Origin of the sequence: Altererythrobacter lutimaris (assembly GCF_013371495.1) — a bacterium.
In the GTDB taxonomy this organism is placed as follows: Bacteria; Pseudomonadota; Alphaproteobacteria; order Sphingomonadales; family Sphingomonadaceae; genus Erythrobacter; species Erythrobacter lutimaris_A.
On sequence record NZ_JABWTA010000001.1, the window covers coordinates 1,362,261 to 1,589,536 of the forward strand.

General features: G+C 58.4%; 218 protein-coding genes, 3 tRNA genes and 1 riboswitch (2 of these 222 cut by a window edge). Of the genes, 98 read left to right on the top strand and 123 right to left on the bottom strand.

The genetic code is table 11. The features are described from left to right. Both HUO12_RS06630 and HUO12_RS06635 read left to right on the top strand, forming a co-directional pair. A protein-coding gene (locus tag HUO12_RS06630) for a wax ester/triacylglycerol synthase family O-acyltransferase (RefSeq protein ID WP_176272835.1) crosses the window boundary here: on the top strand, window positions 1-220 show its final stretch. 1,586 nt of this gene lie to the left of the window's left edge; 220 of the gene's 1,806 nt are visible here — the last part of the coding sequence; its start codon lies beyond the left edge, outside the window; its stop codon occupies window positions 218-220. Window positions 221-246: 26 nt separating this feature from the next. After that, complete coding sequence (locus HUO12_RS06635; RefSeq protein ID WP_232367325.1) at window positions 247-1,059, top strand: esterase/lipase family protein; 813 nt, start codon at window positions 247-249, stop codon at window positions 1,057-1,059. Between the two features lie 25 nt (window positions 1,060-1,084). On the opposite strand, the gene HUO12_RS06640 is transcribed toward HUO12_RS06635, so the two are convergent. Next, window positions 1,085-3,901 carry a TonB-dependent receptor gene (locus tag HUO12_RS06640; protein WP_176272836.1) on the bottom strand — a complete coding sequence of 939 codons (2,817 nt, stop codon included), beginning with the start codon at window positions 3,899-3,901 and terminating at the stop codon, window positions 1,085-1,087. Between the two features lie 196 nt (window positions 3,902-4,097). On the opposite strand from HUO12_RS06640, the gene infA reads away from it, so the two are divergent. The 5 genes from infA (at window position 4,098) to HUO12_RS06665 (ending at window position 6,303) form a co-directional block, all read left to right on the top strand. After that, window positions 4,098-4,367, top strand: coding sequence for a translation initiation factor IF-1 (gene infA, locus HUO12_RS06645; RefSeq protein WP_176272837.1), 270 nt, complete (start codon window positions 4,098-4,100; stop codon window positions 4,365-4,367). Between the two features lie 31 nt (window positions 4,368-4,398). Then, entirely contained in the window at window positions 4,399-4,962 is a 564-nt protein-coding gene (locus HUO12_RS06650) for a Maf family protein (protein ID WP_176272838.1), read from the top strand. After that, a complete protein-coding gene (locus HUO12_RS06655) occupies window positions 4,955-5,911 on the top strand; it encodes a ribonuclease E/G (protein ID WP_176272839.1) in 957 nt (318 codons plus the stop codon). The genes HUO12_RS06650 and HUO12_RS06655 overlap by 8 nt, the downstream gene beginning before the upstream one ends. Then, window positions 5,908-6,129, top strand: a complete 222-nt coding sequence (locus HUO12_RS06660) for a DNA gyrase inhibitor YacG (RefSeq protein ID WP_176272840.1) — start codon at window positions 5,908-5,910, stop codon at window positions 6,127-6,129. The genes HUO12_RS06655 and HUO12_RS06660 overlap by 4 nt, the downstream gene beginning before the upstream one ends. 98 nt (window positions 6,130-6,227) lie before the next feature. Further along, window positions 6,228-6,303, top strand: a tRNA-Phe gene (locus tag HUO12_RS06665). A gap of 116 nt (window positions 6,304-6,419) precedes the next feature. Here HUO12_RS06665 and HUO12_RS06670 read toward each other — a convergent pair. Further along, the gene (locus tag HUO12_RS06670) at window positions 6,420-7,061 is read right to left on the bottom strand and encodes a hypothetical protein (protein ID WP_176272841.1); all 642 of its coding nucleotides are present in this window, start codon (window positions 7,059-7,061) and stop codon (window positions 6,420-6,422) included. A 63-nt stretch (window positions 7,062-7,124) separates the two neighbouring features. Next, entirely contained in the window at window positions 7,125-9,467 is a 2,343-nt protein-coding gene (locus HUO12_RS06675) for a glycosyltransferase family 4 protein (RefSeq protein ID WP_176272842.1), read from the bottom strand. A gap of 426 nt (window positions 9,468-9,893) precedes the next feature. On the opposite strand from HUO12_RS06675, the gene purC reads away from it, so the two are divergent. From purC to purQ, 4 genes are all read left to right on the top strand, one after another. After that, window positions 9,894-10,694: a phosphoribosylaminoimidazolesuccinocarboxamide synthase gene (purC, locus tag HUO12_RS06680; RefSeq protein WP_176272843.1), complete on the top strand. Its 801-nt coding sequence runs from the start codon at window positions 9,894-9,896 to the stop codon at window positions 10,692-10,694. A gap of 70 nt (window positions 10,695-10,764) precedes the next feature. Beyond that, the gene (locus HUO12_RS06685) at window positions 10,765-13,656 is read left to right on the top strand and encodes a M16 family metallopeptidase (RefSeq protein WP_176272844.1); all 2,892 of its coding nucleotides are present in this window, start codon (window positions 10,765-10,767) and stop codon (window positions 13,654-13,656) included. 122 nt (window positions 13,657-13,778) lie between these two features. Further along, the gene (purS, locus tag HUO12_RS06690) at window positions 13,779-14,018 is read left to right on the top strand and encodes a phosphoribosylformylglycinamidine synthase subunit PurS (RefSeq protein ID WP_176272845.1); all 240 of its coding nucleotides are present in this window, start codon (window positions 13,779-13,781) and stop codon (window positions 14,016-14,018) included. Then, entirely contained in the window at window positions 14,018-14,695 is a 678-nt protein-coding gene (gene purQ, locus HUO12_RS06695) for a phosphoribosylformylglycinamidine synthase subunit PurQ (protein ID WP_176272846.1), read from the top strand. The genes purS and purQ overlap by 1 nt, the downstream gene beginning before the upstream one ends. 19 nt (window positions 14,696-14,714) lie before the next feature. On the opposite strand, the gene HUO12_RS06700 is transcribed toward purQ, so the two are convergent. The 4 genes from HUO12_RS06700 to HUO12_RS06715 all read right to left on the bottom strand — a co-directional run bounded on the left by HUO12_RS06700 (window position 14,715) and on the right by HUO12_RS06715 (window position 20,357). Beyond that, window positions 14,715-17,066: a putative bifunctional diguanylate cyclase/phosphodiesterase gene (locus HUO12_RS06700; RefSeq protein ID WP_332310380.1), complete on the bottom strand. Its 2,352-nt coding sequence runs from the start codon at window positions 17,064-17,066 to the stop codon at window positions 14,715-14,717. A gap of 59 nt (window positions 17,067-17,125) precedes the next feature. Beyond that, window positions 17,126-17,527 (bottom strand): GFA family protein, encoded by a 402-nt coding sequence (locus HUO12_RS06705; RefSeq protein WP_176272847.1) that lies wholly within the window; start codon window positions 17,525-17,527, stop codon window positions 17,126-17,128. Beyond that, a complete protein-coding gene (gene glmS, locus HUO12_RS06710) occupies window positions 17,524-19,347 on the bottom strand; it encodes a glutamine--fructose-6-phosphate transaminase (isomerizing) (protein ID WP_176272848.1) in 1,824 nt (607 codons plus the stop codon). Before glmS ends, HUO12_RS06705 begins: the two co-directional genes overlap by 4 nt. Before the next feature lie 95 nt (window positions 19,348-19,442). Beyond that, complete coding sequence (locus HUO12_RS06715) at window positions 19,443-20,357, bottom strand: DMT family transporter (protein ID WP_176272849.1); 915 nt, start codon at window positions 20,355-20,357, stop codon at window positions 19,443-19,445. A gap of 159 nt (window positions 20,358-20,516) precedes the next feature. On the opposite strand from HUO12_RS06715, the gene HUO12_RS06720 reads away from it, so the two are divergent. The 4 genes from HUO12_RS06720 to HUO12_RS06735 are packed head-to-tail and all read left to right on the top strand — an operon-like array spanning window position 20,517 to window position 23,715. After that, the gene (locus HUO12_RS06720; RefSeq protein WP_176272850.1) at window positions 20,517-21,755 is read left to right on the top strand and encodes a glycosyltransferase family 2 protein; all 1,239 of its coding nucleotides are present in this window, start codon (window positions 20,517-20,519) and stop codon (window positions 21,753-21,755) included. Further along, a complete protein-coding gene (locus HUO12_RS06725) occupies window positions 21,752-22,693 on the top strand; it encodes a glycosyltransferase (protein ID WP_176272851.1) in 942 nt (313 codons plus the stop codon). The genes HUO12_RS06720 and HUO12_RS06725 overlap by 4 nt, the downstream gene beginning before the upstream one ends. A 2-nt stretch (window positions 22,694-22,695) precedes the next feature. After that, the gene (locus HUO12_RS06730) at window positions 22,696-23,328 is read left to right on the top strand and encodes a class I SAM-dependent methyltransferase (protein WP_176272852.1); all 633 of its coding nucleotides are present in this window, start codon (window positions 22,696-22,698) and stop codon (window positions 23,326-23,328) included. A 6-nt stretch (window positions 23,329-23,334) separates the two neighbouring features. Next, entirely contained in the window at window positions 23,335-23,715 is a 381-nt protein-coding gene (locus tag HUO12_RS06735; RefSeq protein ID WP_176272853.1) for a GtrA family protein, read from the top strand. Window positions 23,716-23,726: 11 nt separating this feature from the next. Here the strand turns inward: HUO12_RS06735 and HUO12_RS06740 are convergent, their stop codons facing one another. Together HUO12_RS06740 and HUO12_RS06745 are read right to left on the bottom strand one after the other, a co-directional pair. Continuing rightward, window positions 23,727-24,506 (bottom strand): class I SAM-dependent methyltransferase, encoded by a 780-nt coding sequence (locus HUO12_RS06740; protein WP_176272854.1) that lies wholly within the window; start codon window positions 24,504-24,506, stop codon window positions 23,727-23,729. A gap of 77 nt (window positions 24,507-24,583) precedes the next feature. Further along, entirely contained in the window at window positions 24,584-26,299 is a 1,716-nt protein-coding gene (locus tag HUO12_RS06745) for a hypothetical protein (protein WP_176272855.1), read from the bottom strand. Between the two features lie 205 nt (window positions 26,300-26,504). Here HUO12_RS06745 and HUO12_RS06750 point away from each other — a divergent pair, with 205 nt between their 5' ends. Next, window positions 26,505-27,989 carry a hypothetical protein gene (locus HUO12_RS06750; RefSeq protein WP_176272856.1) on the top strand — a complete coding sequence of 495 codons (1,485 nt, stop codon included), beginning with the start codon at window positions 26,505-26,507 and terminating at the stop codon, window positions 27,987-27,989. A 135-nt stretch (window positions 27,990-28,124) separates the two neighbouring features. Then, window positions 28,125-29,663 carry a CpaF family protein gene (locus HUO12_RS06755; protein WP_176272857.1) on the top strand — a complete coding sequence of 513 codons (1,539 nt, stop codon included), beginning with the start codon at window positions 28,125-28,127 and terminating at the stop codon, window positions 29,661-29,663. Window positions 29,664-29,786: 123 nt separating this feature from the next. On the opposite strand, the gene HUO12_RS06760 is transcribed toward HUO12_RS06755, so the two are convergent. Then, entirely contained in the window at window positions 29,787-30,020 is a 234-nt protein-coding gene (locus HUO12_RS06760; protein WP_232367326.1) for a hypothetical protein, read from the bottom strand. 63 nt (window positions 30,021-30,083) lie between these two features. Here HUO12_RS06760 and HUO12_RS06765 point away from each other — a divergent pair, with 63 nt between their 5' ends. Next, window positions 30,084-30,992, top strand: coding sequence for a DMT family transporter (locus HUO12_RS06765; RefSeq protein ID WP_176272858.1), 909 nt, complete (start codon window positions 30,084-30,086; stop codon window positions 30,990-30,992). A 66-nt stretch (window positions 30,993-31,058) separates the two neighbouring features. Further along, window positions 31,059-31,187, top strand: coding sequence for a hypothetical protein (locus HUO12_RS14590; protein ID WP_269748036.1), 129 nt, complete (start codon window positions 31,059-31,061; stop codon window positions 31,185-31,187). Between the two features lie 83 nt (window positions 31,188-31,270). Here HUO12_RS14590 and HUO12_RS06770 read toward each other — a convergent pair whose 3' ends face one another. The 12 genes from HUO12_RS06770 to HUO12_RS14595 all read right to left on the bottom strand — a co-directional run bounded on the left by HUO12_RS06770 (window position 31,271) and on the right by HUO12_RS14595 (window position 41,371). Continuing rightward, window positions 31,271-31,876 (bottom strand): DUF938 domain-containing protein, encoded by a 606-nt coding sequence (locus HUO12_RS06770; protein WP_176272859.1) that lies wholly within the window; start codon window positions 31,874-31,876, stop codon window positions 31,271-31,273. Window positions 31,877-31,894: 18 nt separating this feature from the next. Then, the gene (locus HUO12_RS06775; RefSeq protein WP_232367327.1) at window positions 31,895-33,469 is read right to left on the bottom strand and encodes a long-chain-fatty-acid--CoA ligase; all 1,575 of its coding nucleotides are present in this window, start codon (window positions 33,467-33,469) and stop codon (window positions 31,895-31,897) included. Window positions 33,470-33,525: 56 nt separating this feature from the next. Next, window positions 33,526-33,978, bottom strand: coding sequence for an ABA4-like family protein (locus HUO12_RS06780; RefSeq protein WP_176272860.1), 453 nt, complete (start codon window positions 33,976-33,978; stop codon window positions 33,526-33,528). A 72-nt stretch (window positions 33,979-34,050) separates the two neighbouring features. Next, a complete protein-coding gene (locus HUO12_RS06785; protein ID WP_176272861.1) occupies window positions 34,051-34,749 on the bottom strand; it encodes an NAD-dependent epimerase/dehydratase family protein in 699 nt (232 codons plus the stop codon). After that, window positions 34,742-35,902, bottom strand: a complete 1,161-nt coding sequence (locus HUO12_RS06790) for a deoxyguanosinetriphosphate triphosphohydrolase (protein WP_176272862.1) — start codon at window positions 35,900-35,902, stop codon at window positions 34,742-34,744. The genes HUO12_RS06785 and HUO12_RS06790 overlap by 8 nt, the downstream gene beginning before the upstream one ends. 321 nt (window positions 35,903-36,223) lie before the next feature. After that, window positions 36,224-36,916 carry an aspartate/glutamate racemase family protein gene (locus tag HUO12_RS06795; RefSeq protein ID WP_176272863.1) on the bottom strand — a complete coding sequence of 231 codons (693 nt, stop codon included), beginning with the start codon at window positions 36,914-36,916 and terminating at the stop codon, window positions 36,224-36,226. 72 nt (window positions 36,917-36,988) lie between these two features. Then, the gene (locus HUO12_RS06800; protein WP_232367329.1) at window positions 36,989-37,972 is read right to left on the bottom strand and encodes an alpha/beta fold hydrolase; all 984 of its coding nucleotides are present in this window, start codon (window positions 37,970-37,972) and stop codon (window positions 36,989-36,991) included. 22 nt (window positions 37,973-37,994) lie between these two features. Beyond that, on the bottom strand, window positions 37,995-38,345 hold the full coding sequence (locus tag HUO12_RS06805; RefSeq protein ID WP_176272864.1) for a hypothetical protein: 351 nt from the start codon (window positions 38,343-38,345) through the stop codon (window positions 37,995-37,997). 30 nt (window positions 38,346-38,375) lie between these two features. Then, window positions 38,376-39,824 (bottom strand): NAD(P)(+) transhydrogenase (Re/Si-specific) subunit beta, encoded by a 1,449-nt coding sequence (locus tag HUO12_RS06810; RefSeq protein ID WP_176272865.1) that lies wholly within the window; start codon window positions 39,822-39,824, stop codon window positions 38,376-38,378. Beyond that, a complete protein-coding gene (locus HUO12_RS06815; protein ID WP_176272866.1) occupies window positions 39,824-40,108 on the bottom strand; it encodes an NAD(P) transhydrogenase subunit alpha in 285 nt (94 codons plus the stop codon). Before HUO12_RS06815 ends, HUO12_RS06810 begins: the two co-directional genes overlap by 1 nt. Further along, the gene (locus HUO12_RS06820) at window positions 40,108-41,235 is read right to left on the bottom strand and encodes a Re/Si-specific NAD(P)(+) transhydrogenase subunit alpha (RefSeq protein ID WP_176272867.1); all 1,128 of its coding nucleotides are present in this window, start codon (window positions 41,233-41,235) and stop codon (window positions 40,108-40,110) included. Before HUO12_RS06820 ends, HUO12_RS06815 begins: the two co-directional genes overlap by 1 nt. A 13-nt stretch (window positions 41,236-41,248) precedes the next feature. Beyond that, window positions 41,249-41,371, bottom strand: a complete 123-nt coding sequence (locus tag HUO12_RS14595) for a hypothetical protein (protein ID WP_269748037.1) — start codon at window positions 41,369-41,371, stop codon at window positions 41,249-41,251. Window positions 41,372-41,557: 186 nt separating this feature from the next. Between HUO12_RS14595 and HUO12_RS06825 the strand changes: the two genes are divergently transcribed. Both HUO12_RS06825 and HUO12_RS06830 read left to right on the top strand, forming a co-directional pair. After that, the gene (locus HUO12_RS06825; protein WP_176272868.1) at window positions 41,558-42,979 is read left to right on the top strand and encodes a sigma-54-dependent transcriptional regulator; all 1,422 of its coding nucleotides are present in this window, start codon (window positions 41,558-41,560) and stop codon (window positions 42,977-42,979) included. Between the two features lie 31 nt (window positions 42,980-43,010). Continuing rightward, on the top strand, window positions 43,011-43,769 hold the full coding sequence (locus tag HUO12_RS06830) for an SDR family NAD(P)-dependent oxidoreductase (protein WP_176272869.1): 759 nt from the start codon (window positions 43,011-43,013) through the stop codon (window positions 43,767-43,769). A gap of 26 nt (window positions 43,770-43,795) precedes the next feature. Here HUO12_RS06830 and folP read toward each other — a convergent pair whose 3' ends face one another. From folP to HUO12_RS06855, 5 genes are all read right to left on the bottom strand, one after another. Continuing rightward, window positions 43,796-44,911, bottom strand: a complete 1,116-nt coding sequence (folP, locus tag HUO12_RS06835) for a dihydropteroate synthase (RefSeq protein WP_176272870.1) — start codon at window positions 44,909-44,911, stop codon at window positions 43,796-43,798. 224 nt (window positions 44,912-45,135) lie between these two features. Beyond that, window positions 45,136-45,918: an outer membrane protein gene (locus HUO12_RS06840; protein ID WP_176272871.1), complete on the bottom strand. Its 783-nt coding sequence runs from the start codon at window positions 45,916-45,918 to the stop codon at window positions 45,136-45,138. 109 nt (window positions 45,919-46,027) lie between these two features. Further along, a complete protein-coding gene (locus tag HUO12_RS06845) occupies window positions 46,028-47,164 on the bottom strand; it encodes a site-specific DNA-methyltransferase (RefSeq protein ID WP_176272872.1) in 1,137 nt (378 codons plus the stop codon). Window positions 47,165-47,386: 222 nt separating this feature from the next. Then, the gene (locus HUO12_RS06850) at window positions 47,387-48,313 is read right to left on the bottom strand and encodes a calcium/sodium antiporter (RefSeq protein WP_176272873.1); all 927 of its coding nucleotides are present in this window, start codon (window positions 48,311-48,313) and stop codon (window positions 47,387-47,389) included. 25 nt (window positions 48,314-48,338) lie between these two features. Then, window positions 48,339-48,977: a ribonuclease HII gene (locus HUO12_RS06855; protein WP_232367330.1), complete on the bottom strand. Its 639-nt coding sequence runs from the start codon at window positions 48,975-48,977 to the stop codon at window positions 48,339-48,341. On the opposite strand from HUO12_RS06855, the gene HUO12_RS06860 reads away from it, so the two are divergent. The 6 genes from HUO12_RS06860 to HUO12_RS06885 all read left to right on the top strand — a co-directional run bounded on the left by HUO12_RS06860 (window position 48,976) and on the right by HUO12_RS06885 (window position 53,934). Continuing rightward, on the top strand, window positions 48,976-50,133 hold the full coding sequence (locus HUO12_RS06860) for a PQQ-dependent sugar dehydrogenase (RefSeq protein WP_176272874.1): 1,158 nt from the start codon (window positions 48,976-48,978) through the stop codon (window positions 50,131-50,133). The two genes, HUO12_RS06855 and HUO12_RS06860, sit on opposite strands and share 2 nt — an antisense overlap. A 67-nt stretch (window positions 50,134-50,200) precedes the next feature. Beyond that, window positions 50,201-50,725 carry a GNAT family N-acetyltransferase gene (locus HUO12_RS06865; RefSeq protein WP_176272875.1) on the top strand — a complete coding sequence of 175 codons (525 nt, stop codon included), beginning with the start codon at window positions 50,201-50,203 and terminating at the stop codon, window positions 50,723-50,725. A 35-nt stretch (window positions 50,726-50,760) separates the two neighbouring features. Then, the gene (locus HUO12_RS06870) at window positions 50,761-51,315 is read left to right on the top strand and encodes a DUF1285 domain-containing protein (RefSeq protein WP_176272876.1); all 555 of its coding nucleotides are present in this window, start codon (window positions 50,761-50,763) and stop codon (window positions 51,313-51,315) included. Window positions 51,316-51,386: 71 nt separating this feature from the next. Beyond that, window positions 51,387-51,932 carry a CoA pyrophosphatase gene (locus tag HUO12_RS06875; RefSeq protein ID WP_176274329.1) on the top strand — a complete coding sequence of 182 codons (546 nt, stop codon included), beginning with the start codon at window positions 51,387-51,389 and terminating at the stop codon, window positions 51,930-51,932. A 32-nt stretch (window positions 51,933-51,964) separates the two neighbouring features. After that, on the top strand, window positions 51,965-53,158 hold the full coding sequence (locus HUO12_RS06880) for a CCA tRNA nucleotidyltransferase (RefSeq protein WP_176274330.1): 1,194 nt from the start codon (window positions 51,965-51,967) through the stop codon (window positions 53,156-53,158). 197 nt (window positions 53,159-53,355) lie between these two features. Beyond that, window positions 53,356-53,934: a hypothetical protein gene (locus tag HUO12_RS06885; RefSeq protein ID WP_176272877.1), complete on the top strand. Its 579-nt coding sequence runs from the start codon at window positions 53,356-53,358 to the stop codon at window positions 53,932-53,934. 171 nt (window positions 53,935-54,105) lie between these two features. Here HUO12_RS06885 and parC read toward each other — a convergent pair whose 3' ends face one another. Together parC and HUO12_RS06895 are read right to left on the bottom strand one after the other, a co-directional pair. Further along, on the bottom strand, window positions 54,106-56,409 hold the full coding sequence (gene parC, locus HUO12_RS06890) for a DNA topoisomerase IV subunit A (RefSeq protein ID WP_176272878.1): 2,304 nt from the start codon (window positions 56,407-56,409) through the stop codon (window positions 54,106-54,108). A 60-nt stretch (window positions 56,410-56,469) separates the two neighbouring features. After that, window positions 56,470-57,273 (bottom strand): ion transporter, encoded by an 804-nt coding sequence (locus tag HUO12_RS06895; RefSeq protein ID WP_217905178.1) that lies wholly within the window; start codon window positions 57,271-57,273, stop codon window positions 56,470-56,472. Window positions 57,274-57,485: 212 nt separating this feature from the next. Between HUO12_RS06895 and HUO12_RS06900 the strand changes: the two genes are divergently transcribed. After that, complete coding sequence (locus HUO12_RS06900; protein WP_232367331.1) at window positions 57,486-58,397, top strand: DUF4349 domain-containing protein; 912 nt, start codon at window positions 57,486-57,488, stop codon at window positions 58,395-58,397. Between the two features lie 6 nt (window positions 58,398-58,403). Here the strand turns inward: HUO12_RS06900 and HUO12_RS06905 are convergent, their stop codons facing one another. From HUO12_RS06905 to HUO12_RS06915, 3 genes are read right to left on the bottom strand one after another with little or no spacing between them, the layout of a single operon-like run. Beyond that, on the bottom strand, window positions 58,404-58,739 hold the full coding sequence (locus tag HUO12_RS06905; RefSeq protein WP_176272880.1) for a 2Fe-2S iron-sulfur cluster-binding protein: 336 nt from the start codon (window positions 58,737-58,739) through the stop codon (window positions 58,404-58,406). Then, entirely contained in the window at window positions 58,736-59,809 is a 1,074-nt protein-coding gene (locus tag HUO12_RS06910) for a cysteine desulfurase family protein (protein ID WP_176272881.1), read from the bottom strand. The genes HUO12_RS06905 and HUO12_RS06910 overlap by 4 nt, the downstream gene beginning before the upstream one ends. Then, window positions 59,806-60,813 carry a cysteine desulfurase family protein gene (locus tag HUO12_RS06915; protein WP_232367470.1) on the bottom strand — a complete coding sequence of 336 codons (1,008 nt, stop codon included), beginning with the start codon at window positions 60,811-60,813 and terminating at the stop codon, window positions 59,806-59,808. The genes HUO12_RS06910 and HUO12_RS06915 overlap by 4 nt, the downstream gene beginning before the upstream one ends. Window positions 60,814-60,998: 185 nt before the next feature. Here HUO12_RS06915 and HUO12_RS06920 point away from each other — a divergent pair, with 185 nt between their 5' ends. Both HUO12_RS06920 and HUO12_RS06925 read left to right on the top strand, forming a co-directional pair. Continuing rightward, entirely contained in the window at window positions 60,999-61,655 is a 657-nt protein-coding gene (locus tag HUO12_RS06920; protein ID WP_176272883.1) for an alpha/beta hydrolase, read from the top strand. Between the two features lie 219 nt (window positions 61,656-61,874). Beyond that, a complete protein-coding gene (locus tag HUO12_RS06925) occupies window positions 61,875-62,549 on the top strand; it encodes an energy transducer TonB (RefSeq protein ID WP_176272884.1) in 675 nt (224 codons plus the stop codon). A gap of 18 nt (window positions 62,550-62,567) precedes the next feature. Here the strand turns inward: HUO12_RS06925 and HUO12_RS06930 are convergent, their stop codons facing one another. After that, on the bottom strand, window positions 62,568-62,768 hold the full coding sequence (locus HUO12_RS06930) for a hypothetical protein (protein ID WP_176272885.1): 201 nt from the start codon (window positions 62,766-62,768) through the stop codon (window positions 62,568-62,570). A gap of 126 nt (window positions 62,769-62,894) precedes the next feature. Here HUO12_RS06930 and HUO12_RS06935 point away from each other — a divergent pair, with 126 nt between their 5' ends. From HUO12_RS06935 to HUO12_RS06945, 3 genes are all read left to right on the top strand, one after another. After that, on the top strand, window positions 62,895-63,260 hold the full coding sequence (locus tag HUO12_RS06935; RefSeq protein ID WP_176272886.1) for a DUF3597 domain-containing protein: 366 nt from the start codon (window positions 62,895-62,897) through the stop codon (window positions 63,258-63,260). Between the two features lie 67 nt (window positions 63,261-63,327). Then, on the top strand, window positions 63,328-65,193 hold the full coding sequence (locus HUO12_RS06940; RefSeq protein WP_176272887.1) for a DUF885 domain-containing protein: 1,866 nt from the start codon (window positions 63,328-63,330) through the stop codon (window positions 65,191-65,193). Between the two features lie 124 nt (window positions 65,194-65,317). Further along, on the top strand, window positions 65,318-66,895 hold the full coding sequence (locus HUO12_RS06945) for a DUF1570 domain-containing protein (protein ID WP_176272888.1): 1,578 nt from the start codon (window positions 65,318-65,320) through the stop codon (window positions 66,893-66,895). Between the two features lie 302 nt (window positions 66,896-67,197). Here the strand turns inward: HUO12_RS06945 and HUO12_RS06950 are convergent, their stop codons facing one another. The 3 genes from HUO12_RS06950 to HUO12_RS06960 form a co-directional block, all read right to left on the bottom strand. Beyond that, a complete protein-coding gene (locus tag HUO12_RS06950; RefSeq protein ID WP_176272889.1) occupies window positions 67,198-67,764 on the bottom strand; it encodes a DUF937 domain-containing protein in 567 nt (188 codons plus the stop codon). 24 nt (window positions 67,765-67,788) lie between these two features. Further along, window positions 67,789-68,145 (bottom strand): hypothetical protein, encoded by a 357-nt coding sequence (locus HUO12_RS06955; RefSeq protein WP_176272890.1) that lies wholly within the window; start codon window positions 68,143-68,145, stop codon window positions 67,789-67,791. A gap of 172 nt (window positions 68,146-68,317) precedes the next feature. Beyond that, a complete protein-coding gene (locus HUO12_RS06960; RefSeq protein WP_332310382.1) occupies window positions 68,318-69,922 on the bottom strand; it encodes a phosphoenolpyruvate carboxykinase in 1,605 nt (534 codons plus the stop codon). Between the two features lie 226 nt (window positions 69,923-70,148). On the opposite strand from HUO12_RS06960, the gene HUO12_RS06965 reads away from it, so the two are divergent. From HUO12_RS06965 to HUO12_RS07000, 8 genes are all read left to right on the top strand, one after another. Next, entirely contained in the window at window positions 70,149-70,931 is a 783-nt protein-coding gene (locus HUO12_RS06965) for a response regulator transcription factor (protein WP_176272892.1), read from the top strand. Further along, window positions 70,924-72,492 carry a sensor histidine kinase gene (locus HUO12_RS06970; RefSeq protein ID WP_176272893.1) on the top strand — a complete coding sequence of 523 codons (1,569 nt, stop codon included), beginning with the start codon at window positions 70,924-70,926 and terminating at the stop codon, window positions 72,490-72,492. Before HUO12_RS06965 ends, HUO12_RS06970 begins: the two co-directional genes overlap by 8 nt. Further along, window positions 72,492-72,932, top strand: coding sequence for an HPr kinase/phosphorylase (locus HUO12_RS06975; RefSeq protein ID WP_176272894.1), 441 nt, complete (start codon window positions 72,492-72,494; stop codon window positions 72,930-72,932). Before HUO12_RS06970 ends, HUO12_RS06975 begins: the two co-directional genes overlap by 1 nt. Beyond that, window positions 72,929-73,867, top strand: a complete 939-nt coding sequence (rapZ, locus tag HUO12_RS06980; protein WP_176272895.1) for an RNase adapter RapZ — start codon at window positions 72,929-72,931, stop codon at window positions 73,865-73,867. Before HUO12_RS06975 ends, rapZ begins: the two co-directional genes overlap by 4 nt. A 79-nt stretch (window positions 73,868-73,946) precedes the next feature. Then, window positions 73,947-74,378, top strand: coding sequence for a PTS sugar transporter subunit IIA (locus HUO12_RS06985; protein WP_176272896.1), 432 nt, complete (start codon window positions 73,947-73,949; stop codon window positions 74,376-74,378). After that, entirely contained in the window at window positions 74,375-74,653 is a 279-nt protein-coding gene (locus HUO12_RS06990; protein WP_176272897.1) for an HPr family phosphocarrier protein, read from the top strand. The genes HUO12_RS06985 and HUO12_RS06990 overlap by 4 nt, the downstream gene beginning before the upstream one ends. A gap of 4 nt (window positions 74,654-74,657) precedes the next feature. Then, window positions 74,658-75,479, top strand: coding sequence for a TrmH family RNA methyltransferase (locus HUO12_RS06995; RefSeq protein ID WP_232367332.1), 822 nt, complete (start codon window positions 74,658-74,660; stop codon window positions 75,477-75,479). 3 nt (window positions 75,480-75,482) lie between these two features. Then, a complete protein-coding gene (locus tag HUO12_RS07000; RefSeq protein WP_176272898.1) occupies window positions 75,483-75,983 on the top strand; it encodes a DMP19 family protein in 501 nt (166 codons plus the stop codon). A gap of 116 nt (window positions 75,984-76,099) precedes the next feature. On the opposite strand, the gene rmuC is transcribed toward HUO12_RS07000, so the two are convergent. Further along, complete coding sequence (gene rmuC, locus HUO12_RS07005) at window positions 76,100-77,488, bottom strand: DNA recombination protein RmuC (RefSeq protein WP_176272899.1); 1,389 nt, start codon at window positions 77,486-77,488, stop codon at window positions 76,100-76,102. Between the two features lie 130 nt (window positions 77,489-77,618). Here rmuC and HUO12_RS07010 point away from each other — a divergent pair, with 130 nt between their 5' ends. After that, window positions 77,619-78,701: a DUF5694 domain-containing protein gene (locus HUO12_RS07010; protein ID WP_176272900.1), complete on the top strand. Its 1,083-nt coding sequence runs from the start codon at window positions 77,619-77,621 to the stop codon at window positions 78,699-78,701. A 10-nt stretch (window positions 78,702-78,711) separates the two neighbouring features. Here the strand turns inward: HUO12_RS07010 and def are convergent, their stop codons facing one another. The 3 genes from def to recR are packed head-to-tail and all read right to left on the bottom strand — an operon-like array spanning window position 78,712 to window position 80,234. Continuing rightward, a complete protein-coding gene (def, locus tag HUO12_RS07015) occupies window positions 78,712-79,296 on the bottom strand; it encodes a peptide deformylase (protein ID WP_176272901.1) in 585 nt (194 codons plus the stop codon). Window positions 79,297-79,345: 49 nt separating this feature from the next. After that, a complete protein-coding gene (locus HUO12_RS07020) occupies window positions 79,346-79,636 on the bottom strand; it encodes a hypothetical protein (RefSeq protein ID WP_176272902.1) in 291 nt (96 codons plus the stop codon). A gap of 1 nt (window position 79,637) precedes the next feature. Further along, window positions 79,638-80,234, bottom strand: coding sequence for a recombination mediator RecR (recR, locus tag HUO12_RS07025; protein WP_176272903.1), 597 nt, complete (start codon window positions 80,232-80,234; stop codon window positions 79,638-79,640). A gap of 52 nt (window positions 80,235-80,286) precedes the next feature. On the opposite strand from recR, the gene fmt reads away from it, so the two are divergent. The 3 genes from fmt to HUO12_RS07040 are packed head-to-tail and all read left to right on the top strand — an operon-like array spanning window position 80,287 to window position 83,050. Continuing rightward, entirely contained in the window at window positions 80,287-81,192 is a 906-nt protein-coding gene (gene fmt, locus HUO12_RS07030; RefSeq protein WP_176272904.1) for a methionyl-tRNA formyltransferase, read from the top strand. Further along, on the top strand, window positions 81,189-81,944 hold the full coding sequence (gene truA, locus HUO12_RS07035; protein ID WP_176272905.1) for a tRNA pseudouridine(38-40) synthase TruA: 756 nt from the start codon (window positions 81,189-81,191) through the stop codon (window positions 81,942-81,944). The genes fmt and truA overlap by 4 nt, the downstream gene beginning before the upstream one ends. Next, window positions 81,941-83,050, top strand: a complete 1,110-nt coding sequence (locus HUO12_RS07040; protein WP_176272906.1) for a zinc-binding dehydrogenase — start codon at window positions 81,941-81,943, stop codon at window positions 83,048-83,050. The genes truA and HUO12_RS07040 overlap by 4 nt, the downstream gene beginning before the upstream one ends. Before the next feature lie 155 nt (window positions 83,051-83,205). Here HUO12_RS07040 and HUO12_RS07045 read toward each other — a convergent pair whose 3' ends face one another. Beyond that, window positions 83,206-84,189, bottom strand: a complete 984-nt coding sequence (locus tag HUO12_RS07045; RefSeq protein WP_176272907.1) for an asparaginase — start codon at window positions 84,187-84,189, stop codon at window positions 83,206-83,208. A gap of 94 nt (window positions 84,190-84,283) precedes the next feature. On the opposite strand from HUO12_RS07045, the gene HUO12_RS07050 reads away from it, so the two are divergent. Next, window positions 84,284-84,359, top strand: a tRNA-Val gene (locus tag HUO12_RS07050). A 10-nt stretch (window positions 84,360-84,369) separates the two neighbouring features. Here HUO12_RS07050 and HUO12_RS07055 read toward each other — a convergent pair. After that, a complete protein-coding gene (locus HUO12_RS07055; RefSeq protein ID WP_217905179.1) occupies window positions 84,370-84,945 on the bottom strand; it encodes a TlpA family protein disulfide reductase in 576 nt (191 codons plus the stop codon). 31 nt (window positions 84,946-84,976) lie between these two features. Between HUO12_RS07055 and argH the strand changes: the two genes are divergently transcribed. Genes argH through HUO12_RS07075 form a run of 4 tightly spaced genes read left to right on the top strand, consistent with a single transcriptional unit; the run spans window position 84,977 to window position 88,747 of the window. Further along, the gene (gene argH / locus HUO12_RS07060) at window positions 84,977-86,353 is read left to right on the top strand and encodes an argininosuccinate lyase (protein ID WP_176274334.1); all 1,377 of its coding nucleotides are present in this window, start codon (window positions 84,977-84,979) and stop codon (window positions 86,351-86,353) included. A 4-nt stretch (window positions 86,354-86,357) separates the two neighbouring features. Beyond that, window positions 86,358-86,606, top strand: a complete 249-nt coding sequence (locus HUO12_RS07065; RefSeq protein WP_176272908.1) for a hypothetical protein — start codon at window positions 86,358-86,360, stop codon at window positions 86,604-86,606. 17 nt (window positions 86,607-86,623) lie between these two features. Next, window positions 86,624-87,904, top strand: a complete 1,281-nt coding sequence (lysA, locus tag HUO12_RS07070) for a diaminopimelate decarboxylase (protein WP_176272909.1) — start codon at window positions 86,624-86,626, stop codon at window positions 87,902-87,904. 12 nt (window positions 87,905-87,916) lie between these two features. Further along, complete coding sequence (locus HUO12_RS07075) at window positions 87,917-88,747, top strand: siroheme synthase (protein WP_176272910.1); 831 nt, start codon at window positions 87,917-87,919, stop codon at window positions 88,745-88,747. An 81-nt stretch (window positions 88,748-88,828) separates the two neighbouring features. Here the strand turns inward: HUO12_RS07075 and HUO12_RS07080 are convergent, their stop codons facing one another. Next, on the bottom strand, window positions 88,829-89,806 hold the full coding sequence (locus HUO12_RS07080; protein ID WP_176272911.1) for a helix-turn-helix domain-containing protein: 978 nt from the start codon (window positions 89,804-89,806) through the stop codon (window positions 88,829-88,831). Between the two features lie 130 nt (window positions 89,807-89,936). Continuing rightward, entirely contained in the window at window positions 89,937-91,226 is a 1,290-nt protein-coding gene (locus tag HUO12_RS07085; RefSeq protein WP_176272912.1) for an adenylosuccinate synthase, read from the bottom strand. Between the two features lie 387 nt (window positions 91,227-91,613). Here HUO12_RS07085 and HUO12_RS07090 point away from each other — a divergent pair, with 387 nt between their 5' ends. Continuing rightward, complete coding sequence (locus tag HUO12_RS07090; protein WP_176272913.1) at window positions 91,614-92,642, top strand: alpha/beta hydrolase; 1,029 nt, start codon at window positions 91,614-91,616, stop codon at window positions 92,640-92,642. Here the strand turns inward: HUO12_RS07090 and HUO12_RS07095 are convergent. The 4 genes from HUO12_RS07095 to HUO12_RS07110 all read right to left on the bottom strand — a co-directional run bounded on the left by HUO12_RS07095 (window position 92,639) and on the right by HUO12_RS07110 (window position 97,022). Then, a complete protein-coding gene (locus HUO12_RS07095; RefSeq protein ID WP_176272914.1) occupies window positions 92,639-93,028 on the bottom strand; it encodes a RidA family protein in 390 nt (129 codons plus the stop codon). The two genes, HUO12_RS07090 and HUO12_RS07095, sit on opposite strands and share 4 nt — an antisense overlap. Window positions 93,029-93,046: 18 nt before the next feature. Then, window positions 93,047-94,153, bottom strand: coding sequence for an ATP phosphoribosyltransferase regulatory subunit (locus HUO12_RS07100; RefSeq protein ID WP_176272915.1), 1,107 nt, complete (start codon window positions 94,151-94,153; stop codon window positions 93,047-93,049). 63 nt (window positions 94,154-94,216) lie between these two features. Continuing rightward, on the bottom strand, window positions 94,217-95,800 hold the full coding sequence (gene serA, locus HUO12_RS07105; protein WP_176272916.1) for a phosphoglycerate dehydrogenase: 1,584 nt from the start codon (window positions 95,798-95,800) through the stop codon (window positions 94,217-94,219). Window positions 95,801-95,894: 94 nt separating this feature from the next. Beyond that, entirely contained in the window at window positions 95,895-97,022 is a 1,128-nt protein-coding gene (locus tag HUO12_RS07110; RefSeq protein WP_176272917.1) for a phosphoserine transaminase, read from the bottom strand. 188 nt (window positions 97,023-97,210) lie between these two features. On the opposite strand from HUO12_RS07110, the gene HUO12_RS07115 reads away from it, so the two are divergent. Next, window positions 97,211-98,443 (top strand): glycosyltransferase family 4 protein, encoded by a 1,233-nt coding sequence (locus tag HUO12_RS07115; protein ID WP_176272918.1) that lies wholly within the window; start codon window positions 97,211-97,213, stop codon window positions 98,441-98,443. A gap of 3 nt (window positions 98,444-98,446) precedes the next feature. Here HUO12_RS07115 and HUO12_RS07120 read toward each other — a convergent pair whose 3' ends face one another. Further along, window positions 98,447-98,878 carry a hypothetical protein gene (locus HUO12_RS07120; RefSeq protein ID WP_176272919.1) on the bottom strand — a complete coding sequence of 144 codons (432 nt, stop codon included), beginning with the start codon at window positions 98,876-98,878 and terminating at the stop codon, window positions 98,447-98,449. A 118-nt stretch (window positions 98,879-98,996) separates the two neighbouring features. Next, complete coding sequence (locus tag HUO12_RS07125; RefSeq protein WP_232367333.1) at window positions 98,997-99,620, bottom strand: PadR family transcriptional regulator; 624 nt, start codon at window positions 99,618-99,620, stop codon at window positions 98,997-98,999. 115 nt (window positions 99,621-99,735) lie between these two features. Here HUO12_RS07125 and HUO12_RS07130 point away from each other — a divergent pair, with 115 nt between their 5' ends. The 3 genes from HUO12_RS07130 (at window position 99,736) to HUO12_RS07140 (ending at window position 102,040) form a co-directional block, all read left to right on the top strand. Beyond that, a complete protein-coding gene (locus HUO12_RS07130) occupies window positions 99,736-101,049 on the top strand; it encodes a replication-associated recombination protein A (RefSeq protein WP_176272920.1) in 1,314 nt (437 codons plus the stop codon). Continuing rightward, window positions 101,046-101,936 (top strand): hypothetical protein, encoded by an 891-nt coding sequence (locus HUO12_RS07135; RefSeq protein ID WP_176272921.1) that lies wholly within the window; start codon window positions 101,046-101,048, stop codon window positions 101,934-101,936. Before HUO12_RS07130 ends, HUO12_RS07135 begins: the two co-directional genes overlap by 4 nt. A 28-nt stretch (window positions 101,937-101,964) precedes the next feature. Further along, a tRNA-Thr gene (locus HUO12_RS07140) sits at window positions 101,965-102,040 on the top strand. 43 nt (window positions 102,041-102,083) lie between these two features. Here the strand turns inward: HUO12_RS07140 and queF are convergent. After that, window positions 102,084-102,542, bottom strand: a complete 459-nt coding sequence (queF, locus tag HUO12_RS07145; RefSeq protein ID WP_176272922.1) for a preQ(1) synthase — start codon at window positions 102,540-102,542, stop codon at window positions 102,084-102,086. Between the two features lie 173 nt (window positions 102,543-102,715). Here queF and HUO12_RS07150 point away from each other — a divergent pair, with 173 nt between their 5' ends. The 9 genes from HUO12_RS07150 to HUO12_RS07190 all read left to right on the top strand — a co-directional run bounded on the left by HUO12_RS07150 (window position 102,716) and on the right by HUO12_RS07190 (window position 111,058). After that, entirely contained in the window at window positions 102,716-103,813 is a 1,098-nt protein-coding gene (locus HUO12_RS07150) for an LPXTG cell wall anchor domain-containing protein (RefSeq protein WP_176272923.1), read from the top strand. A gap of 36 nt (window positions 103,814-103,849) precedes the next feature. Then, the gene (locus HUO12_RS07155; protein WP_232367334.1) at window positions 103,850-104,719 is read left to right on the top strand and encodes a sulfurtransferase; all 870 of its coding nucleotides are present in this window, start codon (window positions 103,850-103,852) and stop codon (window positions 104,717-104,719) included. A gap of 1 nt (window position 104,720) precedes the next feature. Further along, window positions 104,721-105,929, top strand: coding sequence for a cystathionine beta-lyase (metC, locus tag HUO12_RS07160; protein WP_176272924.1), 1,209 nt, complete (start codon window positions 104,721-104,723; stop codon window positions 105,927-105,929). 4 nt (window positions 105,930-105,933) lie between these two features. After that, window positions 105,934-107,037, top strand: coding sequence for a mechanosensitive ion channel family protein (locus tag HUO12_RS07165; protein ID WP_176272925.1), 1,104 nt, complete (start codon window positions 105,934-105,936; stop codon window positions 107,035-107,037). Between the two features lie 90 nt (window positions 107,038-107,127). Further along, window positions 107,128-107,886 (top strand): uroporphyrinogen-III C-methyltransferase, encoded by a 759-nt coding sequence (cobA, locus tag HUO12_RS07170; protein ID WP_176272926.1) that lies wholly within the window; start codon window positions 107,128-107,130, stop codon window positions 107,884-107,886. Then, the gene (locus HUO12_RS07175; protein ID WP_176272927.1) at window positions 107,883-108,179 is read left to right on the top strand and encodes a DUF2849 domain-containing protein; all 297 of its coding nucleotides are present in this window, start codon (window positions 107,883-107,885) and stop codon (window positions 108,177-108,179) included. Before cobA ends, HUO12_RS07175 begins: the two co-directional genes overlap by 4 nt. Then, a complete protein-coding gene (locus HUO12_RS07180) occupies window positions 108,179-109,816 on the top strand; it encodes a nitrite/sulfite reductase (RefSeq protein ID WP_176274337.1) in 1,638 nt (545 codons plus the stop codon). The genes HUO12_RS07175 and HUO12_RS07180 overlap by 1 nt, the downstream gene beginning before the upstream one ends. After that, window positions 109,806-110,273 carry a DUF934 domain-containing protein gene (locus HUO12_RS07185; protein ID WP_176272928.1) on the top strand — a complete coding sequence of 156 codons (468 nt, stop codon included), beginning with the start codon at window positions 109,806-109,808 and terminating at the stop codon, window positions 110,271-110,273. Before HUO12_RS07180 ends, HUO12_RS07185 begins: the two co-directional genes overlap by 11 nt. Beyond that, entirely contained in the window at window positions 110,273-111,058 is a 786-nt protein-coding gene (locus tag HUO12_RS07190; RefSeq protein ID WP_176272929.1) for a phosphoadenylyl-sulfate reductase, read from the top strand. The genes HUO12_RS07185 and HUO12_RS07190 overlap by 1 nt, the downstream gene beginning before the upstream one ends. A 9-nt stretch (window positions 111,059-111,067) precedes the next feature. On the opposite strand, the gene HUO12_RS07195 is transcribed toward HUO12_RS07190, so the two are convergent. The 29 genes from HUO12_RS07195 to HUO12_RS07335 form a co-directional block, all read right to left on the bottom strand. Further along, the gene (locus tag HUO12_RS07195; RefSeq protein ID WP_176272930.1) at window positions 111,068-111,994 is read right to left on the bottom strand and encodes an NAD-dependent epimerase/dehydratase family protein; all 927 of its coding nucleotides are present in this window, start codon (window positions 111,992-111,994) and stop codon (window positions 111,068-111,070) included. Window positions 111,995-112,004: 10 nt separating this feature from the next. Then, window positions 112,005-113,126 carry a glutamate 5-kinase gene (proB, locus tag HUO12_RS07200; protein ID WP_176272931.1) on the bottom strand — a complete coding sequence of 374 codons (1,122 nt, stop codon included), beginning with the start codon at window positions 113,124-113,126 and terminating at the stop codon, window positions 112,005-112,007. 4 nt (window positions 113,127-113,130) lie between these two features. Then, window positions 113,131-114,189: an Obg family GTPase CgtA gene (gene cgtA, locus HUO12_RS07205; RefSeq protein WP_176272932.1), complete on the bottom strand. Its 1,059-nt coding sequence runs from the start codon at window positions 114,187-114,189 to the stop codon at window positions 113,131-113,133. A gap of 27 nt (window positions 114,190-114,216) precedes the next feature. Continuing rightward, window positions 114,217-116,175, bottom strand: coding sequence for a TonB-dependent receptor plug domain-containing protein (locus HUO12_RS07210; protein ID WP_176272933.1), 1,959 nt, complete (start codon window positions 116,173-116,175; stop codon window positions 114,217-114,219). 129 nt (window positions 116,176-116,304) lie between these two features. Beyond that, window positions 116,305-116,491, bottom strand: a riboswitch (cobalamin riboswitch). A gap of 32 nt (window positions 116,492-116,523) precedes the next feature. Beyond that, window positions 116,524-117,273 carry a hypothetical protein gene (locus tag HUO12_RS07215; RefSeq protein ID WP_176272934.1) on the bottom strand — a complete coding sequence of 250 codons (750 nt, stop codon included), beginning with the start codon at window positions 117,271-117,273 and terminating at the stop codon, window positions 116,524-116,526. 208 nt (window positions 117,274-117,481) lie between these two features. Continuing rightward, window positions 117,482-118,231, bottom strand: coding sequence for a Bax inhibitor-1/YccA family protein (locus tag HUO12_RS07220; protein WP_176272935.1), 750 nt, complete (start codon window positions 118,229-118,231; stop codon window positions 117,482-117,484). A gap of 108 nt (window positions 118,232-118,339) precedes the next feature. Then, window positions 118,340-119,149: a pyrroline-5-carboxylate reductase family protein gene (locus HUO12_RS07225; protein ID WP_176272936.1), complete on the bottom strand. Its 810-nt coding sequence runs from the start codon at window positions 119,147-119,149 to the stop codon at window positions 118,340-118,342. A 30-nt stretch (window positions 119,150-119,179) separates the two neighbouring features. Then, window positions 119,180-119,686 (bottom strand): type III secretion system chaperone family protein, encoded by a 507-nt coding sequence (locus HUO12_RS07230; RefSeq protein ID WP_176272937.1) that lies wholly within the window; start codon window positions 119,684-119,686, stop codon window positions 119,180-119,182. Window positions 119,687-119,827: 141 nt separating this feature from the next. Then, complete coding sequence (locus HUO12_RS07235; protein WP_176272938.1) at window positions 119,828-120,982, bottom strand: SPOR domain-containing protein; 1,155 nt, start codon at window positions 120,980-120,982, stop codon at window positions 119,828-119,830. Window positions 120,983-121,067: 85 nt separating this feature from the next. Further along, window positions 121,068-122,873: a cell division protein FtsZ gene (ftsZ, locus tag HUO12_RS07240; RefSeq protein WP_176272939.1), complete on the bottom strand. Its 1,806-nt coding sequence runs from the start codon at window positions 122,871-122,873 to the stop codon at window positions 121,068-121,070. A 136-nt stretch (window positions 122,874-123,009) separates the two neighbouring features. Then, the gene (ftsA, locus tag HUO12_RS07245; RefSeq protein WP_176272940.1) at window positions 123,010-124,317 is read right to left on the bottom strand and encodes a cell division protein FtsA; all 1,308 of its coding nucleotides are present in this window, start codon (window positions 124,315-124,317) and stop codon (window positions 123,010-123,012) included. Further along, window positions 124,317-125,225, bottom strand: coding sequence for a cell division protein FtsQ/DivIB (locus HUO12_RS07250; protein ID WP_176272941.1), 909 nt, complete (start codon window positions 125,223-125,225; stop codon window positions 124,317-124,319). The genes ftsA and HUO12_RS07250 overlap by 1 nt, the downstream gene beginning before the upstream one ends. Continuing rightward, window positions 125,212-126,189, bottom strand: a complete 978-nt coding sequence (locus HUO12_RS07255) for a D-alanine--D-alanine ligase (RefSeq protein WP_176272942.1) — start codon at window positions 126,187-126,189, stop codon at window positions 125,212-125,214. The genes HUO12_RS07250 and HUO12_RS07255 overlap by 14 nt, the downstream gene beginning before the upstream one ends. After that, window positions 126,186-127,157 carry a UDP-N-acetylmuramate dehydrogenase gene (gene murB / locus HUO12_RS07260; protein ID WP_176272943.1) on the bottom strand — a complete coding sequence of 324 codons (972 nt, stop codon included), beginning with the start codon at window positions 127,155-127,157 and terminating at the stop codon, window positions 126,186-126,188. Before murB ends, HUO12_RS07255 begins: the two co-directional genes overlap by 4 nt. Further along, window positions 127,154-128,575, bottom strand: coding sequence for a UDP-N-acetylmuramate--L-alanine ligase (murC, locus tag HUO12_RS07265; RefSeq protein WP_176272944.1), 1,422 nt, complete (start codon window positions 128,573-128,575; stop codon window positions 127,154-127,156). Before murC ends, murB begins: the two co-directional genes overlap by 4 nt. Continuing rightward, entirely contained in the window at window positions 128,572-129,813 is a 1,242-nt protein-coding gene (murG, locus tag HUO12_RS07270) for an undecaprenyldiphospho-muramoylpentapeptide beta-N-acetylglucosaminyltransferase (protein ID WP_176272945.1), read from the bottom strand. Before murG ends, murC begins: the two co-directional genes overlap by 4 nt. After that, window positions 129,810-131,051, bottom strand: a complete 1,242-nt coding sequence (locus HUO12_RS07275) for an FtsW/RodA/SpoVE family cell cycle protein (protein ID WP_232367335.1) — start codon at window positions 131,049-131,051, stop codon at window positions 129,810-129,812. Before HUO12_RS07275 ends, murG begins: the two co-directional genes overlap by 4 nt. Then, entirely contained in the window at window positions 131,048-132,355 is a 1,308-nt protein-coding gene (locus HUO12_RS07280) for a Mur ligase family protein (protein WP_176272946.1), read from the bottom strand. The genes HUO12_RS07275 and HUO12_RS07280 overlap by 4 nt, the downstream gene beginning before the upstream one ends. Before the next feature lie 10 nt (window positions 132,356-132,365). Then, window positions 132,366-133,436, bottom strand: coding sequence for a phospho-N-acetylmuramoyl-pentapeptide-transferase (mraY, locus tag HUO12_RS07285; RefSeq protein ID WP_176272947.1), 1,071 nt, complete (start codon window positions 133,434-133,436; stop codon window positions 132,366-132,368). A gap of 15 nt (window positions 133,437-133,451) precedes the next feature. Continuing rightward, the gene (locus HUO12_RS07290) at window positions 133,452-134,909 is read right to left on the bottom strand and encodes a UDP-N-acetylmuramoyl-tripeptide--D-alanyl-D-alanine ligase (protein ID WP_176272948.1); all 1,458 of its coding nucleotides are present in this window, start codon (window positions 134,907-134,909) and stop codon (window positions 133,452-133,454) included. Continuing rightward, the gene (locus HUO12_RS07295; protein WP_176272949.1) at window positions 134,906-136,396 is read right to left on the bottom strand and encodes a UDP-N-acetylmuramoyl-L-alanyl-D-glutamate--2,6-diaminopimelate ligase; all 1,491 of its coding nucleotides are present in this window, start codon (window positions 136,394-136,396) and stop codon (window positions 134,906-134,908) included. The genes HUO12_RS07290 and HUO12_RS07295 overlap by 4 nt, the downstream gene beginning before the upstream one ends. Further along, a complete protein-coding gene (locus tag HUO12_RS07300; protein ID WP_176272950.1) occupies window positions 136,396-138,117 on the bottom strand; it encodes a peptidoglycan D,D-transpeptidase FtsI family protein in 1,722 nt (573 codons plus the stop codon). Before HUO12_RS07300 ends, HUO12_RS07295 begins: the two co-directional genes overlap by 1 nt. After that, window positions 138,114-138,716 carry a hypothetical protein gene (locus HUO12_RS07305; protein ID WP_176272951.1) on the bottom strand — a complete coding sequence of 201 codons (603 nt, stop codon included), beginning with the start codon at window positions 138,714-138,716 and terminating at the stop codon, window positions 138,114-138,116. The genes HUO12_RS07300 and HUO12_RS07305 overlap by 4 nt, the downstream gene beginning before the upstream one ends. Continuing rightward, window positions 138,713-139,684 (bottom strand): 16S rRNA (cytosine(1402)-N(4))-methyltransferase RsmH, encoded by a 972-nt coding sequence (rsmH, locus tag HUO12_RS07310; RefSeq protein WP_176272952.1) that lies wholly within the window; start codon window positions 139,682-139,684, stop codon window positions 138,713-138,715. Before rsmH ends, HUO12_RS07305 begins: the two co-directional genes overlap by 4 nt. Next, entirely contained in the window at window positions 139,681-140,166 is a 486-nt protein-coding gene (locus HUO12_RS07315) for a division/cell wall cluster transcriptional repressor MraZ (protein WP_176272953.1), read from the bottom strand. The genes rsmH and HUO12_RS07315 overlap by 4 nt, the downstream gene beginning before the upstream one ends. Window positions 140,167-140,579: 413 nt before the next feature. Next, window positions 140,580-141,389 carry a hypothetical protein gene (locus tag HUO12_RS07320; RefSeq protein WP_176272954.1) on the bottom strand — a complete coding sequence of 270 codons (810 nt, stop codon included), beginning with the start codon at window positions 141,387-141,389 and terminating at the stop codon, window positions 140,580-140,582. Then, window positions 141,370-141,735, bottom strand: coding sequence for a hypothetical protein (locus HUO12_RS07325; RefSeq protein WP_332310383.1), 366 nt, complete (start codon window positions 141,733-141,735; stop codon window positions 141,370-141,372). Before HUO12_RS07325 ends, HUO12_RS07320 begins: the two co-directional genes overlap by 20 nt. Continuing rightward, window positions 141,735-142,748 carry a cysteine synthase A gene (locus HUO12_RS07330; protein ID WP_176272955.1) on the bottom strand — a complete coding sequence of 338 codons (1,014 nt, stop codon included), beginning with the start codon at window positions 142,746-142,748 and terminating at the stop codon, window positions 141,735-141,737. The genes HUO12_RS07325 and HUO12_RS07330 overlap by 1 nt, the downstream gene beginning before the upstream one ends. An 86-nt stretch (window positions 142,749-142,834) precedes the next feature. Further along, window positions 142,835-143,152, bottom strand: coding sequence for a 2Fe-2S iron-sulfur cluster-binding protein (locus HUO12_RS07335; RefSeq protein ID WP_176272956.1), 318 nt, complete (start codon window positions 143,150-143,152; stop codon window positions 142,835-142,837). A 107-nt stretch (window positions 143,153-143,259) separates the two neighbouring features. On the opposite strand from HUO12_RS07335, the gene HUO12_RS07340 reads away from it, so the two are divergent. The 3 genes from HUO12_RS07340 (at window position 143,260) to HUO12_RS07350 (ending at window position 147,007) form a co-directional block, all read left to right on the top strand. Further along, a complete protein-coding gene (locus HUO12_RS07340) occupies window positions 143,260-143,877 on the top strand; it encodes a DNA-3-methyladenine glycosylase family protein (protein WP_176274340.1) in 618 nt (205 codons plus the stop codon). 117 nt (window positions 143,878-143,994) lie between these two features. Then, window positions 143,995-146,079 carry a S9 family peptidase gene (locus HUO12_RS07345; RefSeq protein ID WP_332310384.1) on the top strand — a complete coding sequence of 695 codons (2,085 nt, stop codon included), beginning with the start codon at window positions 143,995-143,997 and terminating at the stop codon, window positions 146,077-146,079. A gap of 124 nt (window positions 146,080-146,203) precedes the next feature. Next, window positions 146,204-147,007, top strand: coding sequence for an SDR family oxidoreductase (locus tag HUO12_RS07350; RefSeq protein WP_176272957.1), 804 nt, complete (start codon window positions 146,204-146,206; stop codon window positions 147,005-147,007). On the opposite strand, the gene HUO12_RS07355 is transcribed toward HUO12_RS07350, so the two are convergent. Then, on the bottom strand, window positions 147,004-147,309 hold the full coding sequence (locus HUO12_RS07355; RefSeq protein ID WP_176272958.1) for a 4a-hydroxytetrahydrobiopterin dehydratase: 306 nt from the start codon (window positions 147,307-147,309) through the stop codon (window positions 147,004-147,006). The genes HUO12_RS07350 and HUO12_RS07355 overlap by 4 nt on opposite strands. A 47-nt stretch (window positions 147,310-147,356) precedes the next feature. Between HUO12_RS07355 and ccmA the strand changes: the two genes are divergently transcribed. The 3 genes from ccmA to HUO12_RS07370 are packed head-to-tail and all read left to right on the top strand — an operon-like array spanning window position 147,357 to window position 149,143. Continuing rightward, window positions 147,357-147,968 (top strand): heme ABC exporter ATP-binding protein CcmA, encoded by a 612-nt coding sequence (gene ccmA / locus HUO12_RS07360; protein WP_176272959.1) that lies wholly within the window; start codon window positions 147,357-147,359, stop codon window positions 147,966-147,968. Beyond that, window positions 147,965-148,615, top strand: a complete 651-nt coding sequence (locus HUO12_RS07365; protein ID WP_176272960.1) for a heme exporter protein CcmB — start codon at window positions 147,965-147,967, stop codon at window positions 148,613-148,615. Before ccmA ends, HUO12_RS07365 begins: the two co-directional genes overlap by 4 nt. Further along, window positions 148,616-149,143 carry a hypothetical protein gene (locus tag HUO12_RS07370; RefSeq protein WP_176272961.1) on the top strand — a complete coding sequence of 176 codons (528 nt, stop codon included), beginning with the start codon at window positions 148,616-148,618 and terminating at the stop codon, window positions 149,141-149,143. It begins immediately after the preceding gene. Window positions 149,144-149,157: 14 nt separating this feature from the next. On the opposite strand, the gene map is transcribed toward HUO12_RS07370, so the two are convergent. Continuing rightward, entirely contained in the window at window positions 149,158-149,988 is an 831-nt protein-coding gene (gene map / locus HUO12_RS07375) for a type I methionyl aminopeptidase (protein WP_176272962.1), read from the bottom strand. 70 nt (window positions 149,989-150,058) lie between these two features. Here map and HUO12_RS07380 point away from each other — a divergent pair, with 70 nt between their 5' ends. The 7 genes from HUO12_RS07380 to HUO12_RS07410 all read left to right on the top strand — a co-directional run bounded on the left by HUO12_RS07380 (window position 150,059) and on the right by HUO12_RS07410 (window position 158,662). Beyond that, window positions 150,059-151,453 (top strand): leucyl aminopeptidase family protein, encoded by a 1,395-nt coding sequence (locus HUO12_RS07380; protein WP_176274342.1) that lies wholly within the window; start codon window positions 150,059-150,061, stop codon window positions 151,451-151,453. A gap of 113 nt (window positions 151,454-151,566) precedes the next feature. Then, entirely contained in the window at window positions 151,567-151,908 is a 342-nt protein-coding gene (locus tag HUO12_RS07385) for an SH3 domain-containing protein (RefSeq protein ID WP_176272963.1), read from the top strand. A gap of 21 nt (window positions 151,909-151,929) precedes the next feature. After that, window positions 151,930-152,865 (top strand): N-acetyl-gamma-glutamyl-phosphate reductase, encoded by a 936-nt coding sequence (gene argC / locus HUO12_RS07390; protein WP_176272964.1) that lies wholly within the window; start codon window positions 151,930-151,932, stop codon window positions 152,863-152,865. Between the two features lie 237 nt (window positions 152,866-153,102). After that, window positions 153,103-153,441 carry a P-II family nitrogen regulator gene (locus tag HUO12_RS07395; protein WP_176272965.1) on the top strand — a complete coding sequence of 113 codons (339 nt, stop codon included), beginning with the start codon at window positions 153,103-153,105 and terminating at the stop codon, window positions 153,439-153,441. Between the two features lie 85 nt (window positions 153,442-153,526). Next, a complete protein-coding gene (gene glnA / locus HUO12_RS07400; protein WP_176272966.1) occupies window positions 153,527-154,936 on the top strand; it encodes a type I glutamate--ammonia ligase in 1,410 nt (469 codons plus the stop codon). A gap of 292 nt (window positions 154,937-155,228) precedes the next feature. Further along, window positions 155,229-157,580 carry a TonB-dependent receptor gene (locus tag HUO12_RS07405; RefSeq protein WP_176272967.1) on the top strand — a complete coding sequence of 784 codons (2,352 nt, stop codon included), beginning with the start codon at window positions 155,229-155,231 and terminating at the stop codon, window positions 157,578-157,580. A gap of 470 nt (window positions 157,581-158,050) precedes the next feature. Beyond that, complete coding sequence (locus HUO12_RS07410; protein WP_176272968.1) at window positions 158,051-158,662, top strand: lysozyme; 612 nt, start codon at window positions 158,051-158,053, stop codon at window positions 158,660-158,662. A 151-nt stretch (window positions 158,663-158,813) separates the two neighbouring features. Here HUO12_RS07410 and HUO12_RS07415 read toward each other — a convergent pair whose 3' ends face one another. The 4 genes from HUO12_RS07415 to HUO12_RS07430 all read right to left on the bottom strand — a co-directional run bounded on the left by HUO12_RS07415 (window position 158,814) and on the right by HUO12_RS07430 (window position 167,458). Next, window positions 158,814-163,001 (bottom strand): translocation/assembly module TamB domain-containing protein, encoded by a 4,188-nt coding sequence (locus tag HUO12_RS07415; RefSeq protein WP_176272969.1) that lies wholly within the window; start codon window positions 162,999-163,001, stop codon window positions 158,814-158,816. Continuing rightward, the gene (locus HUO12_RS07420) at window positions 163,001-165,124 is read right to left on the bottom strand and encodes an autotransporter assembly complex protein TamA (RefSeq protein WP_176272970.1); all 2,124 of its coding nucleotides are present in this window, start codon (window positions 165,122-165,124) and stop codon (window positions 163,001-163,003) included. The genes HUO12_RS07415 and HUO12_RS07420 overlap by 1 nt, the downstream gene beginning before the upstream one ends. Window positions 165,125-165,173: 49 nt before the next feature. Further along, a complete protein-coding gene (locus tag HUO12_RS07425) occupies window positions 165,174-166,007 on the bottom strand; it encodes an arginyltransferase (RefSeq protein ID WP_176272971.1) in 834 nt (277 codons plus the stop codon). 197 nt (window positions 166,008-166,204) lie between these two features. Further along, a complete protein-coding gene (locus HUO12_RS07430; RefSeq protein WP_176272972.1) occupies window positions 166,205-167,458 on the bottom strand; it encodes a threonine ammonia-lyase in 1,254 nt (417 codons plus the stop codon). An 86-nt stretch (window positions 167,459-167,544) separates the two neighbouring features. On the opposite strand from HUO12_RS07430, the gene HUO12_RS07435 reads away from it, so the two are divergent. Together HUO12_RS07435 and HUO12_RS07440 are read left to right on the top strand one after the other, a co-directional pair. After that, window positions 167,545-168,459: an NAD(P)-dependent oxidoreductase gene (locus HUO12_RS07435; RefSeq protein ID WP_176272973.1), complete on the top strand. Its 915-nt coding sequence runs from the start codon at window positions 167,545-167,547 to the stop codon at window positions 168,457-168,459. Then, window positions 168,456-170,141 carry an amidohydrolase gene (locus HUO12_RS07440; RefSeq protein WP_408609448.1) on the top strand — a complete coding sequence of 562 codons (1,686 nt, stop codon included), beginning with the start codon at window positions 168,456-168,458 and terminating at the stop codon, window positions 170,139-170,141. The genes HUO12_RS07435 and HUO12_RS07440 overlap by 4 nt, the downstream gene beginning before the upstream one ends. A gap of 3 nt (window positions 170,142-170,144) precedes the next feature. Here HUO12_RS07440 and tatC read toward each other — a convergent pair whose 3' ends face one another. From tatC to HUO12_RS07485, 9 genes are all read right to left on the bottom strand, one after another. After that, window positions 170,145-170,969 carry a twin-arginine translocase subunit TatC gene (tatC, locus tag HUO12_RS07445; RefSeq protein ID WP_176272974.1) on the bottom strand — a complete coding sequence of 275 codons (825 nt, stop codon included), beginning with the start codon at window positions 170,967-170,969 and terminating at the stop codon, window positions 170,145-170,147. Window positions 170,970-170,975: 6 nt separating this feature from the next. Beyond that, window positions 170,976-171,443 carry a Sec-independent protein translocase protein TatB gene (gene tatB / locus HUO12_RS07450; protein WP_176272975.1) on the bottom strand — a complete coding sequence of 156 codons (468 nt, stop codon included), beginning with the start codon at window positions 171,441-171,443 and terminating at the stop codon, window positions 170,976-170,978. 37 nt (window positions 171,444-171,480) lie between these two features. Continuing rightward, window positions 171,481-171,714 (bottom strand): twin-arginine translocase TatA/TatE family subunit, encoded by a 234-nt coding sequence (gene tatA, locus HUO12_RS07455; RefSeq protein ID WP_176272976.1) that lies wholly within the window; start codon window positions 171,712-171,714, stop codon window positions 171,481-171,483. Between the two features lie 73 nt (window positions 171,715-171,787). Continuing rightward, window positions 171,788-172,456: an SMC-Scp complex subunit ScpB gene (gene scpB / locus HUO12_RS07460; RefSeq protein WP_176272977.1), complete on the bottom strand. Its 669-nt coding sequence runs from the start codon at window positions 172,454-172,456 to the stop codon at window positions 171,788-171,790. Beyond that, a complete protein-coding gene (locus HUO12_RS07465) occupies window positions 172,453-173,259 on the bottom strand; it encodes a segregation and condensation protein A (RefSeq protein WP_408609449.1) in 807 nt (268 codons plus the stop codon). Before HUO12_RS07465 ends, scpB begins: the two co-directional genes overlap by 4 nt. Next, on the bottom strand, window positions 173,256-174,278 hold the full coding sequence (nagZ, locus tag HUO12_RS07470) for a beta-N-acetylhexosaminidase (RefSeq protein ID WP_176272978.1): 1,023 nt from the start codon (window positions 174,276-174,278) through the stop codon (window positions 173,256-173,258). Before nagZ ends, HUO12_RS07465 begins: the two co-directional genes overlap by 4 nt. Window positions 174,279-174,380: 102 nt before the next feature. Next, window positions 174,381-175,082, bottom strand: a complete 702-nt coding sequence (locus tag HUO12_RS07475) for an SPOR domain-containing protein (protein WP_232367336.1) — start codon at window positions 175,080-175,082, stop codon at window positions 174,381-174,383. Window positions 175,083-175,119: 37 nt separating this feature from the next. Beyond that, complete coding sequence (gene argS / locus HUO12_RS07480; protein ID WP_176272980.1) at window positions 175,120-176,862, bottom strand: arginine--tRNA ligase; 1,743 nt, start codon at window positions 176,860-176,862, stop codon at window positions 175,120-175,122. A gap of 77 nt (window positions 176,863-176,939) precedes the next feature. Beyond that, a complete protein-coding gene (locus HUO12_RS07485; RefSeq protein WP_176272981.1) occupies window positions 176,940-177,590 on the bottom strand; it encodes a hypothetical protein in 651 nt (216 codons plus the stop codon). A gap of 108 nt (window positions 177,591-177,698) precedes the next feature. Here HUO12_RS07485 and ispH point away from each other — a divergent pair, with 108 nt between their 5' ends. From ispH to rnhA, 3 genes are read left to right on the top strand one after another with little or no spacing between them, the layout of a single operon-like run. Beyond that, window positions 177,699-178,691, top strand: coding sequence for a 4-hydroxy-3-methylbut-2-enyl diphosphate reductase (gene ispH, locus HUO12_RS07490; RefSeq protein ID WP_176272982.1), 993 nt, complete (start codon window positions 177,699-177,701; stop codon window positions 178,689-178,691). A gap of 21 nt (window positions 178,692-178,712) precedes the next feature. Further along, a complete protein-coding gene (thrB, locus tag HUO12_RS07495) occupies window positions 178,713-179,696 on the top strand; it encodes a homoserine kinase (protein WP_176272983.1) in 984 nt (327 codons plus the stop codon). An 18-nt stretch (window positions 179,697-179,714) separates the two neighbouring features. Next, window positions 179,715-180,176 (top strand): ribonuclease HI, encoded by a 462-nt coding sequence (gene rnhA / locus HUO12_RS07500; RefSeq protein ID WP_176272984.1) that lies wholly within the window; start codon window positions 179,715-179,717, stop codon window positions 180,174-180,176. 72 nt (window positions 180,177-180,248) lie between these two features. Here the strand turns inward: rnhA and HUO12_RS07505 are convergent, their stop codons facing one another. From HUO12_RS07505 to HUO12_RS07515, 3 genes are all read right to left on the bottom strand, one after another. Next, the gene (locus tag HUO12_RS07505; RefSeq protein WP_176272985.1) at window positions 180,249-180,425 is read right to left on the bottom strand and encodes a YegP family protein; all 177 of its coding nucleotides are present in this window, start codon (window positions 180,423-180,425) and stop codon (window positions 180,249-180,251) included. Window positions 180,426-180,506: 81 nt separating this feature from the next. Beyond that, on the bottom strand, window positions 180,507-181,607 hold the full coding sequence (locus HUO12_RS07510) for an NAD(P)/FAD-dependent oxidoreductase (protein WP_176272986.1): 1,101 nt from the start codon (window positions 181,605-181,607) through the stop codon (window positions 180,507-180,509). Window positions 181,608-181,615: 8 nt separating this feature from the next. Continuing rightward, entirely contained in the window at window positions 181,616-182,575 is a 960-nt protein-coding gene (locus HUO12_RS07515) for an alpha/beta fold hydrolase (RefSeq protein ID WP_232367337.1), read from the bottom strand. A gap of 112 nt (window positions 182,576-182,687) precedes the next feature. Here HUO12_RS07515 and HUO12_RS07520 point away from each other — a divergent pair, with 112 nt between their 5' ends. From HUO12_RS07520 to HUO12_RS07550, 7 genes are all read left to right on the top strand, one after another. After that, entirely contained in the window at window positions 182,688-183,179 is a 492-nt protein-coding gene (locus HUO12_RS07520; RefSeq protein ID WP_176272988.1) for an A24 family peptidase, read from the top strand. Between the two features lie 88 nt (window positions 183,180-183,267). Further along, window positions 183,268-184,350 (top strand): Flp pilus assembly protein CpaB, encoded by a 1,083-nt coding sequence (gene cpaB, locus HUO12_RS07525; protein WP_176272989.1) that lies wholly within the window; start codon window positions 183,268-183,270, stop codon window positions 184,348-184,350. 59 nt (window positions 184,351-184,409) lie between these two features. Further along, entirely contained in the window at window positions 184,410-186,032 is a 1,623-nt protein-coding gene (locus HUO12_RS07530; protein WP_176274345.1) for a type II and III secretion system protein family protein, read from the top strand. A gap of 19 nt (window positions 186,033-186,051) precedes the next feature. Then, window positions 186,052-186,696, top strand: coding sequence for a CpaD family pilus assembly protein (locus tag HUO12_RS07535; RefSeq protein WP_176272990.1), 645 nt, complete (start codon window positions 186,052-186,054; stop codon window positions 186,694-186,696). 3 nt (window positions 186,697-186,699) lie between these two features. Further along, complete coding sequence (locus HUO12_RS07540) at window positions 186,700-187,986, top strand: pilus assembly protein CpaE (RefSeq protein ID WP_176272991.1); 1,287 nt, start codon at window positions 186,700-186,702, stop codon at window positions 187,984-187,986. Between the two features lie 85 nt (window positions 187,987-188,071). Next, window positions 188,072-189,043 carry a type II secretion system F family protein gene (locus HUO12_RS07545; RefSeq protein WP_176272992.1) on the top strand — a complete coding sequence of 324 codons (972 nt, stop codon included), beginning with the start codon at window positions 188,072-188,074 and terminating at the stop codon, window positions 189,041-189,043. A gap of 22 nt (window positions 189,044-189,065) precedes the next feature. Further along, on the top strand, window positions 189,066-190,073 hold the full coding sequence (locus HUO12_RS07550) for a type II secretion system F family protein (protein WP_176272993.1): 1,008 nt from the start codon (window positions 189,066-189,068) through the stop codon (window positions 190,071-190,073). 57 nt (window positions 190,074-190,130) lie between these two features. Here the strand turns inward: HUO12_RS07550 and HUO12_RS07555 are convergent, their stop codons facing one another. The 6 genes from HUO12_RS07555 to HUO12_RS07580 form a co-directional block, all read right to left on the bottom strand. Further along, a complete protein-coding gene (locus HUO12_RS07555; protein ID WP_176272994.1) occupies window positions 190,131-190,598 on the bottom strand; it encodes a MarR family winged helix-turn-helix transcriptional regulator in 468 nt (155 codons plus the stop codon). 75 nt (window positions 190,599-190,673) lie between these two features. After that, window positions 190,674-191,546, bottom strand: a complete 873-nt coding sequence (locus tag HUO12_RS07560; protein ID WP_176272995.1) for a crotonase/enoyl-CoA hydratase family protein — start codon at window positions 191,544-191,546, stop codon at window positions 190,674-190,676. A 217-nt stretch (window positions 191,547-191,763) separates the two neighbouring features. Next, window positions 191,764-193,122 carry a serine hydrolase domain-containing protein gene (locus tag HUO12_RS07565; protein WP_176272996.1) on the bottom strand — a complete coding sequence of 453 codons (1,359 nt, stop codon included), beginning with the start codon at window positions 193,120-193,122 and terminating at the stop codon, window positions 191,764-191,766. A 238-nt stretch (window positions 193,123-193,360) separates the two neighbouring features. Next, a complete protein-coding gene (locus HUO12_RS07570; protein ID WP_176272997.1) occupies window positions 193,361-194,146 on the bottom strand; it encodes an SDR family NAD(P)-dependent oxidoreductase in 786 nt (261 codons plus the stop codon). Window positions 194,147-194,174: 28 nt separating this feature from the next. Next, entirely contained in the window at window positions 194,175-195,347 is a 1,173-nt protein-coding gene (locus HUO12_RS07575) for an acetyl-CoA C-acetyltransferase (protein WP_176272998.1), read from the bottom strand. Between the two features lie 118 nt (window positions 195,348-195,465). Then, window positions 195,466-195,915 carry a hypothetical protein gene (locus HUO12_RS07580; protein WP_176272999.1) on the bottom strand — a complete coding sequence of 150 codons (450 nt, stop codon included), beginning with the start codon at window positions 195,913-195,915 and terminating at the stop codon, window positions 195,466-195,468. A gap of 399 nt (window positions 195,916-196,314) precedes the next feature. Here HUO12_RS07580 and HUO12_RS07585 point away from each other — a divergent pair, with 399 nt between their 5' ends. Further along, the gene (locus HUO12_RS07585) at window positions 196,315-199,509 is read left to right on the top strand and encodes a TonB-dependent receptor (RefSeq protein WP_176273000.1); all 3,195 of its coding nucleotides are present in this window, start codon (window positions 196,315-196,317) and stop codon (window positions 199,507-199,509) included. Window positions 199,510-200,060: 551 nt separating this feature from the next. On the opposite strand, the gene HUO12_RS07590 is transcribed toward HUO12_RS07585, so the two are convergent. From HUO12_RS07590 to HUO12_RS07605, 4 genes are all read right to left on the bottom strand, one after another. After that, complete coding sequence (locus tag HUO12_RS07590; protein ID WP_176273001.1) at window positions 200,061-202,073, bottom strand: alpha/beta hydrolase family protein; 2,013 nt, start codon at window positions 202,071-202,073, stop codon at window positions 200,061-200,063. A 108-nt stretch (window positions 202,074-202,181) separates the two neighbouring features. After that, a complete protein-coding gene (locus HUO12_RS07595) occupies window positions 202,182-205,676 on the bottom strand; it encodes a TonB-dependent receptor domain-containing protein (RefSeq protein ID WP_176273002.1) in 3,495 nt (1,164 codons plus the stop codon). 356 nt (window positions 205,677-206,032) lie between these two features. Then, window positions 206,033-208,609, bottom strand: a complete 2,577-nt coding sequence (clpB, locus tag HUO12_RS07600; protein WP_176273003.1) for an ATP-dependent chaperone ClpB — start codon at window positions 208,607-208,609, stop codon at window positions 206,033-206,035. Window positions 208,610-208,774: 165 nt separating this feature from the next. After that, entirely contained in the window at window positions 208,775-210,343 is a 1,569-nt protein-coding gene (locus HUO12_RS07605; RefSeq protein WP_332310385.1) for a leucyl aminopeptidase family protein, read from the bottom strand. A 101-nt stretch (window positions 210,344-210,444) separates the two neighbouring features. Between HUO12_RS07605 and HUO12_RS07610 the strand changes: the two genes are divergently transcribed. Further along, window positions 210,445-212,670 carry an acylase gene (locus tag HUO12_RS07610; protein WP_176273004.1) on the top strand — a complete coding sequence of 742 codons (2,226 nt, stop codon included), beginning with the start codon at window positions 210,445-210,447 and terminating at the stop codon, window positions 212,668-212,670. Between the two features lie 69 nt (window positions 212,671-212,739). Next, window positions 212,740-213,039, top strand: coding sequence for a hypothetical protein (locus HUO12_RS07615; RefSeq protein ID WP_176273005.1), 300 nt, complete (start codon window positions 212,740-212,742; stop codon window positions 213,037-213,039). A gap of 109 nt (window positions 213,040-213,148) precedes the next feature. Here HUO12_RS07615 and HUO12_RS07620 read toward each other — a convergent pair whose 3' ends face one another. The 6 genes from HUO12_RS07620 to HUO12_RS07645 all read right to left on the bottom strand — a co-directional run bounded on the left by HUO12_RS07620 (window position 213,149) and on the right by HUO12_RS07645 (window position 216,506). After that, window positions 213,149-213,337, bottom strand: coding sequence for a hypothetical protein (locus tag HUO12_RS07620; RefSeq protein WP_176273006.1), 189 nt, complete (start codon window positions 213,335-213,337; stop codon window positions 213,149-213,151). A gap of 150 nt (window positions 213,338-213,487) precedes the next feature. Then, complete coding sequence (locus HUO12_RS07625; protein ID WP_176273007.1) at window positions 213,488-213,730, bottom strand: hypothetical protein; 243 nt, start codon at window positions 213,728-213,730, stop codon at window positions 213,488-213,490. Window position 213,731: 1 nt separating this feature from the next. After that, window positions 213,732-213,932, bottom strand: a complete 201-nt coding sequence (locus HUO12_RS07630; protein WP_232367338.1) for a hypothetical protein — start codon at window positions 213,930-213,932, stop codon at window positions 213,732-213,734. Window positions 213,933-214,005: 73 nt separating this feature from the next. Next, window positions 214,006-214,260: a cold-shock protein gene (locus HUO12_RS07635; RefSeq protein ID WP_176273008.1), complete on the bottom strand. Its 255-nt coding sequence runs from the start codon at window positions 214,258-214,260 to the stop codon at window positions 214,006-214,008. Window positions 214,261-214,753: 493 nt separating this feature from the next. Further along, window positions 214,754-216,250 carry an Asp-tRNA(Asn)/Glu-tRNA(Gln) amidotransferase subunit GatB gene (gene gatB / locus HUO12_RS07640; protein ID WP_176273009.1) on the bottom strand — a complete coding sequence of 499 codons (1,497 nt, stop codon included), beginning with the start codon at window positions 216,248-216,250 and terminating at the stop codon, window positions 214,754-214,756. A 7-nt stretch (window positions 216,251-216,257) separates the two neighbouring features. Continuing rightward, window positions 216,258-216,506, bottom strand: a complete 249-nt coding sequence (locus HUO12_RS07645) for a hypothetical protein (RefSeq protein ID WP_176273010.1) — start codon at window positions 216,504-216,506, stop codon at window positions 216,258-216,260. 186 nt (window positions 216,507-216,692) lie between these two features. Here HUO12_RS07645 and HUO12_RS07650 point away from each other — a divergent pair, with 186 nt between their 5' ends. After that, window positions 216,693-217,967 (top strand): acyltransferase family protein, encoded by a 1,275-nt coding sequence (locus HUO12_RS07650; protein ID WP_176273011.1) that lies wholly within the window; start codon window positions 216,693-216,695, stop codon window positions 217,965-217,967. Here the strand turns inward: HUO12_RS07650 and HUO12_RS07655 are convergent. The 5 genes from HUO12_RS07655 to rpsU all read right to left on the bottom strand — a co-directional run bounded on the left by HUO12_RS07655 (window position 217,964) and on the right by rpsU (window position 220,863). Continuing rightward, window positions 217,964-218,122, bottom strand: a complete 159-nt coding sequence (locus HUO12_RS07655) for a glutamyl-tRNA amidotransferase (RefSeq protein WP_332310386.1) — start codon at window positions 218,120-218,122, stop codon at window positions 217,964-217,966. The genes HUO12_RS07650 and HUO12_RS07655 overlap by 4 nt on opposite strands. Then, window positions 218,119-219,600, bottom strand: a complete 1,482-nt coding sequence (gatA, locus tag HUO12_RS07660) for an Asp-tRNA(Asn)/Glu-tRNA(Gln) amidotransferase subunit GatA (RefSeq protein WP_176273013.1) — start codon at window positions 219,598-219,600, stop codon at window positions 218,119-218,121. Before gatA ends, HUO12_RS07655 begins: the two co-directional genes overlap by 4 nt. 1 nt (window position 219,601) lies before the next feature. Further along, window positions 219,602-219,904: an Asp-tRNA(Asn)/Glu-tRNA(Gln) amidotransferase subunit GatC gene (gene gatC / locus HUO12_RS07665; RefSeq protein WP_176273014.1), complete on the bottom strand. Its 303-nt coding sequence runs from the start codon at window positions 219,902-219,904 to the stop codon at window positions 219,602-219,604. A gap of 14 nt (window positions 219,905-219,918) precedes the next feature. Beyond that, window positions 219,919-220,557, bottom strand: coding sequence for an FKBP-type peptidyl-prolyl cis-trans isomerase (locus HUO12_RS07670; RefSeq protein ID WP_232367339.1), 639 nt, complete (start codon window positions 220,555-220,557; stop codon window positions 219,919-219,921). A gap of 99 nt (window positions 220,558-220,656) precedes the next feature. After that, window positions 220,657-220,863, bottom strand: a complete 207-nt coding sequence (gene rpsU, locus HUO12_RS07675; RefSeq protein WP_176273015.1) for a 30S ribosomal protein S21 — start codon at window positions 220,861-220,863, stop codon at window positions 220,657-220,659. Window positions 220,864-221,089: 226 nt separating this feature from the next. On the opposite strand from rpsU, the gene crcB reads away from it, so the two are divergent. Genes crcB through HUO12_RS07700 form a run of 5 tightly spaced genes read left to right on the top strand, consistent with a single transcriptional unit; the run spans window position 221,090 to window position 224,277 of the window. Further along, window positions 221,090-221,509 (top strand): fluoride efflux transporter CrcB, encoded by a 420-nt coding sequence (crcB, locus tag HUO12_RS07680; RefSeq protein ID WP_176273016.1) that lies wholly within the window; start codon window positions 221,090-221,092, stop codon window positions 221,507-221,509. Next, the gene (locus HUO12_RS07685) at window positions 221,506-222,693 is read left to right on the top strand and encodes an RluA family pseudouridine synthase (RefSeq protein WP_176273017.1); all 1,188 of its coding nucleotides are present in this window, start codon (window positions 221,506-221,508) and stop codon (window positions 222,691-222,693) included. Before crcB ends, HUO12_RS07685 begins: the two co-directional genes overlap by 4 nt. Beyond that, on the top strand, window positions 222,693-223,343 hold the full coding sequence (locus HUO12_RS07690) for an HAD-IA family hydrolase (RefSeq protein WP_176273018.1): 651 nt from the start codon (window positions 222,693-222,695) through the stop codon (window positions 223,341-223,343). The genes HUO12_RS07685 and HUO12_RS07690 overlap by 1 nt, the downstream gene beginning before the upstream one ends. Further along, entirely contained in the window at window positions 223,340-223,576 is a 237-nt protein-coding gene (locus tag HUO12_RS07695) for a hypothetical protein (RefSeq protein WP_176273019.1), read from the top strand. The genes HUO12_RS07690 and HUO12_RS07695 overlap by 4 nt, the downstream gene beginning before the upstream one ends. Next, the gene (locus HUO12_RS07700; protein WP_176273020.1) at window positions 223,573-224,277 is read left to right on the top strand and encodes an ATP12 family chaperone protein; all 705 of its coding nucleotides are present in this window, start codon (window positions 223,573-223,575) and stop codon (window positions 224,275-224,277) included. Before HUO12_RS07695 ends, HUO12_RS07700 begins: the two co-directional genes overlap by 4 nt. Before the next feature lie 4 nt (window positions 224,278-224,281). Here the strand turns inward: HUO12_RS07700 and HUO12_RS07705 are convergent, their stop codons facing one another. From HUO12_RS07705 to HUO12_RS07720, 4 genes are all read right to left on the bottom strand, one after another. Then, window positions 224,282-224,905, bottom strand: a complete 624-nt coding sequence (locus HUO12_RS07705; RefSeq protein ID WP_176273021.1) for an ABC-type transport auxiliary lipoprotein family protein — start codon at window positions 224,903-224,905, stop codon at window positions 224,282-224,284. Next, window positions 224,902-225,849 (bottom strand): MlaD family protein, encoded by a 948-nt coding sequence (locus HUO12_RS07710; protein WP_176273022.1) that lies wholly within the window; start codon window positions 225,847-225,849, stop codon window positions 224,902-224,904. The genes HUO12_RS07705 and HUO12_RS07710 overlap by 4 nt, the downstream gene beginning before the upstream one ends. Before the next feature lie 73 nt (window positions 225,850-225,922). Then, window positions 225,923-226,744: an ABC transporter ATP-binding protein gene (locus tag HUO12_RS07715; protein WP_176273023.1), complete on the bottom strand. Its 822-nt coding sequence runs from the start codon at window positions 226,742-226,744 to the stop codon at window positions 225,923-225,925. Continuing rightward, a protein-coding gene (locus HUO12_RS07720; RefSeq protein WP_176273024.1) for an MlaE family ABC transporter permease crosses the window boundary here: on the bottom strand, window positions 226,744-227,276 show its 3' portion. The gene runs 580 nt beyond the window's last position; the window shows 533 of its 1,113 coding nt (coding positions 581-1,113); its start codon lies beyond the right edge, outside the window; its stop codon occupies window positions 226,744-226,746. The genes HUO12_RS07715 and HUO12_RS07720 overlap by 1 nt, the downstream gene beginning before the upstream one ends.

A 227,276-nucleotide genomic window follows, 5' to 3' on the forward strand; every position in this document is an offset into this window, starting at 1 on the left:
TTCTGCTAAGCCAAAGCGATCAGCTCCCGCCAAGACCGGTGCGACAGCGAAGAGCGCGAGCACGCCTGCGGCGAAAAAGCCCGCGGCCAAAGCGAAGCGAGCTGCACCTGCAAAGACAGGAGCCACTCGCAAGTCCGCATCGAAAAAACCAGCGCGGCGCAAACCAGCCGCCAAGTCCGCAGAATTTGCCAAAAAGACGGGGAACAAGCCCGCTAAATAAAACACTATTCCAGGAGGGGAGCACTTTTGACTGCCATTACTATGCCGAAGAGCGATTTCGACCTTGAACAGGACTTTATCCCGCGGCCACCAAGCCGGTTCTGGGCGCTTGCGGAAGGTCGCGCTTTCTTCGAGCTAGGCGCGTTCTACATGATGCGCCCGTTCCTTTCGCAACTGCCCAAGGGCGATGGCCATGCGGTCAAGGTTCTTCCCGGCTTCATGGCGACTAACAATTCGACGTCCCCGATGCGCCGTCTGCTCAATGATCTGGGCTATGACGCGCATGGCTGGGACAGCGGACGCAATGTGCGTGTCGATGATGCCCTGCTTGGCCGGTTGATTGCACAGCTCGAACGGCTGAATGATGATACCGGTCGCAAGGTCTCGCTGATTGGCTGGAGCCTCGGCGGAGTGCTTGCGCGCGAGCTCGCAAAACTCCACCCGGACCGTGTGCGGCTGGTGATTTCGCTCGGCAGCCCGATTTCGGACGATCGTAGCCACACCAATGCGGCGCGCCTGTTCGAGTTCTTCAACGGCAAAGAGCCTGAAGTGATGAAAGGCGGCCGGTTTGAAGGGTTGGACGTTGCCCCACCCGTGCCTACGACTTCGATCCTGACAAAAACTGATGGCGTTGTGCATTGGCGCGGCTCTGTGCAAAAGCCGAGCAAGACACCGACTGAAAACATCGAAGTTTATGCCAGCCATCTGGGCCTTGGCGTGAACCCCTCTGTCATGATCGCCATCGCGGACCGGCTCGCGCAGGAAGAAGGCGAATGGATGCCGTTCGAGCCTTCGCTTGCACAGCAATGGATGTATCCCACCACGGGCTATAGCGAGTAAAGCCGCTTAGCCTCGCTGGAGACAGTCAGAACATCTTGCGCAAGTCTATTCCGAGATAGCGTCCGGTTGGATCGATCAGATCCGGCTGGAACGCGACTGGTACATCGCCATTGCCATCGCGCACATCGCGGCGCGCATTGAAGATGTTGTTCGCGATGAAGCTCAATCGCAGATTGTTGGCAAAAGTGTCCTTCGCATCAAACACTTCGCCAAGATTGAGGAAAATCCGCGCGTCAAAAGTCAGCAAGTCGTCGAAGAACAGATCGGACGCCCCGGTGGGATCGCTGCCATTCAATCGCGCTTTGCCGGTGTAGCGGCCTGACAACCGCATGCCCTTCCCCTGACGGAAGATACCGCCTTCCAGACGGCTTGAATGGCGTGCCAGACCGAACGTGCCGGTCGCATTGCCGTCCAGCTGGTCGAGCAGCGGCACGCCTTCTGCGATAAGGATGGTGTTTTCCAGCTCGATCGTATGCGTCAGATTGAGGAAATAGCGCCCTCGCCCATCGCGGCCGAACCCGCGCGAAACAATGCCAGGAGGTCTGCCGCCGCCACCCGGGCGGGCGCCTGTCGGCGGACCACCTTGGCCTGCACCGGGTCTGCCGCCACCCATCATCGACGGGTCCATGCTGCAAATCCGTTCGCGAAACTGGCCAAGGCGCTCGGTATCGACAGTGTCATCTTCGCGCAGGAAACGCTCGACCATTTGGCTCGCGCGCTCCGCATCGAAGTCCGGGAATTCAGCAGACAGGTCTTCGCCGCGCGCAACAGCCTCAGCAAACCGGGTAAGCACTTCCAAGCCATCGTCGGCACAGATACGCGCGCGCATGGCCATGAACCGCTCGCGCTGCTCGGCTGATGGGCCTTGTCCGCTAGCACCGGGAGGAGGACCACCTGCTCCAGTTGGACGACCGGGAGGGCCGCCTGCGCCTGGGGGCGGACCACCGCGAGGAGCCGCTGCGCCAAAGCTGCCCCGCGTGGTGAGACCGAAGACCAGTCGCTCGGACCGCGTTTCCTCATAAGTTACAAATCGTTGGTCGAGCGCAACCAGCTGGCCATTGCCATCGCGCGTGACGCGGTCGGGAAAAGCATCTTCAATCGCTTGCGTAAGCGCTGGGAAACCGCTGGTCACATCCTCAGAGGTGTTGCGGACATATTCGACGTTAAGGCGGGTGTTATCCCAGAAAGGCAATTCCCAGTTTGCCCCGAATTTCCAGTCGCGCTGCTGCTCATCACGCAGATTGGCATTCCCGCCGGACGTAAGCGTCACAAGCACCGTCTCGCCATTGATCAGATCAAACACCGGAACGTTCAACGTCTCGATAACGGGGCTGCCAAGTTGCGTCAGGCTGGGTGCGACTTGCGTGAGGATATAGGTGCCGGTCAGCGTTAATCCGCTCGCCGGAACCCATGTAAACCCTGCGCTTGCGTCGGTCAGCGTGCCGAAATCGGAGAGCTCTTCGATCCCGCCGCTGAAGTTCAGCGTAAGTCCGCCAATCGCGCCCCAAGCACCGCCTCGGTCAGCAATGGGGATCGCGACATTGGCGCCCGCTTCAAAGCGCGAGCGATCGAGTTTGGTTTCCTGCAGGGTTCGCGTGTCCGAGCTCTTGATCTGCAGCCAGTCGAACCCCGCATCCAATGTGACGGAGACCTCGCCCGCAGGCAGCAAAATCGGATTGCCATTCAATGTGATCTGATTGTCAGAACGCAGCGTGCGATTGGTCGCTCGCTCTACATCCAGTTCGAGACTTTCAGGTAGCACGCCGTCGAGCGCAAGCGTGCCGAGCAGCGCTGCATCTTCAAGCGTTTGAGTGTCGAATGGCTGATCGATCAGCGTGGTCGTGTCAGTCGCAGTGCCATTGGACGTCGCTGTCATCTGCCAACCGCCCAAGCGGCGTGAATGGGTAAGGCCGACAGAGAAATTGTCGCTATCGGTGCGCCGTTCGAGCGGTGTGTCAGCGCCGAATGTGCGAAACTGTGTGTTCCCAATACCGTCGGTCAGCAAAACCGAGTTCAAGCCGGAAAGGCTGCGGCTCTCTGACCGCTCATAAGTCCCGTTAAGCGTAAGCAGACTGCCGTTGTCGGGATCGGATGTCGTCCAGTTTAGCGTTGCTTCCGCTTGCGTCTGATCCCCCACAAGACTGCGAAAGCGCGCCGGATCAGGGTCGCCGACGACTGTGCTTTCAGAACCGTCGGTCTGGTCGACATCGCGCTCAGCCTCGGTCAACAATGTGCGATCATTGATTTCAGCGTTGAAATTCAGCCGGTTGCCTTGATCAAACTTGAGATAGGTGAACTCGACTTCGCGCGCGGCATAACCGCCATCCGAGGGCCCTTCCCACTCCAGCTCAACTTCGCGACTGTTGTAATTCTCTTTGAGAATGATGTTCACGACGCGCCGATCAGGCGGAAAGCCAAAGCGCTGCGCGACTTCCTCGGGCATCACTTCGACTTTGGCGATGGCTTCAGGCGGATAAGAGCGCAATTCGCGGAAACTAGAAATCCGCAAACCATTGACCAGGATAGCAGGCGGTCCGCCGCCGCCCCGCCCGCGCGACGATCCGGTTTGCGGCGCGATAACAGCCAGCAGTTCTGTGATCGAGTTCGCCCCGATGCCTTCAATATCGGCTTCATCCAGCTCCAGCACCGGTGCTTGCTCCACCTGCAATTGCCCTCGCAACCGCTCGCCGCGCACGATGATCGCCCCTTCGTCAGGGGCCTCGATAGCCGGCGGCGGCTCGTCTGCAGCTGTTGCAGGCTTATCAGCGGTTTGCGCCTGGATTGGCGCCGCGATCAGGCACAGCAGGCACGTGCCAGCCAAAAAGGAAGTGGGGGACTTCATGGGGATCGGCTTTCCAGTAGAGGACGCTTGGTGGCAAGCTGCTGAATTGTAACATCTTGCATCACCGCGCTTGAACACCACATTACAACGCAAGCACACAGAATTAGCTCCCCAAACGCATGAGGCTTCCCTTTTTTCCCTCACGCGGCTATTGGGCGCGCCACTAACTCGGTTGAATACGTAGATAAGGAATTACATGGCCAAAGAAGAACTCCTCGAAATGCGCGGCAAGGTGGTCGAACTGCTGCCTAACGCGATGTTCCGGGTCGAGCTCGAAAACGGCCATGAGGTCCTCGGGCACACCGCCGGCAAGATGCGCAAGAACCGCATCCGTGTACTGGTGGGCGATGAAGTGCTGTGCGAACTCACGCCTTATGATTTGACCAAAGCGCGGATCACCTATCGCTTTATGCCGGGCCGTGGCGGCCCTGGGCAAAATGCCTCTCAGGGCCCTGGCCCACAATAATCGGTGGCGCTGAGTGGGCGCTGCTGACCCCATGCAACTTATCCTCGCATCTGCTTCGCCGCGTCGGCGAGAACTGATAGCGCGTCTCGGGCTCGAGCCTTCTGGGATTGCGCCTGCTGACATTGACGAAACGCCGCAAAAGGGCGAACTTCCGCGCGATTATGCACAGCGCATGGCACGCGAGAAAGCGCTCGCAGTGAATGCGGAAGGCCATGTGCTAGCAGGCGACACGGTTGTTGCCGCGGGACGACGTATTCTGCCCAAAGCCGAGGACGAAGCGACCGCACGCCAGTGCTTGGATATACTTTCAGGTCGCCGCCATCGCGTGTTGTCTGCGATTGCATTGAAAGCGCCCGATGGAACCGTGCGAGAGCGCCTTTCCGATACAATCGTGCGCTTCAAACGGCTCTCGACTGAAGAAATCGCGTCATACCTCGCAAGCGGCGAATGGGAAGGCAAAGCAGGCGGCTATGCCATTCAGGGCGCAGCGGAGGGGCTGATCCAGCGTATCGATGGGAGCCATTCCGGCGTGGTTGGCCTACCGCTCTATGAAACGCGAGCGCTTTTAAAAGCGGCAGGGTTCAAAATTGGCTGAGTGGCTGATCGAAGACGGCATTGGCGAACGCCGTGCGCTTCTGGTCGATGGCGAAGACGTTCTGGCAGCGAAGCTCATTTGGCCGGGCGAATTGGCTGCAGGCGAGCTGGTCGATGCGCGCCTCACTTCCAAAACATCCGGTGCGCGCCGCGGGCTTGCTGTAACAGGCAAGGGGCAGGAACTGCTCGTCGATCATCTGCCAGCTGATGTCACGGAAGGCGAGACAATCAAGCTTACCGTCACCCGCGCACCCATTGCAGAGCGTGGCCGCTTCAAGCATGCACAAGGGCGGGTCGTTAGAGAGGCAGTTCAAGAGTCTCCGCTATGGCTGGAACAGGCGACTACGGTTCGCGCATTCTCGCCGGATCATTGGGACGAGATCTGGCATACGGCATCATCAGGCGAAGTGGCCTTCGACGGCGGCTCGCTGTTGTTCAGCGTGACCCCTGCGATGACATTGATCGATGTCGATGGAGAAGGAAGTCCGCGTGACGTGGCTCTGGCCGCAGTGCCGGCCATCGCTCGCTGGCTTTCGCTATTTGACCTCGGCGGCAATATCGGGATCGATTTTCCGACCATCGAAGCGAAAACGGACCGGAAAGCCGTGGACAGCGCGCTGGCTGACGCGCTTGATCACTGGCCGCATGAACGCACGGCAATGAATGGCTTTGGCTTTGTTCAACTCGTCGCCCGACTCGAGGGGCCCTCATTGCTGCATCGTTTCGCGACTTCTCGCACGGGGATGTGCGCAAGGATGGCACTCCGTCAGGCTGAGCGTGCCTCAGGAAACGGGAATACTCTGCTTCTGAGAGTGCACCCTGCCCTTAAGGCCAAGCTCAAACCGGATTGGATTGACGAACTTGTCCGGCGCAGCGGTCGAAAAGTAGAGATTGAGACAGATCCGGGCCTTGCGCTCGAAACACCTCAAGCCCAGATTATCGACCAATGACCTCACGCAAACTTTGCCCCATCTGCAAGAAACCTCGCGACCACGCGCTCAAGCAGCGAAGCGGTAGCGCAAAAGAGAATCCGTTCGCTCCATTCTGCTCCAGCCGCTGCAAGGACCGCGATCTCGCGCGGTGGTTTGGCGATGGCTATGCAGTGCCCGGAAGACCGGCAAGTCCGGAAGAGATCGCTGGCGAAATCGTACGCGAAGAGCACGACTGAGATTCCCGCCAATTGGCACTTGCCAAAGCGCGTCTGCCACGCCATAGGGCGGCGCTCCAACCGCGCGCGGCCATATCTGATACCGCGCTCGCATGGATGCCTCGGTAGCTCAGTTGGTAGAGCATACGACTGAAAATCGTAGTGTCGGTGGTTCGATCCCGCCCCGAGGCACCACCTTTTTCTAACGGTGCTGAGAGTTAGACCCGGCGAATGGGCAGGTCTCTGCTAAACCTTGCTGGTTTTCGGCTCCAACTTCGTCAGGCCTGCGTGCTTATGCTCGCCCTGGAGACTTAGGCTTGGAAGTCAGCCGACGATCCAAAAACGCCGGCTTCGAATTGATCCCCGGCCCATTGATGGATTTCGTAGTCACGAGCATATCTTTCCGCGATCTGATCCCTTGCGGCAAGGAAACTTTCGTCTGTTTCGATAACCGGACTTGCATTTAGTTTCTTTGGGACAACCCCGCCGGCATCATAGCGGACTGCCATGTGCTTGAGCCCTTCTTCTAGACGCTCGAATGGAATGAGTGCATCACAGACAAGATTATCATTCTCATCTTCAAATTTGAGATGCTGCGGAATTACTTGAGAAAAGTTACGCGCACACCAGTCATCCAAGAATTCTTCAAAGTTCATATTGCCTGTATACAACCTCGGATCAGCGGCAAAATTCTCATGCCTATGGGACTTATACAAACTCCACAGCCAATCGCGCGGTTCACGGATAACGCCCCAAACAAAGAACTCATCGAAAGGTATTTTCTCAAATAGCCAGGCGAACTTTTGCTTAATCTGGTGAACAGCGTCGTGCTTCCCCCATTCGGATCGAACGATCCTGATGTCTGCCATATGCTGAAACATGTTCTCGACGCTCGTCGAACCGGTTTTCAACCCAGCAACAAATATGATCTTTCGCTTGATATCGATTAGCATGGTTGATTCTCTGATATTGAAACACTGCAGAGGACGCCGACATATTGGAAGTCGATTCAGACTCTATTTCCTTCCTCCTTCACGAAAGGCCCCTATCCTGTCGAGATTTCCAATCGTCACCGCCTCAATGAAATCGAGGCGCATTACTGGGTCCGCCGGGAAATAGAGCAAGAAGCCCTCGACAAAATAGGTGGGTCTGGTCCCATTACGGTTTCTATGCGCATTGAATTCTACTACGTAGCTTGAACCAGCCTCCGAAGGTGAAATTTCCAGCTGAACCCATTTCTCCTTACCGCTAGGTAGTTCCCCATCGATCACACGGTCATCAACCACAATGGAATAGTGACAAAGTGCATTCTCATCGCCACGCAGCTTGATCATCAGACTCAAGCCCTCGTGAGGCTCATTCAGGCGAAAGCTTAGCTGACCCTGTGCATCCTTAACCCGGCAACCCCTCTCCTCTGGCCAATACCACCCAAGACCGGATCGATATGTCTCGGCAGAACGCATGCCCGTCCAAACGTGCCTTGACGTATTTCGGGTCAGAGAATGCCAGTGCCCTATGTACGCTTCCGGGGCGCTTAGCTCATCCTCCGACTTATGAGCGGTTCTGTCCTGCTGCGCTTGAAAAGAACTCAATTGAGAAACAATCTGGTTCGCTAATTCAGACCATGTCCTAGGGGAATATTCGTCAGCGATACGCTCCTCAAGCTGAGTAAGGTATTCATCGTCAGTGACTAGTCGCTCGGCTTTCGCAAAAAGATCTTCAGCATTGCCAGATTCTGCATAGACTGCGAACTCACCGCCGGCTTCAGGAAGTGAGGCTGCATCCGACGCTAGGGGTACCCTGCCGTAACAAAGCGACTCTGTTACAGGCAGACCCCATCCTTCATAGACGCTTGGATAAAGTGTGAAGCGGCAATTCTTATAAAGAAGGCCCAGCTCTGCATCTGACAATCCAGAAAGCATAAGAACATTATCCTTGAGCGCCATATCCGAATCGAGCTGGTCATAAATCTCGTCGTTCAGCCATCCGCGATTTCCGACACACACGAGCTTGGGCACATTGGAAACACCGAGCTTGTCGATCAGTTTGGACCAAGCTTCAAACGCAAAGAGATGACCTTTTCTAGACTCGATCGTGGACACGAAAAGGACAAACTTGCCAGGTTCGAGTTGCCAATCTTCCAGCCTGTTGAGCTGCGCCAGCGTGCTTGCATCTTTTCTAAAGTCGCTATCCAATGGAATGACGGCGATGCTTTCATCCTTAACTTCATGACCGAGCAATGAAGCGACCCCTCTAAGATCTTTTGCCGTGTACTCAGAATTGACTAAAAAATAGTCAGCGTGATCGAATACACCTAAAGCCCAGCTGATAAAGTCTTGTGTCAGTTCACGTGTACAATGCTCCGATGCCATTATTGGGATCATGTCATGAACAAATGGGATGTATTTAATGCCTCGCGTGGCCTTGGCATGGCGCACGTAAAGGAAGTAGTTTTGCAACCACCAACTCGTTCCCAGATTTACAAGTGTCGCACCGCGCGGAAATGTAAACGGAGGGCTCAGTGTTAATCCCAATTGCAGGTCAGACAGGAGAGCTTCCCATTTCACTTCGTCCTCTTCCCCACCTGCCACGGCAAGTTCACACAACTGAGTGAACATAGATGTTGGAACACTCAGCCATTCATCGCGACCTTGCGTAAAACAGCACAGCATTACAGCTTCACTATTTCCAGTATCTAAGGCAGCTATGATTGTTTCGATCTGAACTCGCTGAATGCCTGTAGGTAACCTGGCGTTACGCCAGTAGGATACGAGATCGGATATATCGAAGACTACTGTGTCATAGCGAGCTTGGTCAGCGTCCAGGTCGTGCCGCTGAAGCGACAGCTGCCTACGACTGATCTCTCGCAAACGGCTTAAAAGGGGGGCTTCTAATTCACGTTCCGGAAACTGATGGATCAGCTCACTCAGAGCTGAGCTGCCTCCATGACGAGCTTGCCGTGACAGCAAGTCGAGCAACTCCTCCTCTTCGCGCGGGGCATCCAGTCCAACGTGGCAAGCCGCCAAGAAGTGTTCGATTGCTATTTCGAATTTTCCAAGATTCTTAGCCGCATGTGCTGCGTGAACCAGTGTCTCAGTATCTTCCGGATCTAACGCAATTGCTTCCTGATATGCCCGCAATGCAAAGGACAAATCATCCTGCTCTTTCAATGCATGGCCAAGCTGCACCCAAATGTGGGCGAGGCTTGCATCTTGCTTCACCGCTTCAGTGTAATGTACCGCCGCACCCTTCCAATCCCCGGCATCGCGTGCTGAATCTCCCATTCGAATAGAAACCTGGAGAGGAGTCTCTGTGATCCGTTCGGCCGACTCTGCGGACTGTGTTTTCTTTTTGAACATAAGGTTTGAAGCTCTCGATCATTTTCGCGTCCGAGCCAGTCCTTTGCGGACAAACGCTAAGGGCTTGCACATCGCTACATTTGCACAGCCATAATGCGAAGGCCATAACCTCAAGAAATGGTAATCCGAAGCCTGCGTCTAGCGAAGGCAAGAGGAATTTTTCGCACCTTGGATCAGACTTATCAGTAGGCATTTGTCAGTAGGCATTTGGGGACATTCACTAAGCTATACAAACGAAACGCAGAGATAAATCCGCTCCAAACTCTAACACCCAACACTTTGCTGCCCCATTGGTCTCAGGCCGTGCAGCGATTGCAAGACGAGCGCATTGCGCCTATGGAGAATGCCTCGCCCCGGTAGCAGCGACGCAGACCTGCATCGCCTCGCCGGGGCGGCGTGTTTCTATCACTCGGAAAGCCATTGCACATGTCCCGTCGTCGCCAGATTTACGAAGGCAAGGCCAAGATCCTTTATGAAGGTCCTGAGCCCGGAACTATCATCCAGTATTTCAAGGATGACGCGACTGCTTTCAACGCGGAGAAAAAGGGCACAATCAACGGCAAGGGCGTGATCAATAACCGGATCTCCGAAGCGGTGTTCACCCGTCTGGCGCATATCGGCATTCCGACGCACTTCCTCCGCCGCTTGAATATGCGCGAGCAGCTGGTCCGCCAGTGCGAAATCATTCCGATCGAAGTGGTTGTGCGCAATGTCGCGGCAGGCTCGATCTGCAAGCGTTTGGGCCTGACAGAAGGAGATCCGCTGCCGCACACGCTGATCGAGTATTACTACAAGGATGATGCGTTGGGCGATCCGCTAATCGCGGAAGAGCATATCGCGGCGTTCAATTGGGCAAGCCCTGACGAGATGCAGGACATCGCCAGTATGGCGATCCGCATCAACGACTTCATGTGCGGTATGTTCGCAGGCGCGAACATCCGCCTGGTCGACTTCAAACTGGAATTTGGCCGTATTTTCGACGGCGATTTCAGCCGCGTCATTCTGGCCGACGAGATCAGCCCTGATGGCTGCCGTTTGTGGGACATGACTTCAGGCGAGAAACTCGACAAGGATCGCTTCCGCCGCGACATGGGCGGCGAAGAAGAAGCCTATCGCGAAGTCGCACGTCGCTTGGGTCTGCTCAACGAGGACACAGGACCTGGCGAAGTGTTCGACATGTCGAGCCATCGCAGCCGTTTGCGCGGATCGCCCACGCCGAAGAAATAAGGCGCGGCGCGACCTGAAAAGCCGCGTTCATCGCCTTGTCATCAAAGCAAATTTAGGCCAGCAAGCACTTATGCGTTTGCTCACATTTTTGGCCGCGAGTGCGGCATTCATCACCCTTCCCGCTTGTACTACAATTGAAACCGCTGCAGCGCCTGCGCCTGAAGTAGCTGCGGCTCCGGCTGAAGCGCTATCTGACGAACCGGTCTGGGCTTTCGAAGCGAGCGACGTCCCGGTCGATCCTGCCTTCCGCTTTGGCGTGCTGGACAATGGCATGCGCTATGCCTTGCGCTCCAACGGAACGCCTGAAGGCACTGCGCTCGTGCGGCTGCATATCGACTCAGGCTCGCTCGATGAAACCGATAGCGAGCAAGGCCTCGCGCACTACTTGGAGCATATGGCTTTTAATGGGTCGACTAATGTCCCTGAAGGCGAAATGATCCGCCTGCTCGAACGCAAGGGCCTCGCTTTTGGGGCCGACACAAACGCATCGACGGGTTTTGAAGCGACGACTTACAAGCTCGATCTGCCGAAAGCGGAAGAGGACTTGCTGGAAACCGCTCTCATGCTGATGCGCGAGACCGCAAGCGAGCTCACCATCGCACCTGACGCGGTTGAACGCGAGCGCGGCGTGATCTTGGCTGAGCAGCGGGACCGCTTCAACTTCTCGTACAAAGAGACCGTCGACAGCTTCCGCTTTATCGGGCCGGACGCACGCTTTGCTGAGCGGCTGCCAATTGGAAAGACAGAAATCCTCAAAACAGCGACAGCTGATGATCTGCGCGGCTTCTACGAGCGAACCTATGTGCCTGAAAACACGACGCTCATCATTGTAGGAGACTATCCGATCGAGCTGCTCGAAGCGCGGGTGCGGCACTGGTTTGCGGACTGGCAAGCAGGCCCTGACCCAGTCGAACCGGAAACCGGGCCGGTGGACATCTCGCGCCGTGGCGAGACCGATATCAACATTGATCCGGCTTTGTCAGAGCAGCTCAGCATTGCCGCACTGGGCAGCTGGCAGGATCGACCCGATACGATCGCGAACCGCCAGCAAGCGCTCCTGAGACAAGTCGGATACGGCATCATAAACCGGCGCTTGGCGGCTTTGGCGCGTGGCGGTGATGCACCGTTCCTCAGCGCAGGTTTTTCAACCTCTAACGTTTTCGAAGACGCACGCATGACGGGGCTCACTATCAATTCTGAAAACGGCGAGTGGGAGAAAGGGCTTGCAGCAGCGGCACAAACCGTCCGCCAAGCGCTCGAATACGGCTTCAGCGATGCGGAAGTCGCCGAGCAAGTCGCGAACATCCGAACCTCACTTGAAAATGGCGTCAGCGGAGCTGCCACGCGGAGCAACGCCGCTTTGGTCAACGCGGCCATCAATCTGATCCAACGCGAGCGCATCCCCTCGACGCCGGAAAGCAGCCTCGCACGGTTTGAAGCCTTTGCCGATCAGATCACAGCCCAATCCGCCTGGGATGCAGTAAAGTCTGATGCGATACCGCTCGACAATCCGCTGATCCGTTTGCGTGGTCGCGAAGCACCCGTAGGCGGCGAAGAAGCTTTGCGCGCTGCGTGGAGCGCAGCAGCGAGCGCGCCCATCGCGCAGCCTGATTTCGGCGATGAGAAGGCCTTTGCTTACACCGATTTCGGCAAACCCGGCGTCGTAGTTTCGGACACAATTGACGAGCGCTTCGGCTTCCGGCTCATCCGCTTCGCCAATGGTGTGCGCTTGAACCTCAAGCAGACCGATATTCGCAAAGACCGTATTCGATACAATCTCGCGCTTGACGGCGGCAACTTGCTGAACACGCGCGAAGCCCCGCTTACGACGGCCTTGATCGCTACGCTTCCGGCAGGCGGATTGGGTCAGCATTCTCAAGACGAACTCGCAACCGTGCTTGCCGGTCGCTCTGTAGAGTTGAACCTCAGGAGTGGCGCGGATGCTTTCACTCTGGCTGGCGGCACGACCCCACGCGATCTCGAGCTGCAAATGCAGCTGCTCGCTGCAGCGATTACCGATCCCGGCTACAGAGAGGAAGGCGAAGAGCGGTTCCGCCGTTCGATCGCTGATTTCTTCGCGCGCCTTGATGCGACGCCCGGTAGTGCGCTGGGCAACGCTCTGGGCGAGATCCTGTCAGACAATGACCCGCGCTTTTCTCTGCAGGATGAAGAGGATTACCGCGCGCTGACTTTCGCAAGGCTGCGCGACGATGTGTCCGACCGTTTCGCCAATGGCGCGATTGAAGTCGCACTCGTCGGCGATTTTGACGAAGACGCCGCGATCGCTGCTGTAGCATCGACGCTTGGCGCGCTGGAGCCGCGCGAAGCCGACTTCCTGCCGCGCGATGAGGCGCGAATACGCAGCTTCACGCAGGATCGCTCCTTGCGCACTTTGACGCATACAGGCGAAGACAATCAGGCGCTTGTCCGGATGACCTGGCCGACGCGAGATGACAGCGATCTTACAGAAGCGATGCGTCTGGCTGTCCTGGCCCGCGTTGTGCGGATCGCCTTGCAAGAGCAGCTGCGCGAAGATTTAGGCAAAAGCTATTCGCCAAGTGCAGGTAGCTCTACATCGCGCACATATCGCGATTACGGCACTTTTGCCTTGGCAGCCTCAGTTGACCTCGACGATGTCGAGGAAACCCGCGGCGCCATTGACGCGATGCTGAAGGACCTACTCGCTAAACCGATCGATGCCGATCTCCTTGATCGTGCGCGCCAACCGCTGCTCGAGCAGTATGACAACGCGCTGAAGTCACTCGGCGGATGGATGTCTCTGGCCGATCGCGCGCAAAGCGAGGCCGACCGGCTGGACCGGTTCAATCAAGCACCGGACATCCTCAAGGCAATGACACCGGAGGAGCTGTTTGCGACCACGCAAACCTATCTCCAGCCGGAAGACGCGGTCGAGGTGTTGATTGTACCGAAAGCCAAGGCGGAAGCAGCGGTAAACAAATAACGCACTTGCGCTTGGTAGTGGGCAAGCCAAGCACACGCATTGCGCGACGCGGCACTCTCGCTATAGGCACGCCAGTTAAGCGCTGATCGCGGCGCAGACGCCTCAACAGGAAAGCCCGGCCCATGAAAGTTCGCATCCTTGTCCGCTTGAAACCCGGAGTGCTCGATCCGCAAGGACGCGCGGTTCACCACTCGCTGGAAGGGCTCGGATTTGACAGTGTCGAGGACGTCCGAATCGGACGGATGATCGAGCTTGATGTGGCTGATGGCACCAGCGACGAAGCGCTCGATACGATGTGTCAAAAGCTCCTCGCGAATATGGTGATCGAAGACTACACGATCGAGAAGCTGGAGAACGCGTAATGGCTTTCACCTGCGCCGTTATCACGTTCCCCGGATCCAATTGCGACCGCGACATGGCGGTGGCTCTGGAACAGATCTCCGGCACTGCGCCGCTGCGTATCTGGCATGGCGATGCAGACTTGCCGGACCGGCTCGACTTCATCGCGCTGCCTGGCGGCTTTTCCTATGGCGATTATCTGCGTTCCGGCGCGATGGCAGCGAACAGTCCGATCATGCGTTCCGTTGTTGCAGCGGCGAAGCGCGGAGTGCCGGTCCTCGGCGTCTGCAACGGCTTTCAGGTGCTGACGGAGAGCGGACTTTTGCCCGGCGCTTTGATGCGCAACGCGGGCCAGACATTCATCTGCCGGACCGTCGCTCTTACGGTTGAAAACAACCAGTCGCTCTTTACGGGCGGATATGACGCAGGCGAAACCATCCATATCCCGGTCGCGCACCATGACGGCAATTATTTCGCTGATGGAGAAACGCTTGACCGCATCGAAGGCGATGGACGTGTCGCGTTTCGCTATGCCGAAAAAGTGAATGGCTCGCGCCGCGATATCGCGGGTATCCTCAATGCAGAAGGCAATGTTCTGGGCATGATGCCGCACCCGGAACGCGCGATTGAGCCAGAGCATGGGACCGCCGATGGCAGACGCCTGTTCGAGGGTGCCATCAACGCGCTGGTTTCCGCTTAAGCCGACGAGCTGACACGTTTCAGGCGCGCTTGCGCCGCATTTCTTGGAATATCTTCAAGGTCTCTTCGCCGGGCATGGGACGCCCGAAGTGGAAGCCCTGGATCTTGTCACAGCCCAGATCGCGTATAATCTTGGCTTCTTGGGCATTCTCAACGCCTTCTGCTGTCGTCGTCATGTCGAGGCTCTGCGCCATCGCGACCACTGCGCGCACAATTGCGAGGCTTTCTGCTGCATCTTGGGCCGCACCTTGCACGAACAGCCGATCAACCTTGATCGTCGAGAACCGCAGTTTGCGCAGATAGCCTAGCGAGGAATAGCCTGTCCCGAAGTCATCGAGTGCTACGCTACAGCCCAATGCCATGACTTGCTCGAGCGCGCTGCGAGCGACCGTGGCATCGCGCAAGAAGATGCTTTCCGTCACTTCGATTTCCAGCCGTTCAGGGCGAAGGCCTGTACTTGCCAGCACTTCCACGACTTCGTCGGCAAAATCGGGCTCAAGCAGCTGTTCTGGCGAAACGTTGACATTGACCTTGATGTGCTCAGGCCATTCGCGCGCTTGCTTGCAAGCTTCGCGCAGGACCCACCGACCAATAGGCACGATCAGCCTTGTGTCTTCTGCCAATGGGATAAACTTGCCGGGGCTCACAAAGCCATGGTCCGAGCTGTTCCAGCGCACAAGCGCTTCGAAGCTAACAATGCTCTCATCCTGAGCGTCAACCACAGGCTGATAGTGAAGCAGCAACTCTTCTTTGCTGAGCGCGCTGCGCAAGGACAGCTCCAAACGGCGGCGTTCTTCTGCGTAGGCGTGCAGGACGGGCTCAAATGCGAAATGCTCGCCTCCGCCTTGATCCTTCGCGCGGTACAAGGCCAAATCGGCGTTGCGCATCAGTTCTTCGACTGTGCATCCATCGCGAGGCCCCACAGCAGAGCCGACGCTAGCGCCCACATAGAGCGTGTGATTATCGACCACGTATGGTTCGGACAGCCGCTCAATCACGCGATTAGCGAGTTTGGCGACCAATTGCTGATCGCTCACTTCACGCATGACGATCGCGAATTCGTCACCGCCCAGACGTCCGCAAAGATGGTTGTCGGTCATGAGAGACTGCAAGCGGTTTGAAACCTGCGCAAGCAGCTTGTCACCCACCTGATGGCCTAGAGAATCGTTCACGGATTTGAAGCGGTCCAGATCGACCATCATGAACGCGCAGCGTCCGCGCCAATGTTCGGCATAATGCAGCGCTTCGCCCAATGCTTCGGTGAGCTGCATCCGGTTGGGCAGGCTGGTGAGCGTGTCATAGCGCGCAAGGTAAGCGATCTTTTCAGAGCTCTTGCGCTGCTCTGTCACATCGGAGCCGACCCCGCGAAACCCGTTGAACTTGCCGTCTTCATCGAGGATCGGTGTGCCCGAAAGCTCCCACCAGCGCTCTTCCCCGCGGATGGTGACATGCACGAAGAGGTTGGAGAAGTGCTCCTTGTTCTTCAGCCGCTCAGCGAGCTCATGCAAGCTTGGCGGGAAGTTTCCGCTCTTCCAGCCTTTGCCTGCAATCAGCTCAAGCAGCGGGCGGCCCTCGACTTCCTCCTGCTTATGCGCGAGCGCGAAAGCAAAGCGCGGGCTGACCGCGCGCAGACGACGCACAGGGTCCACCTCCCACAGCCAGTCCGCTTCGTTCTCTTCAAATTCGCGCAGCAGCAAAGAGACGACTTCGCTCTTCTCTGCAACGCCTGCTTCCGCAAGCCGGCCTTTGAGATAGTTTGAAGCCACTTCAATCGCGCCTAGCAAGGCAAAGGCGACAAAAGTCGTTGCAACGGCGGCCAGTTCCTGCTGGCCGTCCCGCACGAGACTGATGACACCGCCAAACCCGGCAATCAGCGTGAACGATGCGGTCGCAAGCGGAGCCGCTGCATTGAACGTGGCAGAGCCCAGCATGATGACGGCAATCACCGACCAGCTCACAAGCAGGTCGACGAAGCTGCCATAGGGAGCAAACATGACGAGCGGCACGGCCCAGAGTAATCCGGACAAAACCCCTGTCAGCGTCTGCCGGTTGAACTCACGTTGGGTAACCCCGCGCCGATCCACATCGATCAGTGTCTCTTCGAACTGGACCCCGCGAACATGGACCATCGCAAGCGCAGCGTACCAAACGCCGAGCCACCCGATCCACACATCGCCATAATAGGTTTGCAGGACAATGATGGCGAACAGAAGATGCGCCACCATTCGGTAGCGCGAGATTTGCGGTAGGGCTGAATATTGCAAGCCGCGCAGGCGCGCCCAATGCACTTCGTCGCGACGGTCCAGACCAAGGACATCGGCGAAGGTAAGCCTAGTAACGGGCTGAAGCTCAGAAGAGTCGTGTTCGCTCACTCAATCTCGAGTAAGCACGAAAGGTTATCGCACGCGATTCAACGAGGGTTAAATCCGAGTTAAAGCGCTGATTTAAAGCCAGTCTTGCTGGCTGACTTTTCCCAGTTGCGGCCATCGAATTGTGTGACCGTCGCGTCAGGCTTCGGGCCATCATCAAGGCAACGGAAATGCACGCTCCAGCAATCCGGATGAGAGCGGGGCTGATAGAAGCTCTTCACGCCGCAATGCTTGCAGAACAGATGCTGGGCTTCCTTGCTGCCGAAGCGATAGTTTGTGAGAGCATCTTCGCCAGCGAGCAAGGTGAAGTCGCCATGCGGGACGAATAGATGCAAATAGCCCGATGCGCTGCAGATCGAGCAATTGCAGTCGAGCATCTCAACCGATTGCGGCACGTCAGCTTCGAACCGGACCGCTCCGCAGTGACATCCTCCAGTGACCTTCAGTGTCGCTGCGTCGCTCATTCGACTGTGACCGACTTTGCCAGATTGCGCGGCTGATCGACGTCTGTGCCCTTCACAACTGCCACGTGATAGGCCAGCAATTGTACCGGCACCGCATAGACCAGTGGTGCGATCAGCGGATGAACCTCGGGCATCTCGATAGTCGCCATGCAGTCTTCGCCCGCTTCAGCGAGGCCCGCCGCATCAGAAATCAGGACGATCTTGCCGCCGCGCGCGCGGACCTCTTCCATATTGGACACTGTCTTCTCAAACAAAGGGCCGGAAGGCGCGATCACAACGACAGGTACATCGTCATCGATCAACGCGATGGGGCCATGCTTCATCTCGCCCGCCGCATAGCCTTCGGCATGGATGTAGCTGATTTCCTTGAGCTTCAGCGCCCCTTCCAGGGCGAGCGGATAATCCTGCCCGCGCCCGAGATAAAGCACATCGCGCGCAGGCGAGATCAGATGCGCCATGCTCGCAATGTCATCGTCGTGGTCGAGTGCTCGGTTCAATGCCGCAGGCGCTTCCAGCAAGTGCTCGACCACTTCCTGCTCGGCCGCACGATCCATCAGGCCTTTCTTGACTGCCATATGAGCAGCGAGAGCCGCCAGCACTGCCAGCTGGCAAGTGAAAGCCTTTGTTGAGGCAACGCCGATCTCCGGCCCGGCATGGGTGGGCAAAAGCAAGTCCGCTTCGCGTGCCATGGTGCTCGTCGGCACATTGACGATCACACCGATCGTCTGCCCGTTTTCCTTGCAATGGCGCAGCGCGGCGAGTGTATCGGCGGTCTCGCCGCTCTGACTGATGAACAGCGCCAGTCCGCCTTCTTCGAGCACTGGTTCACGATAGCGAAACTCGGAAGCCACATCGATGTCGACGGGCACGCGCGCGAATTGCTCGAACCAGTATTTCGCCACCATTCCGGCGTAGTAAGACGTACCGCAAGCGACGATGGTCACACGCTTCACACTGGAGATATCGAAGTCGAACTGCGGCAAGGCCACCGAGTTGTCGGACTGCCGCAAGTAAGAGCCTAGCGTCTGCGCGACGACCGTCGGTTGCTCGAAGATCTCTTTCTGCATGAAGTGGCGATAATTGCCTTTCTCCATTGCAGCGGCGGACGCACCCGAGGCCCTGACTTCTCGAACAGCGGGATTGTTCTCGACATCGAAGATCTCAGCGCTGTCGCGTGTGATGGCGACCCAATCGCCTTCTTCGAGATATGCGATCTGCTGCGTCAGCGGCGCAAGTGCGAGTGCGTCTGAGCCGAGGAACATCTCGCCCTCGCCATAGCCAACGACCAATGGTGAGCCTTGCCTTGCGCCAATCAGCAGCTCGGGATGATTGCGGAAAGTGATCGCAACAGCGAAAGCTCCGCGCAGACGAGGTAGCACAGTCTTGACTGCATCTTGCGGGCTTGCGCCGTTTTCAACCTCTCGCGAGATCAGATGTACGATGACTTCGCTATCGGTTTCGCTGGCAAATGTGCGGCCTTCGCTCCGCAGCTCTTCGCGCAACTCCTTGAAGTTTTCGACGATCCCATTGTGGACGACTGCCACCTGATCGGTCGCATGGGGATGCGCATTCTCAGCCGTAGGCGCGCCGTGCGTGGCCCAGCGTGTGTGCGCGATGCCGACAGTGCCAGGCACGGGCTCGCTCGCCAGCGTTTCCACCAGATGGCTGAGCTTGCCGGGCGCTCGGCGCCGGATCATCTCGCCATTATGCAGTGTGCAGACGCCCGCACTGTCATAGCCGCGATATTCCATGCGCTTGAGGCCTTCGACCAAGCGGTCTGCAACAGGCTCGCCGCTCACAATGCCGATAATGCCGCACATGGTCTGGTCCCCCAACACTATTCAAGAAAGGCCAATGACGCAGCTTCGCTGAACCCGCGATTGACCCCTACCTCATCTACGAGCCTCTAGCGGTTTCAGCGGTCCTGTGAAACGTCCTTTGTCATGCTGCCTCTGTCTTTTGACGCGCCCCACAAATAAAGCCCCGCGCCTATGATGATGGCCGCACCCAGCAGCGTCAGCGCGTCGGGCACATCACCGAACCATAGCCAGCCGATAAGCGTTGCAACCAGCATCTGGATATAGGTGCAAGGCGCAACTTGTGATGCGCCGGCGCGCGTTGTGCCGAGATAGACCATCCAATGCGCGCCCGTTGCAGTGCATGCGACAATCGCGCAGCGCAAAACCACATCCCAGCTCGGCGGCCCGAAATCGAGCATTTCAACACCCGAGAATTTGGCCATCACTGCAAGCGCAGTCAGTACGGTTGCCGCGACGCCCGCCATGTAGAACTGCATGGCGAGCGGGCTACCCCGCCCTGCCGCTTTTCGGTTGAGCACGATCATGAGACCGAAGAAGAATGCAGAAACCAATGGAAACATTGCCGGCAGACCCAGCTCCAGCAAATTCGGGCGCAGAATGACCACAACGCCGATCATCGCCATGCCGGAAGCAATCCACACTGGCGCGCGAACCCTCTCGCCCAGGATCGGTCCGCTGAGCAAGGCCGTGAAGACAGGGGCAAGGAAAGCGATGGCCATCGTTTCAGCCAAAGGCATGATGTAAACCGCTGAAAAGAAGCATACCGAAGCAACTGAGACGCATACGCCTCTGCCAATTTGCAGCCATGGCTGTGCAGGTTTCAGCGCAGCGATTCCTTCAGTCTGCGAAAGGAATATCGCCAATCCGATCGCCCCAATGACGAAACGCAAAGCCGCAACGGGCAAAGCAGGCCATACTCCTGCCATGCTTTTGATCACACCATCGCCCACTGAAAGCAGCGCAAAGCCGGCCAGCGCCAGCAGCAATCCACTGCGTTCCGTATCTTGCATGTTGGTTAGTGTCCTCAAGCGAATAGGCCGTCGCAGCCGCGCTAGGGCAGTTCGCACACTTTGGAAAGCGCCGATCTTTTCTCCGTAAAACCAGAGAGAATTGACTGTTCGTTAACCAACTTTGGCCATGGGTATTCGCAAGATCACTCGGGGGCCTAAATGGATCTTCAACAACGCGACTTTTCTGCCTTTGTCGGATCGGATGGCGAGCGCCCCGATGTGACGATTGTCATGCCTGTGCTCAATGAAGTCGACAGTCTTCCGCATTGCATCGGCAACGCGCTGGAAGCGCTGGCACGTATGCGTTCAGAACTCGACTTGTCTGGCGAGATCGTGATCGCCGACAACGGTTCAACTGACGGCAGTCAGGCATTGGCAACAGAGCTCGGCGCACGCGTGGTTCCGGTTGAGCGTCGCGGATACGGCGCGGCATTGATCGGCGGCTGCGAAGCGGCTTTCGGACGCTACATCGTGATGGGCGACTGCGATGGCAGCTACAATTTCACTGAAGGCGTTGCGATGGTCGCAAAGCTGGAAGAAGGCTATGACGTGTGTATGGGCAACCGCTTCAAAGGCGGCATTGCTCCGGGCGCTATGCCTTGGAAAAACAAGCATATCGGCAATCCGGGCCTGACCGGCGTTTTGAACCTCTTCTTCCGCAGCGGCATTGGCGATGCGCATTGCGGTCTGCGCGCGATCCGCAAGGAAGCGTTCACCGAATTGAACCTCAGCGGCTCCGGTATGGAATTCGCGAGCGAGATGGTCATCAAGGCCGCACTCACCAAGCAGCGCATGGCTGAAGTGCCGGCAACGCTCAGCCCCGACCTGCGGGACCGCCCGCCGCATCTGCGCCCCTTGCGTGATGGCTGGCGGCACTTGCGTTATCTCTTCATGCTGAGCCCGACCTGGGTGTTTGGTGTGCCTGCTACGATGGCGCTGGCAGCGGCGACGGTCATCTTCGCTATCGGTCTGATGCATGCGCTTGGCATCCTGCCAGGACCAAGCTTCTTCGGCACGAGCTGGAGCATCGTTGCAGGTTTCCTTGCGACTTGCGGCCATCTGGGCTTGATCATGGCTGTGGCAACACACTTCCACGGAGTGCGCAGCGGCTATCGACTGATGCGGCCAGTCTTCAAACGAAACGAGAAGCTGATGACGCTCGAGTTTGCTCTGCTAACCGGCCTCGGTCTGTGTGCTGTTGGCGCGGTTGGCATGGCTGCGGTTGCTTACAGCTGGGGCCAGGCAGGCTTTATCGCGCTTGATAATCCGCTTCCACTCATCCTTTCTGCAACAATCGGTGCAATCGGCTTGCAAACGATCCTCGGCGGCTTTCTTCTCGCCATCATTGGCGGCAATGACAACCGTTTGACCCCGCGCGGTGAAGAGAAGACCCGTTGAACACGAAAACATCTCGCCCATGGCTGTCCATCGTGATGCCCGTGCACCAGCCCAATCAATGGCTGGATGATGCGCTTGCGAGTATAGAAGACGATGGCCGCGATGGCGGGATCGAAGTCATAATCCGCGATTCAACGCCAGAGTTTCCGGCAGGCGCCGTGTTCGTTCGCCAGCACCGCGACCGCTTGAACATTGACTATGCGCATATGCCGCATATCGCTAGCTGGACACGTAAGACGAATATGGGTGTCGAGGAATCGCGCGGTCACCATGTCTGCACGCTGCACCAGGATGATCTTTGGCTTCCGGAGCGGGTTGCGACCACCCGTGATATGATTGCAAGCGCGCAGGACGCAGCGCTCTATCTCACGCCTGCGCGGCTGATCGACAATGCGTCGCGTGATCTGGGCGGATGGCGTCCACCCTTCAAGCAAGGACAAGTTCCGCAGGCTGCGTTCCGCGATATGCTGCTGGTGCAAAACTCGATTGCCATGCCCGCGCCTGTGTTCAAGCGCGATGCATATCTTGCGGCAGGCGGCCTTGATGAGAGCCTTTGGTACACGCCCGATTGGGAATTGTGGCTGAAACTCGGCGATCAAGGCCCGGTGGTGTTCGATCCACGCCCAACCAGCGCCTTTCGTATCCATGGCGGCGCGCAGACCATGACCCGCAGCCGTAGCGAATTTGCCGAACAGCTCGGCATAGTGCTGGACCGACATCTGGTAGAAGACGGCCCAACCGCTCGTATCAGCCGGGCCTCGGTTGCTATCAACACAGCGCTCGCAGAAGCAGCAGCCGGCGACAGTAAGGCCAAGTGGCGCGCGCTTGGCAATTTCGCCAAGCTCGGCCCCGTGGATGCAGTGCGATATCTCAAATATTCGCGGCTGGTCGAGCGACTGTGGCCGCGGCTGCGTTTGCGCTTTGCAGGAGGACTGTGACGATGGCAGTGGGTGCGTTCGTCCGAAAGTGTTTTGGGCCCTATGAGCCGCAGATTTCCGAAGCTTGGCGATCCATGTTCGTCAATCTCGATGACTGGACGGCACAGGTCCAGACGCTATGCCCTTCCCCGCGCCGGATCCTCGAGGTCGGATGCGGCGAAGGCGCAATGACAGAGCGTCTCGCTGCTGCTTTCCCGAATGCTCAGATCGACGCAATTGACATCACACCGCGTCTTGGACGGCTGTTCAACGGCGATGGCGCTCGCGTCAATTTCCACGAGGAATATGTCGAAGATCGCTTGGCGAAAAACCCCGAGCCGTATGATTTGATCCTTCTCGTAGATGTGCTTCACCATGTGCCAGAGAACGCGCAAGGCTCACTCCTTGCTTCAATCCGCGAACTCCTCGCGCCGGGCGGTGTTTTCGCGATGAAGGATTGGGAGCGCAATTACACGCCGATCTATTGGTTTTGCTATTTTGCGGACCGGTTCCTTACTGGCGACCGCATTCGCTACAAAACGCCTGACGAAGCGAAAGAGCAGCTTTCAGAGATCTTCGGAAAAGGTCAGGTGAATCGCGGGATGCATGTGAAACCGTGGCGAACCAACTATTCGCTGATTGCGACGCGGGCCTGACCTGCGATGAAAGCCATCGCAAACCGCCAATCACTTCGCTATCTCGCGATCGCAGCGCTGTCAGCGATCAGCTACAACGCGATCATCATAGCGCTCGACTATGCCGGGATCAGTTATCTGATTGGAGTGGTCGTGGCGACCGCGGTCGTGATTACCGGAGCCTATCTCGCTCATGCGACTGTGACTTTCTCTCAGCCGCTGAGCTTGACAGCCTATATGCGGTTTGTCTCTGCTCAGATCGCGGGTTTCTTTCTGTCAGTGATAATCCTGGCAGCCATGATTGACGGCCTGCAATGGCCAGTCATCGTCGCAACACCCGTCGCCACCGTATTGCTGTTCGCGTACAACTTCATTTCAGCACGGTGGGCAATCCTCACCAAGCGCTGAAGCGAAAGGCCTTACGCTGCTGGCTTTTCCCAAGTCGCGATGAAGGTCGCAAATGGCAGTCTGCCTGGAAGACGATGATATAGGCGCTCAAGTCCAAGCGCCGGGCCTGCGATCCATTTCTTCGCACCGCCTGACATACGCAGCACCCAATTTTGCAGAAGCAGGAAGTAGGCTGGACCGCCGATATAGCGCAAATCAACGGGTTTCAGCCCGTGCGCGTGGTCATTCACCAGCTTCTGGTGCGACAGCGCGTGTTCATTATCCGCATCGAAATGGCTGGTGTCGAGCCTATACCAGAGTTTGCGAAGCGGCTCGAGCATGAAGTCGGCATTGGGCTCAGCCATGATCAGGCGCCCCCCCGGGTTCAGCAGCTTGGCGATGTTCTCGAACGCAACGTCCAAATCAGCGACCAAATGATGAATACCGCCCATAACCAGCAACGCGTCATAGCTCTGCTCGACTTCGAGAGGCACCGTCAGGTCCCAGACATAGCACGGACGATTGTGAAGCTTTGTGAAATCGTCAGCCGCAGATTGCGAAATATCGCAGCCTGAAATCTCAAGACCGGGCTTGTGATCGCGCATCCATCCAGCCGCGCTGCCGATCCCGCTGGCGAGCTCCATCAGGCTCTTGGCATCGCCCAGCATTTCCAGGATGGGGCGGTAAATGAACTCTTCCTTGTACCCTTCCGCGAATTCGTCCGTGGTTGCTTCGGCATACTTTTCGTGGATGGCCTCAAACAGCTGTTTCTGGCTTTCAAGCGCGATGCCTGAAGATGTCCCCTCGGCCATTGCCGCAAACTCCCCGTAATTCGCTCCGAAATGAGCAGCTCGGGTGTAGCGGCGGCATGGTAAACAAATTCATAAAACTACTGGGTAATCGAGGTCTCCAACCCGTCATCGCTTCCAGTCTCAAATATGGAGCACGGCGGGTCAGGCATGGCATCAGCCTCTTCACGTGGCACATCGTGCAACCCTGCCAGCGCAATTTCCGTTGAGTCGATCAGCGAAACCGTTCCGTTCGCGCAAATTTCCATAAACTTTTCCCGCGTGAGGAAACGCCGCGAAATGACTATCGGCTGGTTCGTAAGGTCAGCATGATTGCGCACCTGATCCACCACGCTGCTATGCCGCAAATCGTCGATCATGACGTAATCGGTATCGCGCGCCTCGACGATCTGCGTCAGCTTGACATAAGGCTCAGTGAAGCTGCGAGCGGACCACAGATTGGCAGGCAACGCAATCAGCGCAGTCGTTGCAATAAGCAAGACCGCCGCACCATCGGCCCATTTCTTGTCCGCATTCACAAGCTCGCGATAGCCGAATGCAGCAAGCAGACAAAAGCTCCCCAGCAGACCATGCACATAGCGATAGCCCCAGCCGTGGCCCTGATAAGGCAGCAGGATGGTCATGGCGACTAACGTCAGAACAATCCCGCCAAGCAGCGCCAGAGCAATTGGATCGCGGCGCTTGATCGCGGGGCCCGCCGCTATCACAAACGGCAGAATGAACAACGCATTCCAGCCGATGCCTCTGACCAGATTAAACGTCATGTACTGGATCGTAAGGGGATCGAATTGCGTGATCAGCGGCAGGATGCGTTCAGTCAGGAAAGTTGAAATACCACCCTCTTTGCCTGGCTCAGGAACGACGCCAGCCCAATCCATCACAATTCCGGGCCAGCTCATCCAGAGCGCGACGCCAGCAAGGTAGACCAATCCATAGGCCCCGACATGCAGCCACTTCTTCTGCATGAGCAGCCACAGCACAAAGGGACCGGCAAACAGCGGATGAAACACAAACTGATGCAGACCCATGGCGAGAACACCGACCAGCATTGCCAGAGCGTGGCTCCACCAGCGATCTTTCAGAAAGAGCGCGAGCCACAGCAGATTTAAGGCGAGATGGCCTGTCATCGCATAGGTCGTCATGCCGTTCGCGAGGATTTGCGCGGACAAGAGATAGCCCAGCAGCACCAGCCATTGAGCAGAGGCATTGTCTGCGAAGACCCGTCTTGCAATCCACCAGAGGCTGACAAAGCCAATTGCAGCCAATAGTGGGTTCATCAGAGCCGGGTCAGCAATCTTGCCAAAGAACCCGCGCATGGCAGAATTGACCGGCAAATAGCCAGACACCAACAGTACATTGCCGGGCGTGTCTTGCAGGAAGGCAGGGACGAGCGCTCTTGCAAACCCTGTCCACTCTTCGGGAAGACGCTCGGCCACCTTGCCGTCCGCATATATTGCCGCGTCGAACACCGCCATGTGCTCGTCACGCGTCAACGGATAGTCAAACATCCACCAATGCGTGCCCGCCCAGAGCGCAAGACATAGTGCAATCGCAACCGGAACCACGAATTTTGCACCTGGAATGGACTCTGGAAGTGCGATCTGCGGCGTCCACCGTGTACTCGCAACCCAGGCCACAACACACAGCAGCACCACATACGCGTCATGCGTAACAAAGTAATAGCGCGAGAGCGTCGCGTGCGGCTGTAAGGCCAAGAAAACGAGCGCGATCATCAGATAGATCGCAGGCTTTTGCATAACCGATTTGGGAATCACGGATTTGGAAATCGAACCCATCAGTGAAACCGGCCCCTCATATCATGGGCGCTTCGCCCGCATTGTGTTGGGTTCCAATAGAGCGAACCCGTCAAAACTTGCTTACTTTGGCTAACCGCTTTCCACAGCGCTGGCACGGGAGCGGCGTAAAGATGTGCAAAAAAGGGCGCAGCAAGCTGGCATGGTAACGCTTCTTCGACCTCTGCTGGGCTAGAGGATATCGGCGATGAGCACGCTAAGCCAACAGATCAATGACAGATTTGCCGCGAGTGAACGCGCGCTGGCAAACCGCGCCTTGTGGTTCATGCTGGCTGGCGCATTGCTGGCATTTCAAGCGTTTCTCATCTGGAGCCACAAGCCTTGGGCAGACGAGCTCCAGGCGCTCATGATCGCGCTCGAGGCATCTGACCAGGCGACACTGCTCGCTTGGCTGCGATATGAAGGCCATCCGCCGCTGTGGTACTGGCTGCTGAGTGCGCTTGGCGCAGTATGCGAACCGCATCTTATCCTGCCGTTGGCCGCAACTTTGTGTGCGGGGATCGCGCAAGGGGCAATACTGTTCGGCTCGCCATTTTCGCGGATTGAGCGGCTGCTGATCGCCTCCAGCCAGTATGTGCTGTTTGAATTCCTGACGATCTCGCGTGGCACTTCGCTCGGCGTGGCGCTTGTAACGCTGGTCCTGCTCGGCTGGCGCAGCAAATGGTTCTGGCTGCTGCTCGCGCTGCTGCCGCTGGTCGACTTCCTGTTCGGAGTGATCTCCGGCGTGTTCCTTGTGCTTAAATGGCGAGAGAAAGACCTGTGGTGGCCCGGCGTTGGCCTATGGCTCGCAGGATCGGCTGTCGCCGCTTGGACGGTCCTGCCGCCGGCTGACATGGTCAATGCTATCGATGCGATGCAGCGTCTGCACGGTATAGACTTGTTGCTGCACAATGCGCGCGGCTGGTTCCTCAAAGTCGGCAGCATCCCGCTGCCCTTCCCCGGCGGTATGTTCCCCGAATGGAAAGCGCCTGTCGTTCCTATCGCGGGATATGCCTGGATCTTGTTCCTTGCTTTGTGTTGGTATGCCACGAAAGGCCGTCCGTGGCACGCGCTGATGATGTTCGGCTTCCTCGGGTTTACGCTGCTCTTCAATCTCGCAGTCTATTCGATCGGGCTGCGGCACATGTTGCTGGCTGCTCTATTGCTGATTGCCCTTGTGTGGCTAGCGCGGCGCGAGAGCGACCCGCCAAGCGCTGCTTTCCGCGTATGGATCGCGGTCGCAGCAATATGCGGCTTCGCGAGCTCGCTAATCAGTACGGAACGCGGTTTCAGCAATGGCGAAGAGGTGTTAGCAGCGATTGAAGAACGGGGGCTTGCAGGCAAGCACTGGATCGCTTTGCCCGAATGGCGCGTGCCCGCGATCTCTGGCCGGTCAGACATTGTCTTCACGCGTCCGGAAGCAAATTGTCGTTTCCGCTTTGTCCGTTGGGATCACAAAAGTAACGCCTTGCAAGGCCAGGACGAATTCACAGCCATGCTCCGGCAAACAGTGGACGAGCACGGCCGCAGCTATCTTGCCAGCGATATCAATCTGCTTGGTTTCGATGCCGGTTTGGTTGAGAAGCTGGAAACCATACCTGCTGGTTATGATGGTATCACGTTCCACCTCTACGTGATCGGACCACAAGCACCTGAGAAAGCTGTTGATTTGCCTTTCTGCTACGAAGCTTAACGCGAATGCACGAAACTGCCCGGACCTTAGGAAAAAAATAAACTTTCCGATTTATTCACCACAATTCGAGAGGCGATCTTCGCGTACTGCGGAGCGAGCCATGCAATCGTAGTGAAAGAATTCTGGGGGCGATCAATGAGCGCATTCGGCAAAAAGACTGGACCTTCTGGCTTCAAGCCCGGAGCGCGTCCGTCTTTCGGTGTGGCAAAGCCCATGAAGGGCGGAGATCGCGGTTCTCCCAATGGTGAAGATGAAGAAGGCGGAGAGCAGTTTCCGCCACTGCCTGATGGTGCTGCGGAAGCACCGGCAAAAAGCGCATCACAAGGTCGCGGAAACGCCACCGATGACGCGATGAGCCGTCTGGCCGAGCGTATGAACTCGGTCGACAGCGGCGAATCCGAAGTTGGCGGCTTTGAAGCCAGCGTTCACAAGATCAAGGAACAGGTTCTTCCGCGTCTGCTCGAGCGCGTCGACCCAGAGGCGGCAGCGACGCTCACCAAAGAAGAACTGTCCGAAGAATTCCGCCCGATCATCATGGAAGTGCTGGCCGAGCTGAAGGTCACACTGAACCGCCGCGAGCAGTTTGCACTTGAAAAAGTCCTGATCGACGAGCTGCTGGGCTTCGGCCCCTTGGAAGAGCTCCTCAATGACCCGGATATCTCCGATATCATGGTCAACGGTCCGCAGCAGACCTACATCGAGAAAAAGGGCCGTCTTGTTATCGCGCCGATCCAGTTCCGCGATGAACAACACCTTTTCCAGATCGCGCAGCGCATCGTGAACCAGGTCGGCCGCCGCGTCGACCAGACCACACCGCTTGCCGACGCCCGCTTGAAAGACGGCTCACGTGTGAACGTGATCGTACCGCCGCTCTCGCTAAAAGGCACTGCGATTTCCATTCGTAAGTTCTCCGAGAAACCGATCACCTTGGACATGCTCAAGGAATTCGGCTCGATGAGCGAGAAAATGTGTACCGCATTGAAGATCGCGGGCGCATGCCGGATGAACATCGTTATCTCAGGCGGTACGGGTTCAGGTAAAACCACCATGCTCAACGCTCTGTCGAAAATGATCGACCCGGGCGAGCGCGTGCTAACCATCGAGGACGCCGCGGAACTTCGCTTGCAACAGCCGCACTGGCTGCCGCTTGAAACGCGTCCGCCAAACCTTGAAGGCCAAGGCGCGATTACCATCGGCGACTTGGTCAAGAACGCTCTGCGTATGCGTCCTGACCGGATCATCCTGGGTGAGATTCGTGGCGCGGAATGTTTTGACCTTCTCGCCGCTATGAACACGGGCCATGATGGCTCCATGTGTACGCTTCACGCCAACTCACCGCGTGAGTGTCTCGGCCGTATGGAAAACATGATCCTGATGGGTGACATCAAGATCCCTAAGGAAGCCATTTCACGCCAGATCGCAGAGTCAGTTGACCTGATCGTTCAGGTTAAGCGTTTGCGCGATGGTTCGCGTCGCACCACCAACATCACTGAAGTGATCGGGATGGAAGGCGATGTGATCGTGACGCAGGAGCTGTTCAAGTTCGAGTATCTGGACGAAAGCGAAGACGGCAAGATCCTCGGCGAATTTCGCAGTCAGGGCCTGCGCCCTTACACACTGGAGAAAGCCCGCCAGTTCGGCTTCGACCAGGCGTATCTGGAAGCGTGTCTGTAGTTTGCTTTTCGCTCCGACACCCGTCGGAGCGTCCTCGCTAGATGCGCAGCAGGCTGCACCCGCTGCAGGCGGCCGGTCGGCCTTGCGGTTCGCTGAGCGCGGACCGTGCTCCACGATTTCTCATCAACTCACCAAGACCTTCGGCAGGCTCATCACCAACAATCCGCCACCGATAATCATCGCGCCGACAAAGATGCCGAGCCACGGGACCCAGCCCACGCGCTTAATATCCTCGCGCTTTAAGCGGCGACGCTCCATTGTCCCGGCAATCGCGCCGACAAGCACGAATGCGCAGCCGACAAGCGCCATAAGCTCGGCATCGCTCGCAAAGCGCAAATGTTGAAGCACACTATCCATCACGCGGCATATGGGCGCTGTTGAAGCTTGCGCAAAGTCCCCATGCGCCTACACGCGGCAGCTATGGACGGTTCTGTCGCCAACCCTCAGCCTTTCAAGGCAATTGCTATCCGGATAGCGGCGGCATTTGCGATATCGACGATGGCCATGCTGATCAAAGTCGCCGGCGAGCGCGGTGTGCATTTGGCTGAGCTCCTATTCTGGCGTCAGGCCATCGCGAGCGTGCTGGTCGCTGGCTTCCTTATCGCTGCTGGCCGCATCGCAACTGTCAAAACCAAACGCTTTAGCGCCCATTTTCGCCGGGCTTTTGTAGGCCTTGTCAGCATGTGCTTTCTCTACGGCACAGTCCTCATCCTGCCATTGGCAGAAGCGACAGCGATAAACTTTACCGCACCGTTTTTTGCTGTGATGCTGTCCGTTATCCTGTTCAAAGAGCAGGTCGGCAAATATCGTTGGGGTGCAGTTTTCTTCGGCTTTATGGGTGTGCTTGTGATCACGCAGCCCGGTGGCAATGCGATCAATCCCATGGGCGTTGCAACAGGGTTGATCGGCGCATTCTTCGTCGCGCTGATTTCCTATCAAGTGCAGGACCTGAACAAGACGGAAAGCCCGTGGAGCATCGTGTTCTGGTTCGGTGTTTTGTCCGCGCCGATGGCGGCGTTCGCCTTGCCATTCTTTGCATCACACCATGATCCCACGACGTGGATGATCATCATCGCGATGGCCGTGTCAGGCGGAATTGCGCAATTGCTGCTGACGGCAAGCCTGCGATTTGGTTCTGCTGCAACGATCATCATCATCGACTATACTTCACTCCTATGGGCGGTCGGATATGGCTGGGGTGTTTTCGACAAGGCGCCAACGAGCGGCCTTTGGCTTGGGGCACCGCTGATCCTCGGAGCAGGTCTTCTCATCGCGCGGCGCGAAGCGTTGCTGGCACGCGATAAACGGCGATCCGCGGCGCAAGCCTAGGTTCATTGCCTGCGTGACAAGAGGCACCAGCTTGGTGTATTCTCGCGCTCAAACAAGGAGAAAACAATGCTTCGCAAGACTATGATTGTTGCTGCGCTCGCAGCGATGACACTCACGACAGCCGCCTGCAACACTGTTCGCGGTGTGGGCGACGATCTCAAGTCCGCTGCAGACGCGGTTGACGACGAAACATGAGCTGACGGGGTTTTCTCCCCTCGCTGTTTCGAGAATTATCAGACGCTCGCCAAGCAATTGGCGGGCGTTTGTGATTCTGCTCTCTAGTTCTTGCGATAAACCAGCGTGAGATTGTTGGCCGGCATTTCGTGCCGCGCGGTTCGCTTAAAGTCGTGCTGAGCTGCGAGCGCGTCCACCGCATTGATCTGCCTGATGCCCCACTCCGGATCGCGCGCCTTCAAGCTCTCATCAAAAGCGAGATTGGATGGCGCTGGCTCGACTCCGTCTTCGTAATAAGGGCCATAGAGGATAAGCGGCGCGCCGGTCGCAAGCAGTCTTCCCGCGCCTTGAAACAGGCCCTCGGTCACTGACCAAGGCGCGATGTGGACCATGTTCGCACAGAATATTGCATCGGCTGAGCGGACTTCCCAGTTCTCCGGTTTCGCCGCGTCGATCACAGTGGGCCATTTGAGATTGGCCCCGCCCTGCTCGCTTTGCCAAGCGATGATCGAGGCGAGCGCTTCTTCCTGAAAATCGCTGGGCTGCCAGATCAGGTGCGGCAAGCGCTCTGCGAAATAGACCGCATGCTCACCTGACCCGCTCGCGACTTCGAGCACTGTCCCTGTTGACGGCAATTCCTTCGCAAGAACATCCGCGATTACCTCGCGATTGCGCAAGGTCGCGGGCGCGTGGCGTTTCGCGTCGTTCATCGGTTCCGCTGCCAGGCTCTAGCTGACTTGTCGCTCCTGCCCCGCCCAATAGGGCTCGCGCAGAGTCCGGCGCAGGATCTTGCCAGAGGGATTGCGCGGCATTTCAGGAATGAAATCAATGCTTTTTGGGGCCTTGAAAGCGGCAACACGCTCACGCGCATAATCGATCACATCCTGCTCAGCGCATTCGCAATCGGGCTTCAAGACGACACAAGCTTTCACTTCCTCGCCCCACTTCTCGCTCGGGATACCAATCACAGCGACTTCCGCGATGGCCGGATGACCGTAGATCGCGCTTTCGACCTCTGCCGGATAGACGTTCTCCCCGCCAGAGATGATCATGTCCTTGATGCGGTCCTGAATGTAGATGTAGCCGTCTTCATCCATGTAAGCCGCATCGCCGGTATGGACCCAGCCATCCTCGTCCAGCGTGCTCGCGGTCGCTTCGGGAAGCTTCCAATAACCCGCCATGTTGGACGGCGACTTGATGGCAATTTCGCCGATTGTACCGCGTGGCACTTCATTGCCGTCCGGATCGACGATCTGGATTTCGACCCCGGGGCAGGCCTTGCCGCAAGACCGCATACGCTGATTGCCTTCAAGGTCGTGGTCTTCCGGCGGCAGCATGGTCACAGTGCCGGCTGTCTCGGTCATGCCGTAAACCTGCAGGAAGCCTGTACCCGGCATGGTGCGGACCGCCTCTTTCAAGAGCTCGAGCGGCATCGGCGCTGCGCCGTAGAGCAGATACCGCAAATTCGAGAAATCCGTCGTTGCAGCGCGCGGATGCTGCACCACCATCTGCACCGCTGCTGGCACGATGAACATATGCGTCACCCCGTTCTCGATCCCGTCAATGACCTGATCAGGGATGAACTCGCTTAGGATCAGAGCGCGAATGCCGGAAGAGACTGAGATCACTACGAGACCCGTGCCGCCAATATGCGCGCATGGCATGCAAGCGAGAATGCAGTCGTCAGCCTCGTAATTGTACCATGGCTGCTTTGCGGCAATGCCCGGACGGCGCAGGCCTAGCAGATTGCCATTAGTGAGCACCGCGCCTTTGGGATTGCCGGTCGTGCCTGAGGTATAAAGCTGAAGCGCCGGCGTATGTTTGTCCGCAGGCTCGTACTCAGCTTCATCCATCTGAGCGATCATCGCGCGCGCTTCATGTTCGTCGAGCACTACCGCGCCATTGCCCATGTCAGCCACGATCGCTTTCGCGGCATCGGCAAAACCTTCGCCTGCAATCACCAGCTTCGCTTCGGTATCGCCCAAGATGTATGCAATCTCTGGCGGAGCAAGCCGCCATCCGACTGGCGCAGCCACCGCACCGGAACGCGCCGCCGCCATCAGCATGACGAAGAACAGGTCTGAATTCTTGCCGAGCCAGGCAACGCGGTCGCCCTTCCCGATGCCTTTAGACTGGAACAACGCGATGGTCTTGCGCGTCATCGCGTCCAGCTCGCCAAAGGTCGTTACACGCCCTTCATGCTCCAGCGCAGCCTGATCGGGTCGCTCCTTCGCCCAAAGGTTGAGGATATCATCGAAGGTCTCGAAACTGTGATGCGCGGTCATGGCCTCTCCACTGGTCATGTTTTGATTTGCAACCAGTTTGCCAATTTTGGCCGCGAAGGCGAGTCTTTTCGCGCTTAGGTAAAGCGCCCTTGTTCGCGAGCGCGTTTCTCGCGCACCAGCAGCCAGATCAACAGCCCGAGCGGTCCTGCCATCAGCGTCGCCAGCAGCACCGGCACCTGGATGATCCGGCCAAAACCTTTCGCATCGGCATCGCGCGCAATCCAGATACCAACAAACAGGTCGAATGCGAGATAATGCACCCAGCCGATCGTGATGCCAGCGTCACTAGAGAAAAGCGTGCGCACGCCTTCGATAGAACTGAAATCGCCCCCGGACACGCCGCCACCCGGGTCCAGCGTCCCGCTCATCAAGCCGATCAGGCCCACGGCATAGGTAAGGCACAGCAAGCCCACGCCTGCATAGAGTATCGCGGCGAGCAGCGCAGGCCAGCGCGGCAGGAATGCGAGCGCCACCCAGCAAATGAGCGCGTATATATTGGCGATGGAAAAGACTGTGTCCCAGCTCATGCGAGGCCCCTTATTCCGTGTTTTCAGACCATGCGATAGCGCGTGGTTCCGCCATGCGCCAGAGACGCGGCTCTAAACCGTCTCAGCCCGCTTCATCCAGTCGCGCGCCGCGCGCTGGATCGCATCGTGATCATGCGTGAAGCGACCGGCGGCTTTGCGGGTCGCAAGACCGAGCGCCGCATGCGCGACAGTCTTTGCCGGAATGGAGCGGTATTTGCGTAAGCCCCCGCTCATAAATGGATCGATCAAAGGGCTCGCAATCTTGGCGAGACCTTCACCGAACCGCAGATCATCAACCCGCCTACCCTTAAGCAGTCCAGGCCGCAAAATATCGAGCCGCTTGAATTTCAGCTGCGTCAGATCGCGCTCGACCTCGCCTTTGACGCGCAGGTAGAAATTCTTTGTCCCTACTGTGGCGCCGACAGAGCTGATCGAGACCATGCGTTCAATTCCGGCTTCGCGAGCAGCTTTGGCTGTGTTCACAACCAGGTGCTGATCGACTGCACGGAACGCCTCCTCATCGCGCCCCGCACGCTTCCACGTCGTGCCGAGCGCGTTGATCAAGCAGTCAGGCTGCAGCTGGGCCAGAACTTCGCCCCAGCTTTCAGGATCAGCGATAAAGCATTCCATCCGCGCATCTTGCGGCAGCTCGAATTCGCGCCGCGCAATCGCAATGACGCGCACATCGGGGCGATACCGCACTTCTTCCAGAATGCGCGTCCCGATCAGCCCGGTTGAGCCCAGCACAGCGATGCGAATGGGATCAGACATTAGTCAATCCCTGCGGCGCTTTGCCTTCAATCGACGTATAGGCTTCTGTCGCGAACCGGTCGCTCATCCCGGCGATGAAATCCGCGATGGTGCGGGCACGCTGGGGTTGCTCCGCAGGCAATTGAGCCTGCCAATCCAGCGGCATAAGTCCTGCATCCTGCGAGTAAGCCTCAAACAGGCGCGCCACCACTTCGCGCGCATTTGTCGCAGCTGAAACCTGATCCTTGTGGTAATAGAGCCGTTCGTACATGAAGGCTTTCAACCCGCGTTCCTCCTCTGCAAAGGCAGGAGAGAACCCCGCCAATTGCCGCTCAGCCTGCCTTACGTCTTCAACGCTTTCCAAACCAGCAACCTGTTCGCGCGTGTGCGTGATGACATCATTGACCATCAGGCCGATCTGTTCACGCACAAGCTCGCGCAATTGTCGGTCGCGTGGGGCATGTGGAAAGCGTTTTTCGACCGCCCGCCACTGATCTGCGAGGAATTCCAGCGAAAGCAGGTCATCAAGGTCGAGAAATCCTGCGCGAAGGCCGTCATCAATATCATGATTGTCGTATGCAATGTCATCGGCAACAGCTGCGACTTGCGCTTCAAGCGACGGCCAATGCGCAAGCTCAAGCGGGAAGTCGGCATCAAGCTCTGCCAAAGCCCAATTGGGCGACGAAACCGGGCCGTTATGCTTTGCAAGTCCTTCCAGCAGGTCCCAAGTGAGGTTTAGCCCGTCATGCTCCGGGTACGGGCTTTCCAGCCGCATGACCGTCCGCAGAGCATGCGCATTGTGGCAAAATCCGCCAAAGGGCTCCATCGCTTCGGTAAGCGCGTCTTCGCCTGCATGGCCGAACGGCGGATGACCCAGATCATGCGCTAGGCACAGCGCTTCTGTCAGATCCTCGTTTAGACCCAGCGCGCGCGCAATCACCCGACCGATTTGAGCCACTTCAAGGCTATGCGTCATGCGCGTGCGATAATGATCGCCTTCCGGCGCGATGAATACCTGCGTCTTGGAGCGCAGCCTGCGAAAACTCATTGAATGGATGATGCGGTCACGGTCACGCTGAAACTCGCTACGGGGCCCGCGCGCAGGCCCAGAACCGCTCGCAAACTCGCGGCCACGTGTTGCTTCAGGATCGGCAGCAAAAGGCGCAGAGCTCATCACGCGGGAGCGATTACGAGAGCTATGCCTGCTTGCCAACGGGAACAATGGCCGAACATGGGATTCGCAAGCGAAATTTTTGGAAGCCAGATAAGGAACGGCCGCCCGATCGTGTTCGATTCAGGCGGCCTGCACAGGCCATCGATTGGCAACCCGAAGGCTCGGTGCAGCGGGAGAACAGGTTTGCCGAAGCAACGTTCTCACGCTTAACCCGCCTTATATCAAAGTTTCTGACTGTTGAAACTACCTAATTGTAGAAAAGCGACATTTATTCCGCAGGTCTTTGCGCAAGATGCACAAAACATGTTTTTGTACAATAACTTAGCCGAGAATCCACTCCGCTGCAGCCTGGCAGTGAATACGAGTGGAATCGAATACGGGCAGCACATTGGCGTCGACATCGACGATCAACTCCAGCTCTGTCGATGCAAGCACAATAGCGCCTGCGCCTTCCTGTGCTTTCTTCGTGATAATTGTCTTCAATTCGCGCTCCGCGTCGCGGGACACTTTACCGACCATCAGCTCTTCATATATAATCTTGTCGAGGATTTCGACATTAGCCATGTCAGGGGGCAGCAAATCCACACCGCATGCGACCAGATGCTTGCGATAGAAGCTCTCTGTCATCACGTTGCGCGTACCGATGAGCGCCGCGCTCTTGCAGTTGGCCGTTTTCATCGCTTGCCCGACATGCTCTGCAATATGAAGGACGGGAATGGTGATCTGGCCGGCGACGTGGTCGTAAACCTTGTGCATGGAGTTCGCGCAGATGACGAGGCCTTCAGCGCCGGCATCCTCGAGCCGCTTAGCGCTGTCCGACAGGACTTCTTCCGCGTGTTTCCAGTCGCCTTCCTGACGCAGACCGTAAAGCTGGCTGAAGTCCAGGCTTTCAATCAGCATCGGCGCGCTGGCCATGTCTTTAGACGCGCGTTTTTGCACGGTCCGGTTGATCCGGTCGTAATACATGCCGGTTGAGACCCAGCTCATTCCGCCAATCAGGCCGAGTTTGCGCAAATAAGAATCCAGTTTGTGATTTTACTTTGCGCTCCGTTTAGCCGGATGCACAGCCATGCGTCTATAGCGCGCTCAAAGTGAAGAGGTTTCGCTGCCTTCGATACTTAATGGCGCGCTTACCAGCCATTCTTGCACATCTCCGACTGTTTGGTCCGCTGCCTCTTCCTGCGGCAGATGGCCGATGCCGGGGTAAGAGATGAGCTGCGCATTGGGCAGTGTATCCGCATACCACTCGCCAGCCGACAGCGGGATGAGCGTATCTTCCTCGCCCCAGAGGATCAGCGTGGGGGCGGTAATCTGTCCGACGTCGCTTTCATCAAAACTGCTCCAGCCAATAGAGAAACGCTCGATCGTAGCCGCGCGATTTCCGGGGTAGCGCAGCATCTCCCAATAGCGGTCGATCATGGCCTCGGTCACGATGTTCTGATTGCTGACGGACTGCCTCAGCGAACGTTCGATCAGACTGCGCGGTGTGATTTGCTTCGCGATCTGGCGCACGCCCGGCATCGCGGCGATGGAAAAGCCGGTATTGCCGCTGCTTTCTTCTCGCCGCACGGGCGCGCCGCCTGCGTCGACGAGAATCATGCCCGCGAGACGCTCAGGATGCGCGATCGCAAAGCCGACCGAATGCGAGCCGCCCATGGAATTGCCGCCAATGACAAAGCGCTCCAACTTTAGAGTATCAGCAAAAGCAAGAATGTCTGCGATGAAGCCATCGCGAGTATAGTCTGAGTCGCCCGCTTTACCTGTCAGGCCATGTCCGGCCTGGTCAAACCGGATGACGCGGTAATCATCGCGCAAGGCCTCTGCCCAGGGCTGCCAAGTGGAAAGGTCTGCGTTGGAGCCGTGAAGAAGCAGAATAGGAAGCGCATCGCGCGGCCCCTCGTCGCGGTAATGGACTTCAGTCCCATCAGGCAGGGTGACGAATTGCGAAGGCTCACTGGCATATTTGGCGCGCATTTCAGCAGGATCTGTGTCGGGTGTCCGGAAGATCACGAAGCATATCGCGAGTATCCCTGCGATCACGCCAGTGATCTTGAGTAATCTGCGCATCATCTACCGTCCATCTAGCGTGTATCTACCGTCTATCTAATGCAGTCTCTATCACGCAGATTCCGGCAGTTCCCACTGTAACTTCAATGGCTTCGCGGTCATCGACACGCCGAATGCGGTCCAGAGCCTCTTGCGTTGAAAGCGGGATCGAGGACTCCCCGTCCTGCGGTGCAGCGCGCTCAAGCTTGCGTAACTGATTGATTGACAAGCGCTCTACCATGCGCGGCGCCATGCAATCAGCCATGTTTTCAGACAGGCCATTGTCCATCAGGACCGTTTTGACCCTCTCTTCCGTCACATCCTCCAGCCCGCCAAACCAGATCCACGCGCCAACCCCCAACGCTACGACCAGCAGAAGAATGACAAGCTTTTTCAAGGTATTGACCTCAGGTTCTAGTCGAGCGCCCTAATCAAGAGCTTTGTTGATTTCCTCGACCATTTTCTTCGCATCCGACAAGAGCATCATCGTCTGGTCCATGTAGAAGACGTCGTTATCGACCCCGGCATAACCAACGCCGCCCATCGAGCGCTTGATGAAGAACACCTGCTTGGCCTTGTCGACATCGAACACGGGCATGCCGAAAATCGGCGAAGATTTGTCGGTTTTCGCCGCCGGGTTCACGACGTCATTCGCACCGATGATGAACGCAACATCGGCCTGTGCGAACTCGGAGTTTATGTCCTCAAGTTCAAACACTTCGTCATATGGCACGTTGGCTTCAGCGAGCAGCACATTCATGTGGCCAGGCATACGCCCCGCTACCGGGTGGATCGCATATTTAACGTCCACGCCTTTCTCTTTGAGCAAGTCTGCCATCTCGCGCAGCACGTGCTGAGCCTGCGCCACCGCCATACCGTAACCCGGGATGATAATGACCTTCTCGGCCTGCTCGAGCATAAAGGCCGCATCATCTGCGCTACCTTGCTTGTAGGGGCGAGCCTCGCGCGCTTCGCCGCCGCCTGCGCTATCGTCCGCGCCGAAGCCGCCCGCAATGACGGAAATGAAGCTGCGGTTCATCGCGCGGCACATGATGTAGCTGAGGATTGCGCCTGACGAGCCGACCAGTGCGCCGGTGATGATCATCGCCGTGTTTCCGAGAGTGAAACCCATCGCTGCGGCGGCCCAGCCGGAATAGCTGTTCAACATCGAAACGACGACCGGCATATCTGCGCCGCCGATAGGAATGATGAGCAGGAAGCCAATAATGAACGCGAGCACCGTCACTGCGATGATCAGCGGCATGGTTTCTGCCGGACCGCTTGCGATGGCAAACATGCCTGTAAGGACAATAATCGCCACGAGCGTGCCGAGGTTGATAACGTGGCGCAGCGGTAGCAGAATTGGCGAGCCACTCATCTTGCCCGACAGTTTAAGGAACGCGATGACAGAGCCTGAGAAGGTGATCGCACCAATGGCGATGCCGAGACCCATCTCGATCTTGCTGACTGCCGAAATGGTGCCTTCACCCACAAGCAGCCCGAACGCACCAGGGTTCAGATAGGCTGCCCAGCCCACCAGAACTGCTGCCATGCCAACCAGCGAGTGAAAGCCGGCGACAAGCTCCGGCATTTGTGTCATCGCAATGCGGCGTGCGATTGTGAGCCCGATGACCCCGCCTACAAACATCGCCAAACCAATCTCGACGATGTTTGCTATGTCATGTGTTACCAGCGTCGTTACGACCGCAATCAGCATACCGATCATGCCATTGCGATTGCCCGCGCGCGATGTGGCAGGACTAGACAAGCCCCGCAGCGCGAGGATGAAAAAGACGCCTGAGACGAGATACGCAAGCGCTACCCATGCAGGTGTACCGCTGGCATCCGCGCCAGCTGCCAGGAGATCGAAGCTCATCACTTCTTCTCCTTCTTCTTGTACATCGCGAGCATGCGCTCTGTGACGGCAAAGCCGCCAAATATGTTCACGCTAGCCAAGACAACGCCAATCAGGCCAAGCCACTTGGCCACCACACTCCCCGCCTCAGCCGACGCAATCAAAGCGCCGACGATAATCACGGAGGAAATCGCGTTCGTTACCGCCATCAACGGTGTGTGCAGTGCGGGCGTCACCGACCACACCACGTAGTAGCCTACGAAGCACGCCAGCACGAAGATCGAGAGGATTGAAATAAAGTCCATCAGTTCGCTCCCGTCAGGCGTTCATTCACGACCTTGCCGCCCTGCGTCAGCCGCACCGCGTCTCCGATTTCTTCGTCGAGCACAGGTTTGCCTGCTTCCTTGTCCCAAAAGGCACTGAGGAAATTGAACAGGTTGCGAGAGAACAGCGCTGAAGCATCTGCAGCCAGATGGCTTGCGGTGTTTGAAAAGCCGATGATCTTGACGCCATGGCTGACTGCGGTCTCGTCAGGCTTGGAGCCTTCGACATTGCCGCCTTGTGCAACTGCCAAGTCAAATATCACACTGCCAGGCTTCATCGTCGCGATCTGAGCGTCAGAGATAAGCCGCGGTGCCGCGCGCCCCGGGATCAGCGCGGTAGTGATGACGATATCCTGCTTGGCGATATGTTCGGAAACCAGCTCAGCTTGAGCCTTCTGGTATTCCTCGCTCATCTCAGTCGCGTAGCCGCCTGAACCTTCGCCTTCGATGCCTTCGACGCTTTCGACAAAAATCGGCTTGGCACCAAGCGAAGCAATCTGTTCCTTGGTGGCAGAACGAACGTCCGTGGCTGAGACCTGAGCGCCCAGACGTTTCGCGGTTGCAATCGCTTGAAGTCCTGCAACTCCTACGCCCATCACAAAGACCCGCGCGGCTTGAACTGTGCCTGCTGCGGTCATCATCATCGGGAATGCGCGGCCATACTCGTCAGCTGCGGAAATCACCGCTTTGTACCCAGCGAGGTTCGACTGGCTTGAGAGCACGTCCATGGATTGCGCGCGTGTGATGCGCGGCATGAATTCCATGGAAAGCGCTTCGAGACCGGCTTTTGCGTAAGATTCAATGAGCTCGCGATTACAGAACGGATCGAACAGTGCCGCAACCCAAGCACCGCTGTTTGCGCCTGCAAGGCTTCCCGCATCCGGCGCTTGAACACCCAAAACGATGTCAGCGCCTTTCAGCACGGCATCGCGAGCAGCGACAGCTGCGCCTGCCTCTGTGTAAGCCGATTCGCTGATCGAAGCGGTTGCCCCAGCTTCAGACTCAACGGCAACTTCAGCGCCCAGGCCAATGAATTTCTTGACAGTTTCAGGCGTCGCGGCGACCCGCGTCTCTCCTGAGGCGTGCTCCTTAAGGACCGCGATCCGCAAAACCCGGCGCGCCTTATTCGGCAATCAGCGTGAGCACGAATAGCGTAACGATCGCAATGATCGGCACGCTCCACTTCAGCAGGCTGATGAAGCCGCCATAGGTCTTGTTTGCCGATTTCATGTCATGCGAAGCCATCTGAGCCTATCCCCGTATTGTCTCGTGTTAACGGTAATGTTCGGCTGCGCTCTATCGTTCCTGATTGCCGCTGCCAAGTCCTCAACAAAATGCGACGAAATGAGTGCGACATGCCAACAGCCTTAATCGGGTCTTTACTCCTTCTCACTAATTTGACCGCTCGTATCGCATTGGGACGGTTAGAGCATGTCAGAGAGCGACCAGCGCTTGATTCTGTTGATTGATGATGAGCCGGCGCAGTGCCGGTTAATCTCTGCGCTTGTCGCGCGTGAGGGTTGGCGCACTGTAACCGCGGCTGATCCGGACAGCGCAATCGCAATGCTGGGCACACAGGACGGGATGGAGCTGGAAGCGATCATCCTTGACCAGTGGGTGCCCGGCGATGATGCCTGCGATCTGATTGCAGAGCTCAAATCGCGCCGCCCTGCCCTGCCCATCCTCATGCTCACCACGTCCGCATCCCCCGCTCTTGCTGTTGAAGCGATGCGTGCAGGGGCAACCGACTATCTCATCAAGCCGATCGCGCCTGATCGCTTACTCGAAGCTCTGCGGGCCGCAACCGAAGCCGCCAGCCCGCAGGACGAGCTGATGCCGCTAAGCGAGAAGATGGGCGCAGCGCTCGACTTCGATGCAATGATCGGCACTGCACCGACTTTCCGCACAGCGCTTGCACAAGCAGCAAAGGCTGCGCGTGGCCATGCCAATGTCGTCATCGAAGGCGAAGGCGGGACCGGCAAGGAAATGCTGATGCGCGCCATGCATGGCGCAAGTCCTCGCACGAAGCTTGCGCTACGCACGATCAATATCGGCGGGATTCCAGCGAGCAATCTGCCCTCTGTCCTGTTCGGCCACGAGCCAAACGCTTTCCCGGGCGCGTTCGACCGCCAGATCGGCGCGTTGCAGCAGGCCGATGGTGGGACGCTGATGCTCGATGAAATCGACCGTCTGGACGACAGCTTGCAGGAAAAGCTGGAAGAGGTCCTTTCTGAAGGCATCGTACGCCCGCTTGGCGCAACGCACGGCTTCCGCGTCGATATCCGGATCTTCTCTGCCAGCAACTTCCCGCTGCGCGAGCTCGTCAAAGCGGGCCAATTCCGCGAGAGGCTGTTCGAGCTGCTGGCACCAACACTCATCACTCTGCCGCCTTTGCGCGAGCGGGCCGGCGATATTCCTGCCCTCACCCGCCATTTCCTTGGCCGGATCGGTGAGCAGCCAGGCCTGCGTCACATGTCGATTGCCGACAGCGCGCTGACGCTGCTGCAAGCCTATGATTGGCCGGGCAACGTACGCCAGCTGCAAGCGGTACTGTTCCGCGCTGCTGTGTTCTGCGATGATGAATCGCTGACGTCTGCGAGCTTCCCGCAATTGTCGGAGCTGCTCGGCGAGCCGCGTGCACGCGCATCTTCTCCGCATCAGGAAGGCGTCGGTGTGATGCTCTACACCGATGACGGCAATTTGCGCCCACTGGAAGAGATCGAAGCCGATGTGATCCGCCTGGCGATAGGCCATTATCGCGGCCGGATGACCGAAGTCGCGCGCCGTCTCGGCATTGGTCGCTCGACGCTTTACCGCAAGCTTGCTGACCTGGGCATCGACAACGCTGCTTGATTGACGCAGCCCGTCCGCCTAGCGCAGGCGCATGACGGGATCTCAAGACTTTAAAGGTCGAAGCGCGCTGGTCACCGGCGCGGCTTCCGGTATCGGTAAAGCGTGCGCAGAAGCGCTCGCTGCGCGCGGCGCGGCCACGCTTACCTTGATCGATGTGGACGAAGCTGGCCTTGAAGCGCTGGATTTGCCTTGCGAGGTGAACCGCGTCGTTGGAAGCGTGGGCGATCCCGCGCTTTGGCAAGAGCTGGAGCCGCAGCTTGGCAAGCTCGATCATGCTGTCGTCAATGCGGGCATTGGCTCCGGCGGAGCGATCCCGGACCTCGACTTTGCCGAGTGGCGCCGCGTCATGGACGTCAATCTCGATGGCGCCTTCCTGACGCTCGGCACCGCCATGCGCGCGATGGGGAGCAATGGCGGCAGCGCAGTTGTCGTCTCTTCCACCACCGGCGTGAAAGCGATTGGAGGCATCGGACCTTATGGCGTTTCCAAAGCCGCGGTGGCGCATATGGCGCGGATTGCCGCGCTTGACGGGGTCGCGAACGGTATTCGAGTGAACGCCATTGCGCCGGGCGGCGTCGACACTGCGATCTGGGAAAGCTCGGAGGACTTCAAAGCGCTGGTCGCTGCAGAAGGGCGCGAGGCAGCGATCAAGAAGCTCGCGAGCACGACGCCTAATGGCCGCTTTGCGAGCTCGGCAGAGATGGCCGACACGATCCTCTATCTGCTGTCCGATGCCGCTTCCAACATCACCGGCCACGTGCTGGTAAGCGATGGTGGGTTCACGCTCTAGCAGCGTGCCAATCCCGCAAGCCAGTTTCAAACCGGAGGCAATTCCGCAAAGTCCGTAAGCGCTGCGTCGCGTAATCCTCGCCATACATTGCGCGCTTGAACGGTCTGCGCCACGTCATGCACGCGCAGCATCTGTACGCCTGCATTCATCCCCGCGACCGCCAAAGCGAGCGAACCGCCTAATCGCTGCTCAACCGGGGCCTCATTCGACAATGCACCAATCATCCGCTTGCGGCTCGCGCCAAGCAGGATTGGCTGCCCGAGCGCGTGGAACAGCGGCAGCGCATTGATGAGCGCGAGATTGTCCGCCAACGATTTGCCAAAGCCGATGCCGGGATCAAGCACGATCTTTGACCGGGAAATGCCGGAAGACACGGCCGCATCGCGCCGTTCCTTGAGCCCATCGAACACGTCGAACACGACGCTGGTGTAATTGCCGTCAGCATGGAGATCATCGCCGTCGCCGGGTGCATGCATAAGGATCACAGGACAGCCTGCTCGCGCTGCAAGCTCGGCCGTTCGCGGATCGTGCCGCATGGCAGAGACATCGTTGATCGCATGCGCGCCTGCGTCCAGCGCCGCCTCGAGAACGCCAGCACGCCGGCTGTCGATGCTGATCGCTGCGCCCATGGCAGAGCAATATTCAACCGCAGGCAGGACCCGCTCCTTCTCATCGCCTTCCCAGGTTGCCGCAGCGCCCGGCCGCGTGCTTTCGCCGCCAATGTCGATCAGGGCGGCACCTGATTCGATCATCGCGGAAGCATGCTCGCGCCCCGCTTCAACATCATCGAGGAACTGCCCGCCGTCCGAGAAGCTGTCAGGCGTCACATTGAGGATACCCACGATCTGCGGCTGATCGAGCCGGACAGTACGCTCCCCCAACTGCATGGGTGGGTGAACCAGGCCGAGATTGGTCCACTGGTCCTGCGCTTCCTCGCGAACCGTGTCAGGCAGACTAGCAATCACGCCGTCAATGGTGCCCGAGGTCGCCAGCGTTCGTGAGACAGTCTCGCCACCTTTGCGGACGATCACCGCAAATTCACGCGCATAGACCATTCCGCCGGCTAGCCGCAGTGCGTCACCATCGGCGGATTGCGGTCCGGGCACGGTCGTCAGAGGGCGGATGTAGACGCTCTCGCTCATCGCAAGGCGCTTTCACCAAAGGCATGTTGGATACGCATGTTACACAGTCCTGAGAAAGAAAACTTCACGGGGTATGCGTTCGGCGATTGGCGGATGGATTGGAAGGGCAAAAGGCGCAACATTCCCCGAGTTTAGTCAGCCTGCGCGCTGTAGGACAGGCCACAAAAAGGGGCTGCACCAGCGGCACAGCCCCTCTTCTTGTGTCTTCTCAAGAGGAGTGCTGATTAACCGCCGAAGCGAAAGCGTATTCCTGCTGAAAGAATGGATTGCTGCGATTCAACGCCCAGGGTCGCTGGCAGCAAGTTCAATGGCACCTCGGCGTCCTCGAACGTGTCACGATAAGTGTATTGCGCGAACAGATCGACGCTTTCGGTCACGGCAAAGCCCGCACCTGCCATCAATTGATAGGAGAATGCGCCGTCATCATCGTCCGCCACATCAACGCCCGATGGCGCGAACTCAGCATCGACCCATTGATAGCCAACGCCTGCCCCGACATAGGGCTTGAACGCACTGCCGGTCTGGATGTCGTAGAACACGTTACCAAACAGTCCGAAATTCTTCACTGAGCCCTGCCCATCGGCAATCACTGCACCAACCGTCGGATTGGCTGCATCCGGCGCCGCGCGGGTCAGAACCGCGACATCAAGCGCGTCAATATCGGTTCCGCCAACGGTCAGTTCGCTATGGCTGTCGACATCGTATTTCGTGAAGGAACCTTCGAGTTCGGTGCGAAGGCCGTTCTCGAATGCGTAGCCGATCTGGCCAGAGATCGAGTAACCGTCATCGAACTCGGTTTCCCAGCCGAGCTCAGTGCCCGCAGGGATCTCGGGCCAGTCATCGGTGGCCGGAACAGTCGTGTCGAATTCGCCGGAATTGTCGGATTCGCCGGGAAGAACCAATCCGCCGCTGACCCCGATATAGGGTCCGCTTTCCTTGTCCTGTGCATGAGCTGCGACAGGCAGAGCGAGAGCAATAATACTTCCTGAAATCAATAGCTTTTTCATTGTCTTTCCTATTGTCATCGTCGGCTGGGGGAATGTGCCGACGTGACAACTGAAAGGCTTTGAAAGCTGTTGTTTTCCTGAACATCGCAGCTCTCGCGGCGAGCCGTGTTTAATCCTCGGTGGCGAGCAAATAAGTCTGCCGGGCAGCGTCGATCGGCTTCACGTCTTTGCCGTTTGGTCCATCGACTTCGTAGTGCCAGAAGGTCCAGCCATTGCAGCTCGGCGCGCCTTGCAGCTCCTTGCCGAGTCCGTGGATTGAGCCGGTCTGATTACCGATTGCCAGAGAACCATCAGCGCGCACTGTCGCAACCCAACGGCGCTTCTTGTCGAACACTTCTGTGCCGGGTTTGAGGTAACCGTTCTCGACCAATGCTCCGAAAGCGACACGAGGCGCAGACTTCTTGCTCTGCATCGTTTCAAGCGCGCTTTCATCAAGCGGCAGCTCTTTCTCGATCCGCTTGTAAGCCGCATCGCGATAGACGTTCTCGCGCTCGCATCCGATCCATTCACGGCCCAGGCGCTTAGCCACCGCGCCGGTTGTGCCGGTGCCGAAGAATGGGTCGAGAATCACGTCGCCCTTCTCCGTCGTTGCAAGCAGCACGCGGTAAAGCAGGCTTTCCGGCTTCTGCGTCGGGTGCACCTTTGTGCCGCCCTCTTTCAGCCGCTCGGCGCCCGCACAGATTGGCAGCACCCAGTCGCTGCGCATTTGCAACTCGTCATTCAAAGTCTTCATCGCGCGATAGTTGAAGTGATACTTCGCTTTCTCGCCCTGACTGCACCACAGCAAAGTCTCATGCGCATTGGTGAAGCGCGTGCCTTTGAAATTCGGCATCGGGTTCGACTTGCGCCAGACGATATCGTTCAAGATCCAGAAGCCCAAATCCTGCAGGATCGCGCCAACGCGGTAGATATTATGATAGCTTCCAATGACCCAAAGCGCGCCATCGGGCTTCAGGACGCGTTTGGCCTCGGTCAGCCAGTCACGTGTGAACTCATCATAAACACGGAAGCTGTCGAACTGGTCCCAGTGATCTGTAACAGCATCGACAGCGCTGCCGTCGGGACGATTCAAGTCACCGCCAAGCTGGAGATTGTAAGGAGGGTCCGCGAATACCAGGTCCACGCTCGCGTCGGGCAGCTTGCGCATGGCTTCCACACAGTCGCCATCAAGGATCCGCCCGATCGGCAGCTCCACGGCTGTTTCAAGACGCTTGGCGCGCGTTTTGGTGGTCTCAAGGACGCCCATATCCACATTCCTTTGGCAGAGTTATCCACAGGGTGAGTCCTATGGAGTCCCGCGTCAAGAACAGAATTATCGGCGATTATGGTTAATGCGGCGTTAGTTATGACGGAACAAAAGGAGTCCCGCACAAGATATTGAGTCTGCGTGTGTTTCGCAGACTCGAGATGATGGGGTGTGACCTCGAGGACTCACCTGCTCGCAATGTCGATGATTTGTAGACGCGCCTTAGCTGACAAACACGAAAGCGGTGTTCGCCGCGAATACGCCGGCCAGCAGGAAACCTGCAAACCGGCCGATATATTTCGCGGTTGCAAGTACGAGCAGCAATACCAGTGCGGACAAGGCAAGCAGTGCGAACTCGAAACCGAGTAGATCCGCTGGAACGGCAACAGGTGCAACCACCATGGTGACGCCGCCAATCAGCAGGATGTTGTAGATGTTGGAGCCGAGCACATTGCCGAGCGCCAGGCCAGCTTTGCCGCGCAAGGCGGCCGCGATGGATGCTGCCAGCTCTGGCAAGGATGTTCCGATTGCCACGATGGTGAGCCCGATCACTGTCTCGCTCACGCCGAAAATGCGCGCAAGATCGATCGCGCCGCTCACTAATGCCGTACCGCCAGCCACCAGCAAGCCAAGGCCGCCAAGGAAGGCTATGACTGCCAAATACGGCTTAAGGTCCGCCTCTTCTTCGTGATCATCTTCATCATCCGGCCGAGGGTGATTGTAGCGCCAATAGATATAGGCCGCGAGACCCGCCAAAAGCGCAACGCCGATCCAGATCGAGCCGGTCTGCGCATAGGTGATTGCCCAAAGCAGCAAAGTCACGCCAAGGGCGACCACGGCATCCCTCTTACCCGTTCCTTTCAATGCAATCGGTGTGACCAGCGCCGTCACACCGAGGATCAGCAGCGTGTTCGCCAGGTTCGAACCGACAATATTGCCCCAGGCCAGCTCCGGCGAACCGGCAAGCGCTGCCTGAACACTCGCGACCATTTCCGGCATGCTGGTCGCAAAGCCGACGATGACGAGACCCGTGACGAGATTGGAAATGCCCAAGCGATGCGCAATCGCGACCGAGCCGCGCACGAGAAACTCGCCGCCCACCGCAAGGCCAACAAGGCCAAGGACGCTCAGGATGATGGCTTCGATCATTATTTGTGACAGTTCCTAAAGCGGCTTAGAGCAGGCTAGCCTGCGCAACCGGGGCAAAGCTCTGGCGGTGGTACGAACACGGTCCATGGATGCGCAACGCTTCCATATGCTCTGCCGTTCCATAACCCTTGTTTCTTTCCCACCCGTAATGGGGATGTTCGCTCGCCGCTTCAAGCATCATGCGGTCGCGCCATTCCTTAGCTATGATGGAAGCTGCTGAGATCGCTGGCTCTTTTCCATCACCTCCTACAATAGCGCGCGCTGGCCATTGCCAACCCTTCGCACGGCCGTGTGGTGTCATATTTCCGTCAATCAGGATCTCTTGTGGCGATCCGTCAATCACAGAGAGCAATTGCTCCATCGCACGGGTCATCGCGGTCATGGTCGCGACAAGAATGTTGAGCGTATCAATCTCGCCTGCTTCAACCACGCCCACGCCCCAAGCGCAGCTTGCTCGCACCTCTTCGTCGAGCGCCGCGCGCCGTTTGGCAGAGAGTTTCTTGGAATCGTCCAATCCTTGCGGGTATGAGCTTCCCAGAATCACTGCGGCTGCCACAACCGGTCCAGCCAAGGGGCCACGTCCCGCCTCGTCGATGCCTGCAATCAGCGGCTGAGCGAGACCGGAATGGGCACTAAAGCCGTTCAGAGGAGTTTCGAGAACCATGACCATTCCATTCAATCGAACCGCCATCCTATTCCCCGCTGCACTGGTGGCTGCAAGCTGCAGTGCGCAATCAAATGGGGAAACGCAAACCGCCTCTTCCGGTCATTCCGTTGCGATCGAAGAGTTCGCGGAGTTCAACGAGCCATGGGCGGCGGCCTTTATTCCTGCCACGCGCATGCTCGCTGTCACAGAGAAAGCCGGCACGATCAAAGTGATCGATACAGGTGCCGGCACGATCATGCCGGTCTCAGGCGCGCCGGAAGTGGATTATGGCGGCCAAGGCGGCCTCGGCGATATCGCGTTTCTCGAAAGCGAAGCGGCGCTGACGCTGGATGCTCCGCGTACGATCTACCTGACTTGGGCAGAGGCAGGCGATGGCAATACGCGCGGTGCAGTGATGGGCAAAGGCCAATTCCTGTGCAGTGCGGAGGCGTGCGCGATCAGCGAACTCGAAGTCGTCTGGCGGCAGACGCCCAAGACCTCGCGACGTGGTCACTACTCGCACCGCATCGCGATTGCGCCTGACGAGAGCTATCTGTTCCTTGCGAGCGGCGACCGGCAGGAACTGGAGCCTGCACAAGACAATTCCAACAATCTCGGCACAGTCGTTCGCTTGAACCTTGATGGGTCAACCGCCGAAGGAAATCCGTTTGCTGCTGATGGCGGCGTGACATCTGAGATCTGGTCCTACGGCCACCGCAACATCCTCGGCATGGACTGGGATGCGGACGGACGTCTCTGGGACGTCGAACATGGCCCGGCGGGCGGTGACGAGCTTAACCTTGTGGCGGAAGGCGCCAATTATGGTTGGCCGACACGTTCCTACGGCAATCACTACAGCGGCAAGCCCATTCCGGATCACAGCGAGGACGATGGCTTTACCAAGCCTGCCATCACCTGGACCCCTGTTATCGCGCCGGGCGACATGGTGTTCTACGATGGCGACATGTTTACCGAGTGGAAGGGTCAGGCGCTGATCGCAGGACTGCAATCACTTGGTGTGGTCCGGGTAGCAATCGATGGCGAAACGGCAAGCGAAGCAGAACGGATCGATCTCGATGAACGTGCCCGCGCGATTGATATTGGACCTGACGGCGCTGTGTGGGTTCTCACCGATGGTGAAGAAGGCAAGCTCATCAAGCTGACCGCTGAGTGAGTAACTCGCGCTCACAGCGAGTTTGAGTATCGACATCAGCGAATGCGCACACTAAGCGCGCGGCGCTATGGCGACGCTAATCCCTCTTGCGCAGGTGGAACCCGACCTGATCGAGCAAGTGCTTGACCGCGCTTTCGGGCCGGATCGGCATGCGCGCACCGCCTATCGCATCCGTACAGGTATGGATTGGCTGCCTGCACTCAGCTTTGCTGCTCTTGACGATGACGACATGCTGGTGGGCACTATCCAAATATGGCCGGTTGCTCTCACCGATACCGACGGACGCGCGCATCCCTTGCTTATGGTTGGACCGGTCGCAGTCCTGCCCGAGCATCAAAGCGAAGGTTATGGCAAAGCCCTGATGCTCGCGAGCTTGCAGGCCATCACTGATACGTCCGGCGGCGCGCTGGCCTTACCGCAAGTCCTGATCGGCGATGTTGAATATTACGGCATGTGGGGCTTCACGGCTAAGCATACCGCAGGCTGGCATTGTCCCGGCCCCAATGATCCCGCGCGCTTGCTGGTGCGTTGTGACAACCCCGCCGTTTTGCCCGCCGATGGCATGCTGGGGCCGTGGGAAGGCATGGGTTGAGGCCAATCCCGTCTTCTGCCATTTCAATCGAACCAATGCCGTACGAACCCCCTCCCCATCTCGCTGAATTGACCCTCTCGCAAATCGCTGAGCAGGTTGCGCAACGCAAACTCCCACCGGTTGAAGGCTGGGCGCCGCAGAAACTTGGTGACAGCCGCATGCGGATTGCAGCCGACGGGCAATGGTATCACGATGGCTCGCCGATCACGCGCGATGCCATGATGCGCGCCTTCTCGGGATTGCTGATCCGCGATGGCGATGGGCAGCATTTCCTCATCAGTCCATTCGAAAAGCTCAGCATCGAGGTCGAAGATGCGGCCTTTGTCGCCACCGATGTTGTCCGGCGCGAAGGAGGCTTGGCCTTCAGGCTTAATACGGACGAATTTATCATCGCTGGTCCGGACCACGCTTTGCGCGCTGCTGGCGATCCGGAAACGCCCGCCATCTATTTGTATGTCCGGCGCGGCTGCGAAGCGCGGTTGAACCGCTCGACGTGGCAGCAGCTTGCCGACATTGCACTTGAAGAGAGCGAGGACATGTCGGTCGAAAGCGCAGGCAAGACTTTCAGCCTGATCCCCGAAGCCGCGTGACAGCCTCCGCTCTCGTTGAGCGCCTGACCGCGCTGCTGAAGCAAGGGCATCAGCGCGAAGTGGCCGATCTGATGAGCGATGCGCGCTTTGCCGACTCAAGTCGTACCGCTGAAGCCGCTGTCCTCATTGCGATTACTGATCGCGAACAGCCCGGTGTTCTCCTGACGCAACGCCCCAACAACATGCGCGACCATCCCGGCCAGGTTGCCTTTCCCGGTGGCAAGATCGATCCGGGCGAAGATGCCATCGCGGCCGCGCTGCGTGAGGCGCATGAAGAAATCGCGCTCGATCCTGCACAGGTCGAGGTGATCGGAACAACGGACCGCTATCAGACCGGCACAGGGTTTGATGTGACCCCGGTGATCGCTGTGGTTGCGCCTGAAGTGACTGAAACCCTGATCCCAAGTCCGAGCGAGGTCGAAGCATGGTTCGAAGCGCCGCTCGATATGCTGCTTAACCGCGGAAACTTCGAAGAGCATGAGGTCTTCTGGCGCGGCGCGATGCGCCATTACCTCGAAATGGACTATGAGGGATATCGCATCTGGGGCGTAACCGCCGCTATCATCGCCAATCTTTCCCGGCGCATTGATGCAAACGAGTTATTCGCGCGCGATTGACCAAGGCGCTGGACAAAGCGATGAGAGGCCGCATGGGGCAGTTACCGCAAGCAGACTGGACGAAGCGCGAAGGGCTGAAACAGCTCACCGCTGCGCTTGGGCCAGACAATCTGCGCTGGGTTGGCGGCGCGGTTCGCGACACTCTGCTGGGCGTACCTGTCAAGGATATCGACGGCGCAACGCCTCTGCTTCCTGACGAGGTCATGACGCGCTGTAAAGAAGCGGGCATCCGTATCGTCCCGACCGGTTTGGAACACGGCACGCTCACTGCCGTGCTGTCAGAAGGCCCCGTCGAGATCACGACCTTGCGGCGCGATGTTTCCACTGATGGCCGCCGCGCGACGGTCACATTCGCGACAGAGTGGCAGGAGGACGCCAGCCGCCGCGACTTCACGATCAACGCTCTCTATACGCATCCGGAAACACTTGAAGTGTCTGACTATTTCGGTGGGCTGGAGGACCTTGAAGCCCGCACAGTGCGCTTTATTGGAGATGCGCGCGAACGTATTCGCGAAGACCATTTGCGGATCCTGCGCTATTATCGTTTTCAAGCGCGTTTTGGCGCGGAGCTCGACGAAGAAGCAGAAGAGGCCTGCACGGAGCTTGCTGGCACACTCAAAGGCCTCAGCCGAGAACGTATCGCAATGGAACTGCTCAATCTGCTCGGGCTTCCTGATCCCACTGCGACCATCGCCCGCATGCGCGAACGCGGTGTCCTCCCCGTCATTCTGCCGGAAGCGCAGGCGTGTCATATTCGCGCGCTGGAGAGCCTGATCGAAGCCGAGCAGCGTAACAATGTCGAACCATCCTCGATCCGCAGACTTGCGGCATTGCTGCCGCCCTCGCCTGAGGTCGCTGTCGGCGTTGCAGCGCGGCTACGTTTGTCTCGGGCGCAACGCGGACAGCTCAGTAGCGCCGCATCGCGCGTAGCTGAAGATGCGCGAAACCCCAGATTGCTTGCCTACAGCGAAGGCATGCAAAGTGCTGAAGATCGCTTGTTGCTTGCGGGCGCCGACCTTGCTCCGCTTGCCAACTGGACCCCGCCCCAATTCCCGCTGCGCGGTGGTCAGATCGTCGCGCGCGGCGTCAAAGCGGGTCCGCAGGTCGCTCAGATCATGCAGACGATTGAACGCAAATGGGCAGAAGAGGGCTTCCCCAATAAAGCCCGTATCGAAGAACTGCTAAGCTCAGAGCTGGCAAATCTGAAACCGGATCCTTCAGCCTAGCTTCAGGCTGGGACACCTATCCGGAACCTCGCTTGCGTTAGCTCGTTCGAGTTTTTATGCACGCGCCCGCGCTGTACTTGGCGCGTCATGGATGCGAACTCTGATTGTTCGCCCGCAACATTTCCGAGGCCTTCCTGTGCGCCTGACCCCTCCGTTCCGGGTGCCGTAGCCTCACGCATATGACTGGAGAGACATAAATGAAATTCGCGAAAGCCGCTTTGTTTGCAACCGCCCTTGCTGCCACGCCGATCGCTGCAAATGCCGCAGAGGTCAACGCCGGTGCGACCGTTTACGGACCTGAAGGCAATGAAGTGGGCACGATTGCAAGTGTTGCTGACGGACAGGCTGTGCTGGACACCGGCAAGCACCAGGTTCCACTGGGCGTAGAGTCATTCGGTCAGAATGAAACCGGCCTGACGATCACTGTGACAAAAACACAGCTCAACACGATGATGGACGAGCAAATCGCTGCAGCCAATGCCCGCCGCGATGCAGCTCTGGTTGAAGGTGCAACTGTGATGAGTGCTGACGGCATGCCAGCCGGCACGGTCTACACCGTCGATGACGCTGACACAGCGATCGTCCAGAGCGATGCGGGCATCATCACTCTGCCACGCGATGCTTTTGCGCTCGATGCGAACGGCAATCTGATGGCGCTCTATTCTGCCGAGCAGATCGCCGCAAACATGGTGGAAGTGCCGGAAGGCGCTGAAATCCTGACGCCAGCTCAAGCTGAAGCTAAGCGGGCCGAAATGGAAGCAGACACCGCTTCTTGATCGTGGATCTTGAACGATTGAAGAGGGCCGCCAAGCATCACGCTTCGCGGCCCTTTTTGTATCTGAAAGACGGTCGCGATAGCGACCCAGAGGACGACCGTCCGCCCGCAACGGGTGCTGCTTTGGCAGCACGTCTAGTGAGGACGCTCCCACGGATGTGGGAGCGAAAAGCTAAAAAGTATTATCCTTGGGGAAGCCCTGTGGCGGTAACCGCCCTGCCCCGCCGCGCGCGACCTTCCACTGCCAGATTTCATTCTCCGTCCGTGTGCGGTCGCCCTTGCCACCCATCTGCCAGCTAAGGCCTTCCTCCAAAGTGAAAGTCTTCGCATCGCTGAGCCCGCCATCGCGGTAGCGCTGCAAGGTCACACCTTGTCCGCGCCCGAGTACAGGCACCTCTTCCAGATTGAAGACGACAAGCTTGCGATTGTCACCGACGCAGGCAACGTGATCGTGTTCAGCCGCAATCTCGCGCATCACTTGCAGCTTCGCGTCATTCTTCAGATTTACGACTTGCTTGCCTTTCTTTGTTTCCGCGAGCAGCTCTTTCGTCTCCGCGACAAAGCCCTTTCCGATGGTTGAAGCCAGCAAAAGCCGCCCGCCATCCTGATGCACGATCATGCCTGCGATGCGCGTTTCCGCCTCCAGATCGATCATCGACTGGATGGGCTCACCAAAGCCGCGCGCACCCGGCAATTTGTCACAGCCGAGCGTGTAGAAACGACCATTCTCGGCCGCGATCAAAATCTTGTCGGTGGTCTGGCAATGACTTGCAAAGGCAGCGCCGTCGCCTTCCTTATATTTGAAATCACCGCAGCCATCTTCGCCCAAGTCGACATGGCCTTTCGCTGCGCGGATCCAACCTTTCTTGGAGAGAACGACAGTGACCGGCTCTTTCTCGATCATCGCATCCATGGAGAACTCGACCGCAGGGGCGGCTTCCTCGATCCGCGTACGACGCGCGCCGAGATCGGTGTCCTCGGCATAATCCTTGCGCAGCGCCTTCAAGTCGCGCTTCAATCGCGTGCGCTGGCGCGCAGGACTGTCGAGCAGTTTCTGCAGCTCGTCCTGTTCTTCGAGCAGCGCGGTCTTCTCGTCGCGCAGCTGCATTTCTTCAAGCTTGCGCAGGGACCGCAGCCGCATGTTGAGGATTGCCTCGGTCTGCCGGTCAGTGAGATTGAATTCCTTCATCATCACTGGCTTGGGCTCGTCCTCGGTACGGATGATCTCGATCACCCGGTCGAGATTGAGGAAGGCGATGATGTAGCCTTCGACCAGCTCCAGCCGCTTGGCGATCTGATCGAGCCGGTACTGTGTGCGCCGCTGCAGGATCTCGATCTGGCTTGCGACCCAGTTTTGGAGCAGCTCTTTCAGCCCCATCACCATCGGTGTGCGCGAGGCATCGAGCACGTTGAGGTTCAAGCCGAAGCGCGTTTCCATGTCCGTCAGCTTGAAGATCGATTCCTTCAAGAGCTCCGGATCGACATTGCGGCTGCGCGGAACAAGCACAATGCGGATCTGCTCGTCACTTTCATCGCGGACATCGTCCAGGATCGGCAGTTTTTTGTCCGCAATCGCCTGCGCGATTTGCTCGATGAGCTTGCCCTTCTGAACCTGATAGGGAATCTCTGAGATAACGAGCTGCCACTGCCCGCCGCCCAGCCGCTCTATTCCGGCTTCCTGATCGTCCTTCTTGTCCGCTTCGGGTGCATGAAAAACACCGCGCACACGGAAACTTCCGCGCCCGGTTGCATAGGCTTCAGCGATGCTTTCCTTGCTGTCGACTACATGACCGCCGGTCGCGAAGTCCGGCCCTTGGAACAGCTCCATCAGCCGCTCATGCTCGACATGCGGATTGTCGATCAGCTCGAGCGTCGCATCGATCACTTCAGCAACATTGTGCGAGGGGATATTGGTCGCCATGCCAACCGCAATCCCGCTTGCCCCATTCGCCAGCAGGTTCGGAAACAGGCCCGGCATCAGCTCCGGCTCATGTTCCTCGCCATTATAGGTCGGAATGAAGTCGACCGTGCCAGCATCCAGCCCTTCCATCAGCTGCATTGCAGTCTTGGTCAGGCGCGCCTCTGTGTAGCGATAGGCGGCGGCGTTATCGCCGTCGATATTGCCGAAATTGCCTTGGCCCTCGACCAGCGGGTACCGCAGCGAGAAATCCTGCGCGAGCCGCACCATCGCATCATAAGCGGCGGTATCGCCATGCGGGTGGTATTTACCGATCACTTCGCCGACGACGCGCGCGCTCTTCTTGAAAGTGCTGTCAGGCGCCAGCTTTAGCTGCCGCATGGTCCACAGCAAGCGGCGGTGGACCGGCTTCAAGCCATCGCGCAGATCGGGCAGCGAACGCGCGGTGATGGTCGAGAGCGCATAGACCAGATAGCGTTCTTCCAGCGCGGAATCGAACGGTGCATCGACGATCTGGTCGAAAGGATCTTCAGCAGGCAAATCGGTTACTTCTGACATTCATTTCGCTTAGCAAGGGCGCACCGCCTTAGGGAGTGCTGCGCGCAAGAAAAGCGTGCCTTAGTCCGCTTTTTCCGCAGCCTTGCGAAGCGCGCTCACTTCGGCGCGCAATCCGCGCAACTCGTGAAGGATTTCCTCGCGCTCGTCATGCGCTTCTTCATCGGTCGCTTCAGACATCGCATTAACGATCACACCGATGAACAGGTTCAAGACGATAAAGCTGGTGAGCAAGATGAACGGCACGAAGAACGCCCAGGCATAGGGGTAGACCTCCATGACGGGCCGCACGATGCCCATCGACCAGCTTTCCAGCGTCATGATCTGGAACAGCGAATAGAGCGAGGCGCCAAGGCTGCCGAACCAGTCCGGAAACGCGCCGCCGAACAGCTTCGTTGCCATGACCGCGCTGATGTAGAACAGCAGCACCAGCATCACGATGACGGTCCCGATGCTGGGAATGGCGCTGAACAGGCCGACTATGACCTTGCGCATGCTCGGGACGACGGAAATCAACCGGAGCGCGCGCAGGATACGCAAGGCGCGCAGGACAGAGAATTGCTGGCTCGCCGGAACCAGTGCCGCGGTGACGATCACCAGATCGAAGACATTCCAGCCATTCCGGAAGAAGTTGAGGCGATAAGCGAACAGCTTCAGGGTCAACTCGACCACGAAGATCGCAATCGCAAGGCGATCAAGCGACGTGATGATGCCGCCCCAGCGCGCCATGATCGCTGGCGAGGTCTCTAACCCCAGCCCGATCGCATTGATCACGATCACAGCAGTGATCGCATGCTCGAAACGCTTGGCTTCAACGAAATCGCGCACGCGCTCGCGCAGGCTTGAGGGGAATGCAGTCTCAGTCATTGCAGCGGGCATATAGAGATTTGCTGCGAGGAAAACAGAGGGACGTTGAAGGTCTGATTTCGATCGACAGACTCGGCGATGTGACAGCAGCCTTCGCTTCCTCAAACCCAGCGCGACTTGCATTGTGGCGAAAATGTGGCACAATCAGGGCAGAATAAAGGCGCGTACGCCCCTTTGTCCCCTGTGCGCGTCTCACGAAAGAGGAGATGGAGATGCGTAAGCCTCTGATTTTACTGAGCAGCACTGCCCTTGCGCTGGCCGCCTGCAGCGAAGGCAACAATGAGGCAGTGTACGAGAATGTAGCTGTCGATATGGCGGAGCCGGAGGCGGAAGCTGCACTCGCAACTGCTGAAACTGCTGGGCGCTCTGGTGCAGATGCGGCTTCTGGCGAACAGATCGAGCCGAGCTCTGCCACCGCCGCTCCTCAGATCGCTTACCGCTATGCACTTGGCTTCCGGCTGCCTGCCGCAGCAATCAAGCCGCTGCAGACAAAGCACGCCGACATGTGCGAAGCGCGCGGGCCGAGCGTGTGCCGGATCATCTCTATGCAGCAAGCCGATCAGGACGGCGAATATGCCTATGGCAGCTTGCAGATCGCAGTCGCGGCAAAGTCCGCACGCGCTTTCAGCAAGGAGCTGGAAACAAGCTCTGACGGGGCTGATGCGACGCTGATATCGTCATCGATCCAGGGCGAGGACCTGTCGAAACAGATCGTTGATACGGAAGCGCGGCTTCGTGCGCGCACTCTGCTGCGCGACCGGCTGATGGAAGTCCTACGCACCCGGAAGGGCACTGTCGCGGAACTGGTCGAAGCGGAGCGCGGCGTCGCTCAGGTCAATCAGGAGATCGACCAGGCGCGCAGCTGGCTCAACGAAATGCGCGGCCGCGTTGCATTTAGCCAGATGTCGATCAGCTACGAATCGGGCGCTCGAGTGCCTGGCGGCTTTAGCGACCCGATCCGCAATGCCTGGGGATCGCTAGGCGGCATTCTCGGCTCGATGATCGCATTCCTCATGATCGCGACCACCGTGATACTGCCACTAGGCCTGATTGCGTGGCTGGCGTTCAAGCTGTGGAAGCGTGTTCGCAAAGAGTCTCAGGCCAAGCCTTCCAGCGAGGCTTGACCTACCTCACATCCGGCGGGCGTCGTGCGCGTCCGCCGGAACCGTGACGGCTAGCCCGTCAAGCTCCACGCTGAGCTCGATCTGACAGGAAAGGCGGCTGGTGCGGCGCACGTCGGCAGCAAAGTCGAGCATGTCTTCTTCTTCCTCGCTCGCCTCAGCCAGCTTGTCGAACCATTCCGCGTCGACAACGACATGGCAGGTCGAACACGCCATCTGGCCTTCGCACGTCCCCTCCAGAGGTAAGCCTGCCGCCTGCCCCACGCGCAGGAGGTTGTCGCCAGGCTCGGCCTCCGCGCTGACTGCATTGCCCTGAGGGTCAGTGAAATGGACCGTAATGCTCAAATGCCTTGCTCCTTTGCAGCAGCAATGAGCTTGCGCGCCGCGAGTTCCAGATCCTCCAGCGTAGTGTAGCGCCCGAAGCCCAAACGGATCGAGCTTTTCGCCTGTGCATCGCTGAGGCCGATCGCTTTCAGCACATGGCTTGGGCGGCCCGAGCCTGACGCGCAGGCGGAGCCAGCGCTGAACATCACGTCGCGCACGTCCGACATGAGCCGCGCGACGTCGATGCCATCTTTGCGCAGGTTGAGATTGCCGCGATAGCGCGCATCCGCGCTGCCATTCAATTCCCAGTCGTCGAACATATTGCGCGCACGATGCCACAGCGCTTCCACATGCTCCGCGTCCTCAGCCATGCGCTCCTTGGCGAGTTCAGCAGCGGCGCCAAACCCTGCGATAAGCGCGGGCGAAAGCGTGCCAGACCGCAAGCCCTCTTGCGATCCGCCGGTCTGCTGCTCGGTAAGTTCGACGCCGTCGCGTACCCACAAGGCACCCACGCCCTTGGGCCCGTGAAACTTGTGTGCGCTGACCGCGATCATGTCTGCCGAAGTGACTTCCATCTTGCCATAGGCCTGCACCGCATCGACGAGGAACAAAGCATTGTTTTCTTTTGCTTTGCGGTGCCAGTCGATGGTCGGCTGGATGGCCCCGATCTCGTTGTTGACCTGCATCACCGCGATGAGGCGCACGTCAGCGGGCACATCCTGCTTCGTGGTGCACTGCCCTTCTTTGGAAACGTTAAGCACATGCGCCTTGCCCGCGGCTTGCGCAGTGTCGCCCACGGCAGAGTGCTCGATTGCGGAATAGGATACTGTGCCGTCACTGCCAGAGCCGCGGATGGCGAGGTTCAGCGCTTCAGTCGCGCCGCCTGTAAAGATCACCTTCCCGCCCGGAGGGAATAGTGCCGCGACCTTGTCTCGAGCGGCCTCGATCGCGGCGGCTGCCATCCGCCCCATCCGGTGCGAGCTGTGCGGGTTGCCAAAGCCCTTGCCATCGGGTCCGTCGAGCCAGCGCAGCATCGCATCGCGCGCTTCAGGAGCGAGCGGGGTTGTAGCCTGGTAATCGAGGTAGATCATGAAAGGGAAGCCCATGCGGTGGCGAATTGTTCCAACTCGTCGGGCGTTGTGCTCCAGCCGATACTGACGCGGATTGTTCGCGCCGCGACCTCATCCGACACGCCAAACGCATCAAGCACTCGGCTCTTCTTGAGCGTGCCGGATGAGCACGCACTGCCCGCCGACACCGCAAAACCCATGGCGTCAAGCCGAATCAATAAAGCCTGAGCTGACATAGTGGGATGGGTGAGCGCGACGATGTAAGGGTTGTAGCTTCCGCTAAATCTATTGAAGCCGGACTCCGCTATGCCAAGGTAGAAATTCTCTCTATCCTGCTCGCTAGTATTCCATGTCTCTAGCCCACCAGCCTCGAGGGCCGCTGCCATACCCAATGCGCCGGGCAGGTTTTCAGTCCCATGACGATATCCGCGCTCATGCCCGCCCATAGGCTCCAGCATTGCATAGTCACGCACGAGCAGAGCGCCGATTCCGATTGGACCGCCAAACTTATGCGCCGAAATCACGATCATATCTGCATCAGGAAGAGCGAGCTTTCCCGCAGATTGTGAGCAGTCCGAAAGCCAAAGGCTTTGAGTCTCGCCGAATGCCTCGCCAATTGGATTATCGCGGTCAGGCATATTCATGATCGTTTTCCCGGTCTCAGAATTGACCGATTGGAGTGCCGCAATCACTCGGCCAGGTTGCTCAAGCAACTTGACCAATTTGTCCTCTTCAAAGCCACCAAACTCGTTTACGGAAAGCACCTCCGCATCAGGTGCAGCCCTGAACACGGCATCATGCTCCACCGCGCTGACAATCCGGCGATCCACCTTCGCCCGATTAAGCGCGATCCACAGTGCCTCACTCGCACCGCTCGTAAAGATAACTTCGTAGTTCTTATCTTTTTGGCCCAGCCCGAGCGCACGTTTGATCCGCTCGCGCCCATCCTCCAGCGCTGCCTTGGCCTTGCGACCTTCGGCATGCGGGCTCGAAGGGTTCGCCCAGATGCGAAAGCCCTCTTCCATCGCGGCGCGCGCTTCCGGACGCAGCGGCGATGTTGCGGCATGATCGAGGTAAATCCGTTCTGTCAAAGCAGCCTTATTGCGAATGATTCTTAAAAAATTGCAGAATGTTACTAGCCACTCTATAGAGCACTCGATAGCTCGTACCAGCCGGTACTTAGCTTAACTCATTTCACAAGGTTCCAGCGATGCCATCCGTCATCTTTCCCGGCCCAGAAGGCCGTCTTGAAGGTCGTTTCTCTCCGCCGCCGCGCCCGCGCGCGCCTGTCGCGATGATCCTGCATCCGCACCCTGAAGGCGGCGGCACGATGAATGACCGGATTGTGCAGCGCATGTACAAGACGTTTGCGGATCGCGGCTTTGCGACGCTGCGCTTCAACTTTCGCGGTGTGGGCCGCAGCCAGGGCAGCTTTGACAATGGCATTGGCGAGTTGTCGGATGCAGCGTCGGCGCTAGACTGGGTCCAGTCGATCCACCCTGAGGCGCAAACGACCTGGGTCGCTGGCTACAGCTTTGGCGCGCTCATCGGTATGCAATTGCTGATGCGGCGTCCGGAAGTGCGCGGCTTTATCTCTGTCGCGCCGCCCGCCAACATGTACGACTTCAGCTTCCTTGCGCCTTGCCCTGCCAGTGGCATCTTCATCCAGGGTGCGAATGACACTGTGGTCCAGCCGAGCGCTGTGCAGAAGCTGGTCGACAAGCTTCGCACGCAAAAGCACATCACGATCCACCACGAAGAGATACCTCGCGCCAACCATTTCTTCGAAAATGAAATCGAAGATCTGATGGGTTCAGTCGACAATTATCTCAATTTCCGTCTGGATCCGGATTGCCCGATCAAGTGAGGCATTCGCGCTGAAAGTTAGCCTTCAGCGGCTCACTTTTTGTCCATCGCAGGCCTTTGAAAACAGCGCGTTTCGCGGTGCAATTGCGCCTGCGGAAAATGTCGTAATTTTACAATCGCCCAGTGATGTTGTAACATTGCAAATATGGAGTCGCAGTAAAAAGCAATAATTTGGTGGCTCCTTAAAACCTATTGGAGAGTTGCCTTAAGGAGTAATCATATGGCTTACGCAGACGCACAGACCGTGCAGCAGAAGTCAGCAGGCATTGCAGGCGCAGCAATTGCGCATGTCGCGATTGGCGGACTGATTGTGGTCGGCCTGACAGTCACCGGAACCATGCCTGACATCATCGATGATGGCCCCATCGATGTGTTTGACGTGAAGGACCCAATCCCGCCTGTGCCACCTGACACGCCGCCTGAGCCGAAGCCGGATACGCCGCCGGTACAGAATGATCCCTTCGTGCCGGACCCGATCATCCCGATCAGCAACAACAAACCATTTGAGCTGACTATTCCTGATCTTCCGCCACCGCGGCCAATTGAATTCGTTATCCCGCGGCCGACCCCCGACCCCACTCCCGGTCTCGGCGCAATCCAGCCCGTCGCCGCGGTCCCGCGCAATGATCCAGGGCGTTGGATTACCGACAGCGACTATAAGAGCCGCTGGATCCGTGAAGGCATGACCGGAAGCGCGACCTTCAAGCTCGACATAAGCGCGAGCGGAACGGTCGAGAATTGTTCCATCACGCGATCCAGCGGGCATGCAGCGCTGGACCAGGCAACTTGTTCGCTGATAGAACGGCGCGCACGGTTCAATCCCGCCAAGGCCAGCGACGGCTCACCTACAAGCGGCGTTTATTCCAGCTCGATCCGCTGGCGAATTCCTGACTAGGGCTGCTTACCCCCTGCCCTAGTCTTCTGCGATCTTGTCGACGGGCGCTTCCCCATCGCTCGTCGGCACGGTCCAGATGGCAACATTGCCAATCGCAATTACTGCTAGCAGCACCATCAGCAGAGGTTGCTTCATTTGGCCGGTGCGGCGCCAATAGACAAACGCACCGGCGATCAGCGCGCCAGCTGCCAGCATCACTATGGAGAGAACCACATTCATGGTGCTGCCCTATCTCATTGACGTCCCGCGTAGGCAAGAGCGTGACGCCATTGATCTCCTTCCGCTTGCATTGTTCTAGAATCCTGTAAGACTGTGGCCCGATCAATCGCAAGAGAGGGACATACAATGGGAATTTTCAGTTCAATCAAGAACGCTATCTTTGGTGATGACGACACGGAAGAAACGGTCATCGCTCCAGCTGACAAGCCCGCAGCAGCGCCCGCTAGCCCGCCGCCTACAACCGTTGTCAATGTAGAAGACCGGCTCGACGCGATGGACGGCGCAGACAAGCTCAATTGGCGCACGTCGATTGTCGATCTGATGAAATTGATCGGCGTCGATTCCAGCTATGGCAATCGCAAGGAGCTTGCGCAGGAGCTTGGCCGGACAGACTATTCCGGTTCAGCCGAAGACAATATCTGGCTCCACAAAGTGACCATGCAGCATCTGGCGCTGAATGGCGGGAAAGTGCCTGACCAGTTCATGGACTGAGGACAACTGATCGCTGATCGGTCTGCGGCCTGTTGACACAGTGGGGCTGCGGATTAGACGCACAGAAATGTCGGATTTATACAAATCAATCACACGCCGCCAATCCCTTAAAGCCATCGGCGCAGGGGTTGGCGGCGTTTCCATGTTCGCTCTCCTGCCGGGATGTTCGGATCTGCTTGGCAACAGTGCTGGCTCCGCAGGCGCAGATGAGCTGCTCGGCCGCATCGCGTGGAATCTGCTTGAACTCAATCCGGCGAGCGCAACGAGCACCGGCGTTGATACTGGCGACAAGGCCTATCTGCGCGGCGAACTTGGTGGTTCGTCGCCAGAGGCAATCGCGACCCTCACTGCAACGCTGCGTGAAGATCGCGACGCTGCGCGAAGTCTCTCCCATGACGGGCTGAGCGCTGACCAGATCACCAGCCTTGAGGTAGTAGACAGCGCATACACCACTGCACTGGAAGGCTTGGCTCTTCCCTATGGCGACGTCGCTGTCGGCGGATGGCGCAACACACCCTATGTCGTTGCACAAAATGTCGGCGCTTATATCGACTTCCCGCGCTTCTTTGATGCGACACAGCCGGTGAAGACCGAGGAAGATGTGGAGGCCTATCTGTCGCGTCTCGGCCAGGTCGAGACCGTGCTCGATGGCGAGCTGGAGCGAATGAAGGAAGCACGCGCAAAAGGCTTGGTCCTGCCGGACTTTCTCCTCGACGCCACCATCGCGCAAATGGAAAGCGCGCTCACGAATGCGCTTGAAAGCGACACCTATTCCGCTCCGCTTGCCCGCGGTATTGTCGAAAATCTCGGCGAAGAAGCGTTGGATGAACGCGCGGACGAGGCTGCCAGGATCTCGCAGGACAGCATCGCCCCTGCCCTTGCCCGCCAGCTTGAAGAGCTGAAAAGCCAGCGCGCTGATGCGAAATCCGATCCCGGCATCTGGGCGCAACCGCAAGGCGAGGAGTGGTACAATTGGGTGCTGAAAGCAACCACCACCACCAGCCTCTCGCCCGATGAAATCCACGAGATCGGCCTTACTGAACTTGACGAGCTGCACGCGCAGATGGACCCGATTCTGCAAGAGATCGGCTATACGCAAGGGTCGGTCGGCGAGCGCATGCAAGCCTTAGGCAAAGACCCGCGCTATCAGTTTGCGGAAGGCGATCCGGGCCGCGAAGAGATTATGGATTTCATCTGGGAGCAGATCAACTGGGTCAAAGGCGAGATGCCGCGCGCATTCAACACGCTGGTCGACCCGCCGCTCGAAGTGCGCCGTATCCCGCCAGCTGAGGAACCGGGCGCACCAGGTGCCTATGGCGGAGCGCCTAGCAAGGACGGCTCCATCCCCGGTCGCTTCTGGATCAATCTGCGCACGACCGACCTGCACCGGCGCTATGACATTCCCGACCTCACCTTCCACGAAGCCATTCCCGGCCATGTGTGGGAAGGCGAATACTCCAACCGTTTGCCGCTGATCCGCACGCTGCTCGGCTTTGGCTCGTTCAGCGAAGGCTGGGCTCTCTATGCGCAGCAATTGGCAGACGAGCTTGGCGCATATGACGACTTCAAGGTTGGCCGTCTCGGCTATCTGCAGAGCCTCGCCTTCCGTGCGTGCCGCCTGGTGGTCGACACCGGCCTCCACCACAAACGCTGGAGCCGCGAGCAAGCGCGCCAGTTCTTTGTCGAGCGCAACGGCTCCAATATCGAGGATGTACGCGGTGAAGTGGACCGCTATTGCAGCTGGGTCGGACAAGCTTGCAGCTACAAGATCGGGCATAGCGAAATCGTGCGGCAACGTGGCCGAGCCGAGACCGAACTGGCCGAAGCTTACGACTTCAAGGCATTCAACGACGCGGTTATCCTCGGCGGCAATGTCCCGCTCGATGTGCTCGCCAAGAATGTCGATCGATACATCGCGGGGGCGCAAGCCTGATTGCTCCATATCGGTACCAAGCTGCTGAGATGACGAGAATTTACTAGTCATCGCCCGCTACAACCGTATTCTCCTAAAGGAATGCAGGTGTTCAGGCCTGCGAAGGGGCAAACGGGGGTTTCCAATGCTGGGTCGCATTTTCACGGTATTTGTGGGGGCGCTTGCGCTCGTTTTAAGCGCATCGCCATTGCATGCCCGGTGGTATGAAGCCCCTAGTGAGCATTTCGTACTTTATGCCGACACACGCGGAGAGGATCTGCGCGAATTTGGCGAGATGCTCGAACGCTTCCATGCCGCGATGGAGCTGGAAACCGGATGGAAGCTACCCACCCCCAGCCCTTCAAACCGCCTCACCGTGTACATGGTCGGCAGCTACGATGACCTGCGCATGCTGCATTCCGGCTCGCGAAACTCGCGAGTGGGTGGCTTCTACATTCCGCGCGCAGAAGGCTCTGTCGCCTTCGTTCCGAACATCCGGATTTCGAATGAGGGCACTGATTTTGCTCAGACCGTTCTTCTACACGAATATGCGCATCACTTCCTGATCAGTGCCTCGCGCAATGCCATGCCGCGCTGGTTTAGCGAAGGGGCAGCTGAATACTTTGCTTCGTCCCGCTTCAATCCCGATGGATCGGTTTATCTCGGTTGGCCCAACAACGATCGCGCCTATGAGATCAGTCAGGCGGCCGAGGTCAGTCTGGCTGAGCTGCTGGACTATGAATTGTATCGCGAGAACCGCAAAGGCAGCCGCCGTTACGATGCGTTTTACGGGCGTAGCTGGTTGTTATTCCACTATCTCGGCATGAACCGTGAGCGCTCAGGACAGCTCGAGGCTTACTGGCAGGCGGTGTCATCGGGACTTGAGTCGACTGAAGCTGCTGAGCAGGTCTTCGGCGATCTCGATCAACTGGAAAACGAGCTTTCCCGTTACGGACGCCAACGCAATATGAAGGCGATCCGCTTCACAGCCGATCAGATTAGCATCGGACCAGTAAGCCTGCGCGAAATATCCGAAGGCCATGCCGCAGCGATGCCGGTCATCCTGAAGGCCAAGCGCGGAGTAAGTTCCGACGATGCGCCGGATGTTGTGGCTGAAGCGCGCGCGATCGTAGCGGAGCATCCTGGCGATCCCTGGGCCCTATCGGCGCTTGCGGAAGCAGAATATGATGCCGGCAATGATGCCGAAGCTATCGCGGCTGCAGACAGGGCCCTGGCTATCGATCCTGATCACAAGAGCGCGCTTGTCCAAAAGGGCAAGGCGCAGTTTCGTGCAGCCGAGGATGCGGAGAACGTAACCGCTGCAGTGCAAGCCGCGATGAAGCCGTTTCAACGCTTGAACAAGCTGGAGGCCGATCACACGCAACCGCTCATTCACTATTATAGAGCGTATACTGTGCGAGGTGTGAAACCACCTGAACCTGCTCGGCATGCTCTTGAACGTGCCTTGCAACTTGCCCCCTTCGACCACGGGCTCGCCATGCAGACAGCGGTGTCGCTGGCTTCGGAAGGCAAGATCGACCTTGCGCGCTATGTGCTGGGACCGGTCGCCGCCAATCCCCATGGCGGACGTCTCGCAGGTCAGGCGACGGCGTTCGATGACGCGCTTGCTAATGTGCCTGAAGGCCGCCCAGTGAGCTTCTCCTCGATCGTGACCGAGGAAAGCGAGCCAGATGCTGACAGCGATCAGGACAATGACAGCTGAGCGCTGATCCAATTTCGGACCGGAAGCCGATGCACTTCTGACCGAAGAAAGCTTTCCGGGCTTCCCGTCTACAGAAATTTCCTACTTTCGCTGTGCGCGATAGCCTGGCAGCGATGACCGCTGCACTGTCCCCGATTACCACAGCCAAGCTCTCACCCCCTGCTGAACAGCGTGAAGAGGTGCGGGCAAAAGCGCCTGTGATACCCCGCTCCCGGAAAGTCACACTTTCCCCCGCTCTCACCGAGGTAAAACCGTGTTTCGAAAAACGCGCTGAGCGTATCGCTCCATGCGCATCAAAGAGCCTAACGGCTGGCCAGCCCGCCGATGATCGATCCGAGAATACCCCCCATCGGGCTGCCGTTTCCAACGCCGCCGGATGCCGGTGCATCGCCGCCGCCCATGGCTTGCTTGGCCATATAGCCGGCGACCGCCATGGTGAGGATCGGAAGCATCTTCTTCAAAATGCCTTCATCGATACCTGTGATGGATGATACTTCGCCTGCAACTGAGCGGCTGACATCCTTGCTGCCAAAGATGTTGCCAAGGATGTCATTGCCTTGCTGGACAGGCGTCGGACTCTGGCCAAGCACGGCATCGAGCAGACCGCCTCCCAATGCGCCACCGAGCGCGCCTCCCAGACCGCTAGACTGGCTAGCACCGCCTCCGCCGAGGATTGCACCTGCCAGGCTACCCAACCCGCCCATGGGATCAGGTGTTGTCGTTCCGCCAGTCGTACTACGCCCCATTCCAGCGACAATCGCCGGAAGCAATGCGCCGGCACCGGTCCGAGCCATACCCGGATCGATATTCAACTCGCGCGCAATGCTGTCGATAGCTCCGGTTTGCTGGAGCATCTGTGCCAGGCTCATGATTCGCCCCTCTTTCTGTCAGTTTCAGTTCTTGCCGAACAACCCTTTTGCCATACCGGCTATATCGTCGAGCGCGTTTCCATCGCCATCCCGATCAAGCAAATCCATGAAAGAGGAAGGATCGTCCTTGATCGCGCTGGCGAACTGCATCAGCGATCCTTCACCGCCGATTTGTTCAACGATCTGATTGAGGACGCCGGAATCAAGGCCTGTCTTCGCGGACGCCAGTTCCACTGTGTCGCCTTGCATCTGGTGAGTCTGGCCCAGTGTCGCGATCGCCTTTTCCGCCATGGCTGGATCAATCCCGACCTTTGCCGCGAGATTGGCCACATCATCTGGCGCTCCGCCAATGTTCTTTAGAATTCCATCGAGCATGCTCATTGTCTGTCTCTCCACTGTGAATGAAGCGGTGAGGCTAAGCGTATGCCGTCACAATGAAAAGGAGGAATCGCGCCATTCATCGCGATGGAGTTACACTCGGAACGAAAAAGCCCCGCTCCAGCCTTGTGGCCGGGCGGGACTCTCCTCTCCAACTCGGAAATTGGTTTTGCGCTTAAGCGGCCACTGGTGTGTTCGGTGCAGCTTGGCGGACGCCTTCATCCACATGCGCTTCAAAGTCGGCAAAATTGTCGACGAACAGACGCACCAGCTTTTCAGCTGTGCGGTCGTACTCGTCCTTGTCCGCCCAGGTGGAACGCGGATCAAGGATCGCATCATCGACGCCAGGCACAGCGATCGGCACTTCGAACCCGAAATTCGGATCCTTGCGGAACTCGACATCGTTCAAGCTGCCATCGAGCGCTGCATTGAGAAGCGCACGAGTAGCTTTGATCGGCATACGGTTGCCCACGCCATACTTGCCTCCGGTCCAGCCGGTATTGACGAGCCAGCACTGCACGCCGCCTTCTGCAATGCGCTTCTTCAGGAGGTTGCCATAGACACTCGGATGGCGCGGCATGAACGGCGCGCCGAAGCACGTGCTGAATGTTGCTTCCGGCTCAGTCACGCCGATCTCAGTGCCCGCCACCTTGGCGGTGTAGCCCGACAGGAAGTGATACATTGCCTGCTCTGGCGTCAGGCGCGCAATCGGAGGAAGCACGCCAAAGGCATCAGCTGTGAGCATGATGACATTGCTGGGCGCAGGGCCAAGGTTCTTTTCCGAAGTGTTCGGGATGAAATCGAGCGGGTAAGCACCGCGAGTATTCTCAGCGAGCGAATTGTCGTCAAAGTCGAGATCGCGGGTCACTGGATCCATCACGACATTTTCCAGCACAGTGCCAAAGCGCCGCGTCGTCGCGTAAATCTCAGGCTCCGCTTCTTCTGACAAGCGGATCATCTTCGCATAGCAGCCACCTTCGAAATTGAAGACTGCATCGTCCGACCAGCCATGCTCGTCATCGCCAATCAGGGTACGGCTCGCATCTGCGCTGAGCGTTGTCTTGCCGGTGCCGGAAAGACCGAAGAACACAGCGGTTTTGCCGTCGGGGCCGATATTGGCCGAGCAGTGCATCGGCATTACGCCTTTGGTCGGCAGCAGATAATTGAGAATGCCAAAGACACTCTTCTTCATCTCACCTGCGTACCGGGTTCCGCCGATCAGTACCAGTTTCTCGGACAGGTTCACTGCGATCACAGTCTCGCTGCGCGTGCCGTGACGTTCCGGATCGGCCTTGAAGCTCGGCAGATCGATGATGGTGTATTCCGGCGCGAAGTCTGCAAGTTCGGTCAGTTCAGGACGCACCAGCATCGTACGAATGAACAGGTTATGCCATGCGAATTCATTGATGACGCGCACATTGACGCGGTGTGCTGGCTGCGAACCACCAAACAGATCAGCGACGAACAGTGTGTCTTTCTCGGCCAGAGCTGCGAGGAAATCCTCTTTCAGCGCAGCAAAATGCGCAGGATCCATCGCCACATTGGTTTTGCCCCACCATACCGAATCGGCTGTTTCGGCATCTTTGACAATAAACTTGTCATTGGCACTGCGACCGGTGTGCTTGCCGGTTTCGACCACAAGCGAGCCATACTTTGAAAGCTTCCCTTCTCCGCGAGCAATGGACTGCTCCACCAGCTCTGCCGAGCCGAGGTTTGGAAAAATTTCTGCTTTGGTTTCAAAGCCCTGCTCTGTCAGCGAATGGGCAAGCGAAGTGGTCACGCAACTCTCCATAAGGATTGGGTCACAAGGGTAAATGCGATGCGATGCGGCGTTATTTTCTCTCTTGCGACCAGCGCCTGCATACGAATGCACGGTTTCACAAGTGCATAGTTTGCGGCCACTCTTGCGTCAAACGCCGATGGGGATATTTGCGCCGATCAGCTCCTTTTTGAGACACGAGTTACAATTGTCTCAAAGCCCGCGAACGGCTAGATCAATTCCAGACATGACAAGTGCTTCCAATCTGAATGAGCCGAGCAGCTCCGATGCGGCGCCAGAACGGCCCTCCAAATCGGATAGTGATTATGTAATCGCGCTTGTCGATGATGATCGCAACATCCTCACAACGGTCTCTATCGCGCTGCAGGCTGAAGGCTTTGTAACGCGGATTTACTCTGATGGAGAAACCGCGCTTAAGGCCTTGCTCGACAATCCCCCTGACTTGGCTGTGTTCGACATCAAGATGCCGAAGATGGACGGCCTTGAATTGCTTGCCCGAGTTCGCGCTGAGTCTGCGATGCCGGTAATCTTTCTCACCAGCAAAGATGATGAAAGCGATGAGGAACGCGGGCTCGAGCTGGGCGCGGACGACTATATTGCGAAGCCTTTCAGCTTGCGCCTTCTGCTCGCGCGCATTCGCGCAATTCTGCGCCGGGCAACGCCAGAGCGTGGCTCAGCCGATGCCACCGAAAGTGAAGCGGTTGGCCCAAGCCTGACCAGGGGACGCCTTTTCATGGACCCGGCACGCCACCACGTCACTTGGGACGGTCAACCGGTTTCACTGACCGTCACGGAGTTCCTGATACTCGAAGCGCTTGCTGCAAGGCCCGGTGTCATCAAGAGCCGCAACCAGCTGATGGATGCCGCTTATCCCGATGATATCTTCGTCGATGACAGGACGGTGGACAGCCACATAAAACGGATGCGGCGCAAGTTCCGACAAGTGGACAGAGAGTTCCAGGCAATCGAGACTCTCTACGGTGCGGGTTACAGCTACACCGATGGTTGATCCATCTGGTTCAAGTCTCGCGCCCTCGAGAAACGAGCGCCCGACTTGGGCAGGCCGTTTCTCGCTGACATCGCGAATTCTAATGGTGAACCTGCTTCCGCTTGTCTTGCTCGGCGGCGGGTTGTTTTATCTCGATACCTACCGCACGCAGCTGATAAACGAACGCTTCAAACTGGCGCGTATCGAAGCGCAGATCACAGCGGAAGCGCTTGCCGGTGCGACCCGCGCCCGTCAGGAGGCCTTGCTGGTTCAAATCGGGCGCGAGCAGCGCATGCGGCTGCGTATGTTCGATGCTGAGGGCTTGCTTTGGGCGGACAGTTTCGCGCTTGATGAACCTGGTTTCACATTCGAGGATATTAGCGACGATACGTGGGACCAACGCTTCGCACGTTGGCTCGACCGTACGATTGACACAATTGTCAGCGCTGAAGCTGTCACTGATTATGTCGAGCATGAAGCTCAAACCGCTGAGGCATGGGACGAGGTCGTACGCGCACGCGAAGAAGGCGTGACGCAAGTGACGCTTTACGATTGGGTGGATGGAACGCCCGTGATCACCGCGGCTGCACCAGTGGGATTGAATGGCGCAACGCTGCTGACCACACGAAATGCAGTCGACATTACAGAGGCGGTTCGCGCTGCACGGTCGAGCCTCGTGGTGGCTGTCCTGTTCGTACTGTTAGGCTCCATTCTCTTGTCGCTGTTCCTCGCACGAACAATCGTGACTCCTTTGAAACAACTCTCCGGCGCGGCTGCCCGCGTGCGACAAGGCCGGGATCGCGATGTCGAGGTTCCTCGCCTGCCAGAACGCGATGATGAGATTGGAGTCCTTGCCCGCTCGGTGTCCGACATGACCGGGGCATTGCGTCACAGGATTGACGCAGTGGATCATTTTGCGGCCGACGTGGCTCACGAGATCAAAAACCCGCTTGCAAGCTTGCGGAGCGCGATTGAGTCCTTGCCGCGTGTCGACGACGCCCAGCTTCGCGACCAGCTTACGGGAATTGCGACGCACGATGTGCGCCGGATCGATCGCTTGGTCACAGAAATCTCCGAAGCGAGCCGGATTGACGCTGAAATATCCCGCGCCACGATGGAGAACTTCGATCTTGAAAAACTGGTTGAAGCAATCATCGGCAGCCGCGAAGCGCGAGCGGAAAATCAGGATAACCGTGTCGCTTTGAGCATTAGTGGTCCGGCTCCCATTATCAGTGGAGTGCCGGTGCGGATCGAGCGGGTGATCGAGAACCTCCTCGACAATGCAGTATCATTCAATCCGCCATCCAAGCCGATTGAGGTCTCAATCTCGACGACCGCGAACGACGTACAATTGACAGTTTGCGACAATGGGCCGGGTATCCCTGAGGGTGCGCGAGAAAAGGTGTTTCTTCGCTTTCACTCGGTGCGGCCATCGGAGGAAGACTTTGGCAATCACTCAGGTCTCGGCCTTGCGATCGCCCGGGCGATTGCTGAAGCGCATTATGGCTCTCTAATTGCAGAGGCTCGAGCGGATGGCGCGCGTGGGGCGTGCATGAAGCTCACTCTCCCCCGCGCGCTCTGATGACTGAAACTCACCAGACCATGCAAGCGAGTGCCGTCTCGATTGGCGGTCGCGCCGTATTGATCAGAGGCGCGCCAGGCTCAGGCAAATCAAGCTTGGCCTTAGCGCTGATTGATCGCGGCGCAGAACTGATCGGAGATGATGGCGTATCGTTGGAATGGACCGGCAATCGTGTAGTCGCTTCGCCGCCGCCCAATATCGCAGGATTGCTAGAGATTCGCGGCGTTGGGATTGCGGAGTTTGTTAGCGTAAGCGCGCCCGTATCCTTGCTGATTGACTTGGATCGAGAGAGCGAACGCTTGCCTAAAGCCACGGAAACAAAAGACCTACTCGGTTGCGCCATTCCCTGTCTCGCACTGGGAAAGTCCGATCCCAGCTCCTTGCCTTTGCGCGTCGAATGGGGCTTACGCTTGCACGGTCTGCCAAAGGACAGCGTATGACCGGAAACAGTCAACAAGACAGCGAAAGCTTTCTGCAGGATAAGTCACAAAAGCAACGCCTATTGCTGCTGACGGGGCTGTCAGGCGCAGGCAAATCCACCGCGCTTGATGTACTTGAAGATTTGGGATGGGAAGTCATCGATAACTTCCCGACCCGCTTGCTTGAGGGCCTCGTCTCAGGCTCAGACACGCAACCGGGAATGCTCGCAATAGGCTTCGATTCGCGAACAAGAGGTCTCGTCCCTGCTGAAATACTTGCTCTTACAGAACGCTTTTCCGAGCGCGATGATCTGGAAGTTGCAACCTTGTTCATCGACTGCGGCACAGAAGAGCTGGAGCGCCGCTATAATGAGACGCGCCGCCGTCATCCCATGGCGCAGGATCGCCCGGTCAAAGACGGTATCAGAGCGGAGCGCGAATTGCTCGATCCGCTGCGTCAGGCAGCTGATATTTTGATCGAAACGACCACCCTCAACAGTAACGACCTGCAGGCGCATATTCGCAAGATGTTTAGCGGCGCAGGATCAGCGGAATTGACGCTTACCGTCTCCAGCTTCGGATTTGCGCGAGGCATGGCACCGCTAGCAGATCTGGTTTTCGACATGCGGTTTCTCGACAACCCGCATTGGGTGCCTGAACTCAAAGAGCAGACCGGGCTCGACCAGCAGGTCCAGGACCACATCCGGTCTGATCCTGCGTTTAGGGCAGCGTTCGGCGATATCGAAGCCCTGGTCGCAAAGCTACTTCCGCTCTATCAGGCGCAGGGCAAAGGCTACGTCCATGTCGCCTTCGGTTGTACCGGCGGGAGACACCGCTCCGTGTTCTGCGCCGAGCACTTGGCTGAAGGCTTGCGCGGTGCAGGATTTTCGCCCACTGTCCGCCACCGCAATCTTGGATCACGCGCAGCCAATGCCATCGAAGGTGAGGCTCAGTGAGGGTCCGCAGACAATCACGAAAGGCGAGTGCGGCCAATGCCGTTCTTTGGCCTCAGAATAACGGGTTGAAACTCCTCACATGATTGGCTTGATCCTCGTAACGCATGGCGATCTGGCCAAGCATTTTGTCGATGCGATGGAGCACGTCGTTGGCAAGCAGAAAGCGGTCGCGACTGTCTGCATCGGCCCGAATGACGACATGGAAAAACGTCGCGCGGAGATCGCCAAGGCCATCACGACGGTGGATGGAGGCGCTGGCGTCATCATTCTCACCGACCTATTCGGAGGCACTCCCTCCAATCTTGCGATTTCTTTGCTCGACCGGGGCAAGGTCGAAGTCATTGCGGGGATCAACCTTCCCATGCTCATTCGGCTTGCGGGAGCGCGCGGATCGATGAGTGTACTCGATGCGGTTGAAGCCGCGCAGACCGCCGGACGAAATTACATCACGGTTGCGAGCGAGTTCCTCGGAGCGGAGGATAGCGCTGCCAAAAGCAAGGCCAAGGCGTGAGCGTCGAGCGCAAAACCTGCACTATCGTCAACAAACGCGGGCTTCATGCAAGAGCCAGCGCGAAGTTTGTGGGCGCAGTGAGCGCACTACCGGAAGGCGTCTCCGTCAAAGTGGCTAAGGACAGCAATCACGCCGCCGGGGGATCAATCCTCGGCTTGATGATGCTGGGCGCGGCAAAAGGCGATGATGTAGAGTTGATCGTCGAAGGCGAGAATGCTTCCAATGTGCTGGCAGAGCTCGCAGCGATGGTCGAAGACGGTTTTGGCGAGGAATGAACCAATGACCGCGCCCGGTCAGAACATGCGCCGCGAAATTACAGGCTTCTCAAATCCGACGGTCAAGTTCCTGCGAGGGTTGCGGGAGAAGAAGCATCGCAAGGCGGCAGGCAAATTCCTCGCGGAAGGGCTGCGGCTGCTTACCGATGCGCGCGAATGCGGGCATGTGCCTGAAATGCTTGTGCTTTCATCTGCGCGCGATCCGCATCCCCTGCTTGAAGAGCTGGAGCGAGATGTCATGCAGACGGGCGGAGATGTCATAGAGACTTCGCCAGATATCCTTGCGAAAATCACAGGTAAGTCGAACCCGCAGGCAGTTGCGGGGGTGTTTGCGGAATTCGATACGTCACTCGCAAGCTTGAACAGGGAGAGCGCCAACATCTGGCTTGTCGCTCAGGCGCTGCGAGATCCGGGCAATCTTGGCACGATGCTGCGCACGGGCGATGCTGTGGGCGCTGGCGGACTTATCCTGATCGATGACTGCGCTGATCCTTTTTCCGTGGAAGCCGTACGCGCGAGCATGGGCGCGGTGTTCACGCAGAAGGTTGCGCGAGCGCCATGGAGCGAATTTCACGAATGGCTGAGAGGCGGCAGCGGGCAATTGGTCGCGGCCTCGTTGAGAGACGCGGTTCCATATCGCGGCGCGCCTTACCGGGCTCCGTGCTTCATTCTTGTCGGCAACGAATCACAGGGACTCCCCGAAGAATACGAAGCCGCTTGTGATCTGCATGTAACGATGCCGATGAAAGGCCGAGCGGACAGCCTCAATGCGGCGATGGCGGGCGCAGTGCTGGCCTATGAAGTGCTAGCGAGCTTGGAAGGTTAGGCCATGCCCTATTTCGCTGCACCCGATATCCTCAAATTGGATGACGATGCGGAATTGGCTTGGAAGGCAATCGAGCACGTGTGGGACGCCGCGCCTTACACTTCCCGGGAACTCCCCGCATTCCTCGCAGAGCTTACTCAAGGCCAAGCTGCGCTCTATGCCGTCGATTGCGTTCAGAAAGATATTCGCAATGCCGGCTATCGGGATCTATTCTTCAATGCGTCTGGCAATTTGGTGCCAGCCGCACTCGATGGATTTCAGATGATTGATGCTGAAGCCTACGTTGCGAACCTGAGCGCTGCGATGAGCCTGCTTGGTGACGGCTATCCGCCCTCGGCCGCAGCACGCAAGCGCGCTCTGGCGGAACAAGGGGAGGCGGCGCTAAGCAGGCTGGAAGTACTCTCGGACAGTTTTCTGGACCTGCTGGATATGGCAGCGACTGATCTGGAAAAGTTCCGCTCCAGCTATGTTCGAGCCAATCCGGAAGAATTTGTGGCGGCCTGAGCTGCGGCGCTACTCCGCTGCTTCCTTGCTTCCATTACTCAGCAAATCGTCAGTAGTGTAGCGCGGCGCGGCTTCGACCAGTGGGACATCTTCGATCTCGCGTTTGCCGATTTCCATCAGTCTTCTCCTGATTGTTCAGGAGGTGATATCCGAGTAAGCGCCCTAGTCTCTGTATCCACCGGATCAAACGATCCAAGTCGCTTGTCACTCTTGGTGAGATTCAGCTCTTCAAGCTTTCGAGCACCTAGAATGACTTTACCGTCAGCACTCTTGATGAATTCATTGTATGCTTTCGCGGTACCATCGATGCTACTGCCTAGCTTACGGATGCGTTCGGTCATCAGTGATAAATTGTGATGTAATTCACGACCTAGATCGATGATTTCCTGCGCCTTATCTGTAAGCTTTTCCTGGTCCCACATCGATGCAATCGTCCGAGCTAAGGGTAAGAACGTTGCGGGGCCGGATATGATTACTCTGTTCCTTGCCGCGTCCTCCCACATCGTCGGTCGATGCTCGAGCGCAGCTGAGTGAAAATTATCTCCCGGAATATAGAGTATTACGAAGTCTGGCGCGTTCTCGAATTGCGACCAGTAAGATTTTTTCGACAGCGCATTTGCGTGTCCCTTGACGGTATCTGAGAAGCTTTCAAACGCCTTCTTCTTTTCTGACGGATCGAGAACATCAGTCGCTGACAGGTAAGCATCCAATGGACACTTTATATCTACGATAAGCTGCCGCCCCCCCGGCAGGTTGATGATGTAGTCAGGACGAAGCAATCCATCGTCTGATTGTACCGATACCTCCGCTCGATAATCGGTGAATTTTGAGAGTCCTGCCATGTCGAGCAAGTTCTCGAATTGTTGTTCACCCCATCGACCACTCGTCTTGGGTGCAGCTCTGAGGGAATTGACGATGTTAGATGCCTCAAGCTTCACAGCCTCTTGTCCTAACCGTACTTGGTCGATCAAGCTTGAGATATTGCCGTATTCCTTCTTTCGATCTGACTCCATTTCTTTGACGGACTTTTCATACCGATTGAGAGAATCCGCCACCGGTGCGAGCAGTGATTTAATCTTGGCTTGACCTGATTCCTCCGATTGCTTGAAGCGTTCATCCGCTCGTTTCAGAAAGGCTTCTTGCGCCTTGTTAAGCACGGAGGCACCTGTGTTCTCGAATTCCTTGAGGAGTTTATCGCGGCTCTCCTCCAGTATTCTCGTTTTTTCATCAAATGCTGCTCGCTCGGCCTTAAATGCCGAATTCTCATCGCGAACGCGCTCTAGTGCTTCTTCAAGACTATCCACACGGCCCGCTTTCTCGCGTGCAGCCTCCAGGTCAGCAAAAACTCTCAAATACTTCGCATCGAGCTCCTTCGCTTCAGCTTCCCGCTCCGAAAGCCGCGTCTTCAAATCGGCCGCCGGACGCGAGCCGAAATACCACCCTGCCCCCGCACCAATCGCGAGACCTAAAATGAGAACGAGAATTGCAAGAATCGTCGAATCCATACGTTCTTATAGCACGGAACAAATCATGAACTCCAGCGATTTGCAGGATATCCACGGAAGATGCACACTATCAGAGGACCGAAGCGTTACCACCTTGGCGAAGCGAGCCGCACCATGTTACGCCTCCACCATGACATTCAGCAAAAACTTTGCCTCACTGGCATCATTCGGTGCCCTGATCCTTTCAGCGATCACCACTCCACTTCACGCGCAATCATCTGATGATGCGTCTGAAATCGCTGGCGGAAAGACCCGCGTTCTTGTGCTGGGCACTCCTCATCTTGCCGGCAATGACGAGATTGGCACGGATGACCTTGCCCCGCTGCTCGACAGACTTGAGAATTTTGCGCCCGAGACGATCGCCATTGAAGCGGTACCGGGGCAAACTTGCGAACTGATCCGCGTCCATGCCCCCATCTATCCGGGTGTTGCAGACCGCTATTGCCCGGACCCCGCGGCGGCGCGCGAATTTCTTGGCTTTGATGCTGGCAGCGCAGAAGTTAGCCTGGTTGGAACATTGATGGAGCTTCCAGCAAATGAGTCTCCGGACACCGCGACGCGGCGCAAGCTGGCTGGGCTGTTCCTAGCAACCGGCGACCCATGGTCAGCCGCTATGCATTGGGGTCAATTGGCACCCGACAATCGCGGCGAAGGCGAGGACATCTCGGCTGAAATGAAGGCGCAGCTTGATACACGCCTGACTTCGAAAAACGAAAATTTAAGCATCGCAGGAGCCCTGGGGAACCGGCTGGGTCATTCACGGCTCTATCTGATGGATGATCACAGCGCAGATGCGATAATGATCTTCGGCGATCCGGAGATCGGCAGTGTGCTACAAGGAATTTGGGGCCGTGCGAGCGAAGAGGCTTTGGCTTTCAAGTCGCAATCGGACGCTTTGCTGACGGAAGAAGGCCAGATCCTCGCCTATTACCGGCTGATCAATTCCGAGCCTTATCAGGCGATGACAAAGAGCGTGGATTTTGGCGCGGCTGCAAGGTCAAGCGAGGCCGACAATGCCGCGCGGACCTATGTCGCATGGTGGCATGCGCGCAATCTGAAGATGGCGGCCAACATTGTCGAAGCGTTCGGTAACAAGCCCGGTTCGAATGTGCTGGTGATCACAGGCGCGTCGCACAAAGCCTATCTCGACCAGATACTCGTCCTGTTCGAGACCGTGGAACTGGTCGATGTGGACGATATTCTGGCGGAATAGGCGGTCTTGACTACGCCGCTTGCCTGATTTTCTTCAGCTTTTTCAGCGCCATTTGCCGCTTCAGGCGCGACAGGTGGTCGATGAAGAGAATGCCTTCCAAGTGATCCATCTCGTGCTGGATGCAGGTCGCAACCAAGCCTTCCATTTGTTCTTCGTGATGGTTGCCGTCGAGATCCTGATACCGGACCGTGCACGTCGCCGGCCGGTCCACATCGGCGTAAATCTCAGGCACGGACAGGCAGCCTTCCTGATAGGTCGAAAGCTCTTCCGCCGGATCAACAATCACAGGATTGATAAAAGTCCGCGGCTCTTTCTTCGTCGGCTGGTGCGTGTGCTTGTGCCCGTCATGCCCATGATCGTGATCGCACTCAACCGGCTCTGCATCCGGGTCTTCCGGCTGCAAGTCGATCACCAGCACGCGCTTGGGCACGCCCACCTGAATGGCGGCGAGGCCAATGCCGGGCGCATCATACATCGTTTCGAACATGTCCTCGACGAGGGTTTTGAGCTCGTCATTGAACTCGTCCGCAGCAACGGGTTCAGACACGACCTTGAGCCGGGGGTCCGGCACTTCCAGGATTTCACGAATAGCCATGAGGGGGATTTAAGGCGCGTAATGCGGGTTCGCAAGCGGAACAGCTCGATCAGAGTGATTGATTGCGCTCCGCTTCGACCCGTTTTCGATAAAGTGCATCTGGACCCTTGGCGCGCTCGAGCCTGATTCTACGCCTGGCCAATCCAATAGCTAAAGGAACGCCAACCCAGAAAACTGCGCCTGGGAGAATTGGTAAGGTCGCCCAGAAGTCCGCATAAAGTGCGCCGAGATAAGTCAATCCCCAGAATGCTGCCCAAAGAAAGAACATACCTTCTAACAGACCGATAGGCTGTCGCTGGTGATAGCGCTTGTGAGCGAAGCGCCAGAATGCTGCCTTCAACCTAATCAACCGGCCTTCTCGCCCTTAGTGCCTGTGCAAGCGTGCCTTCGTCGAGATAATCGAGCTCGCCGCCGACCGGCAGGCCGTGGGCCAGCTGGGTGATGCGAACCGGAAACGCCTCCAGCCGCTCCGCAATGTAATGCGCGGTCGTCTGCCCCTCCAGCGTCGCGTTCATCGCAAGCACGACTTCGTCCACCCCGCCCTGCTCGACGCGTGCAAGCAATTCCGCAATCGAGAGATCCTCTGGCCCAACCCCGTCAAGCGCGGAGAGCTTACCACCGAGCACGTGATACTTGCCCGGAAACAGCCGCGAGCGGTCAAGCGCCCACAGGTCTGACACATCCTCGACCACGCAAAGCGACTTCTGGTCGCGGCGTGGATCGGCGCAGATGCCGCAAGGGTTTTTCGTATCGACATTGCCGCAGGTCTCGCATTCGACCAGCTTCTCCTGCACCGCATTCAAAGCATCGAGCAACGTCGGCAAGGCCCGCTCGCGGTTCTTGACCAGCCATAGCACCGCACGCCGGGCCGACCGAGGGCCCAGACCGGGAAGGCGCGACAATGCGCTCGCCAATGCTTCGATCTCTTGCGATGCCATGGGGGGAGAGATAGGGGCTTGGAGCAATCCAAGAAAGGTCCGCTGTCACGTCATGCGCATAATCTTCATGGGAACGCCGGAATTTGCCGTGCCTGCGCTGCAAGCGCTGCATGATGCCGCGCATGAGATTGTGTGCGTCTACACCCAGCCGCCGCGCCCGGCGGGCCGCGGCAAGAAGCTGCAGCCCTCGCCCGTACAAAGGCGCGCGGAAGAGCTTGGCATCGAGGTCCGCTCACCGAAATCCCTGAAGGGTGAGGAAGCGCAAGCCGCGTTTGCCGCGCTGAATGCGGACGTGGCGGTGGTTGCAGCCTACGGCCTGATCCTGCCGCAAGCAGTGCTTGATGCGCCAAACTATGGTTGCCTCAACATCCACGCCTCGATCCTGCCGCGCTGGCGCGGGGCAGCGCCGATCCACCGCGCAATCATGGCTGGTGACGAAGCGACGGGCGTAACGATCATGCAGATGGAAGCGGGGCTGGATACAGGGCCGATGCTCGCAAAAGTGCATACGCCAATCGAGGACAAGACCACCGGCGAATTGACCGAAGAACTGGCAGAATTGGGCGCGCAGCTGATGGTCGAAGTGTTGGCGGACCTGGCGAATATTGCCCCGATTGCGCAGGATGATGATGCGGCCACATACGCGCCCAAGATCGACAAGGCCGAAGCGCGGATCGACTGGTCGCGCCCCGCCGAGGAGCTGGTGCGGCACGTGCAGGGGCTCGCGCCTTTCCCTGGCGCATGGTGCGAGATCGATGGATACCGGGTGAAGATCTTGCGAGCTGAGGCCGTCAAAGGCTCAGATGAGCCGGGCAAAGTGCTGGATTATGATCTCACCATAGCATGCGGAGAAGGCGCGCTCCGGCCGCTCCGCCTGCAACGTGCAGGCAAGCCCGCGATGGACCGCGATGACTTCCTTCGCGGCAATCCGATTGCGGTAGGGACAAAGCTCGCTTGACCCGCTTTGCGCTCACTCTCGAATTTGACGGCACGCCGTTCATGGGGCTGCAGCGCCAGCCGCATGGGCCGAGCGTGCAGCAAGCGGTCGAAGACGCCGCACATGCGATAACCGGCGAGGACGTGACGCTCTATAGTGCGGGCCGCACAGACACCGGCGTCCACGCGCTTGCCATGCGAAGTCACTTCGATATCGAAAAAGACATCGCGCCGTTTCGCTTGATGGAGGCGCTAAACGCGCATCTGCGGCCTAACCCCATTGCTGTGACCGATTGCGAGGTCGTCGATGATGATTGGCACGCGCGCTTTTCCTGCATCGGGCGCAGCTACCTCTACCGCATCGCCAATCGCCGCGCGCCGCTGACGCTCGACAAGAACCGAGCCTGGCAAGTTCCGCAAGAGCTGGATGCAGAGGCGATGCACCGCGCAGCACAAGCACTCGTCGGCCGTCACGACTTCACCACTTTCAGAAGTGCGCATTGCCAGGCGAAGGATCCGGTCAAAACGCTCGAAACGCTCACCGTTGAACGGATGGACGATGAGATATTCATCGACGTCGCCGCGCGCAGTTTCCTGCACCATCAAGTACGCTCAATGGTCGGCTGTCTAGCGCTCGTTGGCATGGGAACCTGGCCGGAAGAACGTGTCCGCGAAGCGCTCGAAGCGCGCGACCGGCAAGCTTTAGGCTTGAACGCACCGCCCCATGGCCTCTACTTCGTGCAAGCTTTTTATCCTGAGGAGAATAACACATGACCACCGTCACTCAGCTTTTCACCACGCTTGATGCAGACGGCGCGCTGACGCTTGAACTTGCGGAAGTCGAATTCCCTCAACCAACCGGCAATGAGGTGCTGGTCCAGATGGAAGCCGCGCCGATCAACCCGTCGGACTTGGCGATCCTGACCAGCGCAGCGGATTTCGAGAATGCGGAGTATTCCCCGGGCAAGGTGGTTGCGCAAATGCCGGAGCCGTTCCTGTCAGGTCAGAAAGCACGGCATGGCCAGCGTCTACCCGCAGGCAATGAAGGCGCAGGGACAGTCATCGCAACCGGCGATGGCGACATGGCAAAAGCGCTTATGGGTCAGCGCGTTGCATGCGTTCCCGGCAATGCTTTCAGCCAATATGCGATTGCCGATGCGATGATGTGTCTTCCTTTGGGAGATCACTCCTCCGAAGCGGGCGCATCGAGCTTCGTCAATCCAATGACTGCGCTCGGTTTTGCGGAGAACGCCAAGATGGATGGCGTCAAGGCCATGGTGCACACTGCAGCGGCATCCAACCTGGGCCAGATGCTGATTAAGATCTGCGCGGAAGACGGGATCGAACTCGTCAATATCGTGCGCAAGGCAGAACATGTGGAGCTTTTGAAGGGTCTCGGCGCCAAATATGTAGTGAACTCATCCGACGATGATTTCATGAAGCAGCTGCGCGAAGCGATTGATGCGACCGACGCGTTCTACGGCTTTGACCCGATTGGTGGCGGCCAAGCCACGGACAATGTCTTCAAGGCGATGGAGCAAGTCGCAGTCAAGAAGATGACTGAGTATTCGCGCTATGGCTCGAACCAGCAGAAGCGCATGTTCATCTATGGCCGGCTCGATATGGGGCCGACCATCTTGACGCCAAGCTACGGCTTTGGCTGGACGCTATCCGGATGGCTGCTGACACCATTCCTTGCCAATGCAGGAATGGAAACTGTGGTGCGGATGCGCACTCGTGTGCTTGAGAACCTGACAACCACATTTGCCAGCAGTTACAAAGCGAAGGTCAATCTGGAAGAGATGCTGACCAAGGACGCGATCCTCGACTATCGCCAGATGAAAACTGGCGAGAAGTATCTGGTGACGCCAAACGCCTGATTGGTGCGGTCAGGACATCCGTCCTGACCTTGCGGCACCGGCCCACTCCCTCTCCCGACCACCCAAACAGGATAATCCCATGGGTGGTCTGGAGGTGGAGTAGGATGGCACAGTCAAGGGAAGCGCGGATGCGCTTCACGCACGCAAGAGACAATTCACCTTTTATCAAAAGCCGCTTGGATTTCCTCGGGCGCGCTGATCCCGTTTGCAAGCAGCACCTGCAGCAATATCCGCGCCTTAGCGGGGCCAAGCCCGCGCGCGGCGACAAAGCCGTGCTGTGAGTCCAGCGGTATCCGATCGACCAGCCCTTCGTCCACACGGCTCGCGCGGACAATCGAGATTCCCGCTTCGGCTAGCTCAGCAAGTCGATCAAAGATGGCTTCAGGCGCGTTCCCATCGCCAAAACCCGCAAGCACCAGACCGCGTGTCTGATCCGTCAGCAGGCAATCCACTGCGCTGCGATCCATCGCTGCGTGAGCGTAGAGGATAGGCACATGGGGGAAATCCGTCGGCATCGCGTAACGCGCTGCTCTTCCCTTCGCCCATGGCTCACCAAACCAGTCGAGCGAGCTTGGCGTCACAGTCCCGACCGCATCGCGCGGGAAGCCTTTGAAGGCATCCACGCCGCTCGTTTTCGCTTTGCGCGCATCGCGGGCCGAGATAATCCGGTCACTCATCACTAACAGCACACCGCGCCCCGCAGCGTCGGGGTCGCTTGCCACGCGCACCGCATTGAGAAAATTGCGGATTCCATCAGTGCCGACTGCGTCCGCTGGCCGCATCGCGCCAACCAGCACAACTGGCTTGGTGGTTGGCAATGTCAGGTCAAGCAGCAGTGCGGTTTCCTCCGCTGTATCCGTACCATGCGTGATGATGATACCGTCTATGCCTTCGTTCACCATCGCATTGGAACACGCCCGATAGAGTGACCGCCAGATTTCCGGGGTGATGTCCTCCGAACCTATCGCGGCGATCTCTTGCCCGGTCAGATTCGCATCGAGGCCCAGCGATTCAGCTTGTTCGATAAAGGTGGAAATACCGATCTGCCCGGGGCGATAATCGCGTTTGAGCGCAGAACCAGCCGTCCCCGCGATCGTGCCTCCGGTCGCGAGAATCAGGATGTTGGCCGCGCTGCTCATGGCACTTGCGATAGAGGACGTGTGAGATTCAGGCCAGATAGCATTTGATTTTGTCAAAACAGACGCTAGATAGCGCGTCTTCCGTTATCGGAATGGGCGATTAGCTCAGTTGGTAGAGCATCTCGTTTACACCGAGAGGGTCGGCAGTTCGAGCCTGTCATCGCCCACCATTCCATGACCTCATTCAGAACCTGCAATCGCTTCGCGCACGGCTGCAATCGCGTCTTCTGAGTCCCAATGATAACCGCCGGTTACGCGAAACACTTCCTCGCCATTGCCATCGAACAGGATTGTTACCGGGAGGATCTCTCCGCCCAGTTCTCGGCTCAAGCTGTTGCGCGGATCAAGCCATGGCTCAAGATTGCGAAAGCCCCGCTCTTCAAAGAACGGCTCGACCGCTTTAGCGCCCGTCAAATCCTGGCTTATCGTGAGTACTTTCACATCATCACCCATGACATCGGCGAGCGTGTCCAGCGCGGGCATTTCGACAATGCAAGGCACGCACCATGTCGCCCAAAGATTGAGCAGCACTGGACGGCCAAGCAATTGCTCGGTTTTAAGCTCCGCCCCGTCTGGGTCAGCGAATACTGAGGCAGGCATTTTAGTGCCAGCACGGCCGTAGTCTATCTCGCCGATCAAGGGGGGCTTTGGCGCGGACAATTCGTCCTGTTGTTGCACTGCACCTTCAGGCTCACTATCGCATCCTGCAAGCAGCATTGCCGAGGCAAGAACAGTGAGCGACACGCGCAAAGACATTGACGGCTCCAACGTGAGGGGTTCCAACGCCATGTGGGGCGGCAGGTTCGCTGAAGGACCTAGCGCGATCATGCGCGAAATCAATGCTTCGATTCCCTTCGACAAAGCGCTCTGGCGTCAGGACATAGCTGCGTCGAAAGCGCATGTCGCCATGCTCGGCGCGCAAGAGATTGTCAGCACTGAGGATGCTGAGGCGATCAGGCGCGGCCTGGATCAAATCGCAGAGGAATATGCGCGCGACGGGGTTCCAGAGGATTGGGACCTTGAAGACATCCACATGACGACCGAAAGCCGACTTGCTGAACTGATTGGTCCGGCGGCTGGCCGCTTGCACACCGCGCGCAGCCGCAATGATCAGGTCGCGACAGATTTCCGGCTGTGGGTGCGCGACGCGCTTGATCAGATGGATGGCGCCTTGAGGCAGCTTCAGCTCGCGCTCATAACGCAAGCAGAAGCGCATGCGGACAGCATCCTGCCCGGCTTCACGCATTTGCAAACCGCGCAGCCAGTGACACTCGGCCACCATCTGATGGCCTATTACGAGATGATCGCCCGCGATCGCTCGCGCTTTGCGGATGCGCGTGCGCGCATGAACGAATGTCCGCTTGGCAGCGCCGCGCTGGCCGGAACAGGGTTCCCGATTGATCGCGATGCCACCGCAAAGGAGCTAGGCTTTGACCGCCCAACCCGCAACAGTCTCGATGCCGTTTCCGACCGCGATTTCGCGCTCGATTATCTGATGGCGGCAAGCCAGTGCGCGCTGCATCTGTCACGCCTTGCCGAGGAATTCATCATCTGGGCGAGCCAGCCCTTCGGCTTCGTGCGCCTGCCTGACACGCTGTCTACCGGCAGCTCGATCATGCCGCAGAAAAAGAACCCTGATGCGGCCGAGCTTGTGCGTGGCCATGCGGGGCGCGTGATTGGGTGCACCACGGCCCTTATGGTCACGATGAAGGGGCTTCCCCTCGCCTATTCGAAAGACATGCAGGACGACAAACCGCCGGTCTTCGAAGCGGCGAGCCTTATGGCCCTCTCGGTTGCCGCGATGACAGGCATGGTCACTGACAGCACGTTCAACACAGCGCGCATGCGTCAGGCGGCAGAGCTCGGCTTTGCGACAGCAACGGATCTTGCGGATTGGCTCGTGCGCAAAGCTGACATACCCTTCCGCGATGCGCACCACATCACAGGTGCCGTCGTGAAACGCGCTGAGAATGATGGCGTGGCGCTCGACCAATTGTCACTCGAGGTCCTGCAGGAAATCGACCCGCGGATTGACGAGCGCGTATTCAAAGCCTTGTCCGTTGAAGCATCGGTGGCCTCGCGCAGCTCCTATGGCGGGACCGCGCCCGATCAGGTACGCCTGCAAGTGCAAGCGGCAAGAGCGCTCCTCAGTGAAGAAAGCTAGATTAATGATGAAACACTCCGGATTGGCGTTCTTGGCGATGTCTGCGCTCACGCTTGCCGCTTGCGGTCAGCGCGAAGGGCTTGAGCCTGTCGAGGGCAGCGCCTTGCCGCCCAAGGCCTATGGCGCGGAAGCAACGCCGGAAGCGCAGGAATTGCTTGAACCGGAAACCCTCGCTCGGCCTGAGCGTAGTGTGGAGTTGAGGCGTCGCTCTGAAGAGCGCGAAGATGACCCCTTCGATCTGCCTCCGGAATAAGCGACAGGACCAGCCAATTGGACCATTTTGAGCTCAGGGACGGCGAACTCTACGCCGAGGATGTGCCCATGCGGCAGATTGCCGAAGAAGCGGGTACGCCGGTCTACATTTACTCGCGCGCAACGTTTGAGCGCCACGCGCGCGTGTTCCGCGAAGCACTGAAACCTGTTGCTGAGGCTAGCGGGCGCGAGCCGCTGGTGGCCTTTGCGGTCAAAGCCAATCCAAACCTTGCAGTGCTGCGCGTCCTTAGCCGCGAAGGCTGCGGCGCGGATGTTGTCTCAGGCGGCGAATTGATACGCGCGCTTGCGGCGGGCGTCCCGCCTGAAAAGATCGTGTTCTCTGGCGTCGGCAAGACACGCGCTGAGCTGCAGCTCGGCCTCGATAAGCAGATCGGACAGTTCAACATCGAATCGCGCGAAGAGGGCCGGGAGCTGGCTGAGCTTGCGGCCGCCATGGGCCGCGAAGCGTCTGCTTGCCTGCGGATCAATCCGGATGTGGATGCGAAAACGCATGAGAAAATCTCCACCGGCAAGGCGGAAAACAAATTCGGCATTCCTTTGGTCCATGCCCGCGAAGTGTTTGCAGAGCTTGCTTCGCTGGAAGACCTGAACCTGCGCGGTGTTGCGGTGCATATTGGCAGCCAGCTACTCGATCTTGAGCCGCTCGAAACCGCGTTTGCCAAAGTTGGCGCACTGTTAAGCGATCTGCGCGATGCCGGTCATACCATCACTCATGTGGACTTGGGCGGCGGTCTAGGCGTGCCTTACAAGGCTGGCGAGAACCCTCCTGCCCCGGCAGAATATGGCGCAATGGTTGCCCGCGTGACTGCTGACTGGGACGTGCATCTTACCTTTGAACCCGGCAGGGTCATTGCAGGCAATGCGGGCGTCCTGCTCACACGCGTTGTGCGCGTGAAGCGAGGCGGAAATGGCCCGCCTTTCGTAATTGTCGATGCAGCGATGAACGATCTCGCGCGGCCTGCACTTTACGGTGCGTGGCATGACTTTGACGCGGTCAAGCCCACCGGCGAGCGGATGACCGCGAACATCGTCGGCCCGATTTGCGAGACAGGAGACACCTTTGCCCGCGACCGTGAATGCGATGCTTTGCAAGCGGGCGATCTGGCTGTCTTCCGGACCGCAGGCGCGTATGGTGCAACCATGGCTTCAAGCTACAATTCGCGCGGGTTTGTTGCAGAAGTCATGGTCAGCGGCGATGAATATGCGATTGTGGCGGACCGCATTGCAGCCGCCGCGATCATGGACGCAGAGCGCGTTCCGGATTTCCTCGCAGACTAAAGTGCGGCGCTGATGCATAGTCTTCCGCTCTTCCACCGTATCAAAGGCCAGCCAGTGCTGCTGCTCGGCGATGGGGAAGCGGCAAAAGCCAAACGCCAATTAATCGAGCGCGCTGGTGGACTGCCGGTCGATGATCAACAACGCGCAATCGATGAGGGTGTGCGGATTGCGTTTGTGGCCTACGAAGATGACGGGGCTTGCGAGGTCGCGGCAATAAATCTGCGTTGTGCCGGGATGATTGTGAATGTCGTCGATCGGCCCGACCTGTGCGATTTCACAACGCCGAGCCTGCTTGACCGTGACCCGGTGATTATCGCGGTTGGGACTGGCGGTGCTTCGGCGGGTCTCGCCAAGCATCTGAGGCTGCGGCTTGAAAAACTGCTGCCGCAGCCGTTGGGCAAGCTGGCGGAGACACTGTTCAACATGCGCGATGCATTGCGCGCAAAGTTTCCTGAAGGGTTGGACCGCAGGCGGGCGCTTGATGAGGCATTGCGCGAAGGCGGCGCGCTCGATCCGTTTGCGGATGGCTCCGCAGAGCGGGCGCAGGACTGGCTGAATGGCGCGCTTGAGAAACCGGCTCAGACTGAAGAAATCGTTCTGATCAGCAATGATCCCGATGATCTTACACTACGGCAGGCGCGCTGGCTGGGTGAAGCAGACACAGTCGTACTTTGCGGTGCTGTACCCGAGACCATCCTGATCAGAGCGCGCGCTGATGCTGTGCGCATCTCAGGCGAAGACTACGACAAGATGGCCCTGAATCGCCAGGAGGAGCAAGTTGGGGACATACATCCTCTGGCTCTTCAGGGCCTCACAGTCATCCTGCACGCATCGGACGGTTAGAGGTCCTACCTGTCCGAGAGGGTGGCGCGCAGGGCTGCTTAAGTCATCACATTCGATTATTCCGTTTCGTAAGCCGTCACCTCATGCCGCCAGCGCAAGCGGCTCTTCAATCGCAGCAAAATACCGTGCCATGCCTTGACGCGAATTCTCACTCAACGCGATGAATGCGCGGCGCTTGTCATTCTCGTCTTCCACGCGCGTAAAGATCCCTTGGTCGACCATCTGCCTGATCCAGCGCAGCGCCGTCGTCGCGGGAACGCCAGCGGCAATGCAAAGCGAGCTGACGCAGACCTGCTGCCCTTCGCTATGCGCTGCTGTCAGATCAAGCAGCATATCCCAGGCCGGATCGGCAAAGAGCTCGCTATCGAAGAACCGCGCGCGCGCCTGGCGGTGCTGAATGATCTTGCGAACGACTGCTGCATCGGGAAGTTTCAGCGCAGCCGTGCTGGCCGCATCGTTATCCACCACTTCAAACCTTGGCTTTGACAGATTGGCGAGGGTCGTTTCTGGTTCTGTTCCAGGACCACTTTCCGCAAAACCATCAATCTTGCGCGCAATCGCTTCGACCTGTTCAGTCAGACGCAGCAAAGTCATCTGCTCGGTTTCCGTCAGTTCGCGCACGCGCCGTCCGGAAACGACGCTGAGGATACGGCCAAGCGCGAGCGTCAACTCTGCATGCCCGCTCTCGACCAGGATCTGCGGCGCGCTTTGCTCAAAGCATGCAAATACGTCATTCAGAGCGCCCATGCTGGTCAGCACGATCAGCGGCGTCCCGCTGCGCGCAATTCGCATATCGAGCCGCGAAAGCGCAGCCATCATCGCCGCATCAACTTGCGGGCAAGCGAGCACCACAGCATCACCAAGTGCAAGCGTCTGCCCCTCGAGCAGCGCTGAAACAGGCTCGCTCAATCCCGGCCTGAAACCGGCCAGCGAGAGCTCTCCTCGCAATTCATCACGTTTGGATCCTGCATCGGCGAACACCGAAATACGCGCTGGAAGCCCTGCTCCATCAGCAGGCGCATCATAGGAAAAATCGTTCTCGGCAGCGGTAGCGGGCATCGAATCACTCCCTCTCAAAGAAGTGAAACGAAAGTAGAACAAAAATGGATCAAGTCAAGAATAACGCGCGGTAAACGCGATTACGAGACTGTAATCACCGCAGGCCGAAATCCCGAGAAGCCGAGCAAAATCAGTCGATAAACGGATCGCGTACGAGGATCGTATCATCGCGTTCCGGACTTGTCGAAACCAGAGCAACCGGGGTCTCGATCAGCTCCTGTATGCGCTGGATATACTTGATCGCATTGGCCGGAAGATCCGCCCAGCTCCGCGCTCCTGCGGTCGATTCGCTCCAGCCTTCGAGCTCCTCATAGATCGGTTCGACGCTCGCCTGCTCGCCCGCATGGCTAGGCAGATAATCCATCACATTGTTGTGCAAGCGATAGCCCGTGCAGATCTTCACTGTCTCCAACCCGTCGAGCACGTCGATCTTGGTGAGCGCGATACCCGTCACGCCGCTGATCGCGCAACTTTGGCGCACAATTACCGCATCGAACCAGCCCACGCGGCGCTGTCGCCCGGTGACCGTACCGAATTCATGACCGCGCTCGCCGAGCAGCTGGCCCACCTCGTCATCAAGCTCTGTCGGGAAAGGTCCTGAACCGACCCGCGTCGTGTAGGCCTTCACGATCCCAAGCACGAAACCTGCGCTGCCCGGTCCAAGACCGGAACCCGACGCCGCAGTGCCGCTCACCGTGTTAGAGCTAGTCACAAAGGGATAAGTCCCGTGATCGACATCGAGCAGCACGCCTTGCGCGCCTTCGAACAGGATCTTCGCGCCTGCCTTGCGGACCTTCTTGAGCCGTTTCCAAACCGGCTGCGCAAACCGCAGCACGAACGGTGCAATCTCCCGCAATTCAGCGAGCAATGCCGCGCGGTCAATCGGCGGTTGATCAAAGCCCGCACGCAAAGCATCGTGGTGCGCACACAGGCGGTCGAGCTGCGGCTCCAGATCATCGAGATGCGCGAGATCGCACACACGAATAGCACGCCGCCCGACCTTGTCTTCATAGGCCGGACCAATCCCGCGGCCCGTCGTGCCGATCTTGCCTTTGCCCGCCGCGACTTCGCGCAAACCATCCAGATCGCGGTGGATCGGCAGGATCAGCGGGCAATTGTCCGCGATCGCGAAATTGTCATCATTGATCGCAACGCCCTGCCCTTCGAGCTTCTCAACCTCGGACTTCAGCGCCCAAGGGTCGAGCACCACACCATTGCCGATCATGGAAAGCGTACCGGAGACGATACCCGAGGGGAGCAGCGAAAGCTTGTAGGTCGTGCCATCGACGACCAGCGTATGGCCCGCATTGTGCCCGCCCTGAAAACGCACAACCGCATCGGCGCGGCTTGCCAACCAGTCGACGATCTTGCCTTTGCCTTCATCGCCCCATTGAGCGCCGATTACAGTCACATTGGCCATTGCAGATCTTTCATTCTGTACCGTGTGCACGAGCGCACAAACGGCGAGGGCGTAGGCGCTGCGTATGGGCCGCGCAAGAGCCTATTCCCCAGCCCCGCCTCACATAGCGAAGCGGTAGGCGGGACAACACGCCTGACATAGCGAAACGGTAGGCGAACAAGGATGTTGGATACGCATGTTACACAGTCCTGGGAAAGAAAACTCCGCAGCCATTCAGCGCCCGATTTCGCGAGTGATTTCAGTACGGAAGAGGCGTTTTGCATGTGCGCTGTTTAGGAGCGAGCTCCACCGGTAGGAAAGTCTTGCGACAATTCGCGACACAGTGAGACTGGCGGCGTTCAGCTCGCTTTGCTTAGCTCGGCGCTTAAGTTTTAGGAGCACTCGCATATGCGGATCACCGCCACTATCCTACTTGCTGCAACAGCCGCGCTTGGTCTCTCTGCTGTGGCGAGCGCCCAACAGCGCCTTCCACGCGAATGCCGGCAGGAAATCAGGCAGCTGTGCGGATCAGACCGCTCGCAAATACGCGAATGCCTGCGCGAAAAGGCAAGCGAACTCAGCGAAACATGCCGATCCGAGCTGCGCGAGCGCATGGGATCACGGCGCGGAGACCGGCGTGCGCCTGCACAATCCTCTGCCATTGCGCCTGACACAGCGATCATGTTCGGCGCGCATTCACGCCAGCAGATCGATTTCTATTCAGCCAATGGCGAAGCGGCAGACAATGGCGAAGCGCCCGTTATCCTGTTCGTCCATGGTGGCGGCTGGGCGGTGGGCGACCGCGCGCAGGCTGTTCATGCAAAGCCAGCGCATTTCACGACAAACGGGATCGCCTTTGCTTCGACCGGCTATCGGCTCGTGCCGGAAGTGACAGTTGAAGAGCAGGCCGCTGACATCGCGTCAGCGCTCGCCGCATTGCGCGGTCAGGCCGAGACGCTGGGGATTGATCCTGATCGCGTCATCCTCATGGGGCATAGCGCAGGCGCGCATCTGGCAGCGCTTGTCGCCACGGACCCGCAATATGCTGGCGCGGATATGGCAGCGGTCAAAGGCGTGGTGCTGCTCGATGGCGCGGGCTATGATGTGGTGAACCGGATGGAAGATGCAGCGGACAGGTCAGCACTGTTGTACAGCAATGCATTCGGCGATGATCCCGCAAGACAAGCGGCGCTCTCACCCATCACGCATACGGACGCGCCCAACGCACCCGCATGGCAAATCCTGTTTGTTGGAAACCGTGCTGAGTCGCGAGCGCAGTCAGAAGCGCTGGCGCTCGCTCTGCGCGAAGCCGGTGCGGAAGCTGAAGCGGTTCCGATTGCGGACAGCGATCACCGGAAGTTGAATGTCGAGCTTGGCAAGCCCGGCGATCCGGCAACGGCGCTGGTGGATGCTTTTTTGGAAAGTCTGAGCGGCTAACCCGCCGCGATTACGTCGATTTCGACCAGCAATTCCGGCAAGGCGAGCGAAGACACCTCCACAATCGTGTCGGCCGGATATGGCGGCGTGAAATGCTCTTTGCGCGCCTCTACGATCTTCGGGAAATTGGCCATATCTTTCAGATAGATCGTCACCTTGACAATTCTGGACATATCGCTGCCTGCCGCTTCCAGCACGCGCTCGATATTCGCCATGGTCTGGCCCAACTGCAGGTCGAAATCACCCTCGCCAACGATAGAGCCGTCTTCGGCAATCGCGGCCTGGCCTGACAGGAAGATCAGCCCGCCCGCTTTCCACCCCGGACAGATTGCATAGGGGGCAAGCGGATCAGGATCGATAGTGATCGGTGTTGGTGCTTCGCTCATGCCCTTATGTCCCTATTCTCAAAGTTTGACGGGTTCCTTGCCGTCCAACCGGTGCGTACAGCCAAGCGCGCTCGCATCTTCGCCTGTCGCAAGCTGCGCCACTGTGCGCCAGCCAATCGCGCGCAGCCTTGCGGCGGCCTCGCGGTCATGCCCGATGGGCAAGTACAGCGTGTCGGTTTGCTCAGCCTCCGCACCGCCGAGGGCCAGCTGATCGACATAAAGTGTAAAGCCAGTGGCAGGCTCTTCGCTGCCTTTGATCACATAAGTTCCGCCGCGCCCGACTGCGCCGCGCACGCCTTCTGCGTAAAGAGTAAAGCCGAACCAGCTTTGATATTCGAAACCATGACGTTCAGTCGGGTCGAGCGTGATGCGCGCACCGTCGCCAATCCGCGCAGCAATTTCCTCGAGCCCCGCGATCCGGCTTGCGAGCGCGCCGCCTGCATCAATCGCGCGCAGCTTCTCAAGCGCGTCCGCAAACGGGCCCGTTGCGTAAAGCAGCGGCAGATAGGCTTCACCGCCTGCATCTTTCAGCCCGCCCGCATCCTTGGTATCGAGCTCGCGGCGAACAGCATCGCGCGCGTCTTCGGACAAAGGCATCGCCTTCTCGGCCAATGTATCGACCAGATCAGGCAGAGTGAAATCGACGGAAATACCTTTGAGACCGGCGGCCTTCAGCGCTTCGACGGCAACCTCCACGATTTCGCATGCGGCAGCGACCGTGTCAGCTCCGATAAGCTCTGCGCCCAGCTGCAAACGTTCTCGCGCCGGATCGAGCTGGTCCGCTCGGATGATTGCCGTCTCGCCACAGTAAGCAAGCCGCAAAGGGCGCGGGCTATCTGCCATACTGGTCGCGGAAATGCGGCCAACTTGCGGGGTGATGTCGCTACGCAAGGCAAGCGTACGAAGCGAAACCGGATCGACGAAGCGGAACATGCGGCGTGGCTGCACACCGTCCATACGGCCTGCAAGCGAGCGCTCGAACTCGACCAGTGGCGGGCGCACGCGCGCATAACCATGACGCGAAAGCACATCGAGGCTCGCGCGCATAGCACGCGTGATGCGTTCCGCTTGAGCGGGCAAGCGGTCTTCAAGGCCTTCAGGCAAAAGGTCGTCAGGTTTGGTCATTGCGAAAGACCCCTAACCAATTCGTCATCCCAGCGAAAGCCGGGATGACGAATAGGGCATTTCTCAGAATTCCAGCGCAGTGACCATTTTCACGCCTTCGACTTTCTCTGCCTGAGCAATCACATCATCGGAGGCCTTCTCATCCAAGCTCAGCAAGAGCACAGCTTCGCCGCCTGCATCGCGCCGACCCAGATTGAACGTGCCGATATTGATGCCGTTTTCGCCCATCAGCGTTCCGATGCGGCCAATGAAACCCGGCTTGTCGTCATTCACGACATAGAGCATGTGCCCATCCAGCTCCGCTTCAATGCCAATGCCAAAGATTTCGACCAGACGCGGCGCACCGCTCCCGAACAGAGTACCCGCAACTGAACGCGGACCAGCTGAGGTTTCAACCGTTACACGGATCAGCGTGTTATAAGCGCCATCGCGATCGTGCCGCACTTCGCTGACGTCCAGCCCGCGCTCTTTCGCGAGATATGGCGCGTTGACCATGTTCACTGTGTCGGAATAGCGGCGCATAAAGCCCGCCAGCACTGCGCCTGTGATGGGTTTGCCATTGAGTTCGGATGCAGCCCCTTCGCGCTCAATACTGATTTTGGTTAGGTTGCCATGCGCCAGCTGGCCGACGAGCGAGCCCAGCTTCTCAGCGAGCGCCATGTAAGGCTTGAGCTTTGGCGCTTCCTCAGCCGAGAGCGACGGCATGTTAAGCGCGTTGGTGACGCCGCCATTGACCAGGTAATCCGCCATCTGCTCAGCTACTTGCAGCGCGACATTGACCTGCGCTTCCGTTGTCGATGCGCCCAGGTGCGGCGTGCAGATGAAGTTCGGCGCGTCAAACAGCGGGCTTTCCTTGGCAGGCTCCGTCTGGAACACGTCAAGCGCCGCGCCTGCAACATGACCGCTGGTGAGCAGGTCTGCGAGCGCTGCTTCATCGATCAAGCCGCCGCGTGCACAGTTGACGATACGGATACCGGGCTTGGCGTTTTCAAGCCGCTCACGGCTCAGGATGTTGCGTGTCTGGTCAGTCAAGGGCGTGTGCAGCGTCACGAAGTCCGCGCGGCTGAGAACTGCATCCAGATCAACTTTCTCGATCCCCAGTTCGACCGCACGGTCTTCCGTCAGGAATGGATCGTAGGCGATGACTTTCATCTTGAGGCCAAGCGCGCGGCTCGCAACGATCGAACCGATATTGCCAGCGCCGATCAGGCCAAGCGTCTTGCCAGTGACTTCAACGCCCATGAAGTCCTTCTTCGGCCATTCGCCTGCCTTCGTGCGCACGTTGGCATCGGGGATCTGGCGAGCGAGCGCCATGATCATCGCAATCGCATGCTCGGCAGTGGTGATCGAGTTGCCGAAGGGCGTGTTCATCACGACCACGCCCTTGCCGCTCGCATAGGGGATATCGACATTGTCGACACCAATGCCGGCCCGGCCAATCACCTTGAGATTGGTCGCCGCATCGAGGATTTCCGGCGTCACTTTGGTTGAAGAACGGATCGCGAGGCCGTGATACTCGCCAATGCGCGCTTTCAGTTCCTCAGGAGTTTCGCCGGTGATGACATCCACATCGCAGCCGCGCTCTTCGAAAATACGCGCTGCATTGGGGTCCATCTTGTCGGAAATAAGCGCTTTGGGTTTGGTCATTTGGTCTCTCGTCTTCCCGGACTTGATCCGGGATCTTTCTCGGAAAATGGGGGAATTGGACTACGGGCGATCCCAGCTTTCGCTGGGATGACGCTTAGGAGTTGAGTGCAGCCCAGGCCCAATCGAGCCAAGGGCCAAGCGCTTCGATATCAGCAGTATCGACAGTCGCGCCGCACCAGATACGAAGCCCTGCGGGTGCATCGCGATATCCCGCGATGTCGTAAGCGGCATTTTCAGCTTCGAGCAGGCCAGCAAACTTCTTGATGAAGTCCGTGTCCGCGCCTTCAACCGTCAGGCACACGCTGGTGTTAGAGCGGGTTGCCGGATCAGCGCAAAGATGGCCGAGCCATGCGCGCTCTTCGACGATTTTGCCGAGCGCCGCGGCATTCGCGTTGGCGCGCGCTTTCATGCCCTCAAGGCCGCCAACAGACTTCGCCCATTCGAGCGCGAAGATCGCGTCTTCTACCGCAAGCATGGACGGCGTATTGATAGTCGCACCGGTGAACACGCCTTCGATCAGCTTACCAGCCTTCGTCAGGCGAAACACCTTCGGCAGCGGCCATTCAGGGGTGTAGCTTTCCAGCCGCTCGACTGCGCGCGGGCCGAGGATCAGAACGCCATGCGCGCCTTCTCCGCCGAGCACTTTCTGCCAGCTGAAAGTCAGCACATCGACCTTGTTCCAGTCGATATCCTGCGCGAACACCGCGCTGGTCGCGTCTGCAATCGCAAGGCCGTCGCGATCCGCCGCAATCCAGTCTGCATTGGGTACGCGCACGCCTGACGTAGTTCCGTTCCAGGTGAACACGACATCGTTCGACCAGTCGACCGCACCAAGGTCCGGCAGCTCGCCGTAAGGCGCTTCCATGACCGTCGGGTCGATTTTCAATTGTTTGACGGCATCTGTCACCCAGCCTGCGCCGAAGCTCTCCCAAGCGAGCGTCGTAACCGGCCGTGCGCCCAGCAGCGACCACATCGCCATTTCGACTGCGCCTGTATCGGAGGCAGGCACAATACCAATGCGATGCGTATCCGGCACTTGCAGCACTTCACGCATGAGATCGATGCACAATTGAAGGCGCGCCTTGCCGAGCTTCGAGCGATGCGAGCGCCCAAGCGAATCGGTTTTCAGTTTGTCAGGGGACCAGCCCGGCGGCTTTGCGCAGGGACCGGATGAGAAATGCGGACGCGCAGGCTTGCGCGCCGGTACTTGATGTTCAGTCATTTAAGACTCTCCTTACAGAGAGCACGCGCGGCGTTGGGACCGCGTGGCCCGCGCGCCGCACTAAAGATGCGCGCCAACAAGTCAATGCGAAACTGAGTTTCGTCGACAGGCGGACGCTCGTGAGCAATGGGAAGGTTAAGCCGTTTGTGTAGCCATTCGCTCTTCACCCGTTTAAGGGCGGACACATAATGGTCGTCACGTCTGATCTTTCCGCGTCTGAATGCACTGCGCCTGATTTGTCGCGCCTGCGGATCGCTATGTTCAGCGGAAACTACAATTACGTCCGAGACGGCGCGAACCAGGCTCTGAACCGCTTGGCGGAATATCTGATGCGGCACGGTGCAGCCCTGCGCGTTTACTCGCCTACGACAAATACGCCCGCTTTCGAACCAACCGGCGACTTGGTGAGTGTACCGAGTATGCCGATCCCGACCCGCTCCGAATATCAAGTGCCTATGGGGCTTTCGCGCGCGAACAAGAAAGACCTCGCGAAGTTCGCACCGAACATGATCCACGTGTCTTCACCTGATCCGACGGGGCATTCCGCGGTCCGCTGGGCGACCGATCACGACATACCCGTGCTAGCGTCGGTCCATACACGGTTTGAGACCTATCCGCGTTATTACGGCTTGGGCTTTACTGAACCGATGGTCGAAGCGATCCTGCGCAGGTTCTATCATCGCTGCGACGCGCTTGTCGCTCCTTCGCAAAGCATGGTCGACACGCTGCTTGAGCAGAAGATGCATGAGGATATCGCGATCTGGTCACGCGGGGTCGACCGTACTGTGTTCGATCCTTCCAAGCGTGATCTCGAATGGCGACGGAGTCATGGGATTGAAGACAAAGAAATCGCAATTGTCTTCTTGGGACGCCTCGTCATGGAGAAAGGCCTCGACATTTTTGCAGAGACCATTGTCCAGTTGCGGCGCGAGCAAGTCCCGCATCGCGTGATGGTGATCGGCGACGGACCAGCGCGCAAATGGTTCGAACAAGCGCTGCCCGGTGGTGTCTTTGTCGGTTTCCAGACCGGCGCAGATTTGGGCCGTGCGCTTGCAAGTGGAGACGTGTTTTTCAATCCTTCAATCACGGAAACCTTTGGCAACGTTACGCTCGAAGCCATGGCGAGCGGACTACCTGTGGTTGCGGCAGGCGCGACCGGCGCTTCCAGCCTCGTCGACGATTGGGAAACCGGACGGCTTGTACCGCCGGGCAACGCGAAGGACTTTGCTGAAGCTATCGGTCCCTATTGCACCAACCATGATTTGCGCGCGCGGCATGGCGCCGCGGGCGAAGTGAAAAGCCGCGCGTATAGCTGGGATGCGATCAACAAGGTTGTCGCAGACGCCTATGTCCGGCTGCTCGAAACACGCGAAGCCATGCGCGAAGCAGATCGCCTTGCGGAAGAAGCAGCCAAAGCCTGAGGATTATTTGAGGACGTTCTTTGCCGCCATTGCGCGGGCGTAGAAGAACAGTCCGATCGTGATAGCCCAGATCGCTAGCGCGAAGACGATGTGTCCTGTCGTCTTCAAGGTATCCGGCATGTCCGACACACCCCATTGATAGATGCTGGTTCCAATCAAGCCGACGATGGAAACTGCGAATAGCCAAACCGCGAATTTTCGCTTCAATAGCAATGCCAGCGAACCGAAGAAGCAGCCCCACACGCCAAGCGCCCAAAACACCGTCGCCCATGCGGGAAAACTGTAATAATAATCCAGCTGGGCAGCAGGCATATTCGCCCCGCCCAATGCCTGCATCTTGGTCGTGGTGTAGCTCACCACACCGCCAAAATTCCACAGCAGGCTAAGCCCGCCTACGACCCACAGATGCCACGGTGTCTTCGGTGTCAGCTTCATTGCGTTTCCCCACTCGTTTGCCCGGTCTTTGCGCCGGCTCGTCCCGAGTGGGGAATTATCGCAATTTTACGTAGCCCGCAAATGGATCACTCGCAGGCCGGGAACCTCTCGGCTGAAATCAAAGCCGTTCGATGCGCTTCGCAACCTCGTCGATAATGTCGACAATTTCATCGATGGTCTTCTGGTCGAGTTTGCCCGCCTTCGCGCGGATCTTCAGCACAGTCGCGAGATTACCCATTGCGCGGAACAAGTCCGGAGATTTCTGCTGGACGCGCTCGGCACGGTCGCCATGCTCGTTGAGACGTCCCATCAGCTCCTCGACTTCGTCAGCGCGCTCATCAAGTTCAGCCTTGCCAGCCTTGGTCGCCTTGAACGGTTTCTTGCCGCCTTCCTCGCTTGCCTTGGCGTCCTTGCCTTTGGCTTTCGCGAGCTTGATCAGCCCTTCTTCTTCGAGCATTTGCAGCGTCGGGTAGACCGCGCCCGGGCTTGGCGCATAGCCGCCACCAGTCATGTCTTCGATCGCGCGGATCAGTTCATAACCATGGCGCGGTTCTTCATTGATCAGCGCCAGCAAAGCCAAGCGCAGCTCGCCCTGGCCAAACATGCGGCCGCGACGCTTGCGACTGCGCTTGCGTCCGCGATACTCGCCGCTGTCCCAATCGCTCGCCGCAGATGCAGCCATCATGGCGATCATTGGACCCAGATTGTTCCAACCGCCTCTGCCATTTCTTTGCCACGTCATGTGTGTACTCCTGAATATCTTTGATAGGTCTAAGATATATCTTAAGATGAGTGTTTCAAGCCCCTAATACACTTAAATTGGCATTATCCGACGAACGCCTTACAGCGCTCCATCAATGGCAGACCTGTTTCCTGAAGACCCACCGCAATCATCGCGTGATGAGACCCGCGAGGATGCACCGCTTGCGGACCGCTTACGACCGCGAGACCTCGATGAAGTCATCGGACAGGAGCATTTGACAGGACCAGAAGGCCCAATCGGCCGCATGGTTGCTGCGGGCAGGCTCTCCAGCATCATCCTGTGGGGACCGCCTGGGACCGGCAAGACTTCGACCGCGCGGTTGCTGGCCGACGCGGTAGGCATGCGGTTTGTCGCCGTCAGCGCCGTATTCTCAGGCGTTGCCGACCTGAAGAAAGCATTTGCAGAAGCCGACCGGGCCGCCGAAGCCGGCCAGCGCACGCTCCTGTTCGTAGACGAAATTCACCGGTTCAACCGCGCGCAGCAGGATGGATTCTTACCGTTCGTCGAGCGCGGCACCGTCACGTTGGTCGGCGCGACGACCGAAAACCCCAGTTTCGAGCTCAACGCCGCTCTTTTGAGCCGCAGCCAGGTGTTGATCCTCAACCGGCTCGACAGCAAGGCCTTGGAAAGACTGCTCGCCCGTGCGGAGGAACTGGAAGGCCCGCTCCCCGTCACTGCTGATGCGCGCGACGCACTAATCGCAAGCGCCGATGGAGATGGACGCTTCCTGCTCAATCAGGCTGAAACGCTTTACAACGCACAGATCACGGAACCGCTTGATCCAGCCGGGCTCGGCGCCTTTCTCCAGCGGCGCGTCGCTGTCTATGACAAGGATCGCGACGGGCATTATAATCTCATCAGCGCGCTGCATAAGAGCTTGCGCGGCAGCGACCCGCAGGCCTCGCTCTACTATCTCGCGCGCATGCTGGTCGCTGGCGAAGAGCCGCTTTACGTGCTGCGCCGCCTGGTCCGCTTTGCGAGCGAGGACATAGGCCTCGCCGATCCGCAAGCGCTCACGCAATGTCTCGCGGCAAAGGACGCGTTTGAATTCCTCGGTTCGCCTGAAGGCGAGCTCGCCATAGTCCAAGCCTGTCTTTATTGCGCCACTGCGCCCAAATCGAACGCTGCCTATGCCGCACAGAAAGCCGCCTTTCGTGCCGCCAAGGAAACCGGCAGCCTGATGCCGCCGCAAAACATCCTCAATGCGCCAACCCAGCTGATGAAGGACGTGGGATACGGCAAGGGCTATGCCTATGACCACGACGCGGAAGAGGGCTTTTCTGGCGCGAATTACTGGCCGGAAGAAATGGAGCCGATCGAGCTCTACACGCCTGTCGAACGCGGCTTTGAACGCAAGGTCAAAGAGCGGATCGAATACTGGAACAAGCTTCGCAGAGAACGCGGGTGAACCCCCAACGCTTCACGCATTTCCTCGCGATTGACTGGTCGGGCGCAAAAGGCGCGCGGCAGAAGGGTATCGCGCTTTCGCTAGCAGAAGCGACCGGCGGACCGCCGGTTCTCGTGGCCCCTCCCAAAGGCGGCTGGGCGCGCGAGGAAGTGCTCACGATACTGCGCGACGATATCCCTCGCGACACATTAGTCGGCATGGACCTTGGCATATCGCTCCCCTTTGCAGATTGCGGCGCGTTCTTCCACGGCTGGGAACAGAGCCCGCCGGATGCGAAGGCGCTCTGGTCTCTGATCGACCGGATTTGCGCCGACGACCCTCATCTGGAATGCGGCAGCTTCGTCTCTCACGCAGAAGCCTCGCGCTACTTCCGGCATTCCAAAGAGCATGTGGGTGACCGTTTCCATTTGCCTGATGCACAAACACGCGAAGGACGTTTTCGCGTGGCAGAGGCAGCTCAACGCGCGCAAGGTGTCCGGCCCGTCAGCAACTTCAATCTTGTTGGGGCCGCGCAAGTCGGCAAGTCCAGCCTCACAGGCATGCGCATGCTCCATCGCCTGCGCGATCACGTCAGCGTCTGGCCGATTGATCCCTTGCCCGAGAAAGGCCCGGTCGTCGTCGAAATGTATACCAGCATCGCTGCGCGTGGAGGCGGCGTTGCCGGGACAAAAACCAAGCTTAGAAGCTATGAGGAATTGAACGCTGCGCTTGCCCAATTGGGTTCAGCGCCAGTTGAAGGCGAAGGCCCGATTGATGACCATTCTTCCGATGCGCTGGTCACCGCTGCATGGCTGCGCAAGATCGGACATGAGCCCACATATTGGGAGCCAGAAGGCCTTTCGGATCAAATTGCACGAACTGAGGGCTGGACATTTGGCGCAGTTTGAGAGAAAGGGCCGCTCGCAAACATGGTGTGCCGGCTTAGCTCAGTTGGTAGAGCAGTTGATTTGTAATCATCAGGCCGCGGGTTCGACTCCTGCAGCCGGCACCATTATATTTCAGTTTTGGCCTCAATCGCGATGAGATGCGGCGGCTCAGCCCCGTCCGCGATATCCTGCAACGCCTTGATCAGGCACCCACAACCCCTCGGGCGCAGGACCGCTTTGCCAGAATACATCAATCGGAATGCCGCCGCGCGGATACCAATATCCGCCAATTCGCAGCCAATCGGGCTTCATCTCGGCATTGAGCCGCTGACCAATACCCACCGTCACATCCTCATGAAACCCGCTATGGTTACGAAAGCTTCCCAGAAAGAGCTTCAAACTCTTTGATTCCACGATGGTTTTTCCCGGAGCATAATCGATCACGATATGCGCGAAATCAGGCTGGCCTGTCACCGGGCAAAGCGAAGTAAATTCCGGCGAGACAAACCGCACCAGATAGGTCGTATCGAGCCGCGGATTGGGCACGTAATCGAGCTGCGCTTCTTCGGGGGAAGCTGGAAGGGCGCTCATCTTGCCTAATTGTTGTGTTTCAAGTGTGTCGCTCATGCCGCGCTGTTGCCGCGAAGCGCAGCGCAATGCAAGTGCATGGTAGACTGGCGCGCGCAAACCCCTATTCAACGCGCTGACTCTAGCGCTGCGCTTCGTCCTGCGCTTGTTCAGAAATCAAAGCTATAGTGTCGCTCGAACGAACCATGCGTATCATCGCCCGTCTTTTGCCCTTGTCTATCTTGGCAGTGTTCTGCGCAAGCGCGTCTGCGCAGCAGAGCCCACAGGATTTCACTCTGCCTGAACCGACGCCGACAAGCACGCCGCGCCCCCAAGGTCCGGTGGATGACACAGGCGTAGTGCCGGTCGGTCCGCGCGTCATTCCCACTGACCGTCCGACGCCGCAACCGTCTGAGACGCCTGCTAGCGCGCCCGGCACCGAGACGACGCCCGCTCCTGTCAACACACCGCCTGCGCGGCCTGTTGTTCTCCCGGCCTCACCTGTCCCCTCGCCGGCTGCGACTCCGACCACCACAAGGCCGCAACCTTCGCCGGTCGAGACTGTGCCAGCGCCTCTCCCCGCCGCGCCGCCGACGGATGGGGTCGTGGGAGGAGATTCGACCGGAAGTCCGGCTGGTTTGCCAGCGCTTCCAACGCAGGATGACAGCGTCACTTCTGCGCCGACCGCATCGAGCGAAGCAACGGCGAGTGATATGCCGTGGCTTTACATTTTCGGCGGCTTGATCGGCTTGCTTGCACTTGCTGGAGGGTTTCTCTTCTGGAAGCGTCGCCGCGAAAACGCCCCTCCCCCCGTCATCAAGCGCCCCGTCGTCGATGCAGCGCTCGATCAAGTCGGCATGTCCGCTGTTCCGCCCCGCTACGAGATCGGATTTGAAGTCGAAGGGCTTAATCGCAGCGTCATGGCAGTGATGGTCTCAGGCCGCATTGTCGTCAAAAATCGCGGCGAACGTGCGATCCGCGATGTTCAACTGTTCGCAGAGTTTACGAGCGCTCACCATCCCAGCGCGAAGACTGAGGGCAACCTTGCAGAAGTGGCGACGGTTCCCCGCGTCGGGCCGCACCAGACCCATCGCGAACGTGTCAATCTCCGCTTGCCAATTGATCAGATCTCCGCGCTGAACCGCGCCGGCGTGCCCGTTTTCGTGCCGTTGCTGCGAGTGAGATCCGCAATTGATGGCACTGAGCCCAAGCGGCTCGATTTCGTGCTCGGCAATCTGACAGCGGAGACCGGGCAGAAGCTTCAGCCGCTCCGGCTTGATGGCCCTCCCGGGGCCTATGACAATCTGCGCGGTCATCCGCTGACCACTTGAACCGCCGCGCGAAAAGCAGCCCCTCGACGGATTGGCATGAGCGGGCTAGTCCAACATGCCATGGATAGTCTTGTAACGACCGAATGGCTGGCGGAGGCCTTGAGCGAGAGTGATCTCGTCGTACTTGATGCGAGCATGCATTTGCCTGCCGCGGGGCGTGATGCACGCGCAGAGTTTCTCGACGGGCACATTCCCGGTGCGCGATTTTTTGAGCTGGCGAGTTTGAAGGATGAGACTTCGGACGTGCCCTCTGCCTTGCCGCGCCCGGACCAATTGGCTGAGCGGCTCGCTAGCCTGGGTGTCTCGCCAGACCATCGCATTGTCTTCTACGATGACAGCGATGTGAAGACCGCCGCGCGCGCTTGGTATCTTTGTCGTGCGCATGGCTTGGAGAACGTAGCCGTGCTCGATGGCGGGCTTGCCAAATGGAAGGCAGAAGACCGCGCGTTGGAAAGTGGCGAGCTGGAGATCGCGCCGATCGAAACGTTCGAGCTGCCTTCCCCTGCGCGCATTCGCTTGAAGGCCGACATGCTGGCGAACATCGATAGCGGTGCTGCGCAAGTCTTGGACGCGCGTGACGTAGGGCGCTTTTCCGGAGCGATCGAGGACACCGTCCATAATCTGCCGTCGGGGCATATTCCCGGTTCGTGCAATCTGCCTTTCCCGATGCTCTATGCTGACGATGGCACGCTCAAGCAGCCGGACAAACTACGGCGGGTAATCGAAGCGACTGGGCTCGACCTCAATCAGCCCGTCATCACCAGCTGCGGGAGCGGCGTCACTGCGTGCATATTGCTGCTCGCGCTGGAGCAAGTCGGCCACGGCGATGTCGCGCTCTATGATGGCAGCTGGCTCGACTGGGCGAGTGATCCCGACACTCCCAAAGCACAGGACGGCGCACACTGACATGGCAGGCCGCAAGGACCAGCATGGCGATAGCACGCGCGCGGTGGCAGCCGGGCGGAGCAAGGAATGGACAGGTCCGGTGGTCAATCCGCCGATCTGGCGCGCCAGCACACATATTTACGAAAGCGAAGCGGACCGGAAAGCTGCCCTTTCGAACAACAAAGATGGGCAATTCTATTACGGGAGGCGCGGCGCGCCGACCCAGTGGGCGCTCGCACAGGCTTTGACGGAACTTGAGCCAGGCGCAGCAGGCACAGTGCTCTACCCTAGCGGCGTTGCTGCGATTGCCGGCGCATTGCTCGCAGTGCTTTCACCGGGCGATGTTCTGCTGCTGAGCGACAATTCCTACGAGCCTTCGCGCAGCATGGGCATGGGCTTGTTGAAGCGGATGGGCGTGGAAACCCGCTTCTTCGACCCGCTCGATCTGGATGCCTACCGGAACCTATTCTGCGAGCGGACCAAATGCGTCTGGCTCGAAGTGCCCGGCAGTCTCACCATGGAAATGTGCGATGTGCCGGAGCTCGCCCGCATCGCCCGCGAAAAGGGTGCGATCTGCCTGATCGACAATACTTGGGCAACCTCGCTCGGCTTTCCGGCGCTTCAGCACGGCTGCGATATCTCCGTTACAAGCCTTACCAAGCATATCAGCGGGCACTCGGACCTAATGATGGGCGCTGCGAGCGCAGGCGAGAAACTCTACCGCAAGCTGCGGATTACCAGCCAGCAATTGGGCCAGGTCGTCTCGCCCGATGATTGTGCTTTGGCCTTGCGCGGCCTGAGGACAATGCCTTTGCGGCTGGAGCGCACGATGCAGAGCGCCTTGCAAATCGCCGACTGGCTCGCCACCCGCGAGGACGTTGCGCATGTGCTCTGCCCAATGCGCGATGGCGACGCTGGATACGAGCTTTGGCAACGCGATTTCTCCGGCGGCTGCGGCCTCTTCAGCTTCGTCCTCAAGGCTCAGGATGAAGCGGCAAGAGCGCGGCTCGTCGACAATCTCGAATTGTTCGGGATTGGTTATAGCTGGGGAGGCTTCGAAAGCTTAGCGCTGCCGTTTGACGTGTCTCGCATCCGCGACGCAATGGCTTGGCCCAAACCGGGCTGGAACAGCGAGGACCGCCTGGGCGTTCGTTTATCAATCGGTCTTGAAGACCCTGCGGACCTGATCGCCGATCTCGACCGCGGCTTTGCAGCAATGAGAAACCCATAAGAGTATGACAACGCCTGTCACCCCTGAAGCCAGCCCAGCTGAGAGCGAAACTGCGCTCGATGCTGAACCGCAAGCGCCAGCAGAGACGGAAACCGCGCCCGTTCCAGAGCCAACGCCCGAGCCCACTCCAACAGAAGCTGTTCAAGCTGCGGAAGGTCTGAAGGAGGCTGTTGCATCCAAAAGCGAAACTGCCGGAAGCCTCATCGAGACGCTAGACAGCTGGGCAATCGTCATCGGTGGGAGCCGCATTTCCGTGTGGGATGGCTTGGTCGCAATCAGCGTCTTGCTCCTCGTTATCGTCGGCGCATGGCTCATCACCAAGGTTATCGGCGCAGGAATCAAACGTGCGACGAAACTCGACGGTACGCAGCAATTGTTGGTCTCGAAGATTTCGACAATCATCGTCTGGGCGATCGCTTTCCTTATAGGGATCGACATTCTCGGCATTGACTTGACCGCCCTTGCAGTATTCTCCGGCGCTTTCGGCCTTGCCATCGGTTTTGGCCTCCAAAAGACCTTCGGCAACTTGATCTCGGGCATCCTTTTGCTGCTCGACAAGTCGATCAAGCCGGGCGACGTCATCTCGGTGACAGACCAGGCCGGCAATGAAAGCGTCGGTCAGATCCGCAAAATCGGTATCCGCGCGATTTCCGTCATCACACGCGACCGCACCGAGCACTTGATCCCAAACGAAAACCTGATGATCAATCAAGTGGTCAATTGGTCCTATTCCTCGCGAGATGTGCGCGTCAAAGCACCGGTCGGCGTCTCCTATGGCAGCGATCTGAAGCTGGTCGAGAAGCTGCTCTATGAAGCGGCGGGTGAGTGTCCGCGTGTGCTCAAAACCCCTCCCCCGCGCGTCAATTTGATGGGCTTTGGCGACAGCTCGGTCGATTTCGACCTGCGCTTCTGGATTGACGACCCTGAAGAAGGCCTCGCGAACATCCGCTCGGACGTTTATATGCGTATCTGGGAGCTGTTTCAGCAGAACGACATCGAGATCCCGTTCCCGCAGCGCGATCTCAATTTACGCGGAAATCCTCAGATTGACCGGCTGATCGAAGCGCTGTCCGGCTCACCAGAGAACAGCGGCAAATCAAACAGCTAAAGCGGTTACAGAAAAGCGCAAAAGCTTTCCTACGCGCCCGCAAAAGCATTCTGCCTTTAGGTTTTGTCGGGGCAGGCGCATCTGCCTCGCATGACAACACCCGGCACCATATACCTAGTTGGCTCCGGTCCCGGCGAAGCGGACCTGCTCACGCTGCGCGCAGCTCGCCTGATCGAGAGCGCAGAAATCATCGTTCATGACGGTCTGGTCGATGCGTCCATCCTTGCATTGGCGCGGCCCGACGCCGAGCTGATTTCAGTCGCGAAAAAGCGAGACCGGCACACGCTCCCGCAAGACCAGATAAATCAATTGCTGATCCGCGAAGCTCTAAAAGGTCGCGATGTCGTGAGGCTAAAAGGCGGCGACCCGCTGATCTTCGGGCGCGGCGGTGAAGAGGCAGAGGATGCACGCGCAGCAGGTATTTCCGTTGAATTCGTGCCTGGCGTCTCTGCTGCCAATGGCGCGGCGGCAGCGGCCCAGATCGCGCTGACGCATCGCGATGCGTCCAGCATCGTCAGCTTTGTTGCAGGTCAATGCAAAGGATTGTCCGATCAGAATTGGTCAGGGCTAGCGGGCAAGGGACGCACGCTGGTGATCTATATGGGCGTGAAGACCGCGCCGCAGATCGCTGAAAAGCTGATGGCAGACGGGCTAGCCCCTGACGTGCCAGTGGCGGTGATAGAGAACGCTGCGAGGCCCAGCATGCGCGTGTTGCGAGGTTTGCTTGCAGGGCTGCCAGACCTTGTAACAGCTCAGAAAGTGAAGAGCCCTGCTCTTATCATTATCGGCGATGTGACTGCGCGCGATGACGTGTCACTCGGCCAGCTGGCAGTGGAGGCCGCGCAATGAAGATTCTAACTGGAAATGATCTCAAGTCAGGAGCCGTTGTGTGGTGGACCGGAGAGAGCTGGTCGATCCATGTCAACGAAGCGGTTGATGTTGGTGATCAGGCCGAAGAGATCATCGCTCGCGAAGAATCCGCGCGCCGAGTCAATGTCCCTTACGCGATCGATGCCGAGCAGACCGCAGACGGCGTGCGGCCCGCTCACATCAAGGACCGCGTCCGTGCGCTTGGTCCGACCGTGCGGCCTGACCTCACATTGAAACCGAAAGACCCAGAAGCTCTGGATTGGGTGATCTGATGTATAAGTATGACCAATATGACCAAGCCATGGTCGATGCCCGCGTCGCTGAATTCCGCGACCAGACCCGTCGCAGGCTCGATGGTAGCCTGAGCGAATCCGAGTTCCGTCCGCTGCGGCTGATGAACGGGCTTTATCTCCAGCTTCACGCTTACATGCTGCGCGTTGCAATCCCCTATGGCACGCTCAATTCCGCGCAAATGCATGCACTAGCTGACATCGCGGAAAAGTATGACCGCGGATACGGCCATTTCACCACACGCCAGAATATTCAGTACAACTGGATCAAGCTCGAAGAAGCACCGGACCTGCTCGCCGATCTCGCCAAGGTCGAGATGCACGCGATCCAGACGAGCGGCAATTGCATCCGCAATATCAGCTCTGACCATTTTGCAGGCGCTGCGGCAGACGAGCTGGTCGATCCGCGCCCCTACGCGGAATTGCTGCGTCAATGGTCTAGCTTCCACCCGGAATTCAGTTTCCTGCCGCGCAAATTCAAGATTGCTGTCATCGCGAGCGAGACCGACCGGGCTGCGATGAAGCTCCATGATATCGGCATCCAGATCGTCAAGAATGAGGCAGGCGAAATCGGCGCGGCATTCTATGTCGGCGGCGGCATGGGCCGTACCCCCATGATCGCGCCCTGCATCCGCGAGTTTGTCCCGCTCGATCAGCTCGTGACCTATGCCGAGGCCTGCCTGCGCGTTTATAACCGCCATGGCCGCCGCGACAACAAGTACAAGGCGCGCATCAAGATCCTCGTCCATGAGCTCGGCAAGGATGAATACACTCGCCAAGTCGAAGAAGAATTCGCGCATATGCTGGAGGTTGGCGTTGAGCCGCCATTGGCTGAAATCGAGCGTTTGAAGACCTTCTTTGAAGACCCTGCTTTCGAAATGGGACTTCCGACAGAGATTGATCGTTCCGACCCTGACTTTGCGCTGTGGGTCGATCGCAACACGCATCCGCACAAGGCGCCCGGCTATGTCAGCACAGTGATAAGCCTTAAGCCTGCGGGCGGCATCCCCGGTGATGCTTCGGTCGAACAGATGCATTTGATGGCGGAGCTATCGAAACGATACAGCTTCGATGAAAGTCGTGTCACGCATACGCAGAACATTGTTTTACCGCATGTGAAGGTCGCGGATCTCCATGCGCTGTGGACCAAGCTTGATGAGGCAGGCCTTGGCTCGCCCAATCTCGATACGATCGAGGACATCATCGCTTGCCCCGGACTGGATTATTGCAGTCTGGCGAATGCGCGCTCAATCCCGCTGGCGCAGAAGATTTCGACGCGCTTTGCCGAGACTGGCAAGACAGGCGCTCTGGGCGAACTCAAGCTCAAGATTTCGGGCTGCATCAATGCCTGCGGGCATCACCATGCAGGGCATATCGGCATCCTCGGAGTCGATAAGAAAGGCGTCGAGAATTACCAGCTGCTGCTCGGCGGAAGCGAAGCACAAGACACAGCGCTCGCCAAGATCACCGGGCGCGGATTTGACGAGGAAGGCATCGTCAAGGCGGTCGAGACCGTCACCGACCTCTATCTCGACAAACGCGAGGATGGCGAACGCTTCCTCGATACCTACCGCCGGATCGGCATGGATCCCTTCAAGGAGGCGCTTTATGGCGAATGACACCAAGGATCTTGGCACGAGCCCGGATGATGTCCAGTTCCGCTTTCGCGATGACGAAGTGGCCGACCACGCTCAAGTCACAGTCGACGCTTTCCTTGAGCAGTCCAACGCCGCTGCTGTTCGCATTGAACCGGGCGACGATGCGCGCGAGCTACTCCCCCATCTGGAACGCTTACGCCTTGTAGAAGTGAACTTCCCTGTCTTCGGCGACGGACGCGGCTATTCCTCAGCCCGCCTCCTACGCGAAGCGGGTTACACAGGCGAATTGCGCGCGGTTGGCGAAGTGCTGATCGACCAGCTCCTCTTCATGCGCCGCTGCGGTTTTGATGCTTTCGCACCGGATAAAAAGCTCGACGAAAAGGACGCGGAAGCTGCCTTTGCGCGCTGGCCGCATGATTACCAATACGCCGCCGATCGAGCGACACCAATTCCGGCAATCCGGCATGGAGCTGCTTGATGAATGAAGTGCGCCGCATCGACCGCCTGGACACAGCGCCTCGCTTTGTCGAGCACGATGCTGTGCGCCTCAACCGCATGTTCCGTGGCTCGTCCACGCAGGAAATGCTGGAAAGCGTCATCAAGGACAACCTTGCCGGCGATCTTGCAGTGGTATCCAGCTTTGGCGCGGAAAGCGCTGTTCTGCTTCACTTAATTGCCCAAGTCGATCCAAATGTGCCGGTCCTGTTTCTGGAGACCGGCAAGCATTTCACAGAGACGCTGGCCTACCGCGATGATCTGGTTAGCCGCCTTGGCCTGACCAACCTCATCAATCTCTATCCCGATCTGGACGAACTCAAGGCCAAGGATGAAAGCGGACTTCGGTGGAACTATGATCCCGATGGTTGCTGCGAGATCCGCAAGGTCAAGCCGCTGGCGAAAGCGCTCGCTGATTATGATGCGAGCTTTACGGGTCGCAAGTCTTTCCAAAGTGCGACGCGCGCGAACTTGCCGCGTTTCGAAACGGATACTTCCGATGCGCAGGGCCGCCTGAAGATCAACCCGCTGATCGACTGGTCAGCAGAAGATATCGACGCCTATTTCGCCGAGCACGACCTGCCGCGCCATCCGCTCGTCGCGGAGGGCTTTCCTTCAATTGGCTGCTCTCCATGCACTCACAAGGTCGCACCGGGCGAAGACCCGCGCTCTGGACGCTGGAAAGGCTGGGACAAGACCGAATGCGGCATCCACACGCCGCTCACTGATGATGGCGAATTGCCGCCGGGTTACGAGCCATTCCTCTAAGCGGCAGGCTTAGAGCCACCCTTCCTTGCGGTACCATTCCGCTGTTTGCTTGAGTCCCGCTTCTCCGGAAATCTCCGGCTGCCAGACTGCTTCAGGGACGCGCAGCGCGGAAGAGCTCACCCAGTTGGGGTGCGTCATGTAGCCGACCCTGTCCGCTGTGAGCTTGGCCTTCTTCCCGCGGAAGAGACGATCAAGCGTCGCGCCCGCTTTCAATGCAGCTTCCGGCAAATGAACGGAGAAAACCGTGTTGCCCATGGCTGCGCCAATGGCTTTCGCGAGTTCCTTGTGGCTCCAGCCGCCTTCGCGGCCATCGTCGACTTCGAATTGCTTTTTGCGCACCAACGCTGGCTGCGCATCGACAAGATCAAGCAATATGCGCGCCAGATCGCGCACGTAGATGATCGAGGTCGCACCACTGGGTGGAAGCGGCATGATGCCGAGCTTCGCTGCGCGGAACAGCTCGAACATGTCGACATCGCGCGGGCCGTAGACCGCAGGTGGGCGGACGATTGTCCAGTCCAGCCCGCTTGCTCGGACGAGCTCCTCTGCGTCCGCTTTCGATGCGCCGTATTGCGACAGCTCAGGCTCGCGTGCGGAGAGCGATGAGACAAACACCAACCGTTTAAGACCCTGATGCTTCATCGCGGCGATGACATTCTCAGTACCGGTCACATTGGCGTGGTGGAATTCGGACGGATCGGGTGTGTTGGTTAGCCCGGCAATATGTATGACGGCTCTGGAGCCAGCCATGAGCCGGTAAAGCGCAGGCACATCATCGAGATCACCTGTGATCCATTGCGTTCGCACATGCTCGTCAGCGCGGGGTTTGCGGGTCAGAGCCTGTACCGGCAAGCAACGCTCATCGGTCAAATCGAGCAATGCCTGACCGACAAAGCCTGTCCCACCGGTTACTGCAAGAGGCTTCTCACCGCTCACGAATTAGCGCTCACAGCAAGACCATGTGATCGCGATGGACAACAGCGGCGCGTGGCGAATAGCCCAAATGCTCCGCCTGATCTTCGGCGCGCTTGCCCGCAATGGCCTGCACTTCAGCGACGTCATACTCAGCCAGACCCTGAGCGATTGCCTCGCCTTTGATCGTCACAATCTTGACAAGATCGCCGCGGCGAAAGTCGCCGGAAACGCCCGCAATTCCAGCCGCAAGCAAGCTTGCCCCGCCCTTGAGCGCATCTGCGCATCCGCCATCGACGCGCAAAGTGCCGGAGGGTGCAAGTCTGCCGCTGAGCCATGCCTTGCGCGCTCCTTCGCTACCTTGCGGGACGAACACCGTCCCAAGGTTGGCGTCGACTGCATTGGCGATTGGCGAGGTATGCGTTCCGTTGATGATCGCGAGCATGATACCGCCGCGCTCGGCAATCTGTGCGGCCTGAAGCTTCGACGTCATGCCGCCTGAGCCTATGCCAGAAGATGATGCAGCGCTTGCCATAGCCAAAACGTCCGGCGTGATGCCCTCCACACGATCGATCAGTTGAGCGCCCGGTTCGTTTGGATCGCGATCATAAAGGCCGTCGACGTCCGACAATAGGAGAATTGCGTCAGCTTCTGCTGCTTGCGCAACACGCGCTGCGAGACGGTCATTATCGCCAAAGCGGATCTCTTCCGTAGCTACGCTGTCATTCTCATTGACGACGGGAACCGCGCCCGTCTCCAGCAAGCGCTCCAGCGTTGCAGATGCATTGAGATACCGCCGGCGATCCTCGAGATCACCCAGAGATACCAGGAGTTGCGCTGCAGTTAAGTCGAACTGACCAAGGGCTTGCGACCAATGCCGCCCAAGCTCGATCTGACCGACTGCCGCTGCAGCCTGAGCATCGGCGAGGCTCGCGCGCCCACCATACGGCAGACCAAGCTTCGCTGCGCCTAGCGCAATCGCGCCTGAGCTCACTACAATGATCTGCGGGCCTTCTTCGCGCAGGCCGAAAATGTCTTGCGCGAGCATGTGCAGCCAATGCTCACGAAGCGCGCCATTTTCCACGAGCAAAGCCGAACCGACTTTGACCACAATGCGTTTGGCCCGCGTAATTTCAGTGAGCGATGTGATCGTCATAGCGTCAGATCGGCGACCAGTCGCCGCCATCCTCTTCAACGTCGTCGACTTCCACACCTTTGGTTTCTGTCGATGTCCGGTCAGGCAAATATTGGAGCACCGCATCAAGCAATTGCTCGATGCCTTCACCTGTTGCGCCGGACACAGCGAAAACTTCCTCCGCGCCCGCTTCCATCAGCTCTTCGGCAAAGCCTGCGACCAGCTCCGCATCCGCCAAATCAAGTTTGTTGAGCGCAACGAGGCGCGGCTTGTCATCAAGCCCTGCGCCGTAAGCAGAGAGCTCTTCTTCAACGACGCGCATCGCCTCGGCCGGGTCTTCGCCTGCGATATCAATCAGATGGATGAGCACACGGCAGCGCTCGATATGGCCGAGGAAGCGGTCGCCAATTCCCGCCCCGTCTGCTGCGCCTTCGATCAGGCCGGGAATGTCCGCTAGCACGAACTCGCGGCCCTTGTGCCGCACAACGCCAAGCTTGGGCACAAGCGTTGTGAAGGCATAATGCCCGACCTTGGCGCGCGCATTTGAAACAGCGTTGATAAAGGTCGATTTGCCGGCATTGGGTAAGCCCAGCAAGCCCACATCGGCAAGCAGCTTGAGCCGCAGCCAGACCCACATTTCTTCGCCAGGCTCGCCCGGCTGATGCTGGCGCGGCGCGCGGTTGGTCGCGCTTTTGTAGCTCGCATTGCCGCGACCGCCCTGCCCTCCTTCGAGCATGACAAGTCGCTGTCCGACGTCGGTAAAGTCCGCGAGCACCACTTCCTTGTCTTCGGACAGGACTTGGGTGCCAACTGGTACTTTGATGACCATGTCCGGCGCAGCCGCACCCGTGCGGTCCTTGCCCTGCCCGTGATTGCCGCGCTTGGCCTTGAAATGCTGCGCGTAGCGGAAGTCGATCAGCGTGTTGAGACCTTGCACGGCCTCAAAGATGATGTCCCCGCCACGGCCGCCATTGCCGCCATCGGGACCGCCATATTCGACGTATTTCTCACGCCGGAAGCTGACCGCTCCAGGGCCGCCGGCTCCCGACTTGAGGAATATCTTGGCTTGATCGAGGAAATGCATGGCACGCCCCTTAAGCCATTTTACTTGTCAGAGCGAGACACTTACGCCCACAATTGCGCTGCGGCCCGGGCTGACAAAGCTGAAGACCTGCTCGTAGCTGGTATCAAACAGGTTTTCGACCCGACCGAACACTTCAATCCGCTCGCTCAAGGCATAGCGCGCATTGAGATTGACGAGCGTAAAGTCATCGAGCTGAACAGTGGTGGGAACAAAGCTCGGATCGAGGAAAGCCACATCCGTTGTCCCGCCATTATGCCGCACAATGAGCGTCGCGGAGGCTTTGTCATCAGGCGCACTCCATGAAAGCACAGCAGACGCAATATTCGACGGCCGCCGGACTTCCTCGACACCCAGTTCCTCAGCATTAAGCCAGGTGTAAGCCGCATCGAACGTCACTTGAGGGCCCAATTGCATGCGCGCGCTCACTTCCAACCCTTCGCGCTTGGATGTGGTAGCGCTGTTGGCAGGCGTCGCAATGAAATCCGGTGCGGGAAAGCTCGTAAAGATCTCGTCTTCAAGGTTCGCATCGAACCATGTCGCAGAAACCGCTAGCCGGTCATCGGCCACGCTTTGCGTGATGCCGACTTCCCAGCTTTCGGACTTCTCCGGCGTCAAATCTGCATTGCCGATAAAGCGTCCGTCGACGAAGCCGAAAAGCTCATAAAAGCCGGGATTTTTGATGCCAGTACCGTAGGAAGAGTGAATGCGCGTACCTTCCGTTATCGCAAAGGCAACGCCGAGGCGGAATGTCGTCTCATCGACAAAGCGGTCGTTGAAGTCGTGCCGCACAGCTGCCGAGATATCGATCTCCTCATCGGAATAGCGATACTCGCCTGACAGTCCGACATTCTCGATCTGGCGCTTGCCTGTAAAGGCCGTGCCGAAAGGATCGGTGTTCTGGAAGCGCTCGCGCTCCCAATCAGCTGCGAATGTTAGACTGTGCGCATCTTGCGAAAATGCACTGACATAGGAGGCCTTCAGACGCTCGCCTTTGCTGCCGAACGTCCGTCCGAAGGGGCCAAAGCTGTCGCGTGTGATGTCTGCAATCTGAGCGGAAAGATCGTGAGTCCACGCACCATCCAGCGTCGAGACATTTATGCCAGCCAGCGCATAGATCGCTTCATTCTCGAAACGCGTATCCGGGCTGTCAATAACGATACCGAAAGTCGGGCCAGCCTCGGGAAAGCTATTGAAATCCTGATCGTTGAAGCGGCCTTCTGTAAGGACATAGCGCGCTGTGCCGCGTAGACTGACCGCGTCGCTTAGCCGGACTTCGCCTCTGCCTGACAGCGTGTAGTTGTCGCGGCCGATATCGCGGACGCCGCCCCGCGCATTGGGTTCGCCATTGGTGCTGACAACGGTCGCGGACATCGTAGCCTCAGCAATTTGTCCATTAAACCCGACTTGGGCTGCACCGTTGATTGTGCCCTGCGTGCCGCCTTCCAATCGTGCCGCAAACCCGTCAAGCGATCCGCTTTCATAAGCCACGACACCGCCAATCGCATCCGAGCCATACAACGCCGATTGCGGCCCGCGCAGGACTTCGACCCGGCTGCCAATCTCGGCTTGCAGTGTGCCCACATCGAACTCGCCGCCGAAGGGATCGGAAACCTCGATCCCGTCGACCAAGACAAGCACGTGGTTCGCTTCCGAGCCGCGTAAACGCAATTGTGTCTGGCCCGGAACTGATGAGACCGAAACGCCTGGCACATCGCGTAGTACGTCTTCGATATTGCGCGTTTGGCGATCCTTCAGATCATCGGCAGTGAGAATTGTTGCAGAGCCGGTAAAGTCTTCGAGTGCTACATCGCCCGACCGGCTCCCTTTGACCAGCAATACGTCGCCCGGATAGCATAGGAGCTGTTCCTCATCAGGTTCAGCTCCGACTATGTAGCAAACACCCTGTTCGCGCTCCTGCGCCAAAGCCACAGAACCTGTACTCAATGCGACAACCGCCGCACCACATCTCAAAACCATCCTATCCATGGGGTTTTCCCTCCGCCCATAAAGCAACAAAGCCCTGCGGATCGCTCCACAAGGCGGGTTCGTTTGTCGCTCGAACGAAGGGTTCTCTCATGAGAACATATCCGCGCCTGGCCAATCCCTGAGCCGGGCAAGAACGACTGGGCGCACGGTCGGTCTCCTGGCTCGCGGGTCAGGGCATCTGCTTCACCTTCCCAAGGTTGCCCTCAGTGGCTGCGTTTCCGATGGAAACGCGCGTAGCAGATGCTCGCCGCTTACAGTTGCAGGGACAGCCGGGGCATTACACCCCGTTCCCGTTACCAGCGCTGATTGTTCGTTAGTGGCGCGCGCATCAATGCGCAAGCAAAGCCGTTATGGTGTCCCGCCTGAAGAAGGGCTGCCGTCGCGATTGTAGTGCGCTTGCGTCGCTACCCAGCCTGGCTGTGTGGAGCCGTATTGAGTGCCCCATCTTGCATCCCAGTCAGCAGAAGCCCGCTCATATTCCTCATACCGCGAATAGAAGTCTTCAAACGGTGCGGTGAGCAGAGGAAAATTGTCTTTTGCAAACGCTATCGGGTCCGCGATCGGAGCCAACTGCGCGCGATTTGAGATATCGAGCGCCGCCCGGCAGAATTCGCCTCGGGCGGGCGGCAGTGCGAAGAAATTATAGACCATTGTCATCCGCTGTTCGCGGGTTTTGATCGCTTCACGCCGCGAACTGGCGTCCTTGCGATAGGTCTCGTCAATGCGCGAATTCACGCTCCGCAAGGCACGTCCATGGTCAGTAATGTAAGCGGAATAGGCATCGACCACAGGTTGATACGTGGCCCGCGAGCAATTGAGCGCCGCGACGTTCCAGCCGCTGCGGAAATGCCATACGATCTCGTCGTCACTGATACCAGTATTGACGGTCTGGCGAACGCCATCGGGTCCTTTTCGCGGAATCTCCATGACATAGGATGCGCCATATGGCGGCAATGGCCGATAGGGGATGCTCGCTTGTGGCGGAGGGGGTGGTGGCGGTGGCGGAGGCGGTGCTGGCGTAGCGCATGCGGCCAGCGTTGCGGTTGCAGCAGCAACCAGAGTAATGCGAACAGGCGACACCGTTTTTTCGACCATCATGTGGTCCTTTCTTTTCCCTCAACCCGAAGACAAGACTGCAAGTGACTTAGATTTGCCTCAACAAGTCTTACCCTTCCCTGAAGATGGCCTAAGCCCTTTATCGGACAAAGAAAATGCCCGGAGACCGCGTGGGACTCCGGGCATCGATAAACCGAGTCAGGCGTGCGACGGTTCGCACATCTGATCGAATATGGTTCGTTCTAAGCGATCACTCGCGGCTGCCCATGAACTGGAGCAGGAACTGGAACATGTTGATGAAGTCCAGATAGAGGCTCAGCGCGCCAAGAATTACGGCCTTTCCTGCGAATTCCGTACCGCGCAGATACGCATACTCGTTCTTGAGACGCTGCGTGTCATAGGCAGTCAGACCTGCGAAGATCAGCACACCAATCGCACTCACTGCATAATGCAGCGCGGGCGACTGAAGGAAGTAATTCGCGATCATCGCGATCAGCAGGCCGATCACACCGATGATCAGGAAGCTGCCCCAGCCGGAGATATCTTTCTTCGTCGTGTAACCCCAAAGGCTGAGACCCGCGAAAGCGGCAGACGTCGCCATGAAGGTCGTGGCAATCGATCCGCCTGTGTAGATCAGGAAGACCGATGACAGCGACAGACCCATCAGCGTCGCAAACGCCCAGAACATGATCTGCAGCGTGCCTTTGCTGAAGCGGTTCGCGCCAAAGCTCATCGCGAATACGATCGCGAGCGGCGAAAGCGCTACGATCCAGCGCAGCAAACCGCCGAAGAAGATCGTCTCAGCAAGTCCGCTGGTGTAGCTCATCAGCGCGACGATGCCGGTCAGCAATACGCCTGATGCCATGTAATTGTAGATCGAAAGCATGTGCTTGCGCAGACCAGCATCGAACACTTCGCCGGTGCGCGGAACCGATGCGCCGGTAAAGTCCTGGCCAAAGCCCTGCTGCTGCGAACGCTGTGTATCGTTCCAATCAGCCATGAGAATAAATACTCCGATTAAAGAGCGCGAAATAGCGCCGTTGGAGCACAATATCGTGTTTTTGCGAGTGGTTTTCAAGCAAAACCGGATTGCAATCGGTGCAACTGGTTAACTTTGATCTTTGGCCGCATTGGCAAGTGCATCGCCTCTGTCAGCAGTCGCCTTGAGCGTTGCTTTAAGTAGGAAAATCAGAGCCTTGTTGTCATCGAGCACATTCAGGCCTTCGCGCGTCATCCCGCCAGGACTTGCGACCCGGTCGGCGAGTTCGCCCGGCGAATGCTCGGAAGACGCAGCCAGCGCGCTCGCGCCTTCGACCGTTGCCAGAGCCAGCGATTCCGCCATTTCTGCCGACAATCCCAGCTCGATAGCCGCTTCTGACAGCGCTTGGATGAACCGATAGACAAAGCCTGGGCCTGAGCCAGCCAAAGCTGTCACGAGGTTGAACTGTTCTTCATTCTCCAGCCAAACAGCCGTGCCAAGCGCGCCAAACATGGTTTGCGCTGCGCTACGTGATTGCTCAGAGAGGCCCCGCTCGGCGAGGATCACAGGCGACTTGTTCAGCCGCGCTGCGAGGTTCGGCATGACGCGGACATGCGCTGTTGCCGATGGAAACGCCGTAGCGAGGCTCGCAAGTTCAACGCCTGCGAGAAGCGAGTAAACCGTTCGACCGTCGATCACCGTTCTCAGACCCGGCGCAAGATCGCTCAATTGCTGCGGCTTGAATCCCAGCAATACCGCGTCGTGCCCATACGCCTCATCAGGCCTGCGATACAGCGCCACGCCGTCAGGCGCGGTTTCCATCGCCGGATCGAGCACTGCAAAGCGGGCAGGATCATGTCCCGCCGCCAGCCAGCCAGCCAACATCGCGCCGCCCATATTGCCGCAGCCGATGATCAGAAGTTTTTCGAGGTTTGCCATGCAATACGCTCCGTTCAAACGCTTGCAGAGTTAAGCTTCTCCGGCAGCATCGACAAGCGCTGCATCAAGCGCGTCGCGTGGTGCCTTGTCTCCCCACAGCACAAACTGGAACGCGGGATAAAAGCGGTCGCATTCATCGATCGCTGTTTCGACCAGAGCCTGAGCCTGCCTCAGCGAAAGTAGGCCGTCATCGCTCAGCAGGGCGCCGTGACGATAGAGCAGGACATTACCATTCGACCAGATATCAAAATGACCGAGCCAGGTTTGCTCATTGATGAGCGACAGCAGCTCAAACGCTGCACTGCGCTTCTCTTCAGACACGCGGATGTCAGGCAGGCAAAGCAGCTGCAGGACATTGTCTTCACCGCGCCAAATCCCGCGCAGCTGATACTTCGCCCAGCTTCCCTGCACTTCGCCGGAAACCTCGTCATCGGTCGAAATCTCGCACGGCCATCCGCGCGCTTCGAACAAAGCCGCCAGCATTTCTACCGGTGCTGCATCATCCTCGGCAGCATATTGCTGTTCGCGCAGATTCATCGAAGGGTTCCGCTGCTTTGCATCGAGCGTGTGTTGCAACTTGCAGCCCCTTCTTGGCAATGGCGACCTAGAGGGCGGCTGGGGAGAACCCCAACCACTTGTTCAAAGCCTGTGCACAGAAAGCGGGTGAAAACTGTTAATTTACTGAATTTGCTCGACTTTAGCACCTGGAGACGTCTTGATCGTAAAGCCGTCAACGCGCTTGTTGGAGAGCCTGCCCACCATATCCTGGGCACTGCGCTGATCGGGGAATGGTCCGGCGAGCAAACGGCTCATCCGATTGGCAGTAATCACATGCGGTCGGTACGCGGCGAGTTCAGCAGAAGCGCTACGTTGCAAGCGGTCCCAATCGCGCAGCAACGCTTTGCGATCGCGTCCAGCCGCGAGCTGCACCCAGTGCCGCTCGGTATTCGGGTCCGACAAAGCGCCTGAACGCTCAACAGACTCACGCGCCGCCTGATTTGCCGCAGGCTGTCCCTGCAGCTGCGACCGATAGGCAATGATTGCAGAATCTTCGCGCCCGATCTCAGCAGCCTTTGGGAAGATACCGAGATTGGCCGCCGCTGCCTGCTGCGCTTTCGTCAAGCGCGGCATGAATTCCAGATAGGGAATGATGCGGGCGGACAGATCGCGAGGGATAACGGTTTTCACGAGGCCTTTCGCCTCATTCATTTCGCCGAGAATGGCGAGGCCAAAGGCACGCGCACGGTAGGCCGCTACGTCTCTTTCCAGAACAAGCGGCCGGAGTACGTCATTGAACGAGCCTCGATCACCGGAAATCGCATAGCTGATCGCTAGCCTTCGGGTTATCTCCGGATCTGCACCCTTGTTCAATGCGGAGCGGTAGCTTTCCTGAGCCAGCGTATTCTCTCCAAGCAGATCATATGCGAGCCCGCGATCAGACGCGATTAAAGCCATATCGGCTCCAGCCCGCTCAGCCGCCGCGAAATACTGCAGGGCTTCGACCGGCCGCTGCGACCGCATATAGACGCTCGCCATGCCGAGATTGGCTTCGACATCGGATGCAGACACGTTGATCGCGCGGCGAAAGAAGCCGAGCGCCGCTTCCGTGTCGCCCAAGGCAAGCGCTGCATTGCCGGCATCGTTGAGCGCGTCAATATTACGGCCGTTTACCGCCAGCCTGCGCAACGCAATGTTTAGTGCTTGCACTTGAGCTGATGGGACAGCCTGCACGACCTCGCGGGAAACCGATCCATCTTGCAAGGCGAGCGCAGGCGCGCCAGCAAGAGCCAGGCCGCACGCGAATACGAGCAAAGAGAATCGCCCCATGACCATGGGTGCTCTATAGCTGGATAGAGATGAACCGCTACCGAAGGTTTAGCGCTGTCTCGTTACAGCCACGCAACGGGCGAGAACTGCATTATTGGTTGTTCTGGCGTCCCAGAAAGCGCGGAATGCTGATCGAAGGACCGCTTCCGCCGTCTTCGTCTTCATCCTCGTCCTCGTCGTCGTCAGAGCCTGTATCTGCGCCACGTGAGAGATTGGCCATACGCTCGAAAAGTGTACTGCCTCCAGCTGCAGCACCCGCTCCAGCGGCTCCACCCGAACCGCCGCCAGAACCACCTCCGCCTCCGGCGGACCCGGACTGGCTGCCCGTTTCTTGCTCTCCAGCGCCGCCAGCTGCATCGCCAGAATCGCTATCTTTCATGCCAATCCCGCTGAGTAGACCGCGACGGCGTCCACTTTCGGCAGGCTGATCTTCTCCAGCCAAACGGTCCGCCTCCGCAAGCAGATCATCGCCACTCGCTTCCGTTTCAGCCGTCAAGTCGAGCGGTGCTTCCTCTACGTCATCACTCGCGCCACCATCAGCCGCGTGGAAGCTCGAATCATCGGCAGGTTCTGCCAGACCACCTGACGGTTCTGCATAAGGATCATTCTCCTCATTGCGCATACCAGCAAGTGGATCGACGATGTCGTCCACGTCATCATCTTCGCCTTCGTCTTCGTCATCCATGCCGGCTTGCATACCGGTGAGATCGAATGGCTCGGCACCACCCTCCTCTTCAACGGCATCTGCTCCAGTGCCGTCGGCAGAGACGCCATCGGTCATCAATTCCAATGGTTCATCATCGACCGGCGAATCCGCTTCTTCAAGGGCTTCGTCTTCAATCGGCAGAGCGATAGCGGGCTTTTTTGGCGGACGTGCGCCCGCAAGCGAAGTGACTGCCGTTGGCGTCGGCTCAGACCGCTGAGGCATCGCGCCTTGCTCAATACCCGTCGCCACGACAGAGACGCGGATCTTGCCTTCAAGGTCCGGATTAAAGGCCGAGCCCCAGATAATGTTCGCGTCTTCATCCACAAGTTCACGGATGTGGTTTGCTGCTTCATCGACTTCGAGCAGCTTCATGTCTTCGCCGCCGATGATCGAAATGATGACGCCCTTCGCGCCTTGCATGCTGACACCGTCTAGCAGCGGATTGGCAATAGCCTGCTCGGCAGCAGCCAGCGCACGGCTTTCACCTTCACCTTCGCCTGTGCCCATCATCGCTTTGCCCATCTCGCTCATCACAGAGCGCACGTCGGCAAAGTCCAGATTGATGAGACCAGGCATGACCATCAAGTCCGTGATCGAGCGGACGCCCTGTTGCAAGACTTCGTCGGCAAGCTGGAATGCTTCTTTGAAGGTCGTTTCGGCTTTCGCGATCAAGAATAGGTTCTGGTTCGGAATGACGATAAGCGTATCAACGTGCTTCTGCAGTTCTTCAATGCCCGCTTCAGCCGCGCGCATACGCCGCGTACCTTCGAACAGGAAGGGCTTCGTCACAACGCCCACCGTGAGTACGCCCATGCGCCGCGCAGCCTCTGCGATAACAGGTGCTGCACCGGTTCCGGTGCCCCCGCCCATGCCGGCTGCGATAAAGACCATGTTGACGCCTTCCAGCGCCTCTTCGACTTCCTTAACCGTTTCTTCAGCCGCAGCACGGCCCACTTCCGGACGCGCACCGGCACCAAGACCGCCAGTGATGTCTGGTCCGAGCTGGATCCGGCGATCTGCTGCTGAAGAAGTGAGCGCTTGTCCGTCAGTGTTCGCGACGATGAAATCGACCCCTTCAATCTCGGCGTCGATCATGTTCGCAACAGCGTTGCCGCCAGCACCGCCAATGCCGATTACAGTGATGCGGGGCCGTAGCTCTTCGCTCGATGCTGGTCCGATATTGATGCTCATTTCTCAAATTCCTCTCGGGCGGGTACCCGCAATACGCGCGTAGCTTAATTTTTGCACAAACCGTAACCAGCGTTGATAGCGCAAAAGCCCTTATCCACAGTGGTTAAAGCCGACCCTTGGATGTCTCCGCATCCCTTTAAAAATACTCGCGAACCGCTCGCAGCATTCTAACGACAACATCGCCCCCAGAATAGCGTGCAGATTGCTGATAGCGTGGACCGATTGATCGAATATCAATCGGATCATCGGCTGCATAAAGACACAGGCCTGCAAGCGCAGCAAAACCCGGCGTCGAATGCGCTTCCGGCAGACCCGTTAAATGCGGCGGTCGGCCAATCCGCACCGGCATGGCGAGCGCACTTTGCGCAAATTCAGCAAGACCTGCAAGCTCGGCACCACCGCCAGCGAACACCACTTGCCCGCCATTGCCTGCAGTAAAGCCCATTTCTTTCAAGGCCCTGCGCACTTGCGTGGTCAGCTGCGAGAGGTTTTGCGTCACTATGGAAACCAGCGCTGCACGCGGAATGCGATTGTTATCATCCGCACCGCGCGCGATCGTGCTCTCGCCCTCATCATCAGGCGACGCGATTGCGATCATTTCGCGGTGGTCTGAGGGACTTGCGAGCGCGGAACCCGCGACGCATTTCAGCCGCTCAGCCTCGGAACGCTTAATCCCGAAGGAGGACGCGATCGCGTCAGTAATGTCCGCAGAACCGCCTGGAAGCGATTTCAGTCCGAGCAACATCCCGCCTGCATAAACAGAGACATTGGTTACATGGCTTCCAATTTCGACGAGCGCTACGCCAAGTTCCCGCTCTTCTGGGGTCAGGCAAGCATATCCCGAGGCAAGCGGCGCTGCGACGACTGCTTCTACATCCAGATGCGCGTTTTGCACTGCTTCAGTGAGATTCCGTACCGGCGCGCCGTCAGCGAACATGACGTGGATTTCCACGCCCAGGCGGTCCGCGTGGAGCCCTTTGGGGTTTGCAACACCATGGGCACCGTCGAGCATATAATGCGCTGGCTGCGCGTGCAGCACCATGCGGCCATCCGGACGGATCGCATCGCGCGCTTCGATCAGCAAATGCTCGATATCTTCTTCTTCGATCCGGCGACCGCCGACTTCGATCTCGACGCGGGTGACTTCGCTTGAAAGTCCTGCGCCTGCACATCCAACCCATACGGATTCGATCGAGTGCCCGGCATTTTTCTCTGCCCGCTCAACGGCATCGCGGATGACGTAAGTCGCCGCTTTCATGTCAGTCACATAGCCGCGCTTGATCCCCTGACTGGCACGGTGACCACTGCCCAAAACTTGTAGCTCATCATCCTCTGTGAGGCCTAGGATCATCGCCGAGACCCGGAACGAGCCCGGATTGACAGCGCCAAACACTTTCTTGAGCCGCGCCTGACCATTGACCCGCGCAGCAGAACTCTTCGCCATCAGGGATTACCCTCCTGAGCAGACAGCACTTCATCCGCGCGTCCCGGAACGCGCATATAGAGACGCGGCGGCGCACGCATATCGAACGTCGCGACTTTGCCGCCAAGCAAACGGTTCTGGCCATCGAGCCGCGCAAAATCGATCAATGCCGCAGCCGCCTGATCATCGCCTTGCGGCAGCGCGAGCATCTGTCCCGTTTTGAATGTGAGGTTCCAGCGCCGATTGCCAATCCATTCAGCTGACGAGACTTGCGGACGGATGGCAGGCGCCGCTTCCAGCAGGTGCTCCAGATCAGGCACCTGGCGTTCCACGCCTGCGCCAGACAGCTGTAGCATCTCCTCAGCCTTGCTGGCTGCGATCGGCTCCAGTTCGACACCGCTTTCATCGATCAAAACAAGATGATCGGCTTTCTGTAAGACTGCATGCGGCTCGCGCTCGACAATATCAACCTTGAGAGTTGCCGGAAGCTGTTTGGAAACGCGCGCATCCTTGACCCATGGCAATTGCAAGAGATCATCGCGCAGAGCCTCGACATCGACCGATGGCATTGGCCGGTCACGCTGTGCCAGCACGCGTTCATAGACCTTGCCTTCATTGATCCGCTCCGTGCCGGAAACCCGCACATGGCGTACTTCAAACCCCGCGTCCGACGCCAGATGCGCAATTTGGGCTTGCGCCATTGCAGGCACCCCGACGAGCGTCGCAACAAACCAGGCAAGCGCGACAGCGCCGCCCAGAATGACAGCGAGAAAGAAGCGATGCAGCTGTTCCTCGGTAAACGGCAGAAGCGCTATCGTGCTGTCGAGAAAGCCGCTGGTCTTGGCTCTCGCCTTGCGCGCTTTGGTCGCGCGGCTGTTGGCTTGCGCGGCTCGGCGTACACCTTTCGATCCGCGCTTAATCGTCGCCATTTTCGCCTCCCTTTTTCTTGTGGACCCGAAGCGCCTCGGCGACGATCGCTTCGACCAGATCAGCATATTCCATGCCTGCATGCTTGGCCTGTTCCGGCACCAGGCTAAGCGGCGTCATACCTGGCTGCGTGTTGGTTTCGAGGACAAACAGGCCGTCTTCGCCCTGCTCGTCATCCCAGCGGAAATCCGTACGACTCGTGCCCTTGCAGCCCAGCACCTTGTGGGCTTTCAAAGCATATTCTTCGCAAAGCACGGCAATGTCGACTGGAATATCAGCCGGGCAAACGTGCACTGTCTTGCCGTCCGTGTATTTATGTTCGAAATCGTAGAAACCGCTTTCGATAATCAGCTCTGTTACGCCCAACGCGCGAGGGCCGTCAGCACTATCGATCACAGCGGTTGTAAGCTCGCGACCCTTGATGAACGGTTCGGCGAGCAGTTCAGCAAAATCTTGCCAAGGCCCGGCTGCATCAGGCGAAATCGGATTGCCGTAATTGCTAGCATCTGTGACGATCGCCACCCCGACGGATGAGCCTTCATTGACGGGCTTCAACACATAGGGACGAGGCAGTGGATCGCGCTCGAAAATCTCTGCGCGGGTGACAATACGGCCGCCGGGAAACGGAATGCCATGGGGAATAAGCGCTTGTTTGGTGAGCTGCTTGTCAATCGCAACCACTGACGTCGCAAGGCCTGAGTGTGTGTAAGGCACACCCATCAAATCGAGCATGCCCTGCACGCTGCCATCTTCGCCCGGCACACCGTGTAGCGCGTTGAACACGACATCAGGCGCGGTTTCCTTGATCCGCGCGGCAACATCGCGATCCATATCGATCCGGGTAACGCGGTGGCCCTTGCTTCCAAGCGCATCGGCAACGCCCTTCCCGCTCATCAGCGAGACTTCACGTTCATTCGCCCAGCCACCCATGAGGACTGCAATATGGAGATTGGGGAGAGTGGTCATGGCCGCCCGACCCGCTGGATTTCCCATTCCAGCTCAATGCCACAATTCTCATAGACACGGCGACGCACTTCTTCGCCGAGCGCTTCGATATCGGCGCTGGTGGCGTCGCCGGTATTGATAAGGAAATTGGTGTGCTTCTCGCTCACTTGCGCGCCGCCCATTCTCAGCCCGCGGCACCCGGCGGCATCCACCAACTGCCAGGCCTTGTGTCCTTCAGGGTTCTTGAAGGTCGAGCCGCCTGTTTTAGTGCGCAAGGGCTGAGATTGCTCGCGCGCATCGGCAATACGGTCCATTTCCGCGCCGATTTCCGCAGGATCGCCGGCGGTGCCCTTAAAACGCGCGGACACGACGACCGCGCCATCAGGCAGAGCTGAGTGGCGGTAGGTGTATTGGAGATCAGCAGCGGGCAGTGTGACAAGCACGCCATCAGGCATCACGACATCGCAGTCGATCAGCACGTCTGCGACTTCGCGCCCGTAAGCGCCGCCATTCATCCGAACGAAACCGCCGACAGTGCCGGGAATACCGCGCAGAAATTCCAGCCCTGCAATCCCTGCATCGCGCGCGGTGGAGGAGACGAGAATACCGCTCGCCCCGCCGCCGCATTGCAGGCGGAAATCGCCAAGGTCCTTCACTTGAGCAAATGCCTTGCCGAGCCGCACAACAACACCCGGCACTCCGCCATCGCGGATGATCATGTTGGAGCCGAGTCCCAGCGCCATGACCGGAGTGCCTTCAGCGAGCCGTTCAAGGAAGTTGCGCAAATCATCCAGATCAGCCGGTTCGAACAGCCAGTCCGCATGGCCGCCGGTCTTGAACCAGACGAGCTTGGCCAGCGGCGCATCATGCGTCAGCTTGCCGCGCAGCCCGTCAATCGGAACAGGCGCTTCGACAGCACCTTCGACCGAGCAGTCCGGCGCGCTGCCGCTATCCGTCATCCAAAGGCTTTCAGGCTGGTTCACTGTCATGCACCGCCTTGTTGAGCGATTTTGCCAGCGAGGCCAGCCGCCCACTTGGTGATATCCCCCGCGCCGAGACAAACGACGACGTCGCCAGCCTGCAAGTCCTCGCGCAGAGCTGCGGCAAGGGCTTCGATGTCTGCAGTAGTTGCTGCCTGGCGGTGTCCGCGAGACTTGAGACCTGTTACCAGAGCATCGGCATCAATGCCTTCAATCGGGTCTTCGCCTGCGGGGTATACTGGCGTGATGTAAACCTGATCGGCTTCATTAAAGCAGGACTGGAACTCGTCCATCAGATCGCGCAGGCGTGTGTAGCGATGTGGCTGCGCAATGGCGATGACGCGCCCTTCACCGCTTGCCTCCGCTGCTTCGCGCGCTGCGCCAAGCACTGCCTGAATCTCCACCGGATGGTGCGCATAGTCATCGATGATGGTTGCACCAAGAGCTTCGCCCATTTTGGTAAAGCGGCGGCGCACTCCGGTAAATTGTCCGAAACCTTCTCGGATAACCTCGTCAGGGCAGCCCATCTCGATCGCCACGGCAATCGCCGCAAGAGCATTCTGGACGTTGTGACGGCCCGGCATGGGCAGCTTCACGCCTTCGATCCGGCGGTCCTCTTCCCCGCGTTGGCGCACGATTACATCGAATGTATTGCCGCCTGCGGTGGGACAAATGTTCACGCCGCAAATGTCAGCCTGCAGCGAAAAGCCGTAAGTCACGACCTTGCGGTCGCGCACTTGCCCGATAACCGCCTGAACTTCCGGGTGGTCAATGCACAGCACAGCTGCACCATAAAACGGCACATTGTGAATGAACTCGACGAAGGCCTTCTTAACGCCTTCGAAGTCGCCATAGTGATCCAGATGCTCCGGATCGATATTGGTGACGACCGCAATCGTCCCGTCAAGCCGCAGGAAGCTGCCATCGCTTTCATCGGCTTCCACCACCATCCAGTCACTATCGCCTAGACGCGCGTTGGAGCCATATTGCTCGATAATCCCGCCATTGATGACAGTCGGATCAATCTCTCCGCGATCAAGCAAGGCCGCGATCATGCTGGTGGTGGTCGTCTTGCCATGCGTGCCTGCCACCGCGACGGTGGACTTTAAGCGCATGAGTTCTGCGAGCATTTCTGCGCGGCGCACGACCGGGATGCGGTTTTCAAGCGCGAAAGCAACTTCAGGATTGGTACGTTTGACGGCTGTGGAGGTAACGACAACCGCCACGCCGTCTACATTCTCGCGTTCATGCCCGATATGCACTGTGATCCCGCGCTTGCGCAGCCGCTCAACACTAGGACCTTCCGCAAGATCGCTGCCCTGCACGGTGTAGCCGAGATTGTGCATCACTTCTGCAATGCCTGACATGCCGATCCCGCCAATGCCGACGAAATGGACCGTACCGATGTCAGTAGGAACGCCTCTCACCCGGCATACTCCTCAGCGATGCGCTCTTTCACTTCGCGCAGCATTGTCTTGCCGTGGCTGGTCTGAGTCTTCCCGCTTGCCCGTGCCGGTTCTTTGCCGCCAACCTTGATCACATCCATCATGTCGACCCCACCAAAGCTTTCGACCAGATCAGCGAGATCCTTTGCTGCATCGGGCCGCCCGCAGTTCCACGCAGCATGGGCTGCATTGCCGAGGCTGCTGGGGTTTTGCGCCATGGCCTGGATTTGCTTGGCGAGCTCTTTGGGCGTGAAGCGCTCCTGCCGGATCATCCGCGCGCCGCCTGCCTTTACCATTTCACGTGTATTCGCGGCCTGATGGTCATCGGTTGCAATGGGCAGCGGGATGAGGATCGCGGGACGTCCAACCGCCGTCAGTTCAGCAATAGTTGATGCGCCTGCGCGGCCAATGAACAGGTGACAGTCGGCAAGTCGAGCTTCCATGTCTTCGAAATATGTGCCGAGTTCGGCCGGAATATCGTGATTACGATAGCGTTCGCGCACAGCATCCAAGTCTTCAGGGCGGCATTGCTGCGTGACTTGCAGGCGCTGGCGCAGAGCGGGCTGCAGCATAGCGAGCCCGTCCGGCACCACTTGCGAGAGAATACTTGCGCCCTGGCTCCCGCCGGTCACAAGAACGCGCAGAATGCCGTCTTCAGTAAAGGCGGGGAATTCTTCCTTGCGCAGCGCGAGCACTTCTTCGCGCACGGGGTTGCCGACCAAATGCGACTTCACCAGATGTTTGTCCTTGAACCGCTCAACATCGGGATAGCTCGTCGCGATGGCATCCACTCGCCCGGCCATCAGGCGGTTCACACGGCCAAGCACAGCATTCTGCTCGTGCACGATAGTCGGAATGCCAGCCGAAGTTGACGCAAGCATCGCAGGCAAAGCGGGATATCCGCCGAAACCGATAACAGCGCTCGGCTCGAACGCATCGAACAGACGCAGCGCCATGCGCCGCCCTTCGAGCACAGAGCGTATACCGCCAATCCAGCGCAGCGGGTTCTTGCCGAAACGGCCTGCTGGCAGGACATGCGCAGGCAGGAATTCCGGCTTGCCCGGAAGCTGCGCGCCGCGCTGATCAGTGATCAGCGCAATGTGATGCCCGCGCTGGGTGAGCTCTGCAGCAAGAGCAAAGGCCGGGATCATGTGCCCGCCCGTGCCGCCTGCTGCCAGAACATAATGTCGGCTCGCGCCGGTCGGTGCCGGTGCCGTCATGCCGTTTTCTCCCCACGCATTTCTGTTTTCGACCCAAATAATGTGCGAAGCCCCGGCGTTTCCCGTTTCAAATACGGATTGCGCCGGGTGATCGCGAGCAGCAGACCTATAGTGAGGCAAACTGCAATGGTGGATGAACCGCCATAACTGATGAGCGGCAGCGTCATGCCCTTGGACGGAAAGAGCTGCAGATTGACGAGGATGTTGATGAAAGCCTGCCCGCCGACCTGTGTGACAAGCCCTGCACTTGCGAGCAGCACGAACAGGTTCTCTTCATCGACCATGCGGATCAATACGCGCAGCAGGATGGCGAGATAGAGCAGCACGATCAGCGCGCAGATGATCAGGCCGAACTCTTCGCCGATCACGCTGAAGATGTAGTCTGTATGCGCTTCCGGCAGGCTCATCTTGCGCGTGCCGAGCCACAAGCCGCTGCCCGTCCAACCGCCTGCCAGCAGTGTGCGCTGCGCCAGGTCCACCTGGTCAAACGCGGTGCCGCCACCGAAGAAACTGTCGATGCGATAGCGCGCATTGTCATAGAAGAAATAGGCGAAAGTCAGCAGCGCGACACCGCCGCCGACCAGCAAGCTCAACCGCTGAACGGAAACGCCTGAGAGCAGCACCAGCACAAACCATACTCCGCTGAACAGCAATGTGGCGCCGAGGTTCGGCTGCAGCATCAGGAGAAACGCTACGATCACCATGAGCCCTGTGACAGCTGCAAGCACTGGCAGACCGGGATCGCGCAATCGCCATGAAAGGATCCACGCCAGTGCGATCGCGAAGGCGGGTTTCAGAAACTCCGATGGCTGGAACGAGAAGCCGAGATTGATCCAGCGCGTTGCGCCGTTGCGCTCGAACCCGATGAACAGGACGAGGCACAGCATGACCAGCATGGCTGCGGCCAGCACGATCCCCAGCCGCCTCGCATTATCGCGGCTGAGCAAGGATGTGCCAAACAGCGCCACCAGCCCCATCATCTGCCAAACAATGTGCTGCTTGAAGAAATAGAGATCATCGAGCGTCACAGCTGACGTTGAAAGCCGGTTCGCGCTCGCTGGTGAGGCAGCGGCAACCGCCACCGCGCCAATGCCCATCAGCAGCAGCACGAGGCCGAGCAAGACCTTGTCGATCTCGCGCCACCATATGCGCAACTCGTCACGCCAATGGCCCTTGAAGGCCGAGGTGTCGATCCGTGCGCCCGGTGCATGCGGGATATAAGGACGCGGCATATTCATGCGAGATGCTCTTCTGGATGCGGTGTGGTCGCAATGCTCTCATCGCCGACGACAACGCTGACGACCTGGCGGAAGTGTTCGCCGCGCTTTTCGAAGTCACGGAATTGGTCGAAGCTCGCGCAGGCCGGTGAAAGGAGAACGACGTCCCCGAATTGCGCATTTTCGGCGGCGGTTCGTACTGCTTCGCAAAGCAATTCGGAGCGGTGGACAGCCGGGACTTTGCCCTCAAGCAGTTCGGCAAAGCGCGGACCAGCCTCGCCAATGGTGTAAGCAGCGGCGACGTTGCTGAGATGGTCTTCACATGGGCCTATCCCATCTTCCTTGGGCAATCCGCCGACGATCCAGTGAATACGCGGGCGTCCGCCTTCTGCTGGCGGGTAGGCCGCAAGCGCCGGAGCCGCGCTGTCCGGATTGGTCGCCTTGCTGTCATTAATGAAGAGCACGCCTTCGTGCTCTGCAACAAGCTCCATGCGATGCGGGAGGCCAGCAAATGAACTCAACCCGGCATCAATTGCGCCTTCCGAGACACATAATGCCTGGCAAGTCTTGATCGCAGCGATCGCATTCTGCGCGTTGTGCGGTCCCTGAAGCGCTGGCCAACCTGACTGACGCTCGCTCAGATCATGCGCTTGACTCTGATCGATCAGATCCAATCGGACATTCTCCGATGACTGCATTTGGAATAGGCTAAGCTTCGATGCCTTATACTTTTCAAAGCTACCATCATACCGATCTAAATGGTCAGGCGTGATGTTGAGTAGCACCGCTACATCGCAATCGAGCGACTGCGTCAGATCGATCTGATAGCTCGACAGCTCCAGCACATAGACCCCGCCTTCGGGCAAAGGATCCTGCTCCATGATCGGAATGCCGATATTGCCACCCATCACGGTCGGTATGCCTGCAGTTCTAAGGATATGATGCACCAACGCGGTCGTGGTCGATTTCCCGTTGGTGCCGGTAATGCCGACGACCTTGTGCAGCGGCAGCTCTGCGCGCGCCTGCGCAAAAAGCTCGATATCGCCAATCACGGGCACGCCATATTTCTCGGCATGCGGCTTGATCGGATGCGTGTTGAGCGGCACGCCGGGTGAAACGACAACGCCCGCAAACCGGGTAAGATCGCGCTCCAATGGATCCGCCAGTTCGCAGCGACCCTCTAAAGCTTCGCGCGCATTATCTTGCCGGTCCCATGCGAGAACCTCCGCACCGCTCGCCAGCAGGCTCTCTGCCGCCGCCGCGCCGGAACGCGCGAGCCCGAGGACCGCGTATTTCTTCCCGGCAAAGGCGGTGGAGGTGATCACGACTTCGTTCTCACCTCAGCTTCAAGGTTGAAAGGCCCGCCATCGCGAGCACAATCGCAATGATCCAGAAACGGATCACGACCTTGCTCTCACTCCAACCGAGCTGTTCGAAATGGTGGTGGATCGGCGCCATGCGGAAAATGCGCTTACCCGTCCGCTTGAACCAGAAAACCTGAATGATGACGCTGGCGGTCTCGACTACGAACAAGCCGCCGACGATGAGCAATACGATCTCGTGATGCGCAGCGACAGCGACTGCGCCAAGCGCGCCACCTAACGCCAGCGAACCCGTGTCGCCCATAAACACCGCTGCGGGCGGAGCATTGAACCACAGGAAGGCCAGCCCTCCCCCGACAATGGCCGCGCAAAAGATCGCAAGCTCGCCTGCTCCCGGTACATGCGGGATGCCGAGATATTCTGAATAGTCCACGCGGCCCACAAGGTAGGCAATCAACGCGAATGTGCCCGCCGCGATAATAACTGGCATGATCGCGAGGCCGTCCAGCCCATCGGTCAGGTTCACCGCATTGCCGAACCCGACAATCAGAGTTGCGGCAAAGACGTAATAGAACGGCCCCAAAGGAATGCTCACGTCCGAGAAAAACGGGACGTAGAGATCCGTGCTGATCTGGCCGACAATAATGTAGCTCGCGATGCCTGCGACAATGAATTCGAACAATAAGCGCACTTTGCCGGAGACGCCGCGATGGCTGTTCTTGGTAACCTTGTCATAATCGTCGAGGAAACCGATCAAGCCGAAGCCTGCCGTGACCGCCAGGCAGGCCCATACAAATGGATTTCGCAGGTCCATCCAGAGCAGCAGCGAGAGCGTCAGCGCGATCAGGATCATTAGCCCCCCCATCGTAGGCGTGCCCACCTTCGCCTGGTGGCTTTGCGGACCGTCCTCACGGATCGGTTGACCCTTGCCTTGCCGTACGCGCAGAAGGTTGATGAACTTGGGACCAATCAGCAGGCCGATGAACAGCGCGGTGATCAGCGCCGCGCCAAAGCGGAAGGTCTGGTAACGCACCAGATTCCAAATGCCGTCAAAGCCCAGATATTCCGCAAGAAGGTAAAGCATGAGCCTGTCCCGCCTCTATCCGCCGAGGCCTGCAAAGTGTGACACCACAGTGCCAAGCCCGACTGAGTTGGAACCTTTGACCAGCACCGCATCGCCCTGTGCCAATCCATACTCTTCCAGCAGCGCAATCGCCTCGGCTGGATTCATGCAATGCGCGTATGAGAGTCCCTTGTGAATCCCACTGGCAGAGGCTTTCCCCAGTTCGCTCATCAAAGCGCGCATTTCATCGCCCACCAGGATCACGTGATCGATTTTCGCATCATGGATCGGCTCGGCAAGCTGCGCATGGAACTTGTCGGCAAAATCGCCCAGCTCTTTCATGCTGCCAAGCACTGCGACCCGCCGGCTAGCAGGCGTTTGGCCCAGTTGGCGCATGGTGGCGCGCATGCTGGCAGGGTTGGCGTTGTAGCTCTCATCGATAAGGAGCGCATGACCGCCTGCGGCAGGTACCCGGTGACGTGCGCCGCGCCCTTTGAGCCCGCCCATTTCAGCGAGCGCCAAGCCTGCTGCTGCCAAATCTCCGCCCGCAGCGCGGACTGCCGCCATGACACCAAGCGAATTGGCGATCCAATGCTCGCCCGGCTCTGCAACTGAATAGCATAGCCGCGTATCGCCCAGATCGGCTGTCACGAGCGAGCCGCCATTGGCAGACGGGATCGCGTCGAGCAGGCGGACATCGGCATCGGCAGCCTTGCCGAACGTCACAACCTTGACCCCCAGCTTTTCGGCATAGGCCTTCATCCGGGGCGCGTACTCGCTATCCGCCGGGATGATCGCAGTGCCGCCATCAGCAAGCCCGTCAAAGATCGAGGCTTTCTCATCCGCGATCGCTTCCATGCTGCCGAGATTCTCGATATGCGCAGGCGCAATCGTTGTGATGAGCGCGACATGCGGGCGGACATGCTCAGCCAGAGGCGCGATCTCGCCTGCGTGGTTCATGCCCATCTCGAACACGCCAAAGCGGCTGCGCGCGGGCATCCGGGCAAGCGAAAGCGGCACACCGACATGATTGTTGTAGCTGCGAATAGAGCGATGCGCCGCGCCTCTGCTGGCCCGGTCCAAGCTCACGAAGATTGCTTCTTTGACACCCGTTTTGCCGACTGAGCCGGTAATTCCGATCCGCACAGCGTCGCTGCGATCGCGCGCGGCATGGGCGAGATCATGCAGGGCTTGCGTCGTGTCCTCGACCAGCACATGAGGGTAGTCGACAGGCCGGTCGACAATGGCAGCCACCGCGCCGTTCTCGAACGCCTTCGCGATGAAGCGATGGCCGTCCATCGCTTCGCCTTTAAGCGCAACGAAGACATCGCCGGGACGCACATCACGGCTGTCCATCTCAACGCCCGAAGCCTGAAACGCGTGGCTCGCAGTCCCGCCAGTCGCTGCTGCAATGCTGGCTGCATCCCACAAGGCGTGCGGCAGAGTATCACGCGGACTAGCCGGCCATTGCCGCAACAGTGCGTGTGCGCTCATGAAGCAGCTCCGATCTGGCTTGCGCATTCGCGCGCCACTTCGACATCGTCGAACGGCAAAACCTTCATATCCTCTCCTGACCCGATGATCTGGCCTTGTTCGTGGCCTTTTCCTGCAATGAGCACGACATCTGCTGCCTTCGCTTCCGCGATCCCTGCTGAGATGGCTTCGCGCCGGTCTCCGACTTCGCGCGCATTGTCGTTTGCGCCTTCCAGCACGGCCCCGCGAATAACCGCAGGGTCTTCGCCGCGCGGATTGTCGTCTGTGACAATCACGAGGTCTGCTGCAGCCGAAGCAACCTGCCCCATCTGAGCGCGCTTGCCCTGGTCGCGATCACCGCCTGCGCCGAAGACCGCGATCAAGCGGCCGCCTCTTGTCTCATCGACATGTGGACGAAGCGCAGCAATGGCTGCTTCCAACGCGTCCGGCGTATGCGCGTAATCGACATAGACTGGCGCGCCGCTCGCTGAAATCGCTGCACGCTCCAGACGCCCACGCACCGGCTGCAAGCGCCCGAGCGCATCGAAGACTGCACTTTTGTCTGCGCCAGTTGCCAGCGCGAGACCAGCCGCGGTCAGCGCATTTTCTGCCTGATAGGCTCCGATCAAAGGTAACTTGACCGTTTTTGTCTCGCCATCATGCTCGATCTCGAGCGTCTGGCCCAATTGCGTCGGGGTACGGGCGGCGAGACGAAGAAATTCGCCCCGCTCGCCCACCGTGAGCACGCGCAGCTGCCGTTTTTGCGCGTGCTCGACAGCGCGGCTCGTCCACTCGCTATCAGACGAGCCCGCTACAATGACAGCCGAGCCGCCATCCTCGACAACATCGTCGAAAAGGCGCATCTTGGCTTGGAAATAGTTTTCCATGCTGCCGTGATAATCCAAGTGATCGCGGCTGAAATTGGTGAATGCTCCGGCGCGGACACGCAGCCCTTCATTGCGGAATTGCGAAAGGCCGTGGCTGGAGGCCTCATAAGCAACACGGGTCACACCTTCGCGCGCCAAGCCACTCATATTGCTAAGGAATGTCACGATATCGGGCGTGGTTAGCCCGGTAGACACACTTTCATCCGGAGTGGTAACGCCTAACGTCCCGATGCTCGCTGCGCGCTCTCCGCACATACGCCAGATCTGCCGTGTCATCTCGACACATGACGTTTTGCCGTTCGTACCTGTGACAGCAACGATGATCTCTGGGACGGGCGTAAAGAACTTTGCCGCCAATTGCGCAAAAGCCTGGCGCGGCTCGTCATCAGCGATATGGATCGCACCTTCGACTTTCGCTTCTTGCCGCGCCACCACTGCCACAGCACCTGCATCGACAGCCTGGGCGATGAAGTCCTCACCATTGAAGCGCGCGCCTTTGAAAGCACCGAACACTGTTCCCGGAGCCACTTTGCGGTTGTCGATCGCAAAACCGGTCACGGCGACGTCACCGTCGCCGCTCAGCTCGATCCCTGCCGCTTGTGCCAGTGCCCCCAGCTTCATCAGCTCTTGCCCTTCTCAACCAGAGGGCGAAGATCAGAAATGTCGACTTCGCGCGTGGCATCGGGCTGAATGCCGAGCAAGGGGCCGATCCGGGGGACGAGCTTCGCAACGATAGGCGCGGCATTCCATGCAGCGGTGCGTTGGTAGGAGCTCGCGACAGTTCCACGCGGCTCATCCAGCATGGCGATCACAACATAGCGCGGATTGTCCATCGGAAATGCCGCAGCAAAGGTCGAAATGAGCGCAGAGCGGCGATAACCGCCATTGCCTGGTTTTTCAGCAGAACCCGTCTTGCCGCCCACGCGAAAGCCGGGCGCGTCCGCATTGCGGCCTGTGCCATAGAGCGTGATCATGCGCAGCAGCTGGCGCATTCGGGCAGAAGTTGAGGCTTTGAAAACCCGCCGCCCGAGCGGCACATCGGCAGCATCGAGCTTGTGCAAGGTCGCCGGGCGCCAGATCCCGCCGTTCACCATCGCGGCATAAGCGCTCGCAAGGTGAAGCGGGGTCACCGCGATACCGTGGCCGTAACTCACAGTCATATTGCGCACACGCGGCCAGTCGTCGCCCGGCCAGATCGGGTGGCCGCGCGCAGGCAGTTCAATGTATGGCCGCTCGCTCATGCCGAGGTCGATCATGGTCTTGCGCAAGCGCTCAGCGCCTAGCTCGTCAGCCACGCGTGCCGTCACAGTGTTGGACGAATAGATCAGCGATTGCGGAACGTTGAGCGTTTCGCCCTTAGGCTTGAGGTCCTTGATCGAGCGACGTCCAATCTCAACCGGCTTTGCATTCCATTCGCGGCCCATGTCGCGCACGACGCCTGCATCGATCGCTGCTGCGATGGAAAGGGGCTTGAAGGTAGAGCCAAGCTCGTAGACCTGATTGGTGACGCGGTTGAACATGTTGGCTTCACCCGCTTCATCGATCCGGTTAGGATCGAATTCAGGCAGCGAAGCGAGCGCGACGACTTCGCCTGTGTCAACGTCCAGCACGATGCCCGCCGCACCCAGAGCATCAACCGCAAGCATGCCTGAACGCAGCTCGTCTTCGAGCGCGCCTTGCACTCGCATATCGATGGAGAGAGCGGCTGGCGTGCCGCGCAGCTCAGGGTCCTTAAGCCGGGCATTGAGTACTTGCTCCATACCGACCCGCCCATTCCCGTCTGCGCCCATATAGCCAAGGATATGCGCGCCCATCGAGCCTTGCGGATAGTGGCGGTCCGTCTCGCGCGGCATTTCCAGCGCGAGCTCGCCAATTGCTTGAACGCGGTTGGCCTCTTCCGGCAGTACGCGGCGGCGCAAGTAACCTGCTCGACCAGAAGCCAGACGCTCGGCAATTTCGGCTTCGTCAATGGTCGGGAAGATTGCAGCCAATTCTGCCGCCACCGCCTCGGGTGAACGCACAAGCGGCGAACCATCTTCGCCCATCGCCTTGGGGTTATACCAGAGGGCATAGGCGGGAAAGGCGCGTGCTAGAGGCACACCATTGCGGTCTGTGATTTCACCCCGCGGCGGCAGAAGCGCGTCCTGCAAGCTCGTCCGCGTAGTCGCGTGATCAGCAAGCCCGAGATAGGAAATCCGCAGCATCGCGGCCAGCGTCACAACGGCAAAGACCAGCGCGATCCAAAGCACGCGCCAGCGCGCTGTGGTCAGCGACTGGCGGCGAAATGTGACAAGCTGGACCCTGCCGCTGGAGATGGCAGCGCTAGCAGAAAGCGCATTCATTCAGCAGCCTCGGATGACAGATAGTTGCGACCATCGCCTGCGCTTGTATTGAGCGCGCTCGCGTCCAAATTCCGTGCCTGCTCTGCGCCTGCGATAGCGGCCTCTGTGAGAATTTCGCCAAAGGCTTCCGCGAAAGACGAATCTTCAGACGTTTGCGCTGTCACACGCTCGATCGTACGACCTGAAACAGGCGAGACCATCGGCGCATCAACCAAAGCGAGACGCGTCGCGCTTGCGCCGTTTTCGTCCGCTCCGCTGTCTGCTTGCGCAAAGCGAACCGGCGCAGGCGCGCTCGGACCGAGCGGTACAGACAGGCTCGCGAGCTGTCGCTCGCTCATCAGATATTGGTCAGGACGCGGCGCTTGATAGCCGAATTCAACCGTATTCCATTCAGCAAGTTGGCGCTGGCTCGCGCGGGTCTGGAACTCGGTTTCCAGCATCAGCGTCTCACGCTCAAGCGCGATGATCTGACGTTCAGCGAGCAGCACCTCGCTGCGCACAGCATGGACACGGAAGCTCAGCGCAAGAAACAGCCCGATGCACGCCGCCAGCACGACTGCCCAGCCAATTTGACGAAGACGTGAGCCGGGGGTGATCATGCCGCTTCCTTTCTTGCAGGGGTGGATGTGCGCACAGCGTGGCGCAGGACAGAAGACCGCGCGCGGGGGTTACGTGCGATCTCTTCTGAGGAGGGCCGGATGGCCTTGGAGACTTGTTCGAAGACTGCAGGCGTCGTTTCGACTTGCGGCATATGGCGCGAGCCGGTCTGGCGCGCCTCTGCTTCGCGGAAGAAGCGTTTGACGATCCGGTCTTCCAGGCTGTGAAAGCTGACCACGGCAAGCTTGCCGCCCGCGCGGAGCAATTGCTCCGCGGCATTGAGGCCTTCGCGCAGCTCGTCGAGCTCTGCATTCACATGGATGCGGATCGCCTGAAAACTGCGTGTCGCAGGGTCTTTCTTGTCTGATGGCTTGTGGCCGAGCGCCTTGCGTACGACGCGCGCTAAATCACCGGTCGTTTCAAGCGGGCGCGCGGCAACAATCGCCCGTGCGACGCGGCGCGACTGGCGCTCTTCGCCGTATTCATAAAGAACGTCGGCGATGGCGCTTTCCGCAGCCGAATTGAGAAAGTCCGCCGCGCTCTCGCCTTCGCCGCTCATCCGCATATCAAGCGGGCCGTCGGTTGAGAAGGCAAAGCCCCGCTCAGCCTGATCGAGCTGCATCGAGGAAACACCGATATCCATCGCGATCCCGTCAACCTCGCTAACCCCGGCTTCGGCTAGCGCTGCTACCATTTCCGAAAAGCGCCGCGGATGGAGAATGAGGCGAGGAGGGGTAGTACCCGCTTCTTCCCATCCGCGGCCTTCAGCGATCGCGCTTGGGTCGCGATCGAAAGCGTGAACTGTTGCGCCTTTGCTCAGCAATGCGCGGGTGTAGCCACCGGCGCCGAAAGTCGCGTCGACAATGACATCGCCCGGCTGAGGATCGAGCGCGGCGATGACTTCGTCGAGCAATACAGGGACATGCGGCGCATCACTGGCGGGCGCTTGAGGAGTGAGAGCGCGGCTCATTTCTTCTTCGCCTTCGCTTCAGCGACAAGCGCATGGCAGGCAGCTTTCGCCGCCGCCCAGTCATCGCCCATGCAGTCAAGCTCGGCAGGGTTCCAGATCGTGAAAAATGACCCGCCGCCGTGGAAATAGAGCCCGTCGTCAAGGTTGGCGATTTCGCGCAGGTAATCAGGCATGTTGAAGCGGCCGGACTCGTCAAAGCCGACTTCACGGAAACCATTGAGCTGGGAGGAACGCGTTTCGCGGTCGAATTCGCGGCCGAACTTGTAAGCCATCTCTTCTTCGCGATCGAGCTGCTTTTCAAAGTCGGCGCGGCGCGACAGGCCGAAGCCTGTCAGGCAATTCCAGCGATCATGCTTGGTAAGGCAGAGAATGCGGCTGCCGGAAGACTCTTTGACTGCCTTGCGGAACGCTGGAGGCAGGACAAAGCGGTCTTTATCGCCGAGAAGCGAAAAAGCCTGTCCACTGTATCCTCCGAAATCCACGCTTGGCTCTCCACCCCGGAAATTCGCCGCAATTCACGCTCACTTTTGTGAGCCCGTCCCCACACCAGACACAACTTTCCCGCAGCCGCCCGCGCGCAAACGCAAACAGCTCGCCCGTCAGTCAAACGAGCGCAGCACGAAACACTATGTCCGATGGAGGACGGTCATATCGCGTGAAAATGCGGGATGAAAGGGGTTTTTACGGGGAAATGCGGGATAAACCTGCAAACTTCTGATTTATAGTAACTTTCTTATTAACCAAATGTGCCCCCATCGTTGCAGAGTTCCTACGTAGAAGCCCGCAAGCGGCCGAAAATCATGAGAAACTGCCGGTTTTGACGCTGTTCGAGTCGCAACTCCCGAGGCCTGCCCCGCGTTTTCCCGCATTCGCAAGGACAAGGAGTACCCGCGGGTCACTCAAACGCTTCGCGGAAGAGCGAACGCAGGACAAACGCGCCCTCTTCGCCCGGATCTTCCGCTTCAAACAAAGCTGCATCAGCAACCAGCGTCACTCTGCCTTTGCCAATCACACAATGCGCAATGACGCCTTCTGCGTCGAGTTCGCACTGCCCCGCCCCATCTTCGAGCAGCTTAAGCTCGCCAGCCATAATCGCTGGCAGCAAACCGTAGCGCGCTTCCAGTATGCGGACATCCAGGGACTGCATTTCATCGAATTGAACCTCAAGACCCCAACGGGCGACGACCGGCGGGATAAGCGCCGAGCCGACCGGATGACGCGGATCGAAAACAGGAGTCTCGTAATGGCCGGTCAGCATGGGATCGAGCACCAGCAGCAACCGCCCACCAGCTTTGACCCATTCATCGAGAACGACATTATCTTCAGCGCTGATCCCGCGCGGCTGGATAATCGCGAGCCGATCAAGCTCGCTGATATCGCTGACCATGTCTTCCGGCATTTCCAAACCGGGAAGAGGATCGCCGGCCTCTGCGACCGGCGAAAGCGTATCCATCGGGCGCAAAGCGTAGTCCAGCTCGAGCGCTTGCCTTGTCCATGGCGACGCGAGCTCGCCTTGCGTCAGATCGGTCAAGTCAGCGCCGTCAGGCCAATAAATCGGCAAGCTGGTGACTAGACCGATTGGTTCGCCGGGTCCGGGCGGCAACGAGTTTTTTACACCGCGCACACCAAGGACTGCGAGCACAAGACCGCCGAGCACGGCCACGACCAAGAGAAAAATCGCAAGCTTAGGGCGCTTGATCCGCATCGCCCGCCCCTGTGTTATTCGTACCTTGTTCCGGCACAATCGCTGTCGCTTGCGGGACAGGGCTCGCATCATCAACCGGCAAATCCGGGACAACGCCGGCGTCCGCCAAAGGATCGCGTTGCTGGGGTGCGGCGGTAGGCTCTGTGGTGGGCGCGGCCTCCGGAACAGCGAGCTGTTCTGTCTCTCGCGCGCGGTTCTGAATGACATTGGCGAGACCCACCAGCAGGATCATCGCCGCAATGCCGGACAAGCCAATTTGCAGGCGCTGGACCGCTTCTGCGCGAGTACCGCCTAACGGTGCCGCAATCGCGTCATCGTCAGGCTGCAAACCCTCCTCAGCTGCCACTATCCCTCTCCGAGCCAGTCGAACACTGGAAGGTTCTTAGCCTTGAGCCACTCGGAATTATAGAGGGTTGATAGATAGCGGAAGCCGGTGTCGCACAGGATCGTCGCAACCCGCGGGTTTTCGCGGCCTTCCGCGACCAGCTGCTTGCCGAGCGCAATCGCGCCTGCGACATTGATGCCGGACGAAAGTCCCAAACAGAGGCCTTCCTCGCGGAGCAGCTTGGCCACCCATTCCAAGCCTTCTTCATCAGAAATGCGGAATTGCGTGTCGATCGGTGCGCCTTCGAGGTTGGCTGTAATCCGGCCTTGCCCGATCCCCTCTGCAACCGAGGAACCTTCGGCCTTCAGTTCGCCATTCGCGAAATAGTTATAGAGCGCAGCGCCGTGCGGGTCCGTCAGCGCAATGCGGACATTCTCGTCCCGCTCTTTCAATCCCATGCCAACACCAGCGATGGTACCGCCTGTACCAGCAGCACAGGTGAAACCATCGATCCGGCCTTCCAATTGCTCCCATAGCTCCGGCGCAGTGGTCTCGATATGCGCACGGCGGTTTGCAACATTGTCAAACTGGCCAGCCCAGATCGCACCTTCGGTTTCTTCGGCCATCCGGCGAGATACATGCTGGAAATGGTTGCAATCCGCGTACTTCGTAGGCGGAACAGTGACGAGTTCCGCACCAAGCGCACGGATCGTATCCATCTTTTCCTTGGACTGGTTGTCCGGCATGACGATCACTGTCTTGTAGCCGAGCGCATTCGCGACAAGCGCGATACCGATACCGGTATTACCAGCGGTTCCTTCGACGACCGTGCCGCCAGGCTTCAGCAAGCCCTGCGCTTCAGCATCGCGGATGATGTAAAGCGCCGCCCGATCCTTCACCGAGGAGCCGGGATTGGCAAATTCGCATTTGCCCCAGATTTCACAGCCAGCCGCTTCGCTCGCACTTTCAAGCAAGACAAGCGGTGTGTTCCCGATCAGCTCGAGCGTATTCTGACGAGTATTCGTTGCATTCATAGCTTGGGAGTTAGGCGCAGCCCTGCCTCAGCGCAATCCATTCGCGCTTTTACAGCAGGTAGCAAACCTTCCGCGCTTGTCGCGCCTCAGTCTTCAGGAGCGATTGTGACTTTCAAGCCGTCCAGATCAGCCGTGAACGGGATCTGGCAAGACAGACGCGAAGTTTCGCCGCGATGGTCAGAGCTTTCCAGCAAATCGTCTTCGTCTTCGCTCATCGCTGGAAGCTTGTCCGCCATCGCCGGATCGACAAGGATATGACAGGTCGCGCAGGAGCAGCAGCCGCCACACAAAGCGAGCAGCTCGTCAAAGCCATTGTCGCGAATGGCTTCCATAACCGTCAGGCCATCATCAACATCGATGGTCGATTCTTCACCTTCGCGGGTCACTACAGTCAGCTTGGGCATTCAGCGTAATCCTTACTTCTAAGCGTTGCGCTTATTCGCGCACTATCCCGTCTGTGGCGGGGCTGCTACGCATTGGCGCGCGCAAATGCAAGCAAGAGGAATGGCGATTGGGACTGTCACAAAAGCAATTGGAACAATCGCTCGATTACTTGGCGAGTGCAGACAAGCGTGTTGCAGGCGCGTTGAAACGGGTTGGCTATCCTGAAGCACGCATCCGCGATCGCGGTTATCAGACATTGCTGCGCACGATAGTAGGTCAACAGGTCTCTGTCGCAGCTGCATCCAGCGTGTGGAACAAACTTGTCGCAGAAATTGGCGAGGATTTGCGCCCTGACGAATTGCTTGCGCGCGATTTCGATACGCTGCGCGCTTGCGGGCTTTCGCGCCAGAAGCAAGGCTATGCGCGGTCCTTGTGCGAGCTCGTTTCCAGTGGCGCGCTGGATATCGACAAGCTGCCAGATCACGATGAGGAAGCAATTGTTGAACTCACGCAGATCAAAGGGATCGGGCGCTGGTCAGCGGAGATCTATCTGCTGTTTGCCGAAGGTCGGCCGGACATCTGGCCGGCTGGCGACCTTGCGGTTCAGGAAGGCGTGAAGCGCTTGCTTGAGCTGAAAGAACGTCCGGCAGAGAAGGAAACCCGCGCTCTTGGTGAGCCGTGGAGCCCCCATCGCGGCGCCATGGCGATCTTTACCTGGCATTATTATGCTAACCCGGCGCTTTAAGCGGTCAATTCTATCAATGCCTCAAGGCACTCGACGGGCGCTCCGGTTTCCCTTGCGCAACGCGCCTGCGCGTCTTAGCTGGTTAACACAGCGATGAATTGGGAGACTGACACCACCATGTCCGCACACAAACTCACGACCCGTCTTATGGCAAGCGCCCTGACCGCTGGCCTGCTCGCCGCATGTACAACCGCCACGACTGAAGAGCCCCGAATGACCGCAACCGAACTCGCCGCAACAGCAAAGCCAATCGAAGATTTCGCGCTGATCCCGCGCGACCATCTGTTCGGCAACCCAACCAAAGCGGCAGGTCGGATCAGCCCAGATGGCAAATACCTAAGCTGGCTCGCGCCAAGCAATGACGTGCTCAATGTCTGGATGGCGCCTGCCGACAATCCGGACGCTGCCAAGGTCATGACGACGGCGACCGACCGCCCGATCCGGCAGTATTTCTGGTCGCCGGACAGCAAGAGCCTGCTTTATGTTCAGGACAAAGGCGGCGATGAGAACTTCCTGCTTTACGGTATCGATATCGCGACCGGAGAAGAGACCACGCTCACACCGTTCGAGAATACGCGTGTAACAATTATCGGCGGATCTGAGAGCATTCGCGACAAGATCCTTGTCGGTCTCAACAACCGCAACGCGACATTCCATGATGTGCACATGCTCGATCTCAACACCGGCGAGCTTGAGCTGGTTTACGAGAACAACAGCTATGCTGGTTTCATGGCGGATGACACGCTGACGCTGCGTATGGCGATGCGACAGAACGCCACTGGCGGCACGGACTATTTCCGTGTTGTCGATGGCGAAGTTGAAGCAGAACCATTCTCAGCAACCGGAATGGAAGATTCGCTGACCACCAATCCGGCGGGCTACACCACTGATGGAAGCACGCTTTATTGGCTCGACAGTCGCGGTCGCAACACAGCCGCGCTGTATGCCGAAGACGTTACAACCGGTGAACGCACGCTGATCGCAGAGAATGACAAGGCCGATATTGGTGGCACGATCCGCGATCCGAAAACGGGCGTCGTGGAAGCGTACTCAGTAAACTACCTTAAGACTGAATGGACTGCGACAGATCCTGAGATCAAGGCATCGCTCGATTTCCTCGACGGCCAGCTTGAAGGGGAATTCGGCATTTCCAGCCGTACCGATGATGACATGACATGGATCGTCTGGAACGATCCGATGACTTCGCCTTCATCGACCTACATCTATGATCGTACGGCAGGCACTCTTACGCCGTTCTACACCACCCGGCCGGAGCTGGAAGGTGCACCGCTTCAGCCAATGTATCCGGTTGAGATTACCAGCCGCGATGGTCTGACGCTGCCGTCCTATCTCACGCTCCCACCGGGAAGCGACGCTGATGGCGATGGTCGTCCGGAAAGCGCGGTTCCCATGGTTCTGCTCGTGCATGGCGGACCTTGGGCACGCGATAGCTATGGCTTTTCCAGCATGGTCCAGTGGCTTGCGAACCGCGGCTATGCGGTGCTGCAGACAAACTTCCGCGGCTCGACTGGCTTCGGCAAGGACTTCATCAATGCAGGCAACAAGCAATGGGGCCTGAAAATGCATGATGATCTGATCGATGCGACCGATTGGGCGATCGCAGAAGGCATCACCAGCGCTGACCAGGTTGCGATCATGGGCGGGTCCTATGGTGGCTACGCAACGCTTGCCGGCCTCGCGTTTACGCCTGAGAAGTTTGCTTGCGGCGTCGACATTGTCGGCCCGTCTAACCTCGAAACACTGCTTGAGACAATTCCGCCTTACTGGGCTCCGATCGTGAAAATGTTCCACGAACGGATGGGTGATCCGAATACGGAAGAAGGTCTGGAGCTGTTGAAGGCAGCCAGCCCGCTCTACAAAGCGGACGAGATCACAAAGCCGCTGCTTATCCTGCAAGGCGCCAATGATCCGCGCGTCAAGCAAGCGGAAAGCGATCAGATCGTAAGCGCGATGAAGGAAGCGGGCATTCCGGTGACCTATGTCCTTTATCCCGATGAAGGGCACGGTTTTGCCAAGCCCAACAACAACATCGCGTTCACGGCCGTTTCCGAGAACTTCCTTGGCACATGCCTTGGCGGTCGGAGCGAACCAATTGGTGACACTGTAGCGTCGAGCACCGCGCAAATCCTTGAGGGGGTTGAGCATGCGCGCGGCCTTCAGGACGCATTAGGCGACGAATAAACGGCCCCAAGTGAGCTCTTGCCAACGGCGAGAGCTCACAAAAGGCTGACAAGCTCGCGCAACCTCTCTAAGCAAGTTGCAAATTGCAATCTTGCGGACACAATCCAGGGAGAGGGGTATCGCCATGAGCGAACGCAGGTCTATTTTCATCACAGGCGGCGGTTCCGGACTTGGTCGGGCCGTTGCCATTTTTTTTGCTGAGCGCGGCTGGTTTGTCGGCATTGCCGATATCAACGAGCAAGGCATGCAGGATACGCTCGGCCTAATTGATGGCGGGTTCACCTATTCGCACAAGCTTGATGTGCGCGATCGCAAGGCGTGGGACGAAGCGCTTGCGGCCTTCTCCACCGCTGCGGGTGGCCGGATCGATGTGGTGTTCAACAATGCGGGAATCGCGCATGGCGGCCCTTTGGCGGAGCAGCCGGAAAACGAGATCGAAGCTGTGCTCGACGTTGATCTCAAGGGCGTGATCTTTGGCGCACAGGCATCCTATCCGCATTTGAAGAAAACTGCGCCGGGCTCAGTCCTCGTCAACACAGCCAGCCTAGCCGGTATTATCGGCGCGCCGAACTTGTCGGTTTATTGCGCTGCCAAATGGGCAGTGCGCGGTCTCACACACAGTCTGGACGCGGAATGGGCCGATGACGGGATCAAGGTCACATCGCTGTGCCCGGGCTTTATCGACACGCCGATTATCGAGCAGGTCGCCGTAGACTCCAATCAGACCGTCAAGGAAACGCTGATCGAAGCGGGTGTGGAAGTCGGTCATGTTAGCGAGGTTCCCCCCGTAGTGTGGAACGCGGTCCATGGTGACAAACTTGACTACACCGTCGGCAAAACCGCTGGGCGTTTACTCAAGCTCTCACGCTGGCTGCCGGGCCGCGTGCGCAAAGAAATGCGCAGCCGCGGGATTGGCGCTGAAGTTTAAATCAGGCCGTCGATTGCGGCGATCATCTTGACATCGCGCTGTGACAAAGCACCGCCATTATCGGGGTCAGCATCATGCGTGGTCAGCGTGATTTCGACCCGGTTATAGACGTTGAACCATTCTGGGTGATGGTCATGGCTGTCCGCGATGAGCGCAACGCGGCTCATGAAGCCCCATGCCTCGCTGAAATCAGCGAATGTGAACGTCCGCTCGACTGCCCTGCCCTCGCGCGCCAGCGACCAATCACTATGCTCGCTGAGAAGCGCGTCGCGTTCTGCGTCAGTAAGTTGGGGGACTGACATGGCCTACTCCTTGTTAGCTGCCTCGCTTTTGCTTAACCCATCGCGCGATGCAAGTTTCCCGCCTTTCTGCCACTGATCTGGCCTGCCGCCGAGGCGAGCGTGTGCTGTTTCGCGGTCTAGGACTGCAGGTTGAGAGCGGCCAAGCGCTGCACACTGCTGGCGCAAACGGAATCGGCAAGACAAGCCTGTTGCGCATTCTGGCGGGTCTTCTGCGACCCTTCGCGGGACAAGTGGCCAGCGAAGGCGCTATCGGGCTCCTCGATGAGCGTCCCGGCTTGGATCCCGATCTTCCATTGCGAAAAGCGCTGAACTTCTGGGAGCGCGTGGACGGATGTTCGGACCCTTCCGGAGCTCTTGCTGCGATGGGGTTGGAGCCACTGCTCGACGTGCCTGTCCGCTATCTTTCGACCGGACAGCGCAAACGGGCGGCGCTCGCCGCTTTGCTCAATCGCGGTGTGCCTATCTGGCTGCTGGACGAGCCGCTTTCCGGTCTGGATGCCGCCGCTATCGAGCAAGTGACGGCGCTCATCTCATTGCATGTTTCCGGTGGGGGGATCGCCATCATCGCATCGCACCAGCCGCTCGCCATTCCCGATCTGCGCGTGCTTGAGATTGCGGATTTCGTCCCATTACTTTCGGACTATGAGGCGAGCGAATGATAGGTACGCTGCTTCGCCGCGATCTCGCACAATTCTTCCCCTTCACAGGAAGCGGAGCGGCCTTGCCGCTGCTGTTCTTCCTTGCCGTCGCCATGCTCTATCCCTTCGCTGTGGGTCCAGACGCCAATCTGCTTTCGCGAACCGGTGGCGGAATTGTGTGGATCGCGGCCTTGCTCGCCGCCATCCTTCCGCTCGACCGCTTGGTTGCGCGCGACATTGAACTGGGCGTGTTTGACCAGCTGCGGTTGCGCGGCATCGCGGAAGAGAGCGCCATGGCCGTCCGCTTGCTGGCGCATTGGCTGAGCTTTGGTCCGCCTTTGATCTTAGCGACGTTCCCTGCAGCAGCCTTGCTCAAGCTGGAGGACGAAACGCTGCATCTTTTGCTGCTTGGATTGCTGGCGGGAACGCCAGGCTTGGCCGCCATTGGCCTTATCATCGCGAGCGTGACCGCAAGTCTGCGTGCAGGCGCAGCGCTTTCAGGGCTATTGCTGATACCGCTTGCCTTGCCGATCCTGATATTCGGCGCAGGCGCTCTCGCAAGGAATGACATAGCTACTATCGGGTTAACCGGAGCGTTAAGTTTAGGCCTTATAGCGCTCGCACCGTTTGCTGCTGGCGCTGCTATCAGGGCCGCTCGGGAGGGATAAATGGACTTACTTGCGAACCGTTACGTCCAAATGCTGATTGGCGCTGTCACCGCCATTGCGCTCGCCATCTGGGTGGTTGCTTTCTTCACTGAAGACGAACCCGAACCTGATATCTGGTGCGCTTTCAAAGGCGTAAATGGCCAAGGCCCTGTGTTCATGGGCCGCGTCCAGGGCCCAGTTGAGCGGGTGGCGATCCGCGGGTTGCTGTCCAAGCCGCGCGTCGGCAATACCTATGACATCAACGGTTCCGCCACGTTCCAGTATCGCGGGCAAAGGCGCAATGCGGTGATGGAAGGCGAAGTAACCGTGGATGGAAATGACCGCGTCACCTATCTTGACCTGTCACTGACGGGCGAGGAGCTGGGCCGCAATGGTCTGACAATGGCGACGCTTGATGGTAACGGCCGCGCAGCGCCTGATCGCAGCCGCGCCTACCTCTACAGGGACTCGCGGTTCCGCCTGTCGCACCCGATGTTCTACGCTTGCAGCGTGGACTTCACAGCCAATCCGCCGGCAACAACAGAGTAAGCTTGCTCCAACGCTTACGCGTAAGGCGGTTGGTGGCGGCCTTTTGCGCTTTCTGTGAAGATTTCAACGCCGTCATCTGTGATCGCAATCGAATGCTCGAATTGCGCTGAGAGCGACTTGTCGCGCGTCACCGCTGTCCAGCCATCACTGAGCACCTTGGCCCATGGCTTTCCGAGATTGATCATCGGTTCGATGGTGAAGAACATTCCCGGCTTGAGCTCAGGCCCGGTGCCGAGCTTGCCTGCATGCACCACTTCAGGCGCATCGTGGAACAGGCGGCCAAGCCCATGCCCGCAAAATTCGCGCACAACACCATAGCGGAACTGCTTGGCATGCGTTTCAATCGCATGGCCAATATCGCCGAGCCGCGCGCCCGGCTTTGACGCGGCTTCAATGCCCAGCATCAAGCACTCATAGGTCACATCGACCAAACGCTTCGCTTTCAAAGGCGGTTCGCCCGCATAGAACATGCGGCTTGTGTCGCCATGCCAGCCGTCGAGCAAGGGCGTGACATCGACATTGACGATATCGCCTTCCTTGAAGACCTTCTCGCTTGGAATGCCATGACAAATCACATGGTTGATCGAAATACAGCAGCTATGCGTATAGCCGCGATAGCCAAGGGTTGCCGGCACGGCTCCGCCATCCAGCATCATTTCACGGATCGCTGTATCGACGCTCTCGGTTGTCACACCCGGCTTCACCAGATCAGCGACTTCATCGAGGATATTCGCCGCCAAACGCCCAGCCTTGCGCATGCCTTCAAACCCCTCCTCAGTGTGGAGCTTGATAGTGCCGTCGCGATAGACCGTCTGGTCGCCTTCTACGAGTTGATATTGATGCATCCGCGCTATGTAGCGCTTCACAAGTGAAAATGCGAGTGACAAGCGCGATAGGGTGGCTAAACACCCGGTCATGACCGATGTATCCAATCTCATCCAGCCTGATCGCGGGCAAGACGCGATCACTATCCGCCTCGTCACCAAAGACGGTTTCGAAGACTGGCTGAAGTCCCTTTCCGCTGGTCAACGCGCCGCTGTGAAAGCGCAAAAGTTTGAAGGCGCACCCGGACAGACAGCCATTGTGCCGGATGGCGACGCTTGGTTCGCTGCAGGCGGCGTTGCCGATCTGGAAGACCTGTCGAGCTATTGCCTGGCCAAGCTTGCTGAAGTGCTGCCGGAAGACACCTATCGCCTTGCCGAGGGGGATCCGGGCGACGCCATGCTCGGCTGGATGACAGCGCAATACCGCTTTACCCGCTACACCGAGGAAAAGCCCGAAGAACCGCGCGTCCTGCTTTCCAAGCAAGTGAAGCACATTGCCTCGGCCCAAGCCGAAGCGGCGGCTGAGCTACTCGTGCGCGATCTCGTCAACACGCCCGCGGAAGACATGGGACCTGCCGCGCTTGAAGCCGAGATCGAAAAGCTCGCAAAAGCGCATTCGGCCAAGCTCAAGGTTGTCAAAGGCGATGCTCTGGAAACCGGCTATCCCATGGTGCACGGCGTGGGCCGCGCAGCAGCGCGCCATCATGCGCCCCGCCTGCTCCACCTGACTTGGTCTCGTTCAGGGGGCAAAGACAGCGACCCGGTTCTCGCGATTGTCGGCAAAGGCGTATGCTTCGATTCCGGCGGGCTCGATATCAAGCCCGCTGCCGGCATGAAGCTGATGAAGAAAGATATGGGCGGTGCGGCTCACGCGATCGCGCTTGCAGGGCTCGTGATGAACGCAGAGCTCCCTGTGCGCTTGCATTTGCTGGTTCCGGCAGTCGAGAACGCAATCGCAGGCAATGCCTTCCGCCCGGGCGACGTGCTGTCCAGCCGCAAGGGATTGACTGTTGAAATCGGCAATACGGATGCGGAAGGCCGCTTGATCCTTGGCGATGCGCTAACCCGTGCAAGCGAAGAAGAGCCTGACTTGATCATCGATTTTGCAACGCTGACCGGAGCTGCGCGTATAGCACTCGGGCCGGACCTGCCAGCGCTTATGACGCGCCGCGATGAAACCGCTAATGCGCTGATCGCCGCAGGCCATGAATGCGATGACGAGGTATGGCGTCTGCCCTTGCCTGAGGCCTACCGCGAATGGCTTAAATCCGACATTGCCGACATGAACAACATATCTGGCAATCCCTTTGCCGGCGCGAGCGTCGCAGGCCTGTTCCTCGACAAATTCGTCGGTGACGATATCGACTGGGCGCATTTCGACACATTCGCTTGGCGCCCCTCTGCAAAGCCCGGACGCGCGAAAGGTGGCGCGGCCTACGGCCTGCGCGCAAGCTGGCATATGTTGCAAAGCCGCTACGGCGCGTAACATTTGTCGCGGGTAACCACGCCAAGCTAACTTGCCGGAAAGGACTGGCGTGTATAGGCGCTCAAAGGTCCGGACATCGCCGGGCCGTGAGCAACGGGATATGACGACAAGCCATGACTGGCGCTGCCGATTATACAGTTCCTGATGGCCCGCTGTGCCTCAGCGGCCCTTTGCCGCGTCCGGAACCCGGCGCGTTGCCGCTGCGCGGGGACTTAGCGCATATCGCTCTCGCTGGCACGCATCTGGCGGCGCATTACGTCGTCCCCATAGTGGCTGAGATCGGTTTGGCTGGCGCTCCGATGTATCTCGCTCAACGCGATGACAGCGACATTATGCAAACGCTCAGCTCCGGCACAAAGGTAGAAATCCTCGACATGGCAGGCGACTGGGTGTGGTGCTGCCTTGGTCCCAGAGGTCCGGCGGGATACGTCAAAGCGGATTGCCTCGCTGCCTGATCGCGCTATGACGCGCGCATTATGGCAACGCGCATTTTCATCGATGGAGCGGCTGGAACCACCGGCCTTGAGATTCGCGAGCGGCTGACCGGCCGCAGCGAGTTCGAGCTGATTGTACTAGATGATGCGCAGCGCAAGAGCGAGGCCGCACGCCGCGATGCCCTGCACGCTGCCGATGTCGCGATCCTTTGTCTGCCCGATGATGCAGCACGCGAAGCAGTGAGGCTGGCCGAAGGCTCTGACACACGCTTTATCGATGCCTCAACCGCGCACCGCGTGGCCGATGGCTGGACCTATGGCTTCCCTGAACTGGTCGGGCGCGACAAAATCGCGGGCGCTCAATTCGTGAGCAATCCCGGCTGCTACCCGACGGGTTTTCTAGCGCTTGTAGCACCACTCGTTCGCGCAGGATTGCTTCCGGCCGATTGGCCATACACGATCAATGCCGTGAGCGGATATTCGGGCGGCGGCAAGGCTCTGATCGAGCGGTTCGAGAGCGATCTAACGATAGGCTTTCGCGCCTATGGCCTTTCGCTCGACCACAAGCATCTAGCGGAAATGCAGAAATACGCGGGCTTGGCTCATGCGCCGGTATTCTCGCCCAGCGTGGTCCCGACGCATCGCGGCATGGTGGTCGACGTGCCCCTGCCGCTTTCAGCGATGAACGCGCTGCAGAGCCGCGACGCTGCGACAGCGATCCAAAGCTGCTGGTACGAGACCTATCAGGACAGCGCGATTGTCATGATCGCAGACGCGCCGGAGAGCGGCGAGATTTTGCTCAGCCGCAATGCTCAGCCTTGGGACGGGATGCATATTTGCGCATTTGTCAATGCGGATGGCTTGCAAGCCCGCCTCATTGCGAAGCTGGACAACCTTGGCAAAGGCGCGTCCGGCGCCGCGATCCAGAGCCTCAACATCATGTGTGGATTTCCTGAGGAAACGGGTCTTGCTCTGTAGTACTGCCTAAATTTTAGGCAGCCTCCGTTCGACTCTTGGGCACACGCTCCGATCCGGAGCAGACCGTGCGCTCAACCATCATGTCCAAAGTGCTGGAATCGCAGCATCCCTTTGCTTGCGGGAATTCTCTTCACGCATTGGCACGAATCTTGAATTCGCCCGTTAACAAATCATGAAGCCATCGCTCTTGGATTTCCTCGAGAAGAATGGCGAATATTGGAAGAGGACAACCCCCGCGTGAAGAAGGTCGAATCGATCATCAAGCCGTTCAAGCTCGACGAAGTGAAGGAAGCGCTGCATGAGATCGGCGTATCCGGTATCACTGTCACTGAAGCCAAGGGCTTTGGCCGCCAGAAGGGTCACACCGAACTCTATCGCGGCGCTGAATATGTCGTCGACTTTCTACCCAAGGTGAAGCTCGAAGTGGTCGTCAGCGACGATCTGGTCGAGCGCACTGTGGAAGCCATCGCCAACGCTGCTCAAACGGGCCGGATCGGTGATGGCAAGATCTTCGTCTCGCCAATCGAGACCGCGCTGCGGATACGAACCGGGGAGCGCGACGACGCGGCGATCTGATTACCTAAGTACAATTTTCAACCAACCATGAACCTGCCCCAAAAACAGGGGGCGCATTCAAAACTAGCTGGAGGCTGACACAATCATGGCAAGTGCAAAAGACATCCTGAAAACCATGAAGGATGAAGAAATCGAATGGGTCGACCTGCGCTTCACGGACCCCAAGGGCAAGTGGCAGCACCTTTCCATGTGCGCCGATGTCATGGACGAAGACGCGCTCGAAGACGGCCTGATGTTTGACGGCTCGTCCATCTCCGGCTGGAAGGTCATCAACGAATCTGACATGATCCTGAAGCCGGATCTCAGCAATTCCTACATCGATCCGTTTAGCGCCACGCCGATGCTGGTGCTGTTCTGCGATATCGTGGAGCCTTCAACCGGCGAACTGTATGGCCGTGACCCGCGCTCGACAGCCAAGCGCGCAGAAGCCTATCTCAAATCCACCGGCATTGGTGACACGGTCTATGTCGGCCCGGAACCTGAGTTTTTCATGTTCGACGATGTGCGCTTCGAAGACGGCTATGCCGGATCAGGCTTTGCGATCGACGACATCGAGCTGCCAACCAACACCGGCAAGGAATATGAAGCGGGCAACATGGGCCACCGCCCGCGCGCAACCGGCGGATACTTCCCAGTCGCGCCTGTCGACAGCGCGATGGACATTCGCGGCGAAATGGTCGCAACGATGAAGGAAATCGGCTTGCCGATGGACAAGCATCACCACGAAGTTGCTGCCGCTCAGCACGAGCTTGGCATCACATTCGGTGACCTCGTCACGACCGCTGACCGCGTGCAGGTTTACAAGTACGTCGTGCAGCAAGTCGCCCATGCCTATGGCAAAACCGCGACCTTCATGCCGAAGCCGATCAAGGAAGATAACGGTTCAGGCATGCACACGCATATGTCGATCTGGAAGGACGGCAAGCCGACTTTCGCTGGCAATGAGTATGCAGGTCTGTCGGAAACCTGCCTTCACTATATCGGCGGTGTCATCAAGCACGCGAAAGCGCTGAACGCCTTCACCAACCCGACCACCAACAGCTACAAGCGTCTGGTGCCGGGCTTTGAAGCGCCTGTGCTGCTGGCTTACTCAGCGCGCAACCGCTCTGCTTCGTGTCGTATTCCATACGGTGCAGGCGACAAGGCCAAGCGCGTCGAGTTCCGCTTCCCGGATGCTCTGGCGAACCCGTACCTGTCATTCTCAGCGCTGCTGATGGCTGGCCTCGACGGTATCCAGAACAAGATCCACCCGGGCGAAGCCATGGACAAGAACCTCTACGACCTCCCGCCTGCAGAGCTCGCAGAAGTTCCGACTGTGTGCGGTAGCTTGCGTGAAGCGCTGGAAGCACTGGAAGAAGACTACGAGTTCCTGCTGAAGGGCGATGTGTTCTCGAAGGACCAGATCGATGCTTACGCAGAGCTGCTGTGGGAGCAGGTCTCGCGCATGGAAACGACGCCATGCCCGGTCGAATATGACATGTATTACAGCGCGTAATTTGTTGGCCTACCGCTTCGCTACTTGAGACCGGTAGAGCTTAAAGCGAACACAAAGGGGCTCGACCGTCTGGTCGGGCCCCTTTTTTGGTAGGAGCTTTCGTTGATTTACCTCGTTTCTGAGGCGTGGCTCTCGCGCAACGAACGGGCAAAATCGGCATGACTTGCCTCAACACGCGATTGACGCTGCAATTGCCATCAGCAAGGAGCGTGGCGTTCAAAACCACTTCGCCCAGCTGACCCCACGTTGGCGGGCCAACCTACTCATAGTCGATTGAACTCAAGGAACCGGCATGAAACTCCCAACGCATTTCCGCACAAGCGCTGCCGCTGTCGCGATCACCATGTCGCTCGGCATGGTCGCACCAGCCGCCGCTCAAGACGAAACCGCTGCCGAGGCTGAGACCGATGATGGCGCTTTGCCTTCGATCATCGTTACAGCTCAACGCCGCGAAGAGAACATTCAGGATGTTCCGATTTCCGTCACCGCCATCAACAATGAAGCGCTGCAAGCGGTCAACAGCGGCGGGCAGGACATTCGCGCGCTGTCAGGCCGCGTTCCCAGCCTCGTCGTCGAATCCTCCTTCGGTCGTGTCTTCCCGCGCTTCTATATCCGCGGGCTTGGCAACACCGATTTCGACTACAACGCCTCGCAGCCAGTGAGCCTCATCTATGATGATCAAGTCCTCGAGAACCCGATCCTCAAAGGCTTCCCGGTATTCGACATGCAACAGGTCGAAGTGCTGCGCGGCCCGCAAGGCACTCTGTTTGGCCGCAATACACCGGCTGGCATCGTCAAATTCGATTCGGTCAAACCGCGCGATTATGATGAAGGATATGCGCGCATATCCTACGGCCGCTTCAACAATGTGAACGCGGAAGCGGCAGTCAACCTCGCTGGTAACGACACCTTCGCACTGCGCGTATCCGGCTTGTACCAGCGCCAGTCCGACTGGGTCGACAACGTCCTTCCGTCGGGCGAAGAGGACGACGCACTTGGCGGATATGAAGACTTCGCATTCCGCGTACAGGCTCTCCTCCAGCCCACCGATGACTTGGACATCCTGCTTACCGGCCAGCTGCGCGAGCTGGACGGGACAGCCCGCCTGTTCCGCGCGAACAATTTCACGCGCGGCGAGCGCGGCCTCAATGCCAATTTCGAACGCGACAGCGTCTCGATTGACGGCCAGAACGAGCAGGAACTTAGCGCACAGAACTTGTCAGCACGCATCACATACGATTTCGGCGCACTCTCGCTGATCTCTGTTACGAGCTGGTGGAATGCGGATTCCACTTCAGTCGGTGACGTCGATGGCGGCTTCGGTGCAGAATTCCTGCCGCCTGAACTGACCGGCCCCGGCTTTATTCCGTTCACTGCGGAAACGCGTGACAGCGTGCCGAACCTTAAACAGTTCACGCAAGAGCTTCGCATCGCAAGCGACACGGATGGACCATTCAACTTCCAGGCTGGCCTGTTCTATTTCGACGAGAACCTTGAAATCGTCTCGGAGAACTACTCAACGCTGGGTGATCCGCTGAACGCGCCTGGCGGCGTGAACATTTTCGTCACGCAAGAACAGAACAGCGACGCATTCGGCCTGTTCGGCTCTGTCACCTATGACATCACCGAGCAGCTCAGCGTTACCGGCGGCATCCGCTATAATGACGACAGCCGCGATTTTGTCGTGGTTCGTAGCCAGGATACGCAATTCCCTGACTTCCTGCAGAACCCGCTTGGCACTGTTACCCGGCAGGTTAGCGACGAGACCGTCACATGGGACGGTAGCGTAACCTACGAAGCGAGCGATGATGTCAATCTCTATGCTCGCGTTGCTCGTGGCTATCGCGCGCCGAGCATTCAGGGCCGGATCCTGTTCCCGCCAGCAACCGCCACGCCGCTTGAAGACGGCGTTTCTGTTGCGGATTCGGAAACAATCACATCGTGGGAAGCAGGTCTCAAATCTACCTTGTTAGGCGGCCGTGCCCGCTTCAACCTCTCAGGCTTCCTCTACAATCTCAACGATGCGCAGCTCACGGCTGTGGGCGGCGATGTCAACGCGAACCGCGTGATCAATGCAGACAATGTACGCGGCTACGGGTTCGAGATGGATGCAGAGCTGGCAGCGACAGACAATCTGCTGCTGACTGCAAGCCTCAGCTACAATGACACAGAGATCCAGGACGACGATCTGACCACGGCTGCATGCGGCGGTGTGCGGGTCGACACATTCCCGGACGTGTCGCTGTGCACGATCCTCGATCCGATCGAAGTGGCTGCCGCTCCATTCTCAGCCGCCATTGTCAACATTGACGGCAACAGCCTGCCGCAAGCTCCGAAGTGGATTGCGAACTGGACCGCACGCTATGGCCAGCCGGTCGGCGACGGTGAAGTCTACATCTTCACCGACTGGGCCTACCGTTCGAAGATCAACTTCTTCCTCTATGAGTCGGTTGAATTCCAGGATCGCAGGCTGCTCGAAGGCGGTGTGCGCGTTGGCTACAAGACCGATGGCTACGAGATTGCGGGCTTCGTGCGCAACATCACTAATGACACATCGGCTGTCAGCGGCATCGACTTCAACAACCTGACTGCAATGGTCAATGAGCCTCGCATCTGGGGCATCGAAGCGAGCATCAACTGGTAAGCGGATGACCTTGTGAACGGTCTCGCCATGGGATCGGTCGCGAGAAGCAAATCGCAAAAGACAAGGCCGCTCGGGAAACCGGGCGGCCTTTTTCTCGTCGCTCGTCAACTAGTCTCGCCGCGACCGTCCCATTTCCTACATCCGGCCTGCGAGCTACAGAATCGGACGCACTTTGAAACTTTGCATCCATCCTTCGCGGACTATGAAACCCCCCCCATCAGTTTTGGAAAAATAGGAAAAGTGTCAACTTTGTTGGAAACGCCAAATACAGCAGAGTTCTACGGTGTTGCGGCCCATTTTGCGAAGTTGACAGGTGTCAACTTTGTCAACTTTGTTGGAAAGGCGCGCATGAGGCCAAAAACCTCTTGATCGCACCGCGCTCCCCGGCTGTTTGAAGGAAAGTGTTTTCCTACTCGCGGCAAACGTGCCTAATCCCTCGGCCTCTAAATTTTCCGTTCGAGAGGCCCACCATGAACGCACCCTGCCCTACCCCCGATTCTTCCGCCCGCAAGCCGATCTTCGACAAGGTCCGCGAATTCATCGGTCGCAGTTTCAAGCAAAGCGAAGTCCGAATGATCGACGGGGCACTTGATGCCCTGTTACCAAACTCATGCCCGCGACAGGTCAGCGAAGCGGGTATCGCTCTTATCAAACGCTTCGAAGGATGCGCGCGGCTGCGCACCGACGGCCTTGTTGAAGCCTATCCCGACCCTGGCACAGGCGGTGCGCCCTACACCATCGGGTGGGGGGCGACAGGACCCGATATCGATGCGCATACAGTGTGGTCACAAGAGCAATGCAATACGCGGCTCGAACAGGACATTGCTCGCCACGCGCGCGATGTACGCCAAGCGATTGGCGATACGCCGACGACGCAAGCGCAATTCGATGCCCTGGTCAGCTTTCACTACAATACCGGCGCGATTGGCCGGGCGACGCTGACGGAGAAACACAAGGCACTGGACTTTGCGGGCGCGGCGGATGAGTTTCAGCGGTGGAACCGCGCAGGCGGACGTATCCTGAAAGGGCTTGTCCGGCGGCGCGGCGCAGAAGCGAAGTTGTATCGGGGAAGTTTTATCTGAGTGTCCGAGCCACCCACGATTATTCGTTGGGTACGGTTTCGACATCCATCGAACCCTTGCGGCACCGGCCCACTCCCCCTCCCGACCACCCAGTCAGGATTATCCCATGGGTGGTCGGGAGGGGGAGTGGGATGGCACAGCAAACGAATGGCTAATAATCCCGGCTAACCTCTGCCACCACGCTGTCGCGCCCAATTGTCGAGACGCTGCCAAGCAGCGAAAGCCAGCTGGTCACGCGAAACTCGACGGAGGTGGCGCTATAGGCACGTCCATCTGTCACCAGTTCGATATAGAACCGCTTGCCAAGGTTCTTGCCGAGCGCGACGCCGGTCCCACGGTCGAGCGCCGGGTCCGCGCTGACAATGCGCAACCGGTCGAGACCAATCGCGCTCCTCAACTGATTGATCGGATCAAGTCCTGAACCACCTCTGAGGCTCGCGAGCGCGGTGCCCAATTGCAAAGCGTCAGTTGCAGAAAGCGAGGTTATGGAATCGCCAAACAGCAGGCGGGAAAGAATCTCTTCTTCCGGCATAGCCGGGTTGGAATTGAAAGCGATCCGCGGCTCAAGCGCATTGCCCTGAACGCTGACACTTACATCCAGGCCGTTCTGATCGGTCTCCGCCAAAATATCCAGGCGCGGATCGATTGGTTGGTTTTCATCAAATTCGATGCGCCCGCGTGTGATTTCAAAGCGCGTTCCGGCAAAACTGTAGAAACCGCGCACGATACGCGCTTCGCCGCCAATGCGGGGATCATCCGTCGTGCCGCGCAGGACAATATCCGCGCCCCACTCACTGTCGAGGCCCATGCCATCGACATCGATCCGGCTGCGGGTCGAGGCATCGATGAGATAGCGCCAAGGCGAAGCCACACGAGTGGTCTGCGTTTCGCTGTCGTCGCGGTTGATCTCGCGCGTGTTAATCGAGGGGACGCGCACATCTTCCGCGGCGGTACCAAGCTTCCAGCTTGCGCGATTGATGCGGACACGGCCTGCGATTGTTCCCCCGCGGCCATCGGAAACGATCCGCAAGGGACCGGTGATGGTTGCGGAGAGGCCGGCAGCATCGAGGAGGTTAGCATTGTCGGCTGCAATCTTGATGTCGAGCCCCGGCCCGCGCGATGCGCTGAGATTGGCAAGGTCAACCGTGCCGCTTCCGCTCACTTTGCCGCCATTGCTCGCTTCGCCGGCGAATCGCGTGAGGCGCAAGGTCGAGCCCGCAAAGCTGCCGCGTACGCTGGCATCCCGCACATCGGTGCCTGACAAGCCGCTGCGAACGCGCAGGCTGTCACTGCTCAGATTCCCGCGCACTTGCGGATCGGCAAGCGTTCCGGTCGCGCTTGCAGTGACTTCAACCGGCCCGGTGAGATCGAATGCGTCAATGGCGGCAAGACGCCACAACTCCGCGGCGCTGCCATCGTAGCGCAGGGCGCCATTCAAGCGCCCTGCCTGCAGCCGCTGCCACAAGGAGCCGCGCGCATTGAGATCGGAAACTCTCGCCCGGATCTGGCCAAGGCGCTTGCTATCATCGCTTATCAGGCCTTGCAGTGTAAGCTCGCCAGGCTGCAAATCACTCACCACTGCGACATCAAGCGGTGGGGAAGACAGCACTAGGCCGGAGCGCGTCAAATCATTGAAACGCAGCCGCGCATTGCCCGTCGCGAGGCGGTCAGGACGGTCTTCAAATTCGACGATGCCGGAGACTGTCCCGCCGAAACCCAGATCGTCCACTGCAAGGTCTGCCAGCGAAAGCGGCATGTCAGACAGCTTAAGGGAGAGGCTCGTTCGCGGGCCGCCCATCACGCCTTCCGCCAGCATGCGGCCCTGCCCAATATCAAGCCGGGAGGGAGCGAGCCGCCAACCGCCGGCCTCTTGCGCGGTGAGTACCGCTGCGCGCGGCATTGCGATCGTGCGCCCGGCGAGCTCACCCCGCGCAATCGCAGCGATCCGTTCAGCAGAGAATGTGCTGTTGACGTCAAGCGCAAACCGGCTCCCACGCCGACCAGTGACGGAGCCTGTCACGCTTCCACGCTCGCCATTCCAGTCAGCTTTTGCGGCAACGCGCCCGACTTGCAACGTGCCATAGCTGATGCCGCGCCCGGTTAAATCCCCGGTGACGACGGCACCTTGTTCGCCAAAGCTGCCTTGCGCGTCGATAACGGCCGAGCCGATACGGATCGGTGTCGCGCCGCTGAAACGCGCGTCTTTAGCCTGCAGATTGAGCGTGAAGGCCTGACCGCTCGGCTGCGGCGCAAGTCCGATAGTGCCGTCAAGCCCGCCGCCTGAAAGTCTTAGATTGCCGCGAGCGCCGCCATCGAGCAAATCAAGCGCGCCAGCCACTTGCGTGTCGCTCACCCGCAAGCTTTCGACCGCCAATCGCGCCGGAGCTTCGGCTGGTGTCACAAGATCGAAAACGCCATCGAACGTGCCGAGCAGCGACTGTCCTTCAGCGTCGATTGCAAAGCCTTGCTCGCTTGGCGCAAGCGCAAGTGTCACGTCGCGAATACCCGCCGCCGGAAATGGCTCCGCCAGCACAAGCCGCGCTTCCGGACCTGCGCCAGTAATCGCGCCGTCCACAGTGAAAGCGCCATAGTTCGCTTGCGCACCCGAGCCGCTAAACACGGTTCGATCACCTTCAACGCTTCCGCTCAATGCCAGCTGGAGCTGGTCGGAAGTAAGATTGAGATCGCGCAGCAGGATGGGCTGCCCGCTCCCTAGCGTCACCCCGCCGCGAAAGGCAACGGGGTCGCCTGCAAGCGTCTGAACAGTGTTGTTCGAGACCTGCGTCATGCGGCCCGCAAAGTTCGCCGCCAGCTTCCAATCCGAGCCAAGATTAAAGCGGAACTTCGCATTGGCATCGGCTTGCCCGAAGCCGTCGAGCGCAAGACCATTCCCCCGCGCTTCGCCTGCTAGAGCGTAAGTGCCAGCGGCTGGATCACCCCGGAGCGTGCTCGTCGCGCGCAGCTGCGGGAAACGGGCGCTCAGATTGTCCGAAATGAGCAGGCCAGCTTGAGAATAAGTCAGATCACCTGTCAAAGCGCCTTGTTTGAGCAAATCATCCAGCGTGGCGTTGCCTGTCTCAATTGCTTGCAAAGTCACATTGAGCGGAATCCGCCAATCGCTGCCGTCAAATCGCGCGGTACCATCTTGCGCTAGAGTTGCCAGCACTGTCTCGCCTGAAACCAGCTCGCCGACACGCAGCTCATGCGGGACTTCGAGATCGCGGAACGCCCCGTTGAGTTCAGCTGTCAGACGTGTGTTGTTGAGGACAAGGCTTTCGCCAAACAACGCAGGATCGCGCAGACGCGCCGTCAGATCGAAATCATCAAACGCATTGCCAGCCAGATCGACCGCGCCTTCGCCGCTCGCGCTCAGCGCGGTGCTGACGATGCGGAGCGATCCATCAAATGTGCTTTCTTCCAGCGTGCCGTCCGCCTTGAGGGACAGACCCGAACCGATCGCACGCCCCACCAAGCCGTCGATCTGCTGAGCCGGCGTAACGCGCCCGATCACACCGTATTGGCCACTTCTGTTGGTTACCCGAAAGCCTGCAACGCGCGCATCGTCCTGCTTGACCAGCAAATGCCCGACCCATTCGCTCCACGTGCCATCGCCTTCTAGCCTGGCAGTGTAACCTTGTTCAGCTCCAGTGAGCCGTGCAAGGACGCCATCCCGAGGCGCATCGTAAGCGAGCGAAAGGTCAAACACATCGCCATCCGGTTCCGCTTCGATCAGCAGCGCCAGGCTGTCTTGTCGACCCAACTGCCCCTTCGCATTGGCAAAGACACGGCCGGAACGAATATCGACTTCAGCGCTCAGATCGACCCGCTCAGCCTCATCGCTGAGCACACCGGGAGCAAGCGTCAAACCTTCGACCGCAAACCGGTCAATCCGAATATCAAAGTCCGGCAAAACCGGTGCATCAGGATCACCGGGAAGCAGCTCCGGCAAGCGCTCAAGCGTTCCGCGCTTCGCGGTCAATTCACGAACATCGAGCCCGCTCGTCAGCCAAGCCAGCGGGTTCCAGTCGAGGACCACCTCGGGAATGCGCAGAAAAACACCCTTGGGATCAGACAGCACGACGTCATGCAACGTCGCCTGCGCATAAATATCGCCTTCGATCCGCCCGACGGAGAAACGCAGGCCCGAAGCCGGCGAGACCTCGGCTATCTGGTTCGCCACAAAGCGTTTGCCGATGGGCGAGCCTAGGAAAAGCGCGCCAGCGAGCATGACCGCTACGACAGCAGCAAGCGCCCAGCCGAGCCGCTTCAACCAGCGTCGCTTGCGCTTTCGAACCGGTGTGTCCGGTTCTTCCTCATGCCGTGGATCATCGTAGGGCATCAGAAGGCCTGTCCAAGGCTGACATAGACCGCGACCGGGCTATCCTGTGGTTCAGGATTGAGCGGCACGCCCACATCCACGCGGATCGGGCCGAAACCGGTCTTGTAGCGAATGCCCAAGCCCGCGCCGTATTTGATCGTGCGGAAATCCGGAGTAGAATCAGTCGAAACAGTGCCCAGATCAAAGAATGGCACCACTTGCACCGCGCCGTCGAACAATCCGGTGTCGATACGCGCTTCAAACGAGCCTTCGACAAGCGATCGTCCACCCGTTGCTTCGCCAAAATCATTACGCGGGCCAATCGCCTGAAAGCCATAGCCACGTACAGAGCCACCACCGCCTGCATAGAGCCTGCGGGATGGGGCTATCTGGAAAGTCTCCGCACCCTGGATCGTCGCAAAGCTCGCCCGACCAGCCAGGACAACGCCTTCGCTGACCGGCTGGTAATAGCTCGCGTCGCCTCGCGCGCGAACATAGAAGCTGGTCTCGCCAGAGCTGCGTGATGCCTCAGGCGCGGCAAACAAGGTCACGCGATAACCCTGCGTCGGATCAAGCAGCGAGTCGCTGCCGTCAAGCGTCACACGCCCGAACAACGAGGCGATGCGGAAGGTCCGACGCGGCCGCTCGATACCATTGGTGACACGATTGCGCTCGTCTGTGAGAAGAACTTCCGCGCCAACCGCCCAACCCAAGGGTTTCTGGAACAACAGGTTCGAGAGCCGCTCGACAGAACCGCGCACGGCAATTGTGCGCGCATCCACCGCTTCAGTGGTGATGTCGCTCGCGTAGGCGTCGAGCGCCAGAACCTGATCGCGACGACGCCAATTACTACGCGTAAAGCCAACACCGGCAAGCTGTTCGCGCGTGCCCAAAATACCGCGAACCTTCAGCGCGCCTTCGGGCGGAAAGAGATTGCGGTGCTCCCAGCTCGCTTGTACTTTGAAACCGTCTTCGGTGCCATAACCGACCGCGCCAGCAATGGTTCGCAAACGTGCAGGCTCGAGCCCGACATCAAGCATCATTTCGCCTGGCTCGTTACCGACGGGTTCTTCAATAACGCGCGGCGTAATGGTGAGCGTTGAGACCAGGCCGGTTGCCAAAACCGCCCGGCGCAAATCCTGCTCCAAACTACGCTGATAGGTCTCACCGGGATCAAACCGAGCAATGCGTTGGAGATGACGGCTGGAGAGAAATTCAGGCTTGTCGCTTTGAACGCCTGCGAAAGCGTACTTCCCACCCGGATCAACCGGCATGTTGAGGTCGCCTTCATCGCGCTCATGATCAATCAGGAGTTCGGGGCTTGCGATGGTAGCAAAAGGATATCCGGTTTCGCCCAACAGGAAATCGAGCGCTTGCTTGCGTTCCAGAATGCGGTCGCTGTTGAGCGGGTCGCCGGACTTGATGCCGAAACTGGTCCGCAGCAGCCTCGCATCAGGTGCTTGATCGAGAGCGCCCAAGTCGATTGCGCCGAAGCGGTAGCGCGTGCCAGGCAGTATATCGAAGCGCGCCCGTGGCTCTGTATCTGCAGTTTCGTCACCCGGCTGAACCCCGCCGATCGAGCGGATCACACGCGCATCATAATAGCCATAGGCGCGAAGCAGCTGATCGAGCAGGTCCTGATCGGCGCGGGCGCGAGCAGCAAGTTGCGCGATGTTCTCATCACCAGACCCGAGCGCTTCGATCGTCGAGAGCGCCTTGAACCGCGCGACAAAGCCTGTCTTTTCCGGGAAAGCGTCATTGTCCTGAGGAAAACCGAGCAGCAAACGCTCGTCGACTTCGATTACATCGTCGATTGCGACACGTGGTGGCAGCTCAAGACCTTCAAGGTCTGCAAAAGGCTCGGCGTCAACCGTTTCGGTAGGCACGACACTATCGGGCAGCGCAATTACCTCTTGCAACTGTTCTTCGCTCGGCGTGTCGAGCTCAATCTGATCGATCGGAGGGAGGTCGACCTGAGCAGGAGGCGCGCTTTCCGTCTGTGTCTGATCGCCCGCCCAGTCTTCCGGGTTCTCAACCGCTTCCTCAGGGATCAGATCGTCCAGCCGCTCTGGCACGACCTGTGCTCGCCCAGCCTCAGGCGCAGCAGCCAGCACAATAGCCAGAACGGGTAGCAATATTCTCATGGTGAAGAGCGCAGTGGCGCTCGAATGCTTTCGCAGCGCTGTACGCCGATCAGCTGGGATCGATCCGTGCAGGCTGGCCGTCTTTCCCGCTGCCGATTTCGAGCCTTTGCCCGGGCTTGGTCGCGTTTGCGATAAGCTCGCGCTGCTCGACTTCGCCAAAGCGCGCCCAACCATCACGGGTAAGCTTTTCAAGCGGGCGGAAGCGAACCTTGTATTGCATGCGTGCAGAGCCCTCGACCCAATAGCCGAGATACACATATGGCAGCCCTTCAGCTGCCGCTCTGCGAATGTGGTCAAGGATGATGTAATTGCCAAGACCGGCCCGTTGCTCGTGTTCAGGGTCGTAAAAACTGTAAATCATCGACATGCCGTCGCCTTGACGGTCTGTCAGACATGCACCGACAAGCTGACCCGGTTCTCCACTCGCCGTTGGTTCCCGATACTCAACCAAACAGCTGGATACCGGGGTGTGTTCCACCATGTCGGCGTAGTCCATCTCGTCCATCGCGGCCATCCCTCCGTCAGGGTGACGTGCGGCGAGATACTTCTGCAGCAAGGCGAACTGTTCGTCAGTTGCCCAAGGGCGGCATTCCGTCGCGATCAAATCGCCGTTCCGCTTGAGGAGACGACGCTGCGTATTGGAAGGTTGAAACTCTTCAGCGACCACTCTGACAGAAACGCATGCCTGACAATCGAGGCAGCTCGGACGATAGGCGACAGTCTGACTGCGGCGGAAACCTATCCGGCCCAATGCTTCGTTGAGCTGATCCGCATGCGGACCCTTCAATTCGGTGAAGACCTTACGCTCGCTACGACCAGGCAGATAGGGGCACGGTGCAGGGCTTGTCACGAAAAAGCGAGGAAAGCGGATCGGAGCCGTCACAGTTTTGCCAGGGTCCTTTCAGGCCGTTAAATCGGAGTTCGTGAATCGCCATGAGGGCGCGTTAACCCGATCTTATGCCTATTTGCCCCGCGCGGTAAAAGACTATTAACCATGAAACATGGTAACCAATTGGTTATTTTGCACATTCAAACGCCAGCCTGAGCGGCTGTCAGCGATGAATTGCGGGATTTTGCGTATTAGTTGAGTTCAGCGAGCTCGACCTTGTAGCCTTTCGCCTTCAGCGCATTAACCAGCGCTTCCAATTGTTCGCGGTCGCGGGCTTCACATTCGATGTCTGTGATGAGGCCTTTGGCTGGCAAAGTTGTGAAGATGCGCTGGTGATAGATCTCGATGATGTTCACATTGTGCGCATCAAACTCGCGCATCACTTTGAACAAAGCGCCGGGACGGTCTTGCAGAGTGATGCGAAGCCTCGCCAAGCGGCCTTGCCTTGCCAGATCGCGCAACAGCACATTCGCGAGCAGCCGTGTGTCGATATTGCCGCCGCACAGCACCAGACCGATTGTCTTGCCTTTGAAGCGCTCCGGGTTCTGCAGAACCGCTGCGAGGCCAGCCGCGCCCGCCCCTTCGACCACAGTCTTCTCGATCTGAAGCAGCAGCGAGACCGCTTTCTCAAGCGAGCGTTCTTCAACCAGCTCGATATCATCGACCAGATCCGCGATGATCTGAGAAGTGAATTCGCCGGGAGCCTTCACTGCAATGCCTTCCGCCAGCGTGTCGCCGCCGCAATCCATGTCGAGGCCTTTGACCTTGGCATACATTGACGGGAAGAGCGCTGCTTGCACCCCGATCACTTCAGTTTCAGGCCGCAAGGTCTTCGCGACAGTCGCCATGCCGGAGATGAGCCCGCCGCCGCCAATCGGCACGACCAAGCAATCCAGGTCTGGCACCGCCTCCAGCATTTCGAGCCCGACTGTGCCTTGTCCGGCGGCCACATGCGGATCATCAAACGGGTGCACGAAAGTGAGATTGCGTTCCTGCTCCAGCTTGCGCGCATGAGCATAAGCATCGTCATAGGTCTCGCCTTCGAGCACGACATTGCCGCCGACCTGCTCGGTCTGCATGACTTTCACTGTCGGCGTTGTGCGCGGCATCACGATAGTGACAGGCACGCCCAGACGCGTCCCGTGATAGCTGAGGCCCTGACTGTGATTACCAGCAGAGGCCGCAATCACGCCGCGCTTCTGCTGTTCCTCGGTCAGCTGGAGCAAGGCATTCAATGCGCCGCGTTCCTTATAGGCAGCGGTAAACTGCAAATTCTCGAACTTCAGCCAGATTTGCGCGCCGGTAATCGATGACAGCGTCTTTGAATGCATCATCGGCGTTTTGACCACTGCGCCTTCAATGCGCGCAGCCGCTTCGCGGATGTGGTCCAGCGTCAGCGCATCACGCGCATTCTCGAAAGCCTTCAAAGCCGGGTTCGCAGTCATAGTGTGTGCGGTGCTACGGCGTGGATGCATCAGGTGCAATCGTGAATATGTTTGCATGGCCCGCTTTTGTCGGTAACCGAAGGCCTATGACGACAACGCATAGCGAGCCGAAGACCGTCGCCTTTCTCGGCCTTGGAGTGATGGGCGGACCGATGGCAGGCCATCTCGCCGCTGCCGGACACACAGTTCGCGCTTACAACCGCACCGGCTCGAAAGCGAATGCGTGGGCTGAAGAACATTCTGCCAAAGGTTCTAACGTTGAGGCTTGTCCGACCGCAGCAGAAGCCGCGCGCGAGGCGGAGATTGTCTTCGCATGCCTCGGCAATGACGAGGATGTCGCAGCGGTCCTCCTAAATGAAGACGGTGCACTCGCCGCCATGCGCGGAGGCGCTCTGCTGGTCGATCACACAACCGTCTCTGCCAACATGGCACGCAGGATCGAAGCAGCAGCAAGCGAGTGCGGCGTGCTCGCCATCGATGCACCTGTCTCCGGCGGGCAAGCTGGCGCAGAAAACGGACAGCTTGCGATCATGTGCGGCGGGAGCGCAGAAGCAATGGCGCGCGCGGCGCCAGTCATGGATTGCTATGCCAAAGCGATCGTCCACGTCGGCGGCCCAGGTGCAGGCCAGACCGCAAAGATGGTCAACCAGATGTGCATTGCCGGCGTTCTGGGCGGATTGTCGGAAGGCATCCGGCTTGCGCAGGCCTCCGGCCTCGATCTCGACAAGACATACCAGGCGATTTCAGGCGGCGCTGCGCAAAGCTGGCAGATGGACAATCGCTGGGCCACTATGGTCGAAGACGAGTTCGATTTCGGCTTTGCAATCGACTGGATGCGCAAGGATCTGGGCTATGCCTTGGCGGAAGCCCAACGGCTTGGGCTGTCATCACCAATTAGCGCATTGGTCGATCAATTCTATGCCGATGTTCAAGCCGCTGGCGGCGGGCGCAGGGATACAAGCGCACTGATTTCGCGTTTGCCCAAGGGAGGGGAAAAATGACTGTAATGGAACGGGTATCTTCGGCCCTAAAGACCGGTCTGCTCGCGGGAGCGGCTGCCGCTTTACTCCCCGCGCCTGCTCTGGCGGATACGCTCATTTACAATGTCGATGGCCTGACGATTGACGAGAAAGGCAATGTCGAGCGCTTTGCCTCGCTGGTGATCGACGATGATGGCACGGTGCGCGACATCCTGCTGCGCGGCGAGAAACGTCCAACCGATATAGACTTTTCCGTCGATGGCGAAGGCCGGGTCATGATGCCCGGCTTCATCGATGCGCATCTGCATGTCATGGGGATCGGCTTTGCAGCACTCACGCTGGACCTGTCGCAAACCGAGAGCTTGGAAGAAGCGCTAGCAGCCATTGCCGAGTTTGCAGAAGCCAATCCGGGTCGCCCGTGGATATTGGGAGGCGGCTGGAACCAGGAGAAATGGGGCCTTGGCCGTTTCCCCACTGCCGCAGAGTTGGATGCAATCGTCCCTGATCGCCCGGTTTACCTCACGCGAGTTGATGGCCACGCGGGCTGGGCCAACTCGCTCGCCATGCAAGCCGCAGGTGTCGATGCGAGCGCAGTCTCGCCAGCAGGCGGCCGGATCGAGCGGCTGGCTGGAAGCGAGACGCCAAGCGGAATCTTTGTCGATGCAGCAGAGAGTTTAGTCACACGAGCAATTCCCGCTCCGCGCGCAGTTGAACGCGATCTAGCGCTGTCCAAAGCGCAGGAAGTTCTGTTTGCGCAAGGCGTCACAGCGGCCGCTGATATGGGCACCTCGATTGAGGACTGGCAGACCTTCCGCCGCGCTGGTGACAGAGGCGCGCTCAAGCTGCGCATCATGTCCTATGCCAGCTCTTTGGAGACCATGCAGCTGATTGCAGGCCCCGGCCCGACGCCATGGCTCTATGAGGACCGCCTTCGGATGGGCGGGATCAAGATTTATCTCGACGGCGCGCTGGGATCACGCGGTGCCTGGCTCAAGGAAGACTATGCCGATGAGCCGGGCAATCGCGGCATTCCCATCCTGACGCCCGCTCAGCTGCGCAACACGATGAGCCGTGCGGCCATGGATGGTTTCCAGACTGCGGTCCATGCGATTGGCGATGCGGCCAATGCGGAAGTGCTTGCAGCGATTGAAGAGCTCAGCGAGACTTACGAAGGCGACAGGCGCTGGCGGATTGAGCATGCGCAGATTGTCGATCCCGCCGACATTCCAAAGCTCGCTGAGCATGGCATTATTGCAAGCTATCAGCCGCTCCATCAGACGTCCGACCGGGTGATGGCGGAAGCGCGGATGGGGCTCGGCAGGCTTGGCGGAGCCTATGCATGGCGCAGCGTCCTCAATGCAGGCGGCCGGATTACCTTCGGTTCCGATGCTCCGGTGGAACCGGCGGATACGCCAGCGGGGATTGCCGTTGCAATCAGCCGCACCGATGCCAATGGCGAGCCGTTTGGAGGCTGGCTGCCACAGGAAACCGTCTCGCGAGCGCAGGCCATTGCAGGATTTTCGAGCGATGCCGCTTTTGCAGGATTTGCCGAAGGGCGGTTCGGCCGGCTGGTGCCGGGTGAACGCGCGGACTTTGTGCTGGTGGATCGCGATCCGATGCTGTCTTCGCCTGCAGAAATCCGTAACATGACAGTGTTGGAGACATGGATCGGGGGCGAGCGCGTCTATAAGCGCGCCGAGTAAGACCTAAGCGCTGCTCTCGCTCTTGCTGGACGCTGTTTCAGGTGCGTCTTCGGATGTTTCTTCCTCGTCTGGTTTCCTGCCGCGCTCTTGCCAGCGCATCAGCAGCAGCGAGCCTTCAAACAGCAACAGCAGCGGGACGGCTAGGATCAGCTGCGAGCCCGGATCAGGCGGCGTGACAATCGCGGCAAGCGCTACAATGCCAACGATCACATAGCGCCGCGCTGCGACCAGCTGTTCGCGCTGGACGATACCGGCGCGGTTGAGCAGCAGCAGCAGGACTGGCAGCAGGAAACTCATCCCGAAAGCGAGAATGAACTGCATGACCAGGCTGAGATACTCGCCTGCGGAGGGCAGCGCATTGACTTCAAGCCCGCCGGCATCGCCTTCGAACCCGAGGAACCATTCGAACGCCACTGGCATGACGACGAAATAGGCCAGCGAAGCGCCTGCTGTGAACAGAATAGGCGTCGCGATCAGGAAGGGCAGGAAAGCCTTCTTCTCTTTCGCATAGAGGCCCGGCGCGACAAACGCCCACAGCTGGTTGGCGATGATTGGAAAGCTCACAAAGAACCCTGCGAAGAGTGCGACTTTAAGCTCGACGAAGAACACTTCGTATAGCTTGGTGAAAATGAGCTGCCCTTCCCCTTCCGGAAACGCGTCTTTCAGCGGCTGGACCAGAATGCCGAGGATCGGGTCCGCGAAATAAAAGCATACACCAAAACCGATGATCAGCGCGAAGATACTGCGCATCAAGCGGCTGCGCAGCTCGACCAGGTGATCGAGCAGTGGGGCTTGCGTTTCGTCTATGTCGCGAATGTTGAAAGCCACGGCCCGCTACCCCTTCTTCTCAGAGCTGGTTTTGGGTTTGGGTTTTGGCGCGCCTTTCGGACTTGCTGGTGTCTCGCTCAATGGCAATTCCGGCTCGGCTGAAACGCCCTTTATCTCAGGGTTATCTCGCGTCATCTCGGCTCTATCTTCAGCCGTCTGCACCGGAGGCCCGGTCATCTCAGGCGCGGTTTCAGGGCGGGCGGGAGCCTCGCTGAACTTGGGATCGGCAGGCGTATCAGCGCTGGTCTTCGCCATGATGGCTTCGTTCTGCGCTTTCCACTTTTTCTCCATGTCTTCGAGCTCGGCCTCGCGCACCATAGCGTCGAGCCCTGTGCGGAAGTGGCTGGAAACACGGCGAATTTTACCGACCCAACGGCCCACCGTGCGCAGCGCAAGCGGCATGTCCTTCGGGCCGATGACAATCACCGCCACTATCACAAGGACCAGTAATTCAGCTGCGCCGATATCAAACATCGATGTCTTCCGGCGTGAGTGGGGTTAGCGAATAGGCTTAGCTGGCCTTGTCGCCAGACTCAGACTTCTGCGCGTCGGACGACGGGTCCTTCGCAGTGGCTTCGATCTGCGCTGAAGGCTTGCCATCCTTGGCCTCGTCTTCGTTCATGCCTTTCTTGAAGCTACTGATTCCCTTGCCGAAATCGCCCATCATCTCTGAAATGCGGCCACGCCCGAACAGGACGAGGATAACCACAGCGATGATCGCAAGTTGCCAGACACTAAGACCCATTGGGATGCCTTCCTAAGTGATTTACCTCTGCAATATAGGGATTGTGACGCGCTTGCGCCAGTCGTAGCGCGTATCAATCTGTCTGCTGGATAAGCGCCGCTTCTTCAGAAGAGCTTTCGAGTTCCGGCTCAGCACCGTCATCCGGCGCAGCCTCTTCCTCGCCAGGTGTATCATCGGGCCGCATCGCTTCTTCCAACGCATCATCGACCGGATCGAGCAGACCTGCAGCGCGAAGCTCGTCCATCCCGGGCAAGTCCTTGCGACTTTCAAGCCCGAAATGTTCAAGGAATTCAGGGGTTGTAGCGTAAATCACTGGAAGCCCCGGCACTTCACGCCTCCCGGCCATGCGGATCCAACCCGCCTCCATCAGCACGTCTAAAGTGCCTTTCGCCGTCTGAACGCCACGAATGGATTCGATCTCTGCGCGGCTGACAGGCTCGTGATAGGCGATAATTGCGAGTACCTCGGTTGCTGCGCGGCTCAAGCGGCGGACCTGTTCGCGCTCGCGCCTCAAGAGGTGCGCCAGATCCGGTGCAGTCTCAAAATGCCAGCGCTTGCCGCGCTCGACCAGATGCACGCCGCGTTCCGCATAGTGCTCTGCCAAACGGCGCAACCCTTCGCGGACCTCGGATTGCTCAGCATCGCCCAGATGACGCGCAAGCACATCGACTGTCAGGGGCTCTTCGGAGGCGAACAAAGTCGCTTCCAATGCGCGTTCGATATCAGTCATTTGCTCGCTCATTGTACGATCCTGCGAATGCGCATGGCGCCGAAAACTTCGTCCTGAGCGATCTCCGCCTGCCCAAGACGCGCAAGCTCAAGCGCGGCGACAAAGCTGGACGCCAAGGCCGACTTGCGCAAACGCGGCTCAGCCTTTGGCGGGAGAAAATCGCGCAAATCCATCCAGTCGAGCGTTACGCCAAGCATCGCTGAAACCCGCTCAATTGCGCTGTCGAGCGTCATCACCGGACGATCAGAGACGTGATAGATGCGAGGCGCCGTGCGCGCTTTAACCTGACCGTAAGCCTGGATCAGCGCGTAGCTGTCGCACGTCCATTGCGTCTTGCGGTCGATCCGCAAACCCTCCGGCGAACCGCGCACAAACACATCGCGGCCGATCCGGTCGCGGCCCATCAATCGCGCTGCAGCCTCACGCATTGCTCCCAGTCTCTGCAAGCGCAATTGCAAGCGCAGAGCGAGCTCTTCAGGGCTCGGATCCTCTTGCTCATCACTCGGCAGAAGCAGCGCAGATTTCAGGTAAGCGAGCCATGCTGCCATCACGAGATAATCAGCCGCAAGCTCCAAACGGAGCGATTCAGCGCGCTCGATATAGGTCAGGTATTGTTCGACGAGCGCGAGAATAGAGATTTCCCGCAAATCAACTTTCTGCCGCCGTGCAAGGTCGAGCAGCAAATCCAGCGGACCTTCCCAGCCATCGAGCTCCAGGTAGAGCGCTGCATCGTCACCTGATGTCGCACCACCGGGACCAATCCACTCCTCTTCGGCGACGGCCTCTTCCATGCTCGCGTCTAACTGATCGCTCATGCGGCCTGTCCCTCTAAGGCGAGCAGCGCGTCGCGTTTCGCCAGCAGTTCAGCTTGCTCGGCGGCATCGTTGCCAGGCCCTGTGCCTTCCAGCGCGCGATCAAGCTTCTCGCGCAGAGTGTCGGACATCGAGCTGACGCGGTCCGCAATGCCGATCTGATCGTCCATCTTCGCCCAGCAATTGAGGACAATGTCGCAACCGGCCGCAAGAGCAGCTTCTGCTCGCTCGGGGATCGTCCCGTCGAGTGCTTGCATATCGATATCATCGGTCAACAGCAGGCCTTCAAAGCCAATGTCTTTACGGATAACATTCTCGATCACAGTTGGTGAAAGCGTAGCCGGTCGATCAGTATCCCATGCCTCAAACACGATATGGGCGCTCATGCCGATATGCGCTTTCTCAGCGAGAGCGCGGAAGGGTGCGATATCGACTTCGAGCTCTTCAGCACTCGCGCAGACAACCGGCAGTTCCTTGTGACTGTCCGCCGTCGCGCGGCCGTGCCCCGGCATGTGCTTCAGGCAGCCCGCGACACCGCCTGACGTCATGCCGTCAAGCACAGCGCGGCCAAGCGCTGCGACTTGCATTGGATCGCTTCCAAGTGATCGGTCGCCGATCGCCTGGTCTGTCTCAGGCCGACGCACGTCAAACGGCGCGTGAAAATCGACGGTGATCCCCATGCTGGCTAGTTCAAGCGCCATGGCGTGCGCATTGACACGCGCCGCTTCAATCGCGCTAGCCGGGGCCAATGCGTAGAGCCTGTCAAACGCTTCGCCCGCCGGATAGCTTGCCCAATGCGGCGGTTTCATTCGCTGAACCCGTCCGCCTTCCTGATCGATCGAGATGAACGTCTTCTCACGCCCATGAATGCTGCGCAGATCATCAGTCAGTGCGCGCAGCTGATCAGGATTATCGCAATTGCGCGCAAACAGAATGTAGCCAGCGGGATCCGCATCCTTGAAGAAGGCGCGCTCGTCTGCGGCAAGCTGTGTTCCGGCAATTCCGAATATGGCGGGAATCATGGTTTTGAAATTCGCAGGAAAGCAGGCTTGCGGCAAGTTTTACGGATGAGAGCACAGGGGAAAAGCGCTCGGGCCAACCCCTTCCGCACTAATCCGTTAGCCTCAGCGCTTGACCTGGCAGGCGACCCCGTCGGCTTTCAGCGCATCACAAAGCGCGCGCGCCGCTGCCAAATCGCCCGGAAGGGCTTGCAATCGGTAAACCGTACCGATGTCAGCTTCACCTTTTACGATACGGCGCTTCACACCATTCAGCGCGGTTGTCTGGCCTTGCAGTGTTTGCCAGCCAATAACTGCGCGCTCGCGGCTACGGTACGCACCAACCTGTACGGAGATACCGCCAGTGTCTGCGGGAGCTTCTACTCCAGAGGGCGTCGGGCTTGGACGAGTTGGCACCGGCGTTTCGCCAACCGGCAAGGTTGCAATGGAGGGCCCAGCGGCCTCGACTGGCGGATCATCGCGCAATACGCCTTCGCGTGTCTGGCCTTCACCGACGGCAGATGCGACACTGCCAGTCCCGGCAAATTCCTTGCCTCCGGGATCTTCCGGGCGCTCTTTGTAAGGTCCGGGAGGAGCTTCGACAGTGCTGCCATCGGCGACATGCTCTGTCGCAGCGTCACGATTGGTGAACCACCAAGCGCCGCCGACACCTACAGCGACCAGTGCCAGCATGACCACGACAAGACCGATGATGCGCGCTGTATCAAGCTCGCCAGAAGCCTCGTCATATTCGTCCGACTCAAGCCATGGCAGGCTGTCATCTTCCAGCGCGAGTTCGCCGTCAAAACCGGTGTTGTCACTTGTCATAACGTCACTGCCCATGCCCAGCCATTGTCTGGCGCGGTCACATCTCCTCTACGGCCTCAACGCCGAGAATGCGTAAGCCGTTGCGAATAACCTGCCCTAACCGCTCTGCAAGGAAAAGTCTTGCTCCGGTCAATGCCTTATCCTGTGCCACAATGAAGCGTTTCTCGGGATTGTCATTCCCGAGGTTCCAATAGGCATGGAACGCCCCCGCCAATTCGTAGAGATAGAAAGCGATTCGATGGGGCTCGCGCGCCTTCGCCGCCGCCTCGACTTCGCGCGGGAATTGGGCGGCGAGCTGCACCAAGGCACGCTCTTCCTCGCCAAGAAGGCCGAGGTTATCGCCTGATGGTGCAAAGCCTTCAGCCGCACCTTTCCGCAAAGTGGAGTGGATCCGGGCATGTGCGTACTGCACATAGAACACCGGATTGTCTTTTGACGCTTCGATGACCTTCGCAAAGTCGAAATCCATCTGCGCTTCAGGCTTGCGCGTGAGCATCGTGAAACGCACAACATCCTTACCGACCTCTTCGACCATATCCGCGATAGTGACGAAATTGCCTGAGCGTTTGGACATCTTGACCGGCTCACCAGCCCGCATCAGCTGAACCATCTGGACCAGCTTGACGTCAAACGGGATGGGTTTGCCCTGTCCTTCGGAGAGGGCCGCAACGGCGGCTTTAATCCGTTTCACGGTGCCTGCGTGGTCCGCGCCCCAGATATCGATCAGCGCGTCAGCGTCTGCGGCCTTTTGCATGTGATAGGCGAGGTCAGCGCCGAAATAGGTCCAGCTGCCATCGGATTTCTTGATCGGACGATCCTGATCATCGCCATATTTGGTCGAGCGGAACAGCGGGAGCTCAACCGGTTCCCAATCCTCTGGCGGCGCCTTGCCCTTAGGCGCTTCGAGCACGCCATCATAGACGAGGTCATGCGCGCGGAGCCATTTTTCCGCTTCGTCAGGCTTTCCGGCCGCGTGGAGCGCGGCTTCAGACGCGAAAACATCATGTTCGATACCCAGCAAAGCCAGGTCCGATTTGATGAGATTCATCATCTGCTCAACCGTTTCGGCGCGGAATATCGCGAGCCATTCGTCTTCTGGCTGGCCCTTATATTTGTCGCCAAGCTCGCTCGCGAGATATTCGCCGATCGGCTTCAGATAATCGCCGGGATAGAGCCCTTCGGGAATTTCACCGATGTCTTCGTCAAGCGCTTCCAGATAGCGCAAGTGAGCAGACCGCGCCAAGACATCGACCTGCCCGCCCGCATCATTGATATAGTATTCGCGAGTGACGTCGTGCCCGGCAAATTCCAGCAGGCTCGCAAGCGCGTCGCCAACCACAGCGCCGCGGCAATGGCCCATATGCATGGGGCCAGTCGGATTGGCGGAGACATATTCGACATTGATGCGTTTGTCCGCGCCCGTTGCGGACTTGCCATAAGCGTCACCGAGCGCATCTATCGCGGCAAGCTCGTCAAGCCAGACCTGACCATCGAGCCGCAAATTAATGAAGCCGGGGCCTGCGATCTCGGCTGAAGTTATCGAAGGATCGGTTTTCAACTTCTCGACCATCGCTTCGGCGAGCGCGCGCGGATTGGTCTTGGCGGGTTTAGCCAGAACCATCGCGGCATTGGTCGCGAGATCGCCATGGGAAGCATCGCGCGGCGGTTCGACCGTTACATTGGCGCGAGACGTATCGGCCGGCAGCGTGCCTTCCATCTCAAGCGCAGCGAGAACGGCATCGATCTTGGCCGCATAAGCGGCATAGACGGTTTCCATCATGAATACCTGTAAATTGAACGCGAGACGGCGGTTAGCCGACTTGCCAAAAAGCGCAAGGCCGGGTGCCCACTGCTGCTTTAGCGCGTCGCGTTATAAGCGAGCTGCTCTTGCGTCAGCTGGAAGCCGACAAGCAGCTCAAAGCTCGTCCGCTGAATGGCTGCCCGAACTTCCGGATCAGCCAGCGGATCGAGTGCGGCGTCTGGATCACCAGCCCGTCGTCGTCGTGTAATCTTCTCGCGAATATCGGCCGGAAGCGAGGCCTCTGCACGGTTCACAAATGCGCCAGCTTGAGCGCTTGTCTGAGCGCGCTCTTGTCCGTCCGCGAAATTGAGCGTTACGCTGCCCAGGCGCTTGGAAACCACTGCCGTACCGCCACGCATCACGGTCGCATAGTAAGGCAGCGTGACCGTGCGTGCACCGCGCGTATCAAGCCGGCGCGCCAGCACATCAAAGCTCGCGCTGCTGTAAATCCGCTCGCCCTGTTCATTGCAAGCATGGCGCAGGTTCGTGATCGAAGCGACCATGTCCAGATTCGCTGCGGAAACATCACCGGCTTGTCGGAACAATGTCACATCGCCTGTGTAATCAGGAATACCAACCGACGGGCACGAATCGAGGACCGCTGTGATCCCGACACCCTGATTGACGACCAATTCCCCTTCGCGCCCGCAACCAGCGAGCGCTGCAGCCAGAGCAATGACAGAAAACAGGCGAGTTCGAGGCATCATGAAACAGCATTCCTTGCAGCGAAAACCATACGCCGTGCAGCGTAAGGTCAAATTCAAAGCGTTCAACCGCCCTAGCGGCGCGCTCCACAAAGCGCTAGAGGCAGTCGCATGAACGCCCCATTGCACACCTCCAAATCGGGGGACATCTCTGCCACCGAGCAAGATCGCCCTGAACTCAAGCTCCTAATCGCGGCTCCCCGCGGCTTTTGTGCCGGTGTCGACCGTGCCATCGAGATCGTGGAACGAGCAATCGAGCGATACGGCGCTCCGGTCTATGTTCGCCATGAGATCGTGCACAACAAATACGTGGTCGAATCGCTCAAGGCGCAGGGTGCCGTGTTCGTCGAAGAGCTGGACGAAGTGCCTGACGATGCGCCTGTCGTTTTCAGCGCTCATGGCGTTCCTAAATCAGTGCCTGCAGAGGCAGAGCGGCGCAAGCTGCTTTATGTCGATGCAACCTGTCCGCTGGTGAGCAAAGTCCATCGCCAGGCGGAACGTCAGATCGAAAAAGGGCAACACATCATCTTCGTTGGTCATGAAGGTCACCCGGAAGTGATCGGAACAATGGGCCAGGTTGATGATGGCCAGATGACTCTGGTGGAAACTGTTGAGGACGTGGCCAAGCTCCATTTCTCGACCGAGGATGACCTTTCCTATCTTACGCAAACAACGCTGTCTGTTGACGATACGGCTGAAATCATTGCCGCGCTGGAAGAACGCTTCCCGCAGATCGTCGGGCCAAAGGCCGAAGACATCTGTTATGCGACTTCGAACCGGCAGGCAGCTGTGAAGCAAATCGCTCCGGATGCAGATCTGGTGCTCGTCATCGGCGCGCCAAATTCCTCCAATTCACTGCGGCTTGTTGAGGTTTCTGAGCGCTGCGGAACCCCCGCCAAGCTGATTCAGCGCGCGAGCGAGATAGATCCTGCATGGCTTGCAGACGTAGAGACGGTCGGCCTCACGGCAGGCGCATCAGCACCTGAGCTGCTTGTGCGAGAGGTCGTCCGCAAGCTGTCGGAGTGGCGCAGCGTGGAGGAAAAGACCATCATGGCTGCGGAAGAAAAGATGGTCTTCAAGCTGCCTCGGCAATTGGTCGAGTAAGCACGCGCAGAGTATCACGGCGTGGCGGTCTACACACATCTTGGCGCTGAAGAGCTGGCAAAGCTGATTGCGCATTATGATGTCGGCGAACTGGTTTCTGCCAAGGGGATCGCTGAAGGCGTCTCCAATTCTAACTGGCTGATCGAGACGACAGGCGGCAATGAACCCGGTACGCGCTTTATCCTGACCATGTATGAGCGCCGCATTGAATTGCGGGACCTGCCCTTCTTCTTGTCTTTGCTCGATCACCTCGCTGACAAAGGCTGTCCGGTTCCGCGAACAATTCATGACAATAATAGCGCAGCATCCCGGCTGATTGATGGGAAAGCAGTTGCGCTGATCGAATATCTGCCTGGTGTTTCCGTGGACCATCCAACACCCGCTCAAGCGCGTTCAGTGGGAGCAGCCTTGGCCAAAAACCACCTCGCCGTCGCCGATTTCCCGGAAACGCGGTGGAACGACCTCGGCCTGGTCGGCTGGGGAGAAACTTTCGACAAGTGCGGAATGGACGGCCTTGCGAGCATCGACCCTCGATTACCGGAGCTGATCCAGACGCAGATGCAATCTTTCGTCGGCAATTGGCCGATCGGACTTCCAAATGGAGTGGTCCATTGCGACCTCTTTCCCGACAATGTGCTCATGCTAGGCGACGAGGTCTCCGGCCTCATCGACTTCTATTTCGCAGCGAGCGATTTTTTCGCTTACGATCTCGCCGTCACTCATGCAGCTTGGTGCTTTGAGCGCGAAGGGCAGATGTTTCGGCCTGATATCAGCGAGAGCCTTTTAGCGGGATACCAGTCCGTCCGCGGTTTGAGCGAAAAAGAGCGAAAAGCCTTGCCCATACTCGCGCGCGGAGCTTGCATGCGGTTCATCGCAAGCCGCGCCGAAGACTGGCTCAACGCGCCTGATGATGCGCTCGTCGCGCGAAAAGACCCTATGGATTTCGTCAACCGCTTGGACTTCTACGTTGAAGCGGGAACTAGGGTCTTTGCACGCGAGCCTTGAGCTGGCAGAGCCGAGCGAATGAAACGCGTTGAATTGTTCACCGATGGCGCTTGCAAAGGCAATCCTGGCCCGGGTGGCTGGGGCGCTTTGCTAAGGCTTGGCCCCCACGAAAAAGAGCTCTCGGGCGGCGAGCGCGATACAACCAATAACCGCATGGAAATGACAGCCGTAATCCGCGGGCTTGGTGCATTGATCGAGCCTTGTCAGGTCGAACTGTACTCCGACAGCAAGTACGTCATCGACGGCATCACCAAATGGGTCGAAGGTTGGCAAAGACGTGGCTGGAAAAATGCCAGCAAGAAACCGGTACGCAATGCCGATCTCTGGCATGACCTGATCGAAGTTTCCGCCCGCCATGAAATAAACTGGCATTGGGTCAAAGGCCATAACGGCCATGAAGAGAATGAGCGCGTGGACAAGCTCGCGAGCGATGCGGCTGAAGCCATTGCCCGCGAACCGGATGACACAGAAGAAATTTGAGCCGAAAACACAAACGGCCCGCAAAGCCTCTAAGCCTTGCGAGCCGCTCGCTCAATCTCGGATCGGACAAGCTTAGTAGTTGTCGACGACCTCTGCTTTCGGACCGTTCTTCAGAATCGACTCGATCGCATTCTTTGCGCTGGCTTTGCTCTTATAGCCTTCAGTCCAGAAGATCGTTTCAGAATTGTAGATGAAGTAAGAGACGAATTCGCCTTTCTTGTTCTTCCGGATTTCGAAGCGGTGAGCCATGGCAGTCCTCCAATTGGTTTTGAAACTCCGGACGCACCCTAAGGCGATTTTGAGAATAATCTAGAGCAAGCGTACGAAAAACTAGAGAAATCGTGCTGCAGCATAGTTCGCTGGCTCGATTGCCGCTGTCATTGCGTCAGCCGGACGCTGAAGGAAGAGTTGTGCTCCAAGCCTTGCAGCAGCTGGCGCTGTTTGAATGCCGTACCCGCCTTGGCCTGCAAACCAGAAGAATTCAGAAAGCTTTGGGTCGTAGCCATAGACCGGTTTACGATCAGGAGCGAAGCTGCGCAGCCCAGCCCATTTTCGTTCGACGGCTTCGACGTTCCAGTATGCCACACTCTCCAAGCGGTCGATCGCGATGGCCACATCGATTTCTTCGGGCGCTGCATCGAGTGCATCGCTTGGTGTTTCGTCATGCGGGCTCAGCCATAGCCTGCCGTTCTCCGGCTTGAAGTAAAAGTCCCCCGAGATGTCCAAGCACAGCGGCATGTCAGCGCGCGGAGCCGGATCTATGCGCAGTTGTACGACGGTGCGCCGCAGAGGTTGAATTCCGAGCGGCTGAGCACCCGCCAATTGCGCAATCTGATCAGCCCAAGCCCCTGCCGCATTGACGATCCGGTCAGCTGTGAGAGTCTCGCCATTCGCCAGGCCAATCTGCCATGCATCGGTCTTATTCAGATGGGCGACGCGAGCATGGCACTGCAAGGTGACGCCTTGCCGCTTGGCGATACCGAGATAGTGCTGGTGAAGGCCAGCCACATCGATGTCCGCACAGCGCGACTGCCAGATCGCGCGATCCCAATGCGATCTCAGGCCATGCAATTTCTCCACGAGTTGCGTCCGATCAATGCGCTCAAACTGTGCACCGCTATTGCCGAACCGCTCAAAATGCGCCGCGATCTTCGGCTCATCTTCCTCGCGTGCCAGATAGAGCGCACCGCGTGGGGTCAAGAATCCGCCATCGCGCAAATAGGATCCTGAGGCCAAAGTGAGCGGGACAATCTCCGGACCGCCATAGCACTCCTCCCAGAATGCAGCGGAACGTCCGGTTGAATGGAAACCCGGATGGCTTTCCGCTTCGAGCAAAACGATATTGCGCGCACCATGCTCCGCCAGTTCTGCCGCCAGACTTGCACCAGCCATGCCTGCGCCAATAATCGCAATATCAAATTTGTTTGGCATGGTTTTGCTTATTGAGGCGGTGCCACTCGATCGAGAAATGCAGCGATACTGGACATCGCCCGATCCCGCACCGGATCAACTTCGCGCAGGATCTCATGGGCAGCCTCTTCGCCGAAACGAGTCAGTTGCGCATTGGGCAAGCGCCTCGCCGCTTCTTCGATGGCATGTATCCCAACGAGCAGATCCGCACTCGTTCCAAGCAACAAGACCGGTGTTTCGACTTTCTCCAGCCGATCGATTTCGAACAACCCTCGCATCGAAGCATAAGCGCGTTCGACCCAGCCCCAACTGCCTGGCCCCATGACAAGCTCAGGTCTCTGCTCGCGCCACCAAAGCTCGTCGGCATAACGCGCATCATCATGCGTCAGCAGCTTCTGGCGGCTGGCAGGGACTTCGCCCGGCTTTTCGCTCCACTTCCAAGCAGGCCTCGCCGAATCCCCCAGACTGTTCATGAGTCGGGCGGCGCCATGCCCGATTGCCGCAGGTATCCTTCCGACAAATCCGAGCATTGGTGCAACGAGCACAAGCGCGTCAGGATCGACCGCGCCGTCGACTACGCCCCGCAGCGACAGATGTCCGCCCATGGAATGTCCAGCAAGTACATGCGGGCCGCACGTCTCCGATTTCCAGTCAGCCCAGAACGCCTCTAGATCATCGACCCAGACGCTAAAGTCATCGATATGGCCGGTAACCGGGTCGTTGCCCAAACGGCCTGACCCAGCCTGCCCGCGCCAATCAGCGGCCGTCACACGCCATCCGGCACGGTGCCATTGTTCCAGAGTTTCGAGATATTTCTCGTAGTGATCTCCGCGCCCCGGAAAGAAGAGTATCGAGCCGCGGCTGCCCGCAGGAGCGCCGTCAATCTCGGCACCGGGCCAGTCAATCCGGCGCAGCTCATGACCGTCCTCAGCCGACCAGGTGCTCTCAACCGCATGCGGTGGGATCGAGCGCCGATCGATGTCTGGCAATTGCGGCAATCCTGCTTGCAACTCGTCGCTAATCGTAACGCTCCTCGCTTGGTTACTATTTGGTAAGCCATGTTCTGTAGCAACGCTCCTCAAGGGGACCCTGGGGGCAATAATGCTAACCGAATACATCCACTACGGACTGCTTGTAGGCTTGGCAATTGCCCTGCTGGTCGCTGCGTTTACCGATCTTCGTCACCGTCGCATCGCCAATTGGCTTAACCTTACTATTGCAGCAGGCGCGCCGCTGCATTGGTGGGCGAGCGGCTATGCGCTCTGGCCTGACGTTGCATTGCAGTTGGCGATAGCGCTTGGCGCCTTTGGGGTTTTCGCAGGCCTGTTCGCATTGCGCATGATGGGCGGCGGCGACGTCAAACTCCTGACCGCGCTCGCACTGTGGATCGCGCCGGTCCCATTCCTTCAACTGCTGGTCATCATGGCGCTTGCGGGCGGCGTGCTGACCATCGTCATGGGAGCCTGGCACGTCCTGCGTCGCCAGCGCGACCGAATCGCCATTCCCTATGGTGTCGCCATCTCGACCGGCGGCCTGTGGGTACTCGCCACTCACTATCTGCCCGGTGCCGCACAAGCATCTGGGCTGCAGTGAACCTGATTTTAACCAGTATGGGATTAGGCACTTCAACCATACCCGCCCGTAACAACTGAATTGGGCTGAGCAAGGGGGCTACAAAGCCATGGATAAGAAGAAGCTGGTACTGCTGCTTGGTGCGCTGGTCGTCGCGATCGGCACTGCGCTCGCAGCTCGGAGCATGTTTGCAGGTGCAGCAGCACCTGAAGCAGAGGCACAGCAAGCTGTCCCGACGGGACCTAAGGTGCTGATTGCACAGCGTGCATTGCCTACAGGTACAATCATCACCGCTGACGCGCTGGGTTTCCAGCAGTGGCCGGAAGAGTTGATGCAGGATGCATACTTCCTTGATGGCGAAGCGGATGTGAACCAGCTACTTGGTACAGTGGTTCGTCACCCTGTCACAGCCGGTGAACCTGTTACTCAAGGTTCACTTGTTAGCCCAGGTGACCGCGGCTTTCTCGCAGCAGCTCTGACTCCAGGCATGCGTGCGATCACTGTTCCAGTTTCAGCCATGACCGGCGTTGCAGGCTTTGTCTTCCCGGGTGACCGCGTGGACATGATGCTGACGCAAACGGTTCAAGGTGCTGACGGCCAAGCGTTGAAAGCAACTGAAACAGTTCTTCGCAATCTTCGCGTCCTCGCAACCGACCAGATGACGGAACAGCAGACTGTCGAAGGCAAGACCGTTGTTCGCGCCTTCAAGACAGTTACTCTCGAAGTGACGCCAAAGATCGCTGAGAAGATCGCTGTTGCTCAGACCATCGGCACGCTCAGCCTGGTCCTGCGCTCGATCGCTGACAATGAAGCAGAACTCGAACGCGCTATCGCTTCTGGTGACGTTGTAATCCCTGAGGACGCGACGCCTGAAGAAGAGGAAACGCTGATCCGCACTGCGATGAACCAGCCGATCGACAAAGGTGCGACCTTCTCAACCGGTGGCGACGTATCGCGCTTCCAACGCAGCTCTATGCCGCCAGCACGTGGTGCTCCGGCAGGTGGTGCGCCAGGCGCACCTGCGGCAGCTGGCATGTACAATGCCGGTCCTCAGGTTCGCGTCTCTCGCGGTAACAACACCACTGCCGTGCCTGTGAAGAATGCAGTCGGCAACCTCACTGGCACTCAAGCCAATGCCATGAGCCGCGGAGCACGCACTGTGCCTGTGGCTGGCGCAACCGTGATCCGTTGATGGGGGCCGACATGTTGAAACAGACCAAGGTTCAAGGGACTTTCAAAAGGGGCAATATGATGAAACGCCGCCTGACAGCCAAATTGCTGCTTGCAAGCATCGCAACCGCGCCGCTTGCAATGGCACCGACAACGATTGCCAACGCGCAGTCGGTCAGTGCGCCAGCACAAGACATTGTTATCTCAATCGGTCGTGGCGAGCTCGTCACTGTGCCGGGGTCGATGGCAGACGTCTTTATCGCAAACGATGCAGTTGCCGATGTGCAAGTCAAATCACAGCGTCAGCTTTATGTGTTCGGCAAGGCTGGTGGTCAGACCACTATCTATGCCAGCAACGCACGCGGCGATGTGATCTGGTCTGCCAACATCCGCGTAGGCAACAATATCGACAGCGTCGATCAGATGCTCGCACTCGCTATGCCGGAAGCACAGGTTGCCGTGTCCACTATGGGCTCTAACACTGTTCTTCTGACAGGCACTGTTGCAGCACCTGAAGATGCCGCTGAAGCAGAGCGCCTGGTATCGGCTTTCCTTGGCCAAGATACCAACGTCATTAGCCGCTTGAAGATGGCAACGCCGCTGCAGGTCAACCTGCAGGTGCGTTTCGCAGAAGTCAGCCGCACGCTCGTTCGCGAGATCGGCTCGAACCTCTCGACGCGTGACAGCTCTGGCGGTTTCCTGTTCGGCGTTCAGCGCGGTAACGGCCCTGTCATTGGCGGTGCCGGTACAGCTGGCCTTCCGATCCTTGACGCGTCTGCACAGTTCGGCCTGCCGGCTGGCTCGATCTCGCTGCCGTTTGATCCGTCAACTGGCGAGTTTGTAACCGGTGGCACGACCTACGACTTTACGTCGAGCCCTGCACAGACTGCCGTCCAGGCTGCTGGACGTCTGTTCGGCCTCGATGTTGGCGCAGCCTTTGACCTGTCCGAGCGTCTTGGCCTCGTCACTACGCTTTCCGCACCAAACCTGACCGCACTGTCAGGTGAGACTGCTGACTTCCTTGCTGGCGGTGAATTCCCGATCCCGATCTCTCAAGGTCTGGGCACAACCGCGATCGAATATCGTAACTTCGGCGTTAGCCTCAGTTATACTCCGACAGTTCTGTCGAACGGCCGGATCTCGATCCGCGTTCGTCCGGAAGTGTCAGAGCTTTCAACGCAGGGCGCTGTCGTGATCAACGGCTTCCAGATCCCGTCGCTGACGATCCGCCGCGCGGAAACGACTGTCGAGCTGGGTTCAGGCCAGAGCTTCATGATCGCAGGCCTGATGAGCAACAATGCTCAAAACAGCATCGATAAGGCTCCTGGTCTTGGCGATGTGCCGATCCTCGGCAACCTGTTCCGTTCGCGTTCTTTCCGTAGAGGTGAAACCGAGCTGGTGATCGTTGTGACACCATATCTGGTTGAGCCGGTGAACGCCCGCGACATCAAGCTTCCGACAGATGGCTTTAACGCCGCGGATGAAGCGCAGCAATTCCTTGGTTTCCGTGAGAATGACGGTGTTTCCGGACAGGAACGTCCGAGCCCTGAAGCGGTCGACAAGGATGCGCCTGATCCAACGATCGGCAGCATCGATCCAGCGGCAATCGTCCCGGGCCAGAACAATGACCCGCGTCAGGCGAAGAAAAAGTCGCGCAAAAAGGACCGTCGTGCAGAAGGCGCGGCTCCTGGTTTTAGTCTCTAAGTCGAGGAAGGTGAGAACAATGCCTATTGCAAATAATCGCAAACTGGCCGGCGCCATCGCTGTCTCGCTCGGTCTCGCACTGAGTGCTTGCGGCGGCATGCCGACCAATAAGAGCCTGTATTCCACGAAGCAGCCGGTGGTTGAACGCACCAGCTACACACTGGATCTGTCTGCAAACCGTGACGGACTGACTGTTTCCGAACAGCAGCGCTTGAACGGTTGGTTTGAAGCCATGGACCTCAGCTACGGTGACCGTGTCTCCATCGATGATCCGATGGCGAGCCAGGCAACCCGTGACGCTGTGAGCGATATCGCAGGACGCTATGGCATCCTCATATCGGATACAGCACCTGTTACGGCAGGCGCAATGCAGCCTGGTAATGTCCGCGTGGTACTGACCCGTTCGACAGCATCGGTGCCTGGTTGCCCCGATTGGTCAGCTCAGTCTGATATGAACTACACCAACGCAACGCATCCTGGTTACGGCTGCGCCATCAACAGCAACATGGCTGCGATGGTCGCTAACCCAGAAGACCTGATCGAAGGTCAGAAGGGCACTGGCGAAACTGTAATCATGAGCTCAACCAAAGCGATCGACAGCTTCCGCGAGCGCGCACCATCCGGCAACGGTGGTGACGTAACCGGCGGTCAAGGAGGAGAATAAGTCATGAACGCTCCATGGAAATCCGGCATGCCTGGCAATCGCGACGCTTTTGCGGCTTACATTTGCGACGACAATGCGCTCGACGTGCTGCGTCCCGTAGTGATCGAGCTCGGCTGGCAGCCTGAGAAGTGCAACAAGGGTGGCCTTCGCAATGCGATCCAGTCGCTCTCTGTCAGCGCAAGCCCTAACATTCTGCTGGTTGACTTGTCTGAAAGCGGCGATCCGCTCAATGACATCAATGCACTGGCAGAAGTGTGTGAGCCCGGCACGGTTGTGATTGCAATCGGTCAGGTGAACGACGTGCGTCTGTATCGCGACTTGCTTGCGAGCGGCATTCACGACTACCTGCTGAAACCACTTTCAGCTGGTCAGGTTCGCGATGCTCTGAACCAGGCACAGGCTGCATTCTCTGCTCCGAAGACAGCAGACGGTGAAGCGGTCAAGCGTCACATTTCAACCGCAGTTGTCGGTACACGTGGCGGCGTTGGCGCTTCTATGCTGACGACTTCGCTTGCATGGCTCTTCAGCGACACGCACCAGCTGCCAACGGCGTTGCTCGATCTCGACGTGCATTTCGGCACTGGCGCTCTCGCGCTTGACCTTGAGCCGGGCCGCGGTCTGACTGACGCTATCGATAACCCGAGCCGCATCGACGGTCTGTTTATCGAACGCGCCATGATCCGTGCCAATGACAATCTGTCGATCCTGTCGGCGGAAGCACCGATCAACCAGCCGCTGATGACCGATGGCGCTGCTTTCGTTCAGCTAGAGGAAGAATTCCGTCAGGCTTTCGAAATGACGCTGGTCGATCTGCCGCGTAACATGCTGATCAACTTCCCGCATGTTCTGGCCGATGTGAACCTGGTCCTGCTGACCACGGAAATGACGCTGGCTTCCGCTCGCGACACCATCCGTATCCTCAGCTGGCTGAAGACCAACGCTGCGCATGCGCATCCGATGATCATCGCCAACAAGGTTCAGTCCGGTGTGGCAGAAATCAGCAAGGCTGACTTCGAAGCTTCGATCGAACGCAAGATCGACTTCTCGATTCCCTATGACGCCAAGGCCGCTGCCAACGCAGCCAAACTGGGTCAGGTTTTCGTGGAAGCGAACCGTTCGAGCAAAGCAACGGCAGTCGTCAAGCAGATCGCGGAACGCATCTTGGGTGCGAGCGAAGACGATCTGGCTTCGCTCAGCGAAGAGAAGAAATCGCTGCTTGGCGGGTTCGATCTCAAGTCGCTGCTGGCGAAGAAAGACAAGTCTGAGCCTGCTGGCGAAGTTGTCGAATAACACCTTTGGTCGCGAGCGGATTGCGGTCTGACCGTGGCCGCTCGCACCACAGGCGAAGAAGAATTAGGAAAGGCGGGACACGCGCATGACTACGCTCCAGCTCGTGCTGATAGTCGGCATCGTAATGGCGGTGCTTGTTGGCGGCTACATGGTGGCATTTGCAGGCTCATCTGCAAAAGCAAGCCAGCGCCGACTGCAAGCTGTGCGCTATCGCCACTCCGAAAGCACAGACACCAAGGTTGAGTCGCAGCTCAAGAAAGCCATCGCAGCTCGTAAGCCAAAGACGCACAAAGTCGCAGGCTCTGGCTCGCGTGTAGAAGCGTTGGAAATGCGCCTGGATCGTACCGGCAAGGGCTGGACGCTACAGCAGTATTTCTATGCGTCGCTGGGCCTGGCTCTTGCAGTCGCAGTGGTCGTTTATCTGCGCAGCGGCGCTCTGCTCCTTTCGCTAGGCGTTGGCGCTGTTGTTGGCGCGGGCTTCCCGCACTTGGTTGTGGGCTACTTCATCAAGAAGCGTACCAACGAGTTCAACACCAAATTCCCTGACGGGATCGAGCTTCTGGTGCGCGGTCTGCGCTCCGGTCTGCCTGTGACGGAAACGCTCGCTGTGGTGGCACAAGAAGTGCCTGGTCCGGTTGGCGAGGAATTCAAAGGCGTGGTCGAGCGCATCAAGATCGGCCGCACTATGGAGGACTCCCTTCAGGAAACGGCTGACCGCCTGGGCATTCCAGAATTCAACTTCTTCTGTATCACGCTCGCCATTCAGCGCGAGACCGGTGGTAACCTGGCAGAAACTCTGTCGAACCTTGCCGACGTGCTGCGCAAGCGCGCGCAGATGAAGCTGAAGATCAAGGCGATGAGCTCTGAATCAAAAGCATCGGCTTACATTGTTGGTTCATTGCCCTTCGTCGTGTTCATCATGGTGTGGTGGGTAAACCCCAAATATCTCAACGGCTTCTTCACCGATGACCGCCTGATTGTGGCGGGGCTTGGTGGAATGGTCTGGATGGCAATCGGCGGCTTTATCATGGCCAAGATGGTCAACTTCGAGATCTGAGCGAGGGAAAGAGAGAACAGATATGAACCCGCCCGGACCAACGCTCCTCGGCTTTGACGTCATCCTCGTCGGTTCGATCCTTGCAGGGATCGCAGCGATGGCTGTCCTTTTCGCGATCTATAACGCGGTCACGATCAAGGACCCGATGGCGAAGCGCGTCAAATCGCTGAACGACCGCCGCGAAGAGCTCAAAGCTGGCATCATCACGCAGAGCGCCAAGAAACGCACAAGCCTCGTCCGCAAGAACGAGACTGCGGACAAGGTGAAAGACACGCTCGGCAGCATGAAAGTGCTGCAGGACAGCCAGATCAAGGACATCCAGCAGAAGCTTGCTTATGCCGGTATCCGTAACAAGGATCTCGCACCGATCGTGATCCTTGCGCGCATGATCATGCCGATCGTGCTCGGTGTGATTGGCGTGACCGTCATCTACATTATCGATTACTTCCCCGATTGGGGCGGTATGAAGCGCGTCGGCGCGATGGGTGCACTGCTCTATTTCGGCTATAAAGGCCCTGAAATCTTCCTGCAGAACAAAGCGTCCAAGCGTACTAACGAGATCCGCAAGGGTCTGCCTGACGCGCTCGACCTGCTGGTCATCTGTGCGGAAGCCGGTCTTACGATTGACGCTGCATTCAACCGCGTCGCTAAGGAACTGGGCCGCGCTTATCCGGAACTGGGCGACGAGTTTGCTCTCACCGCGATTGAGCTGTCCTTCCTCAACGAACGTAAGCAGGCCTTCGACAACCTTGCCTATCGCGTTGACCTGGAAGCAGTTCGCGGCGTTGTGACCACTATGGTCCAGACCGAACGCTACGGTACGCCGCTCGCAAGCGCCTTACGCGTTCTGTCGGCTGAATTCCGTAACGAACGTATGATGCGCGCAGAAGAGAAGGCAGCACGTCTGCCTGCGATCATGACGGTTCCGCTGATCATGTTCATCTTGCCGGTGCTGTTCATTGTGATCCTTGGCCCGGCGGCCTGTTCGATCGCAGACGCTTTCGCTGGCGACGGTCCTCCGGGACGGTAAGACAGCGCTAGCTGCCCTGCTGAGAAGTAGGAAAGCAAAAGCCGGCTCGCTTCCTCTTTACGAGGAGGCGGGCCGGATGCTTTTTGCGTGCTGAAAAACCTGTTCCAGCAAGGCGCGCAGCTGTTCCTGCTGAGCCTCGTCAAGACTTGCAAAGATCTCGCTTTCGCTCTCGCGAGCGAGCGGCATGACTTCGGCATGCACCGCCCTGCCCTCTCCGGTCAGATCGAGCAGGTGCGAGCGTCCGTCGCGCATATTGGGCTGACGCGCGATCAGTCCGCGCTCTTCCAGCACTTTGCACGCGCGATTGACCGCGACTTTGTCCATCAGCGTTGCTTCCGTCAGATGCCGCTGCGTCGCCGCGCCTGAATCGCCCAGCACCGCCATCACGCGCCATTCCGGCACTTTCAGGCCAAACCGCGCGCGATAACGTGAAGCGATGACGCTGCTGACAGCGTTCGACGTGATCGAAAGCTGGTACGGCAGAAAATCTGCGAGCTGGCTCTGGCTGGTGTTCGGATCGCTCATTGCGAACTCGTTTCACACGTAACCATGTGCCTTGGCAAGCGCCTTGGCCTCAAGCCCGCATCGTAACCCTGCTAGTCAGCGATATTCCGGCTCTTCCCACCAAGGGTAGAAGTCGGGCATATCCTCGCTCACTTTGCCCGGATAGGCTGGCTCGCGCTTTTCGAGGAAGCTCGCAATACCTTCCTTCGCATCCTTGCCGCGCGAGAGCTTGTAAATCGCTTTACTGTCAACCCGGTGCGCCATCATCGGATGTTCGGTATTGGACAGGCGCCACATCATCGCGCGCGTCATCGCAACCGAAACGGCAGAGGTGTTGTCCGCAATCTCTCGCGCTAGCCCAAGCGCTGCGTCCATTAGCTCAGCCTGAGGGTGGATCGAGCGCACCAGCCCGCCGGCTTTCGCTTCCTCGGCATCGAAGACACGGCCGGAATAGCACCATTCCAAGGCCTGACTGATCCCGACGATCTTGGGCAGGAACCAGCTCGAGGCGGCTTCCGGCACGATCCCGCGCCGCGCGAACACGAAGCCATAGCGCGCATTCTCGCTCGCGAGCCTGATGTCCATCGCAAGCTGCATCGTCGCGCCGACGCCAACCGCGACACCGTTGCAGGCGGAGATCAAAGGCTTGCTCGACTGGAACAGTCGCAAGGTCAGCTTGCCGCCGCCATCGCGAACCGTCGGATCGGACAAGTCCTCGACTTCGGTCGGGTCGGAGAAGACATGGCCTCCGCCTTCCGGCGTCAGGTCTGCGCCAGCGCAGAAGGCGCGATCACCTGCACCTGTGAAGATCACCGCGCGCACGCTGTCATCGGCATCGATGTCATCCATCGCATCGCAAATCTCGCCCTGCATGTGCCGCGTGTAGGCGTTCATCTTCTCCGGACGATTGAGCGTGATGGTGGCGATCCCGTCTGCCTTTTCGACGAGAATTTGGGTATAGTTGGTCAAAGACCCTCTCCGTTTGTTTTCAGTGCCTTGCGTATATGTTGGATACGCATGTTACACAGTCCTAGGGACAATAAAATGCCCGGGCGCAAACGCCTGCAAATTGCAGGGGAAAATGAAAGGATCGCGGTTGGTTTCATGCGCGGTTGGGTAGCGCTGTCAAGGCGAGGTAGGAAAGCGGGAGGGTGTCGGCTATCGACGCGATCGCGGACGATACTGGCTATTGAATGCTATGGCCGTAATTGTCCGATGAATAATCGCTCGCAAATCCAGGCTGGAGCTCGAGCGCCGTCGCGAATGTCTCGCGGGCTTTTTCGATGTCACCTGCTCGATAATGGGCGAAGGCGAGACTGTCATGCACCTGGGGAGCATTCGGAAACAACTCGCGAAGCGTCCCGAAGATATTGAAAGCGTCATCCCACTTAGCGTCGCTCACCAAGGACATACCAAGATCATTCAGCGGGCGTCCGATGAACTGGCTATAGTCGGCAGCCTCGTATCGCGCCGGGAACTCGGACGCGAAATCCTCGGCGCCAAGATCACTATATTCGTTCCAGGTGAAAACGACCGGAGGCAGCATGATCGGGCCATAGCTCCCGCTTTGGATATAGGAATAGATCCTGCCTGATATTTCCTCGGCAACGAGGCCGTCCGTGTTCGACAGGACAACGATCTGGTAATCGTTCTCAAGGTCAAGCTCCACGGCGGTGCTGACCCCGGCTCCGCCACCAAATGCCACCCACTTTTCGCCGTCGACCGGAAAATATTCGCGAAGGGTAGAGCTTTGGGACGAGAGCAGTTCGTCCCCGTAGAAAAGTGCGCGATAGAAAGTCAGGACATCCGTGGCTGTCGCTTCGATCCCGCCATCCGGACTGTGATGTTCCGTCACGCCCACGAACAGCTTCTCCCCGTCATAGTTGAACGAGTAACGAAGCGACTGGTCAACCGCGTCCTCACGATACGGATAGATCGAGTTTTCCACCCCTAGGCGGTCGAAGATGTTCTCTTGCAGAAGATCGGCGAACGGTCTTCCCGTGGCCTTCTCCAAGATCGCGCCGAGAACGATATACCCGTAATTGGAGTAGCGGCGTTCCGCCCCGGGCTCAAACATGAGCGGCGCGTCGATGAGGAGTGCGAGCTTGTCGTCGATCGTCCGGAAGACCAGCGGGTCCTCACGGTATGCGGATGGGAAAGTGTTCGAGAGCCCCGAGCGATGGTTGAGCAGGTGGCGCACCGTGATCTTACGTGCCGTCTCGGACGGAAATCCCAGGTCGAAGCTATCGAGGTTGTCATCGAGTCCGATCACCCCGCGCTCGGCCTGCTGGAGGACGAGCACAGCCGTGTAGTTCTTCATGATCGAACCAAGGTTATACTTGGTGGCAAGCGTGTTGGGAGAGGCGGTTTCCCGGTCGGCCAGCCCGACCGCAGTCCGATAGATTGGCTGTCCTGCCTTGGCCACCACGACCGTCCCTTCGAACCAGCCGAGCTCGTGATAGGCGTCCACGATCGTGCCAGTCGCCGCAATAATGGCTTCATCATCCTTCGTAGCTGCTGTCGCCTCCGATAAAGGCGCAGCCATAAACCCCACTATAGCCGCTACTTTTGTCACGACTTTCCGGATTCTAATCATATTTCCCACGTGCTTCTTCCGCATTACGGCTCAAGCAAACGTCGGGCGCAGGCGCGAGCAAGTCAAGTTGGGGCAATATCCGCTTTCCTCCCCAGTTCCACACCTTAGCAACGAACCTTAAAAGCAAATCGCCGCCCGCGCAGTAAAGCACGGACGGCGACTTAAACATCTGAGGTAAACGCGTTGCTTAACGCGGAGCCATTCGGATCGCACCGTCAAGCCGCACGTCTTCACCGTTGAAGTAGCCGGTTTCGATCATGCACATTGCAAGGTTCGCATACTCTTCCGGATAGCCGAGACGCTTGGGGAACGGAACGCTCGCTGCAAGCGCTTCCTTCACCTGCGGCGGCGCTGCATTCATCAGCGGCGTGTTGAAGATGCCCGGCAGGATCGTGTTTACGCGGATGCCCTCGCGCATCAGATCGCGCGCGATGGGCAGGGTCATGCCGACAACGCCGCCCTTGGAGGCAGAGTATGCCGCCTGGCCCATTTGGCCATCTTCAGCCGCAACCGAAGCGGTGTTCACAATTGCGCCGCGATCGCCTTCGTCGGTCAGCGGATCAAGGCTCATCATGCCTGCTGCTGACTTGGCGATGCAGCGGAACGTGCCGATCAGGTTCACCTGGATCACGAAGTCGAAAGCTGAAATCGGGAAGTGCTTGATTTCGCCGGTCTGTTTGTCACGGCTGGCGGTCTTGATCGCATTGCCGATGCCTGCGCAATTAACGAGGATGCGCTCTTGTCCGTGCGCTTCACGGGCCTTCGCAAAGCCTGCATCAACGTCTTCATCGCTCGTCACGTTGACCTTGCAGAACACGCCGCCAATGTCGGCTGCAACCGCTTCGCCCTTTTCTTCATTCATATCGAAGATCGCGACCTTTGCGCCCTTCGCTGCGAGCGCACGCGCTGTTGCTTCACCGAGACCCGATGCGCCGCCAGTAACAACTGCAGGGGTATTTGCACTTACTTCCATTTCAAATGTCCTCTCAGAATTGAGTCGCTTAAACAGCCTCGATAATGGTGACGTTGGCAACGCCGCCGCCTTCACACATCGTTTGAAGCCCGTATTTCTTGCCGTGAGTGTGCAACGCATGAACCAGCGTTGCCATCAATTTCGTACCCGATGCGCCCAAAGGATGGCCGAGCGCAATCGCGCCGCCATGAACGTTCAGCCGTTCGGGATCCGCACCAGTATGCTTAAGCCAGGCGAGCGGCACGGATGCGAACGCTTCATTCACTTCGAACAGATCGATGTCGTCGATCTTCATGCCAGCACGCTTCAGTGCGCGGTCAGTCGCGAAGAGCGGCTCTTCCAGCATGATCACGGGATCGCCAGCGGTGACCGTCAGATTATGGATGCGTGCCTTGGGCGTCAGATTGTGGCGCTTCAGCGTCTCCTCATTCACCACCAGCACAGCTGAGGAGCCGTCGCAAATCTGGCTCGCCGACGCCGCTGTCAGCGCACCTTCGGGATTGATCAGTTTGACGCCAGCAATCCCTTCGAGCGTCGCGTCGAAGCGAATGCCTTCGTCGACGGTGTGCATGTCTTCGCCTTCGGGCGTTTCGACAGCAACCGGCACAATCTCGCTTTCAAATGCGCCAGATTGAGTCGCTGCGATCGCTTTCTCATGGCTGGAGAGCGCGAACTGGTCGAGCTCGTCTTTCGAAAAGCCGTGCTTCTTCACGAGCATCTCTGCGCCCATGAACTGGCTGAACTGAACGCCGGGATATTTCGCCTGGATGTCGGGCGACATGTAGTGTCCTAGACCCTCCTTCATGTGGAAGGTCGCATTCGAGCCCATCGGCACGCGGCTCATGCTTTCAACGCCGCTCGCGATGACAGCATCTTGCGTGCCGCTCATCACGGCTTGTGCTGCGAACTGAATGGCTTGCTGCGAAGAACCGCACTGGCGGTCAATCGAAACGGCAGGCGTTGATTGCGGCAGAAGCTTGGAAGCAAGCACGCCCATGCGGCCTACCTGCATAGCCTGCTCGCCCGCCTGCGTGACACAACCTGTCACAACATCGTCGATTGCCGCAGGATCAATGCCGCTGCGCTCCACCACCGCATCAAGCGATTTTGCGAGCAGATCGACGGGGTGAACACCAGCGAGCCGCCCTCCCCTGCGTCCGCCTGCAGTGCGGACGGCGTCAACGATATAGGCAGTAGTCATGGGGGCAAACTCTCCTCGGTTGCAATTCGCCACCGGAGTAGGAGTGGTTTACGTTTGCGTCAACTGGGATTGTGCGGTGTGCCGCCTAGGAATGAGACGGTCTCGCCTGCCCCTCAGATTACTTTACGCGCTTGATCCGGACGAAGGGATCATCATCGATCGACGCAAGGAAGCTACCCAGTGCAGCGCGCTTGATAAGGACGCTATCGCCTGAGCGAGGACGCAAACGGTTTTCAGGTTCAGTCGTGTGCCAGACCGTCCCGTCCGCGAGTTCCAGCTGCCACTGCTTGTAGCCGAACTCCTTGGCTTTGCTGACCGTAGTGGTCACTTCCTTGACGACATTCGTATCATCGTCATCTCCGCCAAAAATGCCCAGATCAGGCAGCGAAAGGCCAAAACGACGACGCTTTGTCTCTTCGATCTCTTTTTTCTCGATGACGATAACTTCGCGGCTTTCAGTCGCTTCTTCGAGGACCTTCGTCGCGCGATCAAAACACGCGAGGCGCTCCATCGGATCACTGATTGACTGACACTGCTTGACGTCGCTGACGACGTCGGCCTCTTTCATGTCATCTACAGCGCTCCCGCTCTGCATAAGGGCAAGAATTGCAAGCGATTCAATCAGTGTCATAACGATAGTGATCCCGATGGTAGTTCAATTCGCGCAGTGCCGCGCTCGACACCGGACCTAGCGCCTTTTCAAGCACAGGTGCAAGTCACTCGATTCCAGCTTGTAATTCAAGTGTGACAGGCGTGTTGCAACATAGCCACAACGGCAGAGATTGTAGGGGAATTCAGGGCATTTTCATTGAATTTGAACCGGTCTCGGGCGAAGCACGCCGCAGTTTGGGGGTCGTTTCCTAAACTCTCAAAATAATGTCTTTTGGACAGGACTGGAGCCAAATACATGCGTTTAAAGACGAAAATGATAAAGTCGTCGCTATTCGTGAGTGCAGCGTGCATTGCAATGCCCGCTTTCGCTCAGGATGCGGGGGCTGATCAAGCCGAAGACGAGGAAGATGTTTCCATCGCTTCGTCGACCGGTGACACGGACACTTCGATCGTGGTCACCGGCTCGCGTATCCGTCAGGATACGTTCAACAGCCCATCACCGATTCAGATCCTGGACGCTGAACAAGCGATCAAGGTCGGGGTCAGCTCTGCAACTGAACTGCTTCAGCAGGCTCCAGTTGTAAACGGTGCGCAGATCGACGCGACGCTGAACACCAGCTCGGGTAACTCAAACGCAACCGAAGCACCGCCAACGGGTGGTACCGGTTCGTCAAACATCGACCTTCGTGGTCTTGGTGTTGAGCGTACCCTCATCATGGTCAACGGTCGTCGTCTGGGTTCTGCAGGTGCACGTGGTGCTCCTTCGCAGCCTGACATCAGCCTGCTTCCGCTGGGTCTGATCGAGCGTATCGACGTGATCACGGAAGGTGCATCAGCCATTTACGGTGCTGACGCTGTTTCCGGTGTGGTCAACGTTGTTCTCAAGGACGACTACGAAGGCATCGAGCTTTCCGGTGGTATCCAGCGTCCTGAAAACGGCGGCGGCAGCATCGAAACTTTCGGTGCAACCTTCGGCGTTGCCACTGATCGCGCTCGGCTGATGGCGGGTGTAGAATTCTACAACCGTGACCGTATTCGTATCGGCCAGCGTGACTTCACCGCAGGTGGTGCGCGTTCGATCGAAATCGGCGAAGATGGCACGATCTACGAGATCTTCATCGACGGTAACTTTGACAACTCGCTGCTGGACCTCGGCGCAAACACCCCGGGTGGAGATATCTTCTTCTTCTACACCCCGGGTCTGAGCGACACGGGCGTTCCGAACTTCTCGAGCTTCAACAACCTGCCGGCACTGCCAGCAAACGCTCGTGACTTCGGCGACGGTACGAACTTCATCTGGTTCCCGTTCTACACGGACTCCGATGACAACAACGAAGCTGACCTGGTTCAGCCTCTGAAGCGTTTCTCTTTCGTAACGCTTGGTTCGTATGACCTCATTCCGGAAGCGAACATTCAGGCTTACTTCGAAGGCTACTACTTCGAGCGTGAGCAGTTCATCCGTTCGGTTAACGAGCAGATCTTCCCGGACATCCCTGCACTGGTTCAGGAACTGGATGCCGACACAGGTACCTTCACAGGCAACCTCGTCGACAACCCGCTGAATCCGTTCGACTTCAACGTTGCACCGATCATCACGCTTGACGACATTCCGCAGGAATTCGACGTCAATGTGCAACAGATCCGCTTCGTTGGTGGTGTTCGCGGCGACATTCCAGGCGACTTCTTCGAAGATCGTGGCTGGAACTTCGACGTGAACTGGTCATACGACAAGGGTACCGGCTTCGTTTCGCAGCTGGTTCTTAACGAAGAGCGTCTCATCGCTGCTACGCAGGGTGTCTATGTTGACACCAATGGCGAAGTTGGCTGTGGCCCGATCGACCGTATCGGTGAAGGCGGCTTCTTCTCGCTGACCGAATGTCCGCTGATCAACTGGTTCGCTGACTCGTTCTATGTTGGCGGCCCGACCGGTGAAGGTGAATTCGAAAACCAGGCGCAGCGCGATTACCTCCTGGGTAACCGTACAAACCGCACGGTTATCGAGCAGACCATCTACTCGGCATTCGTAAGCGGCGGCCTTTTCGACATCCCAACGGGTGGCGAAGTCAAGATCGCTCTTGGTTATGAACACCGTGACGATGAAATCGACTCACAGAACAGCTTCCTTGGTGTGGACGGCAGTAACGCTTCCGAAAACCCTGTTGCTGAAGGTGAGACACGCGGTAGCCGTAACCTCGACGAAGTGTATGCGGAAATCCAGATCCCGCTGCTTCTCGACAAGCCGTTCTTCGAAACGCTCCAGATCGATGGTGCTGTTCGTTACACGGACGAGTCGAACTTCGGTGGTGAAGAAACCTACCGTATTCGTGGTCTGTGGCGTCCGGTTGACTGGGTGCAGATCTCAGGTTCTTACGGTACGTCCTATCGTGCTCCGAACCTGCGTGAGCAGTTCCTGGCATCGCAGGGCGGTGGTATCGGTGGCGGACTCGATCCGTGCATCAACGCCAACTTCGCGACCACCACAGACTTCTCGGATCCAAGCACGATCAACACGATCAACAACTGTATCGCTTCGGGCGTTGTGTTCACCGACGAACTGGACGTGAACGGTGTTGCAGCAGGTGATCCTGGCTTCCTTGGTCTTGATGGCCAGCCAGACACAACTCTGCTGGGTACTGCGGGTATCACCACGATCCCGACGTCAACCGGCGGTAATGCTGATCTCGAGCCTGAGACATCTACGTCTTGGACCGCAACCCTCTCGGTTGCACCTCCGATCAGCAGCGCATTCGATATCGAGTTTGCTGTCAGCTATTATGACATCAGCATCGAGAACTCAGTGCGTAACCTGGGTGCAGAAACGATCATCAATCGTTGCTTCTCAGACTTGGATTTCCCTGGTCTGACAAGCCCGTTCTGTGACTTCATCACACGTGACGCGACGGCCTCCGAGCCAACACGTTTGATCCAGAATGTTACAGCTGGCTTCGTGAACATTGGTCAGGACTCTGCAAAGGGCATCGACTTCAACACTCGCTTCAGTGCGAACCTTGAAGAACTGTTCGGTGGTCCAGATGCGGACTTCTTCATCAACGTAGCAGCTTCGTATCTCCTTGAGCGTGAAACGCAGGTGTTTGATGACGATCCGATCGATGAGCTCGAAGGTACCTTCGGTATCGACGCTGCTGGTCTTCCGTTCTCCTTCCCGAAATGGAAGGGTCAGATGACCGCAGGTCTCGGCTTCGGTGACTTCCAGATCCTGACGCAAGTCCGTTACATCGGCAGCCAGGATTTCGAGAACGAACTGCCGCTGAACACCAACCCGTTCTTCGTGATCGATCCGGTCACAGGTACGCGTGCAACTTCGACGAACTTTGGTCAGAACATCGGTTCTGAAATCTACCAGAGCTTGTCGGTAGCTTACACTTACGACGACCGTGTCGAGTTCTCGCTCGGTGTTCGTAACCTGTGGGACAACGAACCACCGATCGTTGACCGTTCAATCGTGCCACAGCGTCAGAACGCGCTGAGCTCGAGCGGCTACGACTTCGTTGGTCGTACGTTCTTCTTCAACACTCGCTTCAAGCTCTGATTTGTAGCCAGTATTGAGAAAAGAGAGGGGCGGTCTTCGGACCGCCCCTTTTTTTGTGCCGCGAACAGATACACTCAAAGAGCCAAATGGGAGCTGGCCGCTACTTCGGATGCGCCGACCCCTTCCCGTCCGGGTGTAACCGATGAAAGCCATGCCCTCCCACATGTTTGCACGACAGGCCGCAAGCCCAAGCGACACCGAGTGCCCTGCCGGATGAAGTCGGCTTGCAGCGCATTTATTCGTAGCGCGATGTGACGCAAAGCTCTGCACACAAGCGCTGGCACATAGACTGCTTCTCGCGCGACTACCGCCTTTCGATCTGCCCCAACGGGCTTGTCTCATCCGTCAGCTACCACAGCCAGACTCCTCAGCGCTTGATCGATGGCTTGATTGCAACGTCTATCGCGCAAGCACTATGGAGCCGACGATAGTCTCTGTGTGTGAAATTGTGCGACGCCGCATGCCTGCCACCTCTCTCCTGATGCCAGACAAAGAAAAGGCCCGGTCTTTCGACCAGGCCCTTCCCTTATCCGACTCGAGCTGAGGTCAGATTAGAGGCCGCCTGGCCCGCAATCGTTCTTCAGATAGTCGAGGATCTTGGTGTTCACTTGCTGTTTGTGGGTGAACATGTGGGTGTTGGAGAAGTGGTCCGCGCCTTCGATGGTCACGAACTGGCCTTCTTTCCCAGCCTTCTCAAACGCCTTCTTGTAGTCCTCATAGTGATAATACATCACGCGGCGGTCATCGTCAGGGTGGATCATCAATACAGGGATGTTCACCTTGTCGACTTCATTGATCGGGTTGATACCGATCATGCCGCGACGCTGAGACCATTCGTCCAGAGCCTTTGGCGCATTGGGATCGCGACGGCCCTTATACTGCTTTTCCGCGTCTGCCACAGCCGCACCTGCAATGGTGCACTGATACAGATTATCCTCGCGTGCTGCCGCTACGAGTGCAGCATAGCCACCATAGGACCAGCCGAAGAAGGCAACGCGATCCGGATCGACGAGGCCCTGATCGATGAGGTACTTCACACCATCATCCTTGTCGTCCTGCATAGCGAGCCCGTGCTCACCATAACCGGCATCGAAGTGCTTCTGACCCCAACCGGTCGAAATACGGTTCTGCGGACGCAGAACCATGTAACCGGCATTGGCAAGCATCATGCTCCAGTCGTCAAACAGCACCACGTTGTTCACATGAGGGCCGCCATTATGCTGAACAACCAGCGGGAATGGGCCTTCGCCCTTTGGTTTCACGATATAAGCAGGAATCTCGAGGCCATCACGAGCCGTGTAGCGAATGTACTCGACATCAGGCAGCTGCTCTGGGTTGAGCAGAGGATTACGGCTGCCGAGCTTTGCCATGCGGCCATCCTTCACTAGCCAGAATGACCCTGGATCACGCGGACCGACATTGCGTACGATCATCGTATTCCCGTCACGCGACCTGCTCGTAATCGACACCTGGTGTGCGTAGGGAATCTGCTGGAGGAACGCTGCATGAAGCGCGGCATGCTCTTCGTCGAGCCATGCCACCTCATAGCGTGCGCCCGGATACATCGCGCCGACCAGCTTTTCATTGCCTGGGACGGTATGGGTAATGATGCCCATGATGTCGCCTTCTTCGGCCTGAACGATCTTCTCGCCCCATTCACTGGTCTCGAAATTGAACTCCCACAGCGCTGCTTTGTCTTCGCCATTGCGGTTTTCTATGACGTAGCCCATCGCCGGGTTGTCTTCACTGAAGCCTTGAACGCCGTGAATGCCGCTCAACACCCGATAAAGATTGGCCTGATCATCGAAGTCCATCGCCAGCGCAGGGATCGGATCACCCCATGAGCTTTCACCTGGCATACGGTGATACACTTCGAGGACATTCGAAGTCGGATTGATGCGCGTGGAAATGCGTGGATTTCCATCATTATCAAACTGAATCGTCGGGTGCTTCTCGTTACCTTTGATCACGAGCTGTCGCGAGCCGCGCTCAAGATTGAAACGGTAATAAGCGCGCGGACGGAAAGCCGCGAACGGATCGACACCAGTGGGATCCGGGATCGCATTGCCAGAACCGATCAGGATCGTGTCCGGCTCATTTGGTAATGTGTTTACGAGGCCAAAATTACCAGGCAGTTCGGCGAATTTGTTGGATTCGAGGCTGTAAGCAAACGCCTTGTAGCTGCGGATATCTTCTTCAGGGCGCGTGACACGCTTGCGCACAACATCCCATGCAGTGCCAAAGATGTAGTTATCGCTCACCCAACGAGCCTGGATGATCTCCATCGGATCCGCATTCAAGCGGCGCAGCGGCTTTGTCATGTCATCTGTAGAGTAGATCTCCATCAGATACTCGCCCTCTTTGCTTTCAAGCTTGTGGACGAGGACGTGCTTGCCGTCAGGGGACACCTGCACAGCGTTGACGACACTGCGCAGAGACCAAACATCGACGGGAATAGGCTCAGCAGCTTGCTGTGCGCCTGCCGGCGAAGCTGGAGCCATAGTCAGGCCAAGAGCAGATACGCCGACCATTGCGGCGATAAGTGGAGCTTTCAAAGAATTCATATGCGACTCATTCCGAGGGTGAAAACGAACGTTAGTAAATCAAAAAGGCGACCCCAAAACAAGTGTTTGGAGCCGCCTTTTTGCATATCCCATCAAATATGAACGGGATCAGAAGTTGTACTGGATACTCGCGAAGAATTCGCGGCCATCATAATCGTAGCCTGCACCGATTGCCGTATTTGCGATCGCAGGACCTTCAGCGCTGTCGATCTGCGGCGGTGCGGTGTCGAAGATGTTGTCGATACCAGCGATGATGGTGAAGTTATCCTTGCGGTAACGCAGCGACACAGTGTGCAGGAACTGATCATCACCAAAGCCAACGTTGCGGCAGAATACACCGTCACCCTCAACACCAACATCACCGGCGCCCAAACAAGTGTTACTGAAGCGGTTCGGCTCCAAGTCACCATTAGGTGCGACAGGGATACCGTCCGGGCCGTTCTGGAACACGTCAGCAAAAGCATCGATGTTATCGATGTCCTGGACGAATTTGCCAGTGTAGCGCAGCTGATAGGTCAAACGCAGGTTGTCGACGTCAGCTGTGAAGATTGCGCGGCCACTCCACTTTGGAAGGCCCAGCTCACCCACATCGTCGTCAAAGGCGATATCGCCATTGTCATTGATGAAGGTCGTGCTGCGCTCAAGCAGGCGGTTCGCACGGATATCGAGACCAAAGTCTACAAACTTGCCGAAGACCGGCCATTCCTTGCCGAAGCTCGCATTGATGTCCATGCCGCGAACATTCTGCAGGTCAAAGTTCAGGAACTCGCTGCTCAACGTGTCGATCAGACCACGGTCGAATGAGTTTACGACGCCGTTTAGTGGGTCATAAGTCAAACGATCGCAGAACGGGCTACGCGTGCCATCAGTACGCAAGAAGCAGTCATTGATCACGAACTGCTCAGCCGGCTCAATGATCGAGTCCTTCACTTTAATGTCGTAGTAATTGAGACCGATGTTCACATCAAAGCCGTCACCGATCACCTCTTCGAAAGCAAACCCAGCGGTGATGGAACGAGACGTTTCCGGATCAATGTCGAATGTACCGCCAGAGATCGCGCGAACACTGGTGTTCTGAACCGGCTGCGTGTTCGGCGCCAGACCAACCTGAGTTGGGTCACGTCCCTCACGCTCACAGTTTTGAAGCACTTCGTCAGGGCGGGTTTCGTTAGCCGCAACGTAGCCCACACCGAGTTCAAACGCTTCGTTTGGAACCGCGCATGGATCGAACAGCGTCAGGAAGCCCTGTTGAGCCTGCAAGAAGTTCTCGCGCAGGTTCGGCGCACGGAATGAGGTGCCGTAGCTGAACTTGAACAGCAGCGGAGCCACCGGACGCCAGCCACCTTTGATCGAGTATGTGAAGTTCGTTCCATAGAACTCTTCCTTCGTAACACGACCAGACAAGTTGACGGTCAGCTCTTCAACCATCTTCTTGCCCGCCATCAGCGGAAGATCGAGCTCGCCGAAGCCTTCGACGATGTACTTGTCACCCACCGCGCCAAGGTCCTGGCTGAATGCGAAGAACAAGCCGTTTGACGCCACCTGGTTCGGGTCGGAATCAATCGAGTCCTTGCGGTATTCCGCACCGACAACGGCACCTACCGGGCCACCTTGCAATTCGAACAGGTTACCTGTGACGAAAGCGGAAAGAATCTTCTGCTCGTAAACGGTATCGAATGACCGTTCGCCGAAGAGGTAATCACGCTCAGCCTGCGTCGCGAAGTCGCCGATTGGCGTAGCCAGCAGCGAAGGCGCAAACAGGTTAACCGGCACACAGCCTTCGATGAGCCCATCAGCAGCAGCAGTCGGGTTCGCAAGCGCGCTTGCATCGCAAGGCGTAATGCCCGGGTCGCCATAGAAAACGCCGAACTGGTTCAGATCGCTGTAGTCATCAGCAATTCCGTCTCCGGTATTATCGATGATGCCGTCGCCGTTGAAGTCGATGGTCGGGTCGATACCCAGAGCGAAAGCCAGACGGTCTTCGCGGACACCGCGACGAACAGAAGCGCCTTCAGAGCGTGAGTAAACGAATGACGCATCGAACTTCCAGCTTGAGCCAATGAACGGAAGGTCACCCTTGATGCCGAGAACACCACGATACTGCTCTTGCGTCACGTCCACATTGTTGCGGTCGCCTTCAACAGAGATGATCGGGAAGACCGAAACGTTTACGCCAGTAGGTTCGCCCGGGAAGAAGCCGCCCGGACCCCAAATCGGAACGCCGCCAGAGAATGGAGCAAACAATGCGTTATCGATAGCGCGACAGTCAGCCCCGCCCGCATCAATGTTACACGGGTTGAACTGGTTTTCCGCCGGAACATCCGGGAAAAGGAACGATTGGAACGCATTGTCCGACCGAATACGCGCCCGGCTGTAATTCGCTTCAAAATACGGCGTAAGGTTAGCAGCGCCAGGGAGCGTATACTCACCGTAAGCCATTGCGTTGAACAACTTCTGCTGGCTCAGGAAAACACGGCTCAGATCAGCGTTGCTGCCGTTATAGTCTTGGTCATCAACGTCACGGATGCCGTCAAAGTTGAAATCCAACGGATCGAGGAACGCGTTTTCGCGGGTCGCAAAGCCAGGAAGTCCGAAGAACTGCAGGTTGTCGAAGGTGTCACCGCGCTGGAAAAAGACCGAGTTCAGGAAAGTGTTGTTCGGAACAAACCGACCGGTCACCGACTCAATCTTACAAGAGCTGTTCGCACTGGTCGTGATCTGACCGAATGGACCACCAAAGCTGTCACGCTCGACCAAAGCGCGCGTGCGCTCGTCAATAGTGAAAATGTTGCCGTTCTCGTCAACTTCCAGATGCTCGTTACAGCCCTGGAAAAAGTCACGGTCGCGGAAACGAATTGTGTCACGATAGTCGTATTCGACACCAAGACCGACAAAGCCGCGGTCCAGGTTAATGCCGTATGCGCCGCTGATCGTGAAGTCTTCACCTGCGCCCTGCGGGTTGATCTCACCGCGAGCAAATAGCTCGAGACCATCGAAGTCCTTACGCAGGATGATGTTACCGACACCGGCAACAGCGTCCGAACCATAGATTGATGATGCACCATCGAGCAGCAGGTCAAAGCGGTCGATCAATGATGCAGGAAGCAAGTTGATCGACGGGTTGACCGGAGCGCCTTCCACACCGGCAGGTGCGAGACGGCGGCCATTGACCAGCAGAAGCGTACGGTCTGCACCAAGGCCGCGAAGGTTCAGTGTGGCTGAGCCCGGACCGTTGTCGAGGACGAAGCCCTGGAATGTCGCGTCAATCTGCTGACCCGCAGCGGACTCGTCGCGCTGCAGGATTTGCACCGGATCGAACAGGCCAACATCACGGGATTGTTCTGTCGTGATAACCTGAAGGGGCGAAATGCTCGAATAAGTGTCGCGAACGATACGCGAACCCGTAACAGTGATGCCACCTTGGAATTCTTCTTCGACTGCACCGCCGGTCGTAATATCGACCTGCTCTTCTTCCTCTTCCTCGACAACTTCTTCAGCTGGCTCTTCAGCGTCCTGAGCCAAGGCCGGCGCGCCCATTACCAGCGCAATTGCAGATGCGGAAAAGGCAAGGCCCTTCACGGTATTCGTGTGAAACTTTTTCATGATTACTCCAGTACCCAACCCGAGACCAGAATATGAAGTTCTTCAAAATACCGGATCAAATGCCTGCCCCCGCAGCCATTGCTTATAATCTGATAATGAAGAGAATCTGGGCCCTCTAGATGGGTCAGGGTGTGAAGGAGAGATTAACGCTTGTCAAAGGTCGATCCACCGCTTTTGCAACCACTGTGGCGGGATTCCCACATGCCCTTATTTGACGACATTTTCTTCGCCCAAGAGGGCCAATATTGACCAAAAATTTCACAAAACGACATCTAGACTTACACTTATGTCAATAAGACCGATTAGCTTACAGCGCTGACTACGGGAATCCCGACCACGGAAGCGAGCGCGCGTAATTAAACGACAGTCATATTAAGCTCGCCATCGCCTTCATCGATGCTGACTGTGGTGCCATCAGGGATTTTGCCTTCGAGGAGCATTTCAGCGAGCGGGTCCTGCAAATAGCGCTGCACCGCGCGTTTCAGAGGCCGCGCACCATAGACCGGATCATAGCCGACCCGGCCAAGCCAGCGAAGCGCCGCTTCCGTCAGATCGAGCGTGATCTTGCGATCCTTCAAGAGCTTCTGGACGCGGTTCACCTGGATCTCCACGATCGGCGCCATGTGCTCCATGCTCAAGCGGTGGAACAGGATGATCTCGTCTAGCCGATTGAGGAATTCTGGCCGAAAATGTCCGCGCACGACGTCCATCACATCGTTCTCGACATCCGCGACCTTGCCGTCATCAGGCAGGTTCGAAAGGAACTGCGAGCCCAAGTTGGACGTGAGGATGATAAGCGTGTTGGAAAAGTCCACGACGCGGCCTTGCCCATCAGTGAGGCGGCCATCATCGAGCACTTGCAGCAGCACGTTGAACACGTCCGCATGCGCTTTCTCGACTTCATCGAACAGGACGACCTGATAGGGCCTGCGCCGCACAGCCTCGGTTAGCACGCCGCCCTCATCATAGCCGACATACCCGGGAGGCGCGCCGATCAGCCGCGCAACCGCATGCTTCTCCATGAATTCGCTCATATCGATGCGCACGAGCGCCTGATCGTCGTCGAACAGGAAGCCCGCGAGCGCTTTGGTAAGCTCGGTCTTGCCGACGCCGGTCGGGCCGAGGAATAGGAACGATCCAAGCGGACGGTTCGGGTCCTGAAGGCCAGCGCGCGCACGACGCACAGCCTTTGAAACACTTTCAACCGCTTTCGCCTGACCGATGACACGCTTACCAATGATCTCTTCCATCTGGAGGAGCTTCTCGCGTTCGCCTTCCATCATCCGTTCCATCGGGATTCCGGTCCAACGGGCGACGACAGAAGCGATGTCCTCTTCCGTCACTTCTTCGCGCAACAACGCGTTTTCGGTTTGGTCTTCAGCCTCGTCGAGCTTCTTCTCAAGCTCGGGAATCTTGCCGTAAGAAAGCTCGCCCGCCTTCGCCAAATCGCCTTCGCGCTGCGCTTGCTCAAGCTCCAGCCGGGCTGCATCAAGCTCTTCCTTGATCTTTGCTTCAGCGTTGATCTTGTCGCGCTCGTTCTGCCAGCGCGTCGTCAGTTCAGCGCTTTCCTGCTCAAGATTGGCAAGCTCTTCGCGCAACGCCGTCAAGCGGTCTTGCGAGGCCTGATCGTCCTCCTTCGCAAGTGCGCTTTCTTCGATCTTCAGTTGAATGATCCGGCGATCCAGCGATTCAATCTCTTCCGGCTTGGACTCCACTTCCATGCGGATACGCGAAGCCGCCTCGTCCATCAGGTCGATGGCCTTGTCCGGCAGGAAGCGGTTCTGGATGTAGCGATTGGAAAGCTGCGCAGATGCGACCAGCGCGCTGTCCGTAATGCGGACGCCGTGGTGCAGCTCGTACTTCTCTTTAAGGCCGCGCAGGATCGAGATCGTGTCTTCGACGCTCGGCTCTTCGATGTAGACCGGCTGGAAACGCCGTTGCAGTGCCGGGTCCTTCTCGACATATTTCTGGTATTCATCGAGCGTGGTTGCGCCAATGCAATGCAGCTCGCCACGCGACAAAGCGGGCTTCAACAGGTTGGACGCATCCATCGAGCCTTCCGAGGCCCCTGCCCCGATCAGCGTGTGCATCTCGTCAATGAACAGAATGATCTGGCCGTCTGCGCCTTTCACTTCGTCGAGCACAGACTTCAAACGCTCTTCAAATTCGCCGCGATATTTCGCGCCCGCAATCAGCGCGCCCATATCGAGCGACATAAGCGTGCGCCCCTTGAGGCTATCCGGCACATCGCCATTTGCGATGCGCAGCGCGAGGCCTTCCGCAATCGCGGTCTTACCGGTTCCCGGTTCGCCGATCAGTGCGGGATTGTTCTTGGTACGGCGAGCAAGGATCTGAACCGTGCGGCGGATCTCTTCATCGCGCCCGATAACCGGATCAAGCTTACCTTCGCGGGCTGCTTGCGTGAGGTCGCGGGCATACTTTTCCATCGCATCATACGCATCCTCTGCGCTCGCGGAATCGGCTTTGCGACCACCGCGCAGTTCCGTGATCGCGCGCTCCAGCGCCACCGCATCGACATTGGCTGAAGTCAACGCTTCGCCGGCCTTCGTCTTGGACACCGCCAATGCAACCAACAAACGTTCAACCGTGACGAAGCTGTCGCCCGATTTCTCTGCGATCTGCTCTGCCTGGTCGAGAACGCGCACGGCATCATTGTCGAGGCCCGGTGTCGCTTGGGCACCGCCGCCGGAGACGGAAGGGATCTTGTCGAGTTCGCGATCGATCGCATCCACTGCAAGCGCTGCATTGCCGCCCGCACGTTGGATCAGTCCTGCCGCCATACCTTCCTTGTCTTCAAGCAAGGCCTTTAACAGATGCACAGGCGTGATCCGCTGGTGCTCCATCCGGATCGCAACAGTCTGCGCGCTTTGCAGGAAGCCCTTGGCGCGGTCAGTGAATTTTTCCAGGTTCATGACTGATCCTTCATGTGATTTCTCACTTCAGATAGTGTTGCATATCCGCAACACAACCCCTCGGCCAAAATTCCGAGGTGTGTTAGTCACATAGGTAGGTCCTGCGGGAGAAGGCGCAAGCCCCCTCCCCACAGAATAATCAGCCTCTTTCTGGCGAACCGCGCCTTATTGCGGACGCCAATTGCGCGCCAGGTCATCGAGCAGCATGACGCCAAACCCGCGCGAACCCTTGGGCACAAGCGGACGATCCTTGGAGCTGCGGTCGGTCGGCGCCATGTCGATATGGATCCACGGCATGTCTTCCGGCACGAAGAACTCGATGAAGTGCGCACCGGAGCTCGCGCTCGGGCTGATGCCGCTATTGCGGACGTCGGCAATCTCGGACGTGCGCACCGCTTTGCGATAGGCAGGGTGGAGCGGCAAGCGCCACAGCCCTTCAGTGGTCCGCTCAGCTGCTGCAAGCGCTGCGTCGGCATACTCATCTTCGCGGGCGAAGACAGCCGCATATTCCTCACCCAGCGCACGGACCGCGCCGCCGGTTAGCGTCGCGATATTAATCACCGCATAAGGATCCTTGCGATCGACCGTGTATTCAATCGCGTCGGAAAGCACCAAGCGGCCCTCCGCATCGGTCGAGAGGATTTCGATAGTCTTGCCAGAATAAGTCCGCACAATATCGCCCGGACGCTGCGCATTGGCGCTAGGCATATTCTCTGCGAGCGCCGCGACCGCGACTACATGCACAGGCGCTTTGGACTTGGCCAAGCTCAGGATCGCGCCGCTGACCGCAGCCGCGCCGGACATATCGCCTTTCATTTCCCACATGCCGCTGTTCGGTTTGATGGAAATGCCGCCTGTATCGAATGTGATGCCTTTGCCCATCAGTGCGAGAGGCGGGCCGCCAGCGCCTTTGTAAGTCATCACCATCATGCGGCTTTCACGCGGGCTGCCTTGGCCCACACCGACAATCGCGCCCATATTGAGGCGCCGCATGTCTTCAGGCTCAAGCACTTCGATTGTGACATTGTCGACACCGCGCAGTGCTTCGCGAACGCGCGCAACAAAGCTTTCCGGATAGATCACATTGGCAGGCTCGCTAACAAGATCGCGCGCCATCCGCACGCCCTCGGCCAAATGCGCATGACGGCCCGCAAAGAGCGCTTGAGCGGCGCTTGCCTCAGAACCGACGACAGTAATGGCATCAGCAGGCGGCGCTTTGCGGTCGCTGTCATAACGGTCAAAGCGATACTGGCCGAGCGTCGCGCCAAAACCGATATCAGCCATCGCCGCCGCATCGTTCACGCCAGCAATCGCAATCGGCGCTTTCACTGACTTCAGCTTCTGGACAAGATTGCCGCCCACTTCGCGCCAGTCGATGCTCTCGCCTTCATCGGGAGCGACACCCATCAGCGTGATCTTCGCAGCACCCGGCGCTGTCGGAATATCAAGCGTCTGGCCGTCCTTGCCTTCAAATTCCTCGGCTTCGATCCAGGCGGCGGTTGTGTCGGGAAAAGCTATCCCTGACGGCACGTCCGTCCCATTCATGATCACCACGAGAGCCGCATCCTCAGGTGCGATCTGTGCGAAGCTGACCGGACGCTCCTCACTGTTCTGGACCGTCGCGGGGACAACGCCAGAGCCGAGGACCTGCTGCGCCGCTACTGGCGCAGCACTCAAGGCGAAGGCTACAGCTGTGAGTGGAAGAGCGAGTTTGGAAAGCCGGTTGGAAATCACTGGGGGTCCCTTTCAATTGCGAAATCAATTGCTGCGCGGTGTTGACCCGCGCCCATACGAAAAGCAATGTCCTGCCAAATAAAATCGACAAAGGGGTGAGGATGTTCCGCAAATGGCTTGTGCGCGCTGCGTTCGGATTGGTAGCGATTGGCTTGATCGCATTTGCGGCGCTGGCGACGTGGGAGCCGTTCTTCGCCGATGAAGGTAAAGCGCCGCCCAAGGACAGCTACAGCGCAGAGATCATCCGCGACGATTTCGGCGTGCCGCATATCTACGGCAAGCGCGATGTCGATGTCGCGTTCGGCGTTGCCGTTGCGCATGCGGAGGATGATTTCTTCACATTGCAGGATGTGATCGCGATGGCGCGCGGACGCTATGGCGCCATCGCTGGTCGGGAAGGCGCGGCCATCGACTATGTATACCATTTGCTCGATGCACGCGGCACGGCAGAGCGAGAATTTCCTAATCTGCCCGCAGAAACACAAGCGCTGTTCAACGCTTATGCAAGCGGCCTCAACCATTATGCGGAAAAGCACCCTGACGAGATTAAGCTTGCGAACCTCTTCCCGGTAAACGGCGAAGATGTCGCTGCCGGATTTGCCCTGCGTCAGCCTTTCTTCTTCGGTCTCAACAATGTCATCCAACCGCTCGCTGAAGGCGAGCCGTTGAGGCGCGAATTTGGTCCTGACATTCCCGGTTTCCCGCGCGATGCCAATGGCGATATTATCGGGCCGGACTTTGACGGAGAGCCCTCGCAAGCCCGCGCGCATCCCTTGCCTTGGGGGGAAATGGGCGCGCTCTCAGGCTCGAATGCTTTTGCGGTTTCGCCTGAAAAGGCTGGGGGCCCGACCACGCTCATCTCGAACTCGCACCAGCCGCTGCGGGGCGGTGTCGCATGGTATGAAATGGTCGTCGAAAGCGAGGAAGGCTGGCACTTTGCTGGCGCAAACTTTCCCGGCTCGCCTTACCCTTTTCTCGGTCATAACCGACATCTGGGCTGGACCAATACCGTCAATCGGCCTGACATGGTCGATGTCTACGAACTGGTGATGGACCAAAGCGGCGAGCGCTATCAGCTCGACGGCCAATGGCGCGATCTTGAGGCGAGAACCGTCACGCTGCCTGTGAAAATTGGCCCCGTTGTCCTTCCGATCCGCCGCACGGTCTATCGCAGCGCGCACGGCCCGGTCATCAAGAACGACAAGGGCGTCTTTGCTTTCCGTTACGGCGGTATGGATCAGATCGAACAGCTCGACGCCTATTACCGCTTGAACAAAGCGACGACGATTGAGGAATGGCAGGCGCAGATCGCGCGCATGGCGATCCCGTCGACCAACTTCATCTACGCCGATGAAGCGGGCAATATCGCTTATGTCTACAACGCCGCGATCCCGGATCGTCTTTCCGAGGTTGACGGCGAGCGGATCAACTGGCGTGGCATATTGCCAGGCGATCGCAGCGATCTGATCTGGGAAGGCGCGGTCGAATATGCAGAGATTCCCAAGCTCATCAATCCTGCCTCGGGCTGGCTCTATAATGCCAATAACGAGCCTTTTACGGCAGCCGGCGAAGGCAGCGACTTGGATCCGACAGATTTCTCGCCTGTCCTCGGCGTGGAGCTCAAGCAGACCAACCGATCGCGCCGTGCCTACAAGCTTCTGTCTGAAGCAAACCTGCTCGACCGCGCGAACCTAGAGCGTATAAAGTATGACACGGCTTACGAGCGAGCGGGCTATGTGGCGGACCTGTGGGACGCGGTCGAAGGACTTGATCCTGGGGACGATGCGGACCTCGCCGAAGCGCGCGACCTGATGCTCAGCTGGGACTTCACAGCCGATAACAAGGGCGCTGCCGATGCGATCGCCTTGCTGATGATCCGCGATTTCATGTCTGCCGAGTATCAGAACAAGGATCTGCCCGATGTAGAAGAGGCGCTCAAAGATGCCTCATCTCACCTGTTGGAGCATTTCGGCCGCCTTGATCCGCCAATGTCGGAACTGTTGCGGCTACGCCAAGGCGATGTCGACCTACCTCTGGATGGCGGCTCCGACACGCTGCGCGCGTCCACCACCTGGCGGGTGGATGATGACGGCCGCTTGAGCCTGGTCCATGGCGACAGCTTCATCCAGTGGGTTGAATGGAAGACTGGTGAGCGTGTGTTCTCGCGATCAATCCAGCCTTTTGGCGCTGCAACCACGCGACCTGAAAGCCCGCATTACACCGATCAGATGCAATTGTTCATAGATCACAAGCTCAAGCCGGTGAATTTCTGGCGCGAAGATGCGCTCGCGGCGGCAAAGCGGCGATATGTGGTTGAGTCTAACTGACAGCTATGTAAACAGAATGCTGGAACGTGGCGCTCAACGGCGGCGCGCTTTACTTTAGAGGAGATTTCAATGTCTGTTGCTGGAACTTACAACACCACCGTCAAGAGCCCGATGGGCGATCAGAGCGGTACTTTCACCGTCGAGGATAATGGTGATGGCACTTTCTCGGGCAACATGGCTGGCGGTATGGGCAGCATGGATGTTGAAGACGGCAAGGTCGACGGCAACACGCTGACCTGGAAAATGAACATGACCGTTCCAATGCCGATGACGCTCGACTGCGAAGCGGTTGTCGATGGCGACAGCTTGACCGGCAATGTTAACGCAGGCGCATTCGGCGCGATGCCACTCTCGGGCACGCGCGCTTAAGCCGCATCTTTTTGAACACGCAAAGGGCCGTCGGGAGCGATCCCGGCGGCTTTTTTGTACTGGTTGCTGATTTCAGAATTTGGGGTGGAGAGCGGACGTTCTTATGTGGCTATGCCGTGCCATCTAGAAGGGCCATCACTTCATCGAAGTCCTCATGGACATTGACTTGTGCACCCCCGGAGAAATTGAGGATCGCGCCCCTTTCGCCCTTACCGACAAACAGCACTTGCGCAATTCGGCAAGCCACCCCCGAGCCATCGGTTCGGTGAAGCAGTACAAATTTAGATTCTCGATTCATCGCAGTTCCTTGTGTTCGCATGGAAAAAAGCCCCCACCGACGAGCGGCGGGGGCTGAAGTCGGAGACAAAAGGACATATCGCCCCTCAATCTCTCGGGTCGCATTGTTGCAGATGCGGCCTGCATTCTTTTGTTGGTTGAAGAGAACAGTCTAGAAGTTCCGCCGATGTGGTTGAGCAAATCCGCTGAGCCTGCGTGATTGGCGGCGATGCTCCGCAAAGGCATCGTCAAGCTTGGAATATGAATATGGCCCGACGCGATAGTGAGCCGACGTTACTGCGATGATCCCGTCAGGTAGCGGGGTCGGTGGATGCGGCTTCAAGGAACCGCCTTCATTCTCCCATTCCCCGGTCCCAGCTTGATTGGGAGATACAGCATTTGAGGGGATGCTCATGTCATTCGCCCTTGTTGGCGGGCACACGTTCGTCACGAGGCCAGCCCTGATTGGATAATCCGTTCGCCTTTCGCCAATCGGCGAGCTGCTTCGCACGCGTTCCTATCAACTCGGAAATCTCCTTGCGCTCTTCCGCCGAACCCGACCGGTCGACCTTCATGGCCGCAAGCTGATGGTCGAAGAGAAACTGGTTCATAGGCATGGCGAGGAATCCTTGTGAGAGGGATTGGAGCCTGAGCCGGGGGTGTTGAGCCCCCCGGTCCTGCTGTTCGGATTCAGCCCTGCTGTTTGCTGGCCTGCTCCTTCTGGTTCTGACCGCCGCCCTGCTGGTGCTGCAGGTTCACGGCATGCTTCTTGCCGCCGTCGACTTCGCTGGTTTCGTAGCTGAAACGCTGATCGACCTTGGGTGTTTGGCCTTCCTGCTGTAAGTCGGCCTTCTTGAACCGAAGTGCGTCACCGCCCTTTTCAGGGGTGATTGCACCGGTGCCGCTGCTGCTGTCGTAGCTCTTGATTTTGCCAAAATGTGACATGTGTCATTCCTTCAAACGAGTGTGCAGCGCGCCAGAATTGACCCGGCTGCGACTAAGAGGCGGAACTGAAGGAAAGGGCTTCCGAGTTTGGAAGCGGTGACCGTCGATTGCGACTGGTAGCTGATCTATATATAAGTGTTGCCGAGGCCAATTACAACCGCTGCAATTATAGTCATTACATGAAGCCGGCAAGGACACCGAGTGTCATGCCGGTATAAATGAGCGCCACTGCAAATACAGCGAAACGTTGTTTTATGAGCATATGGATGCTTTCATTCGTGTGCAGCGCGCCAAAATCGGCTCGGCTGCAACTAATAGGCGGAACTGATGGAGGGACTTCTGGTATCTCTGAAGTCAAAGGCCGTCGATCGCGACTGGTAGCTGACTCTTAGATGGGACTGGCTGACATCATCTACAACCTCTCAGACCGATTATATCCGGTTCCGATCAACGTCCGTAATTGGGTCGATTGCGGACATGGCTAAAGCGGCTTCTACCCCAGCTTGTCCTTCAGGATCTGGTTCACGACCTGCGGGTTCGCCTTGCCTTGCATCGCTTTCATCGTCTGTCCGACAAAGAAGCCGAACAGCTTGTCCTTGCCGCCGCGATATTCCTCGACCTTTTCCGCGTTGTTCGCGATGATCTGGTCAATCGCGGCTTCAATTGCGCCGGTGTCGGACACCTGTTTAAGACCTTCAGCGTCCGCAATCTCGTCCGGCTCGCGTCCGGTCTTGAGCACGATTTCGAAGATTTCCTTCGCCTGCCCGCCACTGATCTCGCCCGCATCCTGCATCTTGAGGATGCTTGCCTGACGCGCAGCCGTGGCATGTTCCAGCTTAGCCTCATCTCCGACCGAGTTGATAACGCCGGGCGCCACGGACAAAGACCAGTTTGCAACCTGCGTTGCGACTTTGGATTCAGGCTTGCCCAAGGCTTTGGCAGTTTCTGCCAGCAAAGTTTCAAAGCGCGCGAATGTCTCGACTTCAGCGGTGAGCTCGCGCGCGTTGTATTCGCTCAGCCCCAGTTCGCCTGAATAGCGCGCGCGCTTGGCATCGGGCAGTTCGGGCAGAGAGGCGCGGCACTCGTCAAGGAAGCTGTCATCCAATTCCAGTGGCAGCAAATCAGGATCAGGGAAGTAGCGATAGTCATGCGCGTCTTCCTTGGACCGCATGCTGCGCGTTGTGCCGGTTGTCGGATCGAACAGGCGCGTTTCCTGGACCACTTTCCCGCCGCTTTCGATCAAGTCGACCTGACGGTTCGCTTCATGCTCGATCGTCTGCATGACAAAGCGCACGGAGTTGACGTTCTTCGTCTCTGTGCGTGTGCCCAGCTCTTCACCTGGACGGCGCACGCTGACGTTCACGTCGGCGCGCATCGAACCTTCTTCCATATTGCCATCGCAGCTGCCCACATAACGCAGGATCGTGCGCAGCTTGCGCACGTAAGCGCCCGCTTCAGCCGGAGACGTCATATCCGGCCGGCTGACGATTTCCATCAGCGCAACGCCGCAGCGATTGAGATCGACATAGGACATAGTCGGGTGCTGATCGTGCATCAGCTTGCCCGCGTCCTGCTCGACATGGATGCGCTCGATCCCGATGACCTTGTCTTCAGGGATGCCTGCCTTTTCGTCTGCTTCGATAGTCAGCTGTCCCTCGCCCACAAGCGGGTGATAGAGCTGGCTGATCTGATAACCCTGCGGCAGATCGGCATAGAAGTAATTCTTGCGGTCGAACCGGCTCCACGCGTTGATCTGAGCGTTGATTGCCATGCCGGTGCGCACGGCCTGGCGGATGCATTCGCGGTTCGGCACAGGCAGCATGCCCGGCATCGCGGCGTCCACCAGAGAGACATTGCAATTGGGCTCAGCGCCGAACTCGGTCGAAGCGCCGGAAAACAGCTTCGCATTGGAGGTAACCTGGGCATGGACTTCCAGCCCGATCACAACTTCCCATTCGCCGGTGGCGCCTTGAATTCGATATGTACTCACAACTCACTCACACACATGTATTGACCAAATCAAGCTCAGCGCCTCGTCCAAGCTCGCTATCGTATTCAACCACCGATCCCACAGCGTCGATGCGTTCGACGACACGAAACCGTAGGACCCCGATCCCCCTTGGCACACTGATCAAGTAGGCATCGTCCAGAAATCCCAGTTTAGCATTCTCGCCCAACGAAGATGCAATGCACTCAGCCACTTCCCTAGGAGACTGGTCGCTCACTTTGCTAAATGTTGCTTGCATTGGCGCAGAGTCGGGAAACGGACCAGAAACGCAACCGGAAAGCGCAATAATCAATCCGAAGCCAACATATGATTCCTTTATTGTCGCCATCGCAGACAACGAACGGCCTATTGTGCGTCTCACCTTCGAGCAATCCTGATCACAACTTCCCATTCGCCGGTGGCGCCTTGAATTCTGTAAGTGCTCATGAGCCGTGCAATAAGCGCATCGCGCCTGTGTGAAAAGGCCGATAATCGCGCAAAATTGCTGGAAAATGCCTCGAATTCGGCGCCAATTGTGAACGCGCTGGTAACTATGCGCGGGCTATGGCCATCGGCGATGACCGCTTACAAGCCGATCCTGCTGCCGGAGCAATACGACAAGGCGACCGCTCAGCCCGTCACGCCGCCTGCCATTCGTGCAGGACAGCGGCTGGTCACGCTCGACCTATTGCGCGGAATTGCTGCGATTGCGGTGATGCTGCGCCACTATCCCTGGCCGGGCCATCAAGTGCCGATCCTGCCGAGCAGTTTCCTCGCGGTTGATCTGTTTTTCCTGCTGTCAGGCTATGTGCTGGCCGCAACCTATGAGCCAAGGCTCCTCGGCAATATGAGCGCAGGCAATTTCATGACGCGCCGTCTGACGCGGATGTATCCGCTCTATTTTCTCGGGCTGGCACTGGCCTTGCTGGCGTGCCTTGGCGCAGTGGGCACCCATCCGCCTGCAGTCATGAGCCAAAGCGAGTTCGCGCTTGCAGCGTTTTTCAACCTGTTTTTCCTGCCCGCACCCCCGCCGGGGCTTGTGCATGAAACCATCGTAACGCAAGCATTCCCGTTCAACTTCCCGGCCTGGTCGCTGTTTTGGGAGCTTGCAGTGAATGGCCTCTACGCGCTCATCATATTGCGTCTTACGCCGAAGATGATTGCAGCGATAGTTGGCGGCTGCTTCATTGCCATGGCAGTATTTGCGATTGGCAATGGCACGCTTGATTCCGGCGCGACATGGAGCACGTTTGCGATGGGAGGGCTGCGCTGCGGCTTCGCTTTCTTCCTCGGCGTCGCGCTGGTGCGGATGCGAAGCATCGCGGTCGCGCCTAAACTGCCGAGCTGGATCCCGGTCGTGCTGCTGGTCAGCGCGCTGGCCGTGCCAGTGAGCTGGGGGCCGTGGCCTGCACTGATCAGCGCCGCATTCATCTTCCCGCTCGCCATTTGGCTGGGCGCATCGGCGAAAGCTGGTCCCGTCGAAGCGAAGATTTCCGATTGGCTCGGGTGGATTTCTTATCCGGTCTATGTCCTGCAATTGCCTGTGCTGATGCTTGCAGGCGCGATCATGATCGCCACCACGGGTGAGTTCTTCGGCGACAATCTCGCGCGGGACTTGGCGATCTATTGCGGCGCGACTGTGCTGCTGAGCGTGATTGCAGCCAAGCTGTTTGACGAGCCCGTCAGGCGTTGGCTGTCAGCCCGGATGAAGCGGAGCTAGGCTTCGTCCTGATCGTCGCTGTCTTCGGGCTTGGTACGAAACTGCGCTTCGCCATAGTCCACATTCTTGCGGATATAGTTCGCGAACATGAAAGTCGCTGGCACCGCGAGCGCTATGCCGATCCCGGCAATCGTCAACGCGGTGTCATTGCTCACCACCACTTCTCCGGCGCTGCTTCGAAGCCAGAACGCTGCTGGATCGCAAGACCTGCATTAAGCACGCCCTGCTCGTCAAACGGTTTGCCCACCAGTTGCAGGCCGAGCGGAAGACCATCCTCCGTGAGTGTCGCAGGCACGCTCATCGCAGGCAGGCCAGCGAGAGAAGCGGGTACAGCGAACACGTCATTGAGATACATCGTCAGCGGATCTTCATTGAGCGATCCCAGCGGGAAGCTAGGCGTCGGCGTGGTCGGCGCGAGGATCACATCGCACTCCGCCCAAGCCTGCTCGAAATCGCGCGCCACCAAAGCGCGTACGCGCTGCGCCTGATTGTAATAGGCATCGTAAAAGCCCGCGCTCAGCACGTAGGTCCCGATCAGGATGCGGCGTTTGACTTCATCGCCAAAGCCCTCCTCGCGGGTCGCGGCATACATGTCCTGCAGGCCTGCCCCTTCCGGCAGATCGCGCAAACCGTAACGCACCCCATCATAGCGCGCCAAGTTCGAAGACGCTTCGGCAGGTGCAATGATGTAATATGCGGGAAGCGCATACTTCGTATGCGGCAGGCTTATGTCGACGATCTCGGCCCCCGCATCGCGCAGCCATTCCTTGCCTTGCTCCCAGGACTTGAGGATCGCCTCGTCTGTGCCGTCCATGCGGTATTCGCGTGGAATGCCGACTTTCTTGCCTTTGAGGTTTGCGGATAGCCCCGCTTCCCAGTTCGGCACGTCCATTTGCAGCGAGGTTGCATCTTTTGGATCGAAACCCGCCATCGCCTCCAGCATGATCGCGCAATCTTCGACCGAGCGCGCCATTGGGCCTGCCTGATCGAGTGAGCTTGCAAACGCCACCACGCCCCAGCGCGAGCAGCGGCCATAAGTCGGCTTGATCCCGCAAATGCCGGTAAACGCAGCAGGCTGACGGATCGAGCCGCCAGTGTCTGTCCCGGTCGCTGCCGGTGCGATCCGGGCTGCCACAGCAGAAGACGAACCACCCGAGGAACCGCCGGGAGACATCGCGGCATTGCTGCCCGCCTTCTTCCACGGCGAGTTTACATTGCCAAAATAGCTCGTCTCGTTCGAGCTACCCATCGCGAACTGGTCAAGGTTGAGCTTGCCGAGCATGCCTGCGCCTGCATCCCACAGGTTCTGGCTGACCGTGCTTTCGTATTGCGGCTTGAAGCCTTCGAGGATGTGGCTCGCTGCGGTGGTCTGCACGCCATGCGTTGCAAACAAGTCTTTCATGCCGATCGGAACGCCGGCCATCTTACCCAAGTCCTTGCCCGCCGCACGGTCCGCATCGACTTTGTCAGCCGCCGCTAAAGCATGATCTGGCGTTGTCACGATAAAAGCGTTGAGCGCAGCCGCTTCAGCAACAGCCACATTGAAGGCTTCCGCCACTTCGCGCGCGGTAAAATCGCCGCTGGCGACTCCGTCGCGGATGTCTTTCACGCCGAGGGAAGTGAATTCAGTCATCTTATTCAATCACCTTAGGCACGCCAAAAAAGCCATGCTCAGCCGCAGGGGCATTAGCGAGAATATCATCGCGGCGATCACCGCCTGTCTTTGGATCGGCATTCACTTCATCCGCGCGCAGACGCAGCGCATTGGGAATGACCGCTGTCATCGGCTCGATGTCCGATGTGTCGACTTCGCCCAGCTGCTCGACCCAGTTCAGGATGCCGTTCAGCTCAGGCGCCATGCGCTCCAGCTCTTCATCGGTCATCTTGATCCGGGCGAGCGACGCGATCTTGGCGACGGTTTCCTTGTCTACCGACATGGTTCTGGTTCCTGTTATTCTGCTGGAGGTGCAGTTGGCAGCGCAGCGTCAGGAGGCCCCGCCTGCATCGCTTGCTGGAGCAGATTGAAGCGGCGTTGGGCTTCCTCTTCTGAGATGGAATCAACGAGCTCCATCTCGAAGATGAGATCGCTGCCCGCAGGGATACGCACTTCGCCGGTTTGCGGATCAAGACGGTCCTCATCGCCATATCCCATTTCTGCCGGAATATAGACTTCGTACTTTCCACCGACTTCCATTTGCTGCAGGGCTTTGAAGAAGCCTTCGACCGTCGCGCCTTCCTCTACCGGAAATGGCGCGCCGTCGGGCATGATGCCTGGAACCGGCCAGTTGAAATCCGCAGAACTGTCAAACTGCTCGCCGGTTGCTGCGAAGCGGCCCGTATATTTCACGAAAGCCACTTCGCCGATCTGAGGCTTGGCGCCCTCGCCGGCGATGATCGTGTCAACGCTGAAGCCCTTGGGTGCAGCTGCCCAGGCCATGCCTGCGCCAATCAGTATGGCGATGATCACGCCAAGCCACAGCTTGGTCAGCGAGCCTTTGGCAATCGGTTGAAGCGGTACGCGGGTGACTTCGGCCATGAATGCGGTTTCCTGCAGGTAGAAATAGTGGCGTAGAAATTGTGGCGCGCTCAAATGCGATTTGAAACACAAAAGGGCGCGGAATCGAACCGCGCCCTGATGGCTTATCGCGAGTGTGCGTTCAAGCAGTAATACTGCTCAAACACGGCATAGTTACTTGATGCCGTCACGCTCCATGCGCTTACGCTCAAGTTTGCGTGCACGGCGAACAGCAGCAGCCTTTTCACGGGCGCGCTTCTCGCTTGGCTTTTCATAGTGACGACGCAGCTTCATCTCGCGATAGACACCTTCACGCTGCAGCTTTTTCTTGAGCGCGCGCAGGGCCTGCTCGACATTGTTATCGCGAACGATGATTTGCATAAATTCCAACACCTCAAAACGAATGGCGATTGCCCGCGAGAATGGCGGGGGTCACCACCTGAAAATCAACGAAAAAGTGGCCGAATCCGCAAGCGGTCGGCTCGAACATGCGCGGCTATTACCAAAATGTGTTGGATTTGCAAGGGCTGAGCTGGCTTAAAAGTCGCTCGGCGCAGGCGGAACAGCGCTAGGCATGGGCGCTATGGGCGGTTAAGAGGCGTCAAGCATGTCGACGCTCTCACCTCTTGCTGCAAGCCTGCACGTTGCCATTGGCGGCGCGGTTGGCGCTGTCCTGCGCTACCAGATGGGACGTGCGATGACCGGATGGCTCGGCGCGCCTGCAATGAGCCTGTTTCCGTGGGCGACCCTAGCCGTCAATGCGCTCGGCAGCCTGCTGATGGGTCTGTTGTGGGGCTGGCTGGCGATGAAAGGCGGGAGCGATCCGAGTTCGACCGACCAATTACGCTTGCTGCTGGCGACGGGTTTGCTGGGTGGTTTCACCACTTTCTCGGCCTTCAGCCTTGAAATGATCGTAATGATCGAGCGCGGGCAATATCTGTTCGCAGCTCTCTATTTGATTTTGTCCGTCTGCCTTGCGCTAAGCGCGCTGATGTTCGGCGTGACCTTTATGAGACTGTTCCAATGAGCAAGACGGGTGCAAGCACTGAAGTCCGCCAGTTTACTGTCGGCGAAGATGATGACGGGATCCGCCTGGACCGCTGGTTCAAACGGCATCTGCCGCAGATCGGCTTCGGCATGGTCTCGAAATGGGCGCGCACTGGCCAGGTCCGGGTCGATGGTAAGCGAGCCAAGCCCGATGACCGGCTTGAGACAGGCCAGGTTCTGCGAGTGCCGCCAGGCGGTGAGACTCCCGGCGGCCGGAAGCCCAAGCCGCGCCGCGAACTCACAGCGGACGAGATCGCTGAAGCGCATGCGATGGTGATCAAGGAAACGCCGTCAGCCATCATCTTCAACAAGCCGCCGGGCCTTGCGACCCAAGGCGGCAGCAAAACCACGCGCCATGTTGACGGGCTGCTTGATGCGTTTGTCGATGACGAAGATGATCCTCGCCCTCGCCTCGTGCATCGGCTCGACAAAGACACTTCCGGCGTGTTGCTGGTGGCCAAGACACCCGGCAGCGCGGCGCATTTCTCCAAGCGTTTCTCGGGCCGCAGCGCGCGCAAGGTCTATTGGGCGCTGGTGGTCGGCGTGCCGGCGGTGCTGGAAGGCACCATCGACGCGCCGCTCGCCAAGCAACCGGGTTCCGGTGGCGAGAAAATGCATGTCGATGAAGAGAACGGTGCGCTTGCGAAAACAAAGTACCGTGTCGTCGACAAGGCCGGTCACAAAGCGGCGTGGGTCGAGCTCGAGCCTCTCACCGGCCGCACGCACCAGCTGCGCGTGCATCTTGCCGCGATTGGTCATCCGATCGTGGGCGACGGCAAATATGGCGGCAAGGATGCGTTTCTGACCGGCTCTGTCAGTCGCAAGATGCATCTGCATGCACGCCGGCTTCGGATTGACGCGCCGAAATCAGACGGCGGCGGCAAGATTGACGTGACCGCTGAGCTTCCCGAGCACTTCGCAGGCAGCATGGAGCATCTGGGCTTCGATTTGAGCCTCAGCACAGCGAAACCACTGAACTTCGATCCGCCCGAGCGCACGCCCGCGGAGAAGAAGCAGGCCGCACGCCAGCACGCCAAACAGTATCGCAAGTCGCGCAAAGGCGAGCGGCGTTCGCGCGGACCCGCCGCTCAAGGAAAGCTCGGCAAGAAATCCGGCGGCAGGCCCGCACGCAAGACCGCTCCTAAAAAGGATGGGCGGCGCTGATGACAGGTCGCCTCGCTATCTTTGATTGCGATGGAACGCTGGTCGATGGCCAAGCGGCCGTGTGTGAAGCGATGGAAGCGGGATTTGCCGCTGCTGAGCTTCCTGTGCCGGACCGCCATGACATTCGCCGCATCGTCGGCCTGAGCTTGCCGCAAGCGATCCGCTTGCTTGCTCCTGAAGCAAGCGAAGAACAGCGCGCTCTCGCGGCGCAAGCCTATAAAGACAGCTTCTTCAACACGCGCCAGTCGGGTCAGCTTCACGAGCCACTGTTCGACGGGATCGAGGCTTTGCTGCGCCGTATGCACAGCGATGGCTGGCATTTGGCGGTTGCTACGGGCAAGTCCGATCGCGGCCTTAAAGGCTGTTTGGAGATGCACGGCCTTACCGAACTGTTTGTGTCGCTTCAGACCGCAGACCGCCACCCTTCCAAGCCCCACCCCTCCATGATCGAGCAATGCCTCACCGATGCCGGTGCGCAAGCGAACAACACCGTAATGATTGGTGACACGACCTTCGACATCGACATGGCCGTCAATGCGCAGGTTCGCGCGCTCGGCGTATCCTGGGGCTATCACACATCTGAAGAGCTGCTGAGTTGCGGCGCCGTAGCAGTCGCGGAAGACGCTGCGCATCTGGAGCGCCTGTTGTGAGCGATGCGCCTCAAAAAGATGACGCGGACGAGAACCTCGCTTTCAAGCGCTATATGTTTCTCAATGGCATCCGCATCCTGGGAATCATTACGATCTGCGCAGGGATAGCCACACAAGAGCGCTTGCTGCCTCTGCCTCCGGTGTTTGCTTACGTCCTTGCGATTGCAGGCTTCCTGATCTTCTTTTTCCTCCCGAGACACTTTGCGCAAGGTTGGCGGAGCAACGACCAATGAAGCGCTTTTACGAGCAGGTGTCCGTCTCCGAGGTCAATGGCGGCTGGCAAGTCATGCTGGATGATCGTGGGCTGAAGACAGTCGGCGGCAAAGCTCAGATCGTTCCGACAAAGCCGCTCGCAGAAGCTTTGGCGCGCGAATGGGACGAGCAAGGCGAAGACATTGATGTGAAGCGTTTTCGTCTCCGAGATACAGCCGACTATGCGATCGAGCATGTTGCTGCCAAGCCGGATGAGGTCATCACCAAGCTGCTCGGCTATGTTGAAACCGATACGCTTTGTTATCGGGCCGATCCGGAAGACGCTTTGTTTCAGCGGCAGCTCGATGAATGGGAGCCGATCCTTGAGAATTTTGAAGCGCGCGAGGGTCTGAAGCTTGTGCGCGTGTCCGGCATTGTGCACCGCGAACAGCCGCAGGACACGCTCGCCAAACTCCGCGCAAAGCTTGAAATGCGCGATCCCTTCCCTCTTGCCGGATTGGAATTGCTCGCCTCGCTCGCGGCTTCGTTGATCGTTGCATTGGAAATCAGCCAGCCCGAATCAGATCCGGAAATGCTCTGGCGCGCAGCCAGCCTTGAAGAAGAATGGCAAGCCGAGCTTTGGGGCCGCGATGCTCAAGCAGAGGAGCGGCGTGCTGAAAGGCGCATCGCCTTCCTGGGCGCTGCTGACTGGCTGAAATTGCTAGAGCCGGAAAAAGTCTAGTCCTCTAGCTTTCCGCATCTTCCGCTGGTGCTTTGAGCCAAGCGGCGATTTGCCGAGCGACGTCATTGCTCGCGCGATTGAGCGCTGATCCGATCGGAATGGCGTTAGCGCTTATGCCCTGCTCCATCGCCTCAAACCGACGTGTTTCGACCATGCCGTCATCACCGGTTCGGATCGCATCAAAGCGCACGATCACGGACGCGCTGCGCGCATCATAGCCAAATTCGCGCAGTGTGCCGCGCAGATGGCTGTCTGCAAAAAGGCTCGGATCATCACCGTCAATCACGAGCTGGCCTGTTTCCACGCGGATTGTTTCTGCAACGACGCGGCGGAACAAGCGCGCAGGCTTCTCCACCCACACCGCGTCGGTCACATAAGCGATAGTTGCATCATCGACTTGCACAGGAATTCGCAGAACATCGATCGCTGCAGTCGTTTCAGGCACATGCACAGCTAACGTCTCAGCACGCGTTCCGCTGTAAGCGTCACCAGCCGCCGCGCGTGCCTCTGACGTCAGTGTCAGGAGACTATCTGGAGGCTCTGCCCCGCCAAGGCTTACGCATCCCGCGAGAGCAATGAACGGTGCAAGCGTCGCAAGGCGCCACGAATATCTCATCGGCTTACTCATGGTTCATAATCCGGCAGCGTCTGACCACCGATCAGCGCCCCCGCCCCCTGATTTTCAATCTTCTCGGTTATGTTGCGCAGCGCTTTGCTGGTCGCACGAAGGTCGCGCAATGTCGCATCTGCTGCGGGCAAAGTGCTCTGTGACAATTGCCGCGCTGCAGGCCTCGTATCTTCCAGTGTTTCAGACAGCGAAATTGCAGCGGCATTGGCTGACTTAAGCGTCGCACGGAGCTCCTGCGTCAAAGCTGCGCCTTCCTGGACCAGCAGCTTATCGGTCGAGCGCGTGACTTGCTCGAACGCGTCGAGCGCTTCGCCCGCTTCGCGTAAAGTGGTTTCAAGTTCAGCAAGCGTGCCTTCAATTTGCGGGCCAGAATCTGCAAGGCTCTTCGACAAGCGGTTGGTGTTCTCAAGAATGCCGGCGATGTTTTCCTGATTGTCTTCATCAAGCACTTGCGTCAGTCGCTCGGTCAGCGTCGCGAGACGCTCCAGCAACAGCGGCGCGTTGGCGAGGATCTCGCCAAAGCCGCCGGGCTTAGGCGGAATGACAGGCACGCCGTCAGGACAGGCGGTTGTCTCACAGGAAATCGGCGGCGCGTCTTTTACTGCGCCATCGAGAAGGATGGTAGAAACGCCGGTGAAGCTCGCCTGGACTGTCGCAGTCGTCCCGACAAGGATCGGTACTTCATCGTCAACGGTGATCCGCACACGCACAAACTCAGGGTCCTGCGGCCAGAGCTTGATTTGCGAAACTTGGCCCACGGGCACGCCCGAAAAGCTCACCTGACTGCCATTCGCCAGCCCTTCAACCGATTGATTGAAAAGGATATCATATTCACTTTGCGCGCCTTGCCCCAGCCGCGCAATCCACACGATAGCCGCTGCCAGAATAGCCAGCAGAGCAAGCGTGACTGCCCCCACCCAGACAAAGTTTGCGCGTGTTTCCATGGCTTAGCTCTTATCCCCGCACGCCGCGCGCTTGTCCAATTCTTTGATAGGCTGGCTTGTTGTCATCGCGCGTTTACCCTCTTGCCTGTGTCGCAAGCGCCGCACGTCCACGCGGTCCATTGAAGTATTCCTGCACCCATGGATGGTCGAGCTGCATGAGGTTCGCGACTGTATCGACAGCAATCACCCTCTTGTCAGCGATCACAGCCACGCGGTCGCAAATCTCATGCAAGGTGTCCAAGTCATGCGTGATGAGGAACACCGTCAATCCGAGCGTGGCCTTCAATTCCTTAGTCTGCTGGTCAAAAGCAGCAGCACCGATCGGGTCAAGCCCAGCAGTGGGTTCGTCAAGAAACAACAGCTCTGGATCGAGCGCCAGAGCGCGGGCGAGGCCTGCACGTTTCTTCATGCCCCCAGAGAGTTGCGACGGATATTTGTCGACTGCTTCGTCGGGCAGTCCTGACAACCGCACCTTGTAGCGCGCGATCTCCTTCCGCAAATCGGCTTCAATATCTGGATAAAACTGCTTGATCGGGACTTCGACATTTTCGCCCACAGTCAGCGTCGAGAACAGCGCGCCGCCCTGGAACAGCACACCCCAGCGTGAGCGCACCCCGATTTCTTCATCAGGGTCTGCTCGCGTTATTGAGCGACCGAAAACCTGAACATCACCGGCATTCGGGATCTGTAGACCGATAATCGAGCGCATCAGCACTGATTTGCCACTGCCTGATCCGCCAACCACGCCGAGAATCTCACCACGCCGGACTTTCAGATCGAGATCTTCATGCACGGTCTGCGTACCGAACCGATTGACAAGGCCGCTGACCTCAACCGGGTACTCGCCGCGAAAACGCTCAAATTCGCCGGGAGCATGAATGCCGTTCTTTGCCATCAGCCCCACCCGATCTCTGTGAAAAACACAGCGAAAAACGCATCGAGCACGATAACTGCGAAGATAGCGGAGACCACCGCCAACGTTGTTCGCAGTCCCACTTGCTCTGAATTCCCGCGCACTTGCATCCCGTGATAGCAGCCTGCAAGCGCGACGATCAGGCCGAAAACCGGCGCCTTGATGAGGCCCACCCATAAGTCATAAGTTGGCACAACATCATTGATCCGCAGTAGGAATGTCCAGAACGGGATCCCCAGCAACAGGTCGCCGACCACAGCCCCGCCGATTATGGCAACAACCGCAGAATAGAAGCCCAAGAGCGGCATCATGACGACCGCGGCGAGAATGCGTGGGATCACCAGAGCTTCAATCGGCGAGATACCGATAGTGCGCATGGCATCGACTTCCTCGGTGAGCTTCATCGTGCCGATTTGCGCGGCAAAGGCAGAACCGGACCTACCCGCCACCATGATCGCAGTCATCAGAACGCCCAGCTCGCGCAGAGTAATGCGCCCGACGAGGTTGATTGTCA

What these genes read in the sequence shown, in the direction of transcription:
- HUO12_RS06900 (WP_232367331.1), top strand. Translation starts at nt 57,486, where the DNA reads ATGCGTAAGCCTCTGATTTTACTGAGCAGCACTGCCCTTGCGCTGGCC.
- HUO12_RS07100 (WP_176272915.1), bottom strand. Translation starts at nt 94,153, where the DNA reads ATGACCAAACCTGACGACCTTTTGCCTGAAGGCCTTGAAGACCGCTTG.
- HUO12_RS07295 (WP_176272949.1), bottom strand. Translation starts at nt 136,396, where the DNA reads ATGAAGCTGGGGGCACTGGCACAAGCGGCAGGGATCGAGCTGAGCGGC.
- HUO12_RS06850 (WP_176272873.1), bottom strand. Translation starts at nt 48,313, where the DNA reads ATGATCGAAGCCATCATCCTGAGCGTCCTTGGCCTTGTTGGCCTTGCG.
- tatB (WP_176272975.1), bottom strand. Translation starts at nt 171,443, where the DNA reads ATGTTTGATATCGGCGCAGCTGAATTACTGGTCCTTGTGATAGTGGCG.
- rpsU (WP_176273015.1), bottom strand. Translation starts at nt 220,863, where the DNA reads ATGCAAATCATCGTTCGCGATAACAATGTCGAGCAGGCCCTGCGCGCG.
- rnhA (WP_176272984.1), top strand. Translation starts at nt 179,715, where the DNA reads ATGAAACGCGTTGAATTGTTCACCGATGGCGCTTGCAAAGGCAATCCT.
- HUO12_RS07465 (WP_408609449.1), bottom strand. Translation starts at nt 173,259, where the DNA reads ATGAGCGATCAGTTAGACGCGAGCATGGAAGAGGCCGTCGCCGAAGAG.
- HUO12_RS07090 (WP_176272913.1), top strand. Translation starts at nt 91,614, where the DNA reads ATGCGGATCACCGCCACTATCCTACTTGCTGCAACAGCCGCGCTTGGT.
- rsmH (WP_176272952.1), bottom strand. Translation starts at nt 139,684, where the DNA reads ATGAGCCGCGCTCTCACTCCTCAAGCGCCCGCCAGTGATGCGCCGCAT.
- HUO12_RS06760 (WP_232367326.1), bottom strand. Translation starts at nt 30,020, where the DNA reads ATGGATAGTGTGCTTCAACATTTGCGCTTTGCGAGCGATGCCGAGCTT.
- HUO12_RS07255 (WP_176272942.1), bottom strand. Translation starts at nt 126,189, where the DNA reads ATGACCACTCTCCCCAATCTCCATATTGCAGTCCTCATGGGTGGCTGG.
- HUO12_RS06640 (WP_176272836.1), bottom strand. Translation starts at nt 3,901, where the DNA reads ATGAAGTCCCCCACTTCCTTTTTGGCTGGCACGTGCCTGCTGTGCCTG.
- HUO12_RS06985 (WP_176272896.1), top strand. Translation starts at nt 73,947, where the DNA reads ATGATTGGCTTGATCCTCGTAACGCATGGCGATCTGGCCAAGCATTTT.
- HUO12_RS06880 (WP_176274330.1), top strand. Translation starts at nt 51,965, where the DNA reads ATGGGGCAGTTACCGCAAGCAGACTGGACGAAGCGCGAAGGGCTGAAA.
- HUO12_RS07570 (WP_176272997.1), bottom strand. Translation starts at nt 194,146, where the DNA reads ATGGAAGTAAGTGCAAATACCCCTGCAGTTGTTACTGGCGGCGCATCG.
- HUO12_RS06675 (WP_176272842.1), bottom strand. Translation starts at nt 9,467, where the DNA reads ATGTTCAAAAAGAAAACACAGTCCGCAGAGTCGGCCGAACGGATCACA.
- HUO12_RS07535 (WP_176272990.1), top strand. Translation starts at nt 186,052, where the DNA reads ATGCCTATTGCAAATAATCGCAAACTGGCCGGCGCCATCGCTGTCTCG.
- HUO12_RS07540 (WP_176272991.1), top strand. Translation starts at nt 186,700, where the DNA reads ATGAACGCTCCATGGAAATCCGGCATGCCTGGCAATCGCGACGCTTTT.
- tatA (WP_176272976.1), bottom strand. Translation starts at nt 171,714, where the DNA reads ATGGGTCTTAGTGTCTGGCAACTTGCGATCATCGCTGTGGTTATCCTC.
- HUO12_RS06765 (WP_176272858.1), top strand. Translation starts at nt 30,084, where the DNA reads ATGGACGGTTCTGTCGCCAACCCTCAGCCTTTCAAGGCAATTGCTATC.
- cpaB (WP_176272989.1), top strand. Translation starts at nt 183,268, where the DNA reads ATGGATAAGAAGAAGCTGGTACTGCTGCTTGGTGCGCTGGTCGTCGCG.
- HUO12_RS07590 (WP_176273001.1), bottom strand. Translation starts at nt 202,073, where the DNA reads ATGAATTCTTTGAAAGCTCCACTTATCGCCGCAATGGTCGGCGTATCT.
- HUO12_RS07210 (WP_176272933.1), bottom strand. Translation starts at nt 116,175, where the DNA reads ATGGATAGGATGGTTTTGAGATGTGGTGCGGCGGTTGTCGCATTGAGT.
- proB (WP_176272931.1), bottom strand. Translation starts at nt 113,126, where the DNA reads ATGACGATCACATCGCTCACTGAAATTACGCGGGCCAAACGCATTGTG.
- HUO12_RS06745 (WP_176272855.1), bottom strand. Translation starts at nt 26,299, where the DNA reads ATGGGTTCGATTTCCAAATCCGTGATTCCCAAATCGGTTATGCAAAAG.
- HUO12_RS06910 (WP_176272881.1), bottom strand. Translation starts at nt 59,809, where the DNA reads ATGATCTACCTCGATTACCAGGCTACAACCCCGCTCGCTCCTGAAGCG.
- HUO12_RS07130 (WP_176272920.1), top strand. Translation starts at nt 99,736, where the DNA reads ATGGCAGACCTGTTTCCTGAAGACCCACCGCAATCATCGCGTGATGAG.
- nagZ (WP_176272978.1), bottom strand. Translation starts at nt 174,278, where the DNA reads ATGATTCCCGCCATATTCGGAATTGCCGGAACACAGCTTGCCGCAGAC.
- HUO12_RS07550 (WP_176272993.1), top strand. Translation starts at nt 189,066, where the DNA reads ATGAACCCGCCCGGACCAACGCTCCTCGGCTTTGACGTCATCCTCGTC.
- HUO12_RS07335 (WP_176272956.1), bottom strand. Translation starts at nt 143,152, where the DNA reads ATGCCCAAGCTGACTGTAGTGACCCGCGAAGGTGAAGAATCGACCATC.
- HUO12_RS07290 (WP_176272948.1), bottom strand. Translation starts at nt 134,909, where the DNA reads ATGAGCGCACACGCACTGTTGCGGCAATGGCCGGCTAGTCCGCGTGAT.
- purS (WP_176272845.1), top strand. Translation starts at nt 13,779, where the DNA reads ATGAAAGTTCGCATCCTTGTCCGCTTGAAACCCGGAGTGCTCGATCCG.
- HUO12_RS06840 (WP_176272871.1), bottom strand. Translation starts at nt 45,918, where the DNA reads ATGAAAAAGCTATTGATTTCAGGAAGTATTATTGCTCTCGCTCTGCCT.
- HUO12_RS06750 (WP_176272856.1), top strand. Translation starts at nt 26,505, where the DNA reads ATGAGCACGCTAAGCCAACAGATCAATGACAGATTTGCCGCGAGTGAA.
- HUO12_RS07625 (WP_176273007.1), bottom strand. Translation starts at nt 213,730, where the DNA reads ATGAGCATCCCCTCAAATGCTGTATCTCCCAATCAAGCTGGGACCGGG.
- argS (WP_176272980.1), bottom strand. Translation starts at nt 176,862, where the DNA reads ATGATGGAAACCGTCTATGCCGCTTATGCGGCCAAGATCGATGCCGTT.
- HUO12_RS06965 (WP_176272892.1), top strand. Translation starts at nt 70,149, where the DNA reads ATGACAAGTGCTTCCAATCTGAATGAGCCGAGCAGCTCCGATGCGGCG.
- HUO12_RS07095 (WP_176272914.1), bottom strand. Translation starts at nt 93,028, where the DNA reads ATGAGCGAAGCACCAACACCGATCACTATCGATCCTGATCCGCTTGCC.
- HUO12_RS06885 (WP_176272877.1), top strand. Translation starts at nt 53,356, where the DNA reads ATGAAATTCGCGAAAGCCGCTTTGTTTGCAACCGCCCTTGCTGCCACG.
- HUO12_RS06950 (WP_176272889.1), bottom strand. Translation starts at nt 67,764, where the DNA reads ATGAGCCTGGCACAGATGCTCCAGCAAACCGGAGCTATCGACAGCATT.
- HUO12_RS06670 (WP_176272841.1), bottom strand. Translation starts at nt 7,061, where the DNA reads ATGCTAATCGATATCAAGCGAAAGATCATATTTGTTGCTGGGTTGAAA.
- gatC (WP_176273014.1), bottom strand. Translation starts at nt 219,904, where the DNA reads ATGTCGGTAGACAAGGAAACCGTCGCCAAGATCGCGTCGCTCGCCCGG.
- HUO12_RS07350 (WP_176272957.1), top strand. Translation starts at nt 146,204, where the DNA reads ATGAGCGAACGCAGGTCTATTTTCATCACAGGCGGCGGTTCCGGACTT.
- HUO12_RS07420 (WP_176272970.1), bottom strand. Translation starts at nt 165,124, where the DNA reads ATGAGAATATTGCTACCCGTTCTGGCTATTGTGCTGGCTGCTGCGCCT.
- HUO12_RS06800 (WP_232367329.1), bottom strand. Translation starts at nt 37,972, where the DNA reads ATGATGCGCAGATTACTCAAGATCACTGGCGTGATCGCAGGGATACTC.
- HUO12_RS06995 (WP_232367332.1), top strand. Translation starts at nt 74,658, where the DNA reads ATGACCGCGCCCGGTCAGAACATGCGCCGCGAAATTACAGGCTTCTCA.
- purC (WP_176272843.1), top strand. Translation starts at nt 9,894, where the DNA reads ATGTCCCGTCGTCGCCAGATTTACGAAGGCAAGGCCAAGATCCTTTAT.
- HUO12_RS07715 (WP_176273023.1), bottom strand. Translation starts at nt 226,744, where the DNA reads ATGGCAAAGAACGGCATTCATGCTCCCGGCGAATTTGAGCGTTTTCGC.
- crcB (WP_176273016.1), top strand. Translation starts at nt 221,090, where the DNA reads ATGTCGACGCTCTCACCTCTTGCTGCAAGCCTGCACGTTGCCATTGGC.
- HUO12_RS06650 (WP_176272838.1), top strand. Translation starts at nt 4,399, where the DNA reads ATGCAACTTATCCTCGCATCTGCTTCGCCGCGTCGGCGAGAACTGATA.
- HUO12_RS06780 (WP_176272860.1), bottom strand. Translation starts at nt 33,978, where the DNA reads ATGAGCTGGGACACAGTCTTTTCCATCGCCAATATATACGCGCTCATT.
- HUO12_RS07685 (WP_176273017.1), top strand. Translation starts at nt 221,506, where the DNA reads ATGAGCAAGACGGGTGCAAGCACTGAAGTCCGCCAGTTTACTGTCGGC.
- rmuC (WP_176272899.1), bottom strand. Translation starts at nt 77,488, where the DNA reads ATGGATTCGACGATTCTTGCAATTCTCGTTCTCATTTTAGGTCTCGCG.
- HUO12_RS06825 (WP_176272868.1), top strand. Translation starts at nt 41,558, where the DNA reads ATGTCAGAGAGCGACCAGCGCTTGATTCTGTTGATTGATGATGAGCCG.
- HUO12_RS07370 (WP_176272961.1), top strand. Translation starts at nt 148,616, where the DNA reads ATGGACTTACTTGCGAACCGTTACGTCCAAATGCTGATTGGCGCTGTC.
- gatA (WP_176273013.1), bottom strand. Translation starts at nt 219,600, where the DNA reads ATGACTGAATTCACTTCCCTCGGCGTGAAAGACATCCGCGACGGAGTC.
- HUO12_RS14590 (WP_269748036.1), top strand. Translation starts at nt 31,059, where the DNA reads ATGCTTCGCAAGACTATGATTGTTGCTGCGCTCGCAGCGATGACACTC.
- HUO12_RS07055 (WP_217905179.1), bottom strand. Translation starts at nt 84,945, where the DNA reads ATGTCTTTGCGCGTGTCGCTCACTGTTCTTGCCTCGGCAATGCTGCTT.
- HUO12_RS07120 (WP_176272919.1), bottom strand. Translation starts at nt 98,878, where the DNA reads ATGAAGCTGACACCGAAGACACCGTGGCATCTGTGGGTCGTAGGCGGG.
- HUO12_RS07080 (WP_176272911.1), bottom strand. Translation starts at nt 89,806, where the DNA reads ATGCCCGCTACCGCTGCCGAGAACGATTTTTCCTATGATGCGCCTGCT.
- HUO12_RS07430 (WP_176272972.1), bottom strand. Translation starts at nt 167,458, where the DNA reads ATGACTGCGAACCCGGCTTTGAAGGCTTTCGAGAATGCGCGTGATGCG.
- HUO12_RS06925 (WP_176272884.1), top strand. Translation starts at nt 61,875, where the DNA reads ATGGCTTACGCAGACGCACAGACCGTGCAGCAGAAGTCAGCAGGCATT.
- HUO12_RS07355 (WP_176272958.1), bottom strand. Translation starts at nt 147,309, where the DNA reads ATGTCAGTCCCCCAACTTACTGACGCAGAACGCGACGCGCTTCTCAGC.
- HUO12_RS07250 (WP_176272941.1), bottom strand. Translation starts at nt 125,225, where the DNA reads ATGGCGACGATTAAGCGCGGATCGAAAGGTGTACGCCGAGCCGCGCAA.
- recR (WP_176272903.1), bottom strand. Translation starts at nt 80,234, where the DNA reads ATGGCATCGCAAGAGATCGAAGCATTGGCGAGCGCATTGTCGCGCCTT.
- infA (WP_176272837.1), top strand. Translation starts at nt 4,098, where the DNA reads ATGGCCAAAGAAGAACTCCTCGAAATGCGCGGCAAGGTGGTCGAACTG.
- HUO12_RS06940 (WP_176272887.1), top strand. Translation starts at nt 63,328, where the DNA reads ATGTCGGATTTATACAAATCAATCACACGCCGCCAATCCCTTAAAGCC.
- glnA (WP_176272966.1), top strand. Translation starts at nt 153,527, where the DNA reads ATGGCAAGTGCAAAAGACATCCTGAAAACCATGAAGGATGAAGAAATC.
- mraY (WP_176272947.1), bottom strand. Translation starts at nt 133,436, where the DNA reads ATGCTTTACCTTCTTGCGGAATATCTGGGCTTTGACGGCATTTGGAAT.
- HUO12_RS07235 (WP_176272938.1), bottom strand. Translation starts at nt 120,982, where the DNA reads ATGGTCATGGGGCGATTCTCTTTGCTCGTATTCGCGTGCGGCCTGGCT.
- HUO12_RS06970 (WP_176272893.1), top strand. Translation starts at nt 70,924, where the DNA reads ATGGTTGATCCATCTGGTTCAAGTCTCGCGCCCTCGAGAAACGAGCGC.
- rapZ (WP_176272895.1), top strand. Translation starts at nt 72,929, where the DNA reads ATGACCGGAAACAGTCAACAAGACAGCGAAAGCTTTCTGCAGGATAAG.
- HUO12_RS07085 (WP_176272912.1), bottom strand. Translation starts at nt 91,226, where the DNA reads ATGGCCAATGTGACTGTAATCGGCGCTCAATGGGGCGATGAAGGCAAA.
- fmt (WP_176272904.1), top strand. Translation starts at nt 80,287, where the DNA reads ATGCGCATAATCTTCATGGGAACGCCGGAATTTGCCGTGCCTGCGCTG.
- ccmA (WP_176272959.1), top strand. Translation starts at nt 147,357, where the DNA reads ATGCAAGTTTCCCGCCTTTCTGCCACTGATCTGGCCTGCCGCCGAGGC.
- HUO12_RS07165 (WP_176272925.1), top strand. Translation starts at nt 105,934, where the DNA reads ATGACAACGCCTGTCACCCCTGAAGCCAGCCCAGCTGAGAGCGAAACT.
- clpB (WP_176273003.1), bottom strand. Translation starts at nt 208,609, where the DNA reads ATGAACCTGGAAAAATTCACTGACCGCGCCAAGGGCTTCCTGCAAAGC.
- HUO12_RS06735 (WP_176272853.1), top strand. Translation starts at nt 23,335, where the DNA reads ATGAAAGCCATCGCAAACCGCCAATCACTTCGCTATCTCGCGATCGCA.
- HUO12_RS07300 (WP_176272950.1), bottom strand. Translation starts at nt 138,117, where the DNA reads ATGAATGCGCTTTCTGCTAGCGCTGCCATCTCCAGCGGCAGGGTCCAG.
- argC (WP_176272964.1), top strand. Translation starts at nt 151,930, where the DNA reads ATGGCAACGCGCATTTTCATCGATGGAGCGGCTGGAACCACCGGCCTT.
- HUO12_RS07010 (WP_176272900.1), top strand. Translation starts at nt 77,619, where the DNA reads ATGACATTCAGCAAAAACTTTGCCTCACTGGCATCATTCGGTGCCCTG.
- HUO12_RS06975 (WP_176272894.1), top strand. Translation starts at nt 72,492, where the DNA reads ATGACTGAAACTCACCAGACCATGCAAGCGAGTGCCGTCTCGATTGGC.
- HUO12_RS07610 (WP_176273004.1), top strand. Translation starts at nt 210,445, where the DNA reads ATGTTCCGCAAATGGCTTGTGCGCGCTGCGTTCGGATTGGTAGCGATT.
- HUO12_RS07705 (WP_176273021.1), bottom strand. Translation starts at nt 224,905, where the DNA reads ATGAGTAAGCCGATGAGATATTCGTGGCGCCTTGCGACGCTTGCACCG.
- HUO12_RS06705 (WP_176272847.1), bottom strand. Translation starts at nt 17,527, where the DNA reads ATGAGCGACGCAGCGACACTGAAGGTCACTGGAGGATGTCACTGCGGA.
- HUO12_RS07585 (WP_176273000.1), top strand. Translation starts at nt 196,315, where the DNA reads ATGCCCGCTTTCGCTCAGGATGCGGGGGCTGATCAAGCCGAAGACGAG.
- HUO12_RS07645 (WP_176273010.1), bottom strand. Translation starts at nt 216,506, where the DNA reads ATGCAAGCAACATTTAGCAAAGTGAGCGACCAGTCTCCTAGGGAAGTG.
- scpB (WP_176272977.1), bottom strand. Translation starts at nt 172,456, where the DNA reads ATGAGCGAGCAAATGACTGATATCGAACGCGCATTGGAAGCGACTTTG.
- serA (WP_176272916.1), bottom strand. Translation starts at nt 95,800, where the DNA reads ATGACCAAACCCAAAGCGCTTATTTCCGACAAGATGGACCCCAATGCA.
- HUO12_RS07475 (WP_232367336.1), bottom strand. Translation starts at nt 175,082, where the DNA reads ATGACAAGTGACAACACCGGTTTTGACGGCGAACTCGCGCTGGAAGAT.
- HUO12_RS07410 (WP_176272968.1), top strand. Translation starts at nt 158,051, where the DNA reads ATGAACGCACCCTGCCCTACCCCCGATTCTTCCGCCCGCAAGCCGATC.
- HUO12_RS06920 (WP_176272883.1), top strand. Translation starts at nt 60,999, where the DNA reads ATGCCATCCGTCATCTTTCCCGGCCCAGAAGGCCGTCTTGAAGGTCGT.
- HUO12_RS07125 (WP_232367333.1), bottom strand. Translation starts at nt 99,620, where the DNA reads ATGACGTGGCAAAGAAATGGCAGAGGCGGTTGGAACAATCTGGGTCCA.
- HUO12_RS06755 (WP_176272857.1), top strand. Translation starts at nt 28,125, where the DNA reads ATGAGCGCATTCGGCAAAAAGACTGGACCTTCTGGCTTCAAGCCCGGA.
- HUO12_RS07180 (WP_176274337.1), top strand. Translation starts at nt 108,179, where the DNA reads ATGTATAAGTATGACCAATATGACCAAGCCATGGTCGATGCCCGCGTC.
- HUO12_RS06790 (WP_176272862.1), bottom strand. Translation starts at nt 35,902, where the DNA reads ATGAGCTCTGCGCCTTTTGCTGCCGATCCTGAAGCAACACGTGGCCGC.
- HUO12_RS06955 (WP_176272890.1), bottom strand. Translation starts at nt 68,145, where the DNA reads ATGAGCATGCTCGATGGAATTCTAAAGAACATTGGCGGAGCGCCAGAT.
- HUO12_RS07530 (WP_176274345.1), top strand. Translation starts at nt 184,410, where the DNA reads ATGAAACGCCGCCTGACAGCCAAATTGCTGCTTGCAAGCATCGCAACC.
- HUO12_RS07575 (WP_176272998.1), bottom strand. Translation starts at nt 195,347, where the DNA reads ATGACTACTGCCTATATCGTTGACGCCGTCCGCACTGCAGGCGGACGC.
- HUO12_RS07175 (WP_176272927.1), top strand. Translation starts at nt 107,883, where the DNA reads ATGAAGATTCTAACTGGAAATGATCTCAAGTCAGGAGCCGTTGTGTGG.
- argH (WP_176274334.1), top strand. Translation starts at nt 84,977, where the DNA reads ATGTGGGGCGGCAGGTTCGCTGAAGGACCTAGCGCGATCATGCGCGAA.
- HUO12_RS06945 (WP_176272888.1), top strand. Translation starts at nt 65,318, where the DNA reads ATGCTGGGTCGCATTTTCACGGTATTTGTGGGGGCGCTTGCGCTCGTT.
- ftsA (WP_176272940.1), bottom strand. Translation starts at nt 124,317, where the DNA reads ATGGCGAAGAGTTCTGCTGCGCGGGTCAATGGTCAGGCGCGGCTCAAG.
- folP (WP_176272870.1), bottom strand. Translation starts at nt 44,911, where the DNA reads ATGAGCGAGAGCGTCTACATCCGCCCTCTGACGACCGTGCCCGGACCG.
- HUO12_RS06770 (WP_176272859.1), bottom strand. Translation starts at nt 31,876, where the DNA reads ATGAACGACGCGAAACGCCACGCGCCCGCGACCTTGCGCAATCGCGAG.
- HUO12_RS06865 (WP_176272875.1), top strand. Translation starts at nt 50,201, where the DNA reads ATGGCGACGCTAATCCCTCTTGCGCAGGTGGAACCCGACCTGATCGAG.
- HUO12_RS06685 (WP_176272844.1), top strand. Translation starts at nt 10,765, where the DNA reads ATGCGTTTGCTCACATTTTTGGCCGCGAGTGCGGCATTCATCACCCTT.
- HUO12_RS07225 (WP_176272936.1), bottom strand. Translation starts at nt 119,149, where the DNA reads ATGGCAAACCTCGAAAAACTTCTGATCATCGGCTGCGGCAATATGGGC.
- HUO12_RS07595 (WP_176273002.1), bottom strand. Translation starts at nt 205,676, where the DNA reads ATGAAAAAGTTTCACACGAATACCGTGAAGGGCCTTGCCTTTTCCGCA.
- HUO12_RS06660 (WP_176272840.1), top strand. Translation starts at nt 5,908, where the DNA reads ATGACCTCACGCAAACTTTGCCCCATCTGCAAGAAACCTCGCGACCAC.
- ispH (WP_176272982.1), top strand. Translation starts at nt 177,699, where the DNA reads ATGAACGCCCCATTGCACACCTCCAAATCGGGGGACATCTCTGCCACC.
- map (WP_176272962.1), bottom strand. Translation starts at nt 149,988, where the DNA reads ATGCATCAATATCAACTCGTAGAAGGCGACCAGACGGTCTATCGCGAC.
- HUO12_RS07110 (WP_176272917.1), bottom strand. Translation starts at nt 97,022, where the DNA reads ATGACTGAACATCAAGTACCGGCGCGCAAGCCTGCGCGTCCGCATTTC.
- HUO12_RS06815 (WP_176272866.1), bottom strand. Translation starts at nt 40,108, where the DNA reads ATGGACTTTATTTCAATCCTCTCGATCTTCGTGCTGGCGTGCTTCGTA.
- HUO12_RS07345 (WP_332310384.1), top strand. Translation starts at nt 143,995, where the DNA reads ATGTCCGCACACAAACTCACGACCCGTCTTATGGCAAGCGCCCTGACC.
- HUO12_RS07690 (WP_176273018.1), top strand. Translation starts at nt 222,693, where the DNA reads ATGACAGGTCGCCTCGCTATCTTTGATTGCGATGGAACGCTGGTCGAT.
- HUO12_RS06830 (WP_176272869.1), top strand. Translation starts at nt 43,011, where the DNA reads ATGACGGGATCTCAAGACTTTAAAGGTCGAAGCGCGCTGGTCACCGGC.
- HUO12_RS07330 (WP_176272955.1), bottom strand. Translation starts at nt 142,748, where the DNA reads ATGAATGCAACGAATACTCGTCAGAATACGCTCGAGCTGATCGGGAAC.
- purQ (WP_176272846.1), top strand. Translation starts at nt 14,018, where the DNA reads ATGGCTTTCACCTGCGCCGTTATCACGTTCCCCGGATCCAATTGCGAC.
- metC (WP_176272924.1), top strand. Translation starts at nt 104,721, where the DNA reads ATGGCAGGCCGCAAGGACCAGCATGGCGATAGCACGCGCGCGGTGGCA.
- HUO12_RS07230 (WP_176272937.1), bottom strand. Translation starts at nt 119,686, where the DNA reads ATGAATCTGCGCGAACAGCAATATGCTGCCGAGGATGATGCAGCACCG.
- HUO12_RS07075 (WP_176272910.1), top strand. Translation starts at nt 87,917, where the DNA reads ATGCATAGTCTTCCGCTCTTCCACCGTATCAAAGGCCAGCCAGTGCTG.
- HUO12_RS07320 (WP_176272954.1), bottom strand. Translation starts at nt 141,389, where the DNA reads ATGCGGATCAAGCGCCCTAAGCTTGCGATTTTTCTCTTGGTCGTGGCC.
- HUO12_RS06870 (WP_176272876.1), top strand. Translation starts at nt 50,761, where the DNA reads ATGCCGTACGAACCCCCTCCCCATCTCGCTGAATTGACCCTCTCGCAA.
- HUO12_RS06715 (WP_176272849.1), bottom strand. Translation starts at nt 20,357, where the DNA reads ATGCAAGATACGGAACGCAGTGGATTGCTGCTGGCGCTGGCCGGCTTT.
- HUO12_RS07385 (WP_176272963.1), top strand. Translation starts at nt 151,567, where the DNA reads ATGACTGGCGCTGCCGATTATACAGTTCCTGATGGCCCGCTGTGCCTC.
- HUO12_RS07565 (WP_176272996.1), bottom strand. Translation starts at nt 193,122, where the DNA reads ATGGCTGCGCCTTTATCGGAGGCGACAGCAGCTACGAAGGATGATGAA.
- HUO12_RS06935 (WP_176272886.1), top strand. Translation starts at nt 62,895, where the DNA reads ATGGGAATTTTCAGTTCAATCAAGAACGCTATCTTTGGTGATGACGAC.
- glmS (WP_176272848.1), bottom strand. Translation starts at nt 19,347, where the DNA reads ATGTGCGGCATTATCGGCATTGTGAGCGGCGAGCCTGTTGCAGACCGC.
- HUO12_RS07555 (WP_176272994.1), bottom strand. Translation starts at nt 190,598, where the DNA reads ATGAGCGATCCGAACACCAGCCAGAGCCAGCTCGCAGATTTTCTGCCG.
- cobA (WP_176272926.1), top strand. Translation starts at nt 107,128, where the DNA reads ATGACAACACCCGGCACCATATACCTAGTTGGCTCCGGTCCCGGCGAA.
- HUO12_RS07700 (WP_176273020.1), top strand. Translation starts at nt 223,573, where the DNA reads ATGAAGCGCTTTTACGAGCAGGTGTCCGTCTCCGAGGTCAATGGCGGC.
- HUO12_RS07405 (WP_176272967.1), top strand. Translation starts at nt 155,229, where the DNA reads ATGAAACTCCCAACGCATTTCCGCACAAGCGCTGCCGCTGTCGCGATC.
- queF (WP_176272922.1), bottom strand. Translation starts at nt 102,542, where the DNA reads ATGAGCGACACACTTGAAACACAACAATTAGGCAAGATGAGCGCCCTT.
- HUO12_RS07435 (WP_176272973.1), top strand. Translation starts at nt 167,545, where the DNA reads ATGACGACAACGCATAGCGAGCCGAAGACCGTCGCCTTTCTCGGCCTT.
- HUO12_RS07635 (WP_176273008.1), bottom strand. Translation starts at nt 214,260, where the DNA reads ATGTCACATTTTGGCAAAATCAAGAGCTACGACAGCAGCAGCGGCACC.
- murG (WP_176272945.1), bottom strand. Translation starts at nt 129,813, where the DNA reads ATGACGGCACCGGCACCGACCGGCGCGAGCCGACATTATGTTCTGGCA.
- HUO12_RS07000 (WP_176272898.1), top strand. Translation starts at nt 75,483, where the DNA reads ATGCCCTATTTCGCTGCACCCGATATCCTCAAATTGGATGACGATGCG.
- HUO12_RS06810 (WP_176272865.1), bottom strand. Translation starts at nt 39,824, where the DNA reads ATGAGCTTCGATCTCCTGGCAGCTGGCGCGGATGCCAGCGGTACACCT.
- HUO12_RS06915 (WP_232367470.1), bottom strand. Translation starts at nt 60,813, where the DNA reads ATGGAAGAGGGCTTTCGCATCTGGGCGAACCCTTCGAGCCCGCATGCC.
- HUO12_RS06855 (WP_232367330.1), bottom strand. Translation starts at nt 48,977, where the DNA reads ATGGTTCTCGAAACTCCTCTGAACGGCTTTAGTGCCCATTCCGGTCTC.
- HUO12_RS07155 (WP_232367334.1), top strand. Translation starts at nt 103,850, where the DNA reads ATGAGCGGGCTAGTCCAACATGCCATGGATAGTCTTGTAACGACCGAA.
- ftsZ (WP_176272939.1), bottom strand. Translation starts at nt 122,873, where the DNA reads ATGAGCATCAATATCGGACCAGCATCGAGCGAAGAGCTACGGCCCCGC.
- HUO12_RS07115 (WP_176272918.1), top strand. Translation starts at nt 97,211, where the DNA reads ATGGTCGTCACGTCTGATCTTTCCGCGTCTGAATGCACTGCGCCTGAT.
- HUO12_RS07485 (WP_176272981.1), bottom strand. Translation starts at nt 177,590, where the DNA reads ATGATGCCTCGAACTCGCCTGTTTTCTGTCATTGCTCTGGCTGCAGCG.
- HUO12_RS07220 (WP_176272935.1), bottom strand. Translation starts at nt 118,231, where the DNA reads ATGGCTGATTGGAACGATACACAGCGTTCGCAGCAGCAGGGCTTTGGC.
- HUO12_RS07510 (WP_176272986.1), bottom strand. Translation starts at nt 181,607, where the DNA reads ATGCCAAACAAATTTGATATTGCGATTATTGGCGCAGGCATGGCTGGT.
- HUO12_RS06875 (WP_176274329.1), top strand. Translation starts at nt 51,387, where the DNA reads ATGAGCGATGCGCGCTTTGCCGACTCAAGTCGTACCGCTGAAGCCGCT.
- HUO12_RS14595 (WP_269748037.1), bottom strand. Translation starts at nt 41,371, where the DNA reads ATGGCTTCGCATGACATGAAATCGGCAAACAAGACCTATGGCGGCTTC.
- HUO12_RS07215 (WP_176272934.1), bottom strand. Translation starts at nt 117,273, where the DNA reads ATGATGGTCGAAAAAACGGTGTCGCCTGTTCGCATTACTCTGGTTGCT.
- HUO12_RS07650 (WP_176273011.1), top strand. Translation starts at nt 216,693, where the DNA reads ATGAGCCGTGCAATAAGCGCATCGCGCCTGTGTGAAAAGGCCGATAAT.
- HUO12_RS07185 (WP_176272928.1), top strand. Translation starts at nt 109,806, where the DNA reads ATGGCGAATGACACCAAGGATCTTGGCACGAGCCCGGATGATGTCCAG.
- murB (WP_176272943.1), bottom strand. Translation starts at nt 127,157, where the DNA reads ATGACAGTGAACCAGCCTGAAAGCCTTTGGATGACGGATAGCGGCAGC.
- HUO12_RS07545 (WP_176272992.1), top strand. Translation starts at nt 188,072, where the DNA reads ATGACTACGCTCCAGCTCGTGCTGATAGTCGGCATCGTAATGGCGGTG.
- HUO12_RS07305 (WP_176272951.1), bottom strand. Translation starts at nt 138,716, where the DNA reads ATGATCACCCCCGGCTCACGTCTTCGTCAAATTGGCTGGGCAGTCGTG.
- HUO12_RS06775 (WP_232367327.1), bottom strand. Translation starts at nt 33,469, where the DNA reads ATGACCAGTGGAGAGGCCATGACCGCGCATCACAGTTTCGAGACCTTC.
- HUO12_RS07275 (WP_232367335.1), bottom strand. Translation starts at nt 131,051, where the DNA reads ATGAATATGCCGCGTCCTTATATCCCGCATGCACCGGGCGCACGGATC.
- HUO12_RS06860 (WP_176272874.1), top strand. Translation starts at nt 48,976, where the DNA reads ATGACCATTCCATTCAATCGAACCGCCATCCTATTCCCCGCTGCACTG.
- HUO12_RS06740 (WP_176272854.1), bottom strand. Translation starts at nt 24,506, where the DNA reads ATGGCCGAGGGGACATCTTCAGGCATCGCGCTTGAAAGCCAGAAACAG.
- HUO12_RS07440 (WP_408609448.1), top strand. Translation starts at nt 168,456, where the DNA reads ATGACTGTAATGGAACGGGTATCTTCGGCCCTAAAGACCGGTCTGCTC.
- HUO12_RS07190 (WP_176272929.1), top strand. Translation starts at nt 110,273, where the DNA reads ATGAATGAAGTGCGCCGCATCGACCGCCTGGACACAGCGCCTCGCTTT.
- HUO12_RS06720 (WP_176272850.1), top strand. Translation starts at nt 20,517, where the DNA reads ATGGATCTTCAACAACGCGACTTTTCTGCCTTTGTCGGATCGGATGGC.
- HUO12_RS07710 (WP_176273022.1), bottom strand. Translation starts at nt 225,849, where the DNA reads ATGGAAACACGCGCAAACTTTGTCTGGGTGGGGGCAGTCACGCTTGCT.
- HUO12_RS07520 (WP_176272988.1), top strand. Translation starts at nt 182,688, where the DNA reads ATGCTAACCGAATACATCCACTACGGACTGCTTGTAGGCTTGGCAATT.
- HUO12_RS07040 (WP_176272906.1), top strand. Translation starts at nt 81,941, where the DNA reads ATGACCACCGTCACTCAGCTTTTCACCACGCTTGATGCAGACGGCGCG.
- HUO12_RS06730 (WP_176272852.1), top strand. Translation starts at nt 22,696, where the DNA reads ATGGCAGTGGGTGCGTTCGTCCGAAAGTGTTTTGGGCCCTATGAGCCG.
- HUO12_RS07365 (WP_176272960.1), top strand. Translation starts at nt 147,965, where the DNA reads ATGATAGGTACGCTGCTTCGCCGCGATCTCGCACAATTCTTCCCCTTC.
- HUO12_RS07615 (WP_176273005.1), top strand. Translation starts at nt 212,740, where the DNA reads ATGTCTGTTGCTGGAACTTACAACACCACCGTCAAGAGCCCGATGGGC.
- HUO12_RS07380 (WP_176274342.1), top strand. Translation starts at nt 150,059, where the DNA reads ATGACCGATGTATCCAATCTCATCCAGCCTGATCGCGGGCAAGACGCG.
- HUO12_RS07065 (WP_176272908.1), top strand. Translation starts at nt 86,358, where the DNA reads ATGATGAAACACTCCGGATTGGCGTTCTTGGCGATGTCTGCGCTCACG.
- def (WP_176272901.1), bottom strand. Translation starts at nt 79,296, where the DNA reads ATGGCTATTCGTGAAATCCTGGAAGTGCCGGACCCCCGGCTCAAGGTC.
- HUO12_RS07580 (WP_176272999.1), bottom strand. Translation starts at nt 195,915, where the DNA reads ATGAAAGAGGCCGACGTCGTCAGCGACGTCAAGCAGTGTCAGTCAATC.
- HUO12_RS06895 (WP_217905178.1), bottom strand. Translation starts at nt 57,273, where the DNA reads ATGACTGAGACTGCATTCCCCTCAAGCCTGCGCGAGCGCGTGCGCGAT.
- HUO12_RS07505 (WP_176272985.1), bottom strand. Translation starts at nt 180,425, where the DNA reads ATGGCTCACCGCTTCGAAATCCGGAAGAACAAGAAAGGCGAATTCGTC.
- HUO12_RS07620 (WP_176273006.1), bottom strand. Translation starts at nt 213,337, where the DNA reads ATGAATCGAGAATCTAAATTTGTACTGCTTCACCGAACCGATGGCTCG.
- HUO12_RS06930 (WP_176272885.1), bottom strand. Translation starts at nt 62,768, where the DNA reads ATGAATGTGGTTCTCTCCATAGTGATGCTGGCAGCTGGCGCGCTGATC.
- HUO12_RS06785 (WP_176272861.1), bottom strand. Translation starts at nt 34,749, where the DNA reads ATGTCTGATCCCATTCGCATCGCTGTGCTGGGCTCAACCGGGCTGATC.
- HUO12_RS07045 (WP_176272907.1), bottom strand. Translation starts at nt 84,189, where the DNA reads ATGAGCAGCGCGGCCAACATCCTGATTCTCGCGACCGGAGGCACGATC.
- HUO12_RS06845 (WP_176272872.1), bottom strand. Translation starts at nt 47,164, where the DNA reads ATGGGCGTCCTTGAGACCACCAAAACGCGCGCCAAGCGTCTTGAAACA.
- cgtA (WP_176272932.1), bottom strand. Translation starts at nt 114,189, where the DNA reads ATGCATTTCCTCGATCAAGCCAAGATATTCCTCAAGTCGGGAGCCGGC.
- HUO12_RS07415 (WP_176272969.1), bottom strand. Translation starts at nt 163,001, where the DNA reads ATGCCCTACGATGATCCACGGCATGAGGAAGAACCGGACACACCGGTT.
- HUO12_RS07630 (WP_232367338.1), bottom strand. Translation starts at nt 213,932, where the DNA reads ATGCCTATGAACCAGTTTCTCTTCGACCATCAGCTTGCGGCCATGAAG.
- parC (WP_176272878.1), bottom strand. Translation starts at nt 56,409, where the DNA reads ATGTCAGAAGTAACCGATTTGCCTGCTGAAGATCCTTTCGACCAGATC.